Raw genomic sequence first — 226,093 nt, 5'->3', positions numbered from 1 at the left:
TTGTCGATCGTCTCTGCCGTCTGCACCCAGGGCTCACGTCCCTCGTTGACGGTCTTCTTCCACGCGTACTCCGGGCGCTCGATGGTGCGCGGAACCTCGCGGGTGGGTGACAGGGTGCCGGCGACGAGCGGCTTGCGAGTGCGGACAGACATAGCGAACAGCGTAATCGGACCCCGTCACGAGCGCTCGAGCGCCAGACCGACACGGCACCGGCGGCCAGGCGGAATACCTACGGACCATGGTCCGTTTACGGTATTGGTTGACATCGACACTACTGAAGAAAGAGGCTCGACCGTGGAATTGGGACTCACGACCTTCGCCGAGGTCTACCCGGTCGGCGACCGGCCCGCGCCGAGTGCGGCCGAGCGGTTGCGCCAGGTGGTCGAGGAAGCCGTCGCCACCGACCAGGCCGGACTGGACGTCTATGGCGTCGGCGAGCATCACCGCAAGGACTTCGCCGCCTCCTCGCCTGCCGTCGTCCTGGCCGCCATCGCGGCGCGGACCGAGAAGATCCAGCTGACCAGCGCGGTCACCGTGCTGAGCTCGGACGATCCGGTACGGGTGTACCAGGATTTTGCGACGCTGGACGGCCTGTCCAACGGACGCGCGGAGCTGATGGCCGGGCGCGGCTCCTTCACCGAGTCGTTTCCATTGTTCGGTTACGACCTGTCCGACTACGACGAGCTATTCGAAGAGAAGCTGGCCCTGCTGCTGCACATCCGCGACGACGAGCCGGTCACCTGGTCCGGCAAGTTCCGCGCGCCGCTGCGCGACGCGACCATTTACCCGCGCACCGACAACCGGCCACTGCCGGTTTGGATCGCGGTCGGCGGCAGCCCCGAATCGGTAATCCGCGCAGGCCTACTCGGCCTCCCGCTGGCCATCGCCATCATCGGCGGCCAACCCGCCCGCTTCAAGCCGCTGGTAGACCTGTACCACCGCGCCCTCGCCGAGGGCGGCCACGACAAGCAGCCGGTCGCCGTGCACGCGCACGGCTATATCGCCGACACCGAAGAACAAGCGGTCGCCGACTTCTACGAGCCCTACGCCCGAGCCATGAGCGTCATCGGCCGCGAACGCGGCTGGGGGCCGATGACACGGGCCCAATTCGACGGCCTCCGCGCGAAGGAAGGCTCCCTGTTCGTCGGCAACCCCGACTACGTCGCCGAAAAAATCGCCGACATCCGCGACACCCTCGGTCTGGACCGTTTCATGCTGCACACCAGCGTCGGCACGCTGCCGCACGAAAAGGTCCTGCACAACATCGAACTGCTCGGCGCCAAGGTCGCCCCGCAGGTCAGCTGAGTGGAAATACCTTGTGCCGCGCGCACATCGGCGCCCCGCGCACGGAATCGCGGACGATTCCGTGCGCAGCAGGCGGAGGTCAGCGGCGGCTGCCGATGGGCTGCTGCAGGAGGCCGCCCAGCAGGGTGTTCACTCCTTGCAGCCAGACCGGCCAGGACGCCGGGTCCAGGGCCATCGATCCTTCCTGATGGATATCGCAGCCGTCCGGCACGGGAACCCCGTCGAAGCGATCCTTCAGCCACGTCAAAACCCTTGCGATCGAGACGATTTCAAGGGTGATGTGCTCGCTGAAGTTGTCGCGGACATAGGTCACCCGCGCCTTCGGATCCTGACAGTACTTGTCCGCCAAACGATTCACCGGGCCGACCGGAGCGAATTCGTCGGGATTGGACTGGTACAGGAACCGCGGCATATCCGGTGTCGAATGGCCAAGCGAGATAGCGTCGAATACCTTGGCGGGCACCGGATCATGGAACGGGTCGGGACTGTCGAACAATCCCACGATGTTCACGAACGGCAGGATGCCCGCACCCCACAGGCACAGTGAGTTCTTCGGCCAGCCGAACATGGCCTGGCCGAAGCCGTTCATATGTTGCTTGAAATAGGCATCGAGTTCGGGGTACTCCCGCGAGACACCCATCATGCCGCCCATGATCAGCGCCGACCCGAGATTGTTGTTGGCCAGCGCGATCGTGTCCCGCAGATCCGGCTGATTGCCACCGGAAATCGCGCCGACGATATTCAGATCCGGCGCGTAGGAGGCGTGCAGTTCGGCGGCATGGCCCGTGGCGATGGCGCCACCGGAGTATCCGGAGATACCCACCTTGGTCTCGCGGCCGGGCAGGCCCGCCGGCGCGAAATTCTCGGCGGCGCGGATGCTGTCGAGGGTGATCCGGCCCTCCAGCGGACCCGCGGCGAACGCGGTGTTGGGGCCGTCATGATCGGGCATGTTGACGACCCAGCCCGCACCGAGACCGGTGAGGGGTGCGACGAATTCGAACGGGATGTCGAACTGACCGGTGATCTGGCCCGGCACCGACGCCTGCTGCAGCACATAGGACGGTTGGCAGTACTGGGCCAGCGAGTCGGTGGGAAATTGATACGACAGCAGATTTCGTGCCTGCCCGCCGTTGTCGCCACGCGGCTTCATCACCGTGGTGACGGCCGCGACGGGCTCGTCCCGGGTGTTGGTCGATCGGAACGACAGTTGCCAGGCATCGATGTTGAACGGGATCACCGAATAGAACGCCAGATGCACCTCGCGCGCGGCGATGATCTCGCCCGGCTTTTTCGCTGCCACCACGTCGGCGGGCGGATCGTAGAAGGCCGGATCGAGTTCCGGCGGGGAGGGCGGCACCGGGAACGGCAGGGCCGGTTGAACGGGTGCTGGTTGCGGATCCGCCGCCGCCGCACCCGTCTGAACTACGGCCACGACGGATGCTGCGACAAGACAGAGAATCAACGGCCACCGACGACGCGATGCCGCGCGAAACTGAGTGATACCCACCTGGTGCCTCCTTCCTGAGTCGAACGTGCTCGAAACACCAAGGCGTACGGGCCAACACACAGAGTGCGGCCCGCGAAGCCTGCGGCAACAACTACCTCTTGAAAGACCTACTCGACGAACCGGAGCCACTACCTACCGCTCCGGCCAGCGGGATGTGTGATCGGGAGTACATCACAACGACCCATGTGTCATCGTTCACAAAACACCGTTTTGCAGTTATGCGATACCAGCAGTTTCACGAAGAACAGGGCACGGCAACCCGGCAACATGCACAAGAGGGCGGCCATGAGGCTCATCCGGAGCGAACAGGGCGGCGCCCACATTGGCGCCTCGCCGACGATTCCGTGGGCGGCGCGCGCATAGGCGGGTCAACGGGTTCGCAGCCAAGAGCGGAAGCCCTCGGCGTCGAATTCTTTGCCCGTCAACGCGGGGGTGGTGCCCGAGGAGATCACGGTGACGCGGGTTTGCGTCCAGGCGAACCAGGTGTGGGTCGGGTAGTCGAGTAGCAGCCGCGCTTCGGCGGCACGCGGTTCACTCGTCTCCTCCACCCCTGTGGCCACGGCCCTTGGCAGATACGGCGGCGACGGCGCCAACTGCACCGTATCGGCGGCACTGCGCCCGGCCGCGCGAACCGGCACCGCGATATACGACTCGATCCCGGCGCGCTCGAGGGTGCGTCCGGGATCGGCACGGAACGACGGATCGATCGCATACACCGTGACCGGTCCGCCGTCTCGCCGAAACGCTGCGGCTCCACCATCATTCGGCGTACCCGACGATCTGAGGAACGATCCAACGAGGCGCTGCGCCGCCGGGGTGTCGAGCGCGCCGTCGATGACGCTGCCGTCCGGCTCGTTCTCCCACGCCGTCGCGGGTGCGCCGTGATCGGCACACCCCGACAGGGCCACACCGACCGCCACGAGTCCGACCGCGAAACGCCGGACCGATCCGCTCATCGGGGCGCGATGCCGTAATCCTCGCCGAACCACGTCCAGTCCGCGTTCCGGGTGTAGGAGTCGATCGACTGCGTGACGGTGCGCCGCGAGGACGGCCAGGGGTCCCCGTAGGTGATCGTCCCCGCGTCCACGTCGAAGCCGTAGATCACCTGCGCATGCCCGCCACCCGCCGCCCACGCGATACCGGTGAGGATCGGCCGATCGGCCGAGATCTCGTCGACGACCTTGGCCATCGATAAGGGCGCCCCCACGGCCGCATCGAAACCGATCCCCCGAAAAGCCGACGCGATCTGCTCGAGCGAGGCCTCGTCGTTGGGGCAGGCGCCCGCGGCACTGACGCCGTGAACCAGTGCGCAGTACTGATTTTGGCTGATCGGATGATGCAGATAGGTGGCTATGGACGAGCCGTCGGCGGCCCAGCACCACTGATCCGCGGTCTGGGTCTGCTGGAGATACGGCAGGGTCTGCGCGCCGAAGACGGCGGCGCGTGGCTCCGGAACCCGAGGCAGGTTCGGCGTCACCACCAAACCGTAAGAATGCCCACCGGCGGGACCCGGCTCAGCGACGGCGGTGCCGTGCAGCGCCAAGGTGAGGAACATCGCGACGGGGCCGCAGACCAGCTTCCATTTTCGCGCCATGCCTCATCCTTCCGAGCGGAAATACCATGGCACGGTACATATCCGCCCAGTCGGCCGCAATACGGCCGCATCGAATCACAGTGCGGGTGGGCGACTTGGGTGAATTTACTTGCGAGACACCGTCGTTAACAACGACTTAAATAAATCAGGGCGATTTTTATATTGTCGCCGCCGAAATGTCGTGGAACACTCCCTGTTCAGTTCACCGATCATTCCATCCGGAAGTGATGGATCGTGGGGCTCAGCAGGAGGAACCTTGCATTATTCGCGCTTGTCCGCCGCCTTCGTATCGGCCCTGGGAATCAGCCTCGCGGTGTCCGCCACCGCGCACGCCGCCCCCGACGAACCCGCTCCGCAGATCAAGCATCATGCGTTCGGACTCGACCGAGCGGCCGCGCACGACAGTCTCGGGCGGGATACCACCGTCGGTACGGCGCTGCCGGTTCAGCTGGGCGCCGTCGGTGCACCGCCTGCCGCATATTCGCTGCGCCAGTACGCTTTACCCGCAGGCGATCAGGGTCCGGTCGGCTCATGCGTCACCTGGGCGACCGGGTACACCGGGTACGGGGTACTGATGAACGAGCAGCAAATCGCGGGCGACCCGATGGCCCCGATGTTCATCTATTCGCAGATCGCGCAGGGCGACGATGAAGGCACCTACGCCGGCGTCGCGTTGCCGCTGGAACAGCAGCAGGGCATCGACACCAAAGCCGACTACTGGCAGGGCGATTTCGACTACACGACCCAGCCCGACGCCAAGGAACGCGCGAACGCCACCCATTACAAACTGTCCGGAGCACTGGATCTCACCAAGGGCGATATCGTCACCAACATCAAGAAGGCGATCGCATCCGGCCTACCGGTCCCCTTCGGTTTCGACGCCAGGGAAAGTTTCGAGAACCTCGACAGCACCAATGACAACTACCACCCCTCAACCCGCGAGAAAATCCTGGGCGGCCACGAGGTAACCATCGTCGCCTACGACGCCAACGGCGTGACGGTCGAGAATTCATGGGGCCCCAACTGGGGCAAAAACGGCTTCTTCACCGCCCCTTGGTCTTTCATCACCAGCGCCGACGTCAACGAAATCCACTCGATGGGCCGACTGCTTCCCGCCTGAGCTACTTGGTGAGGTGGGCTTCAAAAGCGATGCGGTCGCCGCGGTAAAGGCCGCGGACTCGCTCGATCGGGTCGCCCGCGGCGTCGAGGCTGCGGCGGTGCAGCAGCAAAAGGGGTAAGGCCGTGGTGCATTAGAGCAGCGCGGCCTCACGCGGGGAGGCCAGCACGGTTTCGATGCGTTCGGTAGCAGCCTGCCTACTTCAGCTGACTGGTATCGTCGGCCGACTGCAGTGAATGATGTGACAGATAACGATGCCGTTGGACGAAGGCCGAGCCACGACCGACCTGGCGGTGCGGGATACCAGCTTTCAACTGAATGTGACTCGGATCGCCGTTCCGGCTCAGCAGAAAGACTTGATATCGACCGTCGGTCCAGGGGCCGAGAGACTGACTCGCGCTGATCAACGTGCCGATCTTGCGATCGTTCCGGCAAGAATCCCCTTGCAGGCTAGCCAATCTGGCCGCCTCGGCCGCCGTCCATTCGACGTTATCTCGGTGATACAGGATCCGAGGAACCGCCGGTTTTATCTCCTTGTCGGCATAGAACGCCAGGTATGCCGCCGGCCGAAAGTTTCGAGCGGGAGGGCAAATATACGCAAAACACTTCTCGTACAGGCTCCACGCAGATTGTGCGGGAACTACCAATGTGTCGACGGGCATCACCGGCCGTCGCCGGTAAACCGCCGTGACACGTTCACGCTCTTCGAGCCATGCCCGCGCATCAGGGCTGATCCATTCAGCGAGTGCAAGCATCTCGTCGAGATGGAACAAGATATCCTGCGCCAGCAGCGAATCATGGTGCGCTAACCGATTCCGGAACGGCCGCAAGCGCTCCAGCTTGGCGGTGACATTCTTTCGCCGACCTGACGGCGTCCCAGGCAACGCCTTACTCAGCGCAGCACGCCACAGCTCCTCGTGCTTACCACCGAACAATTCGCTCCAGAATCCGAACGTCTGCCCCGCTACGATCTGATCCCGAGAGTCCCGAGCTGGGCTGATGTTTCGGAGACGCGTTCTGGTCGCCTCGATACTGCGAGTGATTGCCTCGGTAGCCTCGCCGGTGACCGACGGACAGAGGAACCACGGTAGCTTCCGCTTGGATTCCTCCGCATACACAGATAATTCGCGGTCCACTGCGTTCCGGAGCATCACCTCGAGATAGGCAAGGACCTCCATACATGCTGCCGAAACTTCAACGTTCCAGGCATAGAGGTCAAGGGCTGTCGAGTCGTTACCGGAACACTCGCGGACATACGGCGCCAACCGAGGCAGCGCCAGCAGAGCTCTGAAGTCGTCGGAGCTGGTGAAGGCCACCCGAGAATGCTAACCTTGATCACGAACGCCCCAGGCCGCCTCTGCCAAGGTATGCGACCTGGGGCTCCCCTCTTTCCGACAGCTGTAAATAGCTATTGGTCGCAAGCCGCTCTATTTGGTGAGGTGGGCTTCAAAAGCGATGCGGTCGCCGCGGTAAAGGCCGCGGACACGCTCGATCGGGTCGCCCGCGGCGTCGAGGCTGCGGCGGTGCAGCAGCAAAAGGGGTAAGGCCGTGGTGCATTCGAGCAGCGCGGCCTCGCGCGGCGAGGCCAGCACGGTTTCGATGCGTTCGGTGGCTCGGCCGAAGATTACGCCGGAGTCGCGTACTGCGGCGTAGAGCGAGGTGGTGGGGTCGTAGGTGGTGCGGAGGTCTGCGAAGCGGTGGAGGGGAAGGTAGGTGCTTTCCAGGCCGATGCGTTCACCGTCGGCGAGCAGGACTCGTTCCAGGTGCATGACCGAAGTGCTCACTGGCACAGCGAGATCGCGGGCGGTGTCGGCGTCGGCGGGGACGTCGTCCCAGCTGACGAGCAGTCGCCCGGGGACGCGGCCGTAGCTGATGGCGCCCTCGGTGTAGGAGCGAAGCGACAGTGGCTGCACCATTTTCGGGCGGGAGACCACGGTGCCGCGACCTTGCCGGCGAATTCGCCCCTCCACCAGTAGGTCTCGCAGCGCCTGACGGACCGTCTCGCGCGCCACCTCGAACCGGACCGCCAGATCACGCTCCGACGGCACCGGATCGCCCTCGGCCAGATCGCTCAGGATCGTCTCGAGCTCGGTGCGCACGCGATACGACTTCGGCAACCGGTCGGGCAGCGCGAATTCGGCTCGCCCGCCGGGCATCTCGCCGGATGCCACCCCGGCATCGACCCCGTCCACCTCCGTTGCTTCCATGTGGCACAGCATACCCACAATTGGTCTATACCAATTGTTAACCTGGCGTTAGCGCGGGAAACACCCGTTGGTCTAGACCAATGTGCACCATGGGTCCATGCGATTGGTCATCATCGGAGGCGGGATCCTCGGCACCGCACACGCCCTGGCCGCCGTCCGCCGCGGTCACGAGGTCGTGCAGGTGGAGCGGGAGACCGAGGCTCGCGGTGCCACGGTACGCAACTTCGGCCTGGTGTGGGTGTCCGGCCGCTCAGCCGCCGAACTGGAGCTGACGCTGCGTTCGCGGGAGCTGTGGGAGGAGATCGGCGGCCGGGTCCCCGGTGTCGGGTTCCGTCCCGCCGGGTCCATCACGCTGGTCCGCACGCCCGTCGAGCTGGCCGTCGCCGAGGCCGCCGCGGCCGGACCGTCGGCCGACGCCCGCGGCTTCGAGCTACTCGAACCGGAACAGGTGCGTGCGATCAACCCCGCGTTGCGCGGGAAATTCTTTGCCGGACTGCATTGTTCGAAGGACGCCGCGGTCGAATCGCGGCAGGCGCTGCCCGCGCTGCGGGCCTACCTGGCGGCCAGCGGCCGCTACACCTTCCACGCAGGCACCGAAGCCAGGTCGGTCATCGACACCAGTGCCGGTGCCACCGTGCGCGACGACCAGGGGCGCCACTTCGACGCCGACCTGGTACTGGCCTGTCCCGGCGCCGCACACAGCGGCCTGACCCGCGAGCTGGCCGACGACCTGCCGGTGCGCCGGGTCCGGCTGCAGATGATGCAGACCGCTCCGCTCGGCGAGCCACTCACCACCGCCATCGCCGACGGCGACAGCTTCCGCTACTACCCCGGCTTCGCGGGCGACGAGGTGGACACGCTCAATCGCGAACAGTCCCAATCGGCTACCGCCGCCGAACACAAGATGCAGCTGCTCTGCGTGCAGCGGCTCCATGGCGGCCTCACCATCGGCGACACCCACGAGTACGACGAGCCTTTCGCGTTCGACGTGGACGAGGCGCCCTACGAGCACCTCACCGCCGTCACCGAGGAACTGCTCGGACGCAAACTGCCGCAGGTGGTTCGGCGCTGGGCAGGCGTGTACAGCCAGAGCGTCGATCCGGCCGCGATCGTCACCCGCGCCAAGGCAGGCAAGCACACCTGGGTGATCACCGGACCCGGTGGCCGCGGCATGACCCTTGGACCCGCACTCGGCGAACAAACCGCCGACCTGCTGAATTTGTGAGGATTGCGTTGTCTGACAACACCATTCAACTGGCCGTGCTGGACATGGCGGGCACCACCGTCGCCGACGGCGGTCTGGTCCTGCGCGCGTTCGACGCGGCCGCCACCGCGGCGGGCATCGAAGCCGAAGGGCCGGAACGCGAACGGGCCCGAAAGTACGTGCTGGACACGATGGGCCAGTCGAAGATCGCCGTCTTCCGTGCGCTGCTGAGCGACGAGGACCGGGCTCAGGAAGCAAACCTGGCCTTCGAGAAGGCCTACGAGGCGCTGATCGACGAGGTCGACATCACCCCGATTCCCGGTGCGGGCGAGGCCATTACCAAGTTGCGTGACTCGGGAGTCAAGGTCGCACTCACCACCGGCTTCAGCCGCGGCACCCAGGATCGGCTCCTGCACGCGCTGGACTGGACGGATATCGCCGACCTGACCCTGGCGCCTTCCGACGCCGGGCGCGGTCGGCCGTACCCCGACATGGTCCTCACCGCGCTGCTGCGACTGCACGCCGATGCGGTGAATCGCGTTGCGGTGCTCGGCGATACGACTAGCGACATCGCCACCGGCTTGGCCGCGGGCGCCCGGATCGTCGCTGGCACGCTCACCGGCGCGCACGACGACGCGCAGCTGCGCGCGGCGGGCGCAACCCATGTCGTGCCGTCGGTGGTCGAGTTCGCCGAACTGGTACTGGCCGACCACACCTGACTCCGTCGACCGGCCCGGCCGCTGACGGTCCACCCGCCCCTTCGACTCCGACACTCCTCACGAACCGAAAGTTGTAGTCATCGTGCGTACTTCGTACAAGCCGGCCCAGCTGGCACGCACCCTCGCCCGCACCGCACTACTGCTCGCCACCGCCACGGCCGTCGCGGCCACCGCGGCCTGCGGTGGCACCGGCACCGAGAGCGCCAGCGGCAAGACCGTGACGGTGTACTCCGCCGACGGCGTCGGGCCCTGGTACCAGACCCAGTTCGCGGCATTCCAGAAGCAGACCGGGATCGCGGTCAACCTGGTCGAGGCGGGCTCCGGCGAGGTCGTCAACCGGGTCGACAAGGAGCAGGCGAACCCGCAGGCCGACGTGCTCGTCACGCTGCCACCGTTCATCCAGAAGGCGAAAGCCAGTGGGCTGCTGCAGGACAGCGGCGTCGACACCAGCACCGTCCCCGCGACCGACAAGGACGCCGAGGGCAAGTACGTCACGCTGGCCAACAACTATCTGTGCTTCATCGCCAACCCTTCGGTCGACCCCACCGCCGTCACCTGGGACGACCTGCTGAAGCCGGAATTCAAAGGCAAGCTGCAGTATTCGACGCCGGGCCAGGCCGGTGACGGTACCGCCGTGCTGATCCTGCTGCAGAAGCTGCTCGGCAAGCAGGGCGCGCTGGACTACCTGAACAAGTTGCAGGCCAACAATGTCGGGCCGTCCTCGTCGACGGGCAAACTGCAGGCCAAGGTCGACAAGGGTGAGCTGACCGTCGCCAACGGCGATGTGCAGATGAACCTGAGCACCATCAAGGAGAAGGCGGCGAAGTTCACCGTCTTCTTCCCCGCCGCCGCCGACGGCAAGAAGTCCACCGTCGCGGTCCCCTACGTGATGGGCCTGGCCAAGGGCGCCCCGCACAAGTCCGACGCGACGAAGCTGATGGAGTTCCTGCTCTCGGCCGAGGTGCAGAAGACGCTGGGCCCGGACGCTTTCGCGGTGCCTGCCCGCGCGGAACTGCGCGATGCCCCGGTCACCGGCTCGGGTCCGTCGCCGAGTGCGGCACTCAAAGGTGTCGAGGTGCTTCCGGTCGATTGGCACAAGGTGCTCACCGACCTGGACGGCGACCTGGCCGCCTACCAGAAGGCCACCGGTAGCTGAAACGCCGTCAACCACTAAGGGAGTCGACATGTCCACCGGTGACGCGCTCACGAAATCAACCACCACCGTCCAGTCCCTACCCGCCGCCGTCGAACCGGCGATCGTGTTCGACCGGGTCGGGGTCAGCTACCGCAGCGGCCGCAAAACCACTGTCGCGCTGGCCGATTTCACGCTGCGCGTCGCCGCGGGCGAGACCGTCGCCCTGCTCGGACCGAGCGGGTCCGGCAAGTCGACCGCGCTCAAGGCGCTGGCCGGATTCGTCCGGCCGACCTCGGGCGCGGTCCGGCTGGCCGGGCGCGACGTCACCGGCCTGTCGCCCGCCAAACGCGGCATCGGCGTCGTCGTGCAGTCCTACGCGCTGTTCCCGCATATGAGCGTGCACGGCAATGTCGCCTTCGGGTTGAAGTCACATCGGGTGCCGCGCACCGAGGTCGGCGCCCGGGTGACCGAGGCGCTGGCCATGGTCGGCATGGGCGCCTACGCCGGGCGGCTGCCCCGGGAATTGTCCGGCGGCCAGCAGCAGCGGGTGGCGATCGCGAGGGCCCTAGCAATCCGGCCCAAGGTGCTGCTGCTGGACGAGCCGCTCGCCGCGCTGGACGCGCAACTGCGCCAGTCCATGCTCGGCGAGCTGCAGCAACTGCGAAAAGCATTGCCGGACACAGCGATGCTGTATGTGACGCACGATCAGTCCGAAGCGCTCGCGCTGGCCGATCGCATCGCGGTCATGCGTGACTCGCGCCTGGTCGATATCGACACCGCGGCGAACCTGTGGCAGCGGCCGCCCAGCGACTTCACCGCCGCTTTCCTCGGCGGTGCGAACCTGCTGCCCTGCACGGTGAATCGCCTTTCGGGCGGGGCGGCACTGGTCACCGTCGGCACCAAGACGCTGCGCGCCGAGGCACCCACACCCGGTGTCGGCCAAGAGAATTGGGTCCTCGACGCGCCCGCCCTGCTGTGCGTACGTCCGCACACCGTGCGCGTCGGCGCGACCTCGGAGCGAGACGCGTTGCGCGGCACGGTGCTCTCCGCCGTCTGGCGCGGCGCCGCCACCCGCCTGCACCTGGCCGTCGACGGCTTGACCGACGAGGTCACCGCCGACGTCCCCGGCCAGGCCGACACCGCCGTCGGCGCCGTAGTCGGCGTCCACTTCCCCGACCCCGCCGGCGTACTGATCCCCCGCGCCGTCGGTCCCATAGAGGTCCAGCAATGACGCGCAGCCAGTGTTCGCACACACCTGCTGATTTCCCGCACACGCAATCGCATGCGATTGGGTGTGCGGGCGACCGAGGGGTGTGCGGCGGGTCAGCGGAGGGCGGCCGGTCATGAGCATCCCCGCGATACTCGAGCCGATCGCCGCACCGGAGTCGCCGAGTCGGCCCGCGCGGCAACGTAACTGGAAGCCGGTGCTGTGGAGCCTGCCGCCGCTGCTCGTGGTGCTGTTCATCGCCGTCTACCCGATCGTGCGGGTCCTCGCCGAGTCCACCGTGACGCCGACCGGCCGGGGCACGTCGGTCTGGTCGCAGGTGCTCGGTTCCGAATCGTTCCGAGAAGCGTTGTGGCGCACCGTGTTCATCGCGGTGAGCTCGGTCGCTGGCTGTCTGGTACTCGGCACGTTTCTGGCGATCGTGCTCGCCTTCGTGCCGTTTCCCGGTTCGCAGGTGATCGGGCGGCTCATCGATACCGTGCTGACGCTGCCGTCGTTTCTCATCACCCTGGCCTTCACGTTCCTCTACGGCACCGCTGGCGCGGTGAACGCGCTGATTGCCCGCCTCACCGGGAACAACGAGCCCGCGCTGAACTTCCTGGGCACCCCGCTCGGCGTAATCCTGGCCGAGATCACCTTTTTCACGCCGTTCGTCGTGCGCCCGCTGCTCGCCGCGTTCGCGCAACTGCCGCGCGAGCAGCTCGACGTGGCGGCGAGTCTCGGCGCATCGCCATGGCGGGTGCTGCGCCAGGTGGTGCTGCCCGAGGCGTGGCCCGCGCTCGCGGCGGGCGGCAGCCTGGTATTGCTGTTGACGCTCAACGAGTTCGGCATCGTGTTGTTCACCGGCGCCAAGGGCGTGATCACGCTGCCCGCGCTGATCTACACCCGCGGCATCGTCACCTTCGATCTGCCCGGCGCCGCGGTGCTCGCCTCGGTGCAGGTGCTGCTGTCGCTCACGCTGTACATCGGGTACCGGCTGATCTTCGCCCGGTTCATGGCCAGGAAAGAGAACTGACGCGATGCTGATGTGGACCAAGCGCGGCCGGGCCGTCGTGCTCGCCGTTTTCGCGCTCGTCGTGTTCGTGGTGTTCGTCGCGCCGATCGCCACCGTCGTCGCTGCCGCGTTCGCCGGGCACTGGACCGGCCCGCTGCCGTCGGAGCTCGGCCTCGCCAACTTCGGGCGCGTGCTGTCCGGCGAGCAGGCGGCCAGCCTCTCGGTAAGCCTGCAGACCGCACTGCTGGCCGGTGCCGTCTCGCTGATCCTCGGCACCTGGGCGGCGCTGGCCGCGCGCGAGGCGCCCGGCTGGTGGCGGCGCTGCACCGACGCGGTGTTCCATCTGCCGGTCGCGGTGCCGTCGGTGGCCATCGGCCTCGGCGTGCTGATCGCGTTCAACGAGCGCCCCGTGCTGCTCGGCGGCACCAAATGGATTGTCATCCTTGCGCATTCGGTGCTCGTGTTGGCGTACGCGTTCAGCGCGGTCGCCGCCGCGCTCGATCGCATCGACCCGGGGTACCGCGAGGCCGCCGAATCCCTCGGCGCGAGTCCGGTCCGGGTGCTCTGCCAGGTCACGCTGCCGCTGCTGCTGCCCGCGCTCGGTGCGGCCGCCGGGCTGGCCGTCGCCCTGTCCATGGGCGAGCTCGGCGCCACCATCATGGTCTACCCGGCCACCTGGAAGACCCTGCCGGTCGGCATCTTCGCCCAGACCGACCGCGGCGAGGTCTTCGACGCCGCCGCGAGCACCACGCTGCTCGTCCTGGTCACCCTGGTAGCGCTGATCCTGCTCGGTCGCCTGCGTAGCCGGGCCACTCTGCGCTGACCAGCACCGAGGAAGGCACGCCGATCTGGCGGCGCGCGGCGGTCAGGGCGCGAGCTCGGGTCTCGACCTAGGATGACTTCGTGTCAGCACTTCCCCTGATCTTCACCGCGAGCTGGGCGAGCGGGGTCAACGCCTACGCCGTGGTGCTGCTGCTCGGCCTCTTCGGCCGCACCGGCCTGTCCGACTCGGTGCCGGATGCCCTGCAGCGCACCGACGTGCTGATCGCCGCCGCGGTCCTGTTCTTGATCGAGGTGGTCGCCGACAAGATCCCGTACTTCGATTCCTTCTGGGATGCGCTGCACACCGTGGTCCGCCCCGCCGCGGGTGCCGTCATCGCGGCTTTGCTTGCGGGACAGGATGGTTCGCTGCCCCAGCTGGCGGTGGGCGCGGTCGGCGGCGTGACCGCGCTGGCCAGCCACCTGGTCAAGGCCGGTACCAGGATGGCGATCAACACCTCGCCGGAACCGGTCACCAATATCGTGACGAGCACCGCCGAAGACGTCTCGGTCGCGGGCCTGGTGACCCTCGCCATCTTCCACCCGCTCCCGGCGGCCATCGTCGCGGCCATCCTGCTGCTGATCGGGGTGGTGCTGGTGGCTTTCCTCGCCACCCGCATCCGCCGCTACCTGCGCCGCCGCAGACAGCGCAGGCAGGAACGCGCCGCAGCCGCGACCTGACCGCGGCGCGGTGCCGCACGGGCCGCCGTTTCGATCGCGGTCCGGCGAAACCCGGTGTGCGCGACATATCCTCACAACGACTACGGGGGTTCCCTCCGCATCTGAGAGAAGGTTGGCGGTCGATCAATGGCAGCACCGGCGACGAAGCTAGTGAAGGACATCGAGCCCTTGTCCGCGCCGCAGCGGCGCCGGGCCATCGCGGCGGTGGCGTTGCGGTTGGCCGGCACCGCGGAACTCGGCGCGTTGCTGACCGATCTGGCGGGCCGGGGCCGCTACGAGCGGGTGCTCTCGATCCATTTGGCCGCGATCGCCGCCGACCGCGAACATCTTGTCGGGCAACTGGATTCGGCAGGGCAGGAGTTCGTATCGCGCGCGGTGGTCGCGCTGGTCCGGCTCGGTGTACCGCCCGAGGTGCTTGCCGAGCGGTTGCCACGGATGGCGGACCGGACCCGGCACGTGCTGTATCGCGCCATCGGCCGCCGGACGCGCGACGCCGGACTTGCCGACGGCTTGCTGCCCGAGGTCCGGCGGCTGTACGGAGACGCCGAGGCGGCGCGAATCCTGCCCTATTGCTCGACGCGGATCGTCACCGAGCAGCTGCCCGAGTTCGCCTACGCCGCGCCGAACTGGTGCACGTTGAGCCGCGGGCACACCGAGGCGGTGCTCAGCTATCTCACCGATCTCGCGGCCAGCGCGGGTGAGTCGGACTGGCCCGAACTGTGGCCGCGCATCGCCGCCGGAGCGAGCGCCTTCGCCCGCCGCGACCCGGACCGTTTACTCGCGCTTGCCGCGCAGGCGGTGCGATACGTGCAGATCAGGGGCTTGGATGCGATCGCGGGCGCGCTGACTCGGCACGACCTGGGTGCGGTCGTCGAGCTGATCGCGCATCCGAGCGGGCGCGGCAACTGTCTGGCCGGACGTGCGGTGTTCACCGCCTTGCGCGAGCTACCCGACGATCGGCTGATCACCGTGTGCGCCGCGTACTCCGGATACCACCGGCGGCGATTGCTGCACCAACTGCCGCCGAGCCGGCGCACCGAGCTGGTGCGGCAGGTGTTCATCCGGCCCGGCGTCGATGCCGCGCAGGTCGACCTCGACGCGCTGGACAGCCTGCCCCGGAACGACCGAGCGGCGCTTGCCCGTGAATTGCTGGCGCGCCAAGGAGGCTCCGACGATCGGCCGGTCCGTGAACGGCTGATCGCGCGGCTGTCGTGGGAGGAAGCCGAACCCGTGCTGCGCGAAAGCATCCGCCGTCCAACGGCCGACGAGCGTGCCGAGGCCTACCCGCTGCTGGTGGTCGCGGCGGTCGGCAGCCGCGATCCCGCGGTGGTCGGCGCGCTGCTCGATTCGTTGCGTCGCCTGCGCAACGAGCAAGACCCGGTGCGGCGCATCGCTTTACAGGCGATCACCGAGATCCCGCCGACCCTGTTGCGCGCCGAACATCTGCCCGCACTGGAAATACTGGGTACGGACGCGCTGCAAGCCCGCGATCGATCGGTGATGACCACCGACGCGGTCGGCGTGCTGGCTCGTGCGCTGCTGGTGCACGGTGCCCGCGCCGACGAACCGGCCTACACCGAGGCGGCGCTGCGGCTCACCGAAAGCCTTGCGGCCTATGCCAGTTCGCTGCCGCTGCGGTACCTGGACCGCAACCTGCCGCGCGGCGCCGAACACCGACTATTCGCGGCGCTGCGCCGGCGGCTGGACGGCGACGCGGCGCGCGATGAATGGAGCCTCACGCTCGGCCTGGCCAGCGGGCTGAACGAGCGTGCGTGGAATGTCGCGCCATTGCAGCAACTGATCCTGCGGGCCTGCGGCGCCCGCAGCGACTCGGTGATCCGCGGCGCCGTGGAATTGGCCCTGGCCAACCCGGCCACCCGCGACGAACACCTCACCACCCTGCTGAACCGGGACCGCTCGCTCATCTCGTTGCCGCGGATCCAACACGTAATCGCTACGCGCCGAACGGATCTGCTCGACGCGGTGCTCAGTAATGCCACGCCAGGCCGGTTCATCGCGCCGAAAGTGCGTCTGGTGCCCGACTTTTCGGCGGGCTTCGACGGATGGACGCCGCGGCAGCTCGAGCTGTACGCCAGGGCGCTCGCCGCACTGGTGCGCTCGAAGGAGTCCTCGCTCTGGGAGAAGTCCTGGGCGGTCAAACGATTGGGCCGCCTGCCAGGCAGCTTCGCGCGGCTCGTCGGCTACATCGACCACCCCGATCTCACGGTGGCGGAGGCGGCGCTTATCGCGCTCGGCCACAGTGACGACGTCGAGGCCGCGATCGGCCTGCTCGGCCGGTACGTGGACTCCGATCGGGCGCGAGTCGCGGTGAGCGGGATCGCTTCCCGCGCCAGGAGCGTCGCACCGGACCGGCTCGCGGGCGCGCTCACGCGGCTGCTGGATTCGCCGAAGATCACCTCGCTGAAAGAGGGGGTGCGGCTGCTCGCGGCATTGCACGTGCCGGAGGCGATGGCCACCATCCGGGCGATCTGGGACCGCCCGAACCAGCATCGCGACGTCAAACGCGCGGTGGTCTTCGCGTGCCGCTGGCTGCTCGACCACGACGAGGCCTGGCAGATCCTCGCCGAGGCCTCGCACGACCCGGCGGTCGCGGGCGAGGCATTAAATCTCACGCCCGCCCTGCTGCCGATTCCACAGCGGCGCAAGATGGCCGGGCTGGTGCGGGAGATGGCGGGCGGCACCGACGTCCAGCTGGCCACCGAGGCGATGCGAGTGCTCAGCGGGTGGCAGCGCTGGGCGCCCGCCGACACCGGCGACATGCTGGTGCGCAGGCTCGCCGATCTCGGCGAGGCCGGGCTGTGGCGGCAGGCCGCGCGGGTGCTCGTCGGCGGGGATTTCCGGGCCGAGGTGCCTGCGGCGGTGCAGCGGCTGCTCGCCGCCGAGGACATCGTGATCGCCGGTCGCGATCTGCCCGCGCGCCAGCGGCTCTCGACGCTGCTCAGCAATCTCGGTGCCGCGGCAGGCCAGTCGGATGAGGCGCGGGCAACGGCGGTGATCGTGGCCGAGCGGCTGGCGGGGGAAACGCAGTGGCGACGGTTTGCGATCGATCTGCTGCTCGCCCAGATCCGTTGGGCCGATGCCGCGTCGAGCGTGCGATCGATCCAGCAGGCCTGCGGTCTGGCGCGGGGCGCCCTGGTGGTCTATCCGGCCGAACAGCTGCGGATACAGCTGGCGCGCACCGGGCAGATGGTCGATGCCGAGACCATGACGACCGTCGCGCGCGACTTGTCCGCCGACGTCGACAGCGCGACCGCGTTGGCGGCGCTGGCGTTGATCGCGCAGTGCGGCAATCACTTCGGCTGGACGGCCACCTGGGTCGAGCTGCTCGCCCGAATGCGGACGCACGGGCAGAGCAACGTCCGGGTGGCGGCGCACGAGATCTTCACTATCGCCGAGTGAGGGCGGAGAATTTTAGCGGGCGTGCCGCGCCAGTCGACCACGCGGCACGCCGGGCGGGGCGCCCCGTTGCGCCCGCCGTCACTGTGCAGGCGAAGTAATCGTCCAGAGAAAGTCACTGGTCGGATGACAACTCTGGGACATCGCCTTGTAGCAAGCGACGCTGTCGGGGCAGTGTCACTAGCGCGGTAAAATCCGTTGCTTCGAAGGATCACTGCTCGGGCAAACGACGACGGCCGCCGGCCACGTCGGTTACCAAATCAGTGTACCCATCGACAAGTTCTGCCAGGTGGTACCAATGTTTATGGGTATTATCACTGCGCGCGCCATCGACGTCGATGGCCTGGTTCGCGTCCACCCAGCTGCGCGCCATCCGGTCTACCACCGCACCGAGGCTTTCCGTGTGCAGCGAGGCGCCGTTGCGATGCTGCGGCATCTCCTTACCGATCCAGTCGTTGATGTCGTCGACGAGTTCGCTTCGGCGGCAGTCGATTTCGATGATCAACGCGGTGTCTCGGACCTGCTTCCTGCGCGCATGCAGCTCGGCGAGCGCGTGGGCGGAGCGCAGCATTTCCCGATCTTGGAAACGACGCCCCTGAAAGGCGCACAATAACTGCGGAGCAGTTGGCAAGACCCCCACCGTCGGTGCGCTCATCTTCGCACCTCGAGTTCGCCCGACACCAACACGCTTTGTACCAACATAATTGGCTCTCGATTCCGTTATCCCGGTCATCGGATCGGTTGTTCACAACTAGGCTAGCTGGATCATGCGCTTACCGATGCAAGAACGCAAGAGTGCGTCTGCACTGCTGCGACTCGCCTGTGTGCGCACCTTCAGACGCTCGATTTCACGCCTGGACAACAGCTTCAGCGCCTGGTGAGCAGGAGCATCGTCGATGACCTCGGGCGATGCGAGAGCCTACTTCCCCTGTGCGCACCCGCTCGCGTTCGGCGCGTCGATCGCGCGTCTTGATAGCGGATCAGCATGCGCCAGAAGGGATGCCAACCGGTTGCTCACGAACCACTCAGGCCGCGATTTCCGCCGCACAACCTGTCAAGGCGGGTTGCGAACCGCGCCCGAGTCTGATTGCTCCCGCTCAGCGCATTCGGATGAACGAGACGTAGTGATCACCGGTGTACCAAGCGGATCGATCGTTACCGGTGACAATGCGTTCGGCATCGCGGTTCTGCCCCGGCTTCTTGATATTGACGTCCCACTCCTGATAGGTGATCCGTCGTCCCGAGGAATCGGCGCTCGGCAGCGTCGCATCCCGATTCGACCAGGTCCCACCGCCTTTGGTGCCGGACCCGTCGTTCGGCGGCCAGGTGCCCGCATCGATCCGCGCCAGCGTGTCCCACGCGCGCTGCGGCACGGCGGCACTGACCAGCACGACCGAATCGCCCCGCACGGGCCCCGGCGCCTTTTCACCCGTCGACAGCCCGAAAACCAAGGTCAAGGCCGCCGCGACGACAGCGAGAATGTGCACGAACCGCTTCGAGATCGAACCCGCCCCAGTCATACCGCGTGAACCTACGCGGCCAAGTCGAACACCAGGTTTCCCCAGGTTTCCGATCCGTGAAGCCTTGGTGCCCACAACACTTTCCTCAGGCCGCGGCCTATCCGGATGAGCCGCGCGATCGATTATCGGAGGTGCACCCATGGCCGATTTCCCGCCACCTCGTCATATGACCGCCGCAGAATTCCGCGAGCACGGGCACGCAGTGGTCGACTGGGTTGCCGACTATTGGGATCGGATGGCCTCGCTGCCCGTGTTGTCGCAGGTGAAGCCGGGGCAGGTGCGAGCCGAGTTGCCGGACGTGCCGCCGGAGGCGGGCGAACCCTTCACCGCGCTGCTGGCCGACCTCGACGCGATCGTGGTTCCCGGGCTCACGCACTGGCAGCATCCGGGCTTCTTCGCCTACTTCCCGTCCAGCACATCGGGTCCGGCGGTGCTCGCGGAGCTACTTTCCGCGGGGCTCGGCGTGCAGGGAATGTTGTGGCAGACCAGTCCCGCCTGTACCGAGCTGGAGCAGCACGTGCTCGACTGGCTGGCGGGCCTGCTCGGACTGCCCGAGCGCTTCACCTTCGCGGGCAGCGGTGGCGGCGTGATCCAGGACTCCGCGTCCAGTGCCCTGCTCGTCGTGTTGCTCGCGGCGCTGCACCGGAAGTCGGGCGGACGCGCACGGACCGATGGCGTCGACCGTGGCCGCTACCGCGTCTATGCCTCGATCGAGGCGCATTCGTCCTTGGAGAAGGCCGCGCGTATCACGGGGTTGGGCACCTCGTCGGTGCGATTCATCGAGACCCGCGCGGACCTGTCGATGGACCCCGAGGCGCTGCGGACGGCGATCGCGGGCGACGTCGACGCGGGTCTCACGCCGGTGATGGTGATGGCCACCGTCGGAACGACATCGACGAGTGCCGTCGACCCGGTGGACCGGATCGGCCCGATCTGCGCCGAGTTCGGCGCGTGGCTGCATGTGGACGCCGGGTACGCGGGAGTGGCCGCGATCTGCCCGGAACTGCGGTGGATTCACCGCGGCATCACCGACTACGCCGACTCTTACGCGACCAATCCGCACAAATGGCTGCTCACCGCGTTCGACTGCGACGCGTGCTATGTCAGCGACCGCGCGGCGCTGGTCGGCGCGCTCTCGGTGGTGCCGGAATACCTGCGCAACAGCGCGAGCGAATCGGGCACGGTGGTTGACTATCGCGACTGGCAGGTGCCGCTGGGGCGCCGGTTCCGCGCGCTCAAACTGTGGGCGGTGATCCGCTGGTACGGCGCAGAAGGGCTGCGCGCGCACATTCGGCACAGCGTCGCGCTGGCGCAACGGTTCGCGTCGTGGGTGGCCGCCGACGATCGCTTCGAACTGATGGCCCCGCATCCGCTTTCGCTCGTCTGTTTCCGGTTACGCGGGCCAGACGAGCCGAATCGGTTGCTACTGCAGGAAATCAACGACTCCGGCCGAATCTATCTGTCCCACACCACGGTTCGCGACGCGTTCACACTCCGGTTGGCCATCGGCGGCGCGGCGACCCGAGAGGAGCACGTTACCGCGGCGTGGGACCTACTCAGCCGCAACGCATCTGAGCTGGCGGATCGCGGCTGACCGCCGTCAGAAGATGCGGAGAGTTCCGGTGAGGGTCCCGGCGGACGCGCCAGGGCAGGTGCCCTCGAGCGTCACCGTGCTGTCTTCCTCCGCGTCGTGACCCTCGAAATGTCCCGACGTGATAGAGATCGGAAAAACGCCGGGTCCTGAGCCTTTCGCCTTGGTCTGGCTCGTGGCGGTCTCGCTGATCTCGCTGGTCGTCTCGTCCGACCAGACGATCGTCCCAGTACCTTTGTGGCTGGTCACCGGACCGTCGCAGGCGACGTTCTCGGTGCCGGCGATCGCCATGCTGACCGGCACCGGGTTGGCATCGGAGATATCCGGCCCGGCGCAGTCATGGAAGGTGGTCGCCACCTGCCACGGGACGGGCACAGCCAAGGTGCCGATTCCCACGTTGAGCCAAGTGACTTCGCCCTTCTCCGCACAGGTGATTCGCGCGTCGCGCTTGGCCTGCGGTGCCGCAGAACTCGGCGCGACGAGCAACGCGGCTCCGAGCAGTGCTCCGGCGAGGACAGCGGCACCGGTCGAGCGGTAACCAACGGTCAAGGCGATCTCCTTCGGCTCTGAGTAGCTGATCCACGAATTACCGACCGAAACCTATTCGTCGCCGACGACACAACGGATGGAACCTGCAACTTTGGAACCGGAAACCTGTCAACCTAGCGAACGGGAAAGCGTACGCTTTCGTCCTACGAACGCGCCTGTGTCGCATATTTGCCGCTAAGGGCGGGACCGAAGGGATGTTGGCATGGCAGGCAAGCGCACCGTGCTGACCGTGCGATTGCGCCGGTTGGCCGCGATGCTGCACGAGATGCGCGAACACGCCGAACTCAGCAAAGAGGAGGTGAGTGCGCGGACCGGGATCAACGTCACCACGTTGTATCGGATCGAGACCGCGCAGGCGCGGCCGCAGCGGCGCACCCTCCAGGCGATGCTCGACCTGTACGCCGTGAGCGAGCAGCAGCGCGACGACGCGATGGAACTGCTGTCGGACGCACTGAAGCCGGGTATGTCGCGGGCGTACGAGGGCAGCGTGTCGGAGGTGTACGCGGCGTACATCAACTTCGAGGCCGAGGCGTTGTCCGCCCGGCATTACCAAACCTCCACCATCCCAGGGCTTTTGCAGACGATGGAGTACGCGACGGCGGTGATCGACACCTCGATGCCGAAGGTGGAGGCGGCGATCATGGAGGACCGGGCGCGCGCCAGGATGGACCGGGCCGCCAACCTGACCAAGGAGGAACCACTCGAGCTGTGGGTGGTGATGGACGAGGCGGCGATCCGGCGCACCGTCGGCGGGCCTGCGGTGATGCACGGCCAGCTGGATCGGCTGCTCCAGGAAACCAAGCGTAAGAACGTGATTCTGCAGATCCTGCCGTTCAACGCGGGCGCCCATCCCGGCATGGCGGGCTCGTTCACCCTGCTGGACTTCCACGACCCGGCCGATCCGGAGTTGGTGTATGTGGAAGGCATCGCGGGCGACGAGCTGATCGAGGGTCATCCCGAAATCCGGCGCTTCGGCGTGATTTTCGACCAGCTGCGCGCGATGGCACTGAGCCCGCGCGACTCCGCGGAGATGATCATGGAAACCGCCGCGCGGATGGATAACTAACTTCGGCTGGCCCGCCGGTAGCCGACCGCCGCTGGCACCGCGAACACCACGATCGCGCCGACCGACCATGCGACGGTAGCCAGCAGCGGGCCACGCACCGCCCCGCCCAGCGACAGTCCGCGCATGGCGTCGATCGCGTAGGTCATCGGCTGATGCGCGACGATCGGCTTGGCCCAGCGCGGATACGCGGTCAGCGGCACAAAGCCGGTGCTGAAGAACATCATGATCGACGATCCGAGCGAAACCGCCTCCACCAGTGCGGTTTTCGCGGTGAACACGGCGACGGCGGTGACCAGCGTCGCGAAGCCGAGCCCGTACAGCAGCGGCACACCGAACAGCGCGATACCGGCGAGCACGCCCTGCTCGAACCGGAAGCCGAGCGCCATCCCCACCCCGAACAACACCATGGTGCACAGCAGAATTCGGACGCCCTCGGCGAGGATCCGCGAGGCAAGCCCGGACGCGCGATGCACCGGCAGCACCCACAGCCGGGCCAGCAGGCCCTGATCCCGTTCCCGGCCGAGCGTGATCGCGCCGGCCAGCGACCCCGACATCACCCCGACCAGCGCCACCATCGGCACCGAGCCGTACAGCGCACTCGCCCCGGAGAACGTCGAAATCTGCTTGCCGAGCACGGTATTCAACACGATCAGCAGCATCGCCGGGAACACCAGCGACTGCACCATCGTCAACGGGTCACGCCACCACCGCAGCAGCAGCCGCCGGGTCTGGATGACGGTCTGCGGCACAAGCAGCCGCCAGGTCTCGGTCCGGCCGTGCACCAGCGGCAGATCCGCGGCGCGGCTATCCGCCCGGGTCATGCCGACCTCCGCACGGCGACCACCGCACCCAGCGCCCCGAACGCCACGAGTATCCCTGTCGCCCAGGCCAACCCGGGCCCGAGCACGGCCCAGCCGACGACTCCCGCGTTGCCGCTCGAATCACCGGCCAGCGCGCGCAGCCCGTACACGAACTGCGACACCGGCTGGTTACGAGCGAAACCCTGTAGCCAGGACGGGAATTGGCGCGCGGGCGCGAGACCGGTGGACACCAGACCGAGGATCAGCTGCGGAAAGATGAGCACCTGCGTGATCGCCTCCGGACTCTTGGCGAGGCTGCCGATCAGGTCCGCGCCGAGGCAAAGCGCCAGCGCCACCAGCAGCCCGAAGGCCACGAACCCTATTGTTTCCCACCAGCTTCCGTAGAACTTGACACCGATCACCCGGCCGCACAGGATGGCGACGGCCAGCGAGATCGCCGCGCGGTACATGGCGGCGGTGATCCGCGCCGCCAACGGGGCCGCGGCGGGCATCGGCATCGAGCCGAAGCGGATGGTGAGCCCGTCCTTGGCGTCGCTGGCCGCCCGGAACGCGGCCGAGGTCGCGCAGAAGGCCACCGACTGCATCACGATCATCGGCATCAGGAACTGCGCGTAGCTGCTCAGTCCGTGCCCGTACACGCTCATCACCAGGTTCAACGGCACGTAGAAACCGAGGGTGAACACGGTGGGCGCAACGACGGCGGTGACCAGTTCCCCGTTGCGCCAGAACGGCCGGATCAGCCGGCAGGTCAGCACCCACCACTGGGCGACCGCCCCGATCCGCGGCCGCGACGGCACCGTCAGCAGGCTCATCTGCACGCTCTCATCCTGCGGATACCCGCGCCGGTTTGCCGGGAACCGGCACTTGTCCGCATGTCGCGGCTGTCCTGTGAAATACCGAGATAGCGTCCGGTTCGGTTCATCGCGGCGGTGGTTTCGCGCCGGAATCAACGCCGGGCGGCTACTTTCGACCGATTCGGGGTACTTCGACCATCTGTTGCGAAACATCTGGGAGGGACCGCATGCCCGACGTCACCGCACAGCGGGAAACCGAACCGGAGCTGAAGCGGGTGATGGGCCCGTGGCTGCTGTTGCTGTTCATCATCGGCGACATCCTCGGTTCCTCGGTCTACGCGCTCACCGGAAAGGTCGCCAACGAGGTCGGCGGCGCGGTGTGGGTGCCGTTCGTGGTCTCGTTCCTCATCGCGCTGGTCACCGCGATGAGCTACCTCGAACTGGTCACCAAATATCCGAACGCCGCAGGGGCCGCGCTTTACACGCACAAGGCGTTCGGCATCCAATTCCTCACCTTCATGGTCGCGTTCGCGGTCATGTGCTCCGGAATCACCTCGGCCTCGACCGCGTCGCGGGCCTTCGCGGCCAACTTCGCCGAGGCCTTCAACCTGGATATCGGCACGGGCTTGGTGGTCACGGTGATCGCGCTGGCGTTCATGGCGGTGATCGCGGTGATCAATCTGCGTGGGGTCAGCGAGGGCGTGAAGCTGAACGTGGTGCTCACCTGCGTCGAGCTGACCGGTCTGCTGATCGTCATCGGGATCGGCTGCTGGGCACTCGGCGCCGGTGACGGCGATTTCGGCCGGATCACCGAATTCGATACCGGTGACCGCACTGCCGTCGGCGGTGTCATCGCGGCGACCACGCTGGCCTTCTACGCGATGGTCGGCTTCGAGGACTCGGTCAATATGGCCGAGGAGTGCAAGGAGCCGAGCCGGATCTTCCCGAAGGTGCTGCTGGCGGGGCTGACGGTCACCGTCGTCGTCTATGTGCTTGTGTCGATCACCGCGGTCGCGCTGGTGCCGGTCCCCGAGCTCAGCCAGGGCGACACCCCGCTGCTGCAGGTGGTGCGGGTGGGCTGGCCGTCGTTCCCGACGCATGTGTTCGCTTACATCAGCATGATCGCCGTCGCCAACACCGCGCTCATCAACATGCTCATGGCCAGTCGCCTGCTCTACGGGATGGCCAAGCAGGGAGTCTTGCCGCGGGCGCTCGGGCGCGTGCATTCCGGGCGGCGCACGCCCTACATCGCGATCCTGTTCACCACGCTGCTCGCGCTGTGCCTGATCGCCTTCGTCAGCGAGGTGCCCGAGCTCGGCGGCACCACCGCGTTGCTGCTGCTCGCGGTGTTCACCATCGTGAATGTCACCGTGCTTGTGCTGCGTCGAGATCGCGTGCCACACGAGCACTTCCGCACGCCGACGGCATTACCGGTGATCGGCGCGTTGGCGTGCGGGTTCCTGGTGATGCCGTGGACCGGCCGCAATCCGCAGCAGTACACGATCGCGGGGATCTTGCTCGCGATCGGCGTCGTGCTGTGGGGGGTGAATCGGCTGCTGATCCGCTACCTTCATGCCGATCCCCCGGCGGCGGAACCGCCCGCCGAGTAGTGGATCTTGTTGGTGGACGTGACAATTCCCCCATCCAGTAAGTCCGTATCGGTAGGTGACTACTCGCGACCCTGTGCGTAATGTGTGCCGAGATGACCAGCATGGACGCTCGTTTCGGTGACGCGACCCGAACCGTGCCCCTCCCCAACCCGTGGAATCTGCCCGCCTACCTCGCCGCCGTCGCCGCGCACCGTGGCCGCTCCATCGCCCTGCACACCGCGGCCAAGGCCCTGGTGAACGAGATCGGTTGCGGCGGAGGAGGTCTGTGGGTCGCGCGCAAACACGACGACCTCATCATCTACGACGCCGAAGCCACCGACCGCAACGCCGATCACATCATCCTGCACGAGGTGGGGCACATGCTGCTCGGTCACGGCACGCGGGAATCCGATCGCCGCGCACCGGTGCCGCCAACGCTCGCGCTGATGCTGCCCTCGGTATCGCCGCAGTCGGTCGAGCATGTGCTCGGACGCAGCGAGTTCGGTGTCGATCGGGAGCGGGAGGCGGAGGTGTTCGCCGATATGACAATGGTCTACGCGACGCTGCCGCGGCGCCGGAATCGGTCGTTCCGGCTGTTCGGGCGCGGGCAGTAGATCACCACTGGTCGTACGGGTCGTCGGGTAGCCGCCGGATGCCGGTGCGCAGGTCGTCGATGAGATCCTGGTAGCCGTCGGCCATCTCCTCGATCTGCACCCAGGCGTCGTAGAAGACCGCCTCCGGGGCGAAGGCCAGCGCGGCGAAGGCCTGCGCGGTCATGCAGGCCAGCCGATCCACCATTCTGCCGACGGTTTCGGTGTGCTCGGGCGCGGCGATCTCCGGGACCGGGGTTCCCAGGGTGACCCACCGATCGATGGTGCGCATCAATTGGATGCGCCGCCGGTCGATCTTGACCGACTCGGCGGCCGGGGTCCGCTCACGCACCAGGTGCAGCTGGGCCAGTTCGCCCGCCGCCTCTAGCATCGGATGGTCGTCGTGCGGGAAGCCGCGGAAGGCGGCGAGCAGTAGATCTTTCGCGGGCAGCGTCCGGTCCGGATTCATGTCAGCGCCCCCGCCTGGCCGGGCGCCGGTACGCCCCGCCCCTCGGGTGGTGACGTCGCCGCAGCACATCCCGCACCTGGCACACATCGATAGCGTGAACGAGACATCCCCCCTCCACGTCGATTTCACCCACTTCCGTTATCCGACACGCGCTGGTCAGCTACCTCCCCACCAGCCTGCCGCCGCATAAATCGAACTCGGCAAACCTCGAGTGACCACACCTTAATCTGCCACTCGGAAGTAATCACCTGCGGCTATGCCCAGCCGACCCGGCGCCGCCACCAACCCGGGGCGAGTCGGGCAAATCTCGCTTGATGCGCGCGCAGGCTGCGCCCCGGCCGCTCGGCAGGCCAAGGACCGATCGACAACGCGCAGGTCAGGCCGGAAGGGAACTGTCGGCGATGAGGTAGTCGGGTCCGCCGACATACACGGTGTGGCCGGATTCGGCGGGACTGGTGGTGGCTTCGGCTACCGCGGTGGCGAATTCGGCGATGGTGGGGAGCGGGGCGTTGCTGCGGCGAGCGGAAACGGCGGCCGGGTTTCGGCGCTCCAGGAGTTGGACGATGATGGTGCCGTCGATCATGTCGCCGGAGACGGTGTGCAGGGTGATGCCATGGGTGGTGAGGGTGGGGATCATGGCTCGGAGAGCGTCTTCGCCCGCACGTTTGCTGGCGGCGATGGGTTCGTAGTCGGCGGGGACGGGTTTGCGGCCGTGGAAGTGGGCCTGGTGGCTGGTGACGAAGACGATGCGCGAACCCGGCGGCATGTGCGGTACGGCCAATTGGACGAGGCGGGTTTGCGCATCGCGGTTGATCGACATGGCGTAATCGGAAGCGGCATTGCGTTCGAGGCCGCCGGACGCGTTGAGGATGAGAACGTCCAAGCGGCCGAATTGCTGAGTGATGGTTTCGATGAGCGTGTGGGCGGCGGCTTCGTCGGAGATATCGGCGCCCGCGGTGGTGGCGCTGCCGCCCGCGGCGGTGATCTCGTCGGCGATTGTCTTGGCGCGCTTGAGCTTTTCGCGATAGTTGATGATCACGTGATCGCCGCGGCCTGCGAGAACGCGCGCGGTTTCGGCGCCGATGCCGCGGGAGGCACCGGTGATCAGAACGATTCGCTGTCCGGCTGGATGGCCCACCGTTTTCCTCTCGATCGCGGGCCGTCGGCCCGGCGGTTTGCTTCTAAATCAGAATCACTATGGTAGTTCTAAATGAGAAGTGCAAGCGGGGCGAAGCCACCCACCGGCCGGGCCGATCCGGCGGTACTGGCCGCGATGGAACTGCTGGGACAGCGGTGGATACTGCGCGTGCTGTGGGAACTGGCACCCGGACCGCTCGGGTTCCTCGAACTGCGGCGGCGGATGGACAACTGCTCGTCCAGCATGCTTTCGGTGCGGTTGCAGCATCTGCAGAGCGCGGGGCTGATCGTGAAGAACGCGGACAAGTCCTATGAACTCACCACCGCGGGAACCGAACTGGGCACCGCGCTGCAGAGCGTGTGGGAATGGTCACGGCGATGGGAAACCGCACTCACGGTTTGACCTTCCGCCTACCTGAGACTCCATCATGACCTGGTGGCAGAGTCCGACGGGTTGATCACGATAGGCGTACTGGCGCGAGCGAGCGGGCTCACGGCGAGTGCGCTGCGGTTTTACGACGACTGCGGGTTACTGGTGCCCGCCAGGGTCGATCCGCTCACGGGGTATCGGTATTACACCGAGGCACAGCGAGAACGCGCGGCGTTGATCCGGCGGCTGCGGACGATCGAGGTACCGCTCGATTCGATCTCCGACATCCTGTCCGGTGATACCGGGCGCGCGGAGCAACTGCTGGACGAACACGTCGACGAGTTGCGGCGACGCGCGCGGACGGCCGCCGAGATCGCCGAGCAGATCAAGCAAACACTCGGATCGATGGGCGACGGTGTCACGCTGTCTGCCGCACTGCTGGCGGAGGCGTTCGAGCAGGTGCGGGCCGCTGCGGCGAATAGCCGCGAAATACCTGTTCTTGCCGGGATTCTCGTAGAGGCGAGCGCAAATTCGCTGACGCTCACCGCCACTGATCGCTACCGGCTCTCGACCCGGACCCTGGTGTCGCGGGATCGGCACGGTGGCGACTGGTCGGTGGTGGTCGATGCCGGTGATCTCACGCCGATCATCGGGTGGCTTCGCCTTTTGGACGAAATCGTTGCCGCCCCAACCGATCAGGGTCTATCGCTCGTCGGCGACGGTGCCGAACGACGTTGCCGAGTGATCCATGAACCCTTCCCCGACTATCGAGCGGTGCTGTCCAGTCTCGCGCCGGTGCGAACCCGAGTGGTGACGGCCCGCAAACCACTGCTCACTCTCCTCGAAAAGAGTTCCGCCACAATGCGGTTCGAGGTCGACCACACCGGCCTCACCGTTTCCGACAGCGACCACCGACATCATCTACCCGCCGCGGTCACCGGCTCCGCCATCGACCTCTCCTTCAGCATCACGACTTTGCTCCCCGCCATTCACACCGCGTTGGGCCCAGACCTGATGCTCGACATCGCCGCTCCCGACCTTCCGATCGTCCTTCGGTCCGCCACCGACGGCGACCTCACCACCTTGGCCATGCCGACCTGGCAAGCAACAGATAGGAACCCCAAGCCATGACAGACGACACCATGGATGCCATCACCCGCGCGGTAACACTCGGGCGCGAAGGCCAACCCGACACGGCCCGCGAGGCCCTGCGCACCCTCTGGGATTCCTTTGGCCCGCAAGGCGACCCCCTACACCGCTGCACCCTGGCCCACTACCTGGCCGACCTATATGACGACGCGGCCGAAGCGCTCACCTGGGACATCCGCGCGCTGGACGCCGCCGACTCGCTCACCAACGCCCGCGCTCAGGAATACCATTCTTCGCTGGACGTCCAAGGTTTCTACCCGTCCCTGCACCTCAACCTGGCCGACAACTACCGCAGGCTGAGCTCCTTCGCCGCCGCCCAACGCGAACTCGCCGCCGCGCGGGCCACGCTGCACACCCTCCCCGAAACCCCGTACGGCACCATGATTCGCACCGCCGTCGACGAAATCGAAGCAGCAATCCAAGTCGAAGACACCAGCCCTCGCCCCTCGGCCCCGACCGGCCGCGGGTAAACGCGGCCACCCACCACCGAACGGGACATAGCGGTAGGCAACTGAGCCACAGCCCGCTCGACGTTTGCTGGACTGCGCTTGTTGGCAAAGGAATTGGGGGCATGCACCCGAATCGCAGGCACCGAATACTCCTCGGGGACATGCTCATACGACGTAAAGGATGCGCCTGATGAAAAAGACAGTCGTTATTGCTGCCATGCTCGCCGGGCTCGTCGCGCCGGCCGGCCTCGCCGCCGCGGCGCCCGTCTCCGCACCGGCCCCCGCCGACACCGTCGCCGGGCCGCCGACCGGTTCGTCGTCGACCGATATCTTCTGCGGGGTGCTCTGGATCTTGAAGGGCGGCGGAAACGCCGACTGTTCCTTCTGAGCACACCGCGCCCACGAATGGCCCGCACTCTTGGAGTGCGGGCCATTTGCGTCAGGGCAGGAAACGCGCTGCACCTCAACGGAAGCGCGTTTGCCGAGCGGTCGACTAATCGGGTCGGCGGCCGCGGCGCGCCGAACACCGCAACAACCGTTTAGGCGACGCTAACCTTAGGCACGAAACCGAATTCGGCAGTATGCGAACACCCCGGGAACCAACAGGTTTAGGCTGTGCGCCGTGGTCGAACCCCAACCGTCAATCGCGCCCCATCCCGACATCGCCCCCTTGGCTCCACTGCTCGGCACCTGGCGTGGCGACGGGCACGGCGAATACCCGACCATCCAGTCGTTCGATTACCTGGAAGAAGTCCGGTTCGGCCATCTCGGCCGCCCGTTCCTGACCTATCGGCAGCGCACCCGCGCCGCCGACGGCAGCCGGCCGATGCACGCCGAAACCGGTTATCTGCGCTGCCCGAGTCCGGACCGGGTGGAATTGATCTTGGCGCACCCCACCGGCATCACCGAAATATGCGAGGGCGCATTGAATGTCGCCGACGGTGCGCTGCATATGGAATTCGACTCCACCAGCATCGGCCGCACCAGCACCGCCAAACTCGTTACCGCCCTTGGCCGGACATTTCAGCTGAAAGGCGACACCATCGATTACACATTGCGGATGGCGGCAGTCGGCGAGCCCTTGCAACACCACCTCGCCGCCACCCTGCGCCGGGCCGACTAACCAACACCCGCAGGCTATAGCCGAGCGTGCCGACAAAGCGCACGCAGTGGCCGACGGTCGTGCTGTGCGGCCGAGCGGCGAAACTCGAACACCTTCCGCTGAGCGGCGATGGGCGCGAAGAATTATCTGGCCGACCAGCCCGTTCCACGAAGCTGTTTTCGCGTTTGGCGAATTCCACGAAAAGACCAACCCGTGCCGAGGTAGTCTCACCGAGATCAGCCAGAATTGTGATCTGCGGCACGTTATTGCTGCCATGTGCCGTCGGCCACTTGCACTTGTTCGGCGTATCGATCCCGGTTTACGGTTCCGAAGTCAGCTAACTTTCAGATAACTTCGCGCGGTCATCCCTGCGCGGACCAGCTAGAACCCTTCCCCGTCGACACCCCTGACCCGAGGGAGCCGAACAATGAAGCGTTCCACCACCATTCTGGCCAGCGTCGCCATCGTCCTCGGCGGCGCGGCAACCGTGCAGATCCTCGACGGCGGCGACGCCGGTGCGGCGATCACGGACAGCGCCACCTCGTCCAGCAATCAGGCAGCCTGGCACGACAGCGCGCCTCAGTAACCCGGTGGCAGCGCGGCGATCATGTCGCGACTGACCGCGACCGCGTTGTCGGAGCTGCCGCCCTTGACCACCAACGTCGCGAACGCGATATCGCCGCGGTAGCCGACGAACCACGAGTGCGACCCGCCGTCGACCTCGGCCTCACCGGTTTTCCCGTACACCTCCCCCTGATCGGCGATCCGCTCGGCGGTGCCGCCGGTGACCACCCTGCGCATCATCGCCCGCAACCCGGTGATCACCTTCGGCGCGAGTGCGGGAGCCGCGCCATCGACCGTCGTGGTGCGGCCCGCGATCAGGTATGGCACCGGCACCGAACCGTGCGCGACGGCGGCCGCCATCAATGCCATGCCGAGCGGGCTCACCACCACCCTGCCCTGCCCGATGCCGTCTTCGGTGCGCTGGATCAGCTCGTCCGATGGCGGCACCGAGCCGGAGAACGTCGGCAGCCCGTCGACCGTATAGCCAGGGCCGACACCGAGTTTCGCGGCGGCCTCGTGCAGCGCGTTACCAGGCAGCCTGCTGGCCACGTCGGCGAACGCCGTGTTGCACGAACGCTCGTAGGCGGTGCTCATCGGCGCGTCACCGATCGTGAACAGGTTGTAATTGGGAATTGTGCGGTCCCCGATGGTGATTCGGCTCGGACACGGCAGCACGGTGTCGGGCGTGGCCAGCCCGGTCGTCATGGCGGCCGCCGCCGTCACCGTTTTGAACACCGAACCCGGCGGGTATTGGCCGATGGTCGCGACCGGTCCGTCCCGGTCGGCCGCCTTGTTCTGCGCGATCGCCAGGATCGCGCCGGTGGACGGGCGAAGCGCCACCATCATGGTCTGCTCTTCGCGCAGGTCGACGGCCCGTTGCGCGGCGTTCTGCACGTTGCGGTCCACGCTGAGCGAGAACGACGGTGCCGGCTGCGACGGCACCTCGGTGAGCACGTCGGTGTCGGCGCCGTTGGCGTTCATGGTGACCACGCTCCAGCCCGCCTTGCCGTCCACCTCGGCGATCACCGTCTTGCGGATCTGCGCGAGCAGGTCCGGCGCGAACGCGCGGTCGGTGGGCACCAGGTCCCACTCCGAGGTGATCACGACGCCGGGCAAGCCGATGAGATCGGTACTCACCTGGTCGAATTCGTTCTCGTTGAGCATCGCGACGGTGTATGCGCCCTTGGCGGCGATGGCCGCGTCCCGAATGGATTCGGGGGTGAGTTGCGGGTCGAATGGGCTCAGCGCCGCCGACAGCGAGGTCGCCACCGCGCCGGGGTCGGCGGCATTCGCCGCGGTGAACGCGACCCGCGACACCTGGCCCGGCACCAGCACATCGCTGCCCGCCTGCTCGTTCACCCGCGCGCGGGGTGCCGGGTTTGCGCGCAGCGACATCGTCTGGGTGTCGCCGAGCTTGGGGTGGATGTTCGACGAGGTCCAGCGGACCTTCCAGCGGCCGCCGCTGCGACCCATCTGCAACTGCCCGGTGTAGCGCCAGGTGCGGTCCTTGGGCAGGTGCCACTCGTAGGTGTAGTCGACAGTGGCGGTGTCGCCGCTGACCCTGGCCGAGCCGGTATACGCCGTGAGCTTCTCGGCCTGCAGGTGATTCCACGCGGAACCCAGTGCGGCACTGGCCTTTTCGGGCTGATTGGTGAGGTCGGCGGCGGCCGCTAGGTCGTGCTTCGCGAACGCCGTGACGAAGTCGTCGGCCGCGGGCACCGGCCCCTGCGGGCCACGCGCACAACCGGCTGCGGGCAACGCAAGCATCGCGACAGCCAGCGTGACGATCAGCGCTTTTCTCAGCGGATCAGTCCTAGGGGGGCGGCAGCCGGCGGGGTGGGTAAGCACTGTCGACATCGGCACCGATGGTAATAGCCAACGCTGAGCAAACCTGCGCGCCGCTCCGTGTTTCTTTCCACTGAAACAGCTTTCAGCGTCGGCGTCCTCAGTCGAGGAGGATGGTGGAGAAGGTAGCGATCTGCCGGAAGCCGACTGTGCTGTAGGCGCGACGCGCGACTTCGTTGTAGTCGTTCACATACAGGCTCGCGGTGCGGCCGGACGCCACGACCGCGTTCGCGATGGCGGCGGTGCCCACCGTGCCGAGTCCGGTGCCGCGATGTTCGGGGTGCACCCAGACGCCCTGAATCTGTCCGGTGCGCCGGGACAACGAACCGACTTCGGCCTTGAACACGACCTCGCCGTCCTCGAAACGCGCCCAGGCGCGGCCGGATTCGATCAGGCTCTGAATGCGGCGCCGATAGCCGCGGCCGCCGTCACCCGCGCGGGGATCGACACCGACCTCTTCGATGAACATGGCGATCGCGGCGCAGAGGTAGCGGTCGAGTTCATCCGGACGCACTCGACGTACGTTCGGGTCGGGGGTCACCAGCGGCGGTAGTGCCAGGGCGAGCAGCGGCTGTTCGCCGCGCAGTTCCCGCGCCGGTCCCCAATGGTCGGCCAGCATCTCCCACAGCGGCAAGGCCAGTTCACGGCGTCCGACGACCGATGAGGCGATGCGCGGCCACCGGAGAGCGCGGTCCGCGAACGCCCGCAGCGCGTCGTGATCACCGCGCAGCGGGACCAGGTTCGCACCGGAGAAACACAGCGACTCCGACGGGCCGCCTCGACTCCACAGTTCGCCCTGCCCACACCGACTGGTGTCAAGGCCGAATTCCTGCAGCCGGGCGGCGACCATGCACGAGGCCACCGGATCGGCATCCAGCACTCGGAGGACCTGTCCCAGGTCCCGGTTCGCGAGCTGCCGCGCGGGGACGTACTTCGCCCTGCGCGTCGGCTCCAGCAGACTCCGCACGTTGATAGCCTGCCACGAATATCGGCGATGTGGTACGGCTATGCCGAACGCAACAGTTCGCAGAGTGTTCAACTGAACCAGGCCAAGTCCGTCTACAGCCCTGAGCGGCGGATCAGCCGACCGTGACGACCGGCTCGCCGGCCCCCGCGTCCACACCCATCTGCTCGGCGATGCGCAGCGCCTCCTCGATCAGGGTTTCCACGATCATCGCCTCCGGCACGGTCTTGATGACCTCGCCCTTGACGAAGATCTGGCCCTTACCGTTGCCGGACGCGACACCGAGATCCGCCTCACGCGCCTCGCCAGGCCCGTTCACGACGCAACCCATGACGGCCACCCGCAACGGCACCTCCATGCCCTCGAGACCGGCACTGACCGCGTTCGCGAGGCTGTACACGTCCACCTGGGCGCGGCCGCACGACGGGCAGGACACGATCTCGAGCTTGCGCGGGCGCAGGTTCAGCGACTGCAGGATCTGATCGCCGACCTTGATCTCCTCGGCGGGCGGCGCGGACAGCGAGACCCGGATGGTGTCGCCGATCCCCTCCGACAGCAGCGCACCGAACGCGACCGCGGACTTGATGGTGCCCTGGAACGCCGGGCCCGCCTCGGTCACCCCGAGGTGCAGCGGGTAGTCGCTACGCGCGGCCAGCTGGCGGTAGGCCTCCACCATGATCACCGGGTCGTTGTGCTTGACCGATATCTTGATGTCGCCGAAGCCGTGGTCCTCGAACAGGCTCGCCTCCCACAGCGCGGATTCCACCAGCGCCTCCGGGGTGGCCTTGCCGTACTTCTCCAGCATCCGCTTATCCAGCGAACCGGCGTTGACGCCGATGCGAATCGGGATGCCAGCGGCGGCCGCGGCCTTGGCGACCTCGCCGACCCGGCCGTCGAATTCCTTGATGTTGCCGGGGTTTACCCGGACCGCGGCGCAGCCCGCGTCGATGGCCGCGAAGATGTAGCGCGGCTGGAAGTGGATGTCGGCGATGACCGGGATCTGGCTCTTGCGCGCGATCGTCGCCAGCGCGTCCGCGTCTTCCTGACGCGGGCAGGCCACCCGGACGATGTCGCAACCGGACGCGGTGAGCTCCGCGATCTGCTGCAGGGTGGCGTTGATGTCGTGGGTCTTGGTGGTGGTCATCGACTGCACGGAGATCGGGTGATCACTTCCGACCCCGACATTGCCCACCCTCAACTGGCGAGTCTTGCGTCGAGGAGCGAGAACGGCCGCAGGAGCGGCGGGCATCCCCAATCCGATTGTGCTGGTCACGTTCGGCTGCCTACTTTCGGTACGTCCATTGTGGGCCGTTCGCCTTCCGAGCTTAGTCGCGCACGCCGAACGACCACCCTGTGACGCCCACGACAACGCGGGCGTCCCCCAGTGCCGGCGACAGGGTACCGCGTCCGGCGGAGGTCAGAACAACTTGATCGGATTGACGATGTCGGCGGCCAGCGTGAGCAGCATGTACGCGCCGCCGATGACCACAACCACGTACGTGGCGGGCAGGAGTTTCAGATAATCGACCGGCGTGCCAGGCGCGAGCCCCCGCCACCGACGGAAGGCGTCGCGGATCCTTTCGTAGATCACCACCGCGATGTGTCCGCCGTCGAGCGGCAGTAGCGGCAGGATGTTGAAGGCGCCGAGGAAGAAGTTCAGGCTCGCGAGCACCAGGATGAAGATGTTCCACAGCCCGTGTTCGGCGGTCTCACCGCCGATCTTGCTCGCGCCGTACACGCTGACGGGTGTCTCCGCGTCACGCTCACCACCCGTCACCGCGGTCCACAGTGCGCCGACCTTCTGCGGCAACTGCGCCAACGACTGCACGGTGCGCACGGACATATCGGCGGTGAACACGGCCGAGTCCGGGAGCGCGGCCAGCACACCGGACCTGACCGGCGGGTCATTGAAGTCCGGGCCCACTCCAACGGCACTGACCTCGCGGCCCGCGCCACCTCCCTCCGGGTAGCGCACGACGCGCTCCGGGGTGACCGGGACGGTGAGCGTCTGGCCGTTACGGTCGATCGTGTAGGTGAAGGGCCCCGTCTGCTTCTGGGTTTCGGTCTGGAATTGCTTCCACGTCTGTACCTGCACGCCGTTGACCGACTTGACCACGTCGCCGCGCTGCAGGCCGGCCCGCTGGGCAGGGCCGTCACCGGTGCACGGTTCGGTTGTGCCGTCCGGTTTCTGTTGTGACACACAGCTCGAGTTGCCGAGCGCGGTGGCGGGCGGCTGCGCCAACCGCGGTAAACCCCAGCCGAGGGCGAGAATCACGATCAGGATATAGCCGAGCACGAAGTTCATCGCGATGCCGCCGGACATGACCACGAGCCGCTTCCAGGCGGCCTGCCGGTACATAGCCCGGTCGATCTCCTCCGGTTCCAGCTCGTCAAGCACGGTCATGCCCGCGATATCGCAGAACCCGCCGAGCGGCAGCGCCTTGAGGCCGTACTCGGTTTCCCCGCGCCGGAACGAGAACACCTTCGGCCCGAAACCGATGAAGTAGCGCCGCACCTTCATGCCGGTGGCCTGGGCGGTCCACATGTGCCCGCATTCGTGCAGCGCGATCGAAATCGTGATGCCTAGCGCGAACAGCACGAACCCCAACGCGTAGACCATGTGTTTAGCAGCCCTCCTGCATAGCGCAGCTCGCCTTATGAAGTGCGACCGCCGGATCGGCCGCCCACAAACCTAGACCCGCACATCCGTCACGGCCGCGAGCACCTCGACCACAGTAACCGGACCCCGCACGGCCCTGCGTGTTCAGTGTGCCAGGCAGCGGTCGACGGGCGAGTCCGCGCCCATTGGGGATATCGCCGCCGGTGGGTCAGGCGAGCACCCGGGCCCTGGCGAATTCGCGGGCCCAGCTGTCGGCGGCGAGTACTTCCGCGAGCGAGTTCGGTTCCGTGCGCCACTGGTCGGCGGCTTCAACCGCGGCGGCCACGGTACGGACGATGTCGGGAAAGCGGATGGCGCCGTCCAGGAAGGCTTGCACCGCAACCTCATTGGCGGCGTTGTAGACGGCGGTGACGCTGCCGCCCGCCTCGCCCGCGTGGCGGGCCAGGTCGATGGCCGGGAAGACCGTGTTATCGACCGGCTCGAAGGTCCAGGTGGCGGCGGTGCCGAAGTCGCAGGCCAGCGCGGCGCCGGGGACTCGGTCGGGCCAGCCGAGGGCCAGCGCGATGGGCAGTCGCATGTCCGGCGGGCTGGCCTGGGCGAGGGTGGAGCCGTCGGTGAAGGTGACCATCGAGTGCACGATCGACTGCGGGTGCACGGTGACGTCGATGCGGTCGTAGGGAATCCCGAACAGCAGGTGCGTCTCGATCAGTTCCAGGCCTTTGTTGACCAGCGATGCCGAATTCAGCGTGTTCATCGGGCCCATCGACCAGGTCGGATGCGTCTTGGCCTCAGCGGGATTCACCGATTCCAGCATCTCGGCGGTCCAGCCGCGGAACGGGCCGCCCGAGGCGGTGAGCACCAGCCGGTCCACCTCCTCGGCGCGACCGCCGCGCAGGCACTGGGCCAGCGCGGAATGTTCCGAATCGACCGGCACGATCTGGCCGGGCGCCGCGGCTCGGGTGACCAGCGAGCCGCCCGCGACCAGCGATTCCTTGTTTGCGAGCGCGAGCCGCGTGCCCGACAGCAAGGTGGCCAGGGTCGGTTCCAGGCCGAGCGAGCCGACCAGTGCGTTGAGCACGACGTCGGCCTCGGTGCGGCGCACGAGTTCGGTCGCCGCGTCCGGGCCCGCCAGCTGAATATCGAGCTGCTGCGCGGCTTTCGGATCGGCGACCGCGACATTGCGGGTCCCGGTGGCCGCGATCTGCGCGGCCACCAGCTCGGTATTACCGCCGCGGGCGGCCAGGCCGACCACCTCGAACCGGTCGGGATTGGCGGCGATCACCTCGAGCGCTTGGGTACCGATGGATCCGGTACTGCCGAGGAGCAGGACTCTCACGATGTCGGACACGACTTCATTGTGGCGCACAAGAAAGTACGCACGGTCCTTACCCGTCCCGGGGCTGCCGTCCCCATCGGCGTGTCCCGACTTACAACGACGCACCGTCGTATGTCACGATATCGAGCAGCAGTCCATCCCGAACCAGCCAAGGAGCGAATCGTGGCCGCCACGGAACTCGAACCCGCCAACACCGAGCGCGGCATCGTCACCCACGTGGACACCGCCGAGGTCCCCTCCGCCGCATGGGGATGGAGCGGTGAGTCGCCCCGCACCTTCCGCGTCGCGGGCTGGATCGTCGCGTTCATCCTGGTCGCGATGGTCATCGGTAACCACAAGGGACACGTCGAGGACATCTTCCTGATCGGTTTCGCCCTCGCCATCGTCGGCATTCTGGTCCGGGACTCGTTCCTGCGCCGCAAGCCGCGCTAGTCAGACGCTCCTGGGCCGAATGCCCTGAGATATATCGGCTTTCATCGGGCCAAACCGTCTAGTACGGTTTGCGTCGAGAGGTCCGCGATCCGATTCGGGTTGCGGACCTTCGCTGCTGACCAGACCGTGAGGACGTTATGCCCAAGATTTTTGCCGCCGCGCTGCTGACCGCCAGCGCCGTCGGTTCGCTGTTGCTGCTGCCCGCCGCAACGGCCAACGCCCAGTCCGAGACCTGTGGCCGCGCCGTCGACGCGATCAACAAGGCCATCGACGGATCCCCCAACGGTGTCCTGGAGGCCCCGGTCGCGAAGGCGCTGCACGTCACGCTGCTGTCCATCGCCGCGAGCGGTGGCGAACAGGCCGAGAAGGACGTCATCCTCGCCTACGCCAACGCGCTGGCCGACGACAACATCAGCGACCTGGACCCGGTCACCGACCAGCTCAACCGAGTTTGCGGAAGCAACAGCTGAACTCGCCTGTAGGCAAACAGGTTTCGGCGTTACCGCGCCGATAACGGCTCGGCCGCTGACCGATCACGCTGCAGCCGAACGGTATTCAGGCTGACCCGGGCCGTCGAGCGGACCATGATCGCAAGCACACTTGTTGTGCCGCAGTAATTTCCGCTCGACGGACTCACCACAGACACCTCGGTTTACGACAGCCAATCCCGCACCTCAGCGTCGCCGATCCCGAATGAGGGTGCGGCTGTAGCCGATTGGTTCGGCGGACGGGTCAACTCGCCCGGGGACTAACGCCCTCGGCGTTTCGCAGGCTTCTTTTTGGCGACCGAGTTCCTTGCCGGACTCGGCCGTCCACCGGTCCGCTTCGCCGCCGACTTCTTCTGCGGCTCAGGACTTTTGGTTCGCGCAGCCGGAGATCGCGAGCTGCGCTCGGAACGGCCTCGAACGACCCCCACGAAATCCTCGACCAAGTCGCTGGTCCGATCCGTCGGCCACGCCAAAGCGATCTCGGTGTCCGCGACATCGGTGACCGTGCGATACACCAGGTCGCGACGAGCGTGCAGCCGAGCGATCGAATGCGGAACCACGGCAACCCCCACGCCCGCCGCGACAAGCTCGATGACCCCTTCGACAGCATCGATATCCGAGGCGTCCTGCATCCGCTCATCGGCCAGGTCCGCCATACTCACCTGCTCGAACACCGAAATCGGATGATCCTTCGGCACCACGACCACCGGCAGCTCCCGATAGAGCGGAATCGCACTCATCCCGTCCCGGTCGATCGGCAACCGGACAAAACACAGATCGACCCGCCCCTCCCGCAACGCCACATCCTGCTCGCCCATCGGCACTCCGACCACCTCGAGCGACGTATCCGGAAACCGTTCACTCCAGATCCGCGTCCACTTCGACACCGTCACCCCAGGCACGAACCCGACCCGCAATGCGGCAGGGCCTTCTGGAACCTCCTCGACAACCGCCGCCGCCCCCGCGATCAACTCCCGCGCCGCCCCCAGCAGCTCCTCCCCGTCCTCGGTCAACTGCGTCGGCTGCGCACCAGGCACGAACAGCTTCGTCCCCAGCTCCCCCTCCAATTCGATCACCGTCTGACTCAACCGCTGCCGCGAAATATTCAATCCCTTCGCCGCCCGCGCAAAATGCAGCTCCTCGGCAACCGCGACAAACCACCGCAGCCGCACGACATCGATCGACTCGAACCGGCTCATGCCAGGAACCATATCGGTACCCGATACAGTGTCTCAGTGAGCCCGGAACCTAACCCTCAGCTGATGAAGCCCCTGACCGCAGCCAACAAGCTCGGCATCTACCTTCCCGCGGCCCCCGAATCCTTCCGCAACACCCCCCTCTCCCGCGCCGACCTCGACGCCCTCCGCACCAACCCCCCGGAGTGGCTCACTGAGCTCCGCCGCACCGGCCCCTTCCCCCGCGACATCACCGCCCGCAAACTGGGCGTCTCCAACTCCGGCCTCTCCCGCGCCGAAGTCTCCGACGCCCTCACCGCCGACGAAATCGCCACCCTCCTCGCCGACCCCCCGGAGTGGCTGATCCGCGAACGCGAAACCTACGCCGAGGTCGTGAAGGAAAACGAGCGAATCGCCACCAAGGAAGCCGAACGCCGCGCCGCCACCAACCGCCCCGCCAAAAACCGCCCGTAGAGGTTCCCCGGACGCTCTCACATACCGCTGACGAACTCGCGGTAGAGGAACTTCTGGTGCAGGCTTTCCAAGGTTCCGGAATACCGCCGGAAGGGAACCAAGGCGAGCCGAAGCGGCCGAGTGATCGGTATCCCCGACCCGACCAGTTCCGCTACCGACGCCGCGGCCTCGATCAGGGTGGCCTCCGTCTCATTCGGTTCAACCGATTCGAGACCTAGTCGTCTGAGTAGTTGATCGCGAACGCCCTCCACATCGAGTTCCAGGCGACGCGCTTCCTCTTCGGTGTCACAGCGGGATAATGCCGATCGGAAATCTACTGCGCGCGAGCGGTATTCGTCGATGCGTCCACAGATCATCTGTAGCCAACGCTCGTCGGTGAACCGGCCGCGGTCGCGCAGTGACCACAATCGTCCGCCCAGCAGCGGCAATTGGTATTCGAGCATCTGCAAGCGACGCCCTTGCCGTGCCCCGGCGACCTTACGGATCTCGCTGGGGATCCCGCGGACCGCGGAAATCACTTCCTCGATCGCGCTCTCCGCGACGCCGTCATCGAAGAGGTCGAACATCACCGAAAAATCGCGGCGTAGCGGATGTGGCGTGTAGGCAACACTTTTCACCTTCGCGCGCGCCGAGTATCGCAGCGACCGCACCAATGTCGCGATGAGCCACAGCTGCTGTTCGCTGTCCGCGATCAAACTGCGGAATTGTCCCTCCATCGCGAACGATGAGGCACGCGCCCACTGGCCGAATGGGTCGAGTTCCACCCCATCGGCGCCGCTGATACGGGCGCGGTGATGACCTTCGATCCGCACGTTCTCCCACCGGTAGTCCGCCCATGCCGCGATATTCGCCAGCATCCGCTGCCCGCCTCCGCGTTCCTGCACTTCGTGATCGGCGCGACGGGTCTTGTCGATGAACCGCAGTACGGTCTCGACGCCCGTCGTTTTGAGCGTCTCCATAGCGGCGTGCTCGGTCGCGACCAGGGCGGCCTCTTCACGAGGACCGATCGACATCGGCACGGCGATTCGCAGATCGAAGAGATGGCGCAGGATTCGCGGGAAGTCCCCGTAGTCGGCAGGATTCGGATTCAGCTTGGTCGGGTGCGGGACGAGCACCTCATCGAAGTAGATCAGTGACTGGACGAGCTCCGCATAGCACTGCTGCGCAAAGGGATCGCGAGGCCGGGACGGAGAGCTGTGGTTCTGGGAGAGGATGAATTCCTCGGCGCTGATGAACGTCGTGATGTCCACCATGACACGATTCGACATCAACCGCTCCGGGACTCGGCGAGCAATTCTACGAGCAGCCGCACGCAATCCGGGTCGCCCACGATCGTTTCGGGGAAAACCGGCTCGCGTTGATTCAGGAAGTCCTGGCCAAGCGGCAACGGGCTGATCCCACGGCCATCCGTGGCTGTCCGGCCCATTGCTGTTGCCAGCCCGATACCCGCGGCTCCGTCCCATACCTTCTGGTTGGGCCGATAGAAAAGGTCGAACTGGACTTCCGGAGCCTGTGTCCACGCGGACAGGTCGATGCAAGTTCTGACCATGTCGAGAGTTTGGGAAGTGGTGCGGGTCTTCATTATGCAACCGATATCGGCGAGATCGATCTCGAACTTCCGAGCGGCGGCGTCCTTGCTTCGCGTCACCGACGCGCGCCTCGGTGACGTTGACGGACTGAGCGGCTCAGCCGTTTGCCCGTTCACTGTGACTTCTGCCGACCAGTGAATCGTTATCGGTGCGCGGTCGACGCCTAATTCGGGAGCAAGGACGTAGGCCGCACTCGGTCGACCATCTTTGAGAAGGCATACGACACTGCAGAATTCACGTCCATCGGTTGCGACGAATTCACTTGTGCCGTCGATTGGATCGATGATCCAGGTCGGCTCACCGGAGCTGGGTAACTCCGCCTCGTCTTCTTCCGCAACGAATCGAGACCCGGGGAAATGCCGTCCGATGGTTTCGATGATGGCGGTCTGGGTGGCCAGGTCCGCCTCGGACAGCAGCGTGTTGTCGGGCTTGGTGTCGATCTGTAGCGACGCGAGGTTGCGGCGGTATCGGCGGAGCAACGGCAGCAACTGCTCGTCGAGTGCCTGCCACAACGATTCGACGTCGCTCAACGCACCCTCCCACACAGTGTTGTGTGTCGAGCGTAGCGGCTCTGGGCGCCGCTGAGGTCGTAACCTGCGGGTTCCGATCAGTCGTCCACTGACCAGCGGTCAGGGCACATGACTCACCGCGAGGTCAGCCATTGTTTGAATTGGTTCGTGTCGAACTCTTGCCCGTTCATGTTGGGGTTTGTGCTGGATGAGATTGCGGTGACTTGGGTTTGGGTCCAGGCGAACCAGGTGTGAGAGGGGTAGTCGAGGAGTAGGTGGGCGTTGGGGGGTAGGGACTGGGCTGCTTGGGATTCCTCGGTTCCTGTTGCGATGGCTCTTGGGGTGTAGGGCGGGGTTGGGGTGAGTTGGATTGTGTCGGGGTCGGTTCGGGGGGCGATTCTTACTGGTACGGCGATGTATGACGGGGTGCCGGCGTTTTGCAATGCGGACTGGGGATCGGTGGCGAACTCGAGGTTGGTTGCGTAGACGGTCACGTTGTCACCGGTTCGGTGGAGAAGCGGTGAGTTTTCGTTGATCGGCGGTTGTTGGGATCGCAGAAATGAGGCGGCCAGTTGGGTTGTCGCCGGTGATTCGAGTACTCGGTCGATCGTGTCGGCGTCCGGGGTGGCTGCCGAGCTGATGTCGGTATTCGCCGGGGGCGCGCAGCCCTGAATTGTGCAGGCGGCGAACAGGAGTGCTGCCGCGTAGAGCGAGCGCCGGCTCATTTCTTCTTCGTTATTCCGTAATCTTCGCCGAACCATGCCCATTCGGAGTTCTGCGTGTACGACGCGAGAGTCTGCGTGACTATCCGCTGCGAGGTCGGCCACGGGTCTCCGTAGGTGACGGTGCCGGTGTTCGCGTTGTAGCCGTAGACGACTTGGGCGTGGCCGCCGCCTGCGGCCCACGCGATTCCGGTGAGGATCGGGCGGTTCGACGAGATCTCCGCGGCGATTTTGGTCATGGCGAACGGGGAGCCGACCGACGCGTTGAAACCGATCTTTTCGAAGGCGCTGGCGATCTCCTCTAGCGACGCACTCTCGTTGGGGCACAGCTTGTTTCCGGCGGTGTCGTGTACGAGTTTGCAGTAGTCGGCTTGGGCGATGCGATGGCCGAGGTAGGTGGAGATGGAGGCGCCGTCGGCTGCCCAGCACCATTGATTCCACTCTTGTACTTGCTGCGCGTAGGGAAGTGTTTTGGCACCGGCGGCCATGACCCGCGGTTCGATGACGCCGGGCAGCCCGGTGGTGACCTTCAGTCCGGTCGGGCGCGCGGTGAAATCCTTTCCAGGAGATATCGGTTCGGCGATCGATGCGCCATGGCCGAACGAAAGGATCACCACTGTCGCGGTGATTATCGAGGCATGAAATTTTCTTCGCGACAGCACTCGGACACCCTCTTTCGGGGTTATTGAAATTTCAGGAAAAGCTACGCCGCGACTTCCGACGGCGGCAAGTGGGGAACATCCCCAATCCGAAACAAGATGTCAACTTCGAATACTGTTGCCGCACTGCTGCTTTGCGAGGAGCATTCGCAATGTAGCAACGGAACGCCTGAACTGTTCCACGGTTCAACAATTTTCGACGTCCGATGCGCATCGGGGCCCGCACCCCAAATCGACAAAACGGACAAATCACCAATCAGGAGTCACCATGCGTTACTCATTCATGCCTGCCGCAGTGGCATTCGCGGTGGGCGTCGGACTCGTCTCGGCGGGAATCGCGCAAGCGCAACCGCCAACGTCACCCGAGCTCAAGCACCACTCCTTCGGATTCGACGTGCAAGCCGCGAAGGCCAACAAAGGCAAGGACACCAGCACCGGATTCGCGCTGCCCGTCCGTGTCGGCTCAGCCGTGGCACCGCCGTCTTATTCGCTCAAGCAGTTCGCGCAGCCCGCAGGCGACCAGGGCCCGGTCGGGTCCTGCGTGACCTGGGCGACCGGTTACACCGGCTACGGCGTATTGATGAACGAGCAGCAGATCAGCGGCGGTCCGATGGCGCCGATGTATATCTACGCGCAGATCGCGAAGGGCGACGACGAGGGCACCTGGGCCGGTGTCGCGCTGCCGATGGAGACCAGCCAGGGGATCGATACCAAATCCCACTACTGGCAGGGCGATTTCGACTACACCACCCAGCCCGATGCGTCGGAGCGGGCAAATGCCGCGCACTACAAGCTCTCCGGCGCCAAGGATCTGTCTTCCGGCGATCGGGTGACCAACATCAAGAATGCGATCTCGGCCGGCCTGCCGGTCCCGATCGGATTCGAGGTCAGGCAGAGTTTCATGAACCTGGGGCCGGGCAACTCCCGCTACAACCCGTCGCGCAACGAGCGCACGGTGGGCGGTCACGAGGTGACGATCGTCGGATACGACGCGAACGGCGTCACCATCGAGAATTCCTGGGGATCGAGTTGGGGTGACAACGGGTTCTTCACCGCACCGTGGTCCTTCATCACCGGCGGCGACGTCGATGAGGTTCACTCGATGGGTCGCCTCGTCACCGGATGATTGATCATGCCATGAGAAGTTCGATGTCCTGATTCCTGTCGGCAGTACCGCCGGCAGGAACCGGGCATTTCTGTCGATTCGCCACCGGCTTCCCCGCGCAGACCCCCCGCGTCTATACCGTCGGAACTGGGGAAATAACGCGCTGACGTGCCGAATTCCCCACTCTCGCACTGGGGACCCCGGCGCCTCCTTTCATGTCATGATTCAAACGGTTGTCCAGACCCGGCGGCACCCCCATCGGCCGGGACAGTCACCAGCACAACAGATTTCGGTTCTCGTTCGCCTACGATCTTCGGGCCATCGCCGCGCGCACACAGAAATGTCGCGGTGAACGATTCGCTGACCTTTATGCGACTCCGTTCATCGGGGACCGATCCAAAGTCCCCATAGGGAGGACCCCATGCGAACGGCGAAATCTACCGGGCTCGTCGCAATGGCCGCGAGTCTATTGATCGGCATAGCCGCGGTGTTGGTGGGATTCACCAACGCGCCGGCCCAGACCGCGGCCGCTGCTCCCCCGACCTCCGGCGGCGTCAAAATCGGCTACTACAACCAATGGTCGGTCTACGAAAACGCCTTTTACCTCAAGAACGTCGACACCTCAGGTATGGCGGGCAAGCTCGACTACATGATGTACGCGTTCGCGAACATCCACCCCACCGACCTGACCTGCTTCGAGGCGAACAAGGCGGCGAGCCAGGACGAGAACAACCCGAATGCCGGTGACGGCGCGGGTGATTCGTTCGCCGACTACGGCAAGTCATTCGGCGCGTCGATCAGTGTCGACGGCACCGCGGACGCCTGGAACGACCCGATCGTCGGCAACTTCAAGCAGCTCAAGGAGCTGAAGGCGAAGCACCCGAACCTGAAGGTGCTGTTGTCGATCGGCGGCTGGACGTACTCGAAGTTCTTCTCCGATATCTCCGCGACCGATGCCTCGCGCAAGAAGTTCGCGTCCTCCTGCATCGATATGTTCATCAAGGGCAACCTGCCGCAGGCCGATGGTTATGGCGGCCCGGGAACCGGCAAGGGCATCTTCGACGGCCTCGATCTGGACTGGGAGTATCCCGGCGGTGGCGGCCATCTCGGCAACCATGCCTCACCCGCCGACCGGGCGAACTTCACGCTGCTGACGGCCGAGTTGCGTAAGCAGCTGGACGCGCAGGGCGTGGCGGACAACAAGCACTACTCGCTGACCGCGGCCGTCGGGGCGGGGCAGGACAAGATCCGCAACTACGAGACCAACAACCTCGGCAACTACCTCGATTTCGTCAATGTCATGACCTACGACATGCACGGGGCGTGGGATGCCAAGGGCCCGACCAACTTCCAGGATCCGATCTACAGCAGGCCGGACGACCCGATGAACCCGGTCCCGCCGGGCAACGCGAAATACAACATCGATGAGGCGGTCACCGCGTGGACCACGGGTGACAGCTCCTACGGCATCCCCGGTGGCTTCCCGGCGAACAAGCTGACCATCGGCTATCCGTTCTACTACCGCGGTTGGACTGGTGTGCAACCCGGCAATAACCATGGGCTGTTCCAGCCCGCGACCGGTCCGGCGCCAGGCGGCCCGTCCTCCGGGAACGTCCCCGGCATCCGGATGTACAAGGAGCTGTCCGGAGTCGTCGACAATCCGTCACGCACCTTCTACGACCCCGTAGCGCAGGCCGCCTACTTCTATGACGGCACCAACTTCTGGGGCGGCGACTCGCTGCAATCCATCCAGGCCAAGTCGGATTACCTGCACTGCAAGGGACTCGGCGGCGCGATGATGTACTCGCTGGAAAACCTGGATCCGGCATCGACGTTGTTCAACCAGGTGATCAAGACCGTCGACGGTAGCGCCGCGGGCTGCACCCCGCCGACGACCACACCGACCACGCCGCCGACGACCACGACGACCACCGTGCCACCGACGACCACCACGACAGTTCCGCCGACAACGACCACGACTGTTCCGCCGACCACAACCACGACGCCGCCCACCGGAAACGGTGTGGTCAACGGAGATTTCGAAAGTGGTGCACTGAGCCCATGGTCGTGCACGGGCAACCTCGGCTCGCTCGTCACCAGCCCGGTGCACGGCGGCAAGAAGGCCCTGACCGGCGCGGCGAGCAACGGCGACACCGCTCAATGCGCGCAAGAGATCACCGTCGAGCCGAATCACGCGTACACGTTGTCGGCGTGGGTGAACGGCAACTACGTCTACCTCGGCGTCACCGGCTCGGGCACCACCGACACGTCCACCTGGACGCCGGGCACCGGCGGTGCGTACCAACAACTTTCGACCAAATTCAGCACCGGAGCGTCGACCACCAAGGTCACCGTATGGGTCCACGGCTGGTATGGCCAAGGGTCCTACAGCGTGGATGACATCACCCTGAAGTAAGCACCCGCGAACACAAAGGTGGGCCTCCCGCAACGAGGCCCACCTTTGTCGTGCCGAATCGCATAGCGCACACCCTAGGTGGTGATCTGCTCCACCTTGGAGGACCGCGCCCAGCACTCGGGGGCCTGATATCGGCGGCGGCCGCGGCGGACAGTTAGACCTGTCACCCCAGCGAACCGGAGCCTCCGATGTCGATCCCGAGCACCATCGTCACCTCGGCGGAACGTCGTGTCACGGTCTCGGCCGAAGACGGTGTCGCGCTCGCGGTTCGCGCGTACGGCGCACCGGATGCGGAGCTGACAGTCGTTCTGCTGCATGGACATTGCTTGCGCACCGAGTCCTGGACCGACGTCCGCGACGCGCTGCTGCGCCAGTATTCCGGCGCACAGGTGGTCTGCTACGACCATCGGGGCCATGGCGATTCGGCCGCGGCGTCCCGGCAGACCTACAACCTCGCGCAGCTCGGGCACGATCTGCGCGACGTTCTCGATGTCGTGGCTCCCACCGGACCGGTTGTGCTCGTCGGCCACTCGATGGGCGGCATGGCCGTGCTGACCTATGCCAGTCAGCGGCCGCACGAGATCGGAACCCGCGTCGTCGGTGTCGGGCTCATCGCGACCGCGGCGAGCGGGCTTGCCGATGCCGGGTTCGGGCGGCTGCTGCGCAACCCGGTCGTTTCGGTCTTCCAGGCCGCGGTCCGCCAGGCACCGGTGCTGATGCAGCACGCGAAGCTGTTGGCCTGCAAGGTTTTCGCCCCCGTCATCCGGACGGCCGAGTTCGGCAATCGACGGGTCAGCCCCCGCGTGCTCGCTCTTGCCAACGCGATGCACAACGAGACGCCGATCGTGACGATGGCGAGCTTCTTGAGCGGCTTCATGGTCTACGACCGGACCGACACGCTCGCGGTGCTCTCGCGGATTCCGACGTTGGTACTGTGCGGTTCCGCCGATCTGATGACGCCGCCGTCGCACTCCGTCGCGATGGCCGCGGCCGTCGAGTATTCGGATTTCGTGCTGGTAGAGGGTGCCGGGCATTCGGTGATCATGGAGCAGCCGAGCCGGGTTGCCGAGGCCGTTGCTCGCCTACTGACACGAGCGGGCGGTGCGAATAAGGGCAGTCACCTCGCGCTCGTCGCTTGATCCGGGCGCACGCTATCGCAAGATCCGGCGTGAGTTTTTGACCTAGCGAGAACGGCTTCCCATCCTGAGAAAGGAAGCCGTTCTGCCGATTTATTTCGTCAAGCGCTGATGTCGGCGACGCCTACGTCTGGCCTGGATACGCGGAGAGGCGGGCTCAGTTACCGGTGGTGAACTGACTCTGCTGGGAAATGACGAAGCCACCTTCGCCATTGCGGTCGGTTCCGGTGTCGAGGACCTTGTCGTCCAGGAAGGCGGCGGCCTCTCGGTCCAGGAAGATGCGCGATCCCTCGGCAGTCAAGACCTGATCTTGCTCAGCCGGGATCGCGGCCACTTCGAGTTGCAGCGTCTCGGCGCCGTCCGCGGTGGAGATTCGCAGACCGGCCTCCTCCGGCGCGCCCTCTGCGGACGTGATGTTGCGAACGACCTCGATGGCGGTGGGGGTGAGCATCAACATGAATTTGGTTCCTTCCCGCTGTCGTGACAGTCCGCCAAGTGCTGGCGAACTCCATTCCGCCGACCAGCCGGTGCCGCCATCGTGGCGGCACCGACCAGCGCTGGCGTTCTCCAAGGGGTAGCCACCTGCCGCTCCGCGAAACCATTTTTCTCGGCGGCCGCCGCATTCGCCCTGCTCAGGAGCGAATTGTGAGCCTTGACGCACCCGCTCAGCTAGCGGTCAGCGGCCCGGGACTACGCGGAACGGTTGCCGGAACGGCCCAGTGACTTGGCCCACTGGAACACCAGCAGGATGGGCAGGATGAATGCCTGGAAGAACATCCAGTACGAGCCGCCGTCGAAGATGAAGGCGAGATAAACGCCGTAACCCACGAACAGGGTGCCGAAGACGGCGTTGAGTATTTGGCCCACGTTGCCCTGTGATTTAGCGAAGGACAGGACGATCATCGCCACGCCACTCACCAACAGCAGGACCACGTACCACGAGAACTGCGGGTCGGCGCTGAAGTCCAGATTCACGGATTTCCCCCATCAAAGTTTTGTCCAACACAGAGTTCGGCGATTGCGAACGAGCCCCCCGAACGTGCGAATCGTGCCATTGCCATCGAAGGACCGCAAGTCGTCGGCATAGGCCCGCTGGAGACGGAGACGAATTATGTTTGCGCTCAAGCTATTTCACCAACTGGGCGGGTCAGTGCGACTCGGCAGATGCGACAGGCCGAGTTGGGTTCGCCGATGTCGTCAGCGAAACCACGGCACGTAGTTCCGCGGCGGCGTCGAGAAACGCGGTGGCGCGGGTGGTGATGCTGGCGTCCCGGGCGGCCAGCGCGGACCGCACGTCCTCGGATCGGTGTGCGCGCCGCAACTCCGGCAGCACGGAACGCAGGTGTGCGATGGGGTAACCCGCTTTCCGGAGTTGGTGAACGATTCGGGCATCCCGAACCTGATTCGGCGTGTAGTGGCGCGCACCGTGCCGGGTGCGGCCGGCGCTGACCAGACCTTCGAAGTCCCAGTGCCGCAACGTCGATGGGCGTACGCCGAGCGCGTCCGCGAGTTCGGCGATGGTCATGGAGTCAGCGCTGCGCACGTCATCGATCGGCTCGACGGAGATCGCCGCCGCTGCCTGCTTGGCGTGCCCGAGTTCGATGCGTTCGGTGTGCAGTCGGGCGTGTGCCGCGTCGAGTAGAGCGAGCGCTTCCGAGATCGGACCCGAGTGGACCGTCCGAAGAATCTTCTTGGCTTCGGTCGGCCCCGCGCCGACCGCGAGCGCCCGGTAGGCAAGTGCGGAATGCAGGTGTATCTCCCCGTAGATCCGGTGGCCGGTTGCCGTGCGCGTCGCGGGCGGCAGCACACCGTCGCGCTCGAGATTGCGCACCTGCTGCACCGAGTAACCAGCACGCCGGGCGATATCGACAGTGCGCCCGAACTGTGATTTGAGGTTTGCCACGCGAACCTCCTCGTATTTGCTCCCCAAGTCCACACAAGCACTTGAATGAGACGCTGGAACCTATGACCATAGACGAAATCATCGACTTCGTAGCCACCCTCGACGGCGTCCTCACCCTCAGCCCCACCGCCGGCGACCAATGGCCCGAAATCAGCTGGGGCGACACCTTCTTCTACTACTCTCCCGACGGCACCGTCCCCACCAACACCCAACCCTTCGCCACCATCGTGACAAAGGACTATCCCGACGACCAGAGCTCACTTCTCAACCGCCCCAACACCTTCCGAGTCAACATCGCCGCGGGGAAGGAAGCGTTCATCGAATGGACCGGTCACCCACCGAAACAGACGACCATCGAAGCGGTCGACTACAGCGTCACCGACACAGTCATCCCCCACCCCCGCTACGGCACCGCAGGCTGGCTCGCAGTAGTAAACCCCGACACCCGCGCCGACGCACCGACCCGAGAACTCCTGCATACGGCTTACGACCGCGCCCGTTCCCACCACGAACGGCGCGCCGGGTCAGGCCCGCGCTGACCATCCGACCGTCTCAGATCACGGCTACCACCTGCTGCTGCACTGACAGCCGAGCTACGGCTTGCGACAGATGCTGCCGAGGATCTCGACGCGCGTGGCGGGTGAGTCATCGTCGAGCCAGTCTTGGATGAGGGCCAATCCGGGGTCGAGGATGGTGAATCCGTCCAAGTAGGAAGCGATCTCGGCATGGGAGCGCAATTTCGGCACGGCCGAACTTCCCTTGGTGGCCGACGTGGCCTGCCTGATGAAGTGCGAGTCGGAGTCGCTCGAGGCGTGGGTGAGAACGAGGTAGCTGCCGGGAGCCATCGCGGCACGCAATCGGGCGATGATATCGGCAGGGTGTTCATCGTCCATGATGAAATGCAGGACGCCGACGACCAGAAAAGCGACCGGCTTGTCGAAGTCGATCAGCGCTTCCGCGGCCAGCCGATCGATCATGGTGTCGGGGTGCCTGAGGTCGGCCAGCATCGGCGTATCGCCGGGCGAACTCGACGCGGTGGCGTGCGCGAAGACAACGGGGTCGAAGTCGATCGAGACCACCCGCGCCGATGGGTCGACTTCGCAGGCCGCGTCGTGGACAGACGGTGAAATCGGGATCCCCGCACCGATATCGATGAATTGACGGACCCCGGCTTCGGCGGCCACCCTGACACCTCGCAGCAAGAACCGACGGCTCATCCGCGCCAAGGCTTTCGAGTCCGGGGCAACCTTCAGCACCCGCTCGGCGTACTCCTGATCCGCGTCGTAATAGTCCTTGCCGCCGAGCATGTAGTTGTAGATCCGCGCCGAACTCGGTTTGTATGGATCCACACCCATCGGCAATCGCCTGAAGTCCGACACCCACCCTCCTCGGTAGCGCGCAGATAGTAACAAGGAGGCATGGCCGCGTTCCCCGTGGACAGGCGGGCACTGTGTCGGGTCACTGACACCGCTGGCTCTCGGCCCGTCCGATCAGCCCTCGGCACCCGGTGGCCAAGGTCCGTCTCGCCGACCGGCCGGCTGGCGATCCTGTGCCTCAGTTAACAATCAGCAAGTCTTGTTTGTGGCGACTCGCCGACTTACCTTGGACCTATATCGCCATTCGGGATAGCTATCGTCAGCGGGGCTGCGTGGCGTCCATGATGTCCCGCGAGCATGTCCGAAACCCTATCTGATGCGCGGTACCGCCGTGCCAACAGGCCGAATCGAAGGTGGTGTGCGCATGAATGTATCGACGAAATTCGTTGCCGTGTCGGTGTGTACGGCAGCCATCATGGCGGGTTCGCTGACCACGGCGCAAGCCGATGACGGTCCGGCCGGCATCCATTACACGGCCGAGGCAAGCGGCGATTCGATGACCCTGTCGACCGACTCGGGTTCCCTCGATACCGCCGACGACCGGCTGGAGATCCGCGACGACTCCGGCAATCTGATGGCTGCGTTCCCGCTCGGCTACTACCGAGACAACCAGCGTTGGCCGATCGCGGCTCGGATCGACGGCAACACCGCGACATTGACACCGAGCGTGGATCCCACGAGCGCGACACCGGCGCCAGGCACCACCGACCAGCTGAACGACATCGCCTTGGACCCGCAGTCCCCCGCGTTCGGCGCGGCATTGTCGAACTTCTCCACCATCGTCGGCATCGGCACCGCGCTCGGCACGATCATCGGCACCCTGGTCGGCGCCTCCCTCGGCTGCCTGCTCGGTGGCCTGCTGGTCGGCGGCGCCGCGACCATCCCCACTTTCGGCGCGCTCACCATCCCTGGCTTCCTCGGCGGCTGCATCGTGACCGCCATACCCGGCGCCGCGCTCGGTGCCATCGTCGGCACCATCGTTTTCGGCGTGCCTGCGATCATCATCGGCGGAATTCTGCTCGGCGGAGCATTGGCCGCCTAGTCCGCCAGGCCGGGTGGTTCACATAAGCCGTTCTCGCCCCTGAAGGTGCACCGCTTGGGCAGCACTCAGTGCGGTCCCCTCCCCTCCAGAATGGGGGACCGTACTTGCTCGGACCAGGCAGTGCACCTTCAGAGGCGGGAACGACGATGTGGCCGCGACGAATGCGCGGCGGTCGCCGACGGGCCTGGTAGACAGCACCGTTGGGCGCTCTGGATGCTCCGGTATGCGGAGCCGTCCGGAGGTGGTGTTTCCGGGCCGACTGGGCGACGTCTTATCCGCGCACGGCCTGGCATGGTGCGGCGATTCCGGCTACTGTGCCTGAAGAGAATATCTGTTGCTGAAAGTTCTTCTCGGCCTGGTTATTCCGTCAGCGGAGCCCAGATGGTGCTGGGCATGCGGCTGTTTGGCGCGTCCGCAATTTCCGAACCTGCGATGCGGCCGAGCGCCGCAATGATCGCGGTCGTCGGCTGTTCGCCTCCTTGAAGTCGGATTCGATCAGGTGATCGGATCGTTAACGGCATGTGCCCCAAAGCTTTCCAATCGTCATGGGTGAAGTCTTTGACCACGCACGACGCTTGTCAACCGTCTCGCGGTCTCCACATACGCGATCACGCACGCGGCCAGCGACTTTCGGCGCACCGGACGAAAAATGTCTACAACTTGTAGCACTTGCGGTATCCCCCAGCACTTCCGCAGAACCGCCGAGGCAGCAGCTGGCGCTACTGCGTATCGACGGGGATCAGCGAATGAAAGAGCACCGGCGGCAGCGCGGGTGTGCCGGAACGAGGCAGCGGGTTGGCGTCTCGGTGAACGTTGACGTAGTAGTCCCGCTGACCGGTGTGATCGCGCAAGTGCAGTCTCGCGCGACTGGCGTAGAAACGTGCCGCGGGCCGAGTCGACATGATCTGGAATTCCGGCGCCCTCGACATCCTTTCGAGCGCCTGCAGATCGTCCTGGCCGGTGAAATGATGCCGTAGCTGGATGGCCGTCCAGACACCGAGATGCGTTTCCGGCCACCAGTCTTCGCCGAGCACATGTTTGGAATGGGGGTCGAGCACCAGCCACTCCAGGAACGAGCTGCCCGCCCGGATGCCGGGATGGAGCCGTTCGTAGGCGGAATTCGCCTCGAGGATCCACAGCAGTCCCGGGATCATCAGCGCGGCGGCGAACGGCATGCTGTGCACCCATGCCTTGTCGCGCGGTTCCGGGCTGATCCGTTCGCCCGGTACCGCGTGCTGGAGCTGAATGCCCCGGACGAGGATTTCCTCCAAACTGTGTAGATCAGGCAGCTTCAGCACGGCGGCGACCGTCGCCAACGTCCGATGGGTCACCTTCCTGGCGCCCGACTCGTACGCTTTGATCGTCGCGACCGACAGGCCCGTGCGGTCGGCCAGGTCTTGCTGGCTGAGCCGAGGTTCGGCTTCGATCCTGGCCTTTGCCAGCCGATCTCGCACCGCGGCTTGGCCGGCCGTCAGCGTCGGTCTGCTGGTCGGCGACACCGGGTTTCGACGGGCGGGGGCCTGCGCGGATCGGTCTTCGCTCGCCATGCCCTCAAACCCGAGCAGGAGTGAGCCGGACCGGTAAGTACTGCGGCGCCGCGGTGAGAATCGACTCGGCCCACGGGAGGTCGGCGGGCACGGCCGCCAGACACAAGTCGGGGTAGCGCGCCAGCAGCGCTCGCAGCGCAACCTGTCCTTCGAGCCGAGCAAGTCGGGCACCGATGCAGTAATGCATGCCGAGGCCGAACGCGAGATGGATCGGGCCGCTGCGGTCGGCCAAATGCACCTGCAGTGGATCGTCGAAAACCGTGGGATCGGTGTTGGCCGCGCCGAGCCCAACGATGACCACCCGGCCGGGCTGGATCTCAACCTGCCCCAATTGCAGTGGCGCCGTGGTGTATCGCAGGGTGGCAAACGGTCCCGGGCTCAGGATGCGCAGCACCTCCTCGACGTAGGTGTCGATGCGATCCGGGTTGGCGGCGAGTTCGTCGCGGATCTCAGGCGTCAGCAGCATGATGCTGTTGGCGATCAGCCCGCGGGTGGTTTCGTACCCGGCAGCCAGGAGCACGGTGGTGTTCGTTGCGATGGCACGGTCGGCCGCGGTGAGCCTGTCCGCCGTCGACAGGTCGGCGTTGGCGGCGTCGTCCGCGACAGCGGCATCGCAGCGAATGATCAACGTGCCGAGCAGATCAGCGGGCAATGGGTCATCCGATGTCCAGGACGCCAGGTCGGCTCGCTGTCGGCGCCGACGCACCTGCTCGATGAGGTAGTAGGCGAACTTCTTGCTCGCTCGAGCGCGTTCCTGACCCGGGCTCTGGGACAGCAACATCGTCTGCACCCATCCGCCGAACTGCTGGTGATCCCCGGCCGGGACACCGAGGATTTCGCAGATCACCTGCACCGGCAGCGGTGTGGCGTACGCCGGTAGCAGGTCGACCGGCTCCTCGGCGGCGGCGAGGTCGGTGAGCAGTTGCTCGGCGATCTCTTGCACACGTGGCTGGAGCGCGGCCACGGTCCGGGGCGTGAACGCGTCGGCCACCAGCGCCCGCAGGCGGGTGTGCTCGGGCGGATCCGACCATGGCAGTCGCTCCGCCATCGCGAGCGCGGGCAACGTGAGGTCAGCGAACTCCTTGACGTCGGGACTGGTGGTCGCGGCGGGGTTTTTCCGCAGGCTCTCCGCGCTCAGCGCCTGGCGAGCCAGCTTGTAGTCGGTGATCAGGATCGCGGTGCCCCCGCCGGGAAAGGTCACCTCGTGGACGCCACCGGCCTCCCGCAAGCTCGGGTAGATCTCGTAGGCGCGGCGGAAGAAATCGTCGGGCAACTGCACCCGCGGCGGCGGATTGTGCGAGGTGGTCATCTGTGGGCCTCTGCTTGTCTCGATCGGCACAGGCGCGCACAGTGGTGCCCCCCTCTGCAGCAGGTCAACCCCGCTGCAGACGATCATGCAGCAAAAACCGCAACAGGTTCCAGTTTTGGCGTTGCACAGGCGGTGCCAGCGATCGGGGGAACCGCGAGTTCTGCTGCCGAAAGTGTTGCGCACCAACGCTTTTCGTCTCGTCGAGAGATGGCCTAAACACCTCTGCATCCTCGAACAGCACAGGCAGGCGAGGTGCGGCGTTCGCAACGATTGTGCCGAAGCCGGTTGCGCTGCGCGGCCCACGACTCGCCTTGACCAGCCCTTCCGTTCATGATCGGTCGGGCGAGGCCGAGCCACGGCTAGGATTGCATCGGCAATCCGGAAGCTCTGTTCAAAGTAGCTGAACGTCCCTTTCAAAAACGTCGACGACACAAGCTAAGGAATTCACCATGCCTTATACCGTGGACTTCGATACGGTCTCGACCGCCGGCCTGGAATCATCCCCCGTCGCCGCGGCGCTCGCTGGTTTGCGTGCGAACGAGGCCCGGTACTTCAAGAACAAGTACGACCATGTCTTCACAGTCGAGGCTGCCGACGACGCCAAAGCGACCATCGACTGGGTGCACAAGATCCTTCAGGAGGAACGTGCCATCGTCATCTCCTCCCGCCCGCTGCAAGCTACATCCTTCGAGGTCGAGAACATCCGAATCGCCTACGTCTTCTACGAGAGCGGCCTGTCGATCAACGTGATGTACACCCTCGAAGACGCCAAGAAACGGGCCGTCGGATTCAAACTCTCCGAGGGAATGGAAGTCCCCGAAGAGCTCGCCTCGTTCAAATTCGCAAGGCAGAAGTCAAAACTGGCCGGAACCATCCGCGGCTCCTACTTCGTCATCAAAAACGAATACTGACCCCAGCCCACCAACGGTTGTGCACCGGAACCAACTTGTCGCGGGGTTCGTCGTCGCGGGGTACGGGGAGACGGCAAGAGTGACCGTGGCCCCGCGCTACTCGGACTTCCGCCGACGACGGATGCGGTCGTAGCGCGAGTCCTCGCGGGTGCGGAAGGAGGCGGGGGTCCAGTCTCTGGCCCCTTCGACGACCGACTGGCGGACGTCGGTGCCTTCTTCCATCTCCATGCGGATAAAACACGACAGCAACAGCAGTCGGTTGATCCGCGGGTCATGCACCGAGAAGTGGCAGCGCTTCGAGATACCCATGGGTTTGACCACATCGAAACCGGCGCTGTCGGGACCGCGGTACCGAACGTGCACGCGCGCTACATCATTCGCCATATCCGCCAGCGGGATGAATCTCATGCCGCGACGGCGGGCGAACACCGCTCCGAGGCCGACCTGCTCACCGGTCAGGACGCCAAGATCATCCTGACGGAACTCGCGGACATGCCCCAAGCTCCCCCAGCGGATCCGCTCCGAGGTCACCTCACCGACCCGCTTGCCGTCGAGGTCCACCGCGAAGCGCAAATTCACCGTGCCGACGCGCTCTTCGAGACCGGGCCCCGCATAGACGTCGTACGGCTCCAACTCCGCACCAAAGAATGATTCGTCACGACGCATTCGTGCAACGGCATCCTTCGATTCGGCCGGAAAGACATCGAAGGTAGTGCTCCGAACTCGATAGGTGGGAACGACCGAAAATTCACTGAGCTCAGCCAAATTCTGCATGTTTTCACATTCCTACGTCGCCGACGGCAGCATGCCGATACGTGCGGCACCCAGAATCGGGTCCCATCCAGTGTTCTTCTCGAATTCGAATCCACGTTGCTCAACGTAATCCGTCAGACTTTGATCATCATTGATGAAGTTCCCGACAGATTTTGTCACCTTCGAGATAGCGTCGGGAATCTGCTTCGCAGCCTGCTCGATATTGTTGAATATGGTGACGATCGTGGTCACGCCGCGCACCACGGCTCGCACCTTCTCATAGATCTTCACCATTTTGTAGGCCGTCCATCCGAGTGCGACGACATCCGCGACGGGGTCCTCCGGACCTAGCCCGACCACCTCGATGGCGGCATCCCCCGCGACCATCTCCAACGCCTCCTTGGCCAGCGCCTTGATCGCCGAGTCGATCAGCTGATCGATCGCGCCGACCGCGGCGCGCACGAGCGTGAGGATGGTGTCGTATCCGTCTTTACACGCCTTCGCGACTTCCTTGGCGGCATCACCGATACCGCCGAGACCCATGGTCCATCGGAACATGTACGAGTCGAATGCGGTCGCCGTGTCGCCTTTCCACTCGCTACCGATCTTCCACGATCCCTTGCGGAGCGTCGCGGTGACCGTGTAGCACGCATCCCCGAGAGTGTCGTACGCGTCGTGCAGATACATGAGCCGGTCCCAGTCACCGGTCAATGGCTTGAACAGCTGATCGATGAGGCTTTCTCCGGTAACCATCTTGTACGCCTTGTTGGCGATGATCATCTCGTGCCCGGACTTCATCCCCGCCAAACGCCCGACCACTCCCTGCGAGAATTCCTTCGGCGGATCGGGCGTCTTCAGCGTCACAGCCTCGTCCGAGAAATTACCGAGGTTAGCGCCACCCGAAACCGTCGAGATATCCGGAAATCCGCTCAGCTCTTCCGGGAACAGCGCGCGGATCGCGGAAGCATTCCGCTCATCTTCCGTACGAAGTTCCCGATCGACGGTCGTGACCTTGTCCTTGATCGTTCCCATACCGGTCTGACATAGTCTCAATTTGTCGCCGAGGAAATGTGCGGCCTCAGGCACATACGGCTTGATAAACGCCAGCAAGCCATCAAGCCCATCGGTGTCCATGCATTCTTTACCGGTCCAGTCGACCATTGGCCCCAGATGCTCCCCCTGCCTAGCCACCAGCGCATTGAAGGCGGTGAAGTCTTCGGTCGGCGGCACGTTCAAAACGATTGCCACACAGCCCCCTTCGGTTCCCAATCCAAACGTGATGCACGCTACCCGACCGACCGAACATGCGCACCGTCGGAACGTCGAGCACCATTCCCAGCCAGCCAACGCGCCCGCAATATCCGAATTGTCCGATGTGGAACGCCGAGCAACTGCGATCTCATCTACGCTCGACCGGACGACGCGAGACAGGGGTGTTCGAATGGAACAAATCAACTTCGACGACATGCTGGCGAAGATTGATCGGAAACAGGCGGAACTGGAGGGAATCGGCCGCCAACTGGCGACGATCTCCGCGACGGCACGGTCCTCGGACGGACTCGTCGAGGTGACCGTGAACGCCGCGGGCACAGTGCGTTCGGTCCGCCTTGCCCCGGAAACGTTCCGCCGCAGCAACCCTCGCCATCTCGGCCACTCGGTCATCGAAGCCATCCAAACCGCAGCGCACCAAGTGGGTCCGCACCGCAAACACATTGTCGCGCCGATCATCGCAACCGGACGGGCGTTCGCCGACTCGGCAGCCGAGCCGAATTCGGTGCCGCCGAAGAGCACTCCAGCTTCGAGCGCCACCGAAATCGAAGCATCGTCCACCGATCGGACTGTCCGGGTCGCATTGACTCTCGTCGGCACCGTCACCGCGGTCGACATCTCTCCGGATGCCTTCCGATCCAATACGACAACACATTTGGCCACAGCGATCACCGATGCGGCTCAACGCGCTACCCGGCAGCTCTACGAATCCCGAACTGACGCACTCGATCCGGAGCTTCGACAGGCGTCCGACGCGACGGAAACAGCGGGTCCGAACGCCCTGTTCCCCATCCCCACCGCCACAGCAGCGTCGGCACCGACAACGCAACCGGCACTACCCAACACCCCCACATCGGCGCCACACCAACCGACACCAAAACCACGCCACCCTCGGGATCAAATTGTCGGGCCATCGGACTGGTCGGATTTCGACGAGTACGGCGAACCACCGAAGTCCTGGCTGGTCTAGTTACACGCACGCCTGTCTGCCTCGACCGTGACCCGTTCTCGAACCGCGGCCCGTCTTGTCCGGCATTCGACCAGGCACACCATTCTGGTAGCACAAGTTCTATCGTTGGGTATGAGCACAGTTGGGCTGCGCGAACTTCGACAACAGGCCTCTGAACTGGTACGCCGAGCCGAGGCAGGCGAAGAGGTCACCATTACGGTGGCCGGGAGGCCGAGCGCCCGGCTCGTTCCAGTAGCGCCCAAGACATGGCGTCATTTCGCTCAAATCGCCGACCTGTGGTCCGGCAAAGCCGACCCCGACTGGGAAAGCGACCGAGAGCGGATCGACCAGCGTTTGCGCGACCGGTGGTCGAGCTGACCTACGAGGGCCGGGCCGTGCTCGACACCAGCGCGCCTCAGCGCCTGAGCGTCTGCGATCCCGTGCCGGTTCCGAAGCACTCCCAAATCGGGGATCGATTTACGGATCTGCGGTCACTCGACACCGTGCAACCGACGGACAAGTTCACGCATCTGCGCCGTCCCGATCTCACCGCGCGCCCACCGCTCGAGGATCACGTCAGCTTCCGCACTGGGAGAAAGACCTTCAGCCTCAACCGAAGCCGCAGCCTGCACTACAGAACGCGCCCGCTCAGCAGTAAATTCTTCGAAGACCATCCACCGCCTCTGCCTTACGGTGAGAACCCACACCCGCCGGCGTGCGATCATCACGACGAAACCGCTCCAGCACACCAGGCAATTGCTCCCGAGCTTCACGCACAGACAATTGTCCAGCGACTACCCGCTTGTAGTTGGCCAGGGGTGCGCCTATCGCGGCCCCGTTGCAACCCGCGCACCTCGAACGTCCTAGGACCGACCATAGAGTTGGGGGAGTCCGACGAGCAAAACATCGGGGTCTTGGGCGGCCCGAAGGCGAAGCGCCTCGCTGAACCCAACTCCACTGAAACAGGCCAGACGACAACTCGAGACGTCCCGACCACTACCGGCCAGCAGCTCTCGCGCGCGAGCTAGACGATCCAGGTGAGTGACACCCATCGTCACACCCCATTTCGCCTCGCCGATCAGCGACACCGCCGCCCTGTGGCTGCCATCCCCCGCCTGCGTGACAGCTACGTCGATCTGGATCTGGCTGCGGGAAGTCGGGTCAGTGACGACTCCACTGCCGACATCACCGAATCCCGCATCCGGACCGAGCATGTCGATGCCGTCGCCGAGCATGAACTCCCGGCACATGGCCTCGAAATGCGGACCAGCGACCTGCGCCGCGAACCGCTCCTTCGAACGCGCCCAAACCTGCTGCGCCTGACCACTTTCCAGCCGTGCCCACGCTGGACGCATGACGGCCTCGTAGAAGGTGATCAGCGGCTCGGTGATGCGGTAAACGGATTTGCCCGCCCGAAATATGTCCTGCTCGCGGGCCAGCAGGTGGCAGTCCTCCAGCACCGTCAACGGATGGGAAATGTCCACCGCCTTGCGGCCGATATAGCCCGCGATTCCACCGCGAGTGTTGTTTCCCTGCGCCACCGCGGCAAGCACCGAGTGATACAGCGCTGGGTCACGGATCTCGGCCTCCTCGGCTAGCAGATAACGTGCTTCCCGAAAAAGCGGACTCAATGGCGACAGCACTGTGCGGCACAGCCACGGATCGAAGTCATCGAAAGTGGCCGGCACATCGTCGGCCAGAAACTGCCGCCGATAAGCCGGGGTTCCGCCCAGCACCGCATGCAGCCGTGCCGCCAGCGCAGGGTCGACAGCTACACCCCAAAACTCCGCAGCCTCGCGATACCTGAACGGCCGGACGACCAACTCCAACTGGGCGCGTCCACGCAGCGGCGCGTTACTGGCAAGCAGACCACCCATCACCGACATCGCTGACCCGCACAGCAGCATCCGGATTCCACTCGGTTCGGTCTGATACCGGTCGACCTCCCGTTGCACTAGCGACGGCAATTCAGGGACTGCCTTCACCAAGTACGGGAACTCGTCGATCACCACCAGCATCGGCTTGTTCGCGTGGGCGCGCGCCGCCAACCCGAACAGATAGGCCATCGCGTCATCCCAGTTGCTGAACGAGATCGGTACCTCGGCACCGGTGAACTCGGCAACCGCAGCGCCGAACTGCCGCAACGATTCCGCGCCGGTAGCTGTCGTCGCTCCGAAATAAAATCCGCCGGCCTGCTCGACCAGCGCACGGAGCAAATACGTCTTCCCCATCCGCCTACGACCACTGACGATACCGAGCTGCGCAGTCTGGGCCGACCGCGACGCAAACGACACCAGGCCGTCCCACTCGACAGCCCGGTCGAACACATGCTCCGGCTTCGGCTTCACCATGCGCTTCACACCCATCAACTGTTAGGAGTACACCCCTAAGGACTATACTCCTAACGATTTCAGCCCTTACTATCGGTAGGGCATCGTCATCGCGCCGGGATCGAAGGGGACAGGAACGTCTACCGACCCCGCATCACCCAGTGATGAACCGGCCGGACAAGAGCCACCACAAGTGAACCGCCATTTGAGCGGGCTCCCACCGTGATCGGCTCCGCTGGACTGACGCGGTCGTGACGGTCGGTGTGCCCCTCCCCGAGCATCCGAATCAGTTGCACCACAGCCAAACAGTGCAGAGCAGTCCGATTTGGCGTTGATGGCGACCGCGTAAAAATGCCCTGGTGAGACTTAGCCTTCGGCAGCCAACTGACCGCATGCCGCGGCGATTTCCTGGCCGCGGGTGTCGCGGACGGTGCACGGCACACCTTGGGCGTTGACGCGCCGAACGAACTCGGCCTCAACGGGTTTCGGGCTGGCGTCCCATTTGCTGCCCGGGGTCGGGTTCAGTGGGATCACGTTGACGTGCACCCGCGAGCCCAACGCCTTGTGTAGTTTCTGGCCGAGCATGTCCGCACGCCACGGCTGGTCGTTGATGTCGCGGATCAGCGCGTATTCGATCGAGACTCGGCGGCCGGACTTGTCGGCGTAATAACGGGCGGCGTCGAGGACCTCGGAGATCGGCCAGCGGTTGTTGACCGGGACCAACGTGTCGCGGAGTTCGTCGTCGGGGGTGTGCAGGGAGACGGCAAGGGTGACCGAGAGGTCTTCATCGGCGAGTTTGCGGATCGCGGGAGCCAGGCCGACGGTGGAGACGACCACGTTGCGCTGGGAGATGCCGAAGCCGTCGGGTGGCGGGGAGGTGATGCGGCGGACCGCGGCGACTACCCGCTTGTAGTTGGCAAGGGGCTCGCCCATACCCATGAAGACGATGTTGGACAGGCGGCCCGGTCCGCCGGCGACCTCGCCGTCGCGCATCGCGGCGGCGGCTGCGCGGACCTGGTCGACGATTTCGGCGGTGGACAGGTTGCGGTTCAGGCCGCCCTGGCCGGTCGCGCAGAACGGGCAGGCCATGCCGCAGCCTGCTTGGCTGGAGATGCAGAGGGTGGCGCGGTCGGGGTAGCGCATGAGCACGCTCTCCAAAAGGGTGCCATCGCCCGCGCGCCACAACGTTTTTCGCGTTTCGCCCGCATCGCAGGCGACGTGCTTGACGACCGACATCAGCGGCGGGAACAGCGCCTCGCCGATCTTTTCGCGCACCGGCGCTGGCAAGTCCGTCATCTGTTCCGGGTCGGCTTGCAGCCTGCCGTAGTACTGGCGGGCGATCTGGTCGGCGCGGAACTTCGGCAGTCCGAGCTCCTCGATGGCCGCCCGCCTGCCCTCGGCGTCGAGGTCGGCGAGATGCCGAGGCGGCATGCCACGGCGCGGAGCATCGAAAACGAGGGGCAGGGAGACGGTCATAGTTCGTCCATTCTCCCATCTGGGCGAATAGGCCGCACACTCGCCCGTGTGCCGGGCCTCCGACATGACCAGTTCGTTGCGAGGAAATACGTGTAACTGTCATAGCAGTGGGCAATGATCGGGATATGTCCACCAATGCTGAACACCTGCCGGATCGCGACCCGGCCTTCCCGGACGAGCCGATGACCACGACTCCCCCGGCCGGCGCACCACCCGCCACCACCGCACCACCGGCGCCCCCGACCGCCAAGCGCCGCCAGTCGCTGTCCTCGCGGACCGGTAACACCTGGATCGGTCTGATCGCGGGCGCGCTGATCCTGATCGTGCTATTGGTTTTCATCCTGCAAAACCTCGATCAGGTCCAGGTCGGCCTGTTCTTCTGGCACTTCTCGCTGCCACTCGGTGTCGCTGTACTGCTGTCGGTGATCGGTGGCGCACTAGTGATGGCGCTGGTCGGCGGCGTCCGCATCCTTCAGCTCCGCAAAGCCGCGAAGAAGTAGTTTTCGACAGGTTCGGCAGGACGCCCTCACGAATCGTGAGCAGCTCTACTGCGAGATCGGCGTCCCTGGTGGCGCGCATCGGGATCGAGACGCCGCTGCGCAGCACATGGAGGTAGACCATGTGCCCTCCGACCACCGCCCACGAATCCAGTGCGCGGCCACCAAGTCAGAGCAGGGTGCTGAGGACCAGCCAGGAGACGAAGGCGGACGGGAGCATGGAGTCGAGGCGGTCCATGATGCCGCCGTGGCCGGGGAGCAGGGTGCCCATGTCCTTGATGCCGAGTTCGCGCTTGATCTGGGATTCGATCAGGTCGCCGCAGGTGGCTACGAGGACGAGGCCGACGCCGAGGACGACGCCGATCATCGAGTTGGCATCGAGCAGCAGGGTCACGGTGAGCAGCCCGCCGATGACGCTGAAGACCAGGGAGCCGCCGAAACCTTCCCAGGACTTCTTCGGGCTGATCGACGGCACCATCGGATGCCTGCCGAACAGCACCCCGGCGACGTAGCCGCCGACGTCGGAGCAGACGACCAGGATCATGAAGGTCAGTACCCGCAGGTTGCCGTCCGGCTCGAGCAACAGCAGCGTCGCAAACGAGGCGAGCAGCGGAATCCAGGCCAGGGTGAAGATGGCAATGGCGGTGTCGCGCAGGAAGTTTCGCGGCGCGGTTTGCAATCCGTGGTCGAAAAGGCGCCACACCATGCAGGTCAGCGCGGTGGCCGCGAAGGCACCGGCGACACCGCTGGCGCCGTAGGGCCAGCCGAGCCAGAACACGGCCTGGCCACCGACGATGAGCGGAATCCGCGGTACCAGAACATCGGCCTCACGAAGACGTTTGGCGACCTCCCAGGTGGCGACCCCCACCGCGACGCCGACCACACCGATGAACACCTTCGGCACGAACAGCAGGATCGCGATGAGCGAGAGCCCGAGGCCGAAACCGACGGCGAGCGCCGCGGGCAGGTTCCGGCCCGCACGTGAACCGGACGGTGGGGCCGCGGCGAGCACCGCGTTCGGACCGTGTGCCTCCGGGTCGTGCTCAGCGGCCGAGACGGCAGGCACAGTCTGCCCGGTGAGCGCGCCATCCGCTGCCCAGGACGCGTCGCCATCGGCGGCTGGCGTGTCGTGACCGGTCGCCGCAGCCGAGGCTAAGGGCTCGTAATTCGATGCTCCCGCATCGGGCACGTGCTCTTGCCTCGTATCAGCTGTGCCGTTCACCGGCCTCGGCTCCTCAGCCGCACCGGTCGCGGCGGCGTTCTCGGCCACGATTGTCCCGTCGCTCAACTCGTCGTTCCGTTCGTCCCCCGCCCGGGCGGGCCTGCTGCGTCGATCGGCGGCGCGCCGCCGTCAGCGTCAGACCTCGAGCAGTTCAGCTTCTTTGTGTTTGACCAGTTCGTCGATCTGGCCCACATACTTGGCGGTGGTCTTGTCGAGGTCCTTCTCGGCACGCCCGACCTCGTCCTCACCCGCCTCGCCATCCTTCTGGATGCGCGACAGTTCGTCCATGGCTTTGCGGCGGACATTGCGGATAGACACCTTGGCGTCCTCCCCCTTGCCCTTGGCCTGCTTCGCCAGCTCGCGGCGACGCTCCTCGGTCAGCTGCGGCACCGAAATGCGAATGATGTCACCGTTGTTGGTGGGGTTGACACCGAGATCGGAGTTGCGGATCGCGGTTTCGATCGGGCCGAGCTGCGCCTGCTCGTACGGCTTGATCACGACCATGCGCGGCTCCGGCACCGTGATGCTGGACACCTGGGTGATCGGGGTAGGCGATCCGTAATAGTCGACGACGATCCGACTGAACATCCCCGGGTTCGCACGTCCGGTGCGGATGCCCGCGAGATCGTCCTTCGCTACCGTGACAGCCTTTTCCATCTTCTCCTCGGCGTCGAAGAGCGCTTCTTCAATCACGACCGTTTCCTCCACAGCGTCGTCATCGTCATGATCCGCGGGTCGCGGGGTCAGGACCGAACCAATGTGCCGATCTTCTCACCGGCGACCGCTCGGGCGATATTGCCCTTGGTCAACAAATTGAACACCAGCATCGGCATCTGGTTGTCCATACAGAGGCTGAAGGCCGTCGCGTCGGCGACCTTGAGCCCCTTCTCGATGACCTCTTTGTGGGTGATCTCGGAGTACATGGTGGCGTCTTCGTCGACCTTGGGATCGGCGGTGAACACGCCGTCGACCGCCTTGGCCATCAGCACCACCTCGGCGCCGATCTCCAGGGCACGCTGGGCGGCCGTGGTGTCGGTGGAAAAATACGGCATGCCCATGCCCGCGCCGAAGATGACCACGCGGCCCTTCTCCAGGTGACGCTTGGCGCGCAGCGGCAGGTACGGCTCGGCGACCTGACCCATGGTGATCGCGGTCTGCACCCGGGTCTCGATCCCCTGCTTCTGCAGAAAGTCTTGCAGCGCAAGGCTGTTCATCACGGTACCGAGCATGCCCATGTAGTCCGAGCGGGCGCGTTCCATGCCGCGCTCCTCCAGCTCGGCGCCGCGGAAGAAGTTGCCGCCGCCGATCACCACGGCGACCTGCACGCCGGTCGCGACGACCTCGGCGATCTGCTCGGCGACCGTCTCCACCACGTCCGGGTCGAGCCCGACGCGGCCGCCGCCGAACATCTCGCCACCTAGTTTGAGAAGCACCCGGCGATATCCTGGGCGATCGATCCCCGGGTCCGTCATGGGTGTTCTTCTCCTTCGGCGGTCAACGTTGTTCTCGGCAGGCAAAGTGCGTCAAAGAATTCGGCAGCTCGGAAAGGCTCCTCAACACGGAGCGGCCCCTATCCTGCCCTATGTGTGTTCAGCGGCATAAGAAGACCCCCCGTCAACCGGCAAATCGGTCGACAGGGGGTCTGCTCGCTATGGTGCGGTGAGTGCGGCTAGACCCGGTCCCGCGGGTGCGTCCCAGCGTCGGCAGGGACGGTCGCGGGTCGCGATCAGTTGGCGCCGACCTCGAAGCGGGCGAAACGGGTCACGGTGACCCCGGCCTCGTCCAGCAGGGCCTTGACCGTCTTCTTCGAATCGGTGACCGACGACTGCTCGAGCAGCACGACGTCCTTGAAGAAGCCGTTGACGCGGCCCTCGGTGATCTTCGGCAGCGCGGCTTCGGGCTTGCCCTCTTCGCGCGCGGTCTGCTCGGCGATGCGGCGCTCGTTCTCCACGACGTCGGCCGGAACCTCGTCGCGGGTCACGTACTTCGCCTTGAGCGCGGCAACCTGCATGGCGGCGGCACGCGCGGCGTCGGCCGCCGCTTCGCCGTCACCGGTGTACTCGATCAGCACGCCGACAGCGGGCGGCAGATCAGAAGCCCGCTTGTGCAGGTAAGCGGCGACCGGGCCGTCGAGCGAGATCACCCGGCGCAGCTCGAGCTTCTCGCCGATCTTGGCGGCGAGCGCCTGCACGGCCTCGTCGGCGGTCTGGCCGCCGAGGTCGACTGCCTTCAGCGCGTCCAGGTCGGCCGGCTTCGAGGCCGCGGCCGCGGTCACGATCTTGTCGGCCAGCTCCTGGAACTCCGCGTTCTTGGCGACGAAGTCGGTCTCGGAGTTGATTTCGACCATGACGCCGCCCTTGGCGGTGACCAGGCCCTCGGCGGTGGTCCGCTCGGCACGCTTGCCGACGTCCTTCGCGCCCTTGATGCGCAGCAGCTCGACGGCCTTGTCGAAATCACCCTCGGTCTCGACCAGCGCGTTCTTACAATCCATCATTCCGGAGCCGGTGAGCTCCCGGAGCCGCTTCACGTCGGCAGCGGTGTAGTTCGCCATCGGCGGCGAGCCTCCTTCGGAGAAAGTTCTGGAAATACTGGGCAGCGGTGATCACGATCGCACGCGATCATGATCACCGCTGGAACAGCGGGTTACGAGACTCAGGCCTCGGCCGGGGTCTCCACCGGAGCTTCGGCGGCAGCCTCGGCCGGTGCGGCCTCAGCAGCGGCCTCGGCGGCAGGCGCCTCAGCAGCAGGCGCGTCGGCGGCGGGTGCGGCGGAAGCGAGCAGCTCCTGCTCCCACTCGGCCAACGGCTCGCCCGCGCCGGCTTCCGGCTTGTCGTCGCCGGAGGACAGGCCGGCCCGCGCCTGCACGCCCTCGGCCACCGCGGAGGCGACGACCTTGGTGAGCAGTGCGGCGGAACGGATCGCGTCGTCGTTACCCGGGATCGGGTAGTCGACCAGGTCGGGGTCGCAGTTGGTATCCAGGATCGCGATGACCGGGATGTTCAGCTTGCGCGCCTCGCCGACGGCGATGTGCTCCTTGTTGGTGTCGACGACCCAGATGGCCGAGGGCACCTTGGCCATGTCGCGGATACCACCGAGGGTGCGCTCCAGCTTGTTCATCTCACGCGTGAGCATGAGGATTTCCTTCTTGGTGCGACCTTCGAAACCACCGGTCTGCTCCATGGCCTCGAGCTCCTTGAGGCGCTGGAGGCGCTTGTGCACGGTGGAGAAGTTGGTGAGCATGCCACCCAGCCAGCGCTGGTTGACATAGGGCATCCCGACGCGAGTGGCCTCGGCCGCGATCGACTCCTGGGCCTGCTTCTTGGTGCCGACGAAGAGAACGGTGCCACCGTGGGCGACGGTCTCCTTGACGAACTCGTAGGCCTTGTCGATGTAGGTCAGCGTCTGCTGCAGGTCGATGATGTAGATGCCGTTGCGGTCGGTGAAGATGAACCGCTTCATCTTCGGGTTCCAGCGCCGTGTCTGGTGTCCGAAGTGCGCGCCGCTGTCAAGCAGCTGCTTCATTGTTACGACAGCCATAGCTCCCGTATCTCTCTTTCGTTGCCGGTTGACGCAGCGAATCGGTGATTCGCCGCCCTGGCGCCTCCGAACCGTCGGACCCGAACCGCGAGGGTGGGACCAGCCGACGATTCCCTGCTCCGCACAGGCACCGCTACGAACCGAATTTTGCTGAGTCGATTCGAACAGCGCCGCTGCGAACAAGCACGGGTGGCGCGCGAAGTCGGTCCATGCAGGCACAGACCGCTCAACCAGTCTACGTCTTAGGAGTCCAGCCGCTAAATCGGCCTGTCAGGGGATGTGCGCACAACGCGGGACGCTGCTCTCAGCGCGCGGTGCGCGTCCACCTCCCAGCGAGGCCGCCAGCAACGCTAAAATTTTGTAGCGCGATACAACCTTGCACTGAGAGACACAGGGGGCTACTGTCAGTGACAACGAACACCCTGGATGCTGCGCAATCTTCAGGGGCGGGAGCCTCTTGGCGCACGGTAGATAAAGCCGTGCCCCGGGCGGCATGCATTTGCAGAGGCGGACCCGGGGCGTACGTCAGCCAGCGTACCCCATCACACCGCCGAAGAGAAGATCGCGCTCACGGAGGTGTCTTGTGCCTATCGACCTGCCCCACTGGTTCGTCCAACGGTTCGCCGCGCCCCGACTGGCTCCTTACGTCCACGCCGCGCAACGCGACGGCGTGTCGGCGCGGAGCCTCTACATCTGGAATCTTCAGACAGCTGGCGCTTTCTACATACCCCTGCATTGCCTGGAGATATGCCTGCGCAACGCTATGCACGAACAGCTGACGATCAAATTCGGTCAGCCGTGCTGGTGGTTGGTCGCGGAGCTCGACGAGCACGATCGGGCCAAGATCGACAAAACGCGAATCGACCTGGGGCGCAAAGGCATCCGGAAGCCGACTGCCGACGACATCGTGGCCGAGCTGTCCTTCGGATTCTGGCTGTCACTACTGAGCCGCCGCTACGACCGCCGACTGTGGGTTCCCGCTCTGCACAAGGCGTTTCCGAATTACCCCAACGATCGGGCACGGCTGCACGACAACGTACAAGCCATGGTTCTGTTCCGGAACCGGATCATGCACCATGAGCCCATTCATCATCGCCATCTGGCTGCGGATCATGCCAAGATTTATCTGCTCCTGAGCTACATCGAGCCCGAACTTCCGACATTTCTGCGCACAATCGATCGCGTTCCGCAGGCACTCGCACTACGCCCGAAACGAGCGGCCCATGCATGAAGAACGGATGGGCAGGGAATCGACTGCCCGGCTCGTGCCGGAGGCGACCTTTCCGCCGGAGCTCAAGGCCACGCTGAGGAAAGCCGTCAGCCATCTCAGGGACGTGGCGGACATGTCTCAGCTTCGGAACCTCATTTTGAGCATGGTCTATCTGCACTCCACGCAAGGCTTGCCGCTGGGATCACCCACCGACGAACCAGCCGACATCGCACGCCGCCTGACCGACGCGGCGCATCAAATGGACCTACGGCTCCCGGATATCCAGCAGCTCGAACCGACATCGCTGTTCGAGTTGGCACGAGTGGTCGGCGAGCTGATCACGACAGCTGGGGCCCCGGAAGTATTTCTGCTGGTGTCGGAAGAGATGTCCGGCGGAAAACGCGGCGAGTTCTTCACTCCGCGGCCCGTGATTTCCCTATTGGTCGACACGCTCGACATCGCGCCGGGCTCGACGGTCTACGATCCGACCGATCGTAACGGCGAATTGCTGTCCATTGCCGCACGGGCCGTACGGGCCGCCGCCGGCGAAGCCAACACCGTATTCCGATCCACCGCCTTGAATTCCGAATTCAAGGCGATCGCCAGCATGAATTTCGAGCTGAATTCTGTCCGAGCCGAAGTGGACACGGCGACGTCAAATTTCTTATCCGGTGCTCCGGAGGCGAAACCTTCGTATATCTTGGCTAACCCGCCGTTCAATGTGGCCCATCGGAGTGCACACACCGAGGGGCGCTGGCGATATGGTGATCCACCGAAGAACAACGACAACTATGCCTACCTGCAGGACATCGTAGAACGGCTAGCCCCTGGCGGGCGGGCCAGTGTTGTCATGACAAATGGCGCACTGTTCAGCGGGCGTGAGCAGCACATCAGGGCAGAGATGATCGACGATGGTTGCGTAGAGGGCTTGATATCTCTGCCCGCACAGCTGTTTCGCGATACCGGTATCGCGGTGACGATCTGGTTACTCAGACCGCCGGGGTCTTTCGTCGACAGAATTTTGTTCATCGACGCTTCCGATGCAGGACGAATGATCGACCGAACCCAGCGAGCTCTCGACACCACCGAGCTGGAGGAACTCGCAAACATCGTGGCCGAATGGCGTTCGGGTAAATCGATCGACCACTACCCTATTGCCAGGTCTGTACCCCTGCCTACAGTACGTGCCGCTGATTACAATCTGAATCCGGCCAGTTATGTGACGACAGAACGACCGGCTGCGGACAGCCACATGACCAAGCAGATGATCCGAGATTCGGTGCGACGCATAGATTCTTTTCATCGAGACGCCAAGAACTCGGACACCGCCGTTGCGGACCTGTTCGCCAGGTTGGGCGGAATAGATATCTCGCCGCCTGATCAATGGCTGAAAACGACACTCGGCGCAATATGTGAAATCACTCCTGGCGCAACTACCTCGGACGATCCGAATGGCACCGTACCGGTAGTCAAGCCGAAGAACCTTGCGACCGGATACATCATCGGGCCGACTGACAGAGTCGACACCGCAGAGGCCGAACGCCGATCGAGCTACCGCATACGCAGTGGCGACATCTTGTGCACCCGTACCGGAACCGTGGGGCGTGTCGCGCTGGCCACACCCGAGCAGTCCGACTGGATATTCGGTACCGGACTCATCCGCATACGCCCGTCGGCAGAGGTCAACCCGATGTATCTGACTCGCTATCTCAGCCAATCGGACATTCAGAATTGGTTCGCGCGAAATGCACGGGGTACCACAATTCAGAGCATCAATTCGAGGACTTTACACACCTTGCCTATTCAACTTCCTCCGCTCACCGATCAGATCACGATAGGTAAAGTCCTCCACCTGCTCGATGAGCAGATTCTGGCACATCAACGGATCCAGGATGCGACACGCGAGCTAAGTGCCGTGCTCTTTCCAGCGTTACTCTCGGGGGACGTCCCCGACGTGCGCACCAACCAATTCGAGTAGCCGCTTGCATCAACTCTGAAAAGCGAGATATCCACAGTCGAGAAAGTTGTCCACAATCGGGGTGGAGGGGGTACCGCGATCGGGCGGGGCGGATGAGGCTTTGTGGCATGCCTTCCACTCCGATTTCCTCGATGACCACGCTGGTCATACCGCTCTTCTTTGTGCTCGCCGTGTTGACGGCGCCGCCTGTCGCGGCTGAACCGAGGGAAGTAGTCGGCCCGAATACGGCGGCCTTGATCGGCGGGCCGCCGCGGAACGAACCCGTGCTCGGGGCGTGCACGGGTTCGTTCTGCGGGCTGGTGCGTCCGGCGCCGCTTCGGGTGACGGACGGTGTGCGAGCCTCGGCGCCGCCGCACGTTCCGCGAGTGTGCGCGCCCTTCGGTTCCTCGGGTTTGGTCGAGTCATCGAATGCCGCGGACTGCCACCTCGAACCGTTCGCGATATCGCCGCTCGATCCCGAGTTCTGCGAATACGTCGGTCCCGCACCGTTTTTCATGTCACCGAGCGATTCCGAGTGCTGCGGGCTCGTGTCGCCTGCCCCGTTGGCGTTGCCGAACAAGTGATCTCGCGTGATGCCGAGCAATCGTGCACGCCGCACGGCAGCACTTATCGGACTCGTGCTGGTCCTGCTGACCGGTGCGGAGCCGGTCGCCACGGCCGTGCCCGCGGGGGCGTTCGGCTGGCCGCTACAGCCTCGGCCGATCGTGCTGCGGCGGTTCGACAAGCCTGCGCAGGACTGGCTGCCGGGGCATCGTGGGGTCGATCTGGCCGGTGTCCCGGGGCAGGCGGTGCTGGCGGCAGGCGACGGGATCGTGGTGTTCGCCGGGACGGTGGCCGATAAGCCGGTGGTTTCGATCGATCATCCGGGTGGTCTGCGGACCACGTATGAGCCGGTGCGTGCCGAAGTTTCGGTTGGGCGCCGGGTCGAGCGGGGTGCTCGGATCGGCACGTTGGAAGCCGGGCACGAAGGGTGCGGGACGTGTCTGCACTGGGGACTGCGCAGCGAAGGTGGTGGACGACGGCGACGTGAGTATTTGGACCCACTCGGCCTGCTACACCTGGCTCCCCTACGTCTGAAGCCGGTTGCGCCGCCCTGAGTTCCCTGGCCAACGCCCCGCGCCGTCCACAAACGCACCGGGACGAGGGTGGCCCGCGCGAGGCGCGCGGCGTGTCCGAACAGACGCTGCCGAATGCTTCCCAACGGTGCCGGCAGAGGGTCAAGATCAGAGCATGGAGCATGGGCCCAGTGATCCGCCGTTCACTTATTCGGAAGTCGGCGCCACCAGTAGTGAGTTACCGGAGGGGTATCACCGGTTTCGGCTGCGGCGGCGGATCGGGCACGGGCGCGCGTTGTTCGAGCACGCCGGTGCGGCGATTCTGGACTATCGGATGCAGAAGGGCACGGGCATCTTTCATGACGCGTCGACGGTAAAGGCCGAGCCGGGTACGCGGCTGACGGTGCGGCTCGGCATCGGGCCGTTGGCGATCATCGCGCCGTGCCAGGTGGTGTACGTGCTCGCCGCGCCGGATGAGCGCGGGTTCGCCTACGGCACGCTGCCGGGGCATCCGGAGATCGGTGAGGAGCTGTTCGCGGTGGAATACGACCCGTCCGATGAGTCGGTGTACGGCGTCGTGACCGCGTTCTCACGGCCAGGGACCTGGTACACCCGGCTCGGCGGTCCGGTGGTTCGGCTCATCCAGCGCTTCATCGCCGGGCGGTACATCAAAGCCCTGCCCACCTCGGTGTGATTCGGAAGGTGTCCCACATGGTGGCGGCACAACGCGAGGGCGTCCCGCTGTGGCGTGCCCACTCGATCTCGGGTCGAGCGATAAGTCACGGCACGCAGCAGTGGGCGAAGAGCTAGAGCAGGTCGGCCAGTGCTTTGGCCTGAGTGCGCAGGTCTTCGGCGTGCTCCGAGCGGCCGAGACCGTCGTATTCGTCGGCGACGGTGTGGCGTTCGGCAATTTCGGCGCGCACGATCTGTTCGATGTCGCCTTCGGTCAGCTCGCGGCGTGCGACCTCGGCGACGCCGAGGCCGACCGCGCTGCCCTCCAGCGCGCCCGCCTGATGATCGCCGACGTCCACGGCCTCCGCGTTGTCGATGGCGCCCAGGGTGGACCGCAGGGCGGTGATGGCCTGACGGTCACGCGCTTTCATCGCGACGGACAGCGCGGCACGCAGGCGCCCACGCAGCGGCGGCCGGTCGGTCGACGGTTCGGTTGACATGATCACCACCGTAAAGAGAGTCGTTTGCCGAGTCGAACGGATTTAGGCGGGCCGGCTAGCCGACCGTCCCGCGCGGCGTGACGATGGTGAAATCCGGGTCCGGCGCGTCGAATACGCCGACGAGCTCAGCCAGCTTGGTGACGTCACCCTCGATCAGGATGTCCCCCGCGGCGGCCGCGACCCCGAAATCGTCGCCGACCAACAGCACCCGGATCAGCGTCGACTTGCTCAGCGTGAAAACCGCGTCGGGCTCCGGCAGCGACACCCCGTCCGGCCGGTCGTAATGGGTCAATCGCCCGTTGCGAAGCTCGAGCCGGTGCACCCGATCCGCATCGCTGATCTGCCAATCCACGACGACCCGCTGGTTCCACGCCTTCGGGCCGTCCACCCGCAGCGCCATGGCGTCGAAGATCTGATCCACGGTCAGCGCGGCGAGCATGGTCGGCGCGTTGGCCTTCGTCGGCGTGCCGAACGAGCCGTAGCGCAGTTCGTAGGCGCCGCTGAGATAGAAGTTGCGCCAGGTCGCGTTCTCCGCGCCGTAGCCGAGCTGCTCGAACGTGCTGGCCTGCAACGCTTTCGCGGCGTCGTTGGCGGGATCGGCGTAGATCACGTAGTTGACCACCTGGGCGACCCACCGATAGTCGCCCGCGTCGTAGGAGGCCCGCGCCTTGCGCAGCACCTCCTCGGCGCCGCCCATGAACTCCACGTGCCGGATGGCGGATTCGACCGGTGGATGCTCCCACAGATGCGCGGGGTTGCCGTCGAACCAGCCCATGTACCGCTGGTAAATGGCCTTGACATTGTGGCTGACCGACCCGTAGTACCCGTGCGTGTGCCAGCTGTCCTCGACCGCCGAGGGCAGCGTGATCATTTCGGCGATCTCGGTGCCGACGTAGCCCTGGTTCAGCAGACGCAAGGTCTGGTCGTTCAGGTATCCGTATAGATCGCGTTGCAGCGCAAGGAATTCCACCAGCCGATCGGTACCCCAGGTGGGCCAGTGGTGGGAGGCGAACACCACGTCGGAGCGGCGCGCGTACAGGTTGATCGCCTCGGTCAGGTACTTCGCCCAGACGTGCGGGTCACGCACCAGCGCCCCGCGCAGGGTGAGCAGGTTGTGCAGTGTGTGCGTGGCGTTTTCGGCCATGCATAGGGCCCTGCGGTCCGGGAAGTAGAAGTTCATCTCGGCGGGGGCTTCGGTGCCGGGGGTGATCTGGAAGACCATCCTGATGCCGTCGACCGTCTCCTCCTGCCCGGTCGCGGTGATGTCGACGGTCGGCGGGATCAGGGTCACCGTGCCGACCGAGGTGGTCTGCCCGAGCCCCGCGCCCACCGCACCGAGCGGTCCGCGCGGCAGCACCGCGCCATACATGTAGCCCGCTCGGCGGGCCATCGCGGTGCCCGCGTAAACGTTCTCGGCCACAGCATGTTCCAGGAAGCCGGCCGGAGCGAGCACCGGACAACGCCCGGCCGCAACGTCTTCGGTGGTGGTCACCCCCATCGCACCGCCGAAATGATCAACATGCGAATGGGTGTAGATGAGACCGGTCACCGGACGGTCGCCGCGATGCGCTCGATAGAGGGCGAGCCCGGCGGCGGCGGTCTCCGCGGAAATCAGCGGATCGATCACCAGCACACCGGTTTTGCCCTCGACCAGCGTCATGTTGGACAGGTCGAGCCCGCGAATCTGATAGATCCCCTCGGTGACCTCGAACAGCCCCTGTTTGATGACCAGCCCGGCTTGCCGCCACAGGCTGGGATTCACCGAGGCGGGACAGGATTCGCCAAGGAAGTCGTAGGAGTCGTTGTCCCACACCACGGTTCCGTCGGCCGCGGTCACCACGCCGGGCGCCAGCGCGGCGATGAACCCGCGCTCGGCGTCCGCGAGATCGGCGGTGTCGGCGAACGGCATCGCGGCGGCGACGCGCTGCTGCTCCGCGACGATGAAGTCGCTCGGTTCGGTCGCTGTGCTCATGCCCGCACCGCACTGACGCTCGGCTCCGGCATGCGCGACGCGCACCGGCACACGATTCGCTCGCTTCGTTCGCTCATGTCATCCTCCTGGGAGTCGGTGCACAGTTGCTGTGCCGGTGGATATCTAGGGCAACGGGTCGGTGAACTCGATAACGAACGCGAGGACTGCAACCGCTACCACTGTTGCGCTGGCCGTGGCGACGACCCAACCGCCGCGACTGTGCCTGCCCTCGCGCAAGCTGCGGTTGCGCAGATAACTCAGGCCCGCCAGCGCGGCCATGGCGACCGCCGCGCCGATCGGCGCGATCAACGCGGGACGCCACCCGTTGATCACGGCATGGTTCAGGAACAGCGCGCCGGTGATCATCGAGGCCACCGCCGTCCGCCGCCAGGCCAGGGCGGTGCGTTCCGCGGCAAGTCCGGCGCGGCTCATCGCAGCAACACCGCGATACCCGCGAGCACCGAAACGACGGCGATGCCCGCGGACAGGATCGGCACCAGCACGGTGTCGGGCAGCGGACGCCCGAGCCGCATCGCGACACCCACCCGCCGCCAATGCGCGTAGGCGCCAACGGCAATGACCACCGCGAGCACCAGGCAGCTCAAAGAGATCGCATGCCGCGCGCCGCCCATCCGGAACGGCTGCACCAACGTGTGCACCGCGACACCACCGGCGAGCAGGCCGAGCGCGGTGCGCATCCACGCCAAGAACGTGCGCTCGTTGGCCAGCGTGAACCGGTAGTCGACCTCTTCTTCCCCGTCCTCCGACTCGGCGTCGGGGCTGGGCAGTGTCATGCCGCCCCGGTCCCGGCCGTGGACCTGTCGCGCACCCACAGCCAGGTCAGCGCGAGCATCACGACCAGCGCGGGCTTGCCGAAAACGAGGGCGAAGGAGCCGAGGAGAACGACTTTGTCGGCCAGGTAGAGCGGCACCATCACCGCCACGTGCACCGCCCAGAAGACGAACCAGGCGAGGGTGACTCGGCGATGCAGCCGCACGCGGGCCGCGCGGTCTTTGGGCTCGGCCGGTTCGAGCCGGATCTTGCGGGTCACGGTATAGCTCAGCGGCTGGCCGGTGAGCAACGTCGCGCCGAACAGCACGGTCATCACGACACTCAACGCTACTTCCGGCAGATAGAAACCGCGCCCCTCGCCGGTGATCTCGACGAATAGCGAGAACACCAGGATCACCAGCACCGCGACCGCCACCACCCGCACCGAGTCGCCGCGCATCAGACGCACCGCACCCAACACCACGGCGATCAGGATCGCGACGAAAACACCGACCTCTGCACCGGCCACGGAATAGCCGATCAGGAACCCGATGGCCGGGGCCGCCCCGTCGAGGAGGTGCTGCGGGCCGTGCATCGCCCGGAACTTGCCCCACATCTCCGCCACCACGCCGCGTGATTCCGCTGGGCCATCACCGGGGTCCAGCGCCTGGCGACGGTCGTCGGAATTCACGGGCACCTCTCCCACACAGGTCGGCATCGTGTTGCGAGCAAACAATCCGCTACGTCACCCTAACCGGCCGTCCCTGGTGCGTCCACGAACCGCGCAGGCCGTGATCATGCGGTTACTCGATGAGCGGTTCCCCCTGGTTGCCGCCGTAACTACACGATGGCGGCGTCCTCGAAGGTCATCGCCAGATGGGAAATGGTCGAGGTCATGACGGCGCGTCGAGGCAGGCGCAGCGACCTCAGTTCGTCGGCGATCGGGTGGTCGCCGAGGGCGAGCGTGGCCCCGCCTGGGCGAGCGCGCATGCCGGACGGTTCCATCCGCCACGGTGTGCAACGGGTGACGCCATCGATGTGTGAGTAGGCATCGAACGAGGACGCGGTGTTTCGCCGTTGCGGGGTAGGAATGCCCTGGCGAACAGTCAGATCGACGACGAGTTCGTTGTCCTGACGCAACACACCGTGGCGCACGCCCGCGTCGTGGCGAACGCTGAAATCGGCGAGCTCCTTGGGGAATCCCCAGATTCCGCGACCGGCCGCGAGGGTGAAGTCGCCGTCGACCGGCAGTCGATGGATGAGGACGCCGGCTTGGTTCGTCGCCAATGCACGGACGTCGCCGAACCGGGCGGCGGGATCGGCGGTGTGGTGCCGGACCATGAAGGAAACGCCGAACTCGTTGTACGGGCCGAGGTCACCGTCGACATAGTCGACGAACACCAGCGAACACATCGCGCGACCGCCCGGCAGGCGTAGCACCCGTAGTCCGGAATAGTCGATCAGCCGCTGGGCGGCGTCGGCGGGGACCAGGTAGCTCGCCATGAACGCGCGCGCGAGCCGAATACGAACCGGCATGCGAACTTCCTGACCCAAAACGGTGTGGGTGCTCATGCGAACGCCTTCCTGTGCACCCACGCCGGGAACCGTGGAGGTACACCGCATCTCCAGACCGGCCGGCCCGGAAAACTAGAACACGTTTCAGGTTAGCAACCCACCCGGCATCGGATACGGCGAATGCGCCCTACCCCTCGGGTCGCTCCCCGGATCCCCCGGGCAACCGATGCTCCAAACCATCCAGCAAGCACAGCAATCCGAAATCGAACGCCATCGCTCGCGCGGCACCGGGATCGATCGGCGTTTCCTTCCGATAATCCGCCATCATCTCGGGATAGTCGCCGGTCACCTGCTCCATCATCTGCACAATGACATCGCGGTTGATATCGACGGTGCCGTACGTTTTGGCCCACGCGATCTCCGGCGTCACCACCCCGAGCACATAGGACATCACCGTGCCGCTGGCGAGATAGGTGTCGACGCCACGGAAGCCCGCGCGGATGTACGCGCGACGCAGCCGATCGGTGAGCCGCAACGCATTCGGCCCCATGCTGGGCAGTTGACCGATCAGCGAGGCCGCCCAGGTGTGCGCGCGCAGCGTGTCCCGGAAGTTATAGGCGAACGCCGTCAGTACTGCCCGCCATGACGTCTCGTCCGACTCCGGGACCTCCACCATGCCCCAGAACTCATCGAGGACACATTCCAGCAATTCGTCCTTGTTCGCGACGTACCAGTAGAGGCTGGTGGCGCCCGCGTCGAGTTTGGCGCCGATCTTGCGCATGCTCAACGACTCGAGACCCTCGGCATCGAGGATCTCGACGGCGGCGCCGATGATGTGGTCCAGGCGTAAGCCTGACGCCTTCGGCTGTCGCGGTTCGCGGAGCCATACCGAATCGAACTGCTTGGTCACCGGCCAATCCTATATTCATTCGCACACTGTTCGTGTTTATCGTACGGTGTGCGAGTGGAATCGAACGTTGTACGAGACCCCCGCCGCTGGTGGATACTCGGGGTCCTTTGCCTGTCCTTGCTGGTGCTGATGCTCGACGGCACCGTGCTCAACCTCGCTATCCCGTCGCTGATTCGCGAGCTGGGGGCCACGCCGTCGGACGTGCAATGGATCCTGGACGCCTACGTGCTGGTCTTCGCCGGACTGCTACTCACCTCGGGCAGCCTGTCCGACAGGTTCGGCAGGCGCCGGATGCTGATCTACGGCCTGGCCGTGTTCGGCGTGGCGTCGCTGGTCGCGGTGCTGGCCACCGAGCCGTGGCAGGTCGTCGCCGCGCGAGTGTTGATGGGTGTCGGCGGTTCACTGCTGATGCCGTCGACCCTGTCCATCCTGATGACCACCTTCGCCGAGGACGAGCGGCGCAAGGCGATGGCCGCGTGGTCGACCGTCTCGATGGTCGGCATCGTCGCCGGGCCTACGTTGGGTGGTGTGCTGCTGCAGCACTATTGGTGGGGCTCGGTGTTCCTGCTCAATATCCCGGTCGCGGCCCTTGCCATCGTCGCGGCGCTGGTGCTGATGCCCGAGACCAAGGGTGAGCAGCGATCGGTCGACCTGATCGGTGTGCTGCTGTCCATCGTCGCGCTCGTCTCGACGGTCTACGTGATCATCGAACGCGAATGGAACCTCGGCATGATCGCGCTGGCGGTGCTGAGCGCGATCGGATTCGTGGTGTGGGAGAGTCGGTCCGAGCATCCGATGCTGCCGCTGGCGGTGTTCCGCAATCGGGACTTCACCGGCACCGCGCTCACGCTGTTGCTGATGGTGTTCGGCATGGGTGCGGTGATGCTGATGCTCACCCAGTACCTGCAGTTCGTGCTCGGCTACGGGCCGATGAAGGCCGGACTCGCGCTGCTGCCCTACGCCGTGGCCGCCGCCGTGTGCAATGGTCTCGGCGCGACGTTGGGCAAGAAGCTCAGCAACAAGACGCTCATCGTGGCAGGGCTGCTGGTCATGGGTGGGGCCTTCGCGATCCTCGCCGTCAGCACGGGATATGTGTCGATCCTGGTCAGCATGCTGGTCATGGGCATCGGCGGCGGCTTGGCCGGCCCGGCCGCTTACGCCGCGATCATGAGCGCCATTCCGCTGGAACACGCGGGCGTCGGCTCGGCCATGAACGACACATTGCAGCAGGTCGGTATGGCGATCAGCATCGCCATCCTCGGCAGCGTGCTCGCCGGGGTGTTCACCGAGAACATGCCGGCCGATGTCCCCGAGGCGGCCCGCGAATCCATCGGTGCCGCATTCCAACTCGGCTTTGCCGAGCCCGCCAAGGCCGCCTTCACCACCGCCATGGCGACGGGTTCCTGGATCAGCGCAGGCTTCTGCGTCGCCGCCGCACTCCTCGGCGTCGCTCTGCTCCGCGCCCGGCGCGCACCGGCCGAGCCACAGAAGTCCGCGGTCGAGGTCGGGTAAATCGCCGCCGCCCCACCACGCGGTACGTGGGGCGGCGGTGCGGCACGTACTCCACCGCACGGCAACCGGATTGACGCGCCAGTCACCTGCGGCTAGTCCGCGGCAGCGTCCAGTCGCTTTGATAGCGCGACAGCGACGAAACGAAACCTGACCTGCCGACTGGTCACATCCGAAGGCCCGGGCTCAGCTCGGTCGCAAGCGGCGGAGAGCGAGCCCGCCAAGCGAAACCGATGTGCGGCAGCCGGTTCGCCGTGTCAGGCGCGGGGGTGGGCCTGGTCGTGCACCTTTTTGAGGCGTTCGATGGAGACGTGGGTGTAGAGCTGAGTGGTGGCCATGCTGGCGTGGCCCAGGAGTTCTTGGACGACACGGAGGTCGGCGCCGCCCTCGAGGAGGTGGGTGGCTGCGGTGTGCCGTAGGCCGTGCGGGCCCATATCGGGGGCGCCGGGAATGGATGAGACTACTTCGTGCACAACGGTTCTGGCTTGACGCTGGTCGAGGCGTTTGCCGCGGCGGCCGAGAAGGAGAGCGCGGCCGGACTCCGCCGTGGCGAAGGCGGCCCGGCCGTGCTGGAGCCAGTTGCCGATCGCGTCGTCGGCGGGGATGCCGAAGGGGGCCGAGCGTTCCTTGTTGCCCTTGCCGAGCACCCGCACCACTCGGCGCTCCCGGTCGACGTCGTCGATGTCGAGGCCACATAACTCGCTGACCCGAATTCCGGTGGAGTACAACAACTCCACGATCAGCCGGTCCCGCAATGCCATCGGATCATGCTGTGCGGCACCGGATTCCGCGGCGTCCATGGCGCCGATCGCCTGCTGGCGGCCGAGCACGGCGGGGAGCACCCGGTGCGCCTTGGGGGAACCGAGCCGCAGTCCGGGATCGACGGTCAACCGTCCGGTCTGGGTGAGCCACGCGGTGAAGGTGCGGGCCGAGGAAGCCCGCCGCGCCATCGTGGTCCGCGCCACCCCCGCCTGGGCCTGCTGGGCCAGCCAGGAACGCATCAGCATCAGATCCAGTTCGCGCACCGCGGAATCCGCCGACTTGGCATACAGGTGCGCCAGCAGCGAACGCGCGTCGCCGAGGTAGGCGCGCACCGTGTGCGCCGACCGGTTCCGGCCGAGCCGCAGGTGCCTGCTGTACTCGGTCAGCAGCGCTGCCAAGTCCTCGGGCAGTTCTTCCATCTCACCACCGTCCTGACTGTCGTCTCCGTTGGCAAGCCACCGCGCCGGTCACAGGTCGTCGGGCAGCACCCGGAAGGCCTGCTCGCCGGTCAGTGGCCGGATCGCGCGAAAATCCTTGCGGTCCAGGGTCAGGATCACGTCGGTCTCGTATTCGGCTGCCAACACGACGTTTACCGCGTCGGTGAGGTCGAGTCGCAGATCGGCGTACCGGTCCTGCACCCTGCGCGCCTTGCGCAAGTGGTCGCTCGGCAACGCCGGTACGGCGACTCGGCCGAGCGGTTCCTGGGCGAGCAACCAGTCGTTGAGCACGCCCACCGTCTGCCGGTCGAAGTCTCGGGTCACGGTGTGTTCGATCTCGAGCAGCACCAGCGAGCAGACAACCGTCAGCGACGCCGCGGCCAATGCGGCGCGAACACTCTCGTGTTCCGAATGAGCGGTGTCGAAAGCGGCGACCAAGGCGCAAGTATCGCCGATGACGATCAACTGTTCCGCCGGACGATCTCCTCGTGCACGACCTGCCGCATTTCCTCGGAGGTCCGCGACCTGCCGGAATTGATTTTCGGGATGTCCCACTCGGTGTCCCAGCGCTTTGTACGCAGTGCGGCGATGTGGAATGCCTCGCGGAAAATCTCGGACTCGGGCCTGCCCTCCCGCAGGGCAGCCGCCTTGATGAGGGCCAGGTCCTCTTCGTCGACCATCACCGTCGTCTTTTTCAGCATGGAGGTTATGGTACCAGCACCATACATTTTGGCCAGCTTTCGTTTCTTGGGCGGATTGCACTGGGTCACTTGCCCTCTGGGGCGCGGCTGCCGGTTCGCTTTCGGTACCAACCGCCCTCGCTCAGGCCGACCAACTCGGCGAGTTCGAGGGCGGGTAGTGCCGCACGAACGGCGGGCAGCGACAGACCGGACTGTTGGGCCAGTTCGCGGGGCAAGCGAGAACCGATCTTCGGAAGTGCGGCAAAGACCAGGGCTTCGTCGCCGGACAGCGCATCCTCGGGGCCGGCGATCGGGCCCGCGGATCCTGGCAGCGACAAACGGAGCGGGCCCGCTTCGTCGATCACCTCTTCGGCGCGGGTGACGAGGACGGCTTCGCCGTCGCGGATCATCCGATGGCAGCCGACGGAGGCGGCCGAGGTGACCGGGCCGGGGATCGCCAATGCCGGACGACCAAGGCGCCGCGACCATTTCACCGTGTTGCGCGCTCCGCTGCGCAGTCCCGCCTCGACGACGAGCACGCCGTCGGCCAGGGCGGCGACGAGCCGATTGCGGGCCAGGAACTGATGTTTGTGCGCGGTGGTTCCCGGCGGGTATTCGCTGACCACCAGCCCGGTCTCGGCGATCTGCGCCAGCAGCCGATCGTGCTGTGCCGGATAGGGACGGTCGACGCCGCAGGCCAGCACCGCGATGGTGGCGCCGCCGACGGCCAGCGCCGCGCGATGCGCCATGCCGTCGATCCCGAAGGCCGCTCCGGACACGATCGTCCAGCCTTGGGCGGCGAGGTCACCCGCGATCTCGCCGGTGACCTGGTTCCCGTACCCGCTGCTGCATCGCGCGCCGACGACCGCCAGCGCCCGGTCGCTCGATTCCAGCAACGACCTCGGACCGCGCACCCAGAGCACCAGTGGCACCGCACAGTCCCGGTCACGACTCGGGTCGAGTTGAGCGAGGCCGAGCAGTCGCCACGACGGCCACTCCGGATCGTCGGGGGTCACGACGCGCCCGCCGATCCGTTCCATCACGTCGAGATCCCGTGCGGCCGAATCCGATTCGCGCCGCTGCTCGGTCGGTCCACGCAACGACTGCGGTAGCGCACATTCGCGCACGGCACGCGCGGCCTCGACCACGCCCACCGACTCGATCAAGGCGGAAAGCGGCGCACACGGCCCCGCTACCACCCGGGACAGATACACCCACGCCAATCGCCGCTCGTAGGCGTCGATATCGACGGGTGCGCAGCCGCTACCGGCGGCACCCACCGCAAGGTCGATGCCGCTCTGACACAGCACCGATCCGCCGCTTGCGCCCACCGCATTCACTGCGCGCCCCGCTGACGAAAGTTCAACGCCGCCAGCACATCCTGAGCGGTCGGCAGCTCCGCCCCACGCAGGTCACTGACCGTCCAGGCGACTCGAATCGCGCGATCGGCACCACGAGCAGACATCCGTCCGAGCCGCAGTGCCGTCTCGACCGGCGCGATCGCCTCGCGCGGCAGCCGGAATTGCTGGCGCAGAATGTGGCCGGGCACTTCGGCATTGGTCAGCCAGCCGTGCTCCCGCCAGCGCCGCACCGCCGCCTGCCGCGCCGCCGCGACCCGCGCCCGCACCACCACACTGCTTTCGGCCTCCTCGGTGCTGAACGCGGCACCGGACTGACCGCGCATCTGCACCCAGATGTCGATGCGATCCATCAGCGGCCCGGACAGTTTCCCGAGGTAGCGGCGCCGGGCGAGCGGCGCACAGATGCAGTCGACGTCCCGCGCGGGGGCGCACGGGCAGGGGTTGGCCGCCAGCACCAGCTGGAATCGCGCCGGATACCGGGCGACGCCATCGCGACGGGCGATGCGAACTTCGCCCTCTTCCAATGGGGTTCGCATCGCCTCCAGCACCTTGGTACCGATCTCGGCGCACTCGTCGAGGAACAGCACGCCGCGATGCGCTCGGCTCACCGCCCCCGGTCGTGCGGTGCCCGAACCGCCGCCGACCATCGCGGTCACCGAGGTCGAATGGTGCGGTGCGACGAACGGCGGCATCGTGATGAGCGGATGATCGCCGGACAACGCCCCCGCCATCGAGTGGATGGCGGTGACCTCCAGCGACTCGGACTCCGACAGCGGTGGCAACAGGCCGGGAAGCCGTTGCGCCAACATCGTTTTCCCGATGCCGGGCGGGCCGGTGAGCAACAGATGGTGGCCGCCCGCCGCGGCAACCTCCAGCGCCCAGCGGGCTTCGTCCTGTCCGACCACCTCGCTCAGATCACCGCCGGAACGCACCGGCTCCGGCAGCTGCCCGCTTGGCTCGAGCAGCATGCCTTCACCCCGCAACCAGGACACCACCGTGCGCAGGCTCGGCGCCCCGAAAACCTCGACCCCGTCGACCAATCCGGCTTCGGCCAGCGACTCCTCCGGCACCACGACGGCGGACCACCCCGCATTGCGGGCCGCGATCACCGCGGGCAGAATGCCGCGTACCCGCCGGACGCGGCCATCCAACGCGAGTTCACCGAGCAGCACCGTCTTCGCGAGTCGCTCCGACGGCACCGCGCCTGACGCGTCGAGCACCGCGATGGCCAGGGCGAGGTCATAAACACTGCCGAGCTTCGGCAGCGTCGCGGGCGAGAGCGCCAGAATCACCCGGCCGTCCGGCCACTTCTCCCCCGAGTTCGCCACCGCCGACCGCACCCGGTCCCGCGATTCCTGCAGCGCCGTATCCGGCAATCCCACCAGGTGCACCGACGGCAGACCCTGCCCGATATCGGCCTCGATCTCGACCAATAGGCCGTCGACGCCGGTCACCGCGACCGAGTGGGCCCGGCCGAGTGCCATCAGAACACCGCCTTGAGGTGATCGATCACCGGCTCGTGCCCACGGGTCAGCAGCACCGAAACGACGTCGAACCTGATGTGCCGCCATGGACCGTCCTGCTCGGCCAGCCATAGCAGGGCGAGTCGCCGGATGCGTTGCTGCTTGGTGAAGGTGACCGACTCGGCCGGTGTCCCGAAGCCGAGCCCCGACCTGGTTTTCACCTCCACGAACGCGGTGGCGCCGGCATCCCGGACGATCAGGTCCAGTTCACCGTATTTGCATCGCCAGTTTCTGCTGACGATCTCCATTCCCGCGGCCTGCAGGAATCGTGCTGCCAGCTCTTCCCCGTGCGCGCCGAGCGCTTTTCTGTCTGTCACTCGGCCAGCGTGCCGGGCGCCGTGCTTCGGCTTCGGGCGCCGACCTGGGCAAATACCAGCCCTGTTGATAGCCGATGCCCTGTGCACAACTCGCGGTGCGTTGGTCTCGGCGGACGCCGAGTTGTCGGTGGGCCGTGCTAGGCGACTACTCCGGCAGGCGCAGGTCGGGCTTTTCGAGCTCTTCGATGTTGACGTCCTTGAAGGTGATCACCCGGACGTGCTTGACGAAGCGGGCGGGGCGGTACATATCCCAGACCCAGGCATCGCTCATCCTGACCTCGAAATACACCTCACCGTCGGCGTTTTGCGGGCGCAGCTCCACGGAGTTGGCCAGGTAGAAGCGGCGCTCGGTCTCCACCACGTACGAGAACTGACCGACGATGTCTTTGTACTCTCGGTACAGCGAGAGCTCCATCTCGGTTTCGTACTTCTCGAGGTCCTCGGCACTCATCGGGTGGGACGTCCTCCTTCTCGCCGCGCTGCGTCGTGTGCTGACATCATCGCGCATGGGTAGCGCCGGTAGCCACTCGGCTATCCGGACGCAGATCTGGGAACTCATCGGACATCGCCGGGTCGACCTCGCCCGCGAGCACCGCGTCGGCCTCGTCGGCCACCGCGGCGACCGGCCGCAGGCCCGCGAGCTCGCGCACATTGCGCCAGGAACGGCGGTGTTCGTCGCTGGGGCCGAGGCGACGCAGGGCGGCGATGTGGTCGGGCGTGTTGTAGCCCTTGTGGGTCGCGAAACCGTAGCCGGGGAACCGCTCGTCGAGCTCGACCATCATCCGGTCCCTGGTGACCTTGGCCAGGATGCTGGCGGCGGCGATGCAGGCCGCGGCCGCGTCGCCGCCGATCACCGGCAGCGACGGTGCGGGGATGCCGGGCACCCGGAATCCGTCGGTCAGCACGTATCCCGGCGCCTGGCCGAGCCCGGCGACCGCGCGGCGCATGCCCTCGATATTGGCGACGTGGATGCCGATCGAGTCGATCTCCCAGGACGGGATGACCACCACGTTCCAGGCCAGCGACAGCCGGATGATGACCGGATACAGCTCTTCCCGGACCGCCTCGGTGAGCTTCTTGGAGTCATCGAGCCCGGACAGCTTGTCATAGGCCTTGGGCGCGAGCAGGCAGGCCGCGACCACGAGCGGCCCAGCGCACGGTCCGCGGCCCGCCTCGTCGACGCCGGCGACCGGGCCGAGCCCGCTGCGGATCAACGCCGCTTCGAGCGTGCGTAACCCACCGGCCTTCCGCATCACCACGCGCGGCGGCCACCCATTGCTCTGTACCACTCGGCTCTGCCCCACCGTCCAATTATGCTGCGGCCGCTGACGATCAGTTCGCTTGGGCGTTCTGCGAGCGGACCGGGCCGATCCGGTTCGGCGGCCAAATCTTGAAGACGGCCTTGCCACGGACGTTGTCCACGGGGACGGTGCCCTGCAGTTCGTCGGTGATGTGGGCGCGTGAATCGGCGGACTCGTTGCGGTTGTCACCCATCACCCACAGATTGCCCTCGGGCACCTTGACCGGCTTGAACTCGCGTCCGCCACCGGGGCCGTACGGCTGACCGGGGACGTAGGGCATGAGGTAGCGCGCGTAGGGCTCGTCCAGCGGCTTGCCGTCGACCAGCACTCGGCCTTGCGCGTCACAGCACTGCACGGTCTGACCGCCGACCGCGATCACCCGCTTCACCAAGTCGTTCTCATCCGGCGGCACCAGACCGAAGAAAGAGAAGAAGTTTTGCACGCCGCGCATGGCGGCATTGTCCGAGCGGATCGACTGGTAGTGCGTGTTCCACGACGGCGGGCCAACGAACACCACCACGTCACCCGGCTTTGGATCGCCCCAGTAGTAGCTCAGCTTCTGCACGTAGATGCGGTCGCCGGTGCACCCGGCGCAGCCGTGCAGCGTGGTTTCCATCGACTGCGACGGAATCACGTACGGGCGCCCGACGAAGGTGACCATCAGCGCGGCGATCACCGCCGCGATCACGACGAGGACCGGCAGTTCCTGCCAGAACGGCCGCTGCTTCTTCTCGCGCCGCCGCCTGCCTCGACGCGACCGCACCCCCTCGTCGTCCGAATCGGACACCGACACCGATCCACTTTCGTCTGCCACGCCGAACAGATTAGCCCGGCACCCTGAGACTCGTCCGACGCCGTGCGATCGGCGTCACACTATTTCGATTGCGGATCCTGCGAACGCACCGGTCCGATGCGTCCCGGCGGCCAGATCTTGAACACCGCTTTGCCACGAACATTGCCGACGGGGACGGTTCCGTGGAGTTCATCGCGGGCGTGCGCGCGGGAATCCCGCGAGTTGTTGCGGTTGTCGCCCATCACCCACAAAAACCCGTCCGGCACCTTGACCGGCGCGAACTCGCGTCCGCCACCGGCACCGAAGGGCTGGCCGGGTGTGTACGGGATGGTGTAGGTGGCGTATGGCTCGTCCAGCGGCTTGCCGTCGACCAGCACTCGGCCTTGCGCGTCACAGCACTGCACGGTCTGACCACCGACCGCGATGACCCGCTTCACCAGATCGTTCTCATCCGGCGGCACCACACCGAAGAAGGAGAAGAAGTTCTGCGCGCCGCGAACAACCGCGTTGCTCGAACGCGTCGACTTGTAGGTGTCGTTCCACGACGGCGGCCCGACGAACACGACGACGTCACCAGGCTTCGGGTCGCCCCAGTAGTAGCTCAGCTTCTCGACGTAGATGCGATCCCCGGTGCAACCGGCGCAGCCGTGCAGCGTGGTTTCCATCGACTCGGACGGGATCTTGTACGGCCGCCCGACAAAGTTGACCAGCAACGCGGCGATCACCGCCGCGATCACGACGAGGATCGGCAGCTCCTGCCAGAACGGCCGCTGCTTCTTCCCGCGCCGCCCGCGGCGACGCCCTGCCCCCTGGTCAGCCGGCTCCGCCGACGACTCACTGTGCTCTGTCACACCGAAAACAGTAGCCCGGCACCGGAACAGAGTTCCGAGGCCGGGCTACCAGACGCTCTATCGCGCGGAAAGCTATGTCAGCGCTTTTCCTTGATCTTGGCGGCCTTGCCGCGCAGATCGCGCAGGTAGTACAGCTTGGCGCGGCGGACGTCACCACGGGTGACGACCTCGATGTGGTCGATGTTCGGGGTGTGCACCGGGAAGGTGCGCTCCACGCCGACACCGAACGACACCTTGCGGACCGTGAAGGTCTCGCGGATGCCGCCGCCCTGGCGTCGGATGACGACGCCCTTGAAGACCTGGATGCGCTCCTTCGAGCCTTCGATGACCTTTACGTGCACATTGAGGGTGTCGCCCGGCCGGAAGTCGGGGACGTCGCTGCGCAGCGACTTCTCGTCGACGAAGTCAAGGGTGTTCATTTCCATCCTTATGGGTTCGCGCGAACAGAGGACCCTGGCGGCACATCGCGTGCTCGACCGGTTCATGCTCCGATTAGGGGGTGCGCCGGGCGCAGACTCTCCCAGGGCAACCTGAGTATTGTGCCAGATCAGCGGGTCGCGGGAAAAATCGGCCCCTGGATCAAGCTGGTGCCTCGGGCACCGCGAACAGGCGGATACGCATCTGCTCGGCCCCCTCGGGGGCGTTCTCCCGGTCGACTGTGTATCGCTCGAGCAGCGTCAGATACTCCGACATGAACTCTCCGACCTGGGTTTTCGTCAGATACGTTCCGTGCCGCTGCACCTGGGCCCAACCATCGGGGCCCGCCCATTCCCGGACGGCTCGCAGGTACAACTCGATGTCGTGGCCCGACTTCAGTCGGCCCAGATGCTCGGCCGCCGCGTACTCCTCCGGTTCCATGCTCGCCGGGTCGGGCGTGGTGCGGCTGAATGGCAGCGACTTCCACCAGCGCTCCCGACCGGCCGACTTTTCCGCGATCTCGGTGATCAGGCCGAGCTCGGCCAGCTTGCGCAGGTGGTAGCTGGTGGATCCGGTGCTCTCGCCGAGCACCCCGGCCAGCGTCGCCGAGTTCGCTTCGCCATGTTTGCCCAGGTAATCGAGGATCCGGCCGCGCAGTGGGTGGGCGAGCGTGCGGTACAGCGCGGTGCGCTCGGCGCTGGTCATGTCGTCGCTTCTGCGCGGTGCCATGCGACGAAGGATAGCAAAGGTTCCTTTGCAAAGAAATGTTTGCAAAGAGACCTTTGCGGACGTACCGTGATCGTCGTGCGAATGACAGCCCTGACCCCTTCCCGAACCCAATTCATCCGCGACAAGGCACACGTGTTCATCGCCGCCAGCGCGGTCGCTCTGGTGCCGTGGGCCGCGATCCTCTGGAATACGTTGCCGGACACCGCGCACGTGCGGAACTGGTCGTCGGCGTGGGTCGGCTTGGACCTGTTTGTGGCCGCCGGTTGTGGATTGACCACCGCGTTGTTGCGCCGCAACGACTCCCGAGCGCGACTGGTGGCGTCGGCGGTGGCCGGTGCGGCGGTGATCGACCTGTGGTTCGACCTGGTCACCGCCGACCCCGGAGCCCCGTTCGCGCAGGCGATGCTCTGCGCGGTGGCCGAGACCGCGTTGATCGCCGCGTGCATGCATGTCGCGTTGTCACCGGACGGCACGCAGGCGCCGCGGCGCGTACCGCGAATTGCTGCTTAGCCCTGCGCTTTTCGGGTGGCGCGGTGCAGTACTGCCGCCAGCCTCTCGTTCTCCGCGGCGTTGAAGCCGAAGGCAGCTCGCCGGCGGGTGTAGCCGTAGGACAGACCGCTGTGCGGGTCGGCGAAGCCGTCGGAACCGGCGGCGCCGGTGTGGCCGAAGGCATTCGCGCCGAGGAACGGGTAGTTCATCCCCTTGGCTTCGAAGCCGACCAGGTAGGGCGCGTTGTCGCCGCGGACCAAGTCGTGACCGGCGGTCTGGATCGTGGTGAACAAAGCGAGCATGTCGGGCTTCAATAACGCTGCCCGGCCGTTGATTTCGGAGATTGCCGCGGCGTACATGGTGGCCAGGCCGCGCGCGCTACCCACACCGCCCATCGAGGCGGGACCGTTCGCTCGCACATCAGCGTTGTTGGGCAGCGAAAGCACATCGTCGGGGGTGAACCCAGCGGCATTGAGGTTGTAGGAGATACCCGGAATGCTGTACGGGCCAGGCGAATTCGCCTCGAACGCGGCGCGCATCTCCGGCGTCGCCGACCAGGGCAGGATCGCCAGGTACCGATCCTCCAGTGCCGCAGGCAATCCCAGATAGAGATCCAGATCGTAGGGGGCTCTTACGCGTTCCTCGAACAGCTCCTGGATCGAACTGCCCATAAGGCGGCGAACCACCTCGCCGAGGATGGCGAAGGTGACGAATCCGCCATAACCCTGCACCACACCCGGCCGGAAGAACGGCCGTTGACCGGCGACGCGTTCGGCGATGAGCTGATCGTCGGCGAGTTCGGCCAGGCGGAAACCGCCGTCGACCCCGATCACGCCGGATTTGTTGGTGAGTACCTGCCGCAAGGTGATGGTGACCTTGCCCGCCTCGGCGAACTCCGGCCAGTAGGCGGCGACCGGCCGATCGAGGTCGAGCATTCCGTCCTGCACCAGCAGCGCAACGACCAGCGTCGCGGCGCCCTTGGTCGAGGAGAGCAGACCGGTCAGTGTTTCGCCGGTCACCTCCGGACCGGCCCAGAGGTCGACCACCGGCCTGCCGTGCACGAAAGCGGCCAGCTGCGCACCGGATTCGCCGTTCTCCTCGGCTACCACGTCGGCGAATTCGGCACGCACCGCCTCGAATCCCGGTGCGACAGTTCCCTGTACGTCGTTCATAGTCTTCTCCTCTCTCGGTGTCTCAGGCCACCGCTGAACGGCGCAGCAACGCCAGTGGATTGCGTCGGCCGCTCGGCGGTCGCAACCCCCAGGACGCCAGGCTCAGCCCGGCGAACACCAACGGCCCGATCGCCGCCTTCGGCTCGTCACCGGCCGCGATGTGCGACACCGCCGCGCCGCCGTAGACGAAAGTCAGTCCGGCATAGGCCCATTCCTCGGCCCGCGGATGGCCGGGCAGCACGATCGCAGCCACCGCCGCGGCCTTGGCGACACCGAGCATCGTCGCGAAATACATCGGATACTCGAGCCGATCGAAAACCTCACGGACGTAAGGAACCCGGGCGACGTCCCAATAGGAGCCGACCACCGATTCGGTGAGCACGACCCCGGTGGCACCCAGGTAGGCAACGCGCCGTGCGAGGTCCTTCGTATCGGTGTTCATGATTTCGTTCCTTCCGTCGCTGTTGCTGCTCTGACGGATGCGGAGACGAAGAGGTAACAAGCCTCGAGTGTCACACCGAGCGCCCGCGCTTCGTCATCACTGTGGGACGACAACGCGAAGGAGACCACGTGGACGAATACCTGGCCGACCGGTTCGAGACGCACCGCGCGCATCTGGTCGCGGTGGCCTACCGGATGCTCGGGTCGCTGACCGAGGCCGAGGACGCGGTGCAGGAGTCCTGGCTGCGGTTGGCCCGCACCGATCAGGACGGCATCGACAACCTCGGCGGCTGGCTGACCACCGCCGTGAGCCGGGTGTGCCTGGACGTGTTGCGCTCTCGCCGAGCGCGGCGGGAGGACTCGTTCGAGGAGCAGCTACCCGACCCGGTGGTCCGCCTCGACGACGGCACCGATCCGGAACAGCAGGCGATGCTCGCGGACTCGGTCGGCATCGCGCTGCTTGTGGTGCTCGACTCGCTGAATCCAGGGGAACGGCTCGCGTTCGTGCTCCATGACATGTTCGCCTTGCCGTTCGATCAGATCGCGCCGATCCTCGGCAAGACGCCCGGCGCGGCCAAGATGATGGCCAGCCGCGCCCGTCGGCGCGTCCAGGGCGGCGCCCCGCCGCTCGACCCGGACCTCCCCCGCCAGCGCCGCGCGGTCGCCGCGTTCCTCGCCGCCGCCCGCGACGGCAGCTTCGATGCGCTGCTGTCCCTGCTCGACCCCGACGTGGTGTTGCGTGCCGACGCCGGCGCCGGTGGCATCCAGATCATCCGGGGCGCGTCCGCCGTCGCCGGACTACTCGACACCTTCCACCAGTTCGCCAACCGCTACGACGTCGCGCACGCCGTGGTCAATGGTGTTGCGGGCCTGCTGAGTACGGCCGACGGCGCGCCGATGTCGGTCATCGCCTTCAGCGTCGCCGACGACAAGATCACCGCCATCGACCTGCTCGCCGACCCGGCCCGCCTCGCCGCCCTCCCTCTCCCCATTCGCTGACGCGCACAACACATCCCGCCGCGCACGGAGTAGTCGGCGATTCCGTGCGCGGCAACGAATTCCTGCGCGGCGGCCCAATTCGCGCGCGGTACGACAAGCAGCGCGCGGCACAACCAGCGCGCGGCAGGCCACTTCGCGCTGGTCGGCTGGGCTCAGTCGCGGTCCGGGGTGCTGGCCACCGGCTCGGGTTCGTGGTCCGAGGGGAACAGTGAGAGGTGGTGGCGGTGCGGTGCCGGTGGGGCGGGCACGACGGTGCGAGTCAGCTCCGCCTCGGCGGCGGTGAGGACGTGTTCGACGTCGGGCTTACCGGCGACCAGGTCTTGCACGAAGATCTTGGCGCGGATGACGGGGCGGCGGTAGCGCCGTTCGCGGACGATGGCGCGGTACATGAGGCGGCGGCGATCGGAGTAGCGCCAGCGCGCCCACGGCGCGCCCGGCCTGCTCAAGCGCAGCGCGCCGACAAAGAGCAGCGGCAGGAAGAACATGCCGAACAAGCCGGTCCAGATCTTCCCCTTGGCGATGACGATCGCGGCGAGCGCGAGGTTCACCAACGCGAAGAAGACGACGAACACCCGCACTTCGATGCTCGGGTCACTGCGGAAGTCGTTGATGTCGAGCAACCACAGCGGATGGAAACCCAGCAGCAGCAACCCGGTAACCGCGAGCGCGACGAACACCGCGTCCACCGAGGTCCGCCCCTGCTCCTCCCAATACACGTCGCGCAGGTAGAAGATCAGCGCGAATTCGTCGAGGGTGAGGGCGGCACCGACGCCGAAGGCCGCGGCAAGCACGGCGGCCGTTGTCGTGCCTGCGGTCTGGTAGAGGGTGACCATGCCGACGCCGGACGCCAGCACCAGGATCACCCCGAACACCATGTGGTGGATGTGCACCCCGCCGGACCGCAGGTTGCCCGGCCACCAGCGCACCTGTTTGCGGATCAGCCGGACGCTGAGCCGGATCAACAGGAAGCCGACGATGAATCCGAGAAGGAAGCACAGCAGCGGAAGCCTGCCCTGCGCGATCACATCCTCATCGAGCCATCGTCGCATGGCCGCCTGAAACCTCCGTCCGACCTACTGTCCGAAACCTGCCCGGCGCAACGCGTCCGCCATCGAACCGGTCGGCGCGGGCGCGTTGCGGCGCTGGTTGCCGCCGCCGCGCGCCTGGCCTTGGCCCTGAGTCCGTTGCCCTTGGCTGCGGCCCTGCTGGTTCTTGCCCTGTCCATTCTGCCGGTCGGGCGCCCCGCCCTTGCGATCAGCTTGACCACGCTGCCGGTTCTCCCCCTTCGCGGTGGCGCCCGGCTCGTCGTCCAGCCGCAGCGACAGCCCGATGCGCTGCCTGGCGACGTCGACCTCGAGCACCTTCACCTTGACCACGTCGCCGGTGTTCACCACCTCGCGCGGATCCTTGATGAAGTTGTGCGACATGGCCGAAACGTGCACGAGTCCGTCCTGGTGCACGCCGATATCGACGAACGCGCCGAAGGCGGCGACGTTCGTGACCACCCCTTCGAGCACCATGCCCGGCTCCAGGTCGGCGACCTTCTCCACGCCCGCGGCGAATTCCGCGGTCTTGAACTCCGGTCGCGGGTCGCGGCCCGGCTTCTCGAGCTCGGTGATGATGTCGGTCACCGTCGGCACACCGAAGCGTTCGTCGGTGAACTCGTCGGCGCGCAGCGCGCGCAGCACGGTGGTGTTGCCGATGACCTCGGTGATGTCGCGTCCGGTGGATTCCATGATCCGCCGGACCACCGGGTAGGCCTCGGGGTGCACCGAGGAGGTGTCCAGCGGGTCGTCGCCGCCGCGGATCCGCAGGAAGCCCGCGCACTGCTCGAACGCCTTCGGGCCGAGCCGCGGCACCTCGAGCAGCGCGGTCCGGCTGCGGAACGGGCCGTGCTGATCCCGGTGCGCGACAATGCTTTCCGCGACCGATCCGGCGATGCCGGAGACCCGCGACAGCAGCGGCACCGAGGCCGTGTTGACGTCGACGCCGACGGCGTTCACCGCGTCCTCCACCACCGCGCCAAGCGAACGCGCCAGCAAGGTCTCGGACACGTCGTGCTGGTACTGGCCGACGCCGATCGACTTCGGATCGATCTTCACCAGCTCGGCGAGCGGATCCTGCAGGCGGCGCGCGATGGAAACCGCGCCGCGCAGCGACACGTCCATGTCCGGCAGTTCCTGGGTGGCGTACGCCGACGCGGAGTACACCGACGCGCCCGCCTCGGACACCACGATCTTGGTCGGCTTGTTCTCCGGAATGCGCGAGATCAGCTCGGCGGCAAGGGCATCGGTCTCCCGTGACGCGGTGCCGTTGCCGATGGCGATGAGCTCCACGCCGAACCGGGCGACCAGCGCGCCGAGCACGGCGAGGGACTTCTCGGTCTGCCCCTGCGGCTTGTGCGGGTAGATCACCTCGGTGGCTACCGCCTTGCCGGTGGCGTCGACGACGGCCACCTTCACGCCGGTCCGGTAGCCGGGGTCCAGGCCCATGGTGGTGCGGGTGCCCGCGGGCGCGGCGAGCAGCAGGTCGCGCAGGTTCGCCGCGAACACGTCGACGGCGTCCTTCTCGGCCGCCTGCCGCAGCCGCATCCTGGTGTCGATGCCAAGGCTCACTTGGAGTTTGGTCCGCCACGCCCAGCGGACGGTGTCCAGCAGCCAGGAATCCGCGGCGCGGCCCTTCTCGGCGATATTGAACTTGATCGCGATTCGGCCCTCGTAGATGGATCGCTCGCCCGGCTCGCCGGGAGCGGAGCCTGCGGAGCGACCAGACGATTCGGTTTCGGTATCCGGTTCCAGATGCAGCGACAGCACGTCTTCCTTCTCGCCGCGCAGCAGCGCGAGGATCCGGTGCGAGGGCAGCTTGGTGAACGGCTCGTCGAACTCGAAGTAGTCGGCGAACTTGGCGCCCGCCTCTTCCTTGCCCGGGCGCACGGTCGACTTGATCTGACCGCGGTTCCACATCAGCTCGCGCAGCTCACCGACCAGGTCGGCGTCCTCGGCGAAACGCTCGACCAGGATCGACCGCGCGCCGTCGAGCTGCTCGGCGTTGTACTGCGCGGGATCGGTGGTCGGGTCGTTGATGAGCGCGTCGGCGACCGGCTCGTGGCCCGCCTCGCGCGCGATCTGCGCCTTGGTGCGTCGCTTCGGCTTGTACGGCAGGTAGATATCCTCGAGCCGGGCCTTCGTCTCGGCGAGCATGATCTGCTGGTGCAGCGCGTCGTCGAGTTTGCCCTGGCCACGGATGGATTCGAGGATCGCGCCGCGGCGCTCGTCGAGTTCGCGAATGTAGTGCAGGCGCTCGTCGAGTAGGCGCAGCTGCGCGTCGTCGAGACCGCCGGTGACCTCCTTGCGGTATCGCGCGATGAACGGCACGGTCGAGCCGCCGTCGATCAGCTCGACGGTGGCACGCACCTGGCTCTCCCGCACCGCGAGCTCGTCGGCGATGCGACGGTTCACGCTGGCCTGGCTCACGACCCCGGAGGACGTCACGGGTGGAAGCACGGCGGGGTCGGACTCTGCACTAACGGTCTCGGGCGCTGTCGTCACGTCCCGAGACACTAGCTCCCCCGCCTCTCCGCGTCTTCTGCCGGTCGTCGGTGCCCCGGCAGTTTCGCACCGGGCCGACGGTCTGGTTCCCGGTATGTTCTGGACGTACCCGGTGAGTTACCCATGTTCTCCAGAAATCAGTTGTCCCGTGTCGAGTTCGGCGTGTCCTGGTTCGATGATGCCAGAATCGCGAGTCGGCGCACGCACAGATCCAAACCGAGCATGCTCAGTCTGGATCGGTGCCAGCGCATGAGCCGAATCGCTTACTGCAGGACCAGTTCCGGGCTGTAGATAGGACTGAACGTCTGACCGTTCTTGGTGACAGCGGTGAAGCTGACATACCGATGCCCCGGCTTGGCGAATACCGCGTCCACCGTCAATGGCGGCGACGGGTACCTGCCGTTCAGGCACGGGAACGGACCGCTGGTGGCGACTCGTTCGTTGGTGCCGCCGCCGGCATAAGCGTCTTTATCTACGACCGTAACGACCATGGTGCAATTCTTATTGTTGATGGAATCATTTTTGATATTGAGTCCACCGAATGCCCTCGGCACACCGTTCTCCGCGTAAATGCATGATTCCACTTCTGCAGAGCCATCGCTGGTGAGATACAGACCCGAGCAGCTGTACGGACTGTCCGGCGCGGCAACGGCCGCCGGTGCGAGCGCGAGCAATGGTGCAGCACTGGCGATTACGCAGGACAGGACACGTGAAAACGAACCGATTGACATTGTAGACCTTTCGCGACCAGATAAAAATCAGATCCCCGACGAACGACCTTGTCTCACCCTATGTGTTACATCGGCAAGTCACATGACCGCATTAATCGGGGCACCCGATATCAGGTCTCGTCCGGCAACCCGAGCAGCGCTCGGGACAGCTCGCGCATTTCGGCCTTGCGGATCTTGCCGGTAACGGTCATCGGAAACTCGTCCACCACGTGCACATAGCGCGGAATCTTGAAGTGCGCGAGCTTGCCCGCGCAGAACTCGCGGACGGCGGTGGCGTCCAACGACGGCGCGCCCTCGCGCATCCGGACCCAGGCCATCAGCTCCTCGCCGTACTTCGGGTCGGGCACGCCGATCACTTGGGCGTCCAGGATGTCGGGGTGGGTGTAGAGGAATTCCTCGATCTCGCGCGGGTAGACGTTCTCGCCGCCGCGGATGACCATGTCCTTGATCCGGCCGGTGATCGCCAGGTAGCCGTCGTCGTCCATCACGCCGATGTCGCCGGTGTGCATCCACTGGGCCGCGTCGATGGCCTCGGCGGTCCTGGCCTCGTCGTTCCAGTAGCCGAGCATCACCGAGTAGCCGCGGGTGCACAGTTCGCCAGGCTCGCCGCGCGGCATCGTGAGACCCGTTGCGGGGTCGACGATTTTGACCTCGAGGTGCGGGCCGACCCGGCCGACGGTGGCGGTGCGCCGGTCGATGCCGTCGTCGCGGCGGGTCTGGGTGGAGACCGGCGAGGTTTCGGTCATGCCGTAACAGATGCACACCTCGTGCATGCCGAGCCGGTCGATCACCCGCTTCATCACCTCGACGGGGCAGGGCGAACCCGCCATGATGCCGGTGCGCAGGCTCGACAGATCCGGTGTCGCGGAATCCAATTCGGTGAGCAACGCGATGAACATGGTCGGCACGCCGTAGAGCGAGGTGCACCGTTCGGACTCGACGGCGGCCAGCGTCGCCTTCGGATCGAAGGCCGGTGCCGGGATCACCACTGTCGCACCGTGACTCGTGCTGGCCAGGTTGCCCATGACCATGCCGAAGCAGTGGTAGAACGGCACCGGCACGCAGATCCGGTCCTGGTCGGTGTAGCCGCACAGTTCGCCGACGAAGAAGCCGTTGTTCAGGATGTTGTGATGGCTCAGCGTGGCACCCTTCGGGAAACCCGTTGTGCCGGAGGTGTATTGGATGTTGATCGGATCATCGATGGATAGCTCCGCCGCGAGCACGGCTAAGCGGTCCGCATCGATCGCCGTCTGCGCCAACGCTTCCCACTCCGGTGTGCCGAGCACAAGCACCTGCTCCAGCTTGGGACAGTTCGGCCGGACCTGCTCGATCATCGCGACATAGTTCGACGTCTTGAACTCCGGCGCCGCTACCAGCACCCGCACGCCCGCCTGGCGCAACACGTATTCCAGCTCGCTGGTGCGATAGGCCGGGTTGATATTGACCAGGATCGCACCGATCTTCGCCGTCGCGTACTGCACGAAGAACCACTCGGCACAGTTCGGCGCCCAGACGCCGACCCGGTCGCCCTTCCCGATGCCGCGCGCGGCCAGGCCGGTGGCCAGCGCGTCGATCGCGGCACCGAGCTCGCGGTAGGTCCAGCGCCGACCGGAAGCCTTGTCCACCAACGCTTCCCGGTCCGGGAAGGTGGCGACGGCGCGGTCCAGGTTGCCGCCGATGGTGTCACCTAGTAGCGGCGTGTCCGAGGTGCCGGACGCATAGCTCGGGTTCGACATCACTTGTTTCCCCGCTGCCGCAGCACGAATCGTTGCACCTTGCCGCTCGGTGTCTTCGGCAGCTCGGTGAGGAAGTGCACCGTGCGCGGGTAGGCGTGCGCGGCGAACTTCTTCTTCACCAGATTTTGCAACTCGGCCTCGAGCCGGGTGCCGACCGCGGATCCGTCGCGCACCACCACGAAGGCCTCGAGCACCTCGCCGCGCAGTTCGTCCGGCATGCCGACGACGGCCGCCTCGGCGACCTGCTCGTGCAGCAAGAGCACGCTCTCCACCTCGAACGGGCCGATGCGGTAGCCGGACATGATGATCACGTCGTCGTCGCGGGCGGAGAAACGGAAGCAGCCGTTCTCGTCCTGCGAGCCCGCGTCGCCGGTCAGGTACCAGCGTCCGTTTGCGGTGTAGCGCTGGGCGGTGCGTTCCGGGGCATCGAGATAGCCGAGGAACCACAGCAGTGGACTGTTCTCGGTGTCGATGGCGACGCGGCCGAGCTCACCGGTCGGCGCGATGGTGTCGGCGTTGTCGGCCAGCACCGCACAGGTCCAGCCGGGCAGCGATCGGCCCATCGAGCCCGCGGGGACATCGGCGTCGAGCGCCTCGTGCCAGGAATTGCAGATGAGCATGCCGTGCTCGGTCTGCCCGTAGTGGTCGCGCACCGCGACGCCGAGATGCTCCAGCGACCAGGCGACGACCTCGGGGGTCAGCGGCTCCCCCGCGGAGGAGGCGCGCCGCAGCGTGGCATGCAGCTGCGGTCCGGTCCGGTCGGCGCGCAGTGCGCGATACACCGTCGGGGCGGCGGTGAAGTTGGTGACGCCGAAGCGCTCCAGCACCTGCCAGGTGAGGGTCGGCGAGAAGGGGGCGTGCAGCAGGATGCTGCGGACGCCGCTGGCCAGCGGGGCCATGATCGCCCAGTACAGGCCGTAGGCCCAGCCGGGATCGGCCGCGTTCCAGAACACGTCGTCGGCGCGAACATCCAGGGCGAACTCCTGATACGCCTGGAACGATGCCAGCGCGCGCAGCGGAATCGGCACACCCTTCGGGGTTCCGGTGGTGCCACTGGTGAACAGCTCGACCAGCAGTCCGTCGCCACCGACCGCCACCGGTGCACCGGGTGAGTCGTCGGCAAGCGGGTCCGCCATGCCAAGCGTGCCCTCGGGCGTGTCACCGCTGACGATGACCTGCCACGACGCGTCGGCGGGCATGTCCGGGCCGGGGGCCAGCTTAGGCGCCTGATCGGCATCGGCGATGACGATCGACGTGCCGCTCGCTTCCAGGCGGAATGCGATGGCGGGCGGGGCGAACGCGGTGAACAGCGGAACATGCACCGCCCCGAGGCGCCAGATCCCGAGCAACGCCACCACCAGGTCGGTGGATTTCGTCATCAACGTCGCGACCCGGTCGTGCTGCCGGACCCCGAGTTCCGCCAACCCCGCGGCGAAACGCGTCGACCGCTCGCGCAGTTCGCCGTAGGTGAGATCGATCGAGGACAGATCGCGCTCGACGATGGTGAAGGCGACGCCGTCGGCGGGATGCCGATCGCACAGCAGTTCCGCCGCGGACGCGTCGGGCCGGTCGTACATGTCCAGCAGTTCGCGCACCCGGGGATTCAGGTCGGTACCCATCTTCGCCACTCCTCATCGTGATCCAGCTCACCCAATAGGATGTGGGTCACACCGAATCCGCTACTACCCCCGAAAAGGGGTGAGTCCGATGACCGAACGCACCCACACCGCACTGCTGCGACCGCGTGACGCGGACGCGTTGCGCGCCGAGATCCGCTGGGTAGCGGGCGCGGCCGGCGTTCCGGTGGCGTTCGGCGGGGAAGTACACGACGACGCGCTGTTGCTGTCGGAATTCGTCGGCACGTTCACCAACGGGCTGCGCGGCCTTTCCGTGCTCCGCACCTCGGGCCTCGGCGGCCGGGTGATGGATTCCGGGCGCCCCGCCTCGGTCACCGATTACGTCAATACCTCCAGCATCACCCACCACTACGACGGCCCGGTCTCCGGCGAAGGACTCCGCTCGATCGTGGCCGTCCCGGTGGTCGTCGACAAACGCTCCCGCGCCGTCCTCTACGCCGCCACCCGCAGCGCGAGCCCGCTCGGCGACCGCACCGCCGACCTGGTCGTGCAAGCCGGGCGCCGCCTCGGGGCCGAAATCACCATCCGCGACGAGGTAGACCGCCGCCTGCGTCTGCTCGAGACGACCATCCCCACCTCCGACACGGTCCCCGCCGTCGCCGAGGAACTCCGCGATATCCACGCTGAACTCCGCGGCATGGCCCGGTCCGCCGGCGATGACCAGCTCCGTGACCGCCTGCACACCGTCTGCGAACGCCTGATCCGAGTGATGGTCGGCGACCCGCTTCCGGATGCGCCCCGCCTCTCTCGCCGGGAACTGGACGTCCTGTCTCAGATCGCCCTCGGCTGCACCAATCAGGAAGCCGCCCAACGTCTCTCACTCGCCCCCGAGACCGTGAAGAGCTATCTCCGCAACGCCATGACCAAGCTGGACGCGCATTCCCGCCACGAGGCCGTCGTCACGGCGCGCCGCCACGGTTTGCTTCCTTAGCGGTCCGCCTCGGGGAGCAGGTCGGGGCGGCGGGCTCGGGTGCGTTCGAGGGATTGTTCGCGGCGCCAGGCGGCGACCTTCGCGTGATCGCCGGAGAGCAGGACCGGGGGGACCTCGAGGTCGCGCCAGGTGACGGGGCGGGTGTAGCTGGGGCCTTCGAGGAGGCCGTCGGAGAACGAATCCTCTTGGTGGGATTGCTGATTGCCGAGCACGCCGGGAAGCAGGCGGACTACCGCCTCGGTCATCACGAGGACGGCCGCCTCGCCGCCGATCAGGACGTAGTCGCCGATGCTGACCTCTTCGACGCGGACGCGGCGGGCGGCGTCGTCGAAGACGCGTTGATCGATGCCTTCGTAGCGGCCGCAGGCGAAGACGAGGTGGTCCTCGGCGGCCCAGCGGTGCGCGGTTTCCTGGGTGAACGGGACGCCGGCGGGCGTGGGGACGACGAGCAATGCGTCGTCGGGGCAGACCTCGTCGAGTGCGTCGCCCCACACGGTGGGCTTCATGACCATGCCCGGTCCACCGCCATAGGGCGAGTCGTCGACGGACTTGTGCACGTCGTGGGTCCAGCCACGCAGGTCGTGCACGTCGAGGGAGATCAGGCCTTTATCGATTGCCTTGCCCAGCAACGCGGTTCGCAACGGTTCCAGGTATTCCGGAAAGATAGTGACGACATCGAGTTTCATGTAATCCCCCGTTGCTCTGCGGGACATCGAGTAGGTATACGTCGGCCGGGCAGGCGCGGCACCCGGTCACAAATTAGGTGCCGACCCACTTATTCCGGGTCGAGGAGGCCTTCGGGCGGATCGATGACGATCAGCCGGTCCGCGAGCGACACGCTGGGCACGATGGCGTTCACGAACGGGATCAGGATCTCCCGGCCGTCTTCGGCGGCTGTCACCGAAAGCAGTTCTCCCGCAGCGGAATGCAGCACCTCGCGCACGGTGCCGACCACGGTGGCGTCGGTGAGCTGAACGGTCAGCCCCTCGAGTTCGTGGTCGTAATACTCGTCCGGGTCGCCGGACGGCGGCAGGTCCTCGCTGTTCACGAAGAACAGCGTGCCGCGCAGCGCGTCGGCCGAGTCCCGGTCGCCGACACCGGCGAGAAACACCAGAAGCCGGCCCGAGTGCTCTCGGGCCGACTCCACGGTGAAGTCGCGGACTTCCTTGGATCGCGCCAGCCGCCCGCGCAGCGTGTTGCCCGGCGCGAACCGGGCCTGCGGCTCATCGGTACGTATCTCGACGACCAGCTCACCGCGCACGCCGTGCGACTTGGCGACCCGTCCTACGACAAGTTCCATCTACTGATCGGTGTCGACCACGTCGACCCGGATACCCCGGCCGCCGATGCCGGCGACGAGGGTGCGCAGCGCGGTCGCGGTACGACCACCGCGACCGATCACCTTGCCCAGATCGTCGGGGTGCACGTGCACCTCGACGGTGCGTCCGCGGCGGCCGGTGATCAGCTCGACACGCACGTCATCGGGATTGGCGACGATGCCGCGAACAAGATGTTCGACGGCATCGGCCACAACAGCGCTCATTACTCGGCGGCCTCAGCAGCGGCGGGCGCCTCGGCGGCGGCCTCTTCCTTCTTGGCGGCCTTCTTCTTCGGGGTGGTGGCCTCGCCGGTGGGGGCGTTGTCGGCGGCGGCAAGCGCGGCGTTGAACAGGTCCAGCTTGGACGTCTTCTCGGCCTTGACCTTCAGCGTGCCCTCGGTGCCCGGCAGGCCCTTGAACTTCTGCCAGTCGCCGGTGATCTCCAGCAGGCGCTGGACGGGCTCGGTCGGCTGCGCGCCGACACCGAGCCAGTACTGAGCGCGCTCGGAATCGATCTCGATGAGCGACGGCTCTTCCTTCGGGTGGTACAGGCCGATGGACTCGATGGCCCGGCCGTCCCGGCGGGTGCGCGCGTCGGCGACGACGATGCGGTACTGCGGGTTGCGGATCTTGCCCAAGCGGGTGAGCTTGATGCGAACAGCCATGCTTGTTCTGCCTCTTTCGTAGGTTGGTCACGGCGCAATTCAGCGACCCGCACGGTCTGCGAGCCCGGTTTAGCGCATGGAGTGTGTGACCGCCGCGCGGTACGTAACCGGAGACGGGCTGACACTTGTCCGGAAGGACGGTTGTTCATTGTGCCAGACGGGCCGCGTTCACCTGAAATCGCGCCCCTCCGCCTCTCCGGGACTTCAGGCCAGACTCAGGTGCGTCGCCTGTAGCGTCGGCGGCTGACGGTGCGGAAAAGTGGTGAGTTAGCCGGTCCCCGACGAGTTACCCATGTCCTCACGAGATCAGTCGGCCATCTTGAATACGGCTCCCAACGATACTCGCCTGAGGACTACGACCGGCGGTAGCGCAGCAAAACGACGCCGGAGTTGAACGGGCGCGTCTCGACGAGTCGCAGCACCGGAATCTCCAGCGCCTCGGCGAACAGCCGCTCGCCCTTGCCCTCGACCGCCGGGTAGACGAACAGCCGGTACTCGTCGACCAGGTCGGCGGCGATGAGTGCGTGGACGAGCTGGATGCTGCCGGTCGCCACGATGTCCTTGCCCGGCTGGTCCTGCACCGCGCGGATCTCGTCGACGCCGCGCAGGATCACCGTGTTCGCCCACTCCGGAGCTTCGAGTGTGCTGGATACGACGTATTTCGTCGCCTTGTTCAGGTGGTCGGTGACGCCGCTGGTGTCGTCGGTCTGGTTCGGCCAGTATCCGCGCATCTGCTCGAAGGTGACCCGCCCGAACAGCACCGCATCGGAACTGGCCATGTGCGCGTTCAACGCCTCGGTGATGTCGGACTGATCCACCCCCTCGGCGTTGGCCACGTTGAACCAATCCGCGGCCTCGATCACCCCGTCGAGGGTGATGTTCTCGGTGACGATCAGATCCCGCATCGCTACTCCTCAGGTGGGAAACCTCTGTGAGAGAAGACGCGATGCGACAACTGAATTCATCGGTGCCGGAAGAAACTCCTAAGGGGCCGCGGCGGTGAGGGCGCGGGTCTTTGTCCACGGCCCGCCCCACCACAGCTGCCAGCCGAGCGAACGGGCGGTGAGGCTTCGGACGCCGTTGGCCGTGAGGGTGGTCTCGTATTCGCCGGTCCGGCCGATATCGACCAGCACGAGATGCCCGCCGGGGCGCAGCACGCGCAGCGCCTCACGCACCGCAGCGGCCCGGCCGGCGGACGCCTTGATGTTGTGGATGGCGAGACTGGAGACGATCACATCGAATTCGTCGTTGCCGAACGGCAGCGCGGTCATATCGCCGGTGTGCAATTCGATGCGGTCGGCGACGTTTTCGGCGACCGCGTTGCGTTCGGTGGTGGCGATGCTGTTGCCGGACTGGTCGACCGAACGCCACAGATCGATGCCAACCGCACGTCCTTCCGGCAGCCGCTTCGCCGCGGCGAGCAGCACCGCGCCGCGGCCGCAGCCCAGATCGAGCAGGCGCTCGTCGCCGCGCAGGCCCAAATCGTCGAGCAGGCCGTCCCACGCGCGGAACTTGCCGCGGCGGGTCGCATGCAGGAACAGTCCGAACTGGGCGGCCATGACGAGGCCGATCAGGAAGGTCAGCCACGCAGGCACGATGTTGCCGTCCAGCGCGTTGGCGATCGCGGCGATCAGGAAGCCGATCGCCAGCACGCCGAGCATGAGCATGATGGGTGGCGCGTCGAAGCCGTAGGACGCTCGCCGCGATGTGGTCGTCGTCACAGGGTCGATTCTATCGAGCTCTGAATTTTTCGCGCCCCAACAGTTTTCAGGGCTGCCGCGATCAACGGACCAGCGGAGCGAGCGTGCGTCCGGCGAGATCGACCGCGCCGGACTGATGTCCGTTGGTGATCATGTTGACGATGATGCCCTGCACGCCGTGGTCGAGGACCCTGGTCTGCAACTGCTCGGCAACCTCATCGGGCGAGCCTGCGAATTGCCGATCGGCGATGCTCTGCTTGCGTTCTTCCTCGGAGAGCGCGTCCACATCTACGCCGATGCCGCGCAGCATGTCCCGCTGTTCCTTGCGCGCCTGATCGCCGTCCTCGTCGACCATCAGGAAACACAGGTAACTGACCTCCAAGGTGGACGGATCGCGGCCGACTTCGGCACAGCGCTGGTGCAGTGCCGCCATCTTTTTCGGCAGTTCCGAGGCATTGCAGATGATGTTGAGGTGATCGGCGAAGCGGGCGGCCAACGCGAAGGTCTTCTTCTCGCCGGCACCGCCGAGCAGGATCGGCAGATCGTCACGCAGCCGAGGCTCGTTGATCGCGTTGTCGGTGTGATACCACTTGCCGTCGAAGGTGGCGTGCTTGCCGCGCAGCATCGGCTGGATGATCTGCAACGCCTCATCAAGGCGCTCGAACCGATCGGTAAAGGTACCGAATTCGAAGCCGTAGGACTGATGCTCCAGCTCGAACCAGCCCGCACCGATACCAAGGATCGCACGACCCGCACTGACCAGATCGAGCGTGGTAACGGTCTTGGCAAGCAACGCCGGATTACGATAAGTATTACCGGTCACCAAGGCGGACAACTGAATTCGCTCAGTAGCCGCAGCAATCCCGGACAACGCGGTATAGGCCTCCAACATCGGATCCTCCGGCGTACCGATACCAGGCAACTGATAAAAGTGGTCCATCACGAACACGGTGTCGAACCCCGCCGCCTCAGCCTCCCTGGCCTGCGCCACCACCGTCGGAAACAGCTCGGAAACCGACTGTCCATAGCTGAAGTTAGGCATCTGATAACCGAGACGAATGCTCATACCGCCCGACCATACGCGTGCCCCCGCTCCCCCACCCCCGCGCACCACCGTAGGCAAATTCGCGCTAACGGTGGCCCGTGACGGGGTCGCGGTGGGCGTAGCGGCGGCCGCGCAGGACTACGGCGTATGGAGAGTTCAGAACCTCCGGGTTGGTGCGTGGGTCTTCTTGGTAGACAACGAAATCCGCGGGGGCGCCGGGTTCGATGCTGGGGCGGCCGAGCCAGGTTCGGGCGTTCCAGGAGGCGGCGCCGAGTGCGTCGTGGGCGGACAGTCCCGCGCCGGATAGGGCGGTGATTTCGTCGGCGATGCGGCCGTGCCGGATGGAGCCACCCGCGTCGGTGCCCGCGAAGATGGGGATGTCCGCGTCATGGGCGTTGGCGACCGTGCTGCGGACGCGGCGGTGCAGGTCGCGCATGTGCGCGGCGTAGGTGGGGAATTTGCCTGCGCTGTCGGCGATTTCGGGGAAGGTGTCGATGTTGACCAGGGTGGGCACGAGGGCGGTGCCGTGGTCGGCCATCATCTCGATGGTGTCGTCGGTGAGGCCGGTGCCGTGTTCGAGGCAGTCGATGCCCGCCTCGATCAGGCCGGGGAGCGCGTCCTCGCCGAAGACGTGCGCGGTGACCCTGGCGCCGTTGGCGTGCGCGGCGTCGATGGCCTCCTTGAGGATGGCGTCGCTCCAGAGCGGCCGCAGGTCGCCGACGGAGCGGTCGATCCAATCACCGACGATCTTCACCCACCCGTCCCCGAAGCGGGCCTGCTCGGCGACGATCTCCGGCAGATCGCGTTCGTCGTCGAGTTCGATGCCGAGCTCGCGGATGTAGCGCCGGGGGCGGGCGATATGCCGGCCCGCACGGATGATCCTGGGCAGTTCCGCGTGATCGTCGATGAACCGGGTGTCGATGGGCGACCCGGCGTCGCGCAAGAGCAGCGCACCTACATCACGTTCGGTTTCGGCCTGCGCTATGGCGCCGTCCCGATCCTCATCTCCCCCGCCGTACCGGATCCCGACATGGCAATGCGCGTCGACCAGTCCCGGCACGATCCACCCTGTGCGACATAGTGTTTCGGCCCCAGGAACCGGCTCGAACGACACCAGCCCATCCCGCACCCACAGGTCGCGGACTTCCGCACCGGGGAGAACCACACCTCGCAGATGCATAGCAACCTCCTGGACGTCGTCGGCTGCCCTCCAACTTAACGTCCACGCCAGCGGCCGGTCACGCGCCAGGCCCGGCCGAGGTAGTTGCGCCCGACGCGGCAAGCTTGCGGCCAGCACGATGCCGCGCACCGATTCTCCCGCCGCGCACGAAACAGCTAGCGAATTCGTGCGCGGCGCAACAGATCCCGCGCGGTGGGACTACTTCTTGGGGAACTTGAGCTTGGAGATGTCGAAACCTTCGAGGCCGGGAGGCAACTGGTCCAGGCCGGCGGGCATGTTCGAGATGTCCGGCATTCCGGCGGGGAGACCCGGCATGCCCGCGGGCATGCCGGGCAGACCACCGCGCACCTTCGGCGGTGTCGGCCCGCGGCCGCCCTTCTTGCCCTTCTTGCCTTTTTTGTTGTTGCCGCGGCGGGAGCCGGGCATGCCCATTTGGCGGCCCATCATGGCCATCATCTTCTTGGCCTCGAAGAACCGGTCGACGAGCTGGTTGACCTCGGAGACCTGGACGCCGGAGCCGTTGGCGATGCGCAGGCGGCGGGAGGCGTTGATGATCTTCGGATTGTCTCGTTCGGCGGGGGTCATGCCGCGGATGATGGCCTGCACCCGGTCCAGCGACTTGTCGTCGACGGCGGCGAGGGCGTCCTTCATCTGGCCCGCGCCGGGCAGCATGCCGAGCAGGTTGCCGATGGGGCCCATCTTGCGGATGGCGAGCATCTGATCGAGGAAGTCCTCGAGCGTCATCTCGCCGCTGCCGATCTTGCGGGCGGCTTCCTCGGCCTGTTCCTGGTCGTAGATCTGCTCGGCCTGCTCGATCAGGCTGAGTACGTCGCCCATGCCGAGGATGCGGCTGGCCATCCGGTCCGGATGGAAGACGTCGAAGTCTTCGAGCTTCTCACCGGTGGAGGCGAACATGATCGGCGCGCCGGTCACCTCGCGCACCGACAGCGCCGCACCACCGCGGGCGTCGCCGTCGAGCTTGGTGAGCACGACGCCGGTGAAGCCGACGCCGTCGCGGAAAGCCTGGGCGGTGGCGACCGCGTCCTGACCGATCATCGCGTCGAGCACGAACAGCGTCTCGTCCGGCTGCACGGCGTCGCGGATGCCCGCGGCCTGCCGCATCAGTTCTTCGTCGATGCCGAGACGACCCGCGGTGTCGACGATGACCACGTCGTACTGCTTGGCGCGAGCCTCTTCGATACCGCCGCGGGCGACCTCGACCGGGTCGGCGGCGCTGACGCCGAGCGCGTTCTCGCCGCCGCCGATGGAGGTGCCGCCGTGCGGCGCGAACACGGGCACGCCCGCGCGCTCGCCGACCACCTGCAGCTGGGTGACCGCGCCGGGACGCTGCAGGTCACAGGCCACCAGCAACGGCTGATGTCCTTGTCCCTTCAGCCATTTGGCGAGCTTGCCCGCGAGGGTCGTCTTACCGGCACCCTGCAGACCGGCGAGCATGATCACGGTCGGCGGGTTCTTGGCCAGGGTGAGCCTGCGGGTCTCGCCGCCGAGGATCCCGACGAGTTCCTCGTTGACGATCTTGACAACCTGCTGCGCTGGATTCAGCGCCGCGGAGACCTCGGCGCCCTTGGCGCGCTCCTTGATTCGGGCGATGAAACCGCGCACCACCGGCAGCGCGACGTCGGCCTCGAGTAGGGCAAGCCGGATCTCACGACAGGTGGCGTCGATGTCGGCCGGTGACAGACGCCCCTTACCACGCAGATCCTTGAGGGCACCGGTAAGCCGGTCGGACAGGGATTCGAACACCGATCGCGCTCCTGATCTCGGGGGACGTCAATTGCCTCCCAGGGTAATGGGATAGCCGACATGTCTGTGCACGGGGCGGCCTCGCCCATTCGCGGCTAGCAAGCGCCCCCTGCGGAACGCGCGAGAAAGCGACCGGGGCATTTCGCTTCCCGGTCGCCGTATTTCCCACGCTGACAACAGGTCTTATTCGAGCGAACGGCGACGCGGTTTGGCGGTCTTGCGGTAGTCGTGATTTTCCTTGGCCACCATGTACACCGCCTCGCGGGCGGTCAAGCCCAGCTCCAATGCCAGGTCGTCGAGGATGGCCCATTCCGTGGTGGTGGGGATGCGTGAGTTGGCGACCGTGGAGGCGATGGTCATGGCGGTCACAGCCTGCTGTCCGGTCAATGTCCGACCCGGTAGCCAGGAAACAACCCAGCGATCCCCGCCGACGCACCGCGCCATATGCGTGGTTTCGTCGCTCGTCATCATCGACGCCGAAACAACTTCAATTGCCACCGACGTGCTCCCCTCATGCTAGCGATAGCCAGACGCTCTGATACTAGAACGTGAGGGAGCCTCGAGATATGGGTTCCAGCAAATCATGTGCAACAGATTGGTTACTTGGTAGCGAAGGTCAGGACCCGATGATCTCCGGCCCCGGCATGCCGTCCGAGGGCTTCTTCGGCGCCGGGCGCGGGACGACGGCCAGGATCGCCTTTTCGATGTCGGTCCTGCGGTCCGGGCTGTCCGCGGCACCGAGGTCGAGACAGAAGGTGTCGACGACCGCGGAACCCATGGTGACCACCTTCGCCCAGCGGACGTCGGCACCGCAGCCCGCCAAGGCGGCCGCCAGTCTGCTCAGCACACCGATCCGGTCCTCGGCCCGCAGTTCCAGCAGCACTTGCCCCGGCACCGAGGTACCCGACCAGAGCACCCGGGGCTGCGCCTGCGCGTATTGGCTCGGCCCGAGGCCACCCGCCTCGCCTTCGCGTTTCGTGAGTACGGCGGGAACGTTCAGGTCACCGGCGATGGCGCGGATCAGTTCCTGACGCAACAGTCCGGCATCCGGCGGGTCACCGAACTTCGGGGTCACCACGAAAGTGTCGATGGCGGAATCACCTTCGACGCCGAGCGAGGCCGAGAGCACCCGCAGCGAGTGCAGTGCGAGCACCCCGGCGGCATCGGAGAGCAGGCCTGCGCTGTCCGGCGCGATCACGGTGACCGTGTAGGTGTACTTGCCCTCCCCCGGCTTCAGCTCGACGTGCACGCCGCCCGCCTTGGCCTTCTCGACCAGTTCCGGTGCGATCGGTTCCGGCGTCGGCAGCTCGCCGCCCGCCATGACCAGGCGGCAGCGCCGGACGAGGTCGCCGATCAGCGAGGCTTTCCAGTCGCCCCACACGCCGGGGCCGGTGGCCAGCGAATCCGCCTCGGCCAGGCTGTGCAGCAGTTCGAGAAGTTCGGGATCGCCGCCGAGCGCGTCGACGACGTGCTGGACGGTGCCGGGGTCGGCCAGGTCGCGGCGGGTCGCGGTGTCGGGGAGCAGCAGGTGGTGGCGCACGATGGCGCTGAGGGTGCGCACGTCGGACGGCCACAGGCCGAGGCGGCGGCCGATGTGGGTGGCCAGTTCGGCACCGACGACGCTGTGGTCGCCCGTGCGCCCCTTGCCGATGTCGTGCAGCAGCGCGCCAAGGGCGAGCAGATCCGGCCGCGCGACCCTGGTGCTCATCGCGCTCGCGTAGGACACCGTCTCCATCAGATGCCGATCGACGGTCCAGGTGTGCAGTGCGTCGCGCGGCGGCAGATCCCGCACGGCTCCCCATTCCGGAAGTAGCCTGCCCCACAAGCCCGTTCGATCGAGCGCCTCGATCGCGTCGATGGCGCCGCGCCCCGCGCCGAGCAGCACGAGCAGGTCGTTGAGCGCGTCCTTGGGCCACGGTTCGCGTAGCTCTGGCGCGTCTTCGGATAGCCGGTTGAGGGTGGTGGCCGACATCGGCAGGCCGGTCTGCGCGGACGCGGCCGCCACCCGCAGGATGAGGCCGGGGTCGCGCTGCGGCCGCGCGTCCCTGGCCAGCACCACCTCCCCCGCGTGCTCGACCACCCCCTCATCGAGCGGTCGGCGCACGGGCATCCGGCGGAGGCGGGCCAGCCCGCGCCGCGGCAAAGCGTTTGCCGCGGTACGCAATCCGACATCCACCGAGTAGCTCACCGTCCGCGCGGAATCGCTCAGGGTGCGGGCAAGATCGAAGCGGTCGCCGATCCGCAGTGCCGCCCCGATCTCGTCGGCATCCTGGGCTCGCAGCTGGTCACGGGCTCGACCGGCCACCCGGTGCAGCTCAGTGCGAACGTCCAGCAAACGTCGATGTGCTTGTCGCAGGCCACCTCCCGGCACGTCCGGGCCGAGTCCTGGCATGGCATCGGTCAATTGGGCGATGGCGAGGGCATCGAGCAGCTGGATGTCGCGCAGGCCGCCGCGCCCGTTCTTCAGATCGGGTTCGGCGCGATGCGCGATCTCGCCGCTGCGCTGCCAGCGCGCCTCGGCCTGGGCGATCAGCTCGTCGAACCGGGAACGGATGCCGGTGCGCCACTCCCGGCGCACCCCGCCGATCAGCAGATTGCTCAGGTCGTGATCGCCGACGATGTGCCTGGCCTCGAGCATGCCGAGCGCGGCGATCAGATCGTCGGCGGCCACCCGCAGCGCCTGCGGGACGGTCCGCACGCTGTGGTCGAGCTTGATGTGGGCGTCCCACAGCGGGTACCAGAGCTGGTCGGCGACCTCGGCGACCCGGGCCGGGTCGACGTCGTCGTGCAGCAGCACCAGGTCGAGATCGGAGTACGGCAGCATCTCCCGGCGACCGAGGCCGCCGACGGCGACGACGGCGAGGCCGCTGTCCTTGGTGATGCCGAGTTCGGTGCCCTTGCTGGTGAGCCACAGCTCGTAGAGGTCTACCAAGGCCTGTCGTAAGGACTCCGCGTCGAGTCGTGGGTTGCGCGGCATACCGCCGTCGAGCAGTTGGGTTCTCGCGCGGACCAGATCGGCCGCGCCATTGGATACCTTGCCGCCGTTGGCCGCTCTGCCGTTGTGCTCGTTACTACCCACAACCCACCACCCATCCATACGCCGCGGCCCCGCTCCGACCGGTGCTCCGGTGGGAGGCGGGGCCGCCACTCGATCGATCTTCGTTACAGAGCGTCGGTACCGCGTTCGCCGGTCCGCACCCGGATGATCGTGTCGACCGGAGTCACCCAGACCTTGCCGTCACCGATCTTGCCGGTGCGGGAGGCCTCGACGATCACCTCGACGACCTTGTCCACGGACGCGTCGTCGACGACCACCTCGACCCGAACCTTGGGCACGAAATCCACGGAGTACTCGGCACCGCGGTAGACCTCGGTGTGCCCCTTCTGACGGCCGTAACCCTGCACTTCGCTGACAGTCATGCCGAGCACGCCCGCCTGCTCGAGCCCGGTTTTGACGTCCTCGAGTGTGAACGGTTTGACGATTGCGGTGATCAGTTTCATGTTCGTCATGCCTCCTTGACGGCCGAACGTGCCGTGCTGCCCAGCGCGGCGAAATCGTAGGCGGTTTCCGCGTGCTCGGACTCGTCCAAGCCCACCGCCTCGGCCTCGTCGCTGACTCGCAGCCCAATGGTGAACTTCACGATATAGGCAATGATCAGGCTGGCGATGAAGGAGAAGGCAAGTACCGCACCGGCACCCACCGCCTGCCGCCACAGCTGATCGATGCCGCCGCCGTAGAACAGGCCGGTCTTGCCCGCGCCCGCCTCCGGCGCGGCGACCAGGCCGACCATCAGGGTGCCGACGATGCCGCCGACCAGATGCACGCCGACCACGTCGAGCGAGTCGTCGAAGCCGAACTTGAACTTCAGGCCGACCGCCAGGGCGCACAGCGCGCCGGCGACCGCACCGATGATCAGCGCGCCGAGCACGTTAACCGAGGAGCAGGACGGGGTGATGGCGACCAGACCGGCCACGACACCAGAGGCCGCGCCGAGCGAGGTCGGCTTGCCGTCCCGGAACTTCTCCACCAGCAGCCAGCCGAGCATGCCCGCGCAGGTTGCGAAGGTGGTGGTGAGGAAGGTCGAACCGGCCAGGCCGCCCGAGCTCACCGCGGAACCCGCGTTGAAGCCGAACCAGCCGAACCACAGCAGACCGGCGCCGAGCATGACGAACGGCAGGTTGTGCGGGCGGAACGCGGTGGTCGGCCAGCCCTTGCGCTTGCCGAGGACGAGCACCAGCGCGAGACCGGCCGCACCGGCGTTGATGTGCACCGCGGTGCCACCGGCGAAGTCGACCGCGAGCAGCTTGTTGGCGATCCAGCCGCCCTCGTGCACGACGGTGCCGTTTGCGTCCTTCACGTCGAAGTCGAAGACCCAGTGCGCGACCGGGAAGTAGACCACCGTGGCCCAGATGCCCGCGAAGAGCAGCCAGGAGCCGAACTTGAGGCGGTCGGCGACCGCGCCCGAGATGAGGGCAACCGTGATGATGGCGAACATCAGCTGGAAGGCGACGAACACACTCATCGGAATGGTGCCCGCGAGGGGAATGTTCGTCGCCGCGGTGGTCACCGCGCCGCTGGCGTCCTTGACCTCGGCTACCGAGTTGCCGCCGATCAGACCCTTCAGTCCGAAGAACTGCGCGGGGTCACCGATCACGCCGAACTTGTTGTCGCCGAATGCCGTCGAGTATCCGTACAGCGACCATAGGACGCCGATCAATCCCATGGCACTGACACTCATCATGATCATGTTCAGCACGTTCTTCGAACGGACCATGCCGCCGTAGAAAAATGCCAGACCGGGCGTCATCAACAACACAAGCGCTGAACTCGCCAGCATCCATGCGGTGTCACCAGTGTCCGGTGCACCGGTAAGGGGAAAAGCCACCTTGAAGTCCTCCTCATCTCGGGCCCTGCCGACTCCGGCAAATGGACCTGCACAGAAGGGTGCTCACTTGGTGTTTCATCCACAGAGCTGGCGTGTTTCGCCTGCGTGAACGGATAGGCCAGTTGTGTTGCTTCCACGTTTCGCGGCTTACGCCCCGAGTTTCCGGGCGGACCGGCGGCTAGCTCCGGACAAAAGGGATAGACGGTTACCGGCGAGTAGAGCTAGCAAACATTCCGTTTGCGGTGCGTTTCACCGCAAACACAACGGTTGCCGAGTCGAATTCCGGGGCGCGCTGGATTAGCTCGCCAATTCGTCCCATCTAATACGAATATCCCCGACCCGACCGGCGTTCGGGCTAGCCGAGTAGTGCGTCTACGAAGGCGCCGGGTTCGAAGGGGGCGAGGTCGTCGGCGCCCTCGCCTAGGCCGACCAGTTTTACCGGGACGCCGAGTTCGTGCTGGACCTGGAAGACGATGCCGCCCTTGGCCGTTCCGTCGAGCTTGGTGAGGACCACGCCGGTGATGTCGACCACCTCGGCGAACACCCGCGCCTGCATCAGGCCGTTCTGGCCGACGGTGGCGTCGAGCACCAGCAGCACCTCGTCGACGGCGGCCTTCTTCTCCACCACCCGCTTGACCTTGCCGAGCTCGTCCATCAGGCCGGTCTTGGTGTGCAGGCGGCCCGCGGTATCGATCATCACCACGTCGACGCCGCGGTCGATGCCCGCGCTCACCGCGTCGAACGCGACGGCGGCCGGGTCGGCGGATTCCTTGCCCCGGATGGTGTCGGCGCCGACCCGCTCACCCCAGGTCTGCAGCTGGTCGGCGGCGGCGGCACGGAAGGTGTCGGCCGCGCCGAGCAGCACGCGGCGGCCGTCGGCGACGAGCACGCGGGCGAGTTTGCCGGTGGTGGTGGTCTTTCCAGTGCCGTTGACGCCGACGACGAGCAGGATCGACGGGTGGTCGGCGTGCGGCAGTGCGCGGATCGAGCGGTCGAGCTCGGGGCGCAGCGCCTCGATCAGCACGTCGCGCAGGACCGCGCGGGCGTCGTCGGTGGTGCGCACGCTGCGCGAGGCCATCTCCTCGCGCAGCCGCTTGACCACGGCGGCGGTGCTCGCGGTGCCGAGGTCGGCGAGCACCAGGGTGTCCTCTACCTCTTCCCAGGAGTCGTCGTCGAGGTCGCCGCCGCCGAGCAGGCCCAGCAGGCTCTTGCCGACCGCGTTCTGGGAACGGGACAGGCGGCCGCGCAGGCGGACGAGGCGGCCCGCGGTGGGGTCGATGTCTTCGAGGGGGATGGGGGCTTCGGCGCCGGCTGCGGTGTCGGGGGCGGCCGTTGCGGGCGGGGCCGCATCCGTTCCGCTCAGCGGTGCGGATGCTCCGGCCGGGGCTGCGCCCGTCTGAGGCGCATCCGTCGTGGTGGGAGCTGTGCCCGTCTCGGCCGAGGTCGATTCAGTAGACGCACTCTCCGCCTCGGCGGATGCAGTGCCGGATTCGGCGGGCGCGGTGCCGGATTCGGCGGATGCGGTGCCGGATTCAGCCGGGGTAGTCGTACCCGTCTCTACGGACCCCGCGTCCGTTCCCGTCGGCGCGCCCGCCACGTCCGTGCTGGGTTCGGTGTCCGGCGCCTCGACGACGTCGGTCTCCGGCAGCGCGACATTCGTGATGCCGCGCTTCGGCGCGTCACGCGGGATGGCCGCGTCGTCACCGACGTGCGGCTGACCGTCGGTGTCGGTCCGCTCGACCGGCTGCGGCTCCTTGGTCGCGGTGCCGCCCTGACTGAAGCTGAAACCACCCGACGCCGAGTAACCACCGGACTTGTCGGTCAGCTCTTTGTCGGCGGGCGGCGGCGTCAGCGAGACCCGGGAGCGCTTGTACCGGACAAATCCGACAACAAGCACCACCAGCAGCAAGGCGGCGACGACGGCGATCAGGATCCAGGCTTCGGAACTCACGCGCCCATCCTTGCAGAACGAGGCGACCTGCTTTACCACGCCGCCCCGGGGCCGAGACACAACCCCCGAGATTTCTTGTCCTGCGGAACTTCTCGCACGGTGGCAATAGGATCGGCGACGTGACCGATCGAAACGTGCTTGGGGGGCCGCTGGAAGAGTGCGGCGCCGATCCTCTCACCGGCTTCTACCGGGACGGCTGCTGCAGCACCGGGCCGGAGGATCTCGGTAGCCACACCGTGTGCACCGTCGTCACGGCCGAATTCCTGGAACATCAGGCGTCCATCGGCAACGATCTCAGTACGCCGCGCCCGGAGAACAACTTCCCGGGCCTACAACCAGGAGACCGGTGGTGCGTGGTGGCCGTGCGATGGCTGCACGCGCATGAGGACGGTGTCGCCGCACCCGTAGTGCTGGCCGCAACGCACGAAAACGCCCTGGAAGTGATCTCGATGGACATCCTCCGCAAATACGCCGTCGACGTCCCCAACGACGTCAGCGACCTGTTGTAAGACACCCATCCCCGGCGGCAGCCCGTGGCACGAGCCGCGGCTGCCGACCGGCCCTGTCCGCTCGACCCGTCCGTGCCCCGTCCAGTTCCGACCCCCGTCGCTTTTGCGCCATCCGATCTCGTCCTCGCACAATGCGATTCAAATCACTCCGCCGCCGGACTCGTTGCCGTGAATTTGCACGTCCCTTAGCATTTGCGCCCACCGTGGGTGCCAGGGGGTGTGGCAGTTGTAAACCGATCATGCCCGCCGGACGGCAGCCCGCTGACGGTGCGCTTTCTGGCGGCAGGCCGCCGAGCAGTAGCGCGGGCGACGACCGGTTCCGGTGTGCCGAACCCTCGTGTCGCAGATGGGGCAGTGCTGCTCGCCGGTTTCGTTACGTTCCGGCCATTCGTTACGCGGGTTGGCTCCCGCGACAGGATTCGTTAGGCCCGGCGTGGCGCGCATGGCGTCGAGAACGATCGCGGCAGTGCGGTCGATCTGCCCTTTGGACTGCTGAAGACGTTGGATGGCAACGCATCCGGTGAAGATGGCCAGCACATCGGACACCTCGATATCGGTGCGCACCGCGCCCTGACGCTGCGCGGCCAGCAGTAGCGCGCCCAAGGCCCGCTGGAAGCGCGCCCCCGCGCCCATCAGCAAGGCGCGCGGCCAGCCGTCGTCGGATTGCATCAGTTCGCACAGTGCCTCGTTGCCGGGCGTCGACGACGCCACCACCTCGGTACAGAAACCGAAGAACGCGGCACCGGGATCCGGCGCGTCGAGGTGGTCGGCGGCCAGCTTGGCCAGCCGGTCGACGCGCTGCTGGATAACCGCTCGGATCGCTGGCATGGCAAGACGCTCGAACTCGCGGGCGATGCCCTGACTCCAGCCAGCGCGGTCGAGGCGATCACCAAGGCTACCGGCCACCCGGTCCGCTACCAGGAACTCGGCGAGGCGGCCGCCGCCGAACTCGGCGACTCGATCGTGCACGCCTGGCGCCTGATGCGCACGACCGGCGGTTGGCGCGCCGACATCGCCGCCATCCGTGAAATCCACCCCGGCCTGCGCACCTTCGACACCTGGCTCACCGAAACCGGTGCCGCCCAGATCAAGTCGTTGCTGGACAACGACCAGGTCAGCGCAACGCACTGACACCACCCGCACACCTTCCAGCTTCCCGCACCGGGAATCGCATGCGAATTTCGGTGCGGCAGGTCAAAAATGGTGCGGCGGAGCTCACCCTGTGCGGGTGTGCGGCTCAGCTGGCGGCGCCTACCGGGGTCGGGGCCACGTTCTGGCCGCGCAAGCGCTGCGAGATGACCTGGGTGATGCCGTCGCCGCGCATGCTCACGCCGTAGAGGGCGTCGGCGATCTCCATGGTCGGCTTCTGGTGGGTGATGACGATCAGCTGACTCTTCTCGCGCAGCTGCTCGAACAGGCCGATCAGGCGGCGCAGGTTGGTGTCGTCGAGCGCGGCCTCGACCTCGTCCATCACATAGAACGGGGACGGGCGGGCGCGGAAGATGGCCACCAGCAAGGCCACCGCGGTGAGCGACTTCTCGCCGCCGGACAGCAGCGACAGCCGCTTGACCTTCTTGCCCGGCGGCCGCGCCTCCACCTCGATGCCGGTGGTGAGCATGTCGGACGGGTCGGTGAGGATCAGCCTGCCCTCGCCGCCGGGGAACAGCTTGGCGAAGACGCCGACGAACTCGCGCTCGACGTCCTCCCATGCCTCGGTGAATACCTGCAGGATCCTGGCGTCCACCTCGGCGACCACGTCCAGCAGGTCCTTGCGCGCGCTCTTGACGTCCTCGAGCTGGGTGGCGAGGAAGTTGTAGCGCTCCTCGAGCGCGGCGAACTCTTCCAGCGCAAGGGGATTCACCTTGCCGAGGGTGGTGAGGTCCTTCTCGGCGCGTTTGGCGCGGCGTTCCTGGGTCGGCCGGTCGTAGGGCATCGGCGCGGGCGCGGTGACCTGTTCGCCGCGATCCTTGGCCTGCTCGTACTCCTGCCATTCCAGGTCGGTCGGCGGCAGCGGCACGTCGGGGCCGTACTCGGCGATCAGGTCGCTGAGCGCGATGCCGAACTGCTCGGAGATGGTCGTCTCGAGCTGCTCGATGCGCAGCGCCGCTTGGGCTTTCGCCACTTCGTCGCGGTGCACCGCGTCGGTGAGCTGGGCCAGTTGGGTCGACAGCACGCGCACCCGCTCCTTGACCTGCTCCACCTGGGCGGCGGCTTCACCACGGCGGCGGACCAGGTCGTCGCGGCGGGCACCCGCCTCGACGACCACCTTTTCTAGCTCCGCGGAGACGCGGGCACCGGATTCCGCCACTGCCGCAGCGACTTCGGCCGCCTTCTTGCGCGAGGCCTGGGCGCGTTCGGCGCGGGCGCGGGTCTCGCGTTCGGCGCGCGCGGCCCGGCGCAGCGAATCCGCCTTGCCACGAACCGATTCCGCGCGTTCCTCGGCGGTGCGCACCGAAAGGCGAGCTTCCACCTCCATCGACCGCGCCTCGGCCAGCGCGGCGGCGGCCTCTTCGCGCTCGCGGCCCGCGGTCTCGGTGCCGGCGGAGGTGCCGTCGGAGTCTATTTCGGTCTGTTCGAGTTCGGCGTTGCGCAGCCGGTCTTCGATTTCGGCGAGCGAGGTGAGCGATTCTTCCCGGCTCGCTTCGGTTTCCGTGCGCTGGGCGAGCAGTCGCTCGCTGTCGGCCTGCGCGGTGCGGGCCGTGTGGCCGAGCCTGCCGAGCCGGTCGTAGATGGCGACCAGGGACTGATCGGATTCGTGCAGCGCGAGCAGCGCCTGGTCGACGGCTTCCTTGCGATCGGCCTGCTCGGCGAGCGCGCCGGACAGTGCCGCCTCGAGTTCCTCGGCCCGGCGCTGCGCCGCGACCAGGTCGGTTTTGGCGCCGTCGATGTCGGCCTGGATCTCCAGTTGGCTCGGCGCGCGGTCGGATCCGCCGAGGAGCCAACCGGTTCCGGTGAGGTCGCCCTCGCGGGTAACCACCCGCAGGTCCGGCCGGGCCGCCACCACCGCCCTGGCCGTGGCCAGGTTGTCGGCGACGGCGATGCCCGCGGTCAGCGCGGTGATCGCGCCGCGCACGCTGTCCGGGCACTCCACCACGTCGGCGAGCCAGCGGGCGGCACCTGGCAGCGGGCCGAGCTGCGGACGGCCGCCACTTTCGGCACCGAATACCAGCGCGGCCCGCCCGCCGTCTGCGTCTTTCAACGCGCGGATGGCGTCGTGGGCCGACTCACCGGTGTCCGCCGCGACGGCGTCGGCGAGCGGACCGAGCGCGGCGGCGACCGCGGCCTCGAACCCGCCGTGCACCCGCAACAGTCCGGACAACGGTCCGAGCAGACCCTGCGATCGATGCTCCACCAACCAGGCGGCACCGTCGCGGCGGGCGAGTCCCATGCCGAGCGCCTCGATCCGCGCCGACAGCGACGCGACCCGCTTGCTCGCCTCGCGATCCTGTTCGCGCAGTTCGGTCACCCGCTGATCGGCCAGCGCGAGCGCCTGCGTCGCGTGCTCGTGCTGCGCGTCCAGGCCTGCCTCGCCCGCGTCGAGTTCGCTGAGTTCGGTCTGCACCGTGTCGAATTCGGCCTGCGCGGCCTCGCCGCGCTGCCTGGCGTCGGCGATCGAGGTGGTCAGCCGGGCGATCTCGCCGTCGAAAGACTGTGCCCTGGTGCGCAGCGTGTCGACCTTGCCGACCAGCCGCGCCACGCCTTCGCGGCGATCCGCGATCGCGCGCACCGCGGCCAGGTGTGCCTGCTCGGCGGCCTTGGCGGCGTGCTCGCGTTCGGCCAGCGCGTCCCTGGCCGCTTCGAGGGTCTCGGTGGCGATCTCGACCGCCTCGCGCAGCTCGGCCTCCTCGGCCTCCACCCGCTCGGCCTCGGCCTCCAGCTGTTCCGGGTCGCGTCCGCTGCCGACCGGGGTTTCGGTGTCGAGATGCCGGGCGCGGTCCTGCGCGATCCGGATGGTCGCGTTGACCCGCTCGGCCAGCGCGGACAGCTGGAACCAGATCTGCGCGGCGGCCTCGGCGCTCGGCGTCAGCCGGGACAGCTGGAATTCCTGCTGCGCCAGTGCGGCATTGGCGGCGTCCAGTTCGCTCTGCACGGTGATGTGCTGCTCGCGGGCGTAGGCTTCCTTGCTCTGCTGGCTCTCCAGTTCGCCGCGGCGGGTCACCAGATCGTCGGCGGCCAGGCGCATCCGCGCGTCGCGCAGGTCGGCCTGCACGGTCTGCGCGCGCCGAGCCACCTCGGCCTGCCTGCCGAGCGGCTTGAGCTGGCGGCGCAGTTCGGTGGTGAGGTCGGTGAGGCGAGCCAGGTTGGCCTGCATGGCGTCCAGCTTGCGGACCGCCTTCTCTTTGCGCTTGCGGTGCTTGAGCACGCCGGCGGCCTCTTCGATGAACGCGCGCCGATCCTCCGGGCGCGATTCCAGAATGGCCGAGAGCTGACCCTGGCCGACGATGACGTGCATCTCGCGGCCGATGCCGGAGTCGCTGAGCAGTTCCTGCACATCCATCAGCCGGCAGGAGCTGCCGTTGATCTCGTATTCGCCGGCGCCGTCACGGAACATCCGCCGGGTGATCGACACCTCGGCGTAGTCGATCGGCAGCGCGCCGTCGGAGTTGTCGATGGTGAGGGTGACCTCGGCGCGGCCGAGCGGCGCGCGGCCCGCGGTACCCGCGAAGATCACGTCCTGCATCTTGCCGCCGCGCAGCGCCTTCGCGCCCTGCTCGCCCATGACCCAGGTCAACGCGTCGACCACGTTGGACTTGCCGGACCCGTTCGGACCAACCACACACGTGATACCCGGCTCCAACCGCAGCGTCGTCGCGGACGCGAAGGACTTGAAGCCCTTCAACGTCAGGCTCTTGAGATGCAAGTTCGACGACCTTTCCGTGTTGGATCGGCGACCTTCGCCGCCCCTCCGTGGTGACGCGAGCTGCCTCCTGGCAGGCCGAACGCGCACGTCACCGGTTCCGATGGGCGGCCTTCGCCGGTTCCGCGCGCCTACCCGTCGCGCATGCCGCCGTGTTCTGCCTGGTCAGCTGACGCGGCGACCAGCCATGGTATCCGCCCAGTGGCGAATACCCCCGACGCGGGACGGCCAACGCGGACCGTATGGTGCTTCGGCGATACACGTAGGTTATCGAGTCAGCCCGCGATATCGGGTATTTCGATGTGCCCGAGGTTTGCCGGACGCGTCGTCCTACTGTCTACCGCACCGGATCCGGCGCGGCGACCGACGCGCCCACCACACGCAGGACGATAGCGCGCCCAGGCAGGGTGCGTTGACGCCCGCAGGTAACGAACTCGAGACCTCAGCGGAACCTTTACACCAATAGACCGACGGACTCGCCGCACGCCCTGCCGCCCGGCGACGTCGCCGCATACGATCCAGTCTGATTCGCCAGCGGGAATGTTTGGAGCGCCACAGGATGCCAGCCCCAGCCGGGACCAGTACGGCGTTCCGGCTTGCCCGAATCGCCGCGCTCGTGCTCGGCTGTCTGTTGTTTCTGTACGCGTGTGAGAACAGCAAGCGTGCCTTGATGGCGGACAAATGGGTCGAGGTCGCGATCGCGGGCGCGTTGTTGGCGGCCGGGCTCGGTGCGGCGTGGTTCGAGGTCAAGCTGACCGACTATCGCGAGTACGACGACGAGGAAGACGAGCCGGCGCGTGCGCGCGGAGGTCGCGCGCACGGCCGCGGCAAAACCCATAGCCGCGAACGCAAAAGCCGATGGATACCGGCCATCCTCCGCGCCGACGAGGAATCCCACACCGGAGCGCGCGAGTTCCTGGTCGAGTCCGAGGGCTGGTCGATGCGCGCGAAGATCGCGCGGTCCGGTGACCTCGTCTTCCACGGCCACGATCTGGGTGGCACCTACCCCGCCTACGAATGGATGTGGGTCTTCCACCCCGACACCTTCGCCGAGATCCGCGCCGCCCTCGGCGACGACGAGGGTGAGATCCTCGAAATGCTCGAAGAGGTTGTCCCCCAACTGGATCGGCACGGCCGCCACGACCCAGGCGCTTGGCTGCGCACCCACGACATCCCGGCGACCTATCGCGAGAAGGGTGTAAGCGCGACTCAGGAAACGCGCGAACTCCCGATCATGCAACCCGGTCTCCCCCGTCCCACACCTCGACGCGACAAGCCTGTTTCGGCGCGGTCGCACCGAAACGAGCTGCCGTCCAACCGCTCCCGTCGCGAGCAGCGGAATGCCGCGTTGTGGGACGAAGAGTCGGCCCCGATCCCGACTGCGCCCGCACGCTCGCGGCAAGATCCGGTCGCCCCCTCCAGATCCCGACATGAAGACGCGGAGCCGACGTGGTCGCCATACGACGAACCAGAACTCGCACGCGCACGACGAGATCCCCTCGCCCCCTCCAGATCCCGACACCAAGATCCCGAACCGACGCGGTCAACACACGAGGAACTGGCCCCCGCGCACTGGTCTGCCGCCGCACCAACACGCTGGTCACCCGAAGACTTCGGACCCACTCGATCACCGTATGAGGACGCCGCTGCCACCCCGACGCGCGATCAACCAGAACCTGCACGCGCGCAGTGGCAATCGCAGGCACGCTCGTCGTACGAAGACTTCGGGCCTACCCGATCACCGTATGAGTCCCCGGCTCAGGCGGTATGGGAGGACGAGCCCGCACCGCACTACGCGGACCCCGCGCCGCATTGGCCGGTCCGGGACGACAACGCACGGCCCCCGCTCGAGCGCCGCAGACGGTCACGGTCGGCAAATGAATGGGCCCAGGACGATTCCGCACCCGCACAGTCCCCGCACGAGGACCCGGCTGACGCTTGGGCGCGACGCCGCCGGCTCGATGCCATCCAGGCGCAACTCGAGCAACCCTCGCCCGCCGCGCCGGAGCAGCCGTCGCGGGCGTATCACAGGGAACCCGCACAGCCGCAATATGACTCGCGGCACGGCGACCCCGATGAATTGCTGCCACGACAGCGCAGAGGCAGTTCGGCCGTGCCGCACGATTACGCGGAAGTGGGCCGATACGAGCATCTTTCGCCGCCTCGGCAACGATCCGAGCCGTCCTGGCCCGAGCGCTCTATGCCACGTCAGCGGCAGGCTCCGCGCGAACAGCCCGACGACTATCCCCGGTCATGGACCGACCAGCCCGCCGAGTACGACGAGTCGCCGCCCGCACGCCGCCGCCGGTCGAGCCCGCCGCCGAATGCCGCGGGCTCGGGCCGCCACGCGACATCGCATAGCGCTACGCCGCCTTGGCCGTAGGCGGTCGCGACCGCTGTCAGCTCATGTGACGTGAATACCGGCCCGACTCGAATCCGGTCAGCATCCTGAACACGAGCACCGCGCCCCACGGCCCGATCACCCAGATCGGCCACGGATAGGTGAATTCGCCGACACTCAGCGAGATCGCGCCCCAGATGAACAGGACGAGCACGCTCACGCCGAGCCAGCTCGAACCTTCGATCTTCTGCCAAATCGGGATGCGCGAACGCGAATCAGCCTTGCCCGCAGACTCTTTCGGCAGCTTGGGCAGATCCGACAGCACCAGCTGCAGATCGTCGGTGGTGGTGGTCGCGTACACCTGCGCGGTGCGCTGGTCGTACTCGGCGAGGTCGATGCGCCCATCCTCCATGTGCCTGGCGAGCAGGCGCACCACTTTCTCGCGTTCGGCGTTCGAGGCGCGGGTACCAGTCGAGATTTCCATTGAAGTTCCCTGTCGACGGTTCCACCCTCCATAGTGGAATGTTCATCAAGAATGAACCCTCCAAAGTGGAATGTCAACCCTTGGTGGTCCGACCAGACCCGGAGCTGGTGTCACCACCCCCGGCGCGGCAGTATGGACGATGCTCAGCGCGCGGGCGTCCAGGGTTCGCGTCGACGAAAACTCCTAGGAGGCATAGGTGTCGGAAACCGTGCGCGGTGTCATCGCCCGTAGCAAAGGCGCGCCGGTCGAGATCGTCGACGTGGTGATCCCCGATCCCGGTGCGCACGACGTGGTCGTGCGGGTACAGGCCTGCGGCGTCTGCCACACCGACCTGCACTATCGCGAGGGCGGCATCAACGACGAGTACCCGTTCCTGCTCGGCCACGAGGCCGCGGGGATCGTGGAAACCGTCGGCGCCGCGGTCACCCACGTCGAGGTGGGCGATTTCGTCATCCTGAACTGGCGGGCCGTGTGTGGTGAATGCCGGGCCTGTAAGCGCGGTCGTCCCTGGTATTGCTTCGCAAGCAACAACGCGAGCAAGAAGATGACCCTCACCGACGGCACCGAACTGAGCCCGGCGCTCGGCATCGGCGCGTTCGTCGACAAGACGTTGGTGCACGAAGGGCAGTGCACCAAGGTCGATCCCGCGGCCGACCCCGCGGTCGCCGGGCTGCTCGGCTGCGGCGTGATGGCAGGCATCGGCGCGGCGATGAACACCGGCAACGTGTCCCGCGGCGACACCGTCGCGGTGCTCGGCTGCGGTGGTGTCGGCGACGCCGCCATCGCAGGCGCGCGGCTGGCCGGCGCGAAGACCATCATCGCGGTCGATCGGGACGCCCGAAAGCTGGCCTGGGCCAAAGACTTCGGCGCGACCCACACCATCGACGCGACCAGCGAGGACGTGGTCGAGAAGATCCAGGAGTACACCGACGGCTTCGGTGCCGACGTCGTCATCGAGGCGGTCGGCCGCCCGGAGACCTGGAAGCAGGCGTTCTACGCCCGCGACCTGGCGGGCACCGTGGTCCTGGTCAGTGTGCCAACGCCGGACATGACCCTCGAGCTGCCGCTGATCGACCTGTTCTCCCGCGGCGGCGCGCTGAAGTCCTCCTGGTACGGCGACTGCCTGCCCGAACGCGACTTCCCCACCCTGATCGACCTGCACCTGCAAGGCCGGCTGCCGCTGGAACGCTTTGTCACCGAACGCATTTCCCTCGACCAGGTGGAGGCGGCGTTCACCGCGATGCACGCCGGCGATGTGCTGCGTTCGGTGGTGGTCCTGTGAAGATCGACCGCGTCGTCACCTCCGGCACCTTCTCCCTGGACGGCGGCACCTGGGACGTCGACAACAACGTCTGGCTCATCGGCGACGACCGCGACGTCCTCGTCGTCGACGCCGCACACGACGCGGACGCGATCGCCGATGCCGTCGGCACCCGCAACGTCGTCGCCATCCTGTGCACCCACGGTCACAACGACCACGTCACCGTCGCACCGGAATTGAGCACCCGCCTCGACGCCCCCATCCTCCTGCACCCCGCCGACGAACCCCTCTGGCGGATGACCCACCCCGACGTCGACTACCGCTCCCTGGCCGATACGCCCCGAATCACCGTGGCCGACACCGACATCGACATCATGCACACCCCAGGCCACTCCCCCGGCTCGGTCTCCCTGCACCTCCCCGAAGCCGCCGCCCTCTTCACCGGCGACACCCTGTTCTCCGGCGGCCCGGGCGCCACCGGCCGCTCCTACTCCGACTTCGACACCATCATCGCCTCGATCCGCACCCGCCTGCTCACCCTCCCCGACGAAACAACCGTGCACACCGGCCACGGCGACACCACCACCATCGGCGTCGAAAAGCCTTCGCTCGCAGACTGGATCGCCCGCGGGCACTAATTCGCTTGCCGTCACGGGCGGTGCCGTTGCTATGGTTTCGCTCGTGACTTCTCCAGAGGCGTCCAGACTCTAGCCACCTGTCGAACGACCAGGTGGCGTCCCTCGCCATGCGCGAAACGACCTGCCTGCCCGGTCGTTCGACCCCGCGTGTCGCCCCTTAGTGGGCGATATCAGGTCCGCCTCCCTCCGCTGCCGCGTGCCGCGCCGGATGGGTGGCTCGGTGTCGAACAGAGTCTGGGAGTCTTTGTGCCTTTTGTCATTTTCGTGTTGGGTGTCGCCGTATTCGCGCAGGGGACATCGGAATTCATGCTGTCGGGCCTGATCGAGCCCATAGCGGCGGACGTCGGCGTTTCGCTCGGTTCAGCCGGGTTACTGACCTCGCTGTTCGCGGTCGGAATGGTTATCGGCGCACCATTGACCGCGATGGCCGCCGGCCGCTGGCCAGCTCGGTACGCGCTGACCGGATGCTTGTCGTTGTTCATCGCCGCACACATCGTCGGCGCGCTCACCACAACCTTCGCGGTCCTGCTCGGCACCCGAGTGGTCGCGGCGATAGCCAACGCCGGATTTCTCGCGGTCGCCCTCGCCGCCCTACCCACCCTGGCGGGCCGACACCGCGTCGGCCGAGCCACCTCCATCATCCTGTCCGGCGTAACCCTCGCCTGCATCGCAGGCGTCCCCGGCGGCGCTTTCCTCGGCCAAACCCTCGGCTGGCGATCAGCATTCTGGGCGGTGGTCGTCGTGAGTATGCCTGCGCTGGTTGGCACTTGGCTGCTGGCCCGATCGACCCCGACGACCGCAGGACCGTCCGGCATCCGGCGCGAGTGGAGCGCATTGCGTCTACCGCGCGTGCGGGCCGCCCTGCTACTCGGCGCAGCGGTGAACGCGGCAACATTCGCCACCTTCACCTATCTGGCGGTGATCACAACCGGCGCCAGCGGATCCAACCCCGCCTGGGTGCCAATAGTGTTGGCACTGTTCGGAATCGGATCCTTCCTGGGCGTCACCCTGGCAGGTCACTACGCCGACCGATATACCCCCATCATCCGCACGGCCGGATCGGTTGCCCTGCTGATCATTTGGACCACGACGGCACTCACCGCCGGCCACCTACCCGCCCTACTGCCGATGACCGCAATCGCCGGCGCCGCGTCCTTCGCCGTCGGCTCCACCGTGATCGGCCTCATCGTCAGCACATCGGCACCAACGGCCCCGCACCTGAGCGGCGCCTTCGCCACCACAGCCCTCAACATCGGCGCCGCCCTCGGCCCAGCCATCGCAGGCCTGGCCATCACCTCAACCGAATCACCCACCGCCGCACTATGGACCAGCGCAACCCTCGCCGCCACCGCCCTCGCGATCGCCACCATCACCCGCCACAACACCACACCCCAGAACCCACTGAATTGACATCCAGTGGCACCCTACGGCGGGCCCTTCTCGCGTTTCGCCGCCACCATGTGCCACTGAATGCGAATTCGCCGGACCTCTCGCGGTCGGCGAACAGGACCGTGGTCGGCGACATTGTCACCCCCACCGGTTATCGTGAAAGCCATGGCCGCCCCACACTCCGACCCGGCAAACACCCTCGTGCCCGCCGCGGAACCCACAGCGCTGCGGGCTGCCCTCACCCCTGAACTACGCGCCGAATTCGACCGCGAATGGGATCTTGTCCTCGAACACGCCAAGGAATCCCACACCCTCGAATTCATTCACGCGCTGCTCAACAAGTGGCAGCACACCGCCGTGATGGAGATCCGCGAGCCCGGCTCATACCAGCGGATGCTCGACAAAGCCGCGCGGATCCAAGCCGACGGCGGCCGCTCGACGGATGTGTCCATAGACGATGTTCGCGTGTTACTGGCGCACCGGTTGCAGGCAGGTTGAGGTAGCACGCCACGTGTATCTCATCGTCCCTGACACCGACACAACTGAACAGATCGCCGCACTTCCCACCGAGGTGCTGCGCGAATTCGCCGAAATCCTCAGCGTCCTCGAATTGACGCCGTGGGCGGGCCAACCACAAAACGCCGACAACCCCAATGGGGCGGTCCGGCGGTGGCCATTCGGGCCCGCTCAGGCCGGACAGCTCGTCTATCTCATCGATGACCGTGCGCGGGAGGTGCACCTTCTGATGGTGAAGTGGTTCGGCACCCTCGGCGACCTCCCTTAACCGCCGGTTGGTCGACGCGACCGGCTACAGGATGGCGAAGGCTACTACTAAGCCGAGGGCGAAGTGGGCGGCGGCTACTACCAGGACTTCGGTGGTGTAGGTGTCGGCGTGGAGGGTGGCGCCGATGTCGATGCCGAGGGCTTTTTCGATGACGCGAACCGAGATCACCTGGGCGATGATGCCGACGAGGCCGAAAATGAGGGCGGCGATGAGGCCTTCGGAGAGTTTGCCGCCGCCACCTACCGCCAGGATGGCGAGGACCACGATGAAGGCCATGCTGATCATGCCCGCGGCGGCGACGATGATCGCGTTGGGCTTGCCCTGGACGACCAGTGCGCGCAGCTTGCCCGGGGTGGTCAGGTCGATGGCATAGAACCCGACGAGCATCAGTGCCAGGCCGATGAGGGCGTAGAGGATGATCGCTCCCACACCCTCGCCGAGCGAGCTCCAGTACCCCGATTCGAGGGCGACTGTGGTCATCATGATCCTTCCGAGGAGGGTTGAGCGATGCGGTGCGGGACGAAGGCGGAGCCGTCGTCGGTGATCAGTCCGGCGGTTTCCCGGATGCCGAGGCCCGCGGCGGCGTCACCGACGATCCACGCGCCGAGCACGGGGCGCATGTCATCGAATTCCGGTAGTGGATCGAGCAATTGGTAGACGTAGCCTTCTTCGCCGTAGACACCACCGGTGGCCGTCTCCAGTCCGGCGCCGACAATGGTCATGTTGGCGCCCTCGCGACCGAGCTTCGGCTTGCGGATGTATTCGGTGAGCTCGTTGGGCTGATCCAGGTAGGCGGGCAACAGATTCGGATGCCCCGGATACATTTCCCACAGGATCGCGAGAATGGCCTTGTTGCTGAGCAACGTCTTCCACAGCGGTTCGATCCACATGGTCTGCGGCAGGCTGGCGACCACTCGCTTGCCGAAGTCGTCGTCGAGCGCCCACTCCCACGGGTAGAGCTTGAAGATCGCCTCGATCGGCGCCTCGGCCAGATCGACGAAACGGTCCAGCTCCGTATCGAATCCGACCTCTTCGATCGGCAGCGCGATGGTGTCGAACCCAGCCTCGGCCGCGGTCTCCTGCATGTAGGCGGTGGTGACGTTGTCCTCGCCGGTGGCGTCGGCGCCCGACCAGCTGAAGTGCAGTTGCGCGGTCGGCAGGATGTCGCGCAGCTCGGACCAGCGCTCGACCAGCTTCTCGTGCAACGAATTCCATTGATCACCGCCGGGATACCGTGCGGTCAGCCAGTGCCACTGCACGATCGCCGCCTCCAGCAGCGACGTCGGCGTATCCGCGTTGTACTCCAGCAGTTTCGCCGGCCGCCGGGCGTCGTAACGCAGGTCGAACCGTCCGTACACGTAAGGGTCGTTGCGCCGCCAGGATTCGGCGATCGGCCCCCAACTCCATTCGGGCAGACCGAAATCCTTGAACCGCTCGGTCAGCACGACCTGCTCGACCGCCTTCAGGCACATCGAGTGCAACAACTCGACATCGGCTTCCAGCGCGAGGATTTCGTCCATCTCGAACTCGTAATACACCGACTCGTCCCAGTACGGCCGTGGCTGACCGCTGGCGTCGCGGCCGGGCACGCCGTAGACGAGGCCCTGGCTCTCGGTGATCTGCTGCCAATCCGGCCGGGGCGTACTGCGCACTCGCCGCACTACGATCCTCCGCCGGTGCTCTTGCTGCCGAGGCCGCCGCGCTGAATGGTGGTGCCGCTCTTCGTCTTTATCTCGGCGCTCTTGGGTTTGACGGTGGTGCCGCCCGTCGGCGGCTTGCCGATGGTCGGCGTGCCGCCGTAGTAGTAGCGATACTGCGGGCCGCCGCCGAGGATGATCAGGCCGGGCCCGATGCCACCATCGCTGATGAAGCCTTGACGTCCGTCGCCGCAGTAGCGGTCCTCGACGACGATCTCCTGACCGTTCTCGGTCTTCACACACGACGCGGTGATCTTGTCGGGCGCGGTGAACGCCCGGTAGGCCAGGTATCCGCCGCCGACCAGCGCCGCGACGCCGACGATCGCGACCCCGCCGATCATCACCCGCTTGCGCGTGCGCTTCTTCGCCTCGCCTGCCGCGACGGCGGCTTGCTGTGCTTCCTCGGCCCGCTTGCGCGCCTTGTCCCTGGCCCGCGCCTCGGCCACCGTCGGCGGGCGCGGCTGGGTGATGCCTGGCTCTTGCCGCTGCACGCTGCCCCGACGCGGTAGAACCTCTTGCGGCGCAGCAGGTTCCGGAAAAACGGTAGGCAGTCCGGGAATAGGCGGTTGGACTGGCGCGTCGGTAACGAAGGCGGCCGTATCGCTCGGCCCAAAGGCGGCCGTATCGCCCGGCTCAGGAGTGCTTGCCTCGTGCGCCCCGGCCGTGCTCGACGGTTGCTCCGCCGCGGCGGACTGCTCGTTCGGCTCGTGCCCCGGACGCTCGTCACCGGGATTGTGCGTGCTCACTGTCGAGTCCTCGTCCTATCCCGGCCCACCACTACCGCTCCTCGAATCCGGTCAAATCACCCCGCGCGGGCTCCCAGCTTTCCACAACCAAGGTCACCCGACCAGGTGTGTCCCCGGAACCTAGCAGTTCGAGCAACCGCTCGCAGTCGTCTCGCGGCCCCTCCGCGACCACGTGTACCCGCCCGTCGCGCGCGTTCGTGGCCTGCCCGGTCAACCCGAGTTCCAACGCACGCGACCGCGTCCACCAGCGGAACCCCACGCCCTGGACGCGGCCGTGCACCCACGCGCTCAACCGGATCAGCTCAGCGCCGTCGCCCATCAGGCCTCGATATCGAAGGACAAAGTCACCTTCGTCCCCGCCTGCAACGTCCGGCCCACAGTGCACGCCTTATCGATGGCGCGCTGCACGGTAACCAGCAACCGTTCCCGCGCCTCCTGGTCCAATTCACTGAGATCGAGCTGGAACGTCTCGTCCAGCTGCGGGTACAGCTCGTTCTCCCGGTCCGCGTCGCCGGACACCCGAATGGTCGCGTCGAAGGAGTCGCCGAGCTTGCGGGCAAGCGAGAAGTCCGCGCTCAACCCCGAGCAACCGGCCAGCGCGATCTTCAGCAACTCGCCGGGGGTGAAAGCGCCGGGCACGCCCTGCGAAGCGATCAATACTTCGGCGCCGCGCGAGCTGCGACCGGTATACGCCCGCGTTCCCGTGCGCTCGACCCATAGTTCAGTCGGTTGTGTCGCGGGTATCTGTTCAGCCATGGGCTCGATCCTGCCAGCTCCGCCTCTCCGAGTCTTCAGGCCAGACTCGTGTGCCACCTGAGTTTCGTTGGCGACCAGCGGTAATAATGGGGTCGAGTCAGCCCGTACCCGGCGAGTTACCCATGTACTCCCGATATCAGTGGCTCTGTCGTGTCTTCAAAATCACTCCTGGAACCGGTAACCCATCCCCGCCTCGGTCAGCAGGTGCTTGGGATGCGAGGGATCATCCTCGAGCTTGCGCCGCAACTGCGCCAAATACACACGCAGGTAATGGGTTTCGGTCGCATACGACGGACCCCACACCTCACGCAGCAACTCCTTGCGCCCGACCAGCTTGCCCTTGTTGCGCACCAGCATCTCGAGCATGCCCCACTCGGTGGGCGTGAGATGCACCGTCTCGTCGTTCTTGGTCACCTTCTTGGCGGCGAGGTCGACGGTGAACGACGAGGTCACCACCACCGGATCGGACGAATCGGTGTCGGCGGCGCCGCGCCGGACCGCGGCGCGCAGCCTGGCCAGCAGTTCGTCCATGCCGAACGGCTTGGTGACGTAGTCGTCGGCTCCGGCGTCGAGCGCCTCGACCTTGTCCGCCGAGTCGGTGCGCGCCGAAAGCACGATCACCGGCGCCGACGTCCAGCCGCGCAACCCGGCGAGGACCTCGATGCCGTCGATATCGGGCAACCCCAGATCGAGGATCACCACGTCGGGGTGCTTGTCGGCGGCCGCACGCAGCGCGGCGGCGCCGGTGCCCGCGGTGATCACCTCGTAGCCGCGGACCGACAGATTGATCCGCAGCGCGCGCAGGATCTGCGGTTCGTCGTCGACCACCAGCACCTTGATCGCCGGGGCGTCCTGCTTCTTCTCGGTCATCACGGCTTCCTGTGCGGTCCGGGGCTGCGGTGCTCCCACTGTCGATGCATCCATCATCAGCTGCTCGCTTCCGTTTCGTCGGCAGGCAGGTCCACGATCATCGTCAATCCTCCGCCAGGGGTCGGTTCGGCGTGCACGGTGCCACCCATCGCCTCGACGAAACCGCGCACCACCGAGAGGCCGAGTCCGACGCCGGTGGTGTTGTCGCGGTCGCCGAGCCGCTGGAACGGCTCGAAGAGTTGTTCCTCGGTGCCCGGCGGCACGCCGGGACCGACGTCGACCACCGCGATGGAGACGCGGTCGCCCGCACGTTCGGCGGTGACTCGTACTGGCGTATCGCGGGTCGCGTGCCGCAGCGCGTTGTCGATCAGGTTGGCAACGACCCGTTCCAGCAGCCCGGCGTCCGCGCGCACGGAGACGTCGCCGACCTCGACCTTCACCCGGTCCATCGCCGCGCGCCGCAACCCACGCGCGCCCATCCCGACACTGACGAGTGCCCGGTGCACCACCTCGTCCATGTACACCCGCTGCAGCTGTGGCTTCACCACGCCGACGGCCAGCCGGGACGAGTCGAGCAGGTTCCCGACCAGCGCGGTCAACTGATCCACCGATTCCTCGATGGTTTCCAGCAATTCGGTGGTGTCCTCGGCGGAGAACTCGACGTCGTCGCTGCGCAGGCTGGACACGGCGGCCTTGGCCCCGGCCAGCGGCGTGCGCAGGTCGTGGCTGACCGCGGAGAGCAGCGCCCGGCGCAACCGGTCGGCCTCGAGCAACGCCGCGGCGGCGCTGGCCTCCTCGGCGAGCCTGGATTGCCGGACCAGCCCGGCCGCCTGGTTGGCGACCGCGTTGAGCACCGGCCGGTCGGCGGCGGCCAGCGGCCGACCGGCCAGCAGCAGCAGACTCGACGCGTCGCCCGCCTGGATCACGGTCTCGGCGTCGGCGGCGTGCTTCGGTGCGTCCAGACCCACCGCGGCCACCACCACGTCGCCGCACAGCATGCTGACCGCGCGCAGACCGTAGGTCTCGCGGACCTGTTCCAGCAGATTGGGCAGGTCCGCGCCGTGCAGCACGGCGCCGGCGAACAACGTCAGCAATTCGGCCTCCTGCGAGGCCCGGCGCGCCTGCCGTGTCTGCTTCGCGGCCGTATCGACCAGCGCCGCCACCGCGACCGCGACGAACAGCAACACCACAACGGTGACGAAACTGTCCGGCTCGGCAATGGTCAGGCTGTAGCGCGGATCGGCGAAGAACCAGTTCAGCAGCAGCCCGGACAGCAACGCCGAAAAGGCCGCGGGGACAACACCTCCGAGCAACGCGACGGCGACGACGCCGATGAAGAACACCGCGCTGAGACCGCCGAGCTGCAGGTAGCCGTCCAGGAACGCGACGCCGATTCCGCACACCGCGCTCGGCACCAGTACGGCCGCGAGCCAGGCCCTGATCGGCTGGCGCGGCATGAGCGAACCCCGGCGCAGGCCACGATGGGCTTCCTCGTGCGTGACCATGTGCACGTCGATCTTGCCCGACTGCTGCACCACCGTTGAGCCGATGCCCTCATCGACCATCCGCGCCCACCTGGAGCGGCGGGAGGTGCCGAGGACCAGCTGGGTCGCGTTCACCTCGCGGGCGAATTCCAGCAGCGCGGTCGGCACGTTGTCGCCGGTGATCGTGTGCAGCGAGGCATCCAGGCTGCCTGCCAGGTCGCGCAACCGGTTCAACCGTTCGGTCGACACACCGGCCAAGCCGTCGCCGCGCACGACGTGCACCAGGACGAGTTCGGCACTCGCCTTGCTCGCGATGCGACTGGCCCTGCGTACCACCGTCTCCGACTCCGGTCCCCCGGTCACCGCGACCACGACCCGCTCGCGGGCCTCCCACAGATCGGTGATCTTGTGGTCGGCCCGGTATTTCGAGAGGGCTGCGTCGACCTGATCGGCCAGCCACAGCAGCGCCAATTCCCTTAGCGCGGTGAGGTTTCCCGGTCGGAAGTAGTTACGCAGCGCCGCGTCCACCTTGTCGGCCGCGTACACGTTGCCGTGGGACAGCCTGCGCCGCAACGCCTCCGGCGTGAGGTCGACCAGCTCCACCTGGTCCGCGCCGCGCACCACCGCGTCCGGCACCGTCTCGCGCTGTTGGATGCCGGTGATCTGCTCGACCACATCGTTGAGGCTTTCCAGGTGCTGCACGTTGACCGTGGAGATCACGTCGATGCCCGCGTCCAGGAGTTGTTCGACGTCCTGCCAACGCTTTTCGTTCGCGCCGCCCGGCACGTTGGTGTGTGCCAACTCGTCGACGAGCGCCACGGCAGGCCGGCGGCGCAGTACCGCGTCGGTGTCGAGTTCGGGCAGCTCGGTACCGCGGTACTCCACCAGCTTGGGTGGAATCCGCTCGATGCCCTCCAACAAAGCTGCCGTCTTCGCTCGCCCGTGTGTTTCCACTACCGCGGCAACCACGTCGCGGCCGCGCTCGAGCCGCCGGTGTGCCTCGCCGAGCATGGCGTAGGTCTTGCCGACTCCCGGCGCGGCGCCGAGGTAGATCCGGAGTTGCCCGCGTTTCACTCGTTCATCATTGCGCGTCGCGGGCGTCGAACCGAGCACCACGCGGACGTACCGGCGCGGTGCGGCCGAAGCTCAGGCATCGATTACCCCCGGCTCCGTGCCGCGCAGGCCCCGGACGCGGTCGTCATCGACGACAACACGCTGTGTATCCAGCTCATCGCCCCGGGGCCGCAGCGCGCGAATGAGCAGCGCGCAGCATACGAACCCGACAAGCAGGGCGACGGTGACAGCCGACATGACGTTCCCTTCTCCAACCGACTCGAACAACCGGTTGCGCTGGAAATGGTCCGCCTGGCCGGCCCTCCACTACTACCCCCGTATCGGAAGATCACCTCGATCTTTACGGTGTGTTGACGGTATCGCCGCACTCTTTGACGGCATTCTTTCAGTTATCCCGAGCCGGGGTGTAAACGAAGCGCAAAGGCAACCATTCGTCGCGCTAAGGAGTCGTAAGGAACCTCGGCTAGCGCCTTATCGAAGACTTGACTCGCCAAGGCGCGCTCCACAACACGAGCGCTTGATGGAGGTTGGTTGATCATGTCTGTCGTGGTGTTCACGGTGCTTACCGTGGCGATCTTCGCCCTGCTGGGGCTCATCCAGCGAGGGGTGGAAAAGCTGTGATCGCGAACCTGATCGGTTTGGTTCTCGCCATCTCCGTCGCGGTGTACATGGTCGCGGCGCTGCTTTTCCCCGAGAGGTTCTAGGTGACCACGACTACGGCGGGGATCGCGTTCATCGCGTCCCTGATCATCGCGCTCGCCCTGGTGCATGTGCCGCTCGGCGATTACATGTTCCGGGTTTATCACAACACCAAGCACTCGCGTGCGGAGCGCGCCCTTTATAAGGCCATCGGCGTCCAGCCGGAAGTCGAACAGACCTGGGGCGTGTATGCCCGCAGTGTGCTGGCGTTTTCCGCGGTCAGCATTCTGTTCCTCTTCTTCTTGCAACTGGTCCAGGGCAAGCTGCCGCTGCACCTGAACGACCCCGGCACGGAGATGACCCCGGCGCTGGCCTGGAACACCGCGGTCAGCTTCGTGACGAACACGAACTGGCAGAACTACTCCGGCGAGTCGACCCAGGGCCACCTGGTGCAGATGGCCGGGCTCGCGGTGCAGAACTTCGTCTCCGCGGCCGTCGGCATGGCCGTCGCGGTCGCGCTGGTGCGCGGCTTCGCCCGCAGGCACACCGGCGATCTCGGCAACTTCTGGGTGGACCTGGTGCGCGGAACCATCCGCATCTTGCTGCCGATCGCGTTCGTTTTCGCGATCGTGCTGGTCGCAGGCGGCGCGATCCAGAACTTCCACCTGCACGACCAGGTGGCGCAGACGTTCAATGGCACCTCGCAGGCCATCCCGGGCGGCCCGGTGGCGAGTCAAGAGGTGATCAAGGAGCTCGGCACCAACGGCGGCGGTTTCTACAACGCCAACTCCTCGCACCCGTTCGAGAATCCCACCACCTGGACCAACTGGCTGGAGATCTTCCTGATCCTGGTGATCAGTTTCTCGCTGCCACGCACCTTCGGCCGGATGGTCGGCAGTAAGAAGCAGGGCGTTGCCATCGCGGCCGTGATGGGCACGATCGCGATCGTCAGTATCGCGTTGAGCAATGCCTTCCAGCTGGCACATCACGGCACCGTGCCCACCGCGATCGGCGCGTCCATGGAAGGCGTCGAAACCCGCTTCGGCGTTGCCGATTCGGCGACCTTCTCCGGCGCGACCACGCTGACGTCCACCGGCGCCGTCGACTCGTTCCACGACTCGTACACCAGCCTCGGCGGCATGATGACGATGTTCAACATGCAGCTCGGCGAAGTCGCGCCGGGCGGAACGGGTTCCGGGCTCTACGGCATGCTCATCCTCGCGGTGATCACCGTCTTCGTCGCGGGCCTGATGGTCGGGCGCACACCGGAATACCTGGGCAAGAAGATCACCCCGCGCGAAATCAAGCTCGCCGCTTCCTATTTCCTGGTCAGTCCGCTGATCGTGTTGATAGGCACCGCGATTGCGATGGCCATGCCAGGACAACGCGCCTCGATGGCCAACTCGGGACCGCACGGGCTCTCGGAAGTGTTGTACGCCTTCACTTCCGCCGCGAACAACAACGGCTCCGCGTTCGCCGGGCTGTCCGGTAACACCGAGTGGTACGACACCGCGCTCGGCCTCGCGATGGTCTTCGGCCGGTTCCTGCCGATCATCTTCGTGCTCGCGCTTGCCGGTTCGCTGGCCAAGCAGGGCAACACCCCCGAGTCGATCGGCACGCTGCCGACGCACCGCCCGCAGTTCATCGGCATGGTCGTCGGCACCACCGTGATCCTGGTCGCGCTCACCTTCCTGCCCGCACTCGCGCTCGGGCCGCTCGCTGAAGGAATCCACTGAAATGACAACTCCTACTACTGAAGTCACTGTGCCGGACGAGTTCAACGAGTCGAAGAAGCAGCTGGCCGAGAAGTCCGGCCGGGTACCGCGCGGCGCGCTCGATCCCAAGATGCTGCTGACCTCGCTGCCCGATGCGGTGCGCAAGCTGGATCCGCGCACCATGTGGCGCAACCCGGTGATGTTCATCGTCGAGCTCGGCGCCGTCTGGTCCACCGTGCTCGCGATCAGCGATCCCACCTTCTTCGCCTGGGCGATCGTGGTGTGGTTGTGGCTCACCGTGATCTTCGCCAATCTCGCCGAGGCGGTGGCCGAGGGACGCGGCAAGGCGCAGGCCGATACCCTGCGTAAGGCCAAGACCGACACCGTCGCACGGCGTTTGGTGGATTGGACACCCGGCGGCCAGGTCGTCGAGGAGGGTGTCGCGGCACCCGAACTGCAGCGCGGCGACCATGTCGTGGTCGAGGCCGGACAGGTCATCCCCGGCGACGGTGATGTCGTGGAAGGCATTGCCTCGGTGGACGAATCGGCGATCACCGGGGAATCCGCGCCGGTGATCCGGGAATCCGGTGGTGACCGCTCCGCGGTGACCGGCGGCACCACAGTGCTGTCGGACCGGATCGTCGTCAAGATCACCCAGGAGCCGGGCAAGAGCTTCATCGACAAGATGATCGCCCTGGTCGAGGGCGCGAGTAGGCAGAAGACGCCGAACGAGATCGCGCTCAACATCCTGCTCGCCTCGCTGACCATCATCTTCGTTTTCGCGGTGGTCACGCTGCAGCCGCTGGCGATCTTCTCGAAGGCGAACAACCCTGGCGTGCCGGACACTTCGGCGCTGGACGTCAACGGCATCACCGGGATCGTGATGGTCTCGCTGCTGGTGTGCCTCATCCCGACCACCATCGGCGCGCTGCTGTCGGCCATCGGCATCGCGGGCATGGACCGGCTCGTACAGCGCAACGTGCTCGCCATGTCCGGGCGCGCGGTCGAGGCCGCGGGCGACGTGAACACGCTGCTGCTGGACAAGACGGGCACCATCACCCTCGGCAACCGGCAGGCCTCGGAATTCGTTCCGATACCGGGTATTTCGGCTGATGAGCTGGCCGACGCGGCACAGCTGTCCAGCCTGGCCGACGAGACGCCCGAGGGTCGCTCGATCGTGGTGTACGCCAAGCAGGCGTTCAACAAGCGTGAGCGCACGCCGGGCGAGCTGAAGGGCGCGACCTGGGTGGAATTCACCGCACAGACCCGGATGTCAGGCGTCGACCTGCACGACGGGCACCAGCTGCGTAAGGGTGCGGCCAGCGCGGTCATCGAATGGGTTCGCGGGCAAGGCGGCAACGTGCCGAGCGAGGTCGGCGTGACCGTCGACGGAGTCTCTGCCTCCGGTGGCACGCCGCTGGTCGTCGGCGAGATCAAGGACGGCACCGCGCGGCTGCTCGGGGTCATCCACCTCAAAGACGTGGTGAAGCAGGGCATGCGGGAGCGCTTCGACGAGATGCGCCGGATGGGCATCCGCACCGTCATGATCACCGGCGACAATCCGTTGACCGCCAAGGCGATTGCCGATGAGGCGGGCGTGGACGACTTCCTCGCCGAGGCCACGCCGGAGGACAAGCTGGCGCTGATCAAAAAGGAGCAGGACGGCGGCAGGCTGGTCGCGATGACCGGTGACGGCACCAACGACGCACCGGCGCTGGCCCAGGCCGATGTGGGTGTCGCCATGAACACCGGCACCTCGGCGGCCAAAGAAGCGGGCAACATGGTGGATCTGGATTCCGATCCGACCAAGCTCATCGAGATCGTGGAGATCGGCAAGCAGCTGCTCATCACCCGCGGCGCGCTGACCACGTTCTCGATCGCCAACGACATCGCCAAGTACTTCGCGATCCTGCCCGCGCTGTTCATCGCGCTATTCCCCGGGCTGGACGCGCTGAACATCATGCGGCTGCACAGCCCGCAGTCGGCGATCCTGTCCGCGGTCATCTTCAACGCGATCATCATCGTCGCGCTGATCCCGCTGTCGTTGCGCGGCGTGAACTACACGCCGTCCAACGCGTCGAAGTTGTTGAGCCGCAACCTGTTGATCTACGGCCTCGGCGGCATCATCGCGCCGTTCATCGGCATCAAGATCATCGACCTCGTCGTCCAACTCCTCCCTGGGATGTCCTGACATGCAGTTTTCAACTTGGATCCGGCAGCATTTCGCCGCGTTGCGTGCGCTGCTCGTGCTCACCGTGATCACCGGAATCGTCTATCCCCTAGCGGTTTTCGCGGTCGCTCAGCTACCTGGCCTGCACGACAAGGCGGACGGCTCGCTGATCAAGGTCGACGACAAGGTCGTCGGCTCCAGCCTGATCGGGCAGTCCTTCACCGATCCGGACGGCAAGGCGATGGTGCAGTACTTCCAGAGCCGCCCGTCCGCCGCGGGCAGCGCCGGTTACGACCCGATGGCCACCGCGGCAAGCAACCTCGGGCCCGAGAGCATCGTGGACACACTCGACGCCGACCCGGCCAAGGTCAAGCTGAGCCTGCTGTCCACGGTGTGCGCCCGCAGCAAGGAGGTCGGCGACCGTGAGGGGGTCGATGGCGGCCGTCCGTTCTGCACGAAAGACGGTGTCGGCGCGGTGCTCTCGGTGATCGGGCCGCGCGACGCAGACGGTCAGGTCTCGCATCCCACCCAGGTGGTGAGCGTGAACCAGGCCTGCCCGGCGACGCCGTTCCTGTCCACCTACCACGGAGTCCAGGTCGACTGCGCCAAGCCGGGCGAGGACTACTCGGCCGGTCGGATCGTGCCGATCTTCGGCGACGCCCCCGTCGATACCCCGGTCCCCACCGACGCGGTCACCGCCAGCGGTAGCGGACTGGACCCGCACATCTCCCCCAGGTACGCGGACCTGCAGATCGCACGAATCGCCAAGGCTCGCAATATCTCCGCGGATCAGGTGCGTGCACTCGTGGACACGCACACCAGCGGCCGGACCCTCGGGTTCCTCGGTGAACCGCGGGTCAACGTGGTCGAGCTGAACCTCGACCTCGACCACAAGTACCCGTTCCGCGGGTGAGCTGAGCCAAGGGGGCCGGTGACACCAGGTCACCGGCCCCCTCGCTATATCCAACCGACGAAGATTCAGGCGTCTTGCTTAGGACCCAGTGGTAGCAATGGGGCGTGCGGGACCAGGCAGAACGGGTGGCCTGCGGGGTCGAGCATGACTCGCCAGGTATTCGGATCCGGTTGGACCTCGGCGGTGCGGGCACCCAACTCGAGGGCCGCGGCCTGCGCGTCGTCCAGGTCGTCGACCTTCAGTTCGAAATGGATGTGGTTCGGGGTGTCTCCCCCGGGCCAGGTCGGCGGTCGATAGTCCGGCACCACCAGCGCGCACAACGACCCGCGTTCGGTCTGCACTACAGCCAAATCATCGGCCCGATAAACGATCTCCCCTCCGAGCAAAGCGGCCCAGAACGCCGCCAGCTCTTCCTTGTCGGCACAGTTCAAGGTGATCAAACTCAACTGAGCGATAGCCACGCCTCGATCGTACGACCGCGGCGCAGGGGCGCGGTAAAGTTCGGCGCCGTCGAGTCCGCTCAGCGGACCGGCCCCACGCCGCCCGAGCGGTGGTTGAGTCCGCGTCCACCGTGCTCCTCGCCCCAAATCGCAGCCCGCTCGGCGAGGGATCAGCGATATTCGGGGTTTTCGAAGTCGAAGCGGCAGCCGGCGTCCCATTCCGAGCGCTGGTTGCCGTGCGCGGGTATTCCGTTGGCGTCCTTGAGCATTCGGGCGAAGTGCAGCAGGTTCCAGGTCATGAAGGTGGTGTTGCGGTTGGTGAAGTCGTTGGCCGGGCCGCCGGAGTCCGGATCCAGGTAAGAGGGGCCGGGGCCGACCTCGCCGATCCAGCCCGCGTCGGCCTGCGGCGGGATGGTGTAGCCGAGATGTTGGAGGCTGTAGAGGACGTTCATGGCGCAATGTTTGACGCCGTCCTCGTTGCCGGTGATCAGGCAGCCACCGACCCGGCCGTAGTAGGCGTATTGGCCGCGATCGTTGAGGATCGAGGAATTGGCGTAGAGGCGCTCGATGACCTGCTTGGTGACAGAACTGTTGTCGCCCAACCAGATCGGGCCGGCCAGCACCAGGATGTCGGCGTCCATGACCTGACGTTGCAGTGCGGGCCACGCATCGGTCGGCCAGCCGTGTTCGGTCATATCCGGCCACACGCCGAAGGCGATGTCGTGGTCGACCGCGCGAATGTGCGAGACCTGCACGCCGTTCTTCGCCATGATGCGGGCGCTGATATCGATGAGCCCCTGGGTGTTGCTCACCTCCGGCGACCGCTTGAGGGTGCAGTTGATGAACACTGCCCGCAGATCGTCGTAGCTGGTCATGGTGTACTCCTCGGTGTCGCGCTGCGCGGACTACGGGATCGGTGATTGCCGGTGCGTCTCAGCACCGCGGCGGCGACCACCAGGGTCCAGATCAGGATGAGGGCCACGGCGAGACCGAGCGGGTAGTTCCGGTCGAGAACGGTCGGGTTGTCCGGCATGGCGTGCCCACGATCGAGCACGGGCAACGCGATCGCGACCAACACGACCGTGCACACCGCCCCGCAGGCCGCCGGTCCCCACCAGGTGCCGGGCAGGATCCGCCGGGCGGTGGCACCGACGGCGGCGCACAGCGGCGCGAATACCCCGTCGTGCAACAGGATTCCACCGGCGAACCACAGGGCGATCGACCACACGTCGGCCCGGGGAAAGTCGAGCACCAGCATGATTCCGTACCAGCCGAGCCACAGCCCGGCGAGCAGCAGCAGGATTCGGATCGCGTTCATGAGCGTGCCTCGATCGTCGAAAGCCATTTCGTCTGCAGCACGCCGGGGCGACTCGGCGCAATGAGCCTGCATGGATAGCCGTGGTCGACATCGAGCGCCGCACCGTTCAGGGAGAGCGCGACGAGTGTGTCCGAATCGATGGCATGGCGGCGCGGCAACACCGAATTGGCATAGATGCCGTTGGTCTCCAGCGAACGGAATCGCACGTCCCCGCCCGGGTAGGACCCGACGGCGGCGAGCAGATCGCGCAGTCGAACGCCCGCCCAGTCGGCGGACGCGCTCCAGCCTTCCACGCAGGCGATCGGCAGCCGAGCATGCGTCTGCGGCATGGCCAGCAATTCGTCCCTGCTGAAACTGCGTTGCCGATCGCCGACCAGCACGCTCAGCCGGTAGTCGGCGGCTCGCGCCAGCTCGACCACCCCCGCGGCCTGCGCCGACCGGTTGACCGGAACCCCTTGCGGCCCTTCGCCACTGCGCGGCGCGAGCACGGCCGCCCAGCGCAGGAAGGGCACGGTCTGACCGGCAACCGCCAAGCTCGCCGCGCCTGCCGAAACCCACGCCGCGGTCAGCACCGTCCGTCGCGAAACATGACGCCGCGCAACGACATCGGCCCCGCTATCGGTATCGGCATCGGCCGTGTCCGAGTCGATCGGGCGGCTCAACGCGTCCCGAATCACCGGCAGTTTGACCGCCAAATGCACCGCCAGCGCACCGATCGCGACGAAGGCCACGGCGTAGTGGACGGGAGGGAAGAAGAACTTCCAGGGGTAGAACTGGGCGATATTCAGCAGACCGGTGGACAGCTCGAAGAAGATCGCACCGACCAGCACGGCGATCGAGCCGCGCTCCAGCATGCGCAGCGGCGAGCCGATGACGGGGCGCTGGAACAGCTTCGGGTATACCGCCCACAGCTTCACCAGCAGTAGCGGAATCGCGGCTACGCCCGAAATGACGTGCAGGCCTTGGGTCAGGCGGTACAGCCACACCGGATGGGCGGGCCACCAGAACCAGGTCGGCGGATGTTGGATCCAGTGGCTCAGCAGGCCGGTGACGAAGCAGATCAGGATCGCCGAGCCGAGCGCGATCCCTACCCGGCTGGCCACCTCGGGCCCGCGCGCGTCGGATCCGCGGAACCACCGTGCCGCGAATGCCCGACTGCGCTCGATGGTTTCGTGCACGCTCATCGGATACCACCGGAAGCGAATGAGCGACCACCCGCAGTGCGGCTCATGACGCGATCACCGCCTGCGTAGCGGGGCGACGGAGCCAGGCGATGTGCCTTCCGCCGACCTCGGCGGTGTTGAGCAGCTGAAATCCGGTCGCGCGGGCAAGCTGTTCCGCGTGGTCGATCCCCACCGAGGCCCAGGGAAACCAGGATCCGACCCGCGACCGCGACTCCAGCCGAATCTGCCGGGTTACCGAACCACTTCCTGGACGGCCGAATTCGACGATCGCGAGACCATCCGGTGCCAGCAGATCCGCGGTGCGCGCGAGTATGCGCCCCGGATCGCCGCCGATCCCGATATTGCCGTCGGCCAGCAGCGCGTACGACCACCGTCCCGCTCCTGGCAAGGGCCCGAACAGATCCCGGCGTAACGCGGGCGCGCCACGAAACCTGGTGATGGCGACCGCCGTCGGCGAAATATCCACGCCCAGCGCGAGTACCCCGCGTTGCAGCAGGGCGGCGACCAATCGTCCCGGCCCGCAGCCGAGATCAACGGTCGGCCCGTCGCAACAGCTGGTGAGTGCACGATCCGCACGACGATCGCCGACACCGGCGAGCCCTAGCCACCGTCTGGTCGGCAGCCGGTGCCTGGTGCCGTCCGCGGCACGCATCCAGCAGCGTTCCCCGGCCAGCGCACGATCGAAGATGTCGAAGTCCGCGCCGATCATCGCGATACCAACCCGCGCTCGGGTAGCCGGCGGAACGTCTCGGCAAAGCGACCACCGGATTCCGCTGCTACTCGGACAGCGTCGGCAAAGGTATCGACATCGCTGAATTGCGGCAGCGCGTTCACCCGGTACCCACAGTCCTGCAACGCTTTCCGGGTAAGTTCACCGGTTCTGTCGGTGGACATCGGCACGTCGGCGAGTACGCGGGCAGGCTGTGCGGACGGCAGTCCGAGCGCCCACCAGCCGCCGTCGTCGGCCGGCCCGAGCAGCGCCGCGTCACCCGCGACGAGTTCGATCGCGGCCGCCGTCAGTACGTCCGGGCCGATCTGCGGGGTATCCATGCCGATTTGCAGGACCGGTGCGCCGAGGCGGGCGGCGTCGGCATGGGCGTTGGCGAGCCGAGCACCGAACCCGTCACCGCGCTGCGGGATCACCTCGAATTCACTGAGTGCGGCGGCCAATTCATGGCCGCACTCGGCGGCGGCGAGGTCTCCGGTGAACGCGACGACCCGGTGGCAGACATCGCTGCGCAACACCGAGTCCAGGGTGTCCAGCAGCGCCGCGGCGGCCACCCGCGCGGCCTCCTGTGGCGTCAGCGGCGGGGTCAATCGCGTTTTCGCGAACCCGGCGATCGGCGCCTTCGCGATCACCAACAGTGTTGCCGGACAGGGGCTCATCGCAGCACCGCCAGGAAATCCTTGGTGGCACGCGCTGTTCCGAGCCAGGAGCCGGAGACCTTCGACACGCCCCCCGCTCTCGGTCGATAGGCGATGTCCCGCTCGACCACCTGCCAGCCCGCGCCCGCGGCGCCGACGAGTAGTTCGAGTGGATATCCGGAACGCGGGTGCAGCGGGCCGAGCGACAGCATCCGGCCGCGCCGCGCCACCCGCATCGCGCCGATATCGTGCACGGGCAGCCCGTATTTGCGCCGCAGCCTGCGCGCGATCAGCAGATTGCCGATGCGGGCGTGCCACGGCCAGACCCCGGCCCCGGTGGGGCGCCGGCGGCCGACCGCGAGATCGGCTCCGCCCCGGACCAATTCGACAAGGCCCGGCAGTTCGGCCGGATCCATCGATCCGTCGCCGTCGAGCACCGCGACCAGGTCGGTGCGCGCCGCCGCGATGCCCGCTTGGACCGCGGCGCCGTAGCCCGGTCTGCTCTCCTGCACCACCGTGGCACCGCGGGCGCGGGCAACGGCGGCCGTCCCGTCGGTCGAGCCGTTGTCCACGACTAGCGCGTTGTACCCGGCCGGGATGGCGGCAAGGACTTCCGGCAACGCATCAGCTTCGTCTCGGCACGGAATCACCACGGTCACTCCGTCCGGATCACCCTGGGTTCGAGTCACGGCAATGACGCTAAGCCGTCGGACTCCCGATACGGCCGAAAAACCTGTGACGAAACAGTGACATCGTCAGAAAACGCGGTCGGAACAGCGATAACCGCTCGACCGCCGACCTATCGTGATAGCCGTGCATGACGTCTCCGAGGTCGCGACTACTGATCCGCCGCGTGTCCGCAGCCGCGGCGACCTGATCGGCGCGGGTATTGCCGCCGCGTTGGTCACGACGGCCTTTGTGGTACCGCGAATTGCCAGCGAACAGTGGCGGAGCACGCTCTATGCCGCCGCCGCGCCGATATTCGGTTCCTGGCTGCCGCACGTCGGTTGGGGCAGCGGCCCCGCGATCGTCCTCGCGGCGCTCGTCGTCGTCCGCGGTCCGGCGCTGGCCCGGCGCCTACCGTGGCGGCCGCTGCTGGCGATCTCGTGGATCACCGCGCTCGGCTGGACGTTCTCGCTGGCGATGATCGACGGCTGGCGGCGCGGATTCACCGCGCGGTTCAACGATCCCAACGAATACCTACACGAGGTCGGCGGCGTGACCGACATCGGCGTGCTGCTGCGCGAATTCTCCGGCCGCATCCTCGATTTCCAGCCGGACTCCTGGACCACCCACGTGTCCGGGCATCCGCCGGGCGCACTGCTCTTCTTCGTGCTGCTGGATCGCATCGGACTCGGCGGCAGCGCCTGGGCGGGCTTGGCGTGCATGCTGATCGGCACCAGCGCGGTGGTCGCGGTCGCGGTCGCGCTGCGAGCGCTCGGCAACGAGGATCGAGCACGGGCCGCGCTACCGTTTCTGGCGCTCGCGCCCGCCGCCGTCTGGATCGCCGTTTCCGCCGACGCGATGTTCGCCGGGGTCACGACGTGGGCGGTCGCGTTGCTCGCCCTCGCGGCCCGGCCGGGCGGGAGTTACGCCGCGGCGATCGCAGCGGGACTGCTGTTCGGTTTCGGCATCTATCTGAGTTATGGGTTGACGTTGATGGCGATCCCCGCGGCCGCGGTAATGCTTGCGGGCCGGACCTTTCGGCCGCTGCTGCCCGCGCTGGCCGGTGCGCTGGTGGTGGTCGCGGCGTTCACCCTCGCCGGATTCTGGTGGCTGGACGGCTATCACCTGGTGGTCGAGCGCTACTACCAGGGCGTCGCCAAGAACCGGCCGTATTCGTATTGGTGGTGGGGCAATCTGGCCGCGACCGTCTGCGCGGTCGGCCTCGGCACCGCCGCGGCGCTGCATCGCGCGTTGTCGCCGCGCCTGCTGCGTGCCCTCGATCCGACGTCGCTGCTGGTCGCCGCGGGCGCGTGTGCGATCCTGGCCGCGGACATCAGCGGGCTGAGTAAGGCCGAAACCGAACGCATCTGGTTACCGTTCGATATGTGGCTGCTCGCCGCGCCCGCTTTCCTGCCGCGGTCCAGCGTCCGCGGCTGGCTCGCGGTGCAGAGCATCGGAACGCTGGTGCTGGCTCATCTGCTCCTGACGAATTGGTGAAACGATGACCATCCTGATCGCCGACGACGATCCCGTTGTCCGGGACGTGGTGCGACGCTACCTCGAACGAGACGGCCTGACCGTCCGCGAAACCGCCGACGGCCCATCGACTTTGGCGGCGCTCGCGGACGCGGGCGATCAGCTCGAGCTGGCCGTGCTCGACGTGATGATGCCCGCGCCGGACGGCATCGAGATCTGCCGCGCGATCCGCTCGGGGCCGCGCCCGCAGACCCCGGTCATCCTGCTCACCGCACTCGGCGACGAGGACGACCGGGTGCTCGGGCTGGAGGCGGGCGCCGACGACTACGTCACCAAACCGTTCAGTCCCCGGGAGCTCGCACTGCGGGTCGCGTCGGTGCTGCGGCGCACCAAGGTGGTGCGCGAGGACACCGCACCGACGCTGCGCGACGGTGCGATCGAGGTGCGTCCCGCGTTCCGGCTCGCGCTGGTCGACGGCGGGCCGGTGGACCTCACCCCACGCGAGTTCGATCTGCTTGTCTTCCTGCTCCGGCATCCGCAGCAGGTGTTCAGCCGCGAACAGCTGCTCGCCAAGGTGTGGGGCTGGGACTTCGGCGACCTGTCCACGGTCACCGTGCACATCAAGCGATTACGCGCGAAACTCGGCGCCCGCCACCGCATCGAGACGGTGTGGGGTCGCGGGTACGCGTGGGCGCGCACCGAACCGGGAAATGGAGCCGTCGATGCCTGAGGACACCACCCAGCTGATCCTGTACTCGCTGGCCTGCTCGGTGCCGGTGGTGTTGATCGGCGCGGTGATCCTGCGCGCCACCAGAAATCGCTCGGTGACCACGAGTATGGCTGTGCTGGTGTTGATTCCGACGCTGTCCACCCTCGCGGGCATCATCGGCGTCAGCGGCCTGATGTTCACCGAGCAACTCCAGCGCACCGCGGTGGTGCTCGGCATCGTCGCGGCGGTCACCGTGCCGGGAGCCGTCCTGCTCGGCCGCGAACAGGCTCGGAAGATGGTCTGGGAGAAGCAGATCCGCGAGCAGGAGCGGGCGGCCGAGAAGTCGAGGCGCGAGCTGGTCGCCTGGGTGAGCCACGATCTGCGTACCCCGCTGGCTGGCATTCGCGCGATGGCCGAGGCGCTCTCGGACGGCGTGGTCAGCGGGCAGGCCGATGTGGCGTCCTACGCCGAGCAGATCGGCATCGAGACCAACCGGCTGTCGCGGATGGTCGACGACCTGTTCGAGATGTCGAAGATCAACGCGGGTGCGTTGCGACTCGAACTGGAACCGGTGGATCTGCGCGAGCTGATCGACGAGGTACTGGCCGCGAACCGGCCGACCGCCGAACGTGCGCGGGTCGCGCTGCGGGCGGAGCAGCCGGACGGCCGAATCGTGGTGGCGGCCAACGATCAGGCGCTCGGCCGGGTGCTGACCAACCTGGTGTCCAACGCCATCGCGCACACGCCGCCCGGCGGTGAGGTCGCCATCTCGGCGGGTGCCGCCGACGGTCAGGCGTGGGCCAGGGTCGACGACACCGGGCCCGGCATCGCCGAGGCGGATCTGCCGCGGATCTTCGAGGTCGCCTACCGCGGCACCGCGGCCCGTTCGCCGGTCGCGGCCGACGGCGTGCCCACCGGCAGCGGAATGGGATTGGCGATCGCGGCCGGTCTGGTCGAGGCGCATCGCGGCGACATCACCGCCGAGAACCGGCCCACCGGTAGCCGTTTCGAGGTTCGCCTGCCGCTGTCGGGCAACTGAGCGCGGATCACAAGGTGGGCGCACAGACCCCCGCGCTACCGCGTAGCGGCGCGAAGGCGAACTCGGTCAGGCCGTCGACCGGATCCACCCGCGCCGCGAAACCCAGCGCGCGCCTGGCCCGGTCCGGATCCGCGACCACGTGGCGCACGTCGCCTGGGCGATAGCGCCCCGTCACCACCGGGTCCGGCCCACCGCGCGCCGCCGCCAGCGTGACCGCGACCTCCAGGATGGTGATGGGACGCCCGGAGGAGACATTGAGCGGGACGAAGCCGGGCAGCGGCTGCTCCACCGCGGCGAGGTTGGCCGCGGCGATATCGGTGACGTGCACGAAATCCCTTGTCTGCCCGCCATCTTCATAAACCTGCGGCGCATCTCCGGCTTCCAGCGCAGACCGGAAGATCGCCGCGACCCCGGAATACGGTGTGTCCCTCGGCATATCGGCGCCGTAGACGTTGTGATAACGCAGGGCGGTCACCGACGATCCGGTCACCGCCGCCCAGGCCGAAGCGTAATTCTCCTGTGCGAGTTTGCTTGCCGCGTACAGGCTGCGAGGGCGCAACGGCGCATCCTCGTGCACCGAATCCCAGGTGAGTATCTCGCCGCTGTCCGGGCAGCGGTACTCGAACATGCCTGCGGCCAAGTCCTCGGTCCGGCGAACACCGACTTCGACCGGCCCGCAACGCTCGCCGCGATAGCGACCCTCGCCGTACACGACCATCGAGGACGCGAGCACCAGCCTGCGGCAGCAGGCACGATCCATCGCCGCCAGCAACACCGCGGTCCCGAAGTCGTTGTGACTCGCATAGGCGGGCGCGTCCTGCGCACTCACCCCGTTGCCGACCACCGCCGCCTGATGGCAGACGACATCGACGCCGCACAGCGCCGTATCCAGGGCCGCGCCGTCGCGAACATCCACCCGCTCAACGCCTTCCGGGGCCGACGCGTCCGGCCCGTGCGCCGCGGACACCATCAGATCGAGCGAAATCACCTCGTGCCCGGCGTCGACCAGGTCGCGGCGGATGTGCGATCCGATGAACCCGGCCGCGCCGGTGAGCAGCACTCGCACGCCGATCACCCACGCTTCTTCGACTGCGGCCCGGCCTGGGCGACGATCACGGCCACTTTCGCTCGAACTGGCGTCATACCTTGATCGTGCCTGGTCCGAGCCCACTCCACGCCCGGCCACGCCGCAGCGTCAGACTTTCGTCATTCCTGCCTTGGGTCAGGCGACGCCCTCCCATGGCGCAGGTACACGGTGCCGACCGGCGTGACGTTCGGTGTGCCGTCAGCGTCCACCGACGCGATCGCGCAATGGCCGGTCGACCGTTTCCCGCGGGCGACGACTTGCCGGAATTCGTCCCAGTTTTGCTCGAGGGTCACCCGTCGGAGACTACCGATGCGCCGTGCTACCCGGACTCGGTGTCGTCAGCCGACTTCGGCGTGGCCGAAGTAGTAGGCCGAGGCGGCCAGGTATTGGCAGCATTCGGGGCCGTGGCCCGCGTGGGTGCTGCGGACGAATTGGGCGAGGTCCATGTCGAGATCCATGGGCTCGATCGTGCAGTCGCGGTGCTGTGTGCTCCACAGGTCCCGCATATCCAGCGATGTCTGCATGGTGCGCCTCCAGCCTGCGTCGTCTATCAGCCTGAAAAGCATGACCGAAATGCTTACATCGGTGGGGTACCCGATGCCGGGCTGTTCATACCAAGATCGTGCTCATCGGGTGATCAACTGCCAGTCGTCGGGTAGGCGGGCGGCGGTGACCTGCGCACCTTCCACCTCCAGGTCGACGGTGATCGGGCCGAGGCGCAACGCGGACAACGTGATTCGGCCCCACGCCGGTGGCACCAGCGGGCGCACGGTGATGGTGCGATTTGGCACGTCGGGGTCGAGGCCGAGGAACGCCCGCACCAGCAGCAGCGGAGCCGCGCTCGCCCACGCCTGCGGTGAGCAGGAGGTGGGGTACGGCACCGGGGTCGGGAACCGCGCGCGCGGGAAGCCGCAGTACAGCTCGGGTAGTCTGCCGTCGAAAGCCGTTGCGGCGTCCAGCAATCCGGTGGCGAGCCGGGTCGCCAGGTCGACCGCGCCCGGCACGTGCCGGTAGCGCAGCAGACCGGCCACCGCGATGGCGGTGTCGTGCGGCCACACCGAGCCGCAGTGGTAGCTCATCGGGTTGTAGGCGCCCATATTCGAAGCGAGCGTACGCAATCCGAACCCACTGTCCATCTCGGGGCCGGACAGTCGCTGCACCAGTTCGGCGGCGTGCGCGTCGCTGGCGATGCCGGACCAAAGACAGTGCGCCGCATTGCTTGTCAGCGCGTCGACGCGCCGCTTGCCCTTGTCGAGCGCGATGGCATACCAGCCGCGCTCGGGCAGCCAGAACTCTTCGCCGAACTTGCCGCGCAGCTGAGCGGCCTGATCACGCAGCTCCCCGGCGCGGTGCGAGTCGTCGAATGCCTCGGCGAGTTCGGCGCGGGCCAGCAGCGCGGCGTGCACGTAACCCTGCACCTCGCACAGCGCGATCGGCGCCTCGGTGACGTGGCCGTCCAGGTCGTTGACGCCGTCCCAGCTGTCCTTCCACCCCTGGTTGACCAGACCGCGATCGGTGGCCCGGCAGTATTCGACGAACCCGTCGCCGTCGCGGTCGCCGTATTCGCTGATCCAGTCCAGCGCCGCGTCGGCGGCGGGCAGCAGCTCTCTGATCGCCTCCGAATCCGCGCCCCAGCGATGACATTCGGCCAGCAGCATCACGAAAAGCGGTGTGGCGTCGACGGTTCCGTAATAGATGTTGCCGCCGAGCACCAATCCGCCCGCCGGGCCGCGGCGCATCTCGTGCATGATCCGCCCCGGCTCCTCCTCGGTGAGCGGATTAACGGTCTGGCCTTGCAGTTCGGCCAGCTGCTGCAGCGTGCCGAGGGCCAGGTCGACCTCGAGCGGCAGCGCCATCCACGCGGTCAGCAGACTGTCGCGGCCGAACAGGGTCATGAACCAGGGCGCGCCCGCCGCCACGAACGGTCTGTTCTCGCCGGAATCATCATGAATCTGCAAGGCGCCCAAGTCACTTTCGGTGCGCCGCAACACCTGGCTGAGTTCCGGATGCGACGCGGCCACATCGGTGGCGGTGTGCCGCCAGGCGGCGATCTTACGCCCGGGCGCGCTGACCCCGTAGTGCTCGCCCGGTGCCAGTGGCGCCTGGAACCGCTGGTTACCGAGGGTGGGCTGGGCGGTGATCTCGGTCTGCCAGACCTCGCCGACAGGTACCACCACGCGCCACACCAAAGCGCCCGGCAACACCGTGGGTTCGACCGTCGCCGACACCGAGAGTCCGCGCATCCGATCGGCCCGATCGTGGAACAGCAGCTCGCCCTCCGCCACCGTCACCTCGGACCGGCCGTTTCCGGCGCGCCCCTCCTTGACCGCGAACAGGTCGACGAAGTCGGCGTCGACATGCAATTCGAGAGTGACCGCGGTGGGCTCGCGGCCCATGTTCTCCAGCGTGAGCACCTCGTGCATGCCGTCTGCGACGATCCGCTCGCGCACCACGAGCAGCGTGCTGTCGGCCAGCCCGGCCGTCGGCGGTCTTCGCAGCACGAACCGTGCCGCGAACGCCTCCGGACTGAGCACCGAAAGTGGTTCCGGCGGATGGCCGTCCACCAGCAGCTCCCATCGGGACACCACGCGCGCGTCCCGGAAGAAGAGACCGTGCGGGCGGCCCGGCTCGACATCGCCGAGCCGGTTCGACAGGCAGAAGGTGCCGCCCTCCACCAGCGTCACCGAGCCCGCCCCACCGAAACCCGTTGGCTCACCGGAATTCAGTGGGGCGGGGCTGAGCGCGGCGGTGGGATCCGCCGTCACGCGAGTCCGCTCGCCGTGGCTTGCATCGGCACGGCCTGATCCTGGTACCAACGGAATCCGGTCCGCTTGCGCGCCCGCATCAGCTTGCGGTAGATCTGCTCGTAGCCGCGACCCAGCGTGTCGGCGCCGAAATTCGCTTCGACGTGCGCGCGGCAGGCGGCCGAATCCATGGTCTGCACCTCGGCGATGGCGGCGGTGAGTTCGGCCGGGTCGTCACACACGCGCCCGGTCACTCCGTCCACGATCACCTCGGACACCGCGCCGCCGCGCAACGCGACTACCGGAGTGCCGCACACCATGGACTCGATCATCACCATGCCGAAGGGTTCTTCCCAACGGATCGGGAACAGCAGGCACTTCGCTCCCGCCAACAGCTTTCGCTTCTCGGTGGCGTCGGCGAGGCCGAACACGTGATCCTGGTCGGTCAACAACGGGCGTACCTGCTCCTCGAAGTATTTGATCTCGGGCGGCTCGCTGCACTTGCCGGCAAGCACGAGCGGCATGCCCGCGGCGTGCGCGGACTCCAGCGCCAGATGCGGCGCCTTGCACTCGTTGAAGCGGCCGAGGAACAGCGCGTAGTCGTCCTTGTCGGCACGGAACGGCCACTCCTCGGGATGCAGAGCATTATGCACGCGCCCAGCCCAATTCAAATCCGGAGCCAGCTCTCGCTGCCGGTCGCTGATCGCGACGAGCGAGACCTCATCGCCCATTTCCCGGTAGTACTCATAGCATTCGCCCTCGACCGGCCCGTGCACCGTCACCACGGTCGGCAAGCCAAGTCCCCTATACGCCGGCGCGTTCAGCGGGCCCGCGAAGGTGTGCTCGTGCACGATGTCGATGCTGCCCGCGGCAGCCAGCTTCTCGACCGCCCGGCGCGCGCGCAGCGCGTGCAAGACCTCGGGGAACGGCTCGCCGAGCCGCTCGGGGCAGATCTGGTCCCACAGCGGAACGAACTTCGTCGCCTTGGTGCCCGGCTCGCCCGCGCCGAGCAGCGTCACGTCGTGTCCTCTGGCCACCAGCGAATCGACCAGATCGGCGACGACGGCCTCGACACCTCCGTATGCCTTGGGCGGCACGTCGAAGTAGGGCGGGACAACCATCGCGATCCGAAACCGGGAACCGCTGTGATCGATCGACAGCAAGTCCGACGTGGAAACCTGACCCGAACCCGACATGGGCAACTCGCTCATGACTCCACCTCGCTGGCGCTCGGCTCCGTCATGCGCGAGGGCGCACTGTGTTGTCGATTCGCTCGCTGACGCTCGCTCATTGACCCTCCTTCCAAAGGGCACACCATGCAGGACACAACCATTTGCTTTGGCACAACCAATAGCAATTCGCGCACACACCCAGCACTCGGAAGCGCAGGGCGCCGAGCCGGTGGCCGCCACGGCGGAGGGTGAAGCCGGTGCTGCACCGCCGGTCCGTAAGGCTTGGTTGGCCTGGTCGCTAGCCGCGCGATCAGGGGGGCCGCCAGTGATGTACCTCACCGGAGACTTCTCAAACCACGCAGTCGGATACGTTGCTGATCGATTGCCGAGATGCCCAGGTGGAGCGGCCTTTGCGAGTTTCAATCGAACATGTCTACGGGACTGGATATCCGCTCAGCCTTCGATAACGATCTTTCCGTCCTGACCGGGAACGACGAAAGTCAGCATGCGCTCAGCCTCGGCGCGCAGCTCTTCCGCGTCGACTGCGGACAACGGATGCCACGGAGTAACTCGAATAGTGCTGTCGTCCAAGGACCACCGGCCGTGCACGAAACCGTCGACCAGATACATCGGGACTCCGCCCGACGCCTCCTTGGCGATCCGCCGATGATCCTCCTCGCTGATGATCCGGCGCCGGTCCTTGTGGCCGAGTAGCGCATTGTCGAAGGCGGGCAGGAAGCGCACCGGCACCGGCAGATTCGGGTCGGCTAGCGGGGCCTCCGGCAGGTCGAAGAGCACCCGATGCTGGTCGTCGGTGAAAACGCGTAGGCGGGTGCGCATCTCGTCGACCACCTCCGCGAGCCGGGTGACACCGGCCCATGCCTGCATGTCGGCGACGGTGGCCGGGCCGAACGCGGCAAGGTATCGCAGGATCAGCGTCTCCGCGTGCGGTGTCGTCTCCATCGGCTCGCCGATCCATTCGTCGGCGAGAGCCACGGTGACCGAGCGGTTGCGCCATTTGCCCCATGCCCCCGTGACCGGGCTGTGCACCATGGGAACCAGCAGTTCGGCCGACTCGGCGAGCCTGCGCGGGTGCCTGCCGGGGAAGCGCTCGCCGAGCAGCGTGCCGAGATCGGCGCGGGACAGGATGCGCCCGGACAGCATTTCCCGGCCTGCGGCGGCGAGCTCGTCCAGATCGATGCCCTCGATCTCGTCGCGGTAATACGCGGCCTGCAGCGCCGCGTGCACGACCGGGCGCACCGTGGGGCGCAGCCAGCGGAAATCGTGCGCGTCGGCGAGGTGCACGGTGCGGCGGATCATGGCCGAGCGCACCAGCTTTCGTTCCCGCAGCAGCGCGGCCAAGTCGTCGTGCGCGAAGTCGGTGAGCCGGGTCCACATCCCCACATAGGGCCAATTCGGTTCTTGCCCCTGCACCGCGACCAGATGCCGCACCAGTTCCAACGGTGTCATCGCGACCCGCCGCGCCAGCATCTGACGCACCAGCAGGGTTCGGTTCAGCTCACGCAGCGATAGTTCCGTCATGCCTGACATCTTCGCCGATACCACCGACAGAACGGGGCCCTTCGGCAGTCAGTCCGCATACGTATACGTACAATTAACCTATGTTCGATCCCCTCACCCTGGCTGTCGGAGCCGGAATCCTCGGCGTCGGCTGGGCAGTCGGACGCTACGGCCACCGCGGCAACGCAGGCGGCAAGGCGATACGAAGCGTCGCGAAGTGTGGATGCGGGCACGACCTCGCCATCCACGACGCGCAGGCCGGCGAATGTCACGCCGAGGAGCGCCGATCCATCGCCCCCGCCACGTGGGAATGGGTCCGCTGCCCCTGCCGCCGCTACACCGGCCCCCTACCGGTCGAGGACTACTTCACCCGCCCGATGCTGCCCCCCACGGACTGACCCCCGATTCCGACCGAATGGGCCCTTCGGCCTGTCTGGCGGAATGAAGGGCGCCCTCGGTCGGGTGGGGTGGGTCAGTCCACGTCGGGCTGCATGCGCAGGGGGACGCCGATTCGGTTCCACAGGTTGATCATTGCGGTTACTGCGACCAAACCGGCGGCGGCGCCTTCGTCGAAGTGCTGCTCGACGTCGGCCCACACTTCGTCGCTCACGCCGTGGTCGCCGAGCTTGGTCACCGCCTCGGCGTAGCCGAGGGCGGCGCGTTCGGCGTCGGTATAGAGCGCGGATTCGCGCCAGGCGTTGAGTTGGAAGATGCGCTTTTCGGTTTCTCCGGCCAGCCTGGCATCGGTCGTGTGCAGATCGATGCAGTACACGCAGCCGTTGATCTGCGAGGCGCGGATCTTGACCAGCTCCCGGACCACCGGGTCCAGCGGGCCGCGGCGGATGGCGCCCTCGGCGGCGTACCACGCCTGGTACAGCTCCGGTGCGACCTTCGCCAGCTTCATCCGTGACACGTCGTCGTCCTTTCCTCGGTCTTCTCCTACACCAGATAGACGAGACAGGCCTGGAAAGTGTGACGCGCGCTCACGAATCCGGCAGACACCGGCCCGGGTCGGGCAGCTCCGCACACGGCGCGTTACCGTGCGCACGCAGCACATCCTTACCGGTCTGATCGACCAGGAAATGCAGGAAGGCCGCGGCCAGCGAGTCACCGGGCAACTCACCGTAGCTGTAGCCGTATTCCACACCCCAGAACGGGTAGGTGCGATTGATCGCCGCGTCGCGGTTCGCGGTGACGCCGTTGATCGCGACGGTCGGCAGGCCGGCGTCGACCGCCTCGGAGAACTCGGAATAGCCGATGGCACCGGGGATTTCGCCGACCGCCTTCTGCATGTCCCTGGTCACCTGGACATCGCACTGCGCTCCGGCGGAGGTCGCCGTGCCCTTGATCGCGGTACAGCTCACGTGCGTGCGGTCGGGCTGGCCGGCGCCGAGTAGCCTGCGCTCGAACGTGTTTCGGGTTCCGGAGCCGGGGATCCGATTCACCAGCACGACCGGCAGATCAGGGCCGCCCACGTCGCGCCAATTGCCGACCCGGCCCTGGTACAGGTCCCGGATCTGGGTTTCGGTGAGGCTCGGTACGCCGACATCCTTGTTGACGATCACGGTGAACAGCGACAAGGCCAGCGGGCGGTACATCAGCGTGGGATACCCGCTGCCCTTCGGACCGTCGCTGATCGCCAGCAGCGCCGAATTGTCCTTGCCCTCCTCGGCCAGCAGGTCCAGCCCACGCTCGGTGCCCTCGAAGCCGAACACGAATTGCGCTCCGGTGCACCGCTTCCCATACAGATCGGCGGCCTCCTGCACGACCGGCGCGAAGGCGGACGATCCGACAACGGTGAGCGTGCCCGAGGCACACTCCAGCGGGGTCGGTGACGGCTCGACCGCCGCGACGACGAGTTGCACGGCGATCACCAGCACCAGGAAAATGGTCAGCCCCAACATCATTCGGGGAATGCCGGTCTGGCTTCTGGTTTCCAGGACGCGGCCGCCCTTGATGCCGCCGGTCAGCACCGGAACGGGATACTCCCCCGTGCCCTCGGAGCGCTGCAGGATGGCCAGGATCTTGTAGTGCTCACCACGATTCAACGGCACCTTGGGCAGATCGATGACGCCGATATGCCCGGCCATGTCCTCGCGCACCGCGATGCCGGAGTCACCGTCCAGGCTGTCGGCCAGGCCGGGATCGCTGAGTTCGGTCACCGCCATGCCGATCACCAGGCGCTGCGGGAACCGCAGGTGCAGGCCGATCCGCGCCGGATCAGGCGCTTTGTAGTCGAGGGTGTCGATGGGGGTCGCGCCGCTGTTCTCGATGCGCACCAAGACAATCGAGAGATCCTTGAGATCCGGGCTCGCCCCGTCCAGCGCGGGGCGCAGCTGCGGCAGCACGCCGGGGAACACCGATTCGATCTCACCGGTGACGGGCGTGTCCATCTGCACGCGGTAGCCGAGGCGCTTGCGACCGACGATCACGAACTCGTACAGGAACGCACCGATCGGCACCGCGATACCGATGAGCGCCAGCACGATTTCAATAGGAAAATCGCCCAACGGTCAACCCACCCCCACAAGATCTGTCTGACAGCCATTTTCAGCCGCGATCAGCCATGATCCCCAGAACGGCAAAACTATTCGGCAACAGTTAGCCCGACGGCCATCACGCGCCGGGCGACTCGGTCCATGCCAGCAGGTCGGCCAGCGGCCAGGTGTTGATGACCCGTTCGGCCGCAACACCATTGGCGAGCGCGCGTTCGCAACCGTAGCCCTGCCAGTCCAATTGGCCGGGGGCGTGCGCGTCGGTGTCGATGGAGAAGTGGCAGTCCATCTCGACCGCGAGCTGGATCAGCCGGGACGGCGGGTCGCGGCGCTCCGGCCTGCTGTTGATCTCGACGGCGGTGCCGTAGGTCCGGCACGCCTCGAACACCATCTCCGCGTCGAAACTCGACTCGGGACGGGTGCCACGCCCGCCCTCGACGAGCCGGCCTGTGCAGTGGCCGAGTACGTCGACGTTGGGGTTGGCCACCGCGTAGACCATCCGCTTGGTCATCGTCGCGCTGTCCGCGCGCAGGTGCGAGTGCACGCTCGCCACCACGATGTCGAGTTCGGCGAGCAGGTCGGCCTGCTGGTCGAGGGTGCCGTCATCGAGGATGTCGACCTCGATGCCGGTGAGGATACGGAACGGCGCCAGGCGTTCATTGAGTTCGGCGACCACGTCGAGTTGCTTGCGCAGCCGGTCGGCGGACAGCCCGTTGGCGACGGTCAGGCGCGGCGAATGATCGGTGAGCGCGCAGTATTCGTGGCCGAGGGCGGCCGCGACACCCATCATCTCCGCGATCGGGCTGCCGCCGTCGGACCAGTCCGAGTGGGTGTGCAGGTCACCGCGCAGCCGCGCACGCAGCGGTTTACCCGGTGCGCCAATCGGTTTGGCCGCGTTGCGCAGGTCGAGCAGCGGCGGTGGCAGCACGCCGGCATACGACTGTTCGATCACGCCTGCGGTCTTCGGCCCGATCCCGGCGATCTCGCGCCAGCTGCGCGCGGTCCGGTGCGCCGCGCGCTCCTCATCGGACAGCTCCGCGACGATATCGGCGGCCCGGCGGTACGCCTTGACCCGATACGTTTCGGCGCGCGAGCGTTCCAGCCAGAAGCCGATCTCGCGCAGCACCTCCACCGGACCCGGCGTTGTCGTCGGGTCCGGCGCGCTCGAATCGTCTTCCGCCACCGCGGTTAACGAATCCTGCTGTATTTCATGAAGGCCACTCCGTCGTCGAACACTCGGCTGGTGATCACCCGGAACTTGGCCGCATCCGGCAGCCGTGGGCCCGCGCCGAACAGCGACTTACCGCGCCCGAGCAGCACCGGGTACAGCTTGAGGAAGATCTGATCGATCTCCGGCAGCAATTCCTGCGCCAGCTCGCCGCCACCGCAGAGCCAGATCCCGAGACCGTTGTCGCGCTTGAGCTCTCGCACCTTCGCCAGCGGGTCGGCGGCGATCAGCTCGACGTCGGGGTCGGGGTTCTCCGGCAGCGTCGTCGACACCACGTACTGCTTCAGGTGCGCGTACGGGCTCGAGGTGCCGGTACGTACGCCGAAATCGTGTGTCTTGCGCCCCATCAGCACGGTGTCGAAGTAGCGGTTGCGCTTGTCGATGCCGATCGACTCGCGCACCTTGGTCGGCAGCGTCTCTGGGTATTGCGCGGTGATCGCAGGCCCATGGTCGCCACCGACCGGGAAGAAATCGACCGATCCGTCCTCGGTGGCGATGTATCCGTCGATGGTCGACGCTACGTAATACGTGAGCTTGCGCATGTGTCCTTCCTCCACGGCCGGACCGACTTCCCGAACCGCCTACCTAGAAAGGTAGCTCGCGTCCGCTAACGACGGCGAGGCTTCGGCTGGCACCGCGGGCAAGAATACGAGGAACGATTCATGAACTTTTCCCGCTGCACCGGGGCGCCGCAGCGACGGCACGGCTCGTCCTCGCGACCATAGACGGCGAGTGATCGTTCGAAGTAGCCGGATTGGCCGTTGACGTTCACATACAACGCGTCGAACGAGGTGCCACCTGCCGTGAGCGCCTCGCCCATGACCGCGCCCACATCGGCGAGCAGGCCACGCACCGCGGGACGGGACAGGCCTGCGGCGATGCGGCTGCCGTGCAGCTTTGCGCGCCACAGGGATTCGTCGGCGTAGATGTTGCCGATGCCGGAGATGACGCTCTGATCGAGCAGCACGCGCTTGATCTCGGTCTGCTTGGCACGCACCGCGGTAACCACGGATTCGGCGTCGAAGCGCGGATCCAGCGGGTCGCGGGCGATGTGCGCGACCGGCTCGGGCACCAGGGTGCCGTCCACCTCGACCAGCGGCGCGAGCGCCCAGCCGCCGAACGTGCGTTGGTCGACGAAACGCAGCTGGGTGCCGTCATTCAGGGTCGCGCGAATATGCGCGTGCTTCTCCAAGGGCGCGTCGGCGGGCTGCACGAGCAGCTGCCCGCTCATACCCAGGTGCACGACCAGCGCGGTGTCCGGCTCGTCGAAGGTGAGCCAGAGATACTTGCCGCGCCGCTCGGCGGACTCGACTTTCCAGCCGGTCAGCCGCGCCGCGAGATCGGCGGAGCCCTCGAGGTGGCGTCGCACCGAGCGGGGATGGGTGATCGCGACCGACTCGATGACGCGACCGACCACGTGCTCGGCGACGCCGCGCCGGACTACCTCTACCTCCGGAAGTTCAGGCACGATCAGGATTCGGCGGTCAGCGCCTGGTAGGCGGTGCCCGCGGCCTTCTGCTCGGCTTCCTTCTTGGAGCGACCGACGCCCTGCCCGTAGGCACGGCCGCCGACCACGGTGGTCGCGGTGAATTCCTTGTCGTGATCGGGGCCCGTCGAGGTGATCTCGTAGCTGGGCACGCCGAGACCGCGTTCGGCGGTGAGTTCCTGCAGGCTGGTCTTCCAGTCGAGGCCGGCCCCCATCCGGGGTCCGCGCTCGAGCAGGTCGGCGAACAGCCGCAGCACCACCTCACGCGCGACGTCGATGCCGTGCTCCAGGTGCACCGCACCGAGCAGCGACTCCATGCCGTCGGCAAGGATGCTCGGCTTATCCCGGCCGCCGGTGAGCTCCTCACCCTTGCCGAGCAACAGGTGCACGCCGAGACCACCCGCGCCGAGCTGACGCGCCACCTCGGCGAGCGCGTGCATGTTGACCACGCTCGCGCGCAACTTCGCCAGCTCGCCCTCGGACTTGTCCGGATGCTCGTGGTAAAGCCGCTCGGTGATGCTCAGCCCGAGCACGGAGTCGCCCAGAAACTCCAGGCGCTCGTTGGTCGGCAGGCCGCCGTTCTCATATGCGTACGACCGGTGCGTCAGCGCCAGGCGCAGCAGCTCCGGCTGCACCTCGACGCCGAGCGCCGCGAGCAAGCTCGCGTGTCCATCGGACGAGTCGGGTTCGTCAATCACGTCGATACGACAGGTCGAACTGCTAGACAGCTGCTGTGACCTGACGGCCCTTGTACGTGCCGCAGGACGGGCACGCGATGTGCGGCAGGGTCTTCTCGCCGCAGGCGCGGTTCGGGCAGGTGATCAGGGTAGGCGCGGTGGCCTTCCACTGGCTGCGCCGCGACCTGGTGTTGGAACGGGACATCCGGCGCTTGGGAACGGCCACGACTACTTCTCCTCTGTCATATTGCTTGCCATTTCGGCTGACTGGTCTGCTGCTGTGGCCGCACCCTGGTCGGGGCTGCCGTTGCCGGGCGATGCAGTGGCGAACTTCGCCAGCCCGGCCCAGCGAGGGTCAAGTATCTCATGCGAGTGGTCAGATCCCGCAATCGCCATCCGGACGCCACATTCCGCGCACAGTCCGGCGCAGTCGGGCGTGCACAGCGGCTGCAGCGGGAGCTCGATGCCGATCGCGTCGATGATCACCGGTTCGAGGTCGATCGTGTCGTCGATCATCCGGTAGGAGTCGTCGTCATCGGTGGTCTGCTCGGTGGTGCTGTTCGGGTAGGCGAACAGCTCGGTGATGTGCACATTCACCGTGTCGGTGAACGGCTCGAGGCAGCGTGAGCACTCCCCCTCGATCGGCGCGCTCGCCGTTCCGGTGACGAGCACCCCCTCGGAGACCGCCTGCAGCTGCAGGTCGAGCTCGAGCTCGGCACCCACCGGGACAGCGACCAGATCGAGCCCGATCCGCTCGACGGTGCTGATGGTGCGCTGGAGCTCACGCATCGTCCCGGCCCTGCGGCCGAGACTGCGGACGTCCAGCACGAAGGCCGCGTCGGGCTCTCGGCGCGCGACCGAGCCTTTACGCGGGGCAGAACTGGCACCGGCGGACATCACGAACTCACTTCACTATCGAGGGGAATGGGCAACCACACCACGATACGCGAGCGTTCGCGTCGACCCAAATGCGACAGCCGGGTCAGCGGCGGTAGTCGGCGGCGTAGTCAGGGGCGCCCGCGCCGGAGCGGAGCTGGTGGCGGCCGCGGCCGACGGTGCGCAGGGTGTTGCTCAGGGTCTCCTCGAAGTCGGCGAGCTTGGAATCGACGTAGACGTCGCATTCCTCGCGCATCCGGTCGGACTCGCCGTGCGCGGCGTCGATCACCCTGGCGGATTCGGCGTGCGCGGCACGCACCACCTCGGTCTGCGAGACCAGGCGGTCCCGCTCGGCCTCGCCCTCGGCGACCGAGCGGTCGTAGGAGGCCTTGCCCGCGTCGATCATGCGCTCGGATTCCAGGCGGGCCCGGCCGGTGACGGCCTCGAATTCGGCGTTGCCGTCGGCGACGACCCGGTCGGCCTCGGCCTGGGCGGTGCTGACGAGATGGTCGGCATGCGCGCTCGCCTCGGCGACCATCCGGTCGGCATGCGCCTTGGCGTCGGCGAGGATGCGGTCGGCCTCCTCGCGGGCGGCGCCGATGGTGTGGGCGGCCTGCTCGTTGGCGCCGGTCACCGTGACGTCGGCGGCCGAGCGGGCATCCGAGACGATCTTGTCTCTGATGTCGAGCACGTCCTGGGCATCGTCGAGCTCGCCCGGCAGTGCGTCGCGCACGTCGTCGAGCAGTTCGAGCACGTCGCCGCGCGGCACGATGCAGCTGCGGGTGGGCGGAATGCCACGCGCCTCCTCGACGATGGCGACCAGCTCGTCGAGGGCTTCGAATACGCGATACATGCTGACTACCCACTCTCCTACGACTCAATGGCGAACTGTCCGCCGAGACCAAGTGTGCCCCTCATCACGGCCTGTGCCGAGTCACCCTCCGGTGTGTCGGCACAGTGTCTTGTACGCCACACAAATCAAGTGGAGGATCTGTCTCCGCTTCGTGTTATCGTCAAAAGGAAGATCGACAAGGTCTTCATCCCGAGCGCGGCCCCCACCGGGACCGCGGGATTGTGGAAGCCAGAGGGAAAGGGCTACCCGGTCCGCCGAGTGTTGACAGATCCCGACTGTGTGAAGCGGGACCTATCAAGAGTCGGCGGGAAGGAAGCGATCACCGTCGCTGTTGTCCCCACCGAAGGCTTGAGTTCGATCGGAAAAACAATGACTGTTCTGGATCTACAGAGATCGGCGGGAGTTAGCACCACCAGCTACTTCATGCCGTGGGTAGGCCCGTACCCGGTGCTCAACGCACCGCCGGCGGCGGCACGGTTCGAGCAGTTGATGACGTACCTGCGCGGCGACCGCGCCTTCGCGCAGCTGATTCGTTTCGCGCTGGTCGGTGGGTCCAGCAATATCGCCTACGTGCTGCTGTTCTTCGCCATGCACGGCATCGGCCCGCTGCTCGCCAACGTGGTCGGTTCGATCGTCAGCACGGTGATCGCCAACGAGCTGCACCGCCAGCTCACCTTCCACGCCAGCGGCCGAGTCGGCTGGTTCACCGCACAGTGGGAAGGCGGCGGCCTGGCCCTGGTCGGCCTCGCCATCACCACCGCGGGCCTGGCGGCACTGGACGTCTGGGCCCCGACCATCGGCGGCACCGCGGAGGCAACGGCCATCCTCGGCATCACCGCGGCCGTCGGCGGCATGCGCTTCCTGGCCCTGCGGGGCTTGGTCTTCTAGGCTTGCCCGCCTCTCCGCGTATTAAGGCCAGACCAAGTGCCACGGGGAGTGACGTTGGCGGCCGTCGGTAGACGAGCCGGCCGAGTTGGCTAGTACCCGGCGAGTTACCCATGTGCTCACGAGATCAGTTGTCTCGTGAGCACATCGGGTATCAGCCACGTCGCTCGGCGAGACGGGTGAGCAGGCGCTTGTGCACGGACGGGGGGAGCATGTCGGTGACGTCGCCGCCGAAGGTCGCCACCTCCTTGACCAGCGAGCTGGACAGGAAGCTGAGGGCGGGGTTGGTGGCGATGAAGAAGGTGTCGACGCCGGAGAGCTTCTTGTTCATCTGGGCCATCTGCATCTCGTAGCCGAAGTCGGTCGCGTCGCGCAGGCCCTTCACGATGGCCGTGATGCCCTGCTCCCTGGCGAAGTCGACCGTCAGGCCGTACCAGGACTCGATCCGGATGTTGGGCAGGTGAGCGGTCGCCTCGCGCAGCATCTCCATGCGCTCGTCGACGGTGAACATGCCCTGCTTGTTCTTGTTGATATTGACGGTGACAACGACCTCGTCGAACTGGGCCGAGGCCCGCGCGAAGACGTCGATGTGTCCGTTGGTCACGGGGTCGAAGGACCCGGGACACAGTGCTCCTGCCATGGTCAGACGCTATCGTGCGGGCCGGTCGCGCGGCACGGAGGGTGCGCGAAACCACACAGCTAGTCGAAAGTCGCCATTTCGATGCGCGTTTCGCCGTACTTGCGCGGCTTCATCGCCGAATAACCCGCAGGCCATGCGATTTCCGGTGATCGACTGGACCGCTCGACGACGACAAGGGCGTCGGGGCGCAGCCAGCCGTCGGCGAGCGCCCGCAGGTCGTCGAGCACGGCGTCGGTGTCGACCGCGTAGGGCGGGTCGGACAGGACCAGGTCGAATTCTCCCGCGCCGCCGAGTGCCAGCACGCTCGCCACGGTCGCGAGGCGCAGCTCCGCGCCGGGCAGCCCGAGGTCGGCGATGTTGCCGCGCACCACAGCGGCCGCCTTGCGATCGGCTTCGACGAGCAGTGCGTGCGCGGCTCCGCGAGACAACGCCTCCAACCCGAGCGCGCCCGACCCGGTGTACAGATCGAGCACCCGGATGCCGTCGAAGTCGATGCGCGCGTCGAGCGCGCTGAACAGCGCCTCGCGAACCCGGTCGGAGGTCGGGCGGGTCCCAGCGGGCGGCACCCGCAGCCGCCGCCCGCCCGCCGTTCCGGCGACGATCCGAGTCATTCGGACTCGCGCACGGCCAGCTCGATCAGCAGGTCGCCACCCTCGACCTGCTGCACCTGGCCGATCGCGACCCGGCCGACGGTGCCAGCCCGCGGCGCGGTGATCGCGGCCTCCATCTTCATCGCCTCGATGGTGCCGACGGTGTCGCCCGCCGCGATCGCATCGCCCTCGGACACCGCCAACGTCACGACACCGGCGAACGGGGCCGCGATGTGACCGGCGTTGCCCTTGTCCGCCTTCTCCGCGGCGGGGATGTCGCTGGCGATGGAGCGATCACGAACGGCGACGGGACGCAGTTGGCCGTTGAGGATGCACATGACCGTGCGCATGCCGCGCTCATCCGGTTCGGAGATGGCCTCCAGGCCGATGAGCAGGACGACGCCCGGTTCGAGTTGGACCCGGTGTTCTTCGCCGTGGCGCAGGCCGTAGAAGAACTGGTTCGCCGACAGCCCCATGGTGTCGCCGTACTTTTCGCGGTGCGCGTTGAATTCGGCGGTGGGAGCGGGGAACAGGAGCCGGTTGAGGGTGGCTCGGCGTTCCTCGGAGGTGCCTGCGAGCCCGGCCTCATCGGCCGCGGTGAGCGGGGTCTCCGGCTTGGCCGCGCCACGTCCGGCCAACGCTCGGCTGCGGAACGGTTCGGGCCAGCCACCCGCGGGGGTGCCGAGTTCGCCACGCAGGAAACCGATTACCGAGTCCGGGATGTCGTAGCGGCCGGGGTCGGCGGCGAAGTCTTCGATATCGACGCCGGTACCCACCAGCGCGAGTGCGAGGTCACCGACGACCTTGGAGGAGGGGGTGACTTTGATCAGGCGGCCAAGGAGCCGGTCCGCGGCAGCGTATTTGGCTTCGACCTCCTCGAACCGGTCACCCAGACCCAGCGCGATGGCTTGCTGACGCAGGTTGGACAGCTGACCGCCGGGGATCTCGTGGGTGTACACGCGGCCGGTCGGCGCGGGCAGCCCGGACTCGAAGGGGGCGTACACCTTTCGCAAGGCTTCCCAGTACGGCTCGAGATCGCAGACATTCGACAGGTTCAACCCGGTGTCGTGATCACTGTGCGCCGCGGCGGCGACGATCGCGGAAAGCGCTGGCTGACTGGTAGTTCCGGCCATCGCGGCACTGGCGCCGTCGACGGCGTCGGCACCGGCCTGCCACGCCGCCAGATAGGTGGCGAGCTGCCCGCCGGGGGTGTCGTGGGTGTGCACATGGACGGGCAGGTCGAAGTTGCTGCGTAGCGCGGTGACCAGGGTGGCGGCCGCGGGAGCACGCAGCAGTCCGGCCATGTCTTTGATCGCAAGGACGTGCGCGCCCGCGTCGACCATCTGCTCAGCGAGTTTGAGGTAATAGTCCAGGGTGTAGAGGGTTTCGTCGGGGTTGGACAGGTCCCCGGTGTAGCTCATCGCGACTTCGGCGATGGCGGTACCGGTTTCCCGCACCGCGTCGATCGCCGGGCGCATCTGATCGACGTTGTTGAGCGCGTCGAAGATGCGGAAGATGTCGATACCGGTCGCGGTGGCCTCGGACACGAACGCCCGCGTCACCTGCTCCGGATACGGCGTGTAGCCCACGGTGTTACGGCCGCGCAGCAGCATCTGCAAACAGATGTTCGGCACGGCTTCGCGCAAGGCCGCCAACCGCTCCCACGGGTCCTCGTACAGAAACCGCAGCGCCACATCGTAAGTCGCGCCACCCCACGCCTCGATCGACAGCAGTTCGGGGGTCAGCCGGGCCACGTGCCCGGCGACACCGAGCAGCCCTTTGGTGCGCACACGAGTGGCCAGCAGGGACTGGTGCGCGTCACGGAAGGTGGTGTCGGTGACGCCAACGGCCTTCTGCGCACGCAACGCCTGCGCGAAACCCTCAGGGCCCAGCTTCAATAGACGTTGCCGGGAGCCATCCGGCGGCGGCACCGACAGATCGATGGCGGGCAGCTTGTCGTGCGGGTATACCGTCGTCGGCCGCTCGCCGTGCGGCTTGTTCACCGTGATGTCGGCCAGATACGTGAGGATCTTGGTACCGCGGTCCGCCGACCCACGCTGGTTGAGCAGCTCCGGACGCTCATCGATGAAGGACGTGGTGACTCGCCCCGCCTTGAAGTCCGGGTCGTCGAGCACCGCGAGCAGGAACGGAATGTTGGTGGTAACACCGCGAATTCGGAACTCGGCGAGCGCACGCTGGGCTCGCGACACGGCGGCGCCGAAGTCGCGACCACGGCAGGTGAGCTTCACCAGCATCGAGTCGAAGTAGGCGCCGATCTCCGCGCCGAGGTTGGCGCCGCCGTCGAGCCGGATGCCCGCGCCGCCCGGCGTGCGGTAGGCGGTGATGCGCCCGGTGTCGGGGCGGAAGCCGTTGTTCGGGTCCTCGGTGGTGATCCGGCACTGCATCGCGGCACCGCGAATGCTGACCGTTTCCTGACTGAGCCCGAGCTGTTCGAGGGTCTCCCCCGCCGCGATCCGCATCTGCGACTGCACCAGGTCCACGTCGGTGATCTCCTCGGTCACCGTGTGCTCGACCTGGATGCGCGGGTTCATCTCGATGAAGACGTGCTTGCCGCGCTCGTCGAGCAGGAACTCGACGGTGCCGGCGCAGCTGTAGCCGATCTCCTTGGCGAAGGCCACCGCGTCGGCGCAAATGCGGTCGCGCAGTTCGGGATCCAGGTTCGGCGCGGGCGCGAGCTCGATCACCTTCTGGTGCCTGCGCTGCACCGAGCAGTCCCGCTCGAACAGGTGCATCACGTTGCCGTGCTGATCGGCCAGGATCTGTACCTCGATGTGGCGCGGGTTCACCACGGCCTGCTCGAGGAACACGGTCGGATCGCCGAACGCCGACTCGGCCTCGCGCGACGCGGCCTCGATGGACTCGCGCAGATGCTCGGCGTCGGCGACCCTGCGCATGCCGCGCCCGCCGCCGCCGGCCACCGCCTTGACGAAGATCGGGTAGTCCAGCTCGTGCGACGCGGCGAGCAGCTCGTCCACGTCCGCGGACGGCGCGCTGGAGCGCAGTACCGGAAGCCCCGCGGCCTTGGCCGCGGCGATGGCGCGTGCCTTGTTACCCGCGAGCTCGAGCACCTCGGCCGACGGGCCGATGAAGGTGATGCCCGCGCTGGCGCAGGCCGCAGCTAGGTCGGGGTTCTCGGACAGGAAGCCGTAGCCGGGGTAGACGGCGTCGGCGCCCGCCGACTTGGCCGCGTCGACGATCGCGTCGACCGATAGATACGCCCGGACCGGGTGACCCTGTTCGCCGATCTGGTAGGACTCGGCCGCCTTCATCCGATGGACCGAATTGCGGTCCTCGTACGGGAAGACGGCTACCGTCCCCGCGCCGAGTTCGTAGGCCGCGCGGAAGGCCCTGATGGCGATCTCGCCGCGGTTGGCAACCAGAACTTTGGTGAACATGGGCCTAAGGTACCCGGACCCAACCGCCGCACAGACACGGAAGGGGCCTTCGCAAGCTTCTTCACAAGCCGGTGCCACGGCCTTGCGAAGACTCGTTCACCGGGACGTCACATCGTCAGATCCAGTGCATCGTGCGATAACGGAAGCCGCCGCGGAACTGACCGACGGCGAGGCCGATCATCAGTCCGCGTTCCTCGGCCACTAATCCACGGGTAAAAGGCAGCCGAATCATCCGTAACAAAACTTCAGGAAGGTGCAGCTCGGGTAAACCGTTCTTGGGGAATTCGGCATTCAGCCGCGCCAAACCGAGGCCCCTGCTACGTCCCTGCCGATAGCCGGGACGGAAACCCTGACGGTACCGATAGGCGACCAGCGCCTCTGCCAGATAACCGAGTCGGTATCCCTCTCGATGCGCGCGCCAGCCGAATTCGAGATCCTCGTTGGCGGCATAGCTGACATCCTGGCCGCCGAGCTTACGATAGACCTCCGCGCGGCATGCCATGCTCGTACCGATGATCACAGGCGCATAAACGCCAGGTGGCTGAAATTGGCCAGGCGCCGGGATGTTGGCGACCCGGCGCGGGTGGTCCGCGTTGAGCGAATCACCCTCGATCGCAGAACAAGTCAGGTCATAGCCCTCTTCGAGGAACTCGACCATGCGGCTGATCCAATTCGGGTACGCGCGGTCGTCGTGATCACAGAACAGCAACACCTCACCCACCGCACTGCCGGCTCCGACATTTCGGGCAAACGCGGCACCGGATCCGCCTGAGGCGTCAACATACCGAAGCTTCAGTCGTCCGCGAAGCGGATGACTTTTGATATGCACGCGCACGTCGATCGGCGAGCCGTTGTCGGCGATGACTACGTCGAATTCCCCCGAATAATCTTGACGCGTCAAGGCGTCTAGTTGTATATCGAGCAGATCACGGCCGTCGGCCGTCCCGATATAGGCTGGAATGACGATCGATACCGACCGTTCAGTCACCACAAGCACTCCTGCTATCGATCCCCACGCCGGAGCCCTCCCCCGAGGGTGACAACTTTAGACATAAATGCGAAAAGCGGGCTACACCCGACTTCGGTGGGCTTCCTCACAGACTTGGACAGATGACCAAACGGTGTGTGCCGACTGACCGAGTGCCACCGCTCCCGCGCCCGGTCGCACCGCGCTCTCGCCGCGCGCCCTATGCTGGTAGGTGCAGCTGGTTCACCGCGCGCGTACGAGATGGAGCCCCGTCGTCGTGTTGCGGAGCCGAGTTCGGCCGCCTCGAAAGGGCGGACGGGCGAGAGGGAACCCGGTGGGAATCCGGGACTGTCCCGCAGCGGTAAGCAGGAACGACCGCCGTCACACGCACTGGACGCACAACGCCCGGGAAGCGACGGCCAGTAGGTCGGCCGACAAGGCCGGTGCCTGTGAGTCCGAAGACCTGCCAGCCGTGTCGGATACGCCGTATCCGACGGCCACCGCCTCGTGGACCTGGGCGCGCGGTTCTACCAGTACTTGATGTGTCGGGGCTCTGTTGTCGGAATCTCCTGACGTATCTCCGGTAGCCGCGTGGCCCGTATGGCGACGGCCCATGACACCAGCACTGGAGAGACAACGTGACTGTTGTAAATCAGACACCGTTCACCGCAACGGTTCTCGGGCTACCTAGGGTCGGACCTCGGCGTGAGCTCAAGCGGGCCACCGAGGCCTACTGGGCAGGCAAGATCGACGCCGATCAGCTGCACACCGTCGCGCGCGACCTGCGGCACGCTCAACTCGCCGAACTACAGGCGGCAGGCCTGGATTCGATCCCGGTGGGCACCTTCTCGTACTACGACCAGGTACTCGATACGGCTCTACTGCTCGGCGCGCTGCCGCCGCGGGTGGCCGGGATCGCCGATCCGCTCGACCGCTACTTCGCCGCCGCACGCGGTAACGACACGATCGAACCACTCGAGATGACCAAGTGGTTCGACACCAACTACCACTACCTGGTGCCGGAAATCGACCAGCACACCGCGTTCTCGCTGAACCCGGAGAAGTTGCTCGACGAGGTGCGCGAGGCGCTCGCGCTCGGCGCGCCCGCTCGTCCGGTGGTGGTCGGCCCGATCACCTTCCTGAAACTGGCCAAGGCCACCGGCGGCGCGGCACTCGACCGGCTCGCCGACATCGTCCCGCTGTACCGCGAACTGCTCCGGCTGCTGGCCGAGGCAGGCATCAGCTGGGTGCAGATCGATGAGCCCGCGCTGGTCACCGACCTCACCGAGGCCGAAATCGAGCTGGTGCGAGGCACTTACACCGAGCTGACCGCCTCGGCCGAGCGGCCGGCCATCCTGGTGGCGACGTACTTCGGCCACGCCGATGCCGCGCTGAACGCGCTGGCGAGCACCGACATCGAGGGCGTCGCGCTCGACTTCACCTCCGGCACCAGCGTTTCCGACGTCGCGGGCATTCCGGCGCTGGCGAGCAAGCTGCTGGTGGCCGGTGTGGTCGACGGACGCAATGTCTGGCGCGCGGATCTCGACGCCGTGCTCGCCACCCTGGGCACGCTGCTCGGTTCGGCTGCGTCGGTGGCGGTTTCGACCTCCTGCTCGCTGCTGCACGTGCCGTACACGCTGGCCGCGGAGACCAAGCTGGACGAGCGGCTGCGGTCGTGGCTGGCCTTCGGCACCGAGAAGGTGGCCGAGGTTCGCCTGCTGGCCACCGCGCTGACCGGCGGCACCGAGGCGATCAGCACCGAATTGGCCGACACCCGTGCGGCATTGGCGGCTCGGCAGGCCGACACCCGGCTGCACGACCCGCAGGTGCGGGCCAGGCTGGCCGAGCTCGGCCCCGACGCGATCCGGCGCGCACCCGCCGAGGAACGTCGCGTGCTGCAGCAGCAGGAGCTCCAGCTGCCGCCGCTGCCGACCACCACCATCGGCTCGTACCCGCAGACCTCGGCGATCCGGTTGGCCAGGTCCGCGTTCAACAAGGGCGAGATCGACGAGGCGGAATACATCCGCCGGATGCGCGCCGAGGTCGCCGATGTCATTGCGCTGCAGGAGAAGCTCGGCCTCGACGTGCTGGTGCACGGCGAGCCGGAGCGCAACGACATGGTGCAGTACTTCGCCGAGCAGCTCGACGGTTTCGCCGCCACCGAGCTCGGCTGGGTGCAGTCCTACGGCTCCCGCTGCGTGCGGCCGCCGATCCTGTTCGGCGATGTGCGGCGGCCGACGCCGATGACCGTCGACTGGATCAGCTACGCCCAGTCACTCACCGCGAAGCCGGTCAAGGGCATGCTCACCGGGCCGGTCACCATCCTGGCGTGGTCGTTCGTGCGTGATGACCAGCCGCTCGGCGACTCGGCACGGCAAGTCGCACTGGCGATCCGGGACGAAACGGTGGACCTGCAGGCCGCGGGCATCCGCGTCATCCAGGTGGACGAGCCCGCGCTGCGCGAGCTGCTGCCGCTGCGCAAGGCCGACCAGCAGGCCTACCTCGACTGGTCGGTGCAGTCGTTCCGGCTCGCCACCTCCGGCGTCGAGGACGCCACCCAGGTGCACACCCACCTGTGCTATTCGGAGTTCGGTGAGGTGATCGACGCGATCGCCGGGCTGGACGCCGACGTGACCTCGATCGAGGCGGCCCGCTCCCGGATGGAGGTGCTCGACGACCTCAACGCGGCGGGCTTCGACCTCGGCGTCGGGCCGGGTGTCTATGACATCCACTCCCCCCGGGTGCCAAGCGTCGAGGAGATCACCACCTCCTTGCGCGCGGCACTGAAAGCCGTTCCCGCCGAACGCCTCTGGGTCAACCCCGACTGCGGCCTGAAGACCCGCGGCCAGGTCGAGGTGGAGGCGTCACTGCGCAACATGGTCGCCGCCGCGGCCGCCGTACGCTGATCGCCTCGACGGTTCGCTGAAGTTCAGCCCCCTCCGCGTTCTCGGAGGGGGCTGCACCGCCCCATCGCACTCACCGTCGCCGCCAGCATGCTCACCATCCGCATGTGGTGGCGTGGTTCGCGCCTACTCGGATTCAGGCTTCGGTCGTAGCGCTTGCCGCCGCCGTGACGTGTACCGCTCGCACGGCGCCGCGGCCCGCGTGACCGGTTGCTGCCGCGATCTGGCACTCATCCCTCGTCGCCACGCCGTGTGACACCCCGGGCACCGATCCATGCCAACCCCTCCTCGCACCTAGTGAAACCACTCCATGAATCGCCCCTATCCACCTTCGACGCGTGACGTGGCGGTTCGGTTCCGGCCAGGTGCCACGGATTTCCCGGGGCTGGAGTCGGTCATCCTTCCAGGTTGAAGGCGCGGTTGATGGCAGCCATGTCGAAGTAGTCGCGCCAGGCGACGATGGCGCCGTCGGCCACCTCGAAGACGCCGGTGACCGGGAGCGGAATGGCCTTGCCCGCGGTGCGCAAGGTGTCGGTGCGTTCGTTCATCACCACATTGCCGGAGGTGATCTGGTGATGGATGTCGAAGTCGACGCCGTCGAAGGTGGCCAGGAAGCCGGTGAGGAAGTCGCGGATGGCGGTGCGGCCGACCACGGGTTCCATCGGAATATTGTGGTACACAGCGTCTTCGGCGAAGAAGGCGGCGATTCGGTCGGGGTCGGGGTCGGACCAGCTTCGACACATATCGCGGATGAGTTCGTCGGGAGTCGGCATGGGCGGGGCTCACTTTCTGCTGCCGGGCGGGCGAACCGCGTTGTGCGCAACGCCCTCTCGATTGAACCAAGCAATTGCTCGGTTCGGAAGCCCTTGCCCCTCGGTGACTGTCAGCACCCCGCTCTAGGCTGGCAACATGGACGACCAACCTCTGCGTTACCGCTTGATCACCGGCGCCGATGACGCCTCTTTCTGTGAACGGATCAGCGGCCTGCTCGAGCAGGGCTACCGCCTATACGGCTCCCCCGCGGTTACCTTCAACGGCTCCACCGTGATCGCGGCACAGGCGGTGATCCTGGACGACGAATAGCGAGCGCGGCGGATGCGCGTCTTCGCCACGCCGCCCGAGCTGGGCAGTGACGCCTCTTCGCATGCTACGCAGCCGGGACAACGCGCAAAATACCTTGCAGCAGCATATTTCCAGGTGAAAGAACCTCGGAAATGCGATGATTGCGAAGACCCAGGACTACGATCTTTCCGTGCGGAAGATGTATGCGGGCGCTCGCTTACGGCGGTTGCGCGAGGAACGCAGACTCACCCAGGCGGCGCTTGCCAAGTCGCTTGATCTGTCACCCAGCTATCTCAACCAGCTGGAACGTGATCAGCGGCCGCTCACCATCCCGGTGCTGTTGAAACTCAACTCCACCTTCGACCTCGACGTCCAGTTCTTCGCCGCCGACTCGGACGCGCGCCTCGTGTCCGACCTGCACGAGGTGCTGATCGACGCCGCGGGCGGGCACACCGCGCCGCTCACCGAGGTGGAGGAACTGGCGACCAGGCAGCCCGAGGTCGCCAGGATCGTCGTCGCGATGCATCGCAGGCTGCGCGCCGCCACCGACCAGCTCGATCTGCTCTCCGCCCGGGTGTCCGCGCCGACCGGCGCGCCGGGCATGCCCATGCCCTACGAGGACGTCCGGGACTTCTTCTACGACCATCACAATCACATCCCGCAGCTCGATATCGCCGCCGAGCAGCTGTTCGAGCAGTCCGGCCTGACCATCGGCTCGCTGGATCGCCAACTGGCCAGGGTGATCGAGGAACGCGCCGGGGTAACCGTGCTGGTCCGCGGCGACGGCGCGGATCCGGCCATCCCGAAGCGGCAATACGATCCCGACAGCCGCACGCTGACCCTGGCCAGGCGACTCCGGCCGGGGCAGCGCGCCTTTCAGATCGCGACCACCCTGGCGTTCCTGCTGTACGGAACCGAACTGGACGGGGTGCTCGCCGAAACACCCTCGCTCACCGGCGAATCCCGCACGCTGGCGCGGATCGGGCTGGCCAACTACTTCGCGGGCGCGCTGGTGCTGCCGTACGGGCGTTTTCTGCGTTCGGCCGAGGAATTGCACTACGACATCGATCTGCTCGGCCTGCGCTTCGAGGTCGGCTTCGAGACCATCTGCCACCGGTTGAGCACCCTGCAACGCCAGGGGCAGCGTGGGGTGCCGTTCTTCTTCGTCCGCACCGACCGCGCGGGCAATATCTCGAAACGCCAGTCCGCCACCGCGTTCCACTTCTCTCGGGTCGGCGGCAGCTGCCCGCTGTGGGTGGTGCACGAGGCGTTCGCGCATCCCGGCCGCATCCTGCCGCAGCTCGCGGAGATGCCGGACGGGCGACGCTACCTGTGGATCGCGCGCACCGCGATGACCGCGCCGCACGGATTCGGCACCGCGACAAAGAACTTCGCGATCGGGCTCGGCTGCGACATCGAATACGCGGAGCGACTGGTGTATTCGTCCGGTCTGCAGCTCGACGATCCGGCGACGGCGGTGCAGATCGGCGCGGGCTGCAAGGTCTGCGAGCGGCCGACGTGCCCACAACGCGCCTTCCCGCACATCGGTAGCCCGCTCGCGGTCACCGAGAACACCAGCACCGACCTGCCTTATCCGCGCATCGGACGTCCGTAGCCGGTCAGGCTGCGACGCGAGAGCGTAAGGCGGGCAGCAGGTTTTCGGCGACCAGGTCGAGTTGCCGGTGTACGTCCAAAGATCCGAGACGCAGGATGAAGTGGGTCGCGCCCGCGTCCAGGTATCGAGTCAGCCAGTCGGCGCATGCCTCGGCGGTGCCGCCGAAATAGGCTTGGATGGTGGACATTTCCGCCAGCGATCGGCGGTAGTACTGGCGTACATAGCCTTCCAGCTCGGCCCGCGCCCGCGCCGCGTCGGTGTCGAGCACGATCGTCGCGTACATCGCGGGGGTCACCGCGCGGGTCGCTTGCCGCTGAATCGTTTCCCAGGCACGGGCATACGCGGCCGGGTCCGGGAGGTACGGCAGCCAACCGTCGTAGTGGCGAGCGACCCTGGCCAGCACCTTCGGGGTGTCACTGCCCGCTAGCCAGAGCGGTGGTCCACCCGGCGTCGAGGTCGGCAGCGCGCGGGCCAGATCGTCTATCTGCCAATACTTTCCGGTGAAGTCAGATGCGCCGGCCCAGGCCGCGCGCCAGATTCGCACCGTCTCGTCCAAGCGACCGACGCGTTCGTCGAACGGGACACCGATCGCGGCGAACTCGGCCCGGCTCTCCGGCAACGGAAATCCGGCGCCGAGACCGAGCATGAGCCTGCCAGGACCAAGCTGATCGACGGTCGCCGCCTGGTGCGCGCCGAGCAGTGGATGGCGCAACGTCGCGGTCCATGCCGCAGTACCCACGCGAATACGGCCGGTCGCGGCCGCGACAGCCGCCAGCAGCGTCAGCGGATCGACCCTGGTGCGCGCCAGCGGCGAATCACCGGTCCACACCGATTCGAATCCGGCATCTTCGGCGATTTTCGCGAGACGCACCACCCCCGACGCATCGTGCCGCCCGATCATCGCGGTTTCTCTGCTCGGCAACAGTATTCCGACCTCGACCATCCGTTGATCGTCACGTGTGCGGTGAGCTGTGTCGATTACCCGGCAGGTAATCGACAAGTTCGATCTCCTGACCCGATTGGCGGCCAGCCGGTTACGACTTGGCCAGGTACTCCAGCCGCTCGGAGTCGACCGCGGCGTGCATCATGCTTGCCAAGCCGGGGTGTTTCTTCAGGCCGGGATCGGCCTCGACCAGCTCGCGGGCGAGTTCCTGTGCGGCGGTGATGACTTCGAGGTCGTCGAGCAGCGATAGCAGCTTCAGCGAGCGGGCGGTGCCGGACTGAGCCGCACCGAGCACGTCGCCCTCGCGGCGGGTGCGCAGGTCGAGTACGGCGAGTTCGAAGCCGTCGGTGGTGGCGGCGACCGCGTCCAGCCGCGCCATCGCCGAACCGTTGGGCGCGGAATCGGTGACCAGCAGGCACAAGCCGGGATGCTTGCCACGACCGATCCGGCCACGCAGCTGATGCAGCTGGCTCACGCCGAAGCGGTCGGCGTCCACGATCACCATGACGGTCGCGTTCGGCACGTCCACGCCGACCTCGACGACGGTGGTACAGACGAGCACATCGACGGAGCCGTCGTTGAACGCGCGCATCACCTGATCTTTTTCGTCCGCGGGCAGCCTGCCGTGCAGGAGGCCGACGCGCAGCTCGGACAGCGGACCCGCGCTCAGCATCTCGAAGACGTCGAGCGCGGCCTGCGTTGTCGGGCCTTCCTTTTCGGGCTCGGCCGCCTTCGACTTGCCGTTGCGGGTCTTGCCCGCGGCCTCCTCGTCGTCACCGATGCGTGAGCACACCACGTAGGCCTGCCGACCGGCCTTGACCTCCTCCACGATGCGCTCCCAAGCCCGATCGACCCAGTTCGGATGCTGCTTGCGCGGCACGACTTTGGACGTGATCGGCGAACGCCCCCTCGGCAGTTCGGTGAGCGTCGAGGTCTCCAGGTCACCGAGGGTGGTCATGGCGATGGTGCGCGGGATCGGCGTGGCGGTCATCACCAGAAGGTGCGGGCTGGTGCCCGCTTTCGCCTTGGCGCGCAACGCATCCCGCTGCTCGACGCCGAACCGGTGCTGTTCGTCGACGACGACCATGCCGAGGTCGAAGAACTCCACGTTGTCCTGGATCAGCGCGTGCGTGCCGATCACGATGCCCGCCTCGCCGGTCATCGCCTCCAGCAGCGCGGCCTTCTTCGTCGCGGTCGACATCGAACCGGTGACCAGCACCACCTTGGTCGACTTGTCGCCCGCGCCGAGCTCACCGGCGTTGCCGAGGTCGCCAAGCATCTTGCGCAGCGACCGATAGTGCTGGGCGGCAAGAACTTCCGTCGGCGCGAGCAGCGCGCACTGCTGCCCCGCGTCGACGATCTGCAGCATCGCCTGCAACGCGACGATGGTCTTGCCGGAGCCGACCTCGCCCTGCAGCAGGCGGTGCATCGGATGGGTGCGCGACATGTCCGCGGAGATCTCCGAGATCACCTGCCGCTGGCCCGCGGTCAGCTCGAAGGGCAGGCGCTTCTCGAACTCGGCGGCGATGCCGTCCGGTCGCGGCGGGCACGAACGCGCGGCCCGGCCGGACACCTCGTGGCGGCGTTCGGCGAGCACCAGCTGCAACGCCAGCGCCTCGTCGAAACGCAAACGCTGCTGCGCCTGCTCGATGTCGGCCTTGTGCTCCGGCAGGTGGATCAGGCGCAGCGCGTCGGAGATCTTCATCAGCGAACGGTCGTTTCTGATCGCGTCCGGCAGCGGATCGTCGATCGGGTCCAGCTGATCGAGCACCTGTCGCACGCAGGCGAGCACGTCCCAGCTCTGCACCTTCGCGGTGGCCGGGTACACCGGGATGAACTCCCGCTCCATGAACGAGGTGTCCACGCCCTCAGCGCCTTTCGCGCTTTGCGCGAGCCCGCGCAGCGCACCGCCGCCGCGCACGGTTTTCACCGCGCCGACCGTCTCGTCGTCGTTCTCCGGCAGGATCAGATAGCCCGGATGGTTCAGGTTCCACTGGCCGGGCCGCCAGTAGTTGACGGTGCCCGACATCATCGCCCGAAGACCTTCCCGGACAACGTATTTCACCTTGTCCCCGTTGAAGAAGGTCACGTCGACGCCGCGGCCCGTGCCGGAACCGGTGTCCAGCACCACTTTCAGCAGCGAACCGCGCCGGTTGCGCATCGGCCGCAGCTCGGCCTTGGTGATCCGGCCGATCACGGTGATGTGCGTACCGTCTTCCGGCTCTTCCTCGGTGAGCGGCTGACCCTGCGTCGCGTAGCGCAGCGGATAGTGCCGGAGCAGATCCTCCACCGTGTGCATGTCGAACGCGTCGACCAGCGAGCCCGCCGCCTTCACGCCGAGAACATGGTCGAGCCGGTCACTCAGGGTCGCCATCTACTCCACTCCGATCTGCACCAGATCCCCGTGCTGCCCACCGGAATACACGGTGACCTCCACGCCGGGAAAGCTTTCGCCGATGTGTGCGGCAAGTTCGCCGGCCAGGCCGCCGGGCGCCGCCGCACCCATCAGCAGGGTGACCAGTTCGCCGCCGAACGCGAGCATCCGGTCCAGCAGCGTGCGTCCGGCCGCGCGCACATCATGGTCGATCACTACGACATCCTGGCCGACCAGGCCGAGTCCGTCGCCCGCTTCGCAGGTGCCGACCATGGTGAGCGCCCGTTCCGGTGCGGCGCGCAGCGACCCCCACCGGGTGGTCGCGGCCGCTTCGGACATGGCGAAGGCGTCGTCGACGGCGATCCGGCCGCGATCGTGCACGGCAAGCGCCGCGAGCCCCTGCACCATGGATCCGCTCGGCAGCAGGAGCACGTCACGGTGCGCGTCACGGGCGGCGACACCGACGGCGACCAGGTCGTGCGCGGGTAACGCGCCGTTGGGCAGGACGAGCACCTCGCGGTTCGGCATGGCGCGGATCGCGGCGAGCAGGTCGGCCGCGGTCACCGCGCCGTCACCGGCGAGCACCACCGCGCCTGCGTCCTCGAACAGCTCGGCCGCACCGGCACCGGCCGCCACCGCCAGAATCCCGCGGTCGGCGGGTCCGTCGACTTCCTTCGCGGAGTCCATGGTGGTGTGCGTGACGAGATGACCGGAGGTCATGTCGTGCGGCGTCTCGCGTCCGGTCAGTGCGAAGCTCTCGATGCGGATCCCACTGAGCTTTCCGGCGGCGAGACCGGCTTCCACGGCGGCACCCGCGTCCGCGCAGTGCACGTGGGCGGACCAGCAGTCTTCGCCGTCGCCGACGACCACCACCGAGTCGCCGAGCTCGGTGAGGCGCGCGCGTAACCGCGCCATCCGCTCCTGGTCGGTGTCGGCGAGCAGATACATCACCTCGTATCGCGGTTCCGCCGAGCCGGTTTCGCGATTGTCCTCGGCGGGCCGCACGGCGCCTGGCTCACACGGGGTGTATTCCGGCCGGGCGGGGATCTCGCCGAAAGTGACCGCGACCAGGCTGTCCAGCAGCACCACGAGCCCGCGCGCGCCCGCGTCGACGACCCCCGCCTCGCGCAGCACACCCAGCTGAGACGGTGTATCGCCGAGTGCCTTGGCGGCACCGTCGGCCGCCGCCAGCGCCACCCCGGCGAGCGAGGTATCCGGACACGATGCCGCGCTGGCGGCCGCGCAGTCGAGAACAGTGAGGATGGTGCCCTCGATCGGCTCGCTCAACGCCTCGCGGACCAGGACCGAGGCGCGGTTCAACCCATCACGCAGGGTGCCGGCGGTGAGCGGTTCGCTCCGGACCGCCTCGGCAATGCCCCGCAGCACCTGCGACAGGATGATGCCGGAGTTGCCCCGCGCGCCGCTGGTCGCGCCCCGCGCCAGCGCGGCGGCGACGTCGTGCGCCGACAATGCCGCCACCGGACCACGAGCCGCCGCGGCGTCCATCGCCGCGCGCATCGTGGCCAGCAGGTTGGTGCCGGTGTCCGCGTCCGGGATGGGGAAGACATTGAGTGCGTTGATCTCCTCGCGCCGGTTCGCCAAACCGTCGAGGCAGGCTCGGCCCCAGCGCAGCAGCGCCGTGCCGTCCATCACATCCCGCACTCCGGGCACCGTCACCCCTTTGATCGTCGCCACCTGCACCGCCCGCAAGGTTAGCGGGCGCGACCGACATACTGGTGGTACCCGCCTCTGGTGCCAGCAAGGTCCGCGGCGCACCCGGTTTGGTGGATCGGGGGCGGTCCAGCTACCCTTGCAGGGTTGCCTCGCGTGGCCGTTGCCGGTTTGCGCTGGCCGATGTCTGTCGGCAGGGGTACGTCAAACATTGTTTCCGGACATGTTGCCCGCGGGCGACGGTCCTCCACATGACATGAAGGAGTTCGCGACTATGGCTGCCGTCTGCGACGTCTGCGCCAAGGGCCCCGGCTTCGGGAAGTCGGTCTCGCACTCGCACCGGCGCACCAACCGTCGCTGGAACCCGAACATCCAGACCGTTCGCGCCCAGGTTGCGCCGGGTAACACCCGTCGCATGAACGTGTGCACCTCCTGCCTCAAGGCGGGCAAGGTCGTCCGCGGCTGATTCGCCACGGCTGACCTGTACGAGACCGACGCACGCCCCGGCACCCTCACGGGTGGTCCGGGGCGTAGTCATCGATAGGCAAGGATGACCGAGCCCGACTGGCGCATCGCTCCGCTTGCGGCCGAGCACACCTACCCGCTCGCCGAATGCCACATTGCCTGCTGGCGGGAGGCCTACCGCGAGCTGGTTCCCGCGCACGTACTTGACGCCTTCGACGTCGAGCGGCGAGCCGAGCAATGGGAGCGCAACCGGGTCGAGTACCCCGGACGCACCTGGGTGGCCCTGGCCGGTACCCAAGTAGTCGGCTTCGCCAGCGCGGGCGAGACGCGCGACGATCCGCCGGTGCCCGCCCATCAGCTCTACGCGCTGTACGTTCGTTCGCCGTGGTACGGCACCGGCCTCGCGCACGAGTTACTGCACACCGTGCTCGATCCGTCGAAGCCGTACTCGCTGTGGGTATTCGAGCAGAACTCACGCGCGGTGGCCTTCTACCGCAAGCACGGTTTCGCACCGGACGGCACGAGCAGAGTCGAGGCCTTCTCGCCGTCGATCGAGATCAAAATGGTGCGCGAGCCCGGCGCGGTATGACGGAGCAGGGCTAGCGCGCACCCGTCCGAGCCGTACATATCCACCCGCTAAGGTGCTTGATCATGACCTCCACCGAGCAAGCCGGGTACGTGACCTCCGTCGACGGCGTCCTGCAGATCACCATCGCGACCGCCGCCAACGGCACGTCCATGGACTTCGGCGGGATCGTCGCGGGCACCGCCGCGCTGCGCTCGCTCGGCTCCGAGGTCGGCGCGGTGCTGCTGACCGGCACCGGCGCGAACTTCTGCGCGGGCGGCAATGTGCGCGGCTTCGCGGCCGCGGCCGATCGGGCCGCCCACATCTACGGCCTGGCAACGGATCTGCACCACTTCGTGCGCGCGCTCGACGCCACGACGGTCCCGGTCGTGGTCGGCGTCCAGGGCTGGGCGGCGGGCGCCGGAATGAGCCTGGTCTGCGCCGCGGACATCGCACTCGGCGGGCCGAGCACCAAGCTGCGCCCGGCCTACCCGGGCATCGGCCTCAGCCCCGACGGTGGCATGTCCTGGACGCTGCCGCGCATCGTCGGACTCGGCCGGGCCCGCGAAATCCTGCTCACCGACGCGGTTTTGGACGCCGACGAGGCGGTGCGGCTCGGCATCCTCAGCAGGCTGGTCGCCGACGACGCAGTACAGTCCGAGGCGCTGAACCTGGCCCGAACCCTCGCCGCCGGACCACGTTCCACCTATGCGAGCATCAAAGGTCTACTGGCACAGTCGGCTTCGACGGCGCTCGGCGATCAGCTCGACCGCGAACGTGACGCGATCGCGGCGGCCGCCAACGGCGCGACCGGTCGCGAGGGCGTCGACGCTTTCGTGGAGAAGCGCAAGCCCAACTACGCGTAGCTCACTGATTGGTTTGCAAGACGAACTTCGCGACCGCGTCGGTGAAGGAGTCGTTGTCGTCACCGGCCGCGGTGTGGGCCGCACCGCCGATCTCGACCAGCTGCATGTGCGGCACCAACTCCTGAAACGCCGCGGCGCCTTCGGAACTCACCACGTCCGACTGCAAGCCGCGCACCAGCAGCACCGGAATCGTCAGCTTGCGCGCCGCGGCCTCCAGCTGATCGGTCATCTCCGACGCGTCCTCGACCCGGCCGGACAGCATGTCCGGGTCCCAGTGCCAATACCAGCGGCCGTCCCGCTCGCGCAGGTTGCGTAGCAGGCCGTCGGTGTTCTTCGGACGAGGCCGGTGCGGCAGGTATTCGGCGACGGCGTCGGCCACCTGCTCGAGGCTGTCGAAGCCGTCGCGGTGCTTGCCGAGAAAGTCGATCACCCGCGCGACACCGGCCTTTTCCGGCCTGGTGACGATATCGACGAGCACCAGCGCGCTGATCGCCTCGCCGCCGGGGGCGACGGTGGCGAGCAGGCCGGTGATGCCGCCCATGCTCGCCCCGACCACGACGGCGGGCGCACCGAGCTGTTCGAGCACTAGGAGCAGGTCGCGCACCATGGTGTCGCGGCGGTAGTCGCCGTCCTCGGACCACGCGCTGTCGCCGTGCCCGCGCGCGTCCAGCGTGACCACGCGCATGCCCGCGGCGCCGAGCTTCGCGCCGGTCTGTTTCCACGAGTGCCTGGTCTGCCCGCCGCCGTGCAGGAAGACGACGAGCGGACCGTCGACCGGGCCGAACTGGTCGGCGGCCAGTTCGAGCCCACCCGAGCCGCGCAGCCGCAGGGGGACGGCAGCCGGCGAAGCCGGCGGGGTGGGTAAGTCCCCGGGCGTCGGCTCGAGAAGATTGTTCGCATTACTCACAAACCGAGGATCGCATAGAACCGGTTACGGTTCGCAGCCGAGCCTCCCGAACGGGTCAGGCTCAGCAGTCCCACTTACCGGACGCGCTGAGGGTGCGCTGCAGCAGGCAGGCCACCTTGGCGTTGACCGAGGAGGAGATGGTGGAGGAGCCGTTGGAGGTGAATTCCTCGCCGATCTGCGTCGACGAGGTACCGGCGGCCGGTGCCGAGGTGGTGTCCGTGGCCTGCTCCAGCGGCAGCCCCGAGGCGTTCGCGGTCGCGGCGCCACCCGCGAGAGCGGCGCAGAGGGCCAGGGTGGCTGTGGTGCCGCGCAATACGCCGACGGTGGTCTTGGGCATGGAAAAGCTCCTCACTCGAAAATCAATCTAGGTAACTCACACACAGACGCCGGCTCAGGGCAGGCGCCAGTCAACGGGTTCGGCACCCAGCTCGTCGAGCAGTTCGTTCACTCGGGAAAACGGGCGGGAACCGAAGAAACCGCGCGACGCCGACAGCGGCGAGGGATGCGCGGACTCGATATAGGGGACCTCGGCCTCGACCAGGGTCGGCTTGAGGGTGGCCGCGTCGCGGCCCCAGAGGATCGCGACCAGCGGCTCGTCCCGCGCGACCAGCGCGCGAATGGCCTGTTCGGTCACCGCTTCCCAGCCTTTGCCGCGATGGGAGGCGGGCTGGCCGGGCGCAACGGTGAGCACCCTGTTCAGCATCAGCACGCCCTGATCCGACCAGGGGCTCAGGTCGCCGCAGGACGGCGTCGGGTGGCCGAGATCCTTGGTGTACTCGGCGAAGATGTTCGCCAGGCTGCGCGGAACAGGCGAAACATTCGGCGCGACAGAGAAACTCAGGCCCATCGCGTGACCAGGGGTCGGATACGGGTCCTGGCCGACGACCAGCACGCGCACCGCGTCGAAGGGGCGCTGGAAGGCGCGTAGCACGTTCTCACCGGCAGGTAGATAGCCACGGCCCGCCGCGTTCTCCTCGCGCAGGAACTCGCCCATGGCGGAAATCCGTTCCGCCACCGACTCGAGTGCCTTCGCCCATCCCGGATCCATTATTTCCGACAGTGGTTTCGCGCCCATGACCGCACAACTTATCGTGGTTCGCTCGCGACCGCCGAGTCCGCCCCACCGAACGATTCCCACCCGGCACTGCCCGAACGCGCCGCGCCGTCGACCGTGACGCCGTGACCGGCGGACACGCGGCCGATCGGCAGCCAGCCCGCGGGCAGGTCACACCCCGCCGACCAGGTGCCTGCGAACGCGTGATCCTCGCCGCCGGTCAGAATCCATTGCGCCGCATCGGCATCCATGCGAGCGGCGAGGCGCTCCAGTGCCCGGTCGTGCAATACGGACAAATCGAGATCAATAGCGACACCGGATAATTCGGCGATATGGCCGAGGTCCGCTAATAGCCCGTCGGATACATCGGTGAGTGCGTTCAACCCCGTCTCGGTGTGCTCGTTCAACACCGCCGAATACGGCGGCTGCGGGACCCGGTGCGCGGCAAGCGCTTCGGCAAAGTCGTCGGATTCAGCGCCCGCGGTCAGCATCGCGAGGCCCGCGGCCGACCAGCCGAGGCGGCCCGCGACGGCAACCGTGTCCCCCACGCGCGCACCGGCTCTCGTGATGGCCGGGCGGCCACGCAGGTCGCCGAACGCGGTGACCGAGATGACGAGGTCGCGGCTGCGCACCAGATCGCCACCCGCGATGGAGGCACCGGCCCGGGTCGCCTCGGCCCACATTCCGTCGGTCAGGCCGTCGATCACCGCCAGCGCGGTGTCGGCCGGGCAGCCGAGTGCCACCACGAACGCACTCGGCCACGCGCCCATCGCGACCACGTCGGCCGCGTTCTGCGCGATCGCCTTGCGGCCGATGTCCTCCGGACTCGACCAGTCGAGGCGGAAATGCCGGTCCTGCACGAGCATGTCGGTGGTGACCACGAACCGGCCGTCGGGCGCGGCGACCAGCGCGGCGTCGTCGCCGGGGCCGAGCAGCACACCCGGCGCTTGGACCCGCCCGCGGTTGATCCGCTCGATCAGCGCGAACTCCCCCAGTTCACGCACCGTCCTTGGTCCCGTGTGCTCGCTGATGACCGGTCCTCTCAGACGCGCTGCTGGCTGGAATCGACCCGAAGGTACCCTTTTCAGGGCAATCGACTGCTATCGGGCCGGTCACGGCACCGCCGCGTTTGCGCGGCCACCGACCGCCCGATCAGCGCAATAGGAAGGATCGGTGAGCATGGCGGCGGAATCGTCGGACCACGATTCGGCGAAGGACACGACGGGACAGGTCGCCGAGGCGGCGAGCAGCACGCCCGCGGACAGTCCGTCGGACACCGAATCCGCTAACTCGGACACCGGCACCGCGGCGGGCGGCGCCGACTCGGCCGCGCGCCAGCACTCGCCCGCGCTCATCGCGACCGCCGTGGCATTGCCGGTCGCCCTGGTCGTCGCCGTGCTGGTGATCGCGATCTTCGCCCGCAACGCCCCGGTCGAACGCGAACCGCTGGTCCTCGGCCCCGTCCCGGCCCCCGCCGCGGACGGCCCGGCCTGCACCAACCTGCTCCCCGCGCTGCCCACCGAACTCGGCGAGTACACCAAATCCACCCTGGTGGAACCCTCCCCACCGGCGACCCGCGCCTGGCAGCACACCGACGGCGGCGACCCGATCGTGCTGCGCTGCGGCCTGGACCGCCCGCTCGAGTTCAACCGCGCCTCGGCCCTGCAGATCGTGAACGGCGTCCAGTGGTTCGAGGCCCGCGACCAAGCCGCCAAGGCGAGCACCTGGTTCGCCGTCGACCGCGAGACCTACATCGCGCTGACCGTTCCCGACGGCTCCGGCCCCACCCCGCTCCAGGCGGTCTCCGACACCATCACCGCGAACCTGCCCGCCAAGCCGCTCGACCCGGGCCCGCTGCCCAACTGAGACCTAGCGAAGTCCGGTACCGCGCGCCAGAGCCGTGTCGATCAAGATGGACACCAGGTCCCGGTAGTCGATGCCGGTGGCTTCCCACATCCGCGGGTACTGGGAGATCGGCGTGAAACCGGGCATGGTGTTGATCTCGTTGATCACCGGGCCGTCGGCGGTGATGAAGAAGTCGACGCGGGCCAGGCCCTGACAGTCCAGCGCGCGGAACGCCCGGACCGCGAGTTCTCGGACATTGTCGGAGACGTCGTCGTCCAGCTTCGCGGGCACATCGAATTCGCAGACGTCGTCGAGGTATTTGGTCTCGAAGTCGTAGAACTCCGGGTTGGCGGCGGCGGAGCCTTCCTCCGGCATCCGAATCTCCGACAGCACACTGGCTTCCACTCGACCGTCCGGGAATTCCAGTACACCGCACTCGACTTCGCGGCCGACGATGCCCGCCTCGACGATCACCTTCGGGTCGTGCGCACGGGCGGTCGCGATGGCCGCGTCCAATTCGGCCCAGTCGTCGACCTTCGTGATCCCGATCGACGACCCCCCGCGCGCGGGCTTCACGAACGCGGGCAGCCCGAGCCGGGCCCGGTCCGCCTCGCTCACCGTCGCGGTGCCGGGCCGCAGCACCACCTGCTGACCGACCGGCAAGCCTTCGGCCGCAAGGAGTTTCTTGGTGAACTCCTTGTCCATGCCTGCCGCGCTGGCCAGCACGCCAGCGCCGACGTAAGGCACACCGGCGAGTTCCAGCATGCCCTGCAGGGTGCCGTCCTCACCGAAGGGTCCGTGCAGCAGCGGGAACACCACATCGACCGAGCCGAGGGCGGCGCCGGGATCGTCGAGTGCGACAAGCGCACCCGATCCGCCCGGCCCGGCGGTCATGGTCAACGCGGTGCCGGTGCCGTCCACCGACGGCAAGGTGCGATCGCGGAAACCGAGGGCGGCGATGTTGGAATCGGCCAGCACCCAGGCTCCTTCGGTGCTGATGCCGATCGGCACCACGTCGTACTTCTCCGGATCCAGGTTCGGCAGCACGCTGCCCGCCGACACGCAGGAGACGGCATGCTCATTGCTCCGCCCGCCGAAAACTACAGCCACCCGGATCCGCTTCGTCATGCCCCGAACCGTACCCGTCGCGGCGCATGGTCCCCACCGCTACCCAGTGGCGTAACTGCGGCGCGTGTCCAGTCGGCGACTACTCCGGCTTGATCCGCCTGCCGAGCAGATTGCCGACGGCTTCGCGGACGGCCATGCCCTCGTGGCAGACCTGGTTCACCGCGGTGGTGAGCGGCATGTCGACATCGTGTTCGACGGCAAGCGCGCGAATGGACGTGCACGACTTCACGCCTTCGGCGACCTGTCCGTGCGTCGCCTCCTGCGCGGTCTCCATCGAGCCGCCCGCGCCGAGCGCGTGTCCGAAGGAGCGGTTGCGCGACAGCGGTGAGGTGCAGGTGGCGACCAGGTCGCCAACGCCGGCCAGGCCGGCCAGCGTGGCCGGTTCGGCGCCGAGTGCCACGCCGAGCCGGATGATCTCCGCTAGGCCGCGGGTGATGATACTGGCGACGGTGTTGTCGCCCAAGCCCATTCCGGAGGCGATGCCGCAGGCGAGGGCGATCACGTTCTTACTCGCACCGCCGACCTCGCAGCCGATCACATCGGTGTTGGTGTAGGGCCGGAAGTATCCGGTAGCGCAGGCGTGCTGTAACGCCACTGCTCGATCGGTATCGGTACAGGCGATCACAGTGGCCGCGGGCTGACCTACGGCGATCTCGTGCGCGAGATTCGGACCCGACAGCACCGCGATTCGACTCGCATCGGCCCCGGTGACCTCGCCGATCACCTGACTCATCCGCAGCAGCGAGCCGTTTTCGATGCCCTTGGCCAGGCTGAGCAGCGACGCGTCCGGCGCGATCAGCCCCTTCCACTCCGCGAGATTCGCGCGCAGCGACTGGGACGGCACCGCGAGCACCACGATGTCGGCGCCATCGAGCGCGACGGCAGGGTCGTGGGTGGCCGCCAGCGGGGGCAGCGGAATATCGGTGAGGTAAGAGGGATTGCGATGTTGGGTGTGCAGTATTTCGGCGACTTCGGGTCGTCGCGCCCAGATGGTGACCTCGGTTCCCGCCTCCGCCAACACCTTCGCGAACGCGGTCCCCCATGATCCCGCGCCCATTACTGCCGCCCTCGTCATCTGCCCAATATGCCATGGAAGGATTGGACGCATGCGCCCGCACGCTGTGCATGCCGTGATCGCGGTGAAGAGCCTCGATCAGGCGAAGAGCCGACTGGCCGACCGGCTGCGCCCGGAACACCGGGCCCGGCTGGTCCTTGCCATGCTCGCCGACACCTTGACCGCCACCGCGGCGGTTCCGGAGATCGTCTCGGTCACCGTGGTCACGCCGGATCCGGTCGTCGCCGACCTGGCCCTTTCGATGGGCGCCGCGGTGCATCCCGAGCCACGCCCGGGCTCCCTGGACGGGTTGAACACCGCGTTGGCCGACGCCGCGACCGGGTTGCGGCGTCAGTACGGAGCGGTCGATCTACTCGCCCTGCAAGCCGACCTGCCGGCGTTGCGCGCGGCGGAACTCGCCGACGTGCTGACGATCGCGCCGCGCGGCCTGCGCTCGATCGTGGTCGATCACGCGGGCACCGGCACGGCCGCGCTACTTGTCCGCGACCCCGTCGCCGACCTCGAACCGCGGTTCGGCCCCGGCTCGGCGGGCAAGCACATCGCCGCGGGTGCGGTCGATCTGATCGGTGATTGGCCCGGTTTACGGCTGGATGTCGACACGGCCGACGACCTGGACCTGGCCATTGAGCTCGGCGCGGGCGGTGCGACCAGCGTGGCCCTGCACGACATCGGCTGGCCAGACCGCGTTCATCAGCCGGTTCGCCGGGTGTGCTAGGAGATCGCCAGAGAGCGGTGATGCTCACGTCAATCATAGTGTCGGGCTCCACCGCACCCCGTTCGTAGGGGATGATCGTTGGCGTGAGTGAGCGAAGCGAGCTATCCAACTGCCAGCGCACACCGCGCGTGTCGGTGCCGAGCCCCAGCGAGGTAACGGCATGAGCGATACCGAGACCGTCAAGCCGCAGTTGCTTCCTACGCCGCCACCCGCGGCGACACCGGTGCAGACCGACGCAACGGTCGAGCAGTTGCCACGTGATCGCTACCTCAACCGCGAGTTGAGCTGGCTCGATTTCAACGCCCGGGTGCTCGCCCTGGCCGAGGACGCATCGCTTTCGCTGCTGGAGCGCGCCAAATTCCTGGCCATCTTCGCGTCGAATCTCGACGAGTTCTACATGGTGCGGGTCGCCGGCCTCAAGCGCCGCGCCGAGACCGGTCTGCTGGTCCGTTCCGCGGACGGCCGCTCGCCCGGCGAGCAGCTGGAACTGATCGCCGCCCGCGCGCAGGAGATCGCCGTGCGGCACGCGCGGGTCTTCCTCGACGACGTGCTGCCCGCACTCACCGCGGAGGGCATCGCGATCATCGACTGGACCGACCTGAACGACGATGAGCGCCAACGCCTCTCGGGCCACTTCCAGGATCAGGTGTTCCCGGTGCTCACCCCGCTCGCGGTGGATCCGGCACACCCGTTCCCCTACATCAGCGGCTTGAGCCTGAATCTCGCGGTGACGGTGAAGGATTCCGCTACCGGCGGCGAGCACTTCGCGCGAGTCAAGGTGCCGGACAACGTCGATCGGTTCGTCCGGGTGCGCCGCACCGACGCAGGCTCGACCATCGCCGCATTCCTGCCGATGGAGGAACTGATCGCGGCGCACCTCGATCTGCTGTTCCCCGGCATGGAAGTGGTTGAGCAGCACTCGTTCCGGATCACCCGCAACGCCGACTTCGAGGTCGACGAGGACCGCGACGAGGATCTGCTGCAGGCGCTGGAGCGCGAACTCGCGCGCCGCCGCTTCGGATCGCCGGTGCGGCTCGAAGTCTCCGACGACATGACCGAGCACATGCTCGAATTGCTGTTGCGCGAACTCGATGTCGACCCCGGCGATGTCATCCAGGTACCCGGCCTGCTCGACCTGTCCTGCCTGTGGCAGGTGTACGGGGTGGACCGGCCCAACCTCAAAGACGCGCCCTATGTGCCCGCCACCCCGCCCGCGTTCGGCGAGCGGGAGACCCCGCGCAACGTGTTCGCGGCGCTGCGCGAGGGCGACGTGCTGGTGCACCACCCCTACGACTCGTTCTCCACCAGCGTGCAGCGGTTCATCGAACAGGCCGCCGCCGACCCGCAGGTGCTCGCCATCAAGCAGACGCTCTACCGCACCTCCGGCGACTCACCGATCGTCAACGCGCTCATCGACGCGGCCGAGGCGGGCAAGCAGGTCGTCGCGCTGGTCGAGATCAAGGCGCGGTTCGACGAGCAGGCCAACATCAAATGGGCTCGCGCGCTGGAGCAGGCGGGCGTGCACGTGGTCTACGGCCTCATCGGCCTCAAGACGCACTGCAAGACCTGCCTGGTGGTGCGCCGCGAGGGCGCGACCATCCGCCGCTACTGCCACATCGGCACAGGTAACTACAACCCGAAGACCGCGCGGCTCTACGAGGATGTCGGATTGCTCACCGCCGCACCGGAAATCGGCGCGGATCTGACCGACCTGTTCAATTCGCTGACCGGTTACTCGCGAAAAGAGAACTACCGCAACCTGCTTGTCGCGCCGCACGGCGTGCGCGCGGGCATCATCGAGCGGATCCAGCGCGAGACCGAACTGGCGGCGCAGGGCAAGGACGCCCGAATCCGGTTGAAGGCCAACGCGATCGTCGACGAGGAGATCATCGACGCGCTCTACCGGGCGTCCCTGGCCGGGGTCCCGGTGCAGATCGTGGTGCGCGGCATCTGCGGACTGCGTCCCGGTGTGCCAGGCATGAGCGAGAACATCGAAGTGCGCTCGATCCTCGGCCGGTTCCTCGAGCACTCGCGGGTCATGCACTTCCAGGCGCAGGATCAGTACTGGATCGGCAGCGCCGACATGATGCACCGCAATCTCGACCGGCGCGTGGAAGTGATGGCACAGGTGAAGGATCCGCGGCTGACCGAACAACTCCGTCAGGTCTTCGACTCCGCGTTGCATCCCGACACCCGCTGCTGGGTACTCACCGCAGAGGGCAACTGGCTGGCCCGGCCCGAGCACGCGGGCGACGAAGACGTCAAAGTGCGTGACCACCAAGAATTCTTGATGCGCATGCGGAGGCCCGAACAGCAGTGAGTGGTGCTACGGGGTACGAGATGGAAGGGGGCCCCTTCTGGGATCCCCGTATTACCGCCAATATTCACGCCGCGGGCGCGGTGGTGTGGCGGCGGGCGGCGAACGGCGCACTGGAGATCGCTGTCGTGCATCGCCCCAAGTACCAGGATTGGTCGCTGCCGAAGGGCAAGCTCGATCCCGGTGAGACGCCGGTGCTCGCCGCGGTCCGTGAGGTCCGCGAGGAGACCGGGCTGGACTGCAAGCTCGGCCGCTACCTCGGCCACGTCACCTATCCCGTTCCGGGCCACCGCAAGCTGAAGCGGGTCGACTACTGGGCGGCCGAGGTGGCGGGCGGCGAGTTCACCTCGAATGACGAAGTGGACGTGCTGAATTGGTACTCGCTGGATCGGGTGATGGAGCAGCTGTCCTACCCGATGGATCGGCAGGTGCTGCGCGCGTTCACCCGGCTGCCCGCGAACACCCGCACCATGCTGCTGGTGCGGCACGCGAAAGCTGGTCGGCGAGACCGCTTCTCCGGTCCCGATCCGCTGCGCCCGCTGGATCGGTCCGGGCAGGCCCAAGCACGGGCCCTGGTGCCGAATCTGCTGGCGTTCGGGGCATCTGAGATCTACTCCGCCGATCCGGTGCGCTGCGTGCAGACGGTGACGCCGCTGGCCGAGAAGCTCGGTACCGAGATCATCCTCGAGCCGTTGCTTTCCGAAAGCGGTTATGCCGCAGCGCAGGACGAGACCCGGCAGCGGATCCTCGCCCTGGTTCCGGATACCGAGGTGCCCGTTGTGTGCAGTCAGGGCAAGGTGATTCCCGATCTGCTGGAGTGGTGGGCCGAGCGCGACGGCATCACGCTGCCGTCCGCGCGCAACCGCAAGGGCAGTGTGTGGGTGCTGTCCTTCGTCGACGGCAGGCTGGTCGCGGCGGACCATCTGGACCGGTCGCTGAACGCCGACTTCGTGAAGTCCTGACCGGTCCGATCAGAAAAACCGAATATCAGTGCTCTGAAAGATGGGCCTGGACAACTGAAACGGCCCCGGAAGCTGGCTTCCGGGGCCGTGTTCGATCGGTACAGCGGATGATTCGGCCTTACGGCCGGTCATCCGGCGCCAATACCGTACTGGCGCAGTATCTAGCGGCGACCGCGAGCGGGAGCCTTCTTGGCAGCCGACTTCTTGGCCGGAGCCTTCTTGGCGACCGTCTTCTTGGCGGCGGTCTTCTTGGCGACCGTCTTCTTGGCGGCGGTGACCTTCTTGGCCGGAGCCTTCTTCACCGCGGTCTTCTTGGCGACCGTCTTCTTGGCGGGCGCCTTGACCGCAGTCGTCTTGCGAGCAGCGGTCTTTGCGGGCGCCTTCTTGGCAGCCTTCTTCGCCGTAGTCTTGGCCGGGCCCTTCGTGGGGGTGGCCTTCTTGGCGGCGGTCTTCTTCGCCGCCGTCTTCTTGGCGGCCGCCTTCTTCGCTGCCACCGGGGCATTCACGCCGCGCTTGACGGCGGGACCGCTCTGGGCGAGCTTCTGCTTACCCGCGATCACGGCCTTGAACTGAGCACCCGGACGGAACGCGGGCACCGAAGTGGGCTTCACCTTGACGGTTTCGCCGGTGCGCGGGTTCCTGGCGACTCGAGCCGCACGCTTGCGCTGTTCGAACACACCGAATCCGGTGATTGTGACGCTCTGCCCCTTGTGCACCGCGCGCACGATGGTGTCGACCACATGCTCGACTGCCGCGGTGGCCGTGCGCCTATCAGTACCCAACTTTTCGGTCAGAACGTCGATCAGTTCCGCCTTGTTCATTGAATCCTCCGCAGACTAATGGCCCGTCGTCGGACCGACTAGGTACCACGGTAAACCCACAATGGGCAAGAGTCTATGTGCCACGCCAAAATTCATGTGGTTTAGCACACGTCCAGCTATCGGCCCCGGTGCCATCCAGCTAACACCCAAGGGTGTTTAGGACTGCGAAATACGTGCTGGGAGGGTAGTGGGTTTCCATGCTGGCCTTGCGTTTTCGAACTCGGCGATGGTGTCACTGCGGCGCAGCGTGAGCCCGATGTCGTCCAATCCTTCGAGCAGACGCCACCGTGTGTAGTCATCAATATCGAACGGCAACACGGCGGTTCCGGCGGTCACGGTGCGCGCCTCGAGGTCCACAACCAATTCGAGTCCGGGCTGTTCCTCGAGCAACTTCCAGAGCATTTCGACATCGTTCTGTGACATCTGAGCCGCCAACAGGCCGCCCTTACCGGCATTGCCACGGAAGATGTCGGCGAAGCGGGACGAGATCACCACCCGAAAGCCGTAGTCCGACAGCGCCCAAACGGCGTGCTCACGAGAGGATCCCGTGCCGAAATCGGGACCCGCTACCAGCACACTGCCCCGGTTGTACGGCTCGTTGTTCAGAATGAAGTCCGAATCGTTACGCCACGCGGCGAACAGTCCGTCCTCGAATCCCGTGCGGGTCACCCGCTTCAGGTACACAGCCGGGATGATCTGATCGGTATCGACATTGGAACGGCGGAACGGCACGCCGATCCCCTTGTGCACGGTGAAGGCTTCCATTGATTCTCCTGAGTCGGTAGGGGTATCGCGTCCGGTCAGTCCAGATCCGCAGGTGAGGACAGGGTTCCGCGCACCGCGGTCGCGGCGGCCACGAGCGGCGAAACCAGGTGCGTGCGGCCACCTTTGCCCTGCCTGCCCTCGAAGTTGCGGTTCGACGTCGATGCGCAGCGCTGGCCCGGCTCGAGCTGATCCGGATTCATTCCCAGGCACATTGAGCAGCCCGCCTGCCGCCATTCGGCGCCCGCCGCGGTGAAAATCTCACCCAGTCCTTCTAATTCGGCCTGCGCGCGCACCCGCATAGACCCCGGTACAACCAACATTCGCACTGTGTCGGCGACCCGTCGTCCTTTTAATACCTCGGCGACAGCACGCAAATCTTCGATGCGCCCGTTGGTGCACGAACCGACGAATACCGTGTCGACCGCCACCTCGCGCAGCGGAGTGCCCGGCGCCAAATCCATGTACCGCAGCGCTTTCGCCGCCGACTCACGGGCCGTCTCGTCCGCGATCTGGGCGGGGTCTGGCACCGATTCGCCCAGCGGCGCGCCCTGTCCCGGGTTGGTACCCCAGGTGACGAACGGGGTGAGCTCGGCGGCATCGATGTGCACCTCGGCGTCGAAAGTCGCGCCGTCGTCGGTCTTCAGCGCCTCCCAGGCGGCCACTGCTGCCGTCCAGTCGGCCCCCTGCGGGGCGTGCGGGCGTCCTTCGAGGAATTCATAGGTGGTTTCGTCCGGAGCGATCATGCCCGCCCTGGCGCCCGCCTCGATGGACATGTTGCAGATGGTCATTCGCGCTTCCATCGACATGGCGCGAATCGCCTCGCCGCGGTACTCGAGCACGTAGCCCTGGCCGCCGCCGGTGCCGATTTTCGCGATGACGGCCAGAATCAGGTCCTTGCTCGTCACACCGGGCGCCAACGTGCCGTCCACGGTGATCGCCATCGTCTTGAACGGGCGCAGCGAGAGTGTCTGGGTGGCAAGGACATGCTCGACCTCGGAGGTGCCGATGCCCATCGCCAGCGCGCCGAACGCGCCGTGCGTCGAGGTGTGACTGTCCCCGCACACCACCGTCATGCCCGGCTGAGTGAGGCCGAGCTGCGGACCGACGACGTGCACGATGCCCTGGTCCAGATCGCCCATCGGGTGCAGGCGCACACCGAATTCCGCGCAGTTATGGCGCAGGGTGTCCACCTGGGTGCGCGAAACCGGGTCCGCGATCGGCTTATCGATGTCGATGGTCGGGACGTTGTGGTCCTCGGTCGCGATGGTCAGGTCGGGCCGCCGCACCGGCCTGCCCGCCGCGCGCAGGCCGTCGAAGGCCTGCGGGCTGGTCACCTCGTGCACGAGATGCAGGTCGATGTAGATCAGGTCGGGTTCGCGCCCGACGCCCTCACCGGAACCGTGGGTAACGACGTGCTGCTCCCACACCTTTTCGGCCATGGTGCGCGGCTGTGCCATTTCTCGATCACCTTTCGACAAGCATCCGGTCGCGGTCCGGGCTGGGCGCGCGGCGGCGGCTGCACAAGTTTTCGGATATGTGCGAGGTCGGATGCCTCGTAGGAGATGCGACACCGCGTTGACCGCAGAGTAGATTTCCCAACATCCGAGACGCTAGTATCGTTCTATGAGACAGCATAGCGGCATCGGCGTCCTCGACAAAGCTGTGGCGGTGTTGTACGCCGTCGCCGAGCACCCCTGTGGTCTCAACGAGCTGTGCGCCCGCACCGGCCTGCCCCGCGCCACCGCGCATCGCCTGGCCGTCGGCCTGGAAGTGCATCGATTACTGGCCCGCGACAACACCGGAATGTGGCGCCCCGGCCCCGCCCTCGCCGAACTCGCCGCCGGGGCCACCGATCCGCTCCTGGAGGCCGCGTCGGCCGTGCTGCCCCGATTGCGCGAGATCACCGGCGAAAGCGTCCAGCTGTATCGCCTGGACGGCAATGCGCGGATCTGTGTCGCTGCCCTGGAACCGCCCGTTGGACTGCGCGACACCGTCCCCGTCGGCGCCCGGCTGCCACTCACCGCAGGCTCCGCCGCCAAGGTCCTGCTCGCCTGGGCCGACGCCGACCTGCAGCGCACCATCCTCGCCGACGCCGTCTTCGGCGAACGCGCACTCACCGAGGTCCGCAAGCGCGGCTGGGCGCAAAGCGCCGCCGAACGCGCGTCCGGCGTGGCCAGCGTCTCCGCCCCCGTGCGCCACGCGGGCGGCACCGTCATCGCCGCCGTCTCGGTATCCGGCCCGATCGACCGCATGGGCCGCCGCCCAGGCGCGCGCTGGGCCGCCGACCTGGTCGCCGCAGCGGAAGCACTACACAAGCGTCTATAACACGTTCTAGAAAACACCTTCTAGAGTAGGCCCATGGGAGTCAACCAACGGGCACAGATCGTCATGTCCGACACCGAGATCAGCGAGTTCCTAGAGCGCAGCCGCGTCGCCACCCTGGCCACCCTCGGCCCCGACGGCAGACCGCACCTGACCGCCATGTGGTACGCGCTCATCGACGGCGAGCTCTGGTTCGAAACCAAAACCAAGTCCCAGAAAGCCGTCAACCTGCGCCGCGACCCCCGCATCACCTGCATGATCGAGGCAGGCCAAACCTACGACCAGCTGCGCGGCGTAGCCATCGAGGGCCACGCCGAAATCATCGACGACCCCGAAAAGCTCTACGCCGTCGGCGTCAGCGTCTGGGAGCGCTACACCGGCCCTTACAGCGAAGACGTCCGCCCCATGGTCGAAACCATGCTGCACAAGCGTTCCGCAATCCGCGTCGTCCCCGACCGCGTCCGCAGCTGGGACCACCGCAAGCTCGGCCTCCCCCAGCTGCCCCTCGGCGGCACCACCGCCCAACCCCTCGACTGACCTGCCCTATGCGTTGCGCCACAGCCCTCCCGACGCGCCCCGATATCGGCCTGACATCACCCCCGCCGACGACTAACGTCGAACCGTTCGACACCAATCGGCCGGCCCGCAGCCCCGCAAGGCGCGCCCCCGGCCGCCACCACGAGGAGACGGCGATGACGGAATCTGATAGTTCCAACGGCTCAGGCACCCCCGAGGCCACCAGCGCCGAAGATGTAAAGCGCAAGTTCAAAGAGGCCCTCGACCGCAAAAACCAGCACAACGCCCGCACCGCCGACCACCTAGACGGCCGCTCAAAGGGCGCCAACGCCACCCACGGCAACGCCAGCCACAAGCGCGAATTCCGCCGCAAGAGCGGATAACCAAGGGACGAAGAAGGCCCCCCGGTCCAGACCTGGGGGCCTTCGTTTTACCTCGGGAACGAGAGATCCCCCGAGTACCGGCCACCATCCCCGCCGGGGGCGAAGCCTCCCGGCCGGGGGTCCGGGGCGCGCAGCCCGCCGGGCGGGGTTTAGGGGTTGCACCCCCAAAAAACACGCGGAAAACCAGAAAGGCTCATGCTCGCAATGAGCATGAGCCTTGCACTGGTTTGTAGCCCCGACGGGATTCGAACCCGCGCTACCGCCTTGAGAGGGCGGCGTCCTAGGCCGCTAGACGACGGGGCCAGGACTGCTTCTCGTTTGCACGAGGAGCACCTTTGGTTGATCTTTCGATCAGGAGGCTCGGCTAGCTTAGCTGGCCGGAGCGTGGCGACCAAATCGCCAGCTGCTGTGTTGATTTCGGCCGCGGGCCGATCTCTACAGCAATCTCTCCGCTGGGGTACCAGGACTCGAACCTAGAATGGCTGAACCAGAATCAGCTGTGTTGCCAATTACACCATACCCCAATGACCAGGCGTTTCAGCCTCGCGTCTGGGTGACTGCGAGGCCTTGTTCCGAGCCGAGAAGAAGAGTACCAAACCGTTATGGGTTAACTACAAATCGCCTGGTCAAACGCATGTTTTCGGCCGATTCCTGAGTTTCAGGTGGTGGCCGTCCACTCTTGTGCGGAGCGCAGCCGGTCCAGGGTGGTGTCGCGGCCGAGCAGTTCGAGCGACTCGTACAGTGGCGGGCTGATGTGTGATCCGGTGACCGCGACGCGCACGGGCGCGAATGCCTTGCGTGGTTTGAGACCCAGATCTTCGATCAGCGCGGTTTTCAGCGCCTCTTCGATAACGGGGGTCGACCACTGCGTCAGCGGCTCCAGCGCGGCAATAGCGGATTGCAATACCTGATTTGCTTCCGCACCGAGATTCTTGGCTCCTGCGGCGGGGTCGATCGCAAATTGTTCGGCGGGCGCCAACAGGAAACGCAACAGTTCCCAAGCGTCGGACAACACAACGATCCGGGTCTGCACCAGTTCGGCCGCGGCGGCGAACATCTTCTCGTCGATTTCGGCGCCGATATGACCATGCTCGGTCAGGTACTCGCGCAGTCTGTTGCTGAAATCACCCGGTTCCAGCAATCGGATGTGCTCAGCGTTGAGCGCGTCCGCCTTCTTCTGATCGAATCGGGCCGGATTCGAATTTACTTTCGATATGTCGAACGCGGCAACCATCTCCGCCATGGTGAACACGTCGTGGTCGTCGGCGATGCTCCAACCGAGTAGTGCCAGGTAATTCAGCAAACCCTCGGGGATGAATCCGCGATCGCGATGGACGAACAGATTCGACTCGGGATCGCGCTTGGACAACTTCTTGTTGCCCTGTCCCATGACGAACGGCAGGTGGCCGAACTCCGGGGTGAAGTCGGCGATGCCGATGCGGCGCAGGGCGCCGTAGAGGGCGATCTGGCGCGGGGTCGAGGAGAGCAGGTCCTCGCCGCGCAATACGTGGGTGATCTTCATCAACGCGTCGTCGAGCGGGTTGACCAGCGTATACAGCGGGTCGCCGGTGCCGCGGGTGAGCGCGAAGTCCGGCACGGTGCCCGCTTTGAAGGTGGTTTCGCCGCGCACCAGATCGTGCCAGGTGATGTCTTCGTCGGGCATCCGCAGCCGAATCACCGCGGGGCGCCCGGCATCTCGATACGCCTCGATCTGCTGCGCGGTGAGCTCGCGATCGTAGTTGTCGTAGCCGAGCTTCGGGTCACGTCCGGCCGCCCGGTGGCGGGCCTCGACTTCCTCAGGCGTGGAGAAGGATTCGTAGGCCTCGCCGGCGGCCAGCAAACGCTGGACCGCGTCGCGGTGCAGATCCTTGCGCAGCGACTGGCGATACGGCTCGTAGGGGCCACCGACCTCGGGGCCCTCGTCCCAGGTGAGGCCGAGCCAGCGCAGCGCGTCGAGCAGCGCGCGGTAGGAATCCTCGGAATCCCGTGCCGCGTCGGTGTCTTCGATGCGGAACACGAATTTTCCACCGTGGTGCCGGGCGTAGGCCCAGTTGAACAGCGCCGTCCGGATCAGGCCGACGTGCGGCGTCCCGGTCGGTGACGGGCAGAAGCGGACCCGTACTTCAGTCATGGCTCTCTTTCGACTAGCGAGTCTTGGCGGCAACAGGATTGATGAGGGTTCCGATGCCCTCCACGGTCACGGACACCTGCTGTCCGGCCTGTACCGGTCCGACGCCCTCCGGCGTTCCGGTGAGGATGACATCGCCGGGCAGCAGCGTCATCACGGCGCTGACCCATTCGATGAGCTTCGGAATGTCGTGCAGTAGAAGCGAAGTGCGGCTGCGCTGGCGGACTTCGCCGTCGAGCTCGGTGACGATCTCCAGATCCGAAGGATCCAAGGAGGTTTCGATCCACGGGCCGAGCGGGCAGAAGGTGTCGTACCCCTTGCCCCTGGTCCACTGTCCGTCGTGGCGTTGCTGATCACGCGCGGTCACATCGTTGGCGACGGTGTATCCGAGCACCACGTCCAGCGCGCGGGCGGCGGGCACGTCTTTACACGGGCGGCCGATGACGACGGCGAGCTCGCCCTCGTAGTCGACCTGAGAGGAGCTGGGCGGCAGGATGATCGGGGCGTTCGGCCCGATGATCGAGGTGTTCGGCTTGAGGAAGATCACTGGGTCTTCCGGTGCGGGCCCGCCCATTTCGGCCGCGTGCGCCGCGTAGTTCTTGCCGATACAGACCACCTTGCTTGCCAGGATGGGCGCGAGCAGGCGCACATCGGCCAGCGGCCAGCTCCGCCCGGTGAACGTCGGCGTACCGAACGGGTGTTCCGCGATTTCCTTCGCGATGCTGTCGCTTCCGTCTCCCTCGATGCTGACGAACGCGACCCCATCGGGACTGGCTACTCGACCTAGACGCATGCCGGGCAGTCTATCGACCGGCTTTCACCTGCTCGAACGCACCCGACCGAGCGGTAAACCCGGCCGCGCTCCGCCGATTCCCGCCCGCTGTGAGCAGTTCGACATCCGAACGCCGGAATCCAGTTGCCCCGGCGGTGTAACGTGAGCCTCACTGTTCATCCAATGGGAATCGATTCCCATATAATGAGATACAGAGGTGAGACCGATGGCTACCACTACACAGCTCAATGAGACTCGACGGTGGTCCATGCTCGGTCTCGGCGTCTTCGCGCAAGCCGCGAGCGCGGTCTTCGTGAACGGCGTCGCCTTCCTGCTGCCCGCGCTGACCGATCGCGGCCTGCCGCTGGCCACCGCGGGACTGCTGGTGGCGATGCCAACGCTCGGCCTGGTCTGCACGCTGATCGCCTGGGGCTACGTGGTCGACCGGATCGGCGAGCGCAAAGTGCTGATCGGCGGGCCGCTGCTGATGCTGATCGCCGGCGGCGCCGCGGCCGCCGCGACGAACGACATCGCTTTGGGCGCACTGCTGTTCCTGGGTGGCGTCGGCGCGGCGAGCACCAACGGGGCCAGCGGCCGCCTCATCGTCGGCTGGTTTCCGCCGCATCGGCGCGGGCTGGCCATGGGTATCCGGCAGACCGCCCAGCCGCTCGGCGTCGGCGTCGGCGCGCTGGCCGTACCCGCCGTCGCCGCGACATACGGTGTGCCCGCGGCGATCTTGGTGCCCGCGGCGATGGCGGGCATCGCGGCGGTTGGCGCGCTGATCGGCGTCATCGATCCTCCGCGTCCCGCGGGCGCCACCGCCGACGATGCGGCGTTGCGCGCCAATCCTTATCGCGGCGATACGACTCTGTGGCGCATCCATGCCGTCTCTGTGCTGCTCGTCATACCGCAGGGCACCGTGTGGACTTTCGCACTGCTGTGGCTGCACCGCGACGTCGGCTGGTCGCTGGCCGCGGCCGGAATTCTGGTCACCACCACCCAAATCCTGGGTGCCGCAGGCCGAATCGGCGTAGGCGCCTGGTCCGACCGGGTCGGCAACCGGTTGGGTCCGTTGCGCACCGTGGCCATCGCGGCGGTGTTGTCGATGGCCGCACTGGCTTTGGCGGCCTGGACCCACATGTGGTGGGCCGCAATCCCGTTGCTGGTCGTCGCCTCGGTGATCACGGTGTCCGACAACGGTCTCGCCTTCACCGCCGTCGCCGAAATCGCCGGTCCCTACTGGAGTGGTCGCGGACTCGGCATCCAGAACACCGGACAGAATCTGGCGATGGGCGCGGTCCCGCCGGTGTTCGGCGCGCTCATCAGCACAAGCGGTTTCGCCGCCGCCTACCTAGTAGCCGCCGCGCTGGCCATAGCCGCCGTCCCCCTGGTCCCGACCGGCCGTCGCTCCCAATAACCGCCTGGCCCTACTGGATTGAGCCCGCTCCGCACGCCGGAGCGGGCGTCCTTCGTCGGATGCGTCGGACGAGACCTGCGGATCAACGCCGGGAATGACTAGGACACAACGCTTTTGGTACGACAGCACCATTCAGCCCACTGGACAACTCCGATCATCGAACCGTGCACGCCGCCGACACGGACCGCCATAAGGCTGAAGCGGGATCGGGTCACCTACCCGCAGGCCCGATGCCGCTTTTGGCGACTCACTGTCGCTAACGAGTACGATAGAAACATTCCGTCGCTATCACTAGGAGTGCGATGCCGAGGATCGACGCGCCAACCGTCGCCGAACACCGGGCGAACCAGGAACGTGCGCTGCTCGATGCCGCACGCATGGTGTTGCTGAAGAACGGTCCGCGGGCGGTGACACCCGCCACGGTCGGCGCGGCAGCCGGGCTCGCCCGCAGCAGCGTCTACAAATACTTCCGTTCCGGCGACGAAATCCTGTTCCGCATCGTGGCGGACGCGCTGATGGAATGGGGCGAGCACGTGCGCGACACGGTCGAACGCGCCGAGACCCCGGCGGGCCAGGTCGAGGCATACGTGCGAACCACCCTGGCATTGGCCGCATCTGGGGCGCACCGCATCGTCGTACTCGGCAGTGCCCTTCCCCGCGACGAGTCGGCCCGGCGCGATCTCGCCGACGCACACCACGACGCGGCCGCACCACTGCGGGCGGCGCTCGCGGCCCTCGACACCCCGAACCCGGACCTGACCGCCGATCTCATCGACGGCGCGCTGGGCCGTGCCGTCGAACATCTCGACGCGGGCCGCCACCACGACGAGATCGCCAGGGAGACAATCGGGTTCGTCCGCCGTGCGGTCGGCCTCCACCATCGCCCGAATCGCCACCACGGCATGGGATAACGGTGAACCGGCTCAAACCGCAAGCAGCGCAGCGGGATCGAAGGTGACGTGGAACGGGATGTCGGCGTCGACGACCGCGTCGAAGACGCTGCCGGAACAGACAGCGGGATCGGCGCCATACCCGCCGTCACCCAGCACCATCCGATGCATCACCACCTCGGGCTGATGCTCGACGATCCAATACTGCGCAATGCCGACCGCCGCGTACTCGCGCACCTTCCGCACCCGATCGGTGCGTTCGGTCCCGCTGCCCGGCGCGATCACCTCGACCGCGAGCCGCACCTCGGATCCGGGAATCCGCTTCGGCACCTCCGCGACCACGGCGGCCCTGGCGACCTCGCGCGGAATCACCATGATGTCGGGCTTGCGCACCCCGCTGCGCGTGCTGACCTCCCAGCCGCCGCCGACGCAGAGATGAACGGCGGCTCCGACGGCACCGGCATCGATGAATCGGCCGAGCCGTTGCGTCACGTGATTATGCCGCGCCCCGGAGGCCACCTCGACCAGCCAGCCGTCCTCGAGCTCGAAACCCTTGCCGCCGCCTGGCAGATCACGCAGGTCGAGCCCGGCATACGGACCCACCGGCGATCTTCCGTTCCCGCGCTGCGCGCTCACCGAACCTCCGTCTCACCAGGTAAGCCCGTCGATGAGCTGCGGAGTGCGGCACATGTCATGGACTCAGTCCATGGTTTACCACCACACGTGCGTTTCACACGTGGCCATGGGTCCCGCGCCGGAGTTGCCCGGCCCGGGACCGCTGACGGTTTCGCTCAGACGATGGCGGCGATGCGGTCGCCGACCTCGACCGTCGACGCGGCGCCCGCGCGTGCCGCGAGATCCTTGGCGACGGCGGATTCGATGCGGGCCGCGCCTTCGGCATTACCGAGGTGGTTGAGCAGCAACGACACCGACAGGATCGCGGCGGTCGGATCGGCCTTGGACTGGCCCGCGATGTCGGGGGCGCTGCCATGGACCGGCTCGAACATGCTCGGGTTCACACCGGAGGCATCGATGTTGCCGCTGGCGGCCAGCCCGATGCCACCGCTGACAGCGGCCGCGAGGTCGGTGATGATATCGCCGAACAGGTTGTCGGTGACGATCACGTCGAATCGGCCCGGATCGTTCACCAGATGAATGGTCGCGGCATCGATGTGCTGATAAGCCGTTGCGACATCAGGGAATTCGGCCGCGACCTCGTCGACGGTGCGCTGCCACAGCGAACCGGCGAAGGTGAGCACGTTGGTCTTGTGCACCAGCGTGAGGTGCTTGCGGCGGGCCTGCGCCTTCGCGAAGGCGTAGCGCACCACCCGCTCGATGCCGAAGCGGGTGTTGGTGCTGACCTCGGTCGCCACCTCGTGCGGTGTCTCGACCCGAATCGCGCCGCCGGTGCCGGTGTACGGACCCTCGGTGCCCTCGCGGACCACCACGAAGTCGATATCAGGGGTGCCGGCCAGCGGGCTGGTCACGCCGGGAAACAGCTTGGACGGCCGCAGATTCACGTGATGATCCAGCGCGAACCGGGTGCGCAGCAGCAACCCGCGCTCGAGCACCCCGCTCGGCACCGACGGATCGCCGATCGCGCCGAGCAGGATCGCGTCGTGCTGCTTCAGCTCCGGCAGCACGGACTCCGGCAGGATCTCACCGGTCGCGTGAAAGCGCTTGGCGCCGAGGTCGTACTCGGTCTTCGCGACGCCGGGCTGGACCACGTCGAGCACCTTCAACGCCTCGGCGATGACCTCGGGCCCGATGCCGTCGCCAGGAATGACAGCAAGCTTCATTGCAACGCTCCGTTGTTCATCGGGGGCGCGCCCAGCCGTGGGCGCGCCCCCGTACGCGATCAGAACAGGTCGACGACGACGACCTTTGCGGCGCCGACGGATTCGGCGATCGCGGCCGCCACGGCGTCGGGCACCTCCCGGTTGACCCGCAGGATCACCGTGGCGCCTTCCTTGTCGACGTCCTGGCTCAGCTGCGCGGCGAGGATGTCGATGCCCGCCTCGCCGAGCTTGGTGCCGATCTTGCCGAGCGCGCCCGGCTTGTCCTCGTAGTTCAGCACGGCCATGTTGACGCCCTCGGCGCGCATGTCGTAATTGCGGCCGTTGATGTTGACGATCTTCTGCACCTGCTGCGGCTCGGTCAGCGTGCCCGCGACGTTCAGGGTGCGGCCGTCGCCGAACACCGCGCGCAGGTCGACGACGCTGCGGTGGCTCGGGCTGTCCGGCACGGTGTTCACCTGCGCGGTGATGCCGCGCTCCTTGGCCAGGGCCGGCGCGTTGACGAAGGTGACCTGGTCTTCGACCAGCGCGGAGAAGATGCCGCGCAGCGCCGAAAGTTCCAGTACCGCAACGTCGTGCGCGGCGAGCTCGCCACGCACCTGCACCTCGACGCTGACCGGCAGCTCGTCGGACAGCGCACCGAGCAGCGCACCCTGCTTGCGCACGATGTCCAGCCACGGGGCGACGTCGTCGTCGACGCTGCCGCCGGTGACGTTCACCGCGCCGGGCACGAATTCACCGGCGAGCGCGAGCAATACGGACTTGGCGACATCGGTGCCCGCCCGGTCCTGTGCCTCGGAGGTGGACGCGCCGAGGTGCGGGGTCACCACGACCTGCGGCAGCTCGAACAGCGGGCTGTCGGTGCACGGCTCGGTCTCGTACACGTCCAGGCCGGCGGCCCGCACGTGACCGGACTTGATGGCGTCGGCCAGCGCCTGCTCGTCGACCAGGCCACCGCGCGCGGCGTTGACGATGATGACGCCCGGCTTGGTCTTGGCGATGGCTTCCTTGCCGATGATGCCCTTGGTCTCCGGCGTCTTCGGCAGGTGCACCGAGATCAGGTCGGCGCGCTCGAGCAGCTCGTCCAGGCTGAGCAGCTCGATGCCGAGCTGGGCGGCGCGGGCGGGCGAGACGTAGGGGTCGTACGCGACGATCTTGGTCTCGAAGGCGGCGAGCCGGGCGGCGAACAGCTGGCCGATGCGGCCGAGGCCGACCACGCCGACGGTCTTGTCGAAGATCTCGACACCGTTGAACTTGCTGCGCTGCCAGGTGTGCTCGCGCAGCGTGGCATCGGCGGCCGGGATCTGCCGCGCGGCCGAGAGCAGCAGCGTGACCGCGTGCTCGGCGGCGGTGTGGATGTTCGAGGTCGGCGCGTTGACGACCATGACGCCGCGCTCGGTGGCCGCGGGCACATCGACATTGTCGAGGCCGACGCCGGCCCGGGCGACGATCTTCAGGTTCTTGCCTGCCGCGAGCACCTCGGCGTCCACCGTGGTCGCGGAGCGCACGAGTAGCGCGTCGGCGTCGGGGACAGCGGCGAGCAGAGCCGGGCGGTCGGGGCCGTCGACCCACCGAACCTCGACTCCGTCACCGAGCGCGTCGACGGTCGACTGGGCAAGCTTGTCGGCGATCAGGACAACAGGACGGCCTGCTTGGCTCACGGTGGAGTACTCCTGGGGAAAGGGGTCGGCAATTACCGCCGATCAGCTTAGTGGGCGTCGTTTCGGCATGTTCTACCCCCTGGTAAGGCGGCCGTCGTCAGTATGCCGCATTGGTCAAAATATGAAGACCGGTCTACAGTTACCGCATGGGTGCCAAGGGAACCGAGACACGCTGCCGACTGATCAGCGCCACGCGGGGGCTGGTGGAGAAGCACGGATACTTCGGGGCCGGCCTCAACCAGATCATCGAGTCCAGTGGCGCGCCGCGCGGTTCGCTGTACTTCCACTTCCCCGGCGGTAAAGACCAGCTCGTCGCGGCGGCGGTGGCCCAGGCGGGCAACGAAATCTCGGCGCTGATCGACGCGGTCGAGCCCGGCGGCACCGCCGCGGCGGCGACCAGCCTGCTCACCGCGTTCGGTGATCGACTGGAAGCCTCCGAGTGGAATCAGGGCTGCCCGGTCGCCACGGTCACCCTCGATGTTTCGGCGACGAATGACGTGATCCAGGCCGAATGCGCGGCCGCGTACGCGAGTTGGGAAGAGGCGCTGCGGATTCGGCTGCGCGCCGACGGACGTTCCGATGCACAGGATTTGGCCGCCGCAATTCTCGCGATGATCGAAGGCGGCTTGCTCTTGGCTCGCGCACAGCGCAGTCGTGAGCCGCTCGATCGGGTGGCGCGCACCATTCGCGCGATGCTCTGAGCTGAGTCAATGGTTATGTCAACAGTTTTCGCAGGTCTGCTGAATATGTAGACCGGTCTATTAAGGAGATTCATGTCCCACAGCATCGTGCTCGGCGCAGCCGGGTTCATCGGCCGCGCGGTAGTTGCGCAGCTGCTCGAACGGGGCGGATCCGTCATCGCGGCGGTCCGGCCGGGCGGCGAGCAACGGCTCACCGCGTGGTTGCAGGCCGGTGCCGTAGATCAGGCCGGGCTGACCGTTGTCCCGTGCGATGTCACCGCGAAGGATCTCGGCTTGCCCGCCGACCTCGACACCGCCGACCTCCGCGACGTCTATAACTGCGCGGCGCGCTTCGCTTTCGGCCTCGGGAAGGACGACGCGTACGCCGTGAACGTGACCGGCGCGCTCCACGTGCTCGACTGGGCCGCGGCGCTGCCCGCCTTGCGGCGCGTCGTCCACATCACCGGCTATCGGATCACCGTCGAGGATTCGACCGAACAGCATTACGACAGAGGGGCTTACGGCGCGTCCAAGTTCGAGTCCGATCCGAGGCTGCGCAGGCATGCGGCCGAGCGCGGCATTCCCCTCACGATCGCGAACCCGAGCAGCGTGCTCGGTCCTGGCCAATACGTCGGGCTCGCCAGCATGGTCGACGATCTCTGGCACGGCAGGCTCGCGGCGATCCCCGGCGGTCGCGAAACCTTTGTTCCGATAGTCGATCTGGACTACTTCGCGACCTTCCTGATCAGCCTGCCGGACCAGGACGACACGGCGGGACGGTCGTTCACCGTCCTCGATCCCCGAACCCCGGTGCTGCCGGACCTGATTCGGATGCTCGCCGGGCATCTCGGTGTACGCGCTCCACGGTTCTCGGTCCCGGTCAGCGTGATCGAGAAGCTGCCGAGAGCGCTGACCGGCGCCGATCCCGAGACACTTCCGTTCATCGCAGACGATCGGTACGACACCACCGCCGCGGACGAGATCGCGCGCACGGCCGGAATCGCCATGCCGGACGCCGAAACCGTCCTGCGCACGTGGGCCGATCATCTGGTGTCGAGCAGGTTCGGTGCCGTGGAGGCGGATCCGAGTGCCGGATTTGTCGACGGCACTTGGGTTTCCGGAGATCGGGAGCATCCGGACTATGTCCTGCTGCACGGTCTGCCCGTCGACAGTGAGTCCTGGACCGAGGTACGGGTTGCCCTCGAGGCACCGAGTCTGGTGGCCGACCTGCCTGGGCTGGGTCGATCCGCACCCGGCGAGATCGATGACCTACTACCGCGATTGATGAGCTCGGTCCGCAGTCGTCCGGTATTGGTGGGCCATTCGCTGGGCTGCGGGCCGGTGCTGAGATACGCCGCCGCACACCCGGATCGGGTCTCGGGCGTCGTCCTGGTGTCGCCCGCGTTCCTGCAGGCGCGGACCGGGTGGCTTTTGCGTTCCTCGCTGGCCGCCTTGGCGTTGCGGCGAATGTCGGCCGCCGCCTTGGCAACACGGCTCGGCATCCCCGCAGGGCCCGCGGTCGACAGCGCGGCGGACAACTTGCGCAGGCCAGGAGTAGCGGCACGAACGATCGCCACGCTGCGCCAGGCGAGTGCGCCCGAACGGCGAAACGAGCTGGCCGACCTGCTGGCGCGGGTGACGGTGCCGGTCCGGATCATCGCGGGCACGCAGGACCCGCTCTCGACGACCGTGCCGCATGGACTGGCCGTGATCGAGGGCACGGGCCACTACCCACAGCTGACCCACCCCGCACGGGTCGCCGCCGAGATCGCACGGGTCGGCGCCCACGCGATCGGCGCAACGGCGCGCTAGCGAAACGCGGAGGGCCCCGCACCACCCGGTGCGGGGCCCTCTCCGGAATCGCGCTCAGTGGCGCGAGACCCGGTCGATCAATCGACCATCACGTAAAATCAGCGGCCGCCGAAGGAGCCCGTCCACAGGGTGTTGAGGATTCCGTGGAAAGCGGCACCGAAGGTGTCCAGGAAACCGCCGAGGGCAGCGCTACCGGTGTCGATGATAACGGGGATCATTTAAATACCTCTTCATTGAAAGACAATCCAGTCGTACTGGCTGACACAAGGCTCATCGGCAGCCGAACAAGGACGGTTACGAAATTCCGGCATTTAGTGATGCAGGTTACAGCCACATCACGAAGAACACCTGGTCAGATGACCATTAGGGGTAGATGCCCAGAGAACCAGGGGCTTGACCACTGGGTATGCACCCGACCGACTGCGCAGCCAGGCCAACGCACGGTAAACATAAAGATCCTCTAAGAAATCAATCGCAGAGGGTTAAGACTCGCGATACTCGGACATTTCCGACAGGGTCGGCCAGCTCTGTAACAAGCGCCCGAATTCCTCGATTACCCCTCATAGAGGGCGGCTTATGCGCATCTAGGGAATACGGGATCGGCAGTAATGCCGCTCGGCAACATCAGCGCGGGATAAACCTGGCGGGAACGATATCTCGCCGACCCGCAATGGCGATCAACCCACAGCGGCGACAGCTCGCGAAAAGGCCCGCACCCGGGTGGTTTCACGGTTGCGATGCCAGACCAAACCCAGCCGCGAATGCGCCAAGCCGGTCACCGGCACGAAGTTGACCTCCGGCCGATCATGGAATACCGCGGTCGGGTGGCACAGCAGCATCGCGCCCTGGCCTGCCGCCACCAATTCGATCCCCTCCCACAGGGTGCCGACAGCGGGACCGGCCGGAACGGGCCGCCCACCGGGAGTGACATCCACCGACTGCGCCCGCCGCCAGTAGTGCGGCGCGGGTCCGTGGACGCCGATCAACGAGAACTCGGCCAGCTCCTCCGGCGACAGACTCGTCCGCGCCGCGAGCGGATGCGCCTTGTGCACCGCCAGCAACTGCGGCTGCTCCGAAAAGACCTGCCCGAGAACAAGATCGCTCTCCCCCATCGGCAAAAGCACCACCGCGATATCCACCTCGCCACGCTGCACCGGACCGAACGGGTCGGCCAACGGGATCTCGACCACCTCGGTGACGCAGGCGGGAAACCGGTGCTCGAACAGTGCGAGCGCCTCCGTCAGGTTCTCGCCGGGCGATCCCTGGACGCCGATGCGCAGCACCCCTTCCGTCCCGCGAGCGGCGGCCTTGACGTTGTCCACCGTGGCACGCAACGCCGCGTAGGCCGGCCCCAGGTCGGCCAGGAAGTCCTGGCCGAGCGGCGTCAGGGTCACCTTGCGGCTGGTGCGCTCGATCAACCGCGCGCCGACCCGCCGTTCCAGCGCGCGCAGCAATTGACTCACCCGACTCTGCGAGACGTACAGCCGTTCGCCCGCGCGCCCGAAGTGCAGTTCCTCGGCGAGTACGAGGAAGGCCTCCAACTCGCGTACCTCGAGACTCATGGCTCCCTCTCCAGCGTCGATGAGTTCAGCTCATAGAACGATGAGACCTTCGCCGTTGTTTCCGCCCGGGACGATCAGTTGGCTGGAGGCATGACACAGGTTCAAGCAATCGCGAGTCCAGCACCGGCAGCGCACGATTCGGCACTGCGCGGCTGGCTCGGCGTCGCGGCGGTGACCGGGGCCACCTTCACGGCCGTCACCTCGGAAATGCTTCCGGTCGGATTGCTCACCCCGATCAGCGATACCTTGCGGGTCACCGAGGGCGCGGCGGGGCTCTCGCTGACCGCCACCGGTCTGGTCGCCGCCTTCTCGGCACCGCTGATCACCGCCGCGCTCGGCCGTACCGACCGCAGGCTGGTGCTCTGCGTGCTGCTCGCGGTGCTGACGCTCGGCAATCTCGGCGCGGCATCGGCGCCGAACTTCGGCGTCATGATCGGGGCCAGGGTGCTGATCGGCATCGGCATCGGCGGGGTGTGGGCGATCGCGGCGAGCATGGCGGCGCGGCTGGTACCGGAGCAGTCGATCGGGCCCGCCACTTCGCTGGTCTACAGCGGCGTCGCGGTGGCCTCGGTGATCGGCGTCCCCGCGGGGACCTACCTCGGCGCCGTCGCCGGGTGGCGCGCGGCCTTTCTCGTCGCGGCGGGTCTCGCGGTGGTGGTGCTTGTCGCCACCGCCGCACTGCTGCCGAGATTGGCTGTTGCCCAAGCGGTTCCGCTCCGCGAGGTACTGCTCTTGACCCGCAGACCCCAATTGCGTACGGCGCTGGTGGTTGTCGCGTTCCTGGTGACCGGACACTTCGCCGCCTATACCTATGTCCGTCCGCTGCTGGAGAAGGTGACCGGCGTCGGCGCGAGCACCGTCGGCACCCTGCTCCTGGTGTACGGAATCGCCGGTGTGCTCGGCAATTTCGGCTCCGGCACCGCCGGTGTCCGCGGCCCGCGCCGGACGCTGATCACGATCAGCATCCCGTTGGCAGGCACCGTGCTGCTGATACCGATGCTCGGGGGCTCGCTCTGGCTTGCCGTCGTGCTGATGGTGACGTGGGGGCTCTCCTACGGCGGCGTGTCGGTCACCACACAGAATTGGGTCTTCGCCGCCGCACCCGACGCGCGAGAGGCGGCGTCCTCGTTGAACGCGGGAGTCTTCAACGCCGCCATCGCCCTTGGCGCACTGGTCGGCGGACGCACCGCGGACGCGTTCGGCGTCACCTCGGCCATGTGGCTCGGCGGCGCGCTGGTGCTCGTCGCGCTGACGATCGCCGCGGCAAGCCGCTCGTCGAAAGTCTCCGAGCTGCGGAGATAGCGAAAAATCAGGTGCGGTGTTGATCATGGAGCACCTAGCATCAATGGCATGGCCCTACGCGCGATCCCCGCTTCGATGGACCCGGCGGTGGTCGGGTCCATCGACCTCGAGCTGGCCAGAATCGAGCGCGAGCACCGCGTCTCGATTCGGCTCGCCATCGAAAGCGGCAGCCGGGCTTGGGGTTTCCCGTCACCGGATTCCGATTACGACTGCCGGTTCGTCTATGTCGCGAACCTGGATACCTATCTGTCGCCGTGGCGCACCCGCGACGTGCTCGAGACGCCGCTGTCCGGGCTGCTCGACGTGAACGGCTGGGACCTGGCCAAGGCGCTGCGCCTGCTGGTCGCGGGCAATGCCGTGCTCATCGAATGGCTGATGTCGCCGATCGTGTATCGCGGTGACAGCCGGTTCCGGGACGACCTGCGCGCCTTGGCCGATGAGGTCGCCGACCGCAACCGGGTGGCCAGGCACTACCTGCATCTGGGCGCCAAGCAGTGGGAGTTGTTCGACCGCAACCGATCACTGAAGAAGGTGTTCTATTCGTTGCGCCCGGCAATGGCTTTGCACTGGCTACGCGAGCACCCCGGTGTGGCGGTCGCGCCGATGCACCTGCCAACGCTGATGGCCGAGTCCGACCTGCCCGCCGATCTTGTTGCGGCAGTAGCGGAGTTGACCGAGCTCAAGTCGCGGACCCGCGAAATGGGCAGTGGGACGGTGCCGATGCCGATCGCCGCGTTCATCGAGTCCGAATTCGAGCTGGCCGCAGCCGCTTTCCCGAAGACGGTGGATCCGGACCTCGGCCGGGCCAGGAGCCGCACCGCGGAGTTCTTCCGGGCCGAGGCCACCACACGGTCGTAACCGCGCATTTACGATTCGGCGACGGCCGCCGCGTACGCCTGCGCAAGCCGGTGCGTCGCGGTCGGCCGGTCCGGGTCCGGACGGGGAATGCCGAGATGGGACTCGCGCAGCTCGTCCATGAACTCCGCCCACAGTTCGGGCCCGCCCGCCTCGAGCAGTTCGGCCCGCACCCGCAACTGCTTGGTGGTCGGCCGGTGCCGCAACCCCCATGCGCCGAGCTGCGCCAGCACCGGCACCAACTCGATGGCAGGCTCGGTCAGCCGGTATTCCGCCTTCTGACCGGGCCTGCTGTCCTCGCGACTGAGCAGACCCGCCGCGACCAGCCGTTTCAGCCGATCGGACAGGATGTTCGAGGCGATGCCCTCCTCCGATCCGGCGAGCAGCTCCCGGAAATAGCGCCGGTTGCCGAACATCACGTCCCGCAGCACCAGCAGGGTCCACCGATCGCCGATCACCTCGATCGTCGCGTTGATCGGGCACCCCGAGCGTCCCACTTCGCGCATCTACCGCTCCTTCGCCACGAAACCGATTCGAACTTCTGCTTGCAATATACAACCAGTTGCGCTTACTCTCTACGCAAGCGATTGCAAACTGCAAGCAGTAAAGAGAAAGACGGCATCATGGCGAAGCTCCGCGTACACAACCTGGCCATCTCACTGGACGGCTACGTCGCCGGACCGAACCAAACCCCCGACAACCCGATCGGCGAAGGCGGCATGCGCCTGCACGAATGGGTCTTCGCCACCCGAACCGGCCACGACTGGTCCGGCACCGAGGGCGGCGAAACCGGTATCGACGACGATTTCATCAAGGCGGGCGATGTCGGAACCGGCGCAACCATCATGGGCCGCAACATGTTCGGCCCGATTCGCGGCGAGTGGCAGGACGAGGAATGGAAGGGCTGGTGGGGCGACAACCCGCCCTACCACCACGACACGTTCGTGATGACGCACCACCCCCGGCCGTCGCTGCCGATGGCGGGCGGGACCACATTCCACTTCGTCGACGACACCCCGGAGGAGGTGTTGCGGCAGGCGTTCAAGGCTGCCGACGGCAAGGATGTCCGGTTGGGCGGCGGCTCCTCGGTCGTGCGCCAGTTCCTGCAAGCGGGCCTGGTCGATGAGATGCACCTGGCCGTGGTGCCGATCCTGCTCGGCGGCGGTGAGCGACTCTACGACGAGCTCGGCACGCTGCCCGGCTACGCGATCAGCTCGGTGGTCCGCTCCCCCGCGGTCACCCATGTGGTGTTCACCAAGGCGTAAGACGCCCCATGAAAATGGGGAAAGGCCCCGCACCATGCCGGTGTGGGGCCTTTCGAAAGCTTAGGAGCGATCAGATCAGAGGACGCGAACGTCCTGTGCCTGCGGGCCCTTCTGGCCCTGGCCGATCTCGAACTCCACGCGCTGCCCCTCATCGAGGGACCGGAAACCCGCGCCGCTAACGGCCGAGTAATGCACGAAGACGTCGGGGCCTCCGCCGTCTTGCGCGATGAAGCCGAAGCCCTTCTCGCTGTTGAACCACTTCACAATGCCCTGAGCCATTTCATACTTTCTGTAGACGAGCCAGATTCTGCCAAATGGAATGGCCTGGTCTCGTGATCAACGATGCCATGATCCGACGAATTTCTCCACATCTTCCTCGGTCAACTGTGAGCAATACAACGCTGACGAGGGAGTGTTGCCCTCACCTCCCATGCTCTGACAGGCCAAGATCCGGGAAAACCACCCGAAACAGGCGTTCAGGTACCTGAGCTTGCTGCCAGGCGCGCTCGGCGTCCCCCTCCGACGAATCGGCCTGGACCGCCTGCACCGCGTAGTTCGCCGCGTGCACCGCGTGGCCCGCGACATGTGCGGTCGCCGCCGCGTGCCCGGCCGACCGCGCGGCGGAACTGGCCGCGCCGTCGGTCTCGCGGGCGGAGTCGTGCGCGGCGAACGCGGCCTTGCGCGCCTCGGGCATCGTCAGGTCGCCGCGTACCCAGGCGCGGGCGGCCTCGATCGCCGCGGTCGGTCGCGCGTCATCGGGGCGCGCGCGCTCGAAAAGCGGCAGCACGTGCTCAGCACACGCCGCCGCCCACAGCGCCAACGCGGTGTGGTCGACCCGGTTCAGGGTCACCGGCCCGCTCTGCTCGCCTCGGTCCGCACAGGCCTTCCCCTTCTCGACGCAAGTGGTCGCCGATGCTCGGCCACGTCCCAGTTATCTTGTGCCGCAAAGGCCATCGCTACCAGCGCACTAACGCGCCGTTAAGTCATCCTACGACTTTCCGCCGTATCGTGCAGCCCCCACATCGTGTCTCGTATTCAGGGCCGCAGGTAACGCACCTGGCGTGGCTTCGCCGCGTCGTGGGCGGCGCGGCCGGACAGATGCTCGGGAACGCCGACCTCCCACCAGGCGCCCGCCTCCGTCCAGGACGACGGCTGAGTGCGGATCACCAGCACGGCCGGGCGAGACTCACGGACCGCGGTTTCCCGGGCTTCGGCGTAGGCACCGCGGAATTCGTCGAGGTCGGCGGCGGTGAAGACGGCGCAGCCCAGCGCGCGGGCGTGCGCGGTGAAGTCAACTCGCGGCGGTTCGTCGTGGGTACTGCGGCAGTCCGCGTAGAAGTTGTTGAACGGTGCGCCGCCTTGCCCCTCCTGCAGGCGCGCGATCACCGCGTAGCCGTCGTTGTCGCAGACGACCGCGACGAATGGGTGGCCCGCGAAAGCCGCGGAGAACAGTTCGGAATTCAGCATCAGATACGAGCCGTCGCCGAGCATGGTGGTGACCACGCCGCCGGTGTGCGCCATGGCCGCGCCCCACGCACCCGCGAGTTCGTAACCCATGCAAGAGAATCCGTATTCGACGTCCATGGTGGGTGTGCCGCCTGCCGCGCGCCAACCGCCGACGAGTTCGCCCGGCATGCCGCCCGAGGCGGTCATGACGTAGTCGGTCGGTGTGCTGAGCTCGTTGACGACGCCCACGACCTGGGCGTAACTGGGGGTCCCCGGAGTGTGGGCGCGCAGCTTGTCGATGTGGGCGTCCCAGGTGCTGCGCTGGGCGGCGGCGCGTGCGGTCCATTCGGGTTCGGCGCGCCACGTCTGGGTACGTTCGGCCAGGTCACGGACCGTGGCGTCGGCATCGCCGACTATCGCAAGAGCACCGTGCTTGACCGCGTCGAACCGGGCTGCGTTGATGGTGACGAGGCGGACCTCTGGTGCGAAGACGGTCCACGAGGCGGTGGTGAAGTCCTGCAGCCGCGTGCCAACCGCGAGGACCAGGTCGGCCTCGACGGCCAGTACGTTGGCCGAGGACGAGCCGGTGACGCCGAGTGGACCGGCGTAGAGCGGGTGGTCGTGCGGGACCAACGTGCGGCCCGCTGTCGTCTCGATGATCGGAATGCCATGGCGCTCAGCGAATTCGAGGGCAGAGCCGACCGCGCCCGAGTAGCGGACACCACCGCCGAGTACCAGCAGCGGCCTTTCCGAGTCGCGCAGCGCGGCGGCGGCGTCGGTCAGCGCGCGCTCGTCGGCGCGCGGACGCAGGATGCGGTGGACGACCGGCGCGAACAGCGCGTCGGGGAAGTCGTAGGTCTCGGCCTGCACGTCTTGCGGCAGTGCGAGGGTGACCGGGCCCGCCTCGGCCGGGTCCGTGAGCACCCGGACGGCTTGGGGCAGCGTGGAAATCAGCTGTTCGGGGCGGGTGATTCGATCGAAGTAGCGGCTGACCGCGCGGAAGGCGTCGTTGACCGTTGCGGTCGCGTCGCCGAAGTGCTCGACCTGCTGCAGCACCGGATCGGGGGCGCGGGAGGTGAAGGTGTCGCCCGGAAGCAGCAGCAGCGGAAGGCGATTCGCGTGCGCGACACCCGCCGCGGTCACCATGTTCAGCGCGCCGGGGCCGATCGACGAGGTGGCCACCCCGACCTGCCGACGGTGTGTCGCTTTGGCGTAACCGACGGCGGCCAAGGCCATGCCCTGCTCGGTATGCCCGCGCCAGACCGGGATTTCGTCGCTTCGCTCCTGCAGTGCGGTGCCGAGGCCGAGGACGTTGCCGTGCCCGAAGATGCCGAAAACGGCAGGGAACAAGGGCACTTCGCGGCCGTCGAGGGTTTCTGAGCGCTGGGCAACCAGCCAGGCCACCAATGCCTGTGCCGCGGTCAGTTTCATCCGAGCCGTCCTTTGTGGTTGGTGACCGGGCAGCGCGGATCGAGAGGTTCGTCGTCCCAGCTGCCGCGCACCCAGGTGTGCGCCGGGTCGTCGCAGAAAGCCATCGAGCGCGCCGCGGCGGGGCCGGCGAGCACGTTGAGGTAGTACATCGGGTAGCCGGGCGCGGCTATGCACGGGCCGTGGTAGCCGTGCGGGACCAGGAAAACGTCGCCGTCACGCACCGCAACGTTTTCGTCGAGGGTGCCGTCCGCGGTGTACGTCCGATGCATTCCGAATCCGTCACGTGACGGAGTAATGCCGTCCCGGCCGGCGATCCGGAAGTAGTAGATCTCCTCGTTGACGACCTCGCAGTCGCTCGCCTCGTCGTGCTTGTGCGGCGGGTAGGAGGACCAGTTGCCGTCCGGGGTGATCAGCTCGCAGGCATTGAGCCTGTCGGCGTGGTCCCAGCAGCCGGGGACGCCGAAGTTGGCGACCTGGCGGGTGGCTTGCCCCGCACCGCGAATGTCGACCGGAACCTGTTCGGCGGGGCCGTATTTCGGATTCAAGCGGTTCGTACAGCGTGCCATGGGGAGCGCGAGCTCCACATCACCCTCGGCCACCAGCTCGACGTGCGCGTCACGCGGGACGTAGGCGAAGTCCGTCACCCGGGTGAAAACCGAGTCCCTGCCGGACAATTCGAACGTCATGCCGTCGACGCGCACTGTGCAGGACCCTGCCAGTGGCAATACGAACGCCTCGAACTCCCCCGTCTCGAGGGTCCGGGTCGCACCGGCGCGCAGGTTCAGCACCCGCAAGCCCGTGTAGGTCCACCCGGCGTCTTCGGGGGTGAGGTGGATCGAATCGCCACTGTCGCTGAGGGTTCCCGCCGGTCGATGCAGCTTCATCGCACTCCTCCGTTTCGGCCGGTGGCCGCCGGCCCCCAGGTTGCACCACGGCCCACCCACGCACCGGCCAGCCGCTGCGTCCGAATTCGCGCCGCGCGTACATAACTGCCACCAATCCCGCGCGCGCCAGGAAGATTCATTCGCAGCAGTCGTCCGCCTTTCCGCGCGGCGCTACTCGGACGCCTACGGCGATCGGCGAACTGCTCGTTGCTACGCGGCGCGCCCATCGTGGTGCCCCGCATACGAATTCGATGGCGATTTCGTCCGCGCGACGACGATCTGTGCGCGTCGCGGGCGACGAGCAGGGCACAGTCGGATGGCGGCTGGACCAGGTTCGGGGCGGAGACGCGGCTCATCGGGCCTCCTTCAGCATCTTGGCGGCCGCATCCACCGCCGCTCCGACGTCGCCGTCGGGCGGGTAGAGCAGGGTGCGGCCGACTACCAGGCCGCGGACCACGTCGTGGCCGAGCGCGCCGTCCCAGTACGCGATGTCGGCGACCTGGTCACCGGAAGGGGCGCCACCGAGGACGACGACCGGCAGAGTCGTTGCATCAAGAACTGAGATGTCTTCCGGGGCAGGGATCTTCAACCAGGTGTAGGCGGAGGTGACGCCGAGGCCGGAGGCGACCGTGATGGCACGAGCCAGCGAGGCCGCGTCCTTGCTCATGACCAGGACACCGGATTCGTCGCGGTGGTACGGCAGTGGCTCGACCATGGCCATCAGTCCATTGGCCGCGAGCTCGGAGACCGCCTGCGCGCAGGCTTGCAGCGTCGGCACCGTGCCCGCGTCGGAATCGACAAGGCGCAGCAGCATTTTGCCGCCGTCCAGGCGGAATCTGGCGAGCGAGTCCGCGTCGTATCCGGTGAAGCGGTCATCGATCTCCCACTCCGCGCCCGCCAGTCCGCCGCGGTTCATGGAACCGATCACGACCTTGTCGTCCAGAGCGTCCAGCAGCAGCAGTTCCTCGACCACGTCCGGCGAACCGAGCACGCCATCGACGTCCGGGTGCGCCAGCGCGATCAGCAGCCGCTCCAACAGCGCGCGCCGGTCCGCCATCGCGGTCAGGTCCGAGCCGACACCGAGGGCGCCGCGGGCCGGATGGTCGGCAGCGATCAGGAACAGGGTGTCCTTGTCCGCCAACAGGTTAGGGCGGCGGACCCGTTTCGCATATGCCCGCTCGACCGCCGCCGGGTCCGTCGCGCGGACGCGCAGCAGCTCACGCCAGCGTTCGTCGGTCAAATGCACCGTAGTTCCTCCAATTCTGTGAATGCCGGCCACTTCAGCGGCACAGCAGTTCCTCGATCTCCGAGTTCGTCGGCATAGCGTCCGCGCACGCCAACCGCGACGCCACCAGAGCGCCAGCGGCATTCGCGTAGGTGGCGATGCGGTGCGGGTCCCAGTCCGAGAGCAGGCCGTGGATCAGCGCACCACCGAAGCCGTCACCGGCCCCGAGACCACACACCACATCGACGCGGCACGGTGGCACCGTCCAGCGTTCGTACTCGGTGGCGACGAGCACGCCCTCGGCGCCGCGCTTGATCACCGCGAGACGAACGCCGCGAGCAAGCAGCCGGTCGGCGGCCTCGTCGGGATCGGCTGTGCCCACGGCGACTTGGACCTCGGTGCGGTTGCCGACGACCACGTTGACATGGTCGACCATCCAGCCGATCTCGGACCGGGCGGTCTCGACGTCCGGCCAGAACATCGGCCGGTAGTCGAGATCGAGCACGGTGTGCCCGCGCCGGTCGCGCCGTTCGAGAATCCGGCGCTGGGTGGTGCGTCCGGGTTCGGCGCTCACCCCCGTACCGGTAACCCAGAGCAGCGGAACCGAATCCACCACATCCCACGGCACCTCGTCCTCGGTGATAGTGAGATCCGGCGCGACGGGCGCGCGGTAGAACAGCAGTGGCGGATCGGCAGGCGGGTTCAGTTCGCAAAAGACCACCGGGGTAAGCAGATCAGGTGCGGTGGACACGTACTGCGGCGATACACCGAAGTCCGCCAACGCCGTTCGGACGTAGTCGCCGAAACCGTCCGGCCCCACCTTCGTCAGCACCGCGCTGCGGCGACCGAGCCGGGCGGCCGCCACCGCGACGTTGGTCGCGGTGCCGCCGAGGAACTTCGCGAACGACTGCACCTCGGCCAATCGGACACCACTCTGCTGCGGATAGAGATCGACTCCTACCCGACCGATCGTCAACGCTTCCACTTCGCTCATCGCAGAGCCCGCCGCCCGACCGGCCTCGCTACGCGGCCGCTCACGACACCACCCGCTCCAGTTCGTGCTGCAACGCGTCCAGCTCGGCGCCACCCGCCATCTGCCGGGTGAGCTCCGGCAAGTCGATCTGGTCCTTCTCGTACGAGCCGAGCACCGTGCCGCGTTTGAGCAGCAGGAACCGGTCGCCGACCGGGAAGGCGTGGTGCGGGTTGTGCGTGATGAGGATGACGCCGAGCCCACGATCACGTGCCTGGACAACGTATTTCAGCACCACCCCGGCCTGCTTCACGCCCAACGCGGCGGTCGGTTCGTCCAGGATCAGCACCTTGGCGCCATAGTGCACCGCCCGCGCGATGGCGACGCATTGCCGCTGACCGCCGGACAGCGTGCCGACCGGCTGCTCCATGTCACGAATCTCGATGCCCATGTCCGCCAACCCTTGTCGGGCGATCTCCCGGCCTTTGCGGCGATCGAGCAACCGGAACGGTCCGGTCGTCGGCTCCGAGCCGAGCACGAAGTTGCGCCACACGCTCATCAGCGGCACCACCGCAAGGTCCTGATAGACAGTCGCGATGCCATGGTCCAAAGCCGCACGCGGCGAGGACAATCGGACCGGCTGGCCGTCGATCCGCAGCTCGCCGCGATCGTGCTGGTGCACGCCAGCGAGGATCTTGATGAGCGTCGACTTGCCCGCGCCGTTGTCGCCGAGGATGCAGGTCACCTGACCCGCGTTGACCACGGTGGACACGTCCTGCAGCGCGACAACACCGCCGTAGCTTTTGCCGATACCAACGGCCTCGATCAGTGGCGCCGCCCGGCCGCCGCCCTCCATCGAATCGCTTCGCGATGCTTCACTCATCGGCGTACCCTTTCGGCTCGCTTCTGGAATCTGTTGTTGACCAACACCGCCGCCAGCAGCAGCACGCCGAGGAACAGCATGAACCAGTCACTGTCCCAGCGCGCGAACACGATTCCCTGACGGGCCATGCCGAAGATGAGAGCACCGATCGCGGCACCGACGGCCGAGCCGAAACCACCGGTCAGCAGGCAACCGCCGACAACCGCGGCGATGATGTAGTGCAGCTCGAGGCCCACCCCCTGATTCGCCTGCACGCTGGCGAATCGCAGGATGCTGCAGGAGCCGACGACCCATCCGGCGAACGCCGTGGTCATGAAGAGCACGATCTTCGTCCGGTTCGCCGGGACACCCACCGCCCGCGCATTCTGCAGCGCACCGCCGACCGCGAAGATCCAGTTGCCGAACCTGGTGCGCACCAACACGATCGAGGCGATCACCGTCAACACGATCCACCAGATGACCGAGGCTTGGATGCGGGCGTCACCGATGTTCAGCGTCGAGGCGAACACCCAGCCCGCCGAGTTGTAGCCGTCCACGCTCCGAATCCCCGACACCTGAACGGTTCCGGTGACCATCCGGGTCACGCCGAGGTTCAGGCCCTGCAGCGCAAGAAAAGTGCCGAGCGTGACGATGAAACTCGGCAATCCGGTGCGCATCACCAACCATCCGTTGAACGCGCCGACGAGCAGCGCGAGCACCAGCGAGGCCAGCAGCGCGAACCAGACGTTCCAGCCCGCGTGCACCGCGAGCAGCGCGGTGACCAGCGCGGTCGACGCCGTCATCACACCGGCCGACAGGTCGAATTCACCGCCGATCATCAACAGTGCCACCGCGACCGCCATGATGCCGAGCGTGGACGAGTCGTCCAGCCAGGTCGCGACGCCGAGCGGACTCAGGAAGCGGTCGGTGATGATCGAGAAGAACACAAATACGAGTAGCGCGCCGAGCGCGGCACCGATCTCCGGCCGGACCACCATCCGCTGCATCAGCGTCGGCCCCTTCGGCTCGGCGGCCGGGTCGGCCTCGGATGTCTTTGTGGCAACAGTCATTTCATACTCCTCAGCGGGTCCCCTGTGCCACGAGCGCGGCGACGGCATCGACGTTGCTCTTGTCGACGAAGGCCGGACCCGTCTGCACCGGTGTGCCACCACCGACGGTGTTCAGGTTCGTCCGGTATGCCTGCAGCAGCACCACGGGCAGATAGCCCTGCTCGTACTGCTGCTGGTCGACGGCGAACAGCAGCTTGCCCGCGCGAATGGCCTCGACCACATCGGTATTGAGGTCGAACGTGGCGACCGTCGCGCCGGACTGCGCCTCTTTCACCCCGTCCACCGCGCGAGCGGCGACCTGTGAATTGAGCGTCAGCACAGCGTCGATGGACTTGTCCGCCTCGAGCGCACCCTTGATGCGGGACTGCGCGTCGGTCGGGTTGTTGATGTCCACCTGCAGCGTCGTACCGTTGCCGAAGGCCTTGGTCGCGCCCTCACACCGCTGGTTGGCGCCGATATTGCCCGCCTCGTGGATCACGCAGAGCAGCTTGGTCTTCTTGGCGTCGGCGAGGCGCTTGCCTGCCGCCTGCCCGGCCAGCGACTCGCTTTGTCCCACATGGCCGATGGCGCCGTACTTGACGCTCTCGCTCTCCCCCGAGTTGATCGTCACCACCGGAATGCCTGCGGCCCTGGCCTTTTCGATCGAGGGCCGGAGCGCGTCCGGGTTGGCCATCGACACGACGAGCCCGTCGACGCCCTGCGCGACCGCGTTGTCGATCAGCTTCGCCTGCTGGCCCGGATCGCCGGCCGAGTTGTATTCGACTCGGACGCCGAGGTCTTTGCCCGCGGCCTCCGCGCCGTTCTTGACCACGTTCCAGAACGCGTCACCGGGGCTGCCGTGTGTCACCACCGCGACGGAATTCAGTTTGCCTGCGGCGACAGGCGAATTGGTCGGGACAGGCACGTCGGCGCCCGGCCCGCTACACGCGGCGAGCACCGCGGCGGCGGCGAGCCACGGCACCAAGCGGCGCGATCGCTGCCACCCTCGGCGTACTCGAAGAGACATCGTTGTCATCACTTCCCAACTAGATTCGTGCGGCGGAAGTCGCGAGCGCCGCAAGGTGGCGCAGGCTGCGTTCGGTGTCCCGGCTCGGCAGCTCCGCCGAGTCGGTCGGCCGCAGGGCGGTGTCCTGCTCCATCACATACCAGCCGTCGTATCCGGCGGCCTGCATGCTGTGTACCAGAGTGGCGATGTCGACATCACCCTCGCCCAGCGGGACATACAGCCCGCGGCGCACGGCCTCGCTGTATTCCATTGCGCCGCCGCGTACCTCGTCGGCGACCGCGCTGCGCACGTCCTTCAGGTGAATGTGCCCGATCCGGTCGGCGTGTCGCCGCGCGAGCAGCACCGGGTCGGTGCCGCCGATCAGCAGGTGTCCGGTGTCGAGACAGATATCGAGGTCCGAATCGGCAAGGAAGCGTTCGACTTCGGCTTCGGACTCTACGTGCGTGCCGACGTGCGGATGCAACACCGCACGCAAACCGTGCTCGGCGGCAATGTCGCGGATCGCGGCGGAAGTATCGATGAGCGTGCGCCACTCGTCCGCGCTGAGCTGCGGGCGAGCGTCATATCCGCCGAGCCCGGTCGCGGCGGCGAGCACCAGCACATCGGCCCCGGTCGCGGCGAACAACGCGGCGTTCTCCTTCGCCGCCGCGATCGCGTTCTCCGGATCCTCGTGCAGCACCAGCGCCAGGAACCCGCCGACCGCGGAGATGCCGAATGTCGCGAGGAACGAGCGCAATTCGTCTGGGTCGCGCGGAAGATAGCCGGGCGGCCCGAGTTCGGTCGCGGTCAGGCCCAGCGCGGCCATCTCCGAGAGCACAGTGTGCGCGTCGAGCACGTGACCCCAGCCGGGAACTTCGCACACTCCCCAGGAGATGGGGGCGGCCGCGACGCGCAGCGGGTAGAGCGGTTCGGTCATCAGGACTTCTCCGACCTTCGATGTCGAGTTGAACGCTCCAAGCGATTGGAGCGCTCCAACTATGTAACGTGGGTCATAGTGTGTCAAGAGGCGCACCGTTGTCCAGAATATCGCTAATACCAGGTAATATCCGGCCATCCAGCGGAAACGCCGAGAACTCCGATAGTGCAGAAAGTCCGATTAGAGCGCTCTATTGATTCGCGCGCGCCAACCTTGTAACGTCCGACACTGCACGGACCATCGAACGCGGAACGGAGGCGACATGGCGCGACCGACCATGGAAGACGTCGCCGAGCGCGCCGGCGTCTCCCGCGCCCTCGTCTCGCTGGTCATGCGCAACTCACCGAAGGTGAGCGAGCACCGGCGCCGTGCCGTGCTGGCGGCCGCCAAAGACCTCGGCTACCAGCCGCACATCATGGCCCGTTCGCTGGCCAGCCGAACCTCGAACATCGTCGGCGTCATGGTCTCCGACCTGCACAACGCCTTCTTCGCCGACGTCGTCGAGGGAATGGACAGCGCCGCACAGGAATCCGGCCTCGAGCTGATCCTCAATACCGGCCGCCGCAGCGCCGCCCGCGAGCGCACCGCCCTGGAGAGCCTGCTCGCGTTCCGCCCCGGCGGCATCATCCTGCTCTCGCCCATCCTGCCCGCCGGCGCCATTCGCGATGCGGCACAACAGGCTCCGCTGGTCCTGGTGTCCCGCAGCTCCAGCGTCGCCGACGTCGACACCGTCAACGACGACGGCGAGGTCGGTGTCGGTCTAGCCGTGGATCACCTTGCCTCTCTGGGCCATCGGCGCATCGTGCACCTCGACGGCGGCACCGCGTTCAGTGCCGCTCCCCGCCGCAAGGGCTACCGCACCGCGATGGAACGGCACGGCCTCGAGCCGATGGTCGTCCCGAGCGAGCACACCGACGCCGCGGGCATGGCCGCCGTGCAGAAGCTGCTGAACCTCTTCTCCCGCAACAACTTCCCTACCGCCCTGGTCTGCGGCAACGACTTCAACGCCGTCGGCGCCATGTCCGCGCTGGAAGAGGCCGGGTTGCGCGTCCCCGACGACGTATCCATCGTCGGCTACGACAACACCTCCCTAGCCGCGCTCCGCCACATCTCGCTCACGACCATCGACCAGCCGCGCGTCCAAATGGGCCGCCTCGCCGTCGAAGCACTCGTTGAACGCCTACGCGCCGACCGCACCGACCCGGTCCGCCACCGCCTCCAGCCCTCCCTCGTCGTCCGCTCGACGACGAGCGCGCCCACCCGCTGAAACATCCCCTGCCCCAGGCAGTTCCATCCCGCACGTCGTGATTTCACCAGGAGGAAAGTCGATGACATCCCACAAAGCCGTCACCCTCGGCCTCGCAGGCACCGGCCGCATCGGCACCTCCCACGCCGAAACCCTCAAGAATTTCCCCAACGTAGCCAACGTCATCGTCGCCGACGCCGACCCCGACCGAGCCCGCACCACCGCAACCAAACTCGGCCTGGAGTTCGCCCCCGACCTCGACACCCTCTTCGCCGCCGACCTCGACGGCCTCATCATCACCACCGCCACCGACTCCCACCCCGAGCTGATCACCAGAGCAGTCGACGCAGGCATCCCCGTCTTCTGCGAAAAGCCAGTCGCTGCGAACATCGAAGGCACCCTAGCCGTCCTCGAACACCTCCAAAACACCACAGTCCCAGTACAAATCGGCTTCCAACGCCGCTTCGACGCCGGCTACCAAGCCGCCCGAACCGCCATCACCTCCGGCTCCCTCGGCTGGCTCCACACCCTCCGAGCCACCACCCTCGACCCCACACCCCCGCCCCCCGCCTACATCCCCCACTCCGGCGGCATCTTCCGCGACTGCGGCGTCCACGACTTCGACATCATTCGCTGGGTAACCGGCCGCGAGATCACCGAGGTCTACGCCACCGGCACCAACCAGGGCGACCAGGTCTTCACCGAATCCGGCGACGTAGACACCGCCGCGATCCTGTTGCACCTGGACAACGACACCCTCGCAACCGTCTCCCTCACCCGCTACAACGGCGCAGGCTACGACGTCCGCCTAGAAGCCCTCGGCTCCAAGGGAAACGCCATCGTAGGCCTCGACGACCGCGCCCCCCTAACCTCCGTCGAACCCGACTACCCCGCCTCCCCCTACCCCGCCTACCCCGGCTTCATGGACCGCTTCCGCAACGCCTACACCGAAGAACTAGACGCCTTCATCTCCGTCATCAACGGCAACCTCGAAAACCCCTGCAGCCCTGCCGACGCCCTAGAAGCCTTCTACGTCGCCGAAGCCTGCGAACTCTCCCGCCGGCAAGGGCGTCCAGTTGCAGTAGACGAGGTCCGCCGCTGATCCAAACTACCTCCTTCTACCGGCCGAACAGTCCTGGGCGGCGGTGCAGCGGTGGGGAGCCTTATGAGCTCACCCCTCAGCGTCGCCCGGTGTGACCGCGGGCGTCACCAACCACTCAGCTCGGGCGAGTCGTAGTTCACCGAAAGTGAGCGGTTCAGGTTCGACCAGCTGACGACGGAAAAGTTCGAACGACCGCATCTTGTCTTGGTGATCGCCTCCACTTTCACCTCGTAGGCACGCCAGGTTCCCGACTACCAGGTACGAACGTGGGCGCAGTAGATACGTGATGTTCCTTGGAATGTCGCTGCCGTCGGAATCCTTGCTTTGCAACTGTTCCCCCATATCTACCATTGCTCGATAGACCGTGCCCTAGGCCTGTGCGACGCCACAGGACAGCTCCCGAGAGGAGCCCAGCAGCCGGGGCGATACTCCTTGCCAAGCAAGTCCTTCTCGTGTGTCTTCAATTCCACAGACACCATCGATCTAACACGACCAGATGTCCGAAGCAAGGCGTCGGTCCACTTTTCGACTCCTGAGGCTCCCCCCGAACGGTGGACACCTAGTTAGCGGGATGGTTTGTCCTGCTGAGAGGATGTCTGTATGTCTCGGAAGCGTCGGTCGTTCACGA

227 protein-coding genes, 2 tRNA genes, 1 pseudogene and 1 riboswitch (1 of these 231 cut by a window edge) are annotated in these 226,093 nt (G+C 66.8%); of the genes and pseudogenes, 81 read left to right on the top strand and 149 right to left on the bottom strand.

The annotated features are described in order from the left end of the window. Nucleotides 1-152: the 5' end (the start) of a type I methionyl aminopeptidase gene (gene map / locus ACIA8C_RS28905; protein ID WP_397140053.1), read on the bottom strand. 712 nt of this gene lie to the left of the window's left edge; 152 of the gene's 864 nt are visible here — the first part of the coding sequence; the start codon lies at nt 150-152; the stop codon falls past the left edge of the window. 142 nt (nt 153-294) lie between these two features. Between map and ACIA8C_RS28900 the strand changes: the two genes are divergently transcribed. After that, nucleotides 295-1,305: an LLM class flavin-dependent oxidoreductase gene (locus ACIA8C_RS28900; protein ID WP_397140051.1), complete on the top strand. Its 1,011-nt coding sequence runs from the start codon at nt 295-297 to the stop codon at nt 1,303-1,305. Between the two features lie 79 nt (nt 1,306-1,384). Here ACIA8C_RS28900 and ACIA8C_RS28895 read toward each other — a convergent pair whose 3' ends face one another. From ACIA8C_RS28895 to ACIA8C_RS28885, 3 genes are all read right to left on the bottom strand, one after another. Beyond that, on the bottom strand, nt 1,385-2,737 hold the full coding sequence (locus tag ACIA8C_RS28895; RefSeq protein ID WP_397140049.1) for a lipase family protein: 1,353 nt from the start codon (nt 2,735-2,737) through the stop codon (nt 1,385-1,387). 443 nt (nt 2,738-3,180) lie between these two features. Beyond that, nucleotides 3,181-3,768 (bottom strand): hypothetical protein, encoded by a 588-nt coding sequence (locus ACIA8C_RS28890; protein ID WP_397140047.1) that lies wholly within the window; start codon nt 3,766-3,768, stop codon nt 3,181-3,183. Continuing rightward, nucleotides 3,765-4,406, bottom strand: coding sequence for a papain-like cysteine protease family protein (locus ACIA8C_RS28885; protein WP_397140045.1), 642 nt, complete (start codon nt 4,404-4,406; stop codon nt 3,765-3,767). The genes ACIA8C_RS28890 and ACIA8C_RS28885 overlap by 4 nt, the downstream gene beginning before the upstream one ends. Before the next feature lie 109 nt (nt 4,407-4,515). Here ACIA8C_RS28885 and ACIA8C_RS28880 point away from each other — a divergent pair, with 109 nt between their 5' ends. After that, nucleotides 4,516-5,526: a C1 family peptidase gene (locus tag ACIA8C_RS28880; protein WP_397140043.1), complete on the top strand. Its 1,011-nt coding sequence runs from the start codon at nt 4,516-4,518 to the stop codon at nt 5,524-5,526. A gap of 1 nt (nt 5,527) precedes the next feature. Here the strand turns inward: ACIA8C_RS28880 and ACIA8C_RS28875 are convergent. From ACIA8C_RS28875 to ACIA8C_RS28865, 3 genes and pseudogenes are all read right to left on the bottom strand, one after another. Beyond that, nucleotides 5,528-5,716: pseudogene (locus ACIA8C_RS28875) on the bottom strand (UTRA domain-containing protein); the annotation flags it as partial. A 4-nt stretch (nt 5,717-5,720) separates the two neighbouring features. After that, a complete protein-coding gene (locus tag ACIA8C_RS28870; protein ID WP_397140041.1) occupies nt 5,721-6,839 on the bottom strand; it encodes a hypothetical protein in 1,119 nt (372 codons plus the stop codon). 111 nt (nt 6,840-6,950) lie between these two features. Then, nucleotides 6,951-7,679, bottom strand: a complete 729-nt coding sequence (locus ACIA8C_RS28865; protein ID WP_397140297.1) for a GntR family transcriptional regulator — start codon at nt 7,677-7,679, stop codon at nt 6,951-6,953. 148 nt (nt 7,680-7,827) lie between these two features. Between ACIA8C_RS28865 and ACIA8C_RS28860 the strand changes: the two genes are divergently transcribed. The 8 genes from ACIA8C_RS28860 to ACIA8C_RS28825 all read left to right on the top strand — a co-directional run bounded on the left by ACIA8C_RS28860 (nt 7,828) and on the right by ACIA8C_RS28825 (nt 17,927). After that, on the top strand, nt 7,828-8,955 hold the full coding sequence (locus ACIA8C_RS28860) for a TIGR03364 family FAD-dependent oxidoreductase (protein WP_397140039.1): 1,128 nt from the start codon (nt 7,828-7,830) through the stop codon (nt 8,953-8,955). Nucleotides 8,956-8,963: 8 nt separating this feature from the next. Further along, on the top strand, nt 8,964-9,653 hold the full coding sequence (locus ACIA8C_RS28855; protein ID WP_397140036.1) for a phosphonatase-like hydrolase: 690 nt from the start codon (nt 8,964-8,966) through the stop codon (nt 9,651-9,653). An 82-nt stretch (nt 9,654-9,735) separates the two neighbouring features. Beyond that, nucleotides 9,736-10,809: a 2-aminoethylphosphonate ABC transporter substrate-binding protein gene (locus tag ACIA8C_RS28850; RefSeq protein ID WP_397140034.1), complete on the top strand. Its 1,074-nt coding sequence runs from the start codon at nt 9,736-9,738 to the stop codon at nt 10,807-10,809. 28 nt (nt 10,810-10,837) lie between these two features. Then, nucleotides 10,838-12,019, top strand: coding sequence for an ABC transporter ATP-binding protein (locus ACIA8C_RS28845; RefSeq protein WP_397140031.1), 1,182 nt, complete (start codon nt 10,838-10,840; stop codon nt 12,017-12,019). A 118-nt stretch (nt 12,020-12,137) separates the two neighbouring features. Then, nucleotides 12,138-13,028, top strand: coding sequence for a 2-aminoethylphosphonate ABC transporter permease subunit (locus tag ACIA8C_RS28840; RefSeq protein WP_397140295.1), 891 nt, complete (start codon nt 12,138-12,140; stop codon nt 13,026-13,028). A 4-nt stretch (nt 13,029-13,032) separates the two neighbouring features. Continuing rightward, on the top strand, nt 13,033-13,830 hold the full coding sequence (locus tag ACIA8C_RS28835; RefSeq protein ID WP_397140029.1) for an ABC transporter permease: 798 nt from the start codon (nt 13,033-13,035) through the stop codon (nt 13,828-13,830). 80 nt (nt 13,831-13,910) lie between these two features. Continuing rightward, entirely contained in the window at nt 13,911-14,507 is a 597-nt protein-coding gene (locus ACIA8C_RS28830; protein WP_397140026.1) for a DUF4126 domain-containing protein, read from the top strand. Between the two features lie 126 nt (nt 14,508-14,633). Then, nucleotides 14,634-17,927, top strand: coding sequence for a hypothetical protein (locus ACIA8C_RS28825; protein WP_397140024.1), 3,294 nt, complete (start codon nt 14,634-14,636; stop codon nt 17,925-17,927). A 208-nt stretch (nt 17,928-18,135) separates the two neighbouring features. Here ACIA8C_RS28825 and ACIA8C_RS28820 read toward each other — a convergent pair whose 3' ends face one another. Together ACIA8C_RS28820 and ACIA8C_RS28815 are read right to left on the bottom strand one after the other, a co-directional pair. Beyond that, on the bottom strand, nt 18,136-18,495 hold the full coding sequence (locus tag ACIA8C_RS28820; RefSeq protein WP_397140293.1) for a DUF4254 domain-containing protein: 360 nt from the start codon (nt 18,493-18,495) through the stop codon (nt 18,136-18,138). A gap of 526 nt (nt 18,496-19,021) precedes the next feature. Then, nucleotides 19,022-19,444, bottom strand: coding sequence for a ribonuclease domain-containing protein (locus ACIA8C_RS28815; protein ID WP_397140021.1), 423 nt, complete (start codon nt 19,442-19,444; stop codon nt 19,022-19,024). A gap of 166 nt (nt 19,445-19,610) precedes the next feature. Between ACIA8C_RS28815 and ACIA8C_RS28810 the strand changes: the two genes are divergently transcribed. Beyond that, nucleotides 19,611-21,038 carry a pyridoxal-dependent decarboxylase gene (locus ACIA8C_RS28810; protein ID WP_397140019.1) on the top strand — a complete coding sequence of 476 codons (1,428 nt, stop codon included), beginning with the start codon at nt 19,611-19,613 and terminating at the stop codon, nt 21,036-21,038. Between the two features lie 6 nt (nt 21,039-21,044). Here ACIA8C_RS28810 and ACIA8C_RS28805 read toward each other — a convergent pair whose 3' ends face one another. Further along, on the bottom strand, nt 21,045-21,584 hold the full coding sequence (locus tag ACIA8C_RS28805; RefSeq protein WP_397140016.1) for a hypothetical protein: 540 nt from the start codon (nt 21,582-21,584) through the stop codon (nt 21,045-21,047). A 202-nt stretch (nt 21,585-21,786) separates the two neighbouring features. On the opposite strand from ACIA8C_RS28805, the gene ACIA8C_RS28800 reads away from it, so the two are divergent. Continuing rightward, nucleotides 21,787-22,650, top strand: a complete 864-nt coding sequence (locus ACIA8C_RS28800; protein ID WP_397140014.1) for a helix-turn-helix domain-containing protein — start codon at nt 21,787-21,789, stop codon at nt 22,648-22,650. Here the strand turns inward: ACIA8C_RS28800 and ACIA8C_RS28795 are convergent. Together ACIA8C_RS28795 and ACIA8C_RS28790 are read right to left on the bottom strand one after the other, a co-directional pair. Beyond that, a complete protein-coding gene (locus ACIA8C_RS28795) occupies nt 22,647-23,471 on the bottom strand; it encodes an ABC transporter permease (protein ID WP_397140012.1) in 825 nt (274 codons plus the stop codon). The genes ACIA8C_RS28800 and ACIA8C_RS28795 overlap by 4 nt on opposite strands. Continuing rightward, nucleotides 23,468-24,283, bottom strand: coding sequence for an ABC transporter permease (locus ACIA8C_RS28790; RefSeq protein WP_397140291.1), 816 nt, complete (start codon nt 24,281-24,283; stop codon nt 23,468-23,470). The genes ACIA8C_RS28795 and ACIA8C_RS28790 overlap by 4 nt, the downstream gene beginning before the upstream one ends. A 209-nt stretch (nt 24,284-24,492) precedes the next feature. Between ACIA8C_RS28790 and ACIA8C_RS28785 the strand changes: the two genes are divergently transcribed. After that, a complete protein-coding gene (locus ACIA8C_RS28785) occupies nt 24,493-25,875 on the top strand; it encodes an APC family permease (RefSeq protein ID WP_397140010.1) in 1,383 nt (460 codons plus the stop codon). A gap of 92 nt (nt 25,876-25,967) precedes the next feature. Beyond that, nucleotides 25,968-26,468, top strand: coding sequence for a hypothetical protein (locus tag ACIA8C_RS28780; protein ID WP_397140008.1), 501 nt, complete (start codon nt 25,968-25,970; stop codon nt 26,466-26,468). Between the two features lies 1 nt (nt 26,469). Here the strand turns inward: ACIA8C_RS28780 and ACIA8C_RS28775 are convergent, their stop codons facing one another. Both ACIA8C_RS28775 and ACIA8C_RS28770 read right to left on the bottom strand, forming a co-directional pair. Beyond that, a complete protein-coding gene (locus ACIA8C_RS28775) occupies nt 26,470-26,913 on the bottom strand; it encodes a DUF4254 domain-containing protein (RefSeq protein ID WP_397140006.1) in 444 nt (147 codons plus the stop codon). Between the two features lie 376 nt (nt 26,914-27,289). Next, entirely contained in the window at nt 27,290-28,051 is a 762-nt protein-coding gene (locus ACIA8C_RS28770) for an SDR family oxidoreductase (RefSeq protein ID WP_397140004.1), read from the bottom strand. A gap of 72 nt (nt 28,052-28,123) precedes the next feature. Between ACIA8C_RS28770 and ACIA8C_RS28765 the strand changes: the two genes are divergently transcribed. The 6 genes from ACIA8C_RS28765 to ACIA8C_RS28740 all read left to right on the top strand — a co-directional run bounded on the left by ACIA8C_RS28765 (nt 28,124) and on the right by ACIA8C_RS28740 (nt 31,706). Further along, the gene (locus tag ACIA8C_RS28765; RefSeq protein WP_397140002.1) at nt 28,124-28,453 is read left to right on the top strand and encodes a winged helix-turn-helix transcriptional regulator; all 330 of its coding nucleotides are present in this window, start codon (nt 28,124-28,126) and stop codon (nt 28,451-28,453) included. Between the two features lie 33 nt (nt 28,454-28,486). After that, nucleotides 28,487-29,551, top strand: a complete 1,065-nt coding sequence (locus ACIA8C_RS28760; protein WP_397140000.1) for a MerR family transcriptional regulator — start codon at nt 28,487-28,489, stop codon at nt 29,549-29,551. Beyond that, on the top strand, nt 29,548-30,039 hold the full coding sequence (locus ACIA8C_RS28755; protein WP_397139998.1) for a hypothetical protein: 492 nt from the start codon (nt 29,548-29,550) through the stop codon (nt 30,037-30,039). Before ACIA8C_RS28760 ends, ACIA8C_RS28755 begins: the two co-directional genes overlap by 4 nt. A gap of 169 nt (nt 30,040-30,208) precedes the next feature. Next, the gene (locus ACIA8C_RS28750) at nt 30,209-30,406 is read left to right on the top strand and encodes a hypothetical protein (protein WP_397139996.1); all 198 of its coding nucleotides are present in this window, start codon (nt 30,209-30,211) and stop codon (nt 30,404-30,406) included. A 234-nt stretch (nt 30,407-30,640) separates the two neighbouring features. Next, a complete protein-coding gene (locus ACIA8C_RS28745) occupies nt 30,641-31,141 on the top strand; it encodes a peroxynitrite isomerase (RefSeq protein WP_397139994.1) in 501 nt (166 codons plus the stop codon). Between the two features lie 406 nt (nt 31,142-31,547). Then, a complete protein-coding gene (locus tag ACIA8C_RS28740) occupies nt 31,548-31,706 on the top strand; it encodes a hypothetical protein (protein WP_397139992.1) in 159 nt (52 codons plus the stop codon). Here the strand turns inward: ACIA8C_RS28740 and ACIA8C_RS28735 are convergent. The 5 genes from ACIA8C_RS28735 to dxr form a co-directional block, all read right to left on the bottom strand. Further along, entirely contained in the window at nt 31,700-33,451 is a 1,752-nt protein-coding gene (locus ACIA8C_RS28735) for a penicillin-binding transpeptidase domain-containing protein (protein ID WP_397140289.1), read from the bottom strand. The two genes, ACIA8C_RS28740 and ACIA8C_RS28735, sit on opposite strands and share 7 nt — an antisense overlap. Before the next feature lie 178 nt (nt 33,452-33,629). Continuing rightward, complete coding sequence (locus ACIA8C_RS28730; RefSeq protein ID WP_397139990.1) at nt 33,630-34,496, bottom strand: GNAT family N-acetyltransferase; 867 nt, start codon at nt 34,494-34,496, stop codon at nt 33,630-33,632. Between the two features lie 112 nt (nt 34,497-34,608). After that, nucleotides 34,609-35,766, bottom strand: a complete 1,158-nt coding sequence (gene ispG, locus ACIA8C_RS28725; protein WP_396992277.1) for a flavodoxin-dependent (E)-4-hydroxy-3-methylbut-2-enyl-diphosphate synthase — start codon at nt 35,764-35,766, stop codon at nt 34,609-34,611. A gap of 144 nt (nt 35,767-35,910) precedes the next feature. Next, the gene (locus tag ACIA8C_RS28720) at nt 35,911-37,113 is read right to left on the bottom strand and encodes a M50 family metallopeptidase (protein WP_397139988.1); all 1,203 of its coding nucleotides are present in this window, start codon (nt 37,111-37,113) and stop codon (nt 35,911-35,913) included. Nucleotides 37,114-37,321: 208 nt separating this feature from the next. Beyond that, nucleotides 37,322-38,461 carry a 1-deoxy-D-xylulose-5-phosphate reductoisomerase gene (gene dxr / locus ACIA8C_RS28715; RefSeq protein WP_397139986.1) on the bottom strand — a complete coding sequence of 380 codons (1,140 nt, stop codon included), beginning with the start codon at nt 38,459-38,461 and terminating at the stop codon, nt 37,322-37,324. 150 nt (nt 38,462-38,611) lie between these two features. Between dxr and ACIA8C_RS28710 the strand changes: the two genes are divergently transcribed. Both ACIA8C_RS28710 and ACIA8C_RS28705 read left to right on the top strand, forming a co-directional pair. Then, a complete protein-coding gene (locus tag ACIA8C_RS28710) occupies nt 38,612-38,881 on the top strand; it encodes a DUF2631 domain-containing protein (protein ID WP_397139984.1) in 270 nt (89 codons plus the stop codon). 137 nt (nt 38,882-39,018) lie between these two features. Then, entirely contained in the window at nt 39,019-39,351 is a 333-nt protein-coding gene (locus tag ACIA8C_RS28705; RefSeq protein WP_397139982.1) for a hypothetical protein, read from the top strand. A 278-nt stretch (nt 39,352-39,629) separates the two neighbouring features. On the opposite strand, the gene ACIA8C_RS28700 is transcribed toward ACIA8C_RS28705, so the two are convergent. Then, nucleotides 39,630-40,568 carry a LysR family transcriptional regulator gene (locus ACIA8C_RS28700; protein ID WP_397139980.1) on the bottom strand — a complete coding sequence of 313 codons (939 nt, stop codon included), beginning with the start codon at nt 40,566-40,568 and terminating at the stop codon, nt 39,630-39,632. A gap of 36 nt (nt 40,569-40,604) precedes the next feature. Here ACIA8C_RS28700 and ACIA8C_RS28695 point away from each other — a divergent pair, with 36 nt between their 5' ends. Then, a complete protein-coding gene (locus ACIA8C_RS28695) occupies nt 40,605-41,018 on the top strand; it encodes a DUF5997 family protein (RefSeq protein WP_397139978.1) in 414 nt (137 codons plus the stop codon). 17 nt (nt 41,019-41,035) lie between these two features. On the opposite strand, the gene ACIA8C_RS28690 is transcribed toward ACIA8C_RS28695, so the two are convergent. The 4 genes from ACIA8C_RS28690 to ACIA8C_RS28675 all read right to left on the bottom strand — a co-directional run bounded on the left by ACIA8C_RS28690 (nt 41,036) and on the right by ACIA8C_RS28675 (nt 44,455). Beyond that, nucleotides 41,036-42,286, bottom strand: a complete 1,251-nt coding sequence (locus tag ACIA8C_RS28690; RefSeq protein ID WP_397139976.1) for a hypothetical protein — start codon at nt 42,284-42,286, stop codon at nt 41,036-41,038. Then, nucleotides 42,286-43,137 (bottom strand): inositol monophosphatase family protein, encoded by an 852-nt coding sequence (locus ACIA8C_RS28685; protein ID WP_397139974.1) that lies wholly within the window; start codon nt 43,135-43,137, stop codon nt 42,286-42,288. Before ACIA8C_RS28685 ends, ACIA8C_RS28690 begins: the two co-directional genes overlap by 1 nt. A gap of 113 nt (nt 43,138-43,250) precedes the next feature. Continuing rightward, a complete protein-coding gene (locus ACIA8C_RS28680) occupies nt 43,251-43,841 on the bottom strand; it encodes a hypothetical protein (RefSeq protein WP_397139972.1) in 591 nt (196 codons plus the stop codon). Then, entirely contained in the window at nt 43,838-44,455 is a 618-nt protein-coding gene (locus ACIA8C_RS28675) for a papain-like cysteine protease family protein (protein ID WP_397139970.1), read from the bottom strand. The genes ACIA8C_RS28680 and ACIA8C_RS28675 overlap by 4 nt, the downstream gene beginning before the upstream one ends. Nucleotides 44,456-44,765: 310 nt before the next feature. Between ACIA8C_RS28675 and ACIA8C_RS28670 the strand changes: the two genes are divergently transcribed. The 3 genes from ACIA8C_RS28670 to ACIA8C_RS28660 all read left to right on the top strand — a co-directional run bounded on the left by ACIA8C_RS28670 (nt 44,766) and on the right by ACIA8C_RS28660 (nt 49,157). After that, nucleotides 44,766-45,623 (top strand): C1 family peptidase, encoded by an 858-nt coding sequence (locus ACIA8C_RS28670; protein ID WP_397139968.1) that lies wholly within the window; start codon nt 44,766-44,768, stop codon nt 45,621-45,623. Between the two features lie 400 nt (nt 45,624-46,023). Next, the gene (locus ACIA8C_RS28665; protein ID WP_397139966.1) at nt 46,024-48,018 is read left to right on the top strand and encodes a glycosyl hydrolase family 18 protein; all 1,995 of its coding nucleotides are present in this window, start codon (nt 46,024-46,026) and stop codon (nt 48,016-48,018) included. A gap of 188 nt (nt 48,019-48,206) precedes the next feature. After that, entirely contained in the window at nt 48,207-49,157 is a 951-nt protein-coding gene (locus ACIA8C_RS28660) for an alpha/beta fold hydrolase (protein WP_397139964.1), read from the top strand. A gap of 154 nt (nt 49,158-49,311) precedes the next feature. Here the strand turns inward: ACIA8C_RS28660 and ACIA8C_RS28655 are convergent, their stop codons facing one another. The 3 genes from ACIA8C_RS28655 to ACIA8C_RS28645 form a co-directional block, all read right to left on the bottom strand. Beyond that, a complete protein-coding gene (locus tag ACIA8C_RS28655) occupies nt 49,312-49,611 on the bottom strand; it encodes a hypothetical protein (RefSeq protein ID WP_397139962.1) in 300 nt (99 codons plus the stop codon). A 233-nt stretch (nt 49,612-49,844) separates the two neighbouring features. After that, entirely contained in the window at nt 49,845-50,129 is a 285-nt protein-coding gene (locus ACIA8C_RS28650; RefSeq protein ID WP_397139960.1) for a hypothetical protein, read from the bottom strand. A 172-nt stretch (nt 50,130-50,301) separates the two neighbouring features. Beyond that, nucleotides 50,302-51,057: a MerR family transcriptional regulator gene (locus tag ACIA8C_RS28645; RefSeq protein ID WP_397139958.1), complete on the bottom strand. Its 756-nt coding sequence runs from the start codon at nt 51,055-51,057 to the stop codon at nt 50,302-50,304. 62 nt (nt 51,058-51,119) lie between these two features. Between ACIA8C_RS28645 and ACIA8C_RS28640 the strand changes: the two genes are divergently transcribed. Further along, on the top strand, nt 51,120-51,596 hold the full coding sequence (locus tag ACIA8C_RS28640; RefSeq protein WP_397139956.1) for a DUF6194 family protein: 477 nt from the start codon (nt 51,120-51,122) through the stop codon (nt 51,594-51,596). Nucleotides 51,597-51,650: 54 nt separating this feature from the next. On the opposite strand, the gene ACIA8C_RS28635 is transcribed toward ACIA8C_RS28640, so the two are convergent. Then, nucleotides 51,651-52,436: an SAM-dependent methyltransferase gene (locus ACIA8C_RS28635; RefSeq protein WP_397139954.1), complete on the bottom strand. Its 786-nt coding sequence runs from the start codon at nt 52,434-52,436 to the stop codon at nt 51,651-51,653. 361 nt (nt 52,437-52,797) lie between these two features. Here ACIA8C_RS28635 and ACIA8C_RS28630 point away from each other — a divergent pair, with 361 nt between their 5' ends. After that, a complete protein-coding gene (locus ACIA8C_RS28630; protein WP_397139952.1) occupies nt 52,798-53,475 on the top strand; it encodes a hypothetical protein in 678 nt (225 codons plus the stop codon). Between the two features lie 719 nt (nt 53,476-54,194). On the opposite strand, the gene ACIA8C_RS28625 is transcribed toward ACIA8C_RS28630, so the two are convergent. Together ACIA8C_RS28625 and ACIA8C_RS28620 are read right to left on the bottom strand one after the other, a co-directional pair. After that, nucleotides 54,195-55,022: a helix-turn-helix domain-containing protein gene (locus ACIA8C_RS28625; RefSeq protein ID WP_397139950.1), complete on the bottom strand. Its 828-nt coding sequence runs from the start codon at nt 55,020-55,022 to the stop codon at nt 54,195-54,197. Between the two features lie 4 nt (nt 55,023-55,026). Next, on the bottom strand, nt 55,027-56,331 hold the full coding sequence (locus ACIA8C_RS28620) for a cytochrome P450 (protein ID WP_397139948.1): 1,305 nt from the start codon (nt 56,329-56,331) through the stop codon (nt 55,027-55,029). 449 nt (nt 56,332-56,780) lie between these two features. Here ACIA8C_RS28620 and ACIA8C_RS28615 point away from each other — a divergent pair, with 449 nt between their 5' ends. Beyond that, on the top strand, nt 56,781-57,242 hold the full coding sequence (locus ACIA8C_RS28615) for a phage tail protein (RefSeq protein ID WP_397139946.1): 462 nt from the start codon (nt 56,781-56,783) through the stop codon (nt 57,240-57,242). Between the two features lie 96 nt (nt 57,243-57,338). Here the strand turns inward: ACIA8C_RS28615 and ACIA8C_RS28610 are convergent, their stop codons facing one another. Both ACIA8C_RS28610 and ACIA8C_RS28605 read right to left on the bottom strand, forming a co-directional pair. Next, complete coding sequence (locus ACIA8C_RS28610; protein WP_397139944.1) at nt 57,339-58,016, bottom strand: hypothetical protein; 678 nt, start codon at nt 58,014-58,016, stop codon at nt 57,339-57,341. Between the two features lie 12 nt (nt 58,017-58,028). After that, nucleotides 58,029-59,243, bottom strand: a complete 1,215-nt coding sequence (locus ACIA8C_RS28605) for a hypothetical protein (RefSeq protein ID WP_397139942.1) — start codon at nt 59,241-59,243, stop codon at nt 58,029-58,031. Nucleotides 59,244-59,436: 193 nt separating this feature from the next. Between ACIA8C_RS28605 and ACIA8C_RS28600 the strand changes: the two genes are divergently transcribed. Together ACIA8C_RS28600 and ACIA8C_RS28595 are read left to right on the top strand one after the other, a co-directional pair. Next, nucleotides 59,437-60,234, top strand: coding sequence for a YbaB/EbfC family nucleoid-associated protein (locus ACIA8C_RS28600; protein WP_397139940.1), 798 nt, complete (start codon nt 59,437-59,439; stop codon nt 60,232-60,234). Nucleotides 60,235-60,345: 111 nt separating this feature from the next. Continuing rightward, on the top strand, nt 60,346-60,591 hold the full coding sequence (locus tag ACIA8C_RS28595) for a type II toxin-antitoxin system Phd/YefM family antitoxin (RefSeq protein WP_397139938.1): 246 nt from the start codon (nt 60,346-60,348) through the stop codon (nt 60,589-60,591). Between the two features lie 113 nt (nt 60,592-60,704). Here ACIA8C_RS28595 and ACIA8C_RS28590 read toward each other — a convergent pair whose 3' ends face one another. From ACIA8C_RS28590 to rlmN, 3 genes are all read right to left on the bottom strand, one after another. Then, a complete protein-coding gene (locus tag ACIA8C_RS28590) occupies nt 60,705-60,986 on the bottom strand; it encodes an antitoxin VbhA family protein (protein ID WP_397139936.1) in 282 nt (93 codons plus the stop codon). 90 nt (nt 60,987-61,076) lie between these two features. Further along, nucleotides 61,077-62,564, bottom strand: coding sequence for an ATP-binding protein (locus ACIA8C_RS28585; RefSeq protein WP_397139934.1), 1,488 nt, complete (start codon nt 62,562-62,564; stop codon nt 61,077-61,079). Between the two features lie 345 nt (nt 62,565-62,909). Then, complete coding sequence (rlmN, locus tag ACIA8C_RS28580) at nt 62,910-64,019, bottom strand: 23S rRNA (adenine(2503)-C(2))-methyltransferase RlmN (protein ID WP_397139932.1); 1,110 nt, start codon at nt 64,017-64,019, stop codon at nt 62,910-62,912. Between the two features lie 125 nt (nt 64,020-64,144). Here rlmN and ACIA8C_RS28575 point away from each other — a divergent pair, with 125 nt between their 5' ends. Further along, nucleotides 64,145-64,519 carry a lipopolysaccharide assembly LapA domain-containing protein gene (locus ACIA8C_RS28575; RefSeq protein WP_397139930.1) on the top strand — a complete coding sequence of 125 codons (375 nt, stop codon included), beginning with the start codon at nt 64,145-64,147 and terminating at the stop codon, nt 64,517-64,519. Between the two features lie 166 nt (nt 64,520-64,685). On the opposite strand, the gene ACIA8C_RS28570 is transcribed toward ACIA8C_RS28575, so the two are convergent. From ACIA8C_RS28570 to rpsB, 5 genes are all read right to left on the bottom strand, one after another. Further along, nucleotides 64,686-65,804 (bottom strand): phosphatidate cytidylyltransferase, encoded by a 1,119-nt coding sequence (locus ACIA8C_RS28570; protein WP_397139928.1) that lies wholly within the window; start codon nt 65,802-65,804, stop codon nt 64,686-64,688. 69 nt (nt 65,805-65,873) lie between these two features. After that, nucleotides 65,874-66,431 (bottom strand): ribosome recycling factor, encoded by a 558-nt coding sequence (gene frr, locus ACIA8C_RS28565; protein WP_396992581.1) that lies wholly within the window; start codon nt 66,429-66,431, stop codon nt 65,874-65,876. Between the two features lie 50 nt (nt 66,432-66,481). After that, entirely contained in the window at nt 66,482-67,210 is a 729-nt protein-coding gene (gene pyrH / locus ACIA8C_RS28560) for a UMP kinase (protein WP_150405586.1), read from the bottom strand. A 254-nt stretch (nt 67,211-67,464) separates the two neighbouring features. After that, nucleotides 67,465-68,289: a translation elongation factor Ts gene (tsf, locus tag ACIA8C_RS28555; RefSeq protein WP_397139926.1), complete on the bottom strand. Its 825-nt coding sequence runs from the start codon at nt 68,287-68,289 to the stop codon at nt 67,465-67,467. A gap of 101 nt (nt 68,290-68,390) precedes the next feature. Further along, on the bottom strand, nt 68,391-69,275 hold the full coding sequence (rpsB, locus tag ACIA8C_RS28550) for a 30S ribosomal protein S2 (protein WP_397139924.1): 885 nt from the start codon (nt 69,273-69,275) through the stop codon (nt 68,391-68,393). 583 nt (nt 69,276-69,858) lie between these two features. Here rpsB and ACIA8C_RS28545 point away from each other — a divergent pair. The 5 genes from ACIA8C_RS28545 (at nt 69,859) to ACIA8C_RS28525 (ending at nt 74,212) form a co-directional block, all read left to right on the top strand. Beyond that, a complete protein-coding gene (locus ACIA8C_RS28545; RefSeq protein WP_397139922.1) occupies nt 69,859-70,506 on the top strand; it encodes a hypothetical protein in 648 nt (215 codons plus the stop codon). After that, complete coding sequence (locus tag ACIA8C_RS28540; protein ID WP_397139920.1) at nt 70,499-72,463, top strand: N-6 DNA methylase; 1,965 nt, start codon at nt 70,499-70,501, stop codon at nt 72,461-72,463. Before ACIA8C_RS28545 ends, ACIA8C_RS28540 begins: the two co-directional genes overlap by 8 nt. A gap of 107 nt (nt 72,464-72,570) precedes the next feature. Continuing rightward, nucleotides 72,571-73,026: a hypothetical protein gene (locus ACIA8C_RS28535; RefSeq protein ID WP_397139918.1), complete on the top strand. Its 456-nt coding sequence runs from the start codon at nt 72,571-72,573 to the stop codon at nt 73,024-73,026. Nucleotides 73,027-73,035: 9 nt separating this feature from the next. After that, nucleotides 73,036-73,560, top strand: a complete 525-nt coding sequence (locus ACIA8C_RS28530; protein WP_397139916.1) for a M23 family metallopeptidase — start codon at nt 73,036-73,038, stop codon at nt 73,558-73,560. 133 nt (nt 73,561-73,693) lie between these two features. Further along, the gene (locus ACIA8C_RS28525; RefSeq protein WP_397139914.1) at nt 73,694-74,212 is read left to right on the top strand and encodes a DUF1990 family protein; all 519 of its coding nucleotides are present in this window, start codon (nt 73,694-73,696) and stop codon (nt 74,210-74,212) included. 112 nt (nt 74,213-74,324) lie between these two features. Here ACIA8C_RS28525 and ACIA8C_RS28520 read toward each other — a convergent pair whose 3' ends face one another. The 7 genes from ACIA8C_RS28520 to ACIA8C_RS28490 all read right to left on the bottom strand — a co-directional run bounded on the left by ACIA8C_RS28520 (nt 74,325) and on the right by ACIA8C_RS28490 (nt 79,858). Next, on the bottom strand, nt 74,325-74,690 hold the full coding sequence (locus ACIA8C_RS28520) for a hypothetical protein (RefSeq protein WP_397139912.1): 366 nt from the start codon (nt 74,688-74,690) through the stop codon (nt 74,325-74,327). Nucleotides 74,691-74,745: 55 nt separating this feature from the next. Then, the gene (locus ACIA8C_RS28515) at nt 74,746-76,662 is read right to left on the bottom strand and encodes an alkyl/aryl-sulfatase (RefSeq protein ID WP_397139910.1); all 1,917 of its coding nucleotides are present in this window, start codon (nt 76,660-76,662) and stop codon (nt 74,746-74,748) included. 123 nt (nt 76,663-76,785) lie between these two features. Further along, nucleotides 76,786-77,094 carry a DUF202 domain-containing protein gene (locus ACIA8C_RS28510; protein WP_397139908.1) on the bottom strand — a complete coding sequence of 103 codons (309 nt, stop codon included), beginning with the start codon at nt 77,092-77,094 and terminating at the stop codon, nt 76,786-76,788. After that, nucleotides 77,091-77,456, bottom strand: a complete 366-nt coding sequence (locus ACIA8C_RS28505) for a YidH family protein (protein ID WP_397139906.1) — start codon at nt 77,454-77,456, stop codon at nt 77,091-77,093. Before ACIA8C_RS28505 ends, ACIA8C_RS28510 begins: the two co-directional genes overlap by 4 nt. Then, nucleotides 77,453-78,124, bottom strand: coding sequence for a DUF3159 domain-containing protein (locus tag ACIA8C_RS28500; protein WP_397139904.1), 672 nt, complete (start codon nt 78,122-78,124; stop codon nt 77,453-77,455). The genes ACIA8C_RS28505 and ACIA8C_RS28500 overlap by 4 nt, the downstream gene beginning before the upstream one ends. Nucleotides 78,125-78,273: 149 nt before the next feature. Next, nucleotides 78,274-79,005: an acetoacetate decarboxylase family protein gene (locus tag ACIA8C_RS28495; RefSeq protein ID WP_397139902.1), complete on the bottom strand. Its 732-nt coding sequence runs from the start codon at nt 79,003-79,005 to the stop codon at nt 78,274-78,276. Nucleotides 79,006-79,135: 130 nt separating this feature from the next. After that, entirely contained in the window at nt 79,136-79,858 is a 723-nt protein-coding gene (locus tag ACIA8C_RS28490) for a TetR/AcrR family transcriptional regulator (RefSeq protein ID WP_397139900.1), read from the bottom strand. A gap of 54 nt (nt 79,859-79,912) precedes the next feature. On the opposite strand from ACIA8C_RS28490, the gene ACIA8C_RS28485 reads away from it, so the two are divergent. Further along, nucleotides 79,913-81,370, top strand: a complete 1,458-nt coding sequence (locus ACIA8C_RS28485; RefSeq protein ID WP_397139898.1) for an MFS transporter — start codon at nt 79,913-79,915, stop codon at nt 81,368-81,370. A 254-nt stretch (nt 81,371-81,624) separates the two neighbouring features. Here ACIA8C_RS28485 and ACIA8C_RS28480 read toward each other — a convergent pair whose 3' ends face one another. The 12 genes from ACIA8C_RS28480 to ACIA8C_RS28425 all read right to left on the bottom strand — a co-directional run bounded on the left by ACIA8C_RS28480 (nt 81,625) and on the right by ACIA8C_RS28425 (nt 90,538). After that, nucleotides 81,625-82,548 carry a tyrosine recombinase XerC gene (locus ACIA8C_RS28480; protein WP_397139896.1) on the bottom strand — a complete coding sequence of 308 codons (924 nt, stop codon included), beginning with the start codon at nt 82,546-82,548 and terminating at the stop codon, nt 81,625-81,627. 48 nt (nt 82,549-82,596) lie between these two features. Further along, nucleotides 82,597-83,004, bottom strand: coding sequence for a PIN domain-containing protein (locus ACIA8C_RS28475; protein ID WP_397139894.1), 408 nt, complete (start codon nt 83,002-83,004; stop codon nt 82,597-82,599). Nucleotides 83,005-83,027: 23 nt separating this feature from the next. After that, complete coding sequence (locus ACIA8C_RS28470) at nt 83,028-83,267, bottom strand: ribbon-helix-helix protein, CopG family (RefSeq protein ID WP_397139892.1); 240 nt, start codon at nt 83,265-83,267, stop codon at nt 83,028-83,030. 65 nt (nt 83,268-83,332) lie between these two features. Then, entirely contained in the window at nt 83,333-84,469 is a 1,137-nt protein-coding gene (gene dprA / locus ACIA8C_RS28465; RefSeq protein WP_397140287.1) for a DNA-processing protein DprA, read from the bottom strand. A 113-nt stretch (nt 84,470-84,582) separates the two neighbouring features. Beyond that, complete coding sequence (locus ACIA8C_RS28460; protein WP_397139890.1) at nt 84,583-86,091, bottom strand: YifB family Mg chelatase-like AAA ATPase; 1,509 nt, start codon at nt 86,089-86,091, stop codon at nt 84,583-84,585. Continuing rightward, on the bottom strand, nt 86,091-86,447 hold the full coding sequence (locus ACIA8C_RS28455) for a YraN family protein (protein ID WP_397139888.1): 357 nt from the start codon (nt 86,445-86,447) through the stop codon (nt 86,091-86,093). The genes ACIA8C_RS28460 and ACIA8C_RS28455 overlap by 1 nt, the downstream gene beginning before the upstream one ends. A gap of 145 nt (nt 86,448-86,592) precedes the next feature. Beyond that, a complete protein-coding gene (locus ACIA8C_RS28450) occupies nt 86,593-86,898 on the bottom strand; it encodes a DUF2469 domain-containing protein (RefSeq protein ID WP_011210678.1) in 306 nt (101 codons plus the stop codon). A gap of 46 nt (nt 86,899-86,944) precedes the next feature. Further along, entirely contained in the window at nt 86,945-87,700 is a 756-nt protein-coding gene (locus tag ACIA8C_RS28445) for a ribonuclease HII (protein ID WP_397140285.1), read from the bottom strand. Nucleotides 87,701-87,779: 79 nt separating this feature from the next. Next, entirely contained in the window at nt 87,780-88,541 is a 762-nt protein-coding gene (gene lepB / locus ACIA8C_RS28440) for a signal peptidase I (RefSeq protein ID WP_397140282.1), read from the bottom strand. Between the two features lie 80 nt (nt 88,542-88,621). Next, nucleotides 88,622-89,392: a signal peptidase I gene (gene lepB, locus ACIA8C_RS28435; protein ID WP_397139886.1), complete on the bottom strand. Its 771-nt coding sequence runs from the start codon at nt 89,390-89,392 to the stop codon at nt 88,622-88,624. 77 nt (nt 89,393-89,469) lie between these two features. Next, the gene (rplS, locus tag ACIA8C_RS28430; RefSeq protein WP_029893064.1) at nt 89,470-89,811 is read right to left on the bottom strand and encodes a 50S ribosomal protein L19; all 342 of its coding nucleotides are present in this window, start codon (nt 89,809-89,811) and stop codon (nt 89,470-89,472) included. A gap of 160 nt (nt 89,812-89,971) precedes the next feature. Beyond that, entirely contained in the window at nt 89,972-90,538 is a 567-nt protein-coding gene (locus ACIA8C_RS28425; protein WP_397139884.1) for an ArsR/SmtB family transcription factor, read from the bottom strand. 75 nt (nt 90,539-90,613) lie between these two features. On the opposite strand from ACIA8C_RS28425, the gene ACIA8C_RS28420 reads away from it, so the two are divergent. Next, nucleotides 90,614-91,048, top strand: a complete 435-nt coding sequence (locus ACIA8C_RS28420; RefSeq protein ID WP_397139882.1) for a hypothetical protein — start codon at nt 90,614-90,616, stop codon at nt 91,046-91,048. On the opposite strand, the gene ACIA8C_RS28415 is transcribed toward ACIA8C_RS28420, so the two are convergent. Together ACIA8C_RS28415 and ACIA8C_RS28410 are read right to left on the bottom strand one after the other, a co-directional pair. Next, entirely contained in the window at nt 91,045-92,199 is a 1,155-nt protein-coding gene (locus ACIA8C_RS28415; RefSeq protein WP_397139880.1) for a serine hydrolase domain-containing protein, read from the bottom strand. The two genes, ACIA8C_RS28420 and ACIA8C_RS28415, sit on opposite strands and share 4 nt — an antisense overlap. 22 nt (nt 92,200-92,221) lie before the next feature. After that, nucleotides 92,222-92,641, bottom strand: coding sequence for a DoxX family protein (locus ACIA8C_RS28410; RefSeq protein ID WP_397139878.1), 420 nt, complete (start codon nt 92,639-92,641; stop codon nt 92,222-92,224). 128 nt (nt 92,642-92,769) lie between these two features. Between ACIA8C_RS28410 and ACIA8C_RS28405 the strand changes: the two genes are divergently transcribed. Next, a complete protein-coding gene (locus ACIA8C_RS28405; RefSeq protein ID WP_397139876.1) occupies nt 92,770-93,639 on the top strand; it encodes a sigma-70 family RNA polymerase sigma factor in 870 nt (289 codons plus the stop codon). 152 nt (nt 93,640-93,791) lie between these two features. Here ACIA8C_RS28405 and ACIA8C_RS28400 read toward each other — a convergent pair whose 3' ends face one another. The 5 genes from ACIA8C_RS28400 to ACIA8C_RS28380 form a co-directional block, all read right to left on the bottom strand. Continuing rightward, complete coding sequence (locus ACIA8C_RS28400) at nt 93,792-94,688, bottom strand: hypothetical protein (RefSeq protein ID WP_397139874.1); 897 nt, start codon at nt 94,686-94,688, stop codon at nt 93,792-93,794. Nucleotides 94,689-94,712: 24 nt separating this feature from the next. After that, nucleotides 94,713-97,130 (bottom strand): Tex family protein, encoded by a 2,418-nt coding sequence (locus tag ACIA8C_RS28395; protein WP_397139872.1) that lies wholly within the window; start codon nt 97,128-97,130, stop codon nt 94,713-94,715. Between the two features lie 320 nt (nt 97,131-97,450). Next, the gene (locus tag ACIA8C_RS28390) at nt 97,451-97,918 is read right to left on the bottom strand and encodes a hypothetical protein (RefSeq protein ID WP_397139870.1); all 468 of its coding nucleotides are present in this window, start codon (nt 97,916-97,918) and stop codon (nt 97,451-97,453) included. A 110-nt stretch (nt 97,919-98,028) separates the two neighbouring features. Further along, a complete protein-coding gene (locus tag ACIA8C_RS28385) occupies nt 98,029-99,654 on the bottom strand; it encodes an AMP-binding protein (RefSeq protein WP_397139868.1) in 1,626 nt (541 codons plus the stop codon). Next, entirely contained in the window at nt 99,654-101,273 is a 1,620-nt protein-coding gene (locus ACIA8C_RS28380; RefSeq protein ID WP_397139866.1) for an AMP-binding protein, read from the bottom strand. The genes ACIA8C_RS28385 and ACIA8C_RS28380 overlap by 1 nt, the downstream gene beginning before the upstream one ends. 88 nt (nt 101,274-101,361) lie before the next feature. Between ACIA8C_RS28380 and ACIA8C_RS28375 the strand changes: the two genes are divergently transcribed. Beyond that, nucleotides 101,362-102,222, top strand: a complete 861-nt coding sequence (locus tag ACIA8C_RS28375) for a LuxR C-terminal-related transcriptional regulator (RefSeq protein ID WP_397139864.1) — start codon at nt 101,362-101,364, stop codon at nt 102,220-102,222. Here ACIA8C_RS28375 and trmD read toward each other — a convergent pair. The 14 genes from trmD to ftsY form a co-directional block, all read right to left on the bottom strand. Next, nucleotides 102,219-102,908, bottom strand: coding sequence for a tRNA (guanosine(37)-N1)-methyltransferase TrmD (gene trmD / locus ACIA8C_RS28370; protein ID WP_397139862.1), 690 nt, complete (start codon nt 102,906-102,908; stop codon nt 102,219-102,221). The genes ACIA8C_RS28375 and trmD overlap by 4 nt on opposite strands. An 89-nt stretch (nt 102,909-102,997) precedes the next feature. Beyond that, nucleotides 102,998-103,522, bottom strand: coding sequence for a ribosome maturation factor RimM (rimM, locus tag ACIA8C_RS28365; RefSeq protein ID WP_397139860.1), 525 nt, complete (start codon nt 103,520-103,522; stop codon nt 102,998-103,000). Beyond that, the gene (locus ACIA8C_RS28360; RefSeq protein WP_011210690.1) at nt 103,523-103,765 is read right to left on the bottom strand and encodes an RNA-binding protein; all 243 of its coding nucleotides are present in this window, start codon (nt 103,763-103,765) and stop codon (nt 103,523-103,525) included. Next, nucleotides 103,765-104,205: a 30S ribosomal protein S16 gene (rpsP, locus tag ACIA8C_RS28355; RefSeq protein ID WP_397139858.1), complete on the bottom strand. Its 441-nt coding sequence runs from the start codon at nt 104,203-104,205 to the stop codon at nt 103,765-103,767. The genes ACIA8C_RS28360 and rpsP overlap by 1 nt, the downstream gene beginning before the upstream one ends. Nucleotides 104,206-104,558: 353 nt before the next feature. Next, a complete protein-coding gene (locus ACIA8C_RS28350; RefSeq protein WP_397139856.1) occupies nt 104,559-105,110 on the bottom strand; it encodes a dihydrofolate reductase family protein in 552 nt (183 codons plus the stop codon). 78 nt (nt 105,111-105,188) lie between these two features. Next, on the bottom strand, nt 105,189-105,926 hold the full coding sequence (locus ACIA8C_RS28345; protein ID WP_397139854.1) for a class I SAM-dependent methyltransferase: 738 nt from the start codon (nt 105,924-105,926) through the stop codon (nt 105,189-105,191). Nucleotides 105,927-105,987: 61 nt separating this feature from the next. Next, nucleotides 105,988-106,971, bottom strand: coding sequence for an LLM class F420-dependent oxidoreductase (locus ACIA8C_RS28340; RefSeq protein ID WP_397139853.1), 984 nt, complete (start codon nt 106,969-106,971; stop codon nt 105,988-105,990). Between the two features lie 64 nt (nt 106,972-107,035). Continuing rightward, nucleotides 107,036-108,130 (bottom strand): amidohydrolase family protein, encoded by a 1,095-nt coding sequence (locus ACIA8C_RS28335; RefSeq protein WP_397139852.1) that lies wholly within the window; start codon nt 108,128-108,130, stop codon nt 107,036-107,038. Nucleotides 108,131-108,328: 198 nt separating this feature from the next. Then, nucleotides 108,329-109,894 (bottom strand): signal recognition particle protein, encoded by a 1,566-nt coding sequence (gene ffh, locus ACIA8C_RS28330; protein WP_397139850.1) that lies wholly within the window; start codon nt 109,892-109,894, stop codon nt 108,329-108,331. Between the two features lie 183 nt (nt 109,895-110,077). Next, complete coding sequence (locus ACIA8C_RS28325; protein WP_357378324.1) at nt 110,078-110,392, bottom strand: hypothetical protein; 315 nt, start codon at nt 110,390-110,392, stop codon at nt 110,078-110,080. 118 nt (nt 110,393-110,510) lie between these two features. Beyond that, nucleotides 110,511-112,991, bottom strand: coding sequence for a [protein-PII] uridylyltransferase (locus ACIA8C_RS28320; RefSeq protein ID WP_397139848.1), 2,481 nt, complete (start codon nt 112,989-112,991; stop codon nt 110,511-110,513). A gap of 65 nt (nt 112,992-113,056) precedes the next feature. Continuing rightward, entirely contained in the window at nt 113,057-113,395 is a 339-nt protein-coding gene (locus ACIA8C_RS28315) for a P-II family nitrogen regulator (RefSeq protein ID WP_040737447.1), read from the bottom strand. 5 nt (nt 113,396-113,400) lie between these two features. After that, nucleotides 113,401-114,780, bottom strand: coding sequence for an ammonium transporter (locus ACIA8C_RS28310; protein WP_397139846.1), 1,380 nt, complete (start codon nt 114,778-114,780; stop codon nt 113,401-113,403). 355 nt (nt 114,781-115,135) lie between these two features. Then, nucleotides 115,136-116,731 carry a signal recognition particle-docking protein FtsY gene (gene ftsY / locus ACIA8C_RS28305; RefSeq protein WP_397139844.1) on the bottom strand — a complete coding sequence of 532 codons (1,596 nt, stop codon included), beginning with the start codon at nt 116,729-116,731 and terminating at the stop codon, nt 115,136-115,138. A 119-nt stretch (nt 116,732-116,850) separates the two neighbouring features. Here ftsY and ACIA8C_RS28300 point away from each other — a divergent pair, with 119 nt between their 5' ends. Next, nucleotides 116,851-117,240 (top strand): DUF2237 family protein, encoded by a 390-nt coding sequence (locus tag ACIA8C_RS28300; protein WP_396992204.1) that lies wholly within the window; start codon nt 116,851-116,853, stop codon nt 117,238-117,240. 237 nt (nt 117,241-117,477) lie between these two features. Here the strand turns inward: ACIA8C_RS28300 and ACIA8C_RS28295 are convergent, their stop codons facing one another. Then, on the bottom strand, nt 117,478-118,068 hold the full coding sequence (locus tag ACIA8C_RS28295) for a TetR/AcrR family transcriptional regulator (protein WP_397139842.1): 591 nt from the start codon (nt 118,066-118,068) through the stop codon (nt 117,478-117,480). On the opposite strand from ACIA8C_RS28295, the gene ACIA8C_RS28290 reads away from it, so the two are divergent. Then, entirely contained in the window at nt 118,003-118,371 is a 369-nt protein-coding gene (locus ACIA8C_RS28290; protein ID WP_397139841.1) for a hypothetical protein, read from the top strand. The genes ACIA8C_RS28295 and ACIA8C_RS28290 overlap by 66 nt on opposite strands. Before the next feature lie 106 nt (nt 118,372-118,477). On the opposite strand, the gene smc is transcribed toward ACIA8C_RS28290, so the two are convergent. Next, a complete protein-coding gene (gene smc / locus ACIA8C_RS28285; protein WP_397139839.1) occupies nt 118,478-122,101 on the bottom strand; it encodes a chromosome segregation protein SMC in 3,624 nt (1,207 codons plus the stop codon). 556 nt (nt 122,102-122,657) lie between these two features. Here smc and ACIA8C_RS28280 point away from each other — a divergent pair. After that, a complete protein-coding gene (locus tag ACIA8C_RS28280; RefSeq protein WP_397139837.1) occupies nt 122,658-124,481 on the top strand; it encodes a hypothetical protein in 1,824 nt (607 codons plus the stop codon). A 16-nt stretch (nt 124,482-124,497) separates the two neighbouring features. On the opposite strand, the gene ACIA8C_RS28275 is transcribed toward ACIA8C_RS28280, so the two are convergent. Continuing rightward, nucleotides 124,498-124,923, bottom strand: coding sequence for a DUF1707 domain-containing protein (locus ACIA8C_RS28275; RefSeq protein WP_397139835.1), 426 nt, complete (start codon nt 124,921-124,923; stop codon nt 124,498-124,500). 196 nt (nt 124,924-125,119) lie between these two features. Between ACIA8C_RS28275 and ACIA8C_RS28270 the strand changes: the two genes are divergently transcribed. The 5 genes from ACIA8C_RS28270 to ACIA8C_RS28250 all read left to right on the top strand — a co-directional run bounded on the left by ACIA8C_RS28270 (nt 125,120) and on the right by ACIA8C_RS28250 (nt 128,995). Then, complete coding sequence (locus tag ACIA8C_RS28270; protein ID WP_397139833.1) at nt 125,120-126,205, top strand: S-(hydroxymethyl)mycothiol dehydrogenase; 1,086 nt, start codon at nt 125,120-125,122, stop codon at nt 126,203-126,205. After that, the gene (locus ACIA8C_RS28265) at nt 126,202-126,822 is read left to right on the top strand and encodes an MBL fold metallo-hydrolase (protein ID WP_397139831.1); all 621 of its coding nucleotides are present in this window, start codon (nt 126,202-126,204) and stop codon (nt 126,820-126,822) included. The genes ACIA8C_RS28270 and ACIA8C_RS28265 overlap by 4 nt, the downstream gene beginning before the upstream one ends. Nucleotides 126,823-127,068: 246 nt before the next feature. Next, nucleotides 127,069-128,232, top strand: a complete 1,164-nt coding sequence (locus ACIA8C_RS28260; protein WP_397139829.1) for a Cmx/CmrA family chloramphenicol efflux MFS transporter — start codon at nt 127,069-127,071, stop codon at nt 128,230-128,232. A gap of 144 nt (nt 128,233-128,376) precedes the next feature. Beyond that, nucleotides 128,377-128,709, top strand: coding sequence for a DUF6247 family protein (locus ACIA8C_RS28255; RefSeq protein ID WP_397139827.1), 333 nt, complete (start codon nt 128,377-128,379; stop codon nt 128,707-128,709). Between the two features lie 13 nt (nt 128,710-128,722). Continuing rightward, nucleotides 128,723-128,995 (top strand): hypothetical protein, encoded by a 273-nt coding sequence (locus ACIA8C_RS28250; RefSeq protein ID WP_397139825.1) that lies wholly within the window; start codon nt 128,723-128,725, stop codon nt 128,993-128,995. Between the two features lie 24 nt (nt 128,996-129,019). Here ACIA8C_RS28250 and ACIA8C_RS28245 read toward each other — a convergent pair whose 3' ends face one another. The 8 genes from ACIA8C_RS28245 to ACIA8C_RS28210 form a co-directional block, all read right to left on the bottom strand. Further along, nucleotides 129,020-129,475, bottom strand: a complete 456-nt coding sequence (locus ACIA8C_RS28245; RefSeq protein ID WP_397139823.1) for a DUF350 domain-containing protein — start codon at nt 129,473-129,475, stop codon at nt 129,020-129,022. Then, nucleotides 129,475-130,656 carry a glutathionylspermidine synthase family protein gene (locus tag ACIA8C_RS28240; RefSeq protein ID WP_397139821.1) on the bottom strand — a complete coding sequence of 394 codons (1,182 nt, stop codon included), beginning with the start codon at nt 130,654-130,656 and terminating at the stop codon, nt 129,475-129,477. The genes ACIA8C_RS28245 and ACIA8C_RS28240 overlap by 1 nt, the downstream gene beginning before the upstream one ends. Then, nucleotides 130,656-131,438, bottom strand: a complete 783-nt coding sequence (locus tag ACIA8C_RS28235; RefSeq protein WP_397139819.1) for a hypothetical protein — start codon at nt 131,436-131,438, stop codon at nt 130,656-130,658. The genes ACIA8C_RS28240 and ACIA8C_RS28235 overlap by 1 nt, the downstream gene beginning before the upstream one ends. 31 nt (nt 131,439-131,469) lie before the next feature. Next, complete coding sequence (locus ACIA8C_RS28230; RefSeq protein WP_397139817.1) at nt 131,470-131,757, bottom strand: acylphosphatase; 288 nt, start codon at nt 131,755-131,757, stop codon at nt 131,470-131,472. After that, nucleotides 131,757-132,194 carry an OsmC family protein gene (locus ACIA8C_RS28225; RefSeq protein WP_397139815.1) on the bottom strand — a complete coding sequence of 146 codons (438 nt, stop codon included), beginning with the start codon at nt 132,192-132,194 and terminating at the stop codon, nt 131,757-131,759. The genes ACIA8C_RS28230 and ACIA8C_RS28225 overlap by 1 nt, the downstream gene beginning before the upstream one ends. A 162-nt stretch (nt 132,195-132,356) precedes the next feature. Continuing rightward, nucleotides 132,357-133,064, bottom strand: coding sequence for a response regulator (locus tag ACIA8C_RS28220; protein ID WP_397139813.1), 708 nt, complete (start codon nt 133,062-133,064; stop codon nt 132,357-132,359). A 56-nt stretch (nt 133,065-133,120) separates the two neighbouring features. Beyond that, nucleotides 133,121-135,622: an ATP-binding protein gene (locus ACIA8C_RS28215; protein WP_397139811.1), complete on the bottom strand. Its 2,502-nt coding sequence runs from the start codon at nt 135,620-135,622 to the stop codon at nt 133,121-133,123. Between the two features lie 72 nt (nt 135,623-135,694). Continuing rightward, nucleotides 135,695-135,859, bottom strand: a complete 165-nt coding sequence (locus ACIA8C_RS28210) for a hypothetical protein (RefSeq protein ID WP_397139809.1) — start codon at nt 135,857-135,859, stop codon at nt 135,695-135,697. 300 nt (nt 135,860-136,159) lie between these two features. On the opposite strand from ACIA8C_RS28210, the gene ACIA8C_RS28205 reads away from it, so the two are divergent. The 5 genes from ACIA8C_RS28205 to ACIA8C_RS28185 all read left to right on the top strand — a co-directional run bounded on the left by ACIA8C_RS28205 (nt 136,160) and on the right by ACIA8C_RS28185 (nt 141,059). Continuing rightward, nucleotides 136,160-136,243 carry a potassium-transporting ATPase gene (locus tag ACIA8C_RS28205; protein ID WP_067449012.1) on the top strand — a complete coding sequence of 28 codons (84 nt, stop codon included), beginning with the start codon at nt 136,160-136,162 and terminating at the stop codon, nt 136,241-136,243. Next, nucleotides 136,240-136,326 (top strand): potassium-transporting ATPase subunit F, encoded by an 87-nt coding sequence (locus ACIA8C_RS28200; RefSeq protein WP_223885482.1) that lies wholly within the window; start codon nt 136,240-136,242, stop codon nt 136,324-136,326. The genes ACIA8C_RS28205 and ACIA8C_RS28200 overlap by 4 nt, the downstream gene beginning before the upstream one ends. Further along, nucleotides 136,327-137,997, top strand: coding sequence for a potassium-transporting ATPase subunit KdpA (kdpA, locus tag ACIA8C_RS28195; RefSeq protein ID WP_397139807.1), 1,671 nt, complete (start codon nt 136,327-136,329; stop codon nt 137,995-137,997). A 109-nt stretch (nt 137,998-138,106) separates the two neighbouring features. Continuing rightward, nucleotides 138,107-140,167, top strand: coding sequence for a potassium-transporting ATPase subunit KdpB (gene kdpB / locus ACIA8C_RS28190; RefSeq protein WP_397140279.1), 2,061 nt, complete (start codon nt 138,107-138,109; stop codon nt 140,165-140,167). Between the two features lies 1 nt (nt 140,168). After that, nucleotides 140,169-141,059, top strand: coding sequence for a potassium-transporting ATPase subunit C (locus ACIA8C_RS28185; protein ID WP_397139805.1), 891 nt, complete (start codon nt 140,169-140,171; stop codon nt 141,057-141,059). Nucleotides 141,060-141,124: 65 nt separating this feature from the next. Here the strand turns inward: ACIA8C_RS28185 and ACIA8C_RS28180 are convergent, their stop codons facing one another. From ACIA8C_RS28180 to ACIA8C_RS28150, 7 genes are all read right to left on the bottom strand, one after another. After that, entirely contained in the window at nt 141,125-141,520 is a 396-nt protein-coding gene (locus ACIA8C_RS28180; RefSeq protein WP_397139803.1) for a VOC family protein, read from the bottom strand. Nucleotides 141,521-141,669: 149 nt separating this feature from the next. Continuing rightward, complete coding sequence (locus ACIA8C_RS28175) at nt 141,670-142,374, bottom strand: flavodoxin family protein (RefSeq protein ID WP_397139801.1); 705 nt, start codon at nt 142,372-142,374, stop codon at nt 141,670-141,672. Beyond that, nucleotides 142,371-142,817 carry a hypothetical protein gene (locus tag ACIA8C_RS28170; RefSeq protein WP_397139799.1) on the bottom strand — a complete coding sequence of 149 codons (447 nt, stop codon included), beginning with the start codon at nt 142,815-142,817 and terminating at the stop codon, nt 142,371-142,373. Before ACIA8C_RS28170 ends, ACIA8C_RS28175 begins: the two co-directional genes overlap by 4 nt. Further along, entirely contained in the window at nt 142,814-144,001 is a 1,188-nt protein-coding gene (locus ACIA8C_RS28165) for a molybdopterin-dependent oxidoreductase (RefSeq protein ID WP_397139797.1), read from the bottom strand. Before ACIA8C_RS28165 ends, ACIA8C_RS28170 begins: the two co-directional genes overlap by 4 nt. A 43-nt stretch (nt 144,002-144,044) precedes the next feature. Then, a complete protein-coding gene (locus ACIA8C_RS28160) occupies nt 144,045-144,710 on the bottom strand; it encodes a methyltransferase domain-containing protein (protein WP_397139795.1) in 666 nt (221 codons plus the stop codon). Further along, nucleotides 144,707-145,387, bottom strand: coding sequence for a DUF2064 domain-containing protein (locus ACIA8C_RS28155; RefSeq protein ID WP_397139793.1), 681 nt, complete (start codon nt 145,385-145,387; stop codon nt 144,707-144,709). The genes ACIA8C_RS28160 and ACIA8C_RS28155 overlap by 4 nt, the downstream gene beginning before the upstream one ends. Next, a complete protein-coding gene (locus ACIA8C_RS28150) occupies nt 145,384-146,055 on the bottom strand; it encodes a glycosyltransferase family 2 protein (protein WP_397139791.1) in 672 nt (223 codons plus the stop codon). Before ACIA8C_RS28150 ends, ACIA8C_RS28155 begins: the two co-directional genes overlap by 4 nt. Before the next feature lie 124 nt (nt 146,056-146,179). Between ACIA8C_RS28150 and ACIA8C_RS28145 the strand changes: the two genes are divergently transcribed. The 3 genes from ACIA8C_RS28145 to ACIA8C_RS28135 are packed head-to-tail and all read left to right on the top strand — an operon-like array spanning nt 146,180 to nt 149,256. Beyond that, entirely contained in the window at nt 146,180-147,529 is a 1,350-nt protein-coding gene (locus ACIA8C_RS28145; RefSeq protein WP_397139789.1) for a hypothetical protein, read from the top strand. Between the two features lie 4 nt (nt 147,530-147,533). After that, the gene (locus ACIA8C_RS28140) at nt 147,534-148,238 is read left to right on the top strand and encodes a response regulator transcription factor (RefSeq protein WP_397139787.1); all 705 of its coding nucleotides are present in this window, start codon (nt 147,534-147,536) and stop codon (nt 148,236-148,238) included. Next, nucleotides 148,231-149,256 (top strand): sensor histidine kinase, encoded by a 1,026-nt coding sequence (locus ACIA8C_RS28135; protein ID WP_397139785.1) that lies wholly within the window; start codon nt 148,231-148,233, stop codon nt 149,254-149,256. The genes ACIA8C_RS28140 and ACIA8C_RS28135 overlap by 8 nt, the downstream gene beginning before the upstream one ends. Nucleotides 149,257-149,263: 7 nt before the next feature. Here the strand turns inward: ACIA8C_RS28135 and ACIA8C_RS28130 are convergent, their stop codons facing one another. The 6 genes from ACIA8C_RS28130 to ACIA8C_RS28105 all read right to left on the bottom strand — a co-directional run bounded on the left by ACIA8C_RS28130 (nt 149,264) and on the right by ACIA8C_RS28105 (nt 155,801). After that, a complete protein-coding gene (locus ACIA8C_RS28130; RefSeq protein ID WP_397139783.1) occupies nt 149,264-150,331 on the bottom strand; it encodes an NAD-dependent epimerase/dehydratase family protein in 1,068 nt (355 codons plus the stop codon). Between the two features lie 131 nt (nt 150,332-150,462). Continuing rightward, nucleotides 150,463-150,636, bottom strand: a complete 174-nt coding sequence (locus ACIA8C_RS28125) for a pyridoxamine 5'-phosphate oxidase family protein (protein WP_397139781.1) — start codon at nt 150,634-150,636, stop codon at nt 150,463-150,465. 45 nt (nt 150,637-150,681) lie between these two features. Next, nucleotides 150,682-150,867, bottom strand: coding sequence for a hypothetical protein (locus ACIA8C_RS28120; protein WP_396992173.1), 186 nt, complete (start codon nt 150,865-150,867; stop codon nt 150,682-150,684). Nucleotides 150,868-150,969: 102 nt separating this feature from the next. Beyond that, a complete protein-coding gene (locus tag ACIA8C_RS28115; protein ID WP_397139779.1) occupies nt 150,970-153,108 on the bottom strand; it encodes a glycogen debranching N-terminal domain-containing protein in 2,139 nt (712 codons plus the stop codon). Then, nucleotides 153,105-154,283 (bottom strand): glycosyltransferase family 4 protein, encoded by a 1,179-nt coding sequence (locus ACIA8C_RS28110; RefSeq protein ID WP_397140277.1) that lies wholly within the window; start codon nt 154,281-154,283, stop codon nt 153,105-153,107. The genes ACIA8C_RS28115 and ACIA8C_RS28110 overlap by 4 nt, the downstream gene beginning before the upstream one ends. 429 nt (nt 154,284-154,712) lie before the next feature. Further along, a complete protein-coding gene (locus ACIA8C_RS28105) occupies nt 154,713-155,801 on the bottom strand; it encodes a winged helix DNA-binding domain-containing protein (RefSeq protein WP_397139777.1) in 1,089 nt (362 codons plus the stop codon). 80 nt (nt 155,802-155,881) lie between these two features. Here ACIA8C_RS28105 and ACIA8C_RS28100 point away from each other — a divergent pair, with 80 nt between their 5' ends. Then, the gene (locus tag ACIA8C_RS28100; RefSeq protein WP_397139775.1) at nt 155,882-156,178 is read left to right on the top strand and encodes a hypothetical protein; all 297 of its coding nucleotides are present in this window, start codon (nt 155,882-155,884) and stop codon (nt 156,176-156,178) included. 74 nt (nt 156,179-156,252) lie between these two features. On the opposite strand, the gene ACIA8C_RS28095 is transcribed toward ACIA8C_RS28100, so the two are convergent. The 9 genes from ACIA8C_RS28095 to ACIA8C_RS28055 all read right to left on the bottom strand — a co-directional run bounded on the left by ACIA8C_RS28095 (nt 156,253) and on the right by ACIA8C_RS28055 (nt 163,395). Beyond that, a complete protein-coding gene (locus tag ACIA8C_RS28095) occupies nt 156,253-156,684 on the bottom strand; it encodes a carboxymuconolactone decarboxylase family protein (RefSeq protein WP_397140275.1) in 432 nt (143 codons plus the stop codon). A 79-nt stretch (nt 156,685-156,763) separates the two neighbouring features. After that, nucleotides 156,764-158,266 (bottom strand): PstS family phosphate ABC transporter substrate-binding protein, encoded by a 1,503-nt coding sequence (locus ACIA8C_RS28090; RefSeq protein WP_397139773.1) that lies wholly within the window; start codon nt 158,264-158,266, stop codon nt 156,764-156,766. Nucleotides 158,267-158,396: 130 nt separating this feature from the next. Beyond that, entirely contained in the window at nt 158,397-159,458 is a 1,062-nt protein-coding gene (locus ACIA8C_RS28085) for a PHP domain-containing protein (protein ID WP_397139771.1), read from the bottom strand. 5 nt (nt 159,459-159,463) lie between these two features. Further along, the gene (locus ACIA8C_RS28080) at nt 159,464-160,045 is read right to left on the bottom strand and encodes a dihydrofolate reductase family protein (protein ID WP_396992167.1); all 582 of its coding nucleotides are present in this window, start codon (nt 160,043-160,045) and stop codon (nt 159,464-159,466) included. 65 nt (nt 160,046-160,110) lie between these two features. Further along, nucleotides 160,111-160,971, bottom strand: a complete 861-nt coding sequence (gene mutM, locus ACIA8C_RS28075) for a bifunctional DNA-formamidopyrimidine glycosylase/DNA-(apurinic or apyrimidinic site) lyase (protein WP_397139769.1) — start codon at nt 160,969-160,971, stop codon at nt 160,111-160,113. A gap of 2 nt (nt 160,972-160,973) precedes the next feature. Continuing rightward, nucleotides 160,974-161,687 carry a ribonuclease III gene (gene rnc / locus ACIA8C_RS28070; RefSeq protein WP_397139767.1) on the bottom strand — a complete coding sequence of 238 codons (714 nt, stop codon included), beginning with the start codon at nt 161,685-161,687 and terminating at the stop codon, nt 160,974-160,976. Between the two features lie 22 nt (nt 161,688-161,709). Further along, the gene (gene rpmF, locus ACIA8C_RS28065; RefSeq protein ID WP_014987105.1) at nt 161,710-161,892 is read right to left on the bottom strand and encodes a 50S ribosomal protein L32; all 183 of its coding nucleotides are present in this window, start codon (nt 161,890-161,892) and stop codon (nt 161,710-161,712) included. 2 nt (nt 161,893-161,894) lie between these two features. Next, nucleotides 161,895-162,563, bottom strand: a complete 669-nt coding sequence (locus tag ACIA8C_RS28060) for a YceD family protein (protein ID WP_397139765.1) — start codon at nt 162,561-162,563, stop codon at nt 161,895-161,897. 85 nt (nt 162,564-162,648) lie between these two features. Beyond that, nucleotides 162,649-163,395 (bottom strand): DivIVA domain-containing protein, encoded by a 747-nt coding sequence (locus ACIA8C_RS28055; RefSeq protein WP_397139763.1) that lies wholly within the window; start codon nt 163,393-163,395, stop codon nt 162,649-162,651. A 369-nt stretch (nt 163,396-163,764) separates the two neighbouring features. On the opposite strand from ACIA8C_RS28055, the gene ACIA8C_RS28050 reads away from it, so the two are divergent. Then, nucleotides 163,765-164,283: a GtrA family protein gene (locus ACIA8C_RS28050; RefSeq protein ID WP_397139761.1), complete on the top strand. Its 519-nt coding sequence runs from the start codon at nt 163,765-163,767 to the stop codon at nt 164,281-164,283. A gap of 151 nt (nt 164,284-164,434) precedes the next feature. Here the strand turns inward: ACIA8C_RS28050 and coaD are convergent, their stop codons facing one another. The 4 genes from coaD to ACIA8C_RS28030 form a co-directional block, all read right to left on the bottom strand. Next, nucleotides 164,435-164,920, bottom strand: a complete 486-nt coding sequence (coaD, locus tag ACIA8C_RS28045; protein ID WP_397139759.1) for a pantetheine-phosphate adenylyltransferase — start codon at nt 164,918-164,920, stop codon at nt 164,435-164,437. A 59-nt stretch (nt 164,921-164,979) separates the two neighbouring features. After that, complete coding sequence (rsmD, locus tag ACIA8C_RS28040; protein ID WP_397139757.1) at nt 164,980-165,531, bottom strand: 16S rRNA (guanine(966)-N(2))-methyltransferase RsmD; 552 nt, start codon at nt 165,529-165,531, stop codon at nt 164,980-164,982. After that, nucleotides 165,528-168,926, bottom strand: coding sequence for a pyruvate carboxylase (locus ACIA8C_RS28035; RefSeq protein WP_397139755.1), 3,399 nt, complete (start codon nt 168,924-168,926; stop codon nt 165,528-165,530). Before ACIA8C_RS28035 ends, rsmD begins: the two co-directional genes overlap by 4 nt. Before the next feature lie 115 nt (nt 168,927-169,041). After that, nucleotides 169,042-169,914 (bottom strand): glycosyltransferase, encoded by an 873-nt coding sequence (locus ACIA8C_RS28030; RefSeq protein WP_397139753.1) that lies wholly within the window; start codon nt 169,912-169,914, stop codon nt 169,042-169,044. Nucleotides 169,915-170,171: 257 nt separating this feature from the next. Next, nucleotides 170,172-170,379: riboswitch (cobalamin riboswitch) on the top strand. 152 nt (nt 170,380-170,531) lie between these two features. Between ACIA8C_RS28030 and metE the strand changes: the two genes are divergently transcribed. Further along, nucleotides 170,532-172,799 (top strand): 5-methyltetrahydropteroyltriglutamate--homocysteine S-methyltransferase, encoded by a 2,268-nt coding sequence (metE, locus tag ACIA8C_RS28025; protein ID WP_397139751.1) that lies wholly within the window; start codon nt 170,532-170,534, stop codon nt 172,797-172,799. A 392-nt stretch (nt 172,800-173,191) separates the two neighbouring features. Here the strand turns inward: metE and ACIA8C_RS28020 are convergent, their stop codons facing one another. Then, nucleotides 173,192-173,569 carry a nuclear transport factor 2 family protein gene (locus ACIA8C_RS28020; protein ID WP_397139749.1) on the bottom strand — a complete coding sequence of 126 codons (378 nt, stop codon included), beginning with the start codon at nt 173,567-173,569 and terminating at the stop codon, nt 173,192-173,194. Nucleotides 173,570-173,705: 136 nt separating this feature from the next. On the opposite strand from ACIA8C_RS28020, the gene ACIA8C_RS28015 reads away from it, so the two are divergent. After that, entirely contained in the window at nt 173,706-173,879 is a 174-nt protein-coding gene (locus tag ACIA8C_RS28015; RefSeq protein ID WP_397139747.1) for a DUF1737 domain-containing protein, read from the top strand. A 169-nt stretch (nt 173,880-174,048) separates the two neighbouring features. Beyond that, nucleotides 174,049-175,473, top strand: coding sequence for a short-chain fatty acyl-CoA regulator family protein (locus tag ACIA8C_RS28010; RefSeq protein ID WP_397139745.1), 1,425 nt, complete (start codon nt 174,049-174,051; stop codon nt 175,471-175,473). A 4-nt stretch (nt 175,474-175,477) separates the two neighbouring features. Here ACIA8C_RS28010 and ACIA8C_RS28005 read toward each other — a convergent pair whose 3' ends face one another. The 3 genes from ACIA8C_RS28005 to ACIA8C_RS27995 all read right to left on the bottom strand — a co-directional run bounded on the left by ACIA8C_RS28005 (nt 175,478) and on the right by ACIA8C_RS27995 (nt 180,440). Then, entirely contained in the window at nt 175,478-176,416 is a 939-nt protein-coding gene (locus tag ACIA8C_RS28005) for an LLM class flavin-dependent oxidoreductase (protein ID WP_397139743.1), read from the bottom strand. 91 nt (nt 176,417-176,507) lie between these two features. After that, nucleotides 176,508-178,790: an ATP-dependent DNA helicase RecG gene (recG, locus tag ACIA8C_RS28000; protein ID WP_397139741.1), complete on the bottom strand. Its 2,283-nt coding sequence runs from the start codon at nt 178,788-178,790 to the stop codon at nt 176,508-176,510. Beyond that, nucleotides 178,791-180,440 carry a DAK2 domain-containing protein gene (locus ACIA8C_RS27995; RefSeq protein ID WP_397140273.1) on the bottom strand — a complete coding sequence of 550 codons (1,650 nt, stop codon included), beginning with the start codon at nt 180,438-180,440 and terminating at the stop codon, nt 178,791-178,793. It lies immediately after the preceding gene. Between the two features lie 295 nt (nt 180,441-180,735). Here ACIA8C_RS27995 and rpmB point away from each other — a divergent pair, with 295 nt between their 5' ends. From rpmB to ACIA8C_RS27980, 3 genes are all read left to right on the top strand, one after another. Then, entirely contained in the window at nt 180,736-180,927 is a 192-nt protein-coding gene (rpmB, locus tag ACIA8C_RS27990; RefSeq protein WP_011210730.1) for a 50S ribosomal protein L28, read from the top strand. Between the two features lie 84 nt (nt 180,928-181,011). Beyond that, nucleotides 181,012-181,515, top strand: a complete 504-nt coding sequence (locus ACIA8C_RS27985) for a GNAT family N-acetyltransferase (protein ID WP_397139739.1) — start codon at nt 181,012-181,014, stop codon at nt 181,513-181,515. A 62-nt stretch (nt 181,516-181,577) separates the two neighbouring features. Further along, the gene (locus ACIA8C_RS27980) at nt 181,578-182,357 is read left to right on the top strand and encodes an enoyl-CoA hydratase/isomerase family protein (RefSeq protein ID WP_397139737.1); all 780 of its coding nucleotides are present in this window, start codon (nt 181,578-181,580) and stop codon (nt 182,355-182,357) included. Nucleotide 182,358: 1 nt separating this feature from the next. Here the strand turns inward: ACIA8C_RS27980 and ACIA8C_RS27975 are convergent, their stop codons facing one another. From ACIA8C_RS27975 to ACIA8C_RS27960, 4 genes are all read right to left on the bottom strand, one after another. After that, complete coding sequence (locus tag ACIA8C_RS27975; protein WP_397139735.1) at nt 182,359-183,264, bottom strand: alpha/beta fold hydrolase; 906 nt, start codon at nt 183,262-183,264, stop codon at nt 182,359-182,361. Between the two features lie 61 nt (nt 183,265-183,325). Continuing rightward, nucleotides 183,326-183,601, bottom strand: a complete 276-nt coding sequence (locus tag ACIA8C_RS27970) for a hypothetical protein (protein ID WP_397139733.1) — start codon at nt 183,599-183,601, stop codon at nt 183,326-183,328. 54 nt (nt 183,602-183,655) lie between these two features. Then, a complete protein-coding gene (locus tag ACIA8C_RS27965) occupies nt 183,656-184,339 on the bottom strand; it encodes a uracil-DNA glycosylase (RefSeq protein ID WP_397139731.1) in 684 nt (227 codons plus the stop codon). An 11-nt stretch (nt 184,340-184,350) separates the two neighbouring features. After that, nucleotides 184,351-185,322 (bottom strand): thiamine-phosphate kinase, encoded by a 972-nt coding sequence (locus ACIA8C_RS27960; protein WP_397139729.1) that lies wholly within the window; start codon nt 185,320-185,322, stop codon nt 184,351-184,353. A 175-nt stretch (nt 185,323-185,497) separates the two neighbouring features. Between ACIA8C_RS27960 and ACIA8C_RS27955 the strand changes: the two genes are divergently transcribed. Further along, the gene (locus tag ACIA8C_RS27955) at nt 185,498-186,184 is read left to right on the top strand and encodes a DUF3515 domain-containing protein (RefSeq protein ID WP_397139727.1); all 687 of its coding nucleotides are present in this window, start codon (nt 185,498-185,500) and stop codon (nt 186,182-186,184) included. Between the two features lie 3 nt (nt 186,185-186,187). On the opposite strand, the gene ACIA8C_RS27950 is transcribed toward ACIA8C_RS27955, so the two are convergent. Then, nucleotides 186,188-187,291 (bottom strand): D-alanine--D-alanine ligase family protein, encoded by a 1,104-nt coding sequence (locus ACIA8C_RS27950; RefSeq protein ID WP_397139725.1) that lies wholly within the window; start codon nt 187,289-187,291, stop codon nt 186,188-186,190. 79 nt (nt 187,292-187,370) lie between these two features. Continuing rightward, nucleotides 187,371-188,366 (bottom strand): NAD(P)H-dependent glycerol-3-phosphate dehydrogenase, encoded by a 996-nt coding sequence (locus ACIA8C_RS27945; protein WP_397139723.1) that lies wholly within the window; start codon nt 188,364-188,366, stop codon nt 187,371-187,373. A 31-nt stretch (nt 188,367-188,397) separates the two neighbouring features. Here ACIA8C_RS27945 and cofC point away from each other — a divergent pair, with 31 nt between their 5' ends. The 3 genes from cofC to ACIA8C_RS27930 all read left to right on the top strand — a co-directional run bounded on the left by cofC (nt 188,398) and on the right by ACIA8C_RS27930 (nt 192,360). Continuing rightward, nucleotides 188,398-189,081 carry a 2-phospho-L-lactate guanylyltransferase gene (gene cofC, locus ACIA8C_RS27940; protein WP_397139721.1) on the top strand — a complete coding sequence of 228 codons (684 nt, stop codon included), beginning with the start codon at nt 188,398-188,400 and terminating at the stop codon, nt 189,079-189,081. 160 nt (nt 189,082-189,241) lie between these two features. Then, nucleotides 189,242-191,401 (top strand): RNA degradosome polyphosphate kinase, encoded by a 2,160-nt coding sequence (locus ACIA8C_RS27935; protein ID WP_397139719.1) that lies wholly within the window; start codon nt 189,242-189,244, stop codon nt 191,399-191,401. Nucleotides 191,402-191,421: 20 nt separating this feature from the next. Further along, nucleotides 191,422-192,360, top strand: a complete 939-nt coding sequence (locus ACIA8C_RS27930) for an NUDIX domain-containing protein (protein ID WP_397139717.1) — start codon at nt 191,422-191,424, stop codon at nt 192,358-192,360. Between the two features lie 161 nt (nt 192,361-192,521). Here the strand turns inward: ACIA8C_RS27930 and ACIA8C_RS27925 are convergent, their stop codons facing one another. From ACIA8C_RS27925 to leuC, 3 genes are all read right to left on the bottom strand, one after another. Next, nucleotides 192,522-193,181: an HU family DNA-binding protein gene (locus ACIA8C_RS27925; RefSeq protein ID WP_396992136.1), complete on the bottom strand. Its 660-nt coding sequence runs from the start codon at nt 193,179-193,181 to the stop codon at nt 192,522-192,524. 156 nt (nt 193,182-193,337) lie between these two features. Further along, nucleotides 193,338-193,946, bottom strand: coding sequence for a 3-isopropylmalate dehydratase small subunit (gene leuD, locus ACIA8C_RS27920; RefSeq protein ID WP_150405484.1), 609 nt, complete (start codon nt 193,944-193,946; stop codon nt 193,338-193,340). Between the two features lie 35 nt (nt 193,947-193,981). Next, the gene (gene leuC, locus ACIA8C_RS27915; protein ID WP_397139715.1) at nt 193,982-195,403 is read right to left on the bottom strand and encodes a 3-isopropylmalate dehydratase large subunit; all 1,422 of its coding nucleotides are present in this window, start codon (nt 195,401-195,403) and stop codon (nt 193,982-193,984) included. 166 nt (nt 195,404-195,569) lie between these two features. Between leuC and ACIA8C_RS27910 the strand changes: the two genes are divergently transcribed. The 3 genes from ACIA8C_RS27910 to ACIA8C_RS27900 all read left to right on the top strand — a co-directional run bounded on the left by ACIA8C_RS27910 (nt 195,570) and on the right by ACIA8C_RS27900 (nt 197,167). Further along, the gene (locus ACIA8C_RS27910; protein WP_397139713.1) at nt 195,570-196,271 is read left to right on the top strand and encodes an IclR family transcriptional regulator; all 702 of its coding nucleotides are present in this window, start codon (nt 195,570-195,572) and stop codon (nt 196,269-196,271) included. A gap of 33 nt (nt 196,272-196,304) precedes the next feature. Then, nucleotides 196,305-196,805 carry a pyridoxamine 5'-phosphate oxidase family protein gene (locus ACIA8C_RS27905; protein WP_397139711.1) on the top strand — a complete coding sequence of 167 codons (501 nt, stop codon included), beginning with the start codon at nt 196,305-196,307 and terminating at the stop codon, nt 196,803-196,805. A 155-nt stretch (nt 196,806-196,960) separates the two neighbouring features. Continuing rightward, nucleotides 196,961-197,167 (top strand): DUF5302 domain-containing protein, encoded by a 207-nt coding sequence (locus ACIA8C_RS27900; protein WP_397139709.1) that lies wholly within the window; start codon nt 196,961-196,963, stop codon nt 197,165-197,167. A 230-nt stretch (nt 197,168-197,397) separates the two neighbouring features. Here ACIA8C_RS27900 and ACIA8C_RS27895 read toward each other — a convergent pair. From ACIA8C_RS27895 to ACIA8C_RS27880, 4 genes are all read right to left on the bottom strand, one after another. After that, a tRNA-Glu gene (locus tag ACIA8C_RS27895) sits at nt 197,398-197,470 on the bottom strand. A gap of 149 nt (nt 197,471-197,619) precedes the next feature. Continuing rightward, nucleotides 197,620-197,691, bottom strand: a tRNA-Gln gene (locus ACIA8C_RS27890). A gap of 134 nt (nt 197,692-197,825) precedes the next feature. Beyond that, the gene (gene gltX, locus ACIA8C_RS27885; RefSeq protein ID WP_397139707.1) at nt 197,826-199,298 is read right to left on the bottom strand and encodes a glutamate--tRNA ligase; all 1,473 of its coding nucleotides are present in this window, start codon (nt 199,296-199,298) and stop codon (nt 197,826-197,828) included. A 13-nt stretch (nt 199,299-199,311) separates the two neighbouring features. After that, nucleotides 199,312-200,088 (bottom strand): fumarylacetoacetate hydrolase family protein, encoded by a 777-nt coding sequence (locus ACIA8C_RS27880; RefSeq protein ID WP_397139705.1) that lies wholly within the window; start codon nt 200,086-200,088, stop codon nt 199,312-199,314. 205 nt (nt 200,089-200,293) lie between these two features. On the opposite strand from ACIA8C_RS27880, the gene ACIA8C_RS27875 reads away from it, so the two are divergent. Continuing rightward, complete coding sequence (locus ACIA8C_RS27875) at nt 200,294-201,484, top strand: MFS transporter (RefSeq protein WP_397139703.1); 1,191 nt, start codon at nt 200,294-200,296, stop codon at nt 201,482-201,484. Between the two features lie 302 nt (nt 201,485-201,786). Continuing rightward, complete coding sequence (locus ACIA8C_RS27870) at nt 201,787-202,395, top strand: TetR/AcrR family transcriptional regulator (protein ID WP_397139701.1); 609 nt, start codon at nt 201,787-201,789, stop codon at nt 202,393-202,395. A gap of 12 nt (nt 202,396-202,407) precedes the next feature. On the opposite strand, the gene ACIA8C_RS27865 is transcribed toward ACIA8C_RS27870, so the two are convergent. The 3 genes from ACIA8C_RS27865 to serA form a co-directional block, all read right to left on the bottom strand. Next, nucleotides 202,408-203,010, bottom strand: a complete 603-nt coding sequence (locus tag ACIA8C_RS27865; RefSeq protein WP_397139699.1) for a Uma2 family endonuclease — start codon at nt 203,008-203,010, stop codon at nt 202,408-202,410. Nucleotides 203,011-203,165: 155 nt separating this feature from the next. Beyond that, the gene (locus ACIA8C_RS27860; RefSeq protein ID WP_397139697.1) at nt 203,166-204,173 is read right to left on the bottom strand and encodes a 3-isopropylmalate dehydrogenase; all 1,008 of its coding nucleotides are present in this window, start codon (nt 204,171-204,173) and stop codon (nt 203,166-203,168) included. A gap of 59 nt (nt 204,174-204,232) precedes the next feature. After that, nucleotides 204,233-205,831 carry a phosphoglycerate dehydrogenase gene (serA, locus tag ACIA8C_RS27855; RefSeq protein WP_397139695.1) on the bottom strand — a complete coding sequence of 533 codons (1,599 nt, stop codon included), beginning with the start codon at nt 205,829-205,831 and terminating at the stop codon, nt 204,233-204,235. Between the two features lie 146 nt (nt 205,832-205,977). Here serA and ACIA8C_RS27850 point away from each other — a divergent pair, with 146 nt between their 5' ends. After that, a complete protein-coding gene (locus ACIA8C_RS27850) occupies nt 205,978-206,532 on the top strand; it encodes a TetR/AcrR family transcriptional regulator (RefSeq protein WP_397139693.1) in 555 nt (184 codons plus the stop codon). Between the two features lie 72 nt (nt 206,533-206,604). After that, entirely contained in the window at nt 206,605-208,323 is a 1,719-nt protein-coding gene (locus ACIA8C_RS27845; protein ID WP_397139691.1) for an alpha/beta fold hydrolase, read from the top strand. A gap of 677 nt (nt 208,324-209,000) precedes the next feature. Here the strand turns inward: ACIA8C_RS27845 and ACIA8C_RS27840 are convergent. After that, nucleotides 209,001-209,885, bottom strand: coding sequence for a LysR family transcriptional regulator (locus ACIA8C_RS27840; RefSeq protein ID WP_397139689.1), 885 nt, complete (start codon nt 209,883-209,885; stop codon nt 209,001-209,003). Nucleotides 209,886-209,975: 90 nt separating this feature from the next. Between ACIA8C_RS27840 and ACIA8C_RS27835 the strand changes: the two genes are divergently transcribed. Both ACIA8C_RS27835 and ACIA8C_RS27830 read left to right on the top strand, forming a co-directional pair. After that, on the top strand, nt 209,976-211,187 hold the full coding sequence (locus ACIA8C_RS27835) for an MFS transporter (protein ID WP_397139687.1): 1,212 nt from the start codon (nt 209,976-209,978) through the stop codon (nt 211,185-211,187). 48 nt (nt 211,188-211,235) lie between these two features. Then, nucleotides 211,236-212,045, top strand: a complete 810-nt coding sequence (locus ACIA8C_RS27830) for a DNA polymerase beta superfamily protein (protein ID WP_397139685.1) — start codon at nt 211,236-211,238, stop codon at nt 212,043-212,045. Nucleotides 212,046-212,053: 8 nt separating this feature from the next. Here the strand turns inward: ACIA8C_RS27830 and ACIA8C_RS27825 are convergent, their stop codons facing one another. Further along, nucleotides 212,054-212,548 carry a winged helix-turn-helix transcriptional regulator gene (locus ACIA8C_RS27825; RefSeq protein ID WP_397139683.1) on the bottom strand — a complete coding sequence of 165 codons (495 nt, stop codon included), beginning with the start codon at nt 212,546-212,548 and terminating at the stop codon, nt 212,054-212,056. 117 nt (nt 212,549-212,665) lie between these two features. Here ACIA8C_RS27825 and ACIA8C_RS27820 point away from each other — a divergent pair, with 117 nt between their 5' ends. Beyond that, entirely contained in the window at nt 212,666-213,307 is a 642-nt protein-coding gene (locus ACIA8C_RS27820) for a dihydrofolate reductase family protein (RefSeq protein WP_397139681.1), read from the top strand. 75 nt (nt 213,308-213,382) lie between these two features. Here the strand turns inward: ACIA8C_RS27820 and ACIA8C_RS27815 are convergent, their stop codons facing one another. The 10 genes from ACIA8C_RS27815 to ACIA8C_RS27770 all read right to left on the bottom strand — a co-directional run bounded on the left by ACIA8C_RS27815 (nt 213,383) and on the right by ACIA8C_RS27770 (nt 223,117). After that, the gene (locus ACIA8C_RS27815; RefSeq protein ID WP_054814460.1) at nt 213,383-213,586 is read right to left on the bottom strand and encodes a cold-shock protein; all 204 of its coding nucleotides are present in this window, start codon (nt 213,584-213,586) and stop codon (nt 213,383-213,385) included. Nucleotides 213,587-213,728: 142 nt separating this feature from the next. Beyond that, nucleotides 213,729-214,157 (bottom strand): putative immunity protein, encoded by a 429-nt coding sequence (locus ACIA8C_RS27810; protein WP_397139679.1) that lies wholly within the window; start codon nt 214,155-214,157, stop codon nt 213,729-213,731. Nucleotides 214,158-214,342: 185 nt separating this feature from the next. Next, nucleotides 214,343-216,184 (bottom strand): 3D-(3,5/4)-trihydroxycyclohexane-1,2-dione acylhydrolase (decyclizing), encoded by a 1,842-nt coding sequence (gene iolD / locus ACIA8C_RS27805; protein ID WP_397139677.1) that lies wholly within the window; start codon nt 216,182-216,184, stop codon nt 214,343-214,345. Further along, nucleotides 216,181-217,068: a 5-deoxy-glucuronate isomerase gene (gene iolB / locus ACIA8C_RS27800; protein ID WP_397139675.1), complete on the bottom strand. Its 888-nt coding sequence runs from the start codon at nt 217,066-217,068 to the stop codon at nt 216,181-216,183. Before iolB ends, iolD begins: the two co-directional genes overlap by 4 nt. Before the next feature lie 352 nt (nt 217,069-217,420). Beyond that, nucleotides 217,421-218,314 carry an aldolase gene (locus tag ACIA8C_RS27795; RefSeq protein ID WP_397139673.1) on the bottom strand — a complete coding sequence of 298 codons (894 nt, stop codon included), beginning with the start codon at nt 218,312-218,314 and terminating at the stop codon, nt 217,421-217,423. 34 nt (nt 218,315-218,348) lie between these two features. Then, entirely contained in the window at nt 218,349-219,287 is a 939-nt protein-coding gene (gene iolC / locus ACIA8C_RS27790) for a 5-dehydro-2-deoxygluconokinase (protein ID WP_397139671.1), read from the bottom strand. A gap of 40 nt (nt 219,288-219,327) precedes the next feature. Continuing rightward, entirely contained in the window at nt 219,328-220,146 is an 819-nt protein-coding gene (locus ACIA8C_RS27785) for an ATP-binding cassette domain-containing protein (RefSeq protein WP_397139668.1), read from the bottom strand. Further along, nucleotides 220,143-221,195, bottom strand: a complete 1,053-nt coding sequence (locus ACIA8C_RS27780; protein ID WP_397139665.1) for an ABC transporter permease — start codon at nt 221,193-221,195, stop codon at nt 220,143-220,145. Before ACIA8C_RS27780 ends, ACIA8C_RS27785 begins: the two co-directional genes overlap by 4 nt. Before the next feature lie 10 nt (nt 221,196-221,205). Further along, nucleotides 221,206-222,201: a sugar ABC transporter substrate-binding protein gene (locus tag ACIA8C_RS27775; RefSeq protein WP_397139663.1), complete on the bottom strand. Its 996-nt coding sequence runs from the start codon at nt 222,199-222,201 to the stop codon at nt 221,206-221,208. Nucleotides 222,202-222,220: 19 nt separating this feature from the next. Continuing rightward, nucleotides 222,221-223,117: a TIM barrel protein gene (locus tag ACIA8C_RS27770; protein WP_397139660.1), complete on the bottom strand. Its 897-nt coding sequence runs from the start codon at nt 223,115-223,117 to the stop codon at nt 222,221-222,223. 262 nt (nt 223,118-223,379) lie between these two features. Here ACIA8C_RS27770 and ACIA8C_RS27765 point away from each other — a divergent pair, with 262 nt between their 5' ends. Together ACIA8C_RS27765 and ACIA8C_RS27760 are read left to right on the top strand one after the other, a co-directional pair. After that, entirely contained in the window at nt 223,380-224,384 is a 1,005-nt protein-coding gene (locus tag ACIA8C_RS27765) for a LacI family DNA-binding transcriptional regulator (protein ID WP_397139657.1), read from the top strand. Nucleotides 224,385-224,445: 61 nt separating this feature from the next. Continuing rightward, entirely contained in the window at nt 224,446-225,465 is a 1,020-nt protein-coding gene (locus tag ACIA8C_RS27760) for a Gfo/Idh/MocA family oxidoreductase (protein ID WP_397139655.1), read from the top strand. Nucleotides 225,466-226,093 lie beyond the last annotated feature (628 nt).

The organism is Nocardia sp. NPDC051321, from assembly GCF_044455225.1.
GTDB lineage: Bacteria > Actinomycetota > Actinomycetes > Mycobacteriales > Mycobacteriaceae > Nocardia.
This window is presented reverse-complemented; position numbering and strand designations above follow the sequence as displayed.

Excerpts from the sequence above, each read along its gene's own strand:
- ACIA8C_RS28890 (WP_397140047.1), bottom strand. The coding sequence starts at position 3,768 with ATGAGCGGATCGGTCCGGCGTTTCGCGGTCGGACTCGTGGCGGTCGGT.
- ACIA8C_RS28885 (WP_397140045.1), bottom strand. The coding sequence starts at position 4,406 with ATGGCGCGAAAATGGAAGCTGGTCTGCGGCCCCGTCGCGATGTTCCTC.
- ACIA8C_RS28865 (WP_397140297.1), bottom strand. The coding sequence starts at position 7,679 with ATGCCCGGCGGGCGAGCCGAATTCGCGCTGCCCGACCGGTTGCCGAAG.
- ACIA8C_RS28860 (WP_397140039.1), top strand. The coding sequence starts at position 7,828 with ATGCGATTGGTCATCATCGGAGGCGGGATCCTCGGCACCGCACACGCC.
- ACIA8C_RS28845 (WP_397140031.1), top strand. The coding sequence starts at position 10,838 with ATGTCCACCGGTGACGCGCTCACGAAATCAACCACCACCGTCCAGTCC.
- ACIA8C_RS28835 (WP_397140029.1), top strand. The coding sequence starts at position 13,033 with ATGCTGATGTGGACCAAGCGCGGCCGGGCCGTCGTGCTCGCCGTTTTC.
- ACIA8C_RS28825 (WP_397140024.1), top strand. The coding sequence starts at position 14,634 with ATGGCAGCACCGGCGACGAAGCTAGTGAAGGACATCGAGCCCTTGTCC.
- ACIA8C_RS28820 (WP_397140293.1), bottom strand. The coding sequence starts at position 18,495 with ATGCTGCGCTCCGCCCACGCGCTCGCCGAGCTGCATGCGCGCAGGAAG.
- ACIA8C_RS28815 (WP_397140021.1), bottom strand. The coding sequence starts at position 19,444 with ATGACTGGGGCGGGTTCGATCTCGAAGCGGTTCGTGCACATTCTCGCT.
- ACIA8C_RS28810 (WP_397140019.1), top strand. The coding sequence starts at position 19,611 with ATGACCGCCGCAGAATTCCGCGAGCACGGGCACGCAGTGGTCGACTGG.
- ACIA8C_RS28800 (WP_397140014.1), top strand. The coding sequence starts at position 21,787 with ATGGCAGGCAAGCGCACCGTGCTGACCGTGCGATTGCGCCGGTTGGCC.
- ACIA8C_RS28795 (WP_397140012.1), bottom strand. The coding sequence starts at position 23,471 with ATGACCCGGGCGGATAGCCGCGCCGCGGATCTGCCGCTGGTGCACGGC.
- ACIA8C_RS28790 (WP_397140291.1), bottom strand. The coding sequence starts at position 24,283 with ATGAGCCTGCTGACGGTGCCGTCGCGGCCGCGGATCGGGGCGGTCGCC.
- ACIA8C_RS28785 (WP_397140010.1), top strand. The coding sequence starts at position 24,493 with ATGCCCGACGTCACCGCACAGCGGGAAACCGAACCGGAGCTGAAGCGG.
- ACIA8C_RS28780 (WP_397140008.1), top strand. The coding sequence starts at position 25,968 with ATGACCAGCATGGACGCTCGTTTCGGTGACGCGACCCGAACCGTGCCC.
- ACIA8C_RS28775 (WP_397140006.1), bottom strand. The coding sequence starts at position 26,913 with ATGAATCCGGACCGGACGCTGCCCGCGAAAGATCTACTGCTCGCCGCC.
- ACIA8C_RS28765 (WP_397140002.1), top strand. The coding sequence starts at position 28,124 with ATGAGAAGTGCAAGCGGGGCGAAGCCACCCACCGGCCGGGCCGATCCG.
- ACIA8C_RS28755 (WP_397139998.1), top strand. The coding sequence starts at position 29,548 with ATGACAGACGACACCATGGATGCCATCACCCGCGCGGTAACACTCGGG.
- ACIA8C_RS28750 (WP_397139996.1), top strand. The coding sequence starts at position 30,209 with ATGAAAAAGACAGTCGTTATTGCTGCCATGCTCGCCGGGCTCGTCGCG.
- ACIA8C_RS28740 (WP_397139992.1), top strand. The coding sequence starts at position 31,548 with ATGAAGCGTTCCACCACCATTCTGGCCAGCGTCGCCATCGTCCTCGGC.
- ACIA8C_RS28735 (WP_397140289.1), bottom strand. The coding sequence starts at position 33,451 with ATGCTTGCGTTGCCCGCAGCCGGTTGTGCGCGTGGCCCGCAGGGGCCG.
- ACIA8C_RS28720 (WP_397139988.1), bottom strand. The coding sequence starts at position 37,113 with ATGGTCTACGCGTTGGGGTTCGTGCTGTTCGCGCTAGGCATCACGATT.
- ACIA8C_RS28705 (WP_397139982.1), top strand. The coding sequence starts at position 39,019 with ATGCCCAAGATTTTTGCCGCCGCGCTGCTGACCGCCAGCGCCGTCGGT.
- ACIA8C_RS28700 (WP_397139980.1), bottom strand. The coding sequence starts at position 40,568 with ATGAGCCGGTTCGAGTCGATCGATGTCGTGCGGCTGCGGTGGTTTGTC.
- ACIA8C_RS28690 (WP_397139976.1), bottom strand. The coding sequence starts at position 42,286 with ATGTCGAATCGTGTCATGGTGGACATCACGACGTTCATCAGCGCCGAG.
- ACIA8C_RS28680 (WP_397139972.1), bottom strand. The coding sequence starts at position 43,841 with ATGAGCCGGCGCTCGCTCTACGCGGCAGCACTCCTGTTCGCCGCCTGC.
- ACIA8C_RS28670 (WP_397139968.1), top strand. The coding sequence starts at position 44,766 with ATGCGTTACTCATTCATGCCTGCCGCAGTGGCATTCGCGGTGGGCGTC.
- ACIA8C_RS28665 (WP_397139966.1), top strand. The coding sequence starts at position 46,024 with ATGCGAACGGCGAAATCTACCGGGCTCGTCGCAATGGCCGCGAGTCTA.
- ACIA8C_RS28660 (WP_397139964.1), top strand. The coding sequence starts at position 48,207 with ATGTCGATCCCGAGCACCATCGTCACCTCGGCGGAACGTCGTGTCACG.
- ACIA8C_RS28655 (WP_397139962.1), bottom strand. The coding sequence starts at position 49,611 with ATGTTGATGCTCACCCCCACCGCCATCGAGGTCGTTCGCAACATCACG.
- ACIA8C_RS28640 (WP_397139956.1), top strand. The coding sequence starts at position 51,120 with ATGACCATAGACGAAATCATCGACTTCGTAGCCACCCTCGACGGCGTC.
- ACIA8C_RS28630 (WP_397139952.1), top strand. The coding sequence starts at position 52,798 with ATGAATGTATCGACGAAATTCGTTGCCGTGTCGGTGTGTACGGCAGCC.
- ACIA8C_RS28625 (WP_397139950.1), bottom strand. The coding sequence starts at position 55,022 with ATGGCGAGCGAAGACCGATCCGCGCAGGCCCCCGCCCGTCGAAACCCG.
- ACIA8C_RS28620 (WP_397139948.1), bottom strand. The coding sequence starts at position 56,331 with ATGACCACCTCGCACAATCCGCCGCCGCGGGTGCAGTTGCCCGACGAT.
- ACIA8C_RS28615 (WP_397139946.1), top strand. The coding sequence starts at position 56,781 with ATGCCTTATACCGTGGACTTCGATACGGTCTCGACCGCCGGCCTGGAA.
- ACIA8C_RS28610 (WP_397139944.1), bottom strand. The coding sequence starts at position 58,016 with ATGCAGAATTTGGCTGAGCTCAGTGAATTTTCGGTCGTTCCCACCTAT.
- ACIA8C_RS28600 (WP_397139940.1), top strand. The coding sequence starts at position 59,437 with ATGGAACAAATCAACTTCGACGACATGCTGGCGAAGATTGATCGGAAA.
- ACIA8C_RS28595 (WP_397139938.1), top strand. The coding sequence starts at position 60,346 with ATGAGCACAGTTGGGCTGCGCGAACTTCGACAACAGGCCTCTGAACTG.
- ACIA8C_RS28585 (WP_397139934.1), bottom strand. The coding sequence starts at position 62,564 with ATGGTGAAGCCGAAGCCGGAGCATGTGTTCGACCGGGCTGTCGAGTGG.
- rlmN (WP_397139932.1), bottom strand. The coding sequence starts at position 64,019 with ATGACCGTCTCCCTGCCCCTCGTTTTCGATGCTCCGCGCCGTGGCATG.
- ACIA8C_RS28575 (WP_397139930.1), top strand. The coding sequence starts at position 64,145 with ATGTCCACCAATGCTGAACACCTGCCGGATCGCGACCCGGCCTTCCCG.
- pyrH (WP_150405586.1), bottom strand. The coding sequence starts at position 67,210 with ATGACGGACCCGGGGATCGATCGCCCAGGATATCGCCGGGTGCTTCTC.
- tsf (WP_397139926.1), bottom strand. The coding sequence starts at position 68,289 with ATGGCGAACTACACCGCTGCCGACGTGAAGCGGCTCCGGGAGCTCACC.
- rpsB (WP_397139924.1), bottom strand. The coding sequence starts at position 69,275 with ATGGCTGTCGTAACAATGAAGCAGCTGCTTGACAGCGGCGCGCACTTC.
- ACIA8C_RS28540 (WP_397139920.1), top strand. The coding sequence starts at position 70,499 with ATGCATGAAGAACGGATGGGCAGGGAATCGACTGCCCGGCTCGTGCCG.
- ACIA8C_RS28535 (WP_397139918.1), top strand. The coding sequence starts at position 72,571 with ATGCCTTCCACTCCGATTTCCTCGATGACCACGCTGGTCATACCGCTC.
- ACIA8C_RS28530 (WP_397139916.1), top strand. The coding sequence starts at position 73,036 with ATGCCGAGCAATCGTGCACGCCGCACGGCAGCACTTATCGGACTCGTG.
- ACIA8C_RS28525 (WP_397139914.1), top strand. The coding sequence starts at position 73,694 with ATGGAGCATGGGCCCAGTGATCCGCCGTTCACTTATTCGGAAGTCGGC.
- ACIA8C_RS28520 (WP_397139912.1), bottom strand. The coding sequence starts at position 74,690 with ATGTCAACCGAACCGTCGACCGACCGGCCGCCGCTGCGTGGGCGCCTG.
- ACIA8C_RS28515 (WP_397139910.1), bottom strand. The coding sequence starts at position 76,662 with ATGAGCACAGCGACCGAACCGAGCGACTTCATCGTCGCGGAGCAGCAG.
- ACIA8C_RS28510 (WP_397139908.1), bottom strand. The coding sequence starts at position 77,094 with ATGAGCCGCGCCGGACTTGCCGCGGAACGCACCGCCCTGGCCTGGCGG.
- ACIA8C_RS28505 (WP_397139906.1), bottom strand. The coding sequence starts at position 77,456 with ATGACACTGCCCAGCCCCGACGCCGAGTCGGAGGACGGGGAAGAAGAG.
- ACIA8C_RS28495 (WP_397139902.1), bottom strand. The coding sequence starts at position 79,005 with ATGAGCACCCACACCGTTTTGGGTCAGGAAGTTCGCATGCCGGTTCGT.
- ACIA8C_RS28480 (WP_397139896.1), bottom strand. The coding sequence starts at position 82,548 with ATGGAAGAACTGCCCGAGGACTTGGCAGCGCTGCTGACCGAGTACAGC.
- ACIA8C_RS28470 (WP_397139892.1), bottom strand. The coding sequence starts at position 83,267 with ATGCTGAAAAAGACGACGGTGATGGTCGACGAAGAGGACCTGGCCCTC.
- ACIA8C_RS28460 (WP_397139890.1), bottom strand. The coding sequence starts at position 86,091 with ATGGCACTCGGCCGGGCCCACTCGGTCGCGGTGACCGGCGTCGACGGC.
- ACIA8C_RS28450 (WP_011210678.1), bottom strand. The coding sequence starts at position 86,898 with ATGAGTGCCGAGGACCTCGAGAAGTACGAAACCGAGATGGAGCTCTCG.
- ACIA8C_RS28445 (WP_397140285.1), bottom strand. The coding sequence starts at position 87,700 with ATGCGGAAGGCCGGTGGGTTACGCACGCTCGAAGCGGCGTTGATCCGC.
- rplS (WP_029893064.1), bottom strand. The coding sequence starts at position 89,811 with ATGAACACCCTTGACTTCGTCGACGAGAAGTCGCTGCGCAGCGACGTC.
- ACIA8C_RS28425 (WP_397139884.1), bottom strand. The coding sequence starts at position 90,538 with ATGGCACCGCGCAGAAGCGACGACATGACCAGCGCCGAGCGCACCGCG.
- ACIA8C_RS28415 (WP_397139880.1), bottom strand. The coding sequence starts at position 92,199 with ATGAACGACGTACAGGGAACTGTCGCACCGGGATTCGAGGCGGTGCGT.
- ACIA8C_RS28410 (WP_397139878.1), bottom strand. The coding sequence starts at position 92,641 with ATGAACACCGATACGAAGGACCTCGCACGGCGCGTTGCCTACCTGGGT.
- ACIA8C_RS28400 (WP_397139874.1), bottom strand. The coding sequence starts at position 94,688 with ATGCGACGATGGCTCGATGAGGATGTGATCGCGCAGGGCAGGCTTCCG.
- ACIA8C_RS28390 (WP_397139870.1), bottom strand. The coding sequence starts at position 97,918 with ATGTCAATCGGTTCGTTTTCACGTGTCCTGTCCTGCGTAATCGCCAGT.
- ACIA8C_RS28385 (WP_397139868.1), bottom strand. The coding sequence starts at position 99,654 with ATGTCGAACCCGAGCTATGCGTCCGGCACCTCGGACACGCCGCTACTA.
- ACIA8C_RS28380 (WP_397139866.1), bottom strand. The coding sequence starts at position 101,273 with ATGGGTACCGACCTGAATCCCCGGGTGCGCGAACTGCTGGACATGTAC.
- ACIA8C_RS28375 (WP_397139864.1), top strand. The coding sequence starts at position 101,362 with ATGACCGAACGCACCCACACCGCACTGCTGCGACCGCGTGACGCGGAC.
- trmD (WP_397139862.1), bottom strand. The coding sequence starts at position 102,908 with ATGAAACTCGATGTCGTCACTATCTTTCCGGAATACCTGGAACCGTTG.
- rimM (WP_397139860.1), bottom strand. The coding sequence starts at position 103,522 with ATGGAACTTGTCGTAGGACGGGTCGCCAAGTCGCACGGCGTGCGCGGT.
- ACIA8C_RS28360 (WP_011210690.1), bottom strand. The coding sequence starts at position 103,765 with ATGAGCGCTGTTGTGGCCGATGCCGTCGAACATCTTGTTCGCGGCATC.
- rpsP (WP_397139858.1), bottom strand. The coding sequence starts at position 104,205 with ATGGCTGTTCGCATCAAGCTCACCCGCTTGGGCAAGATCCGCAACCCG.
- ACIA8C_RS28350 (WP_397139856.1), bottom strand. The coding sequence starts at position 105,110 with ATGCGGGATCTGATCGTCACCGAGAACATCACCCTCGACGGGGTGATC.
- ACIA8C_RS28340 (WP_397139853.1), bottom strand. The coding sequence starts at position 106,971 with ATGAGCATTCGTCTCGGTTATCAGATGCCTAACTTCAGCTATGGACAG.
- ACIA8C_RS28335 (WP_397139852.1), bottom strand. The coding sequence starts at position 108,130 with ATGCATCTGCGAGGTGTGGTTCTCCCCGGTGCGGAAGTCCGCGACCTG.
- ACIA8C_RS28320 (WP_397139848.1), bottom strand. The coding sequence starts at position 112,991 with ATGGATGGGTGGTGGGTTGTGGGTAGTAACGAGCACAACGGCAGAGCG.
- ACIA8C_RS28315 (WP_040737447.1), bottom strand. The coding sequence starts at position 113,395 with ATGAAACTGATCACCGCAATCGTCAAACCGTTCACACTCGAGGACGTC.
- ACIA8C_RS28295 (WP_397139842.1), bottom strand. The coding sequence starts at position 118,068 with ATGCCAGCGATCCGAGCGGTTATCCAGCAGCGCGTCGACCGGCTGGCC.
- ACIA8C_RS28280 (WP_397139837.1), top strand. The coding sequence starts at position 122,658 with ATGCCAGCCCCAGCCGGGACCAGTACGGCGTTCCGGCTTGCCCGAATC.
- ACIA8C_RS28275 (WP_397139835.1), bottom strand. The coding sequence starts at position 124,923 with ATGGAAATCTCGACTGGTACCCGCGCCTCGAACGCCGAACGCGAGAAA.
- ACIA8C_RS28255 (WP_397139827.1), top strand. The coding sequence starts at position 128,377 with ATGGCCGCCCCACACTCCGACCCGGCAAACACCCTCGTGCCCGCCGCG.
- ACIA8C_RS28245 (WP_397139823.1), bottom strand. The coding sequence starts at position 129,475 with ATGACCACAGTCGCCCTCGAATCGGGGTACTGGAGCTCGCTCGGCGAG.
- ACIA8C_RS28230 (WP_397139817.1), bottom strand. The coding sequence starts at position 131,757 with ATGGGCGACGGCGCTGAGCTGATCCGGTTGAGCGCGTGGGTGCACGGC.
- ACIA8C_RS28225 (WP_397139815.1), bottom strand. The coding sequence starts at position 132,194 with ATGGCTGAACAGATACCCGCGACACAACCGACTGAACTATGGGTCGAG.
- ACIA8C_RS28220 (WP_397139813.1), bottom strand. The coding sequence starts at position 133,064 with ATGACCGAGAAGAAGCAGGACGCCCCGGCGATCAAGGTGCTGGTGGTC.
- ACIA8C_RS28210 (WP_397139809.1), bottom strand. The coding sequence starts at position 135,859 with ATGTCGGCTGTCACCGTCGCCCTGCTTGTCGGGTTCGTATGCTGCGCG.
- ACIA8C_RS28205 (WP_067449012.1), top strand. The coding sequence starts at position 136,160 with ATGTCTGTCGTGGTGTTCACGGTGCTTACCGTGGCGATCTTCGCCCTG.
- kdpB (WP_397140279.1), top strand. The coding sequence starts at position 138,107 with ATGCTGCTGACCTCGCTGCCCGATGCGGTGCGCAAGCTGGATCCGCGC.
- ACIA8C_RS28185 (WP_397139805.1), top strand. The coding sequence starts at position 140,169 with ATGCAGTTTTCAACTTGGATCCGGCAGCATTTCGCCGCGTTGCGTGCG.
- ACIA8C_RS28175 (WP_397139801.1), bottom strand. The coding sequence starts at position 142,374 with ATGACCAGCTACGACGATCTGCGGGCAGTGTTCATCAACTGCACCCTC.
- ACIA8C_RS28170 (WP_397139799.1), bottom strand. The coding sequence starts at position 142,817 with ATGAACGCGATCCGAATCCTGCTGCTGCTCGCCGGGCTGTGGCTCGGC.
- ACIA8C_RS28165 (WP_397139797.1), bottom strand. The coding sequence starts at position 144,001 with ATGAGCGTGCACGAAACCATCGAGCGCAGTCGGGCATTCGCGGCACGG.
- ACIA8C_RS28160 (WP_397139795.1), bottom strand. The coding sequence starts at position 144,710 with ATGATCGGCGCGGACTTCGACATCTTCGATCGTGCGCTGGCCGGGGAA.
- ACIA8C_RS28155 (WP_397139793.1), bottom strand. The coding sequence starts at position 145,387 with ATGAGCCCCTGTCCGGCAACACTGTTGGTGATCGCGAAGGCGCCGATC.
- ACIA8C_RS28140 (WP_397139787.1), top strand. The coding sequence starts at position 147,534 with ATGACCATCCTGATCGCCGACGACGATCCCGTTGTCCGGGACGTGGTG.
- ACIA8C_RS28135 (WP_397139785.1), top strand. The coding sequence starts at position 148,231 with ATGCCTGAGGACACCACCCAGCTGATCCTGTACTCGCTGGCCTGCTCG.
- ACIA8C_RS28120 (WP_396992173.1), bottom strand. The coding sequence starts at position 150,867 with ATGCAGACATCGCTGGATATGCGGGACCTGTGGAGCACACAGCACCGC.
- ACIA8C_RS28110 (WP_397140277.1), bottom strand. The coding sequence starts at position 154,283 with ATGTCGGGTTCGGGTCAGGTTTCCACGTCGGACTTGCTGTCGATCGAT.
- ACIA8C_RS28105 (WP_397139777.1), bottom strand. The coding sequence starts at position 155,801 with ATGACGGAACTATCGCTGCGTGAGCTGAACCGAACCCTGCTGGTGCGT.
- ACIA8C_RS28100 (WP_397139775.1), top strand. The coding sequence starts at position 155,882 with ATGTTCGATCCCCTCACCCTGGCTGTCGGAGCCGGAATCCTCGGCGTC.
- ACIA8C_RS28095 (WP_397140275.1), bottom strand. The coding sequence starts at position 156,684 with ATGAAGCTGGCGAAGGTCGCACCGGAGCTGTACCAGGCGTGGTACGCC.
- ACIA8C_RS28080 (WP_396992167.1), bottom strand. The coding sequence starts at position 160,045 with ATGCGCAAGCTCACGTATTACGTAGCGTCGACCATCGACGGATACATC.
- ACIA8C_RS28060 (WP_397139765.1), bottom strand. The coding sequence starts at position 162,563 with ATGTCCGCCGGTGCCAGTTCTGCCCCGCGTAAAGGCTCGGTCGCGCGC.
- ACIA8C_RS28055 (WP_397139763.1), bottom strand. The coding sequence starts at position 163,395 with ATGTATCGCGTATTCGAAGCCCTCGACGAGCTGGTCGCCATCGTCGAG.
- ACIA8C_RS28050 (WP_397139761.1), top strand. The coding sequence starts at position 163,765 with ATGACTGTTCTGGATCTACAGAGATCGGCGGGAGTTAGCACCACCAGC.
- coaD (WP_397139759.1), bottom strand. The coding sequence starts at position 164,920 with ATGGCAGGAGCACTGTGTCCCGGGTCCTTCGACCCCGTGACCAACGGA.
- rsmD (WP_397139757.1), bottom strand. The coding sequence starts at position 165,531 with ATGACTCGGATCGTCGCCGGAACGGCGGGCGGGCGGCGGCTGCGGGTG.
- ACIA8C_RS28035 (WP_397139755.1), bottom strand. The coding sequence starts at position 168,926 with ATGTTCACCAAAGTTCTGGTTGCCAACCGCGGCGAGATCGCCATCAGG.
- ACIA8C_RS28020 (WP_397139749.1), bottom strand. The coding sequence starts at position 173,569 with ATGCCGACTCCCGACGAACTCATCCGCGATATGTGTCGAAGCTGGTCC.
- ACIA8C_RS28015 (WP_397139747.1), top strand. The coding sequence starts at position 173,706 with ATGGACGACCAACCTCTGCGTTACCGCTTGATCACCGGCGCCGATGAC.
- ACIA8C_RS28005 (WP_397139743.1), bottom strand. The coding sequence starts at position 176,416 with ATGGTCGAGGTCGGAATACTGTTGCCGAGCAGAGAAACCGCGATGATC.
- recG (WP_397139741.1), bottom strand. The coding sequence starts at position 178,790 with ATGGCGACCCTGAGTGACCGGCTCGACCATGTTCTCGGCGTGAAGGCG.
- ACIA8C_RS27995 (WP_397140273.1), bottom strand. The coding sequence starts at position 180,440 with ATGGACGGCACGGCGCTGCTGCGCTGGGGCCGAGCCTGCCTCGACGGT.
- rpmB (WP_011210730.1), top strand. The coding sequence starts at position 180,736 with ATGGCTGCCGTCTGCGACGTCTGCGCCAAGGGCCCCGGCTTCGGGAAG.
- ACIA8C_RS27985 (WP_397139739.1), top strand. The coding sequence starts at position 181,012 with ATGACCGAGCCCGACTGGCGCATCGCTCCGCTTGCGGCCGAGCACACC.
- ACIA8C_RS27980 (WP_397139737.1), top strand. The coding sequence starts at position 181,578 with ATGACCTCCACCGAGCAAGCCGGGTACGTGACCTCCGTCGACGGCGTC.
- ACIA8C_RS27970 (WP_397139733.1), bottom strand. The coding sequence starts at position 183,601 with ATGCCCAAGACCACCGTCGGCGTATTGCGCGGCACCACAGCCACCCTG.
- ACIA8C_RS27965 (WP_397139731.1), bottom strand. The coding sequence starts at position 184,339 with ATGGGCGCGAAACCACTGTCGGAAATAATGGATCCGGGATGGGCGAAG.
- ACIA8C_RS27955 (WP_397139727.1), top strand. The coding sequence starts at position 185,498 with ATGGCGGCGGAATCGTCGGACCACGATTCGGCGAAGGACACGACGGGA.
- ACIA8C_RS27950 (WP_397139725.1), bottom strand. The coding sequence starts at position 187,291 with ATGACGAAGCGGATCCGGGTGGCTGTAGTTTTCGGCGGGCGGAGCAAT.
- ACIA8C_RS27945 (WP_397139723.1), bottom strand. The coding sequence starts at position 188,366 with ATGACGAGGGCGGCAGTAATGGGCGCGGGATCATGGGGGACCGCGTTC.
- cofC (WP_397139721.1), top strand. The coding sequence starts at position 188,398 with ATGCGCCCGCACGCTGTGCATGCCGTGATCGCGGTGAAGAGCCTCGAT.
- ACIA8C_RS27935 (WP_397139719.1), top strand. The coding sequence starts at position 189,242 with ATGAGCGATACCGAGACCGTCAAGCCGCAGTTGCTTCCTACGCCGCCA.
- ACIA8C_RS27930 (WP_397139717.1), top strand. The coding sequence starts at position 191,422 with ATGGAAGGGGGCCCCTTCTGGGATCCCCGTATTACCGCCAATATTCAC.
- ACIA8C_RS27925 (WP_396992136.1), bottom strand. The coding sequence starts at position 193,181 with ATGAACAAGGCGGAACTGATCGACGTTCTGACCGAAAAGTTGGGTACT.
- leuD (WP_150405484.1), bottom strand. The coding sequence starts at position 193,946 with ATGGAAGCCTTCACCGTGCACAAGGGGATCGGCGTGCCGTTCCGCCGT.
- leuC (WP_397139715.1), bottom strand. The coding sequence starts at position 195,403 with ATGGCACAGCCGCGCACCATGGCCGAAAAGGTGTGGGAGCAGCACGTC.
- ACIA8C_RS27910 (WP_397139713.1), top strand. The coding sequence starts at position 195,570 with ATGAGACAGCATAGCGGCATCGGCGTCCTCGACAAAGCTGTGGCGGTG.
- ACIA8C_RS27905 (WP_397139711.1), top strand. The coding sequence starts at position 196,305 with ATGGGAGTCAACCAACGGGCACAGATCGTCATGTCCGACACCGAGATC.
- ACIA8C_RS27900 (WP_397139709.1), top strand. The coding sequence starts at position 196,961 with ATGACGGAATCTGATAGTTCCAACGGCTCAGGCACCCCCGAGGCCACC.
- gltX (WP_397139707.1), bottom strand. The coding sequence starts at position 199,298 with ATGACTGAAGTACGGGTCCGCTTCTGCCCGTCACCGACCGGGACGCCG.
- ACIA8C_RS27880 (WP_397139705.1), bottom strand. The coding sequence starts at position 200,088 with ATGCGTCTAGGTCGAGTAGCCAGTCCCGATGGGGTCGCGTTCGTCAGC.
- ACIA8C_RS27875 (WP_397139703.1), top strand. The coding sequence starts at position 200,294 with ATGGCTACCACTACACAGCTCAATGAGACTCGACGGTGGTCCATGCTC.
- ACIA8C_RS27870 (WP_397139701.1), top strand. The coding sequence starts at position 201,787 with ATGCCGAGGATCGACGCGCCAACCGTCGCCGAACACCGGGCGAACCAG.
- ACIA8C_RS27860 (WP_397139697.1), bottom strand. The coding sequence starts at position 204,173 with ATGAAGCTTGCTGTCATTCCTGGCGACGGCATCGGGCCCGAGGTCATC.
- ACIA8C_RS27850 (WP_397139693.1), top strand. The coding sequence starts at position 205,978 with ATGGGTGCCAAGGGAACCGAGACACGCTGCCGACTGATCAGCGCCACG.
- ACIA8C_RS27845 (WP_397139691.1), top strand. The coding sequence starts at position 206,605 with ATGTCCCACAGCATCGTGCTCGGCGCAGCCGGGTTCATCGGCCGCGCG.
- ACIA8C_RS27840 (WP_397139689.1), bottom strand. The coding sequence starts at position 209,885 with ATGAGTCTCGAGGTACGCGAGTTGGAGGCCTTCCTCGTACTCGCCGAG.
- ACIA8C_RS27835 (WP_397139687.1), top strand. The coding sequence starts at position 209,976 with ATGACACAGGTTCAAGCAATCGCGAGTCCAGCACCGGCAGCGCACGAT.
- ACIA8C_RS27830 (WP_397139685.1), top strand. The coding sequence starts at position 211,236 with ATGGCCCTACGCGCGATCCCCGCTTCGATGGACCCGGCGGTGGTCGGG.
- ACIA8C_RS27825 (WP_397139683.1), bottom strand. The coding sequence starts at position 212,548 with ATGCGCGAAGTGGGACGCTCGGGGTGCCCGATCAACGCGACGATCGAG.
- ACIA8C_RS27820 (WP_397139681.1), top strand. The coding sequence starts at position 212,666 with ATGGCGAAGCTCCGCGTACACAACCTGGCCATCTCACTGGACGGCTAC.
- ACIA8C_RS27815 (WP_054814460.1), bottom strand. The coding sequence starts at position 213,586 with ATGGCTCAGGGCATTGTGAAGTGGTTCAACAGCGAGAAGGGCTTCGGC.
- iolD (WP_397139677.1), bottom strand. The coding sequence starts at position 216,184 with ATGAAACTGACCGCGGCACAGGCATTGGTGGCCTGGCTGGTTGCCCAG.
- iolB (WP_397139675.1), bottom strand. The coding sequence starts at position 217,068 with ATGAAGCTGCATCGACCGGCGGGAACCCTCAGCGACAGTGGCGATTCG.
- iolC (WP_397139671.1), bottom strand. The coding sequence starts at position 219,287 with ATGAGCGAAGTGGAAGCGTTGACGATCGGTCGGGTAGGAGTCGATCTC.
- ACIA8C_RS27785 (WP_397139668.1), bottom strand. The coding sequence starts at position 220,146 with ATGAGTGAAGCATCGCGAAGCGATTCGATGGAGGGCGGCGGCCGGGCG.
- ACIA8C_RS27780 (WP_397139665.1), bottom strand. The coding sequence starts at position 221,195 with ATGACTGTTGCCACAAAGACATCCGAGGCCGACCCGGCCGCCGAGCCG.
- ACIA8C_RS27775 (WP_397139663.1), bottom strand. The coding sequence starts at position 222,201 with ATGTCTCTTCGAGTACGCCGAGGGTGGCAGCGATCGCGCCGCTTGGTG.
- ACIA8C_RS27770 (WP_397139660.1), bottom strand. The coding sequence starts at position 223,117 with ATGACCGAACCGCTCTACCCGCTGCGCGTCGCGGCCGCCCCCATCTCC.
- ACIA8C_RS27765 (WP_397139657.1), top strand. The coding sequence starts at position 223,380 with ATGGCGCGACCGACCATGGAAGACGTCGCCGAGCGCGCCGGCGTCTCC.
- ACIA8C_RS27760 (WP_397139655.1), top strand. The coding sequence starts at position 224,446 with ATGACATCCCACAAAGCCGTCACCCTCGGCCTCGCAGGCACCGGCCGC.